The organism is Gordonia sp. PS3, from assembly GCF_041950545.1.
GTDB lineage: Bacteria > Actinomycetota > Actinomycetes > Mycobacteriales > Mycobacteriaceae > Gordonia > Gordonia sihwensis.
Map to the genome: position 1 here is coordinate 2,059,236 of NZ_CP169524.1, position 227,857 is coordinate 2,287,092.

A 227,857-nucleotide genomic window follows, 5' to 3' on the forward strand; every position below is an offset into this window, starting at 1 on the left:
GCCGAACTCGGGATGGCGCTGGCACCGGTACCGTCGCGCTTCAGGATCGCCTCGGCCAGCACCAGGATCGCCAGCCGCTGGCTCTCGGTGAAATTCGGCACCCCGCGCGTGGTGTCACCGCCCACCAGGGTCTCCACGGTGGGTGCGGAGACGTCGGGCGAGCCCGCCTGCACCTGTACCTCGTAGGTGGTCGGGCCGGCGGTGAAGACGATGCTGGTGCGACCGAACACGAGCGGCATCCGCGCGCCCGGACCGAGCGTCGCGGTGAAGCCGAGGTCGGCGGCGGTCACCGTCGCGGACAGATGCGTCCCGAGATTCGTCAGCCACCACATGCCGTTCTCGTCGTGCAGCACGAGGAACCGGCGGTGCAGATAGGGGTTGTCGTCGACGGTCAGCGTGGCCTCACGGCCGATGTAGAACGGTGCTCCGGGAAGCACGGGCATCCGCTCGCCGCAGTACTCGACGAAGGTGGTGCTCGCTTCCGGTCGCACCGTCACTGGCTCGCAGTCGCGTTCGGGTCCGGTTCGGCGGCGGCGGACGGCAGTGTCGCCGACAGGACCACCACCGTGACATTGTCGTGCGCCCCCGACTCCAGGGCGGCCTCGACCAGAGCCGCGGCGGCGACCTCGTTGTCGGGCGAGGCCTCCAGGATCACGGCGATCTCGTCGTCGCTCAACTCGCCGTCGAGCCCGTCCGAGCACAGCAGCACCACGTCGCCGTCGGCTGCGGCGAAGGCGAAGTAATCGGCGACGGGAACGGTCATGCCCGCACCGAGCGCACGAGTGATGACATTCCGGCGCGGGTCGACACGGGCCTGTTCGGACGTCAGATATCCGGCGGCGACGAGTTCCTGCACTTGGGAGTGATCGACGCTCACCTGGCGCAGCTCGCCCGCCGAGTACAGATAGGTGCGCGAATCACCGATGTTGAACGCGACCCAGTTCGGAACACCGTCCTCGATCGCCAGAACGACGCCGGTGGCTGTGGTGCCCGCGCGCCGGCCGGTCTCAGTGCCGAACTCACCGATCCGCTCCTGCGCCTTCTCCAGCAACTCGGCGATGTCCCGCCGCGTGTCGGCGGAACTCTCCCCCACCGGTGCCTGTGCCAGAGTCAGCAGCGCCGCCTCGCTCGCCAGCTCGCCGCTGTCATGGCCGCCCATGCCGTCGGCGACGATGTACCGTCCGGGAACGGCCAGCGCGGCGTCTTCGTTGGCTTCGCGAACCCGACCGACATGGCAGACGACCGCCCAGTCGACGACCACGTCTCCGACCTCGTCCCGGCCGGTGAGCGCGTCGTCGCGCAGAATCCTCGGTTCGTCCATCGTCTCCCCTGCGATCTGTAGTCCTGCGATCGTGGCGCCGGCGACAGCTGCAGCAGGTTACGTCGCCCACGCGAGTGTACTTCTACCACAGCGTCAACGCCGCGATACCCCGGAGCGAGACCTTCGGCTCGCTCTCGAGACGCGAACGAGGTTCCCGGCGATACTCGCCGCGGAACCTCGTTCGATGCTGCGCCTTATCGGCGGATCACCAGCCGCGCTCGGCGAGCCGGTGCGGCTGCGGGATGTCGTCGACGTTGATGCCGACCATCGCCTCGCCGAGGCCTCGCGAGACCTTCGCCAGCTGATCCGGGTCGTCGTAGAAGGTGGTGGCCTTGACGATCGCGGCGGCACGCTGCTCCGGATTGCCCGACTTGAAGATGCCCGAGCCGACGAAGACGCCCTCGGCGCCCAATTGCATCATCATCGCCGCGTCCGCCGGGGTGGCGATGCCGCCCGCAGTGAACAGCGTGACGGGAAGCTTGCCGGCCTTGGCGACCTCGACCACCAGCTCGTACGGGGCCTGCAGTTCCTTGGCCGCCACGTACAGCTCGTCCTCGGGCAGCGAGGTGAGGCGGCGGATCTCCTGGCGGATCCGGCGCATGTGGGTGGTGGCGTTCGAGACGTCGCCGGTCCCGGCCTCGCCCTTCGACCGGATCATCGCGGCGCCCTCGTTGATGCGGCGCAGCGCCTCGCCGAGGTTGGTGGCACCGCAGACGAAGGGCACGGTGAAGGCGAACTTGTCGATGTGGTTCTCGTAGTCGGCCGGGGTCAGCACCTCGGACTCGTCGATGTAGTCGACGCCGAGGCTCTGCAGGATCTGCGCCTCGACGAAGTGACCGATGCGGGCCTTGGCCATCACCGGAATCGACACGGCCTCGATGATCCCGTCGATCATGTCCGGGTCGCTCATCCGCGACACGCCGCCCTGAGCGCGGATGTCGGCGGGAACGCGCTCGAGAGCCATGACCGCGACGGCACCCGCATCCTCGGCGATCTTGGCCTGCTCGGGGGTGACCACGTCCATGATGACGCCGCCCTTGAGCATTTCGGCCATACCGCGCTTGACGCGAGCCGTGCCGGTCGCCGGTGCGTTCTGAGCCTCAGTGGACACTGATTGATCTCCCTGTTCAGTGGTGTCGGATGTCCCTCCAAGTAAACCCGATCGGCTCGGTGCCGACCAACGCCGGGTCCGGCGGGAAGGGAGTCAGCGGGAACCGCTGACGCGTTCGGTGATCTCGAAGTACTCCGGGAGCCGGGAATGTCCGCCCAGCCGGAGCCAGCGCACCATTCGCCGACCGCCCAGGGCTCGCGCATCGCGGACCGCGTCGTTGTAGAAGCGCCGCGCCATCGTCACCCGCGTCTGGGCATCCGCGAGTTCGGCGACCAGAACCGGTGGCCGGTCGGTGTCGGCCACCCCGGCCAGTGCCACCGACAGCCGGTTCTCGGCGGCTTCCCGCTCCTGACGCGGTGCGGCTTCGGCGTCGGTCGCGGCGGCGGCGAGGTCACGGGCGCCCTCGCCGTCCGGGGCCGTGGACGCGATGGCCCGTGCGACGACGGCGCGGCGCTCCAGCGCCGCGACGAGCGCCTCGTAGGCGAGGTCGACGCGCACGTTGAGCCGGTCGAGCCGGGTCGCGCGCGTGGCCGCCAGGATCGCGAGCCAGAGCAGCGCCGCTCCCGCGATCGCGCCGACGACGATCCACACGATCGTCACATTCGTCACAGTCGTCTCCGATCGGCTTCCGGCACGGCCCTAGTCCGACACCACGACGGGACCGGCGCCCAGCGTGACGGTGTCGTACACCCGTTGGATCTCGTCGGCCACATGGCTCCAGTCGTACCGCTGCGCCCGCGCCCGCCCGCGGGCGATGAGTTCCTGCCGTGCCTGCTCGTCGCTGAGCAGGCCGACGACCGCCTCGGCGAGCGCGATCGGCGAGCCGGTCTCCACCACCCGGCCGGCGTCACCGCCGTCGAGCACTCGTTGGAATGCGACCAGATCGCTGGCCACCACCGCCGTCCCGGCCGCCATCGCCTCCACCAGGACGATGCCGAAGCTCTCGCCGCCGAGGTTGGGCGCCACGTATACGTCGGCGCTCGCCAGGGCCCGCGCCTTCGTCTCGTCGTCGACCATGCCGAGGAACTGCAGATGTCCGGACAGGTCCCGGGCGCGCCGTCGCAGCGCCTTCTCGTCTCCGCCCCCGACCACCAGCACGGTCACGTCCGGAAAGCGTTCGACGATGTGCGGCAGGGCGCGCATGAGGATGTCGATGCCCTTGCGTGGCTCGTCGTAGCGGCCGAGGAACATCACGGTCCGGCCCGGCGCCGGGAAGCCCTCGAGCGGTGTCGCCTCGGCGAACGACGCGACGTCGATGCCGTTGGGGATCTCCACCGCGTCGTTGCCCAGCGACTCCATCTGCCAGCGGCGCGCGAGTTCGGACACGGCGATCTTGCCCGAGATCCGCTCGCGGTACTGGCGAAGCATCGAGTCGAACGCCGTGAGCCACAGCGACTTCGTGGTCGCCGTGTGGAAGGTGGTGACGATCGGTCCGGTCGCGACCATCAGCGACAGCATCGACAGGCTGGGCGCGTTGGGTTCGTGGACGTGCAGGACGTCGAACTCGTTCACCTCGATCCACCGCCGCAGTCGGTGGTAGGCCTTCGGCGAGAAGGTCACACGCGAGACCGACCCGTTGTAGGGGATCCCGAGCGCCGGGCCGGCGGAGTCGAAGTAGTCCGGCACCTGGACGTCCGGCCCGGCCGGCGCGAGGACCCGCACGTCGTGCCCGCGCCCGATGAAGACCTCCGCCAGTTCGATCACGTGCGCCTGAACGCCGCCGGGCACGTCGAACGAGTAGGGGCAGATCATGCCGATCTTCACCGCGCTACTCCCCGTCCACCCCGAGCCGGTCGCGGCGCGCCTGCGACCAGTCGCTCTCCCACAGCGGCTGCAGCATGTGCCAGTCGGCGGGCGCACTCGCGATGCCTTCGGCGAATGCGTCGGCCAGGGCCTGGGTGGCGGCGGCCACGCCACCGGAGGTGTCGATGACGGTGCCGCAGCGGATCAGGGACGTGTCGGCGTCCGGGTAGCTGTGGTGCACGGCGAGAAGGGTCGCGCCGGTCTCGATGGCGAGTTTCGCCGGCCCCGCGGGCATCCGCGTCCGCTCCCCGAAGAGTTCGACGGGCACCCCGCTGTGCGACAGGTCGCGGTCGCTCATCAGGCAGACGATGCCGCCCGCGCGCAGCCGATCGGCGAGGAGCCGGAAGGGCGGCTGCTCGCCGCCGGTGAGCGGGAAGACCTCGAAGCCGAGCGACTCCCGGTAGGCGACGAACTGGTCGAACAGCGACTCCGGCTTGAGCCGTTCGGCGACGGTGGCGAACTGTCCGTAGTGCGCGACCAGCCACACCCCGCAGATGTCCCAGTTGCCCGAGTGCGGCAGCGCCATCACCACGCCCTTACCGGACGTGCAGACCTCGTCGACCACGCGGCGGTCGTGGTCGGACATCCGCACACTGGCCACGATGTCGGCGGGATCGGTGGTCGGCAGCCGGAAGGCCTCTCGCCAGTACCGCGCATACGAGCGCATCGCCTGTTCGACGAGTGCGTCGGGCACCTGCTCCGGCGTCGTGCCGACCACCCGCGCAAGATTTTTGCGCAACTGCTCCGGCCCCCCGCCGCGCCGGCCGGCGACGGTCCCGACGGCGTCGAAGACACTGCGGGCCACCGACTCCGGCGCCCAGCGGACGGCCGCCCACCCGGCGCGATAACCGAAGTCGGAAGCGTACTCGGCGAGCTTGTCGAGCACGATCACGCCTCCCCGTCGCCGGTGCGGCCGGACTCGTCCGGGCCGTCATCCGTGCCGGCCTCGTCCGGAACGGCGATGGGGATCAGATCGCGGGCGCCCGGCGAGCAGTAGATGGACCACATCCGCTGACCCACGGTGATCACCGACAGCACCGCGAGCGCCCACATCGCGACGTGGATCGCCCACCACCAGTGCAGGCCGGGGAAATCGGTGAAGCCGGCGCCGACCAGGACGATGATGAGCCGGTCGGGCCGCTCGATGAGGCCGCCGTCGCCGTACAGCCCGGCGGCCTCGGCACGCGCCTTGGCGTAGGAGATGACCTGCGAGGTCACCAGGCAGATCAGCGTCGCGATCAACAGCGGACGGTGCGGCGCGGTGAAGGCCGCCCACCAGGCGAGCGCTCCGAATATCGCGCCGTCGGCGATCCGGTCGCAGGTGGCGTCGAGCACCGAGCCGAATCTGGTGCCTCCGCCGCGGGCGCGGGCCATCGCGCCGTCGAGCATGTCGAACATCACGAACGCCCACGTGACGAGGGCGCCCGCGAAGAGGTAACCCTGCGAGAAGAGGGCGATCGAGGCCCCGACCGTGATGACGGTGCCGACGAGAGTCATCGCGTCCGGGGTCAGCCCGGTGCGGATGAGCGCACGGCCGATCGGCAAGGTGACCTTGGAGACCGAGGCCCGTCCGAGGATGCTGAGCATTTCCGTCCTTAAGAAAGTTCGTTCCACGCCTGTGCCAGCAGCGCGCGCGTCTGCTGGAGGAGTTGCGGAAGCACCTTCGTGTCCCCCACGACGGTGATGAAGTTCGAGTCGCCCGTCCATCGCGGGACGACGTGCTGGTGCAGGTGTTCCGACAGCGAGCCGCCGGCCGGCGCCCCCAGGTTGAGTCCGACGTTGAACGCATCCGGATTCGAGACCGACTTGATGACCCGGATCAGCCGCTGCGTGAACGCCATCAACTCGAGGCTCTCCTCGGGAGTGAGATCCTCGAGGTCGGCCACCTGACGGTACGGGACCACCATGGCGTGGCCGGGGTTGTACGGGTACAGGTTCAGCACCACGTACACCGACTCCCCGCGCGCGACGATCAGCCCGTCCTCGTCCGACATCCGCGGGATGTCGAGGAACGGGTGCCCGGTGAGTTCACCGCCGTCGACCGCCCGCCTGGGCGCGGCCGCGGTGATGTAGCTCATGCGGTGCGGCGTCCACAACCGCTGCAGGTGATCCGGATCAGTCATCGCCGCTGCTCCCTCATCGACGCTTGCGTGCGGCATCGAGGAAGTCCTGCATGGTGGCGGCGGTCGGCGAATCGTTGCGGCGCGACTCCTCCCACTCGTCGATCGCCACGATCGCGTCGTCGACGGGCACCCCGTTGAGCTGGGTTCCGTCGCGGAACCGGAAGCTCACGGCGTTCGCCTCCACGTCCCGCTCGCCGGCGAGCAGCATGAACGGCACCTTGGCGGTGGTGTGGTTGCGGATCTTCTTCTGCATCCGGTCGTCGGAGAAGTCCACTTCGGCGCGCACCCGTCGGCCCTTGAGGCGCCGGACGACGCCCTGCAGGTGGTCGGCGAAGGCGTCGGCGACCGGGATGCCGACCACCTGCACCGGCGACAGCCACACCGGGAACGCGCCCGCGTAGTGCTCGGTGAGGACGCCGAAGAACCGCTCGATGGAGCCGAACAGCGCGCGGTGGATCATCACCGGTCGCTTCTTGGTGCCGTCGGAGGCGGTGTACTCGAGTTCGAAGAGCTCCGGCTCGAAGAAGTCGAGCTGCAGGGTGGACATCTGCCATGTGCGGCCCAGCGCGTCCTTGACCTGCACGGAGATCTTGGGCCCGTAGAACGCGGCGCCGCCCGGATCGGGAACCAGCTCCAGACCGGAGGCCTCGCCGACCTGACGCAGCGTCTGTGTCGCCTCGTCCCAGACCTCGTCCGATCCGACGTACTTCTCCGGATCCTTGGTGGAGAGCTCCAGGTAGAAGTCGTCGAGACCGTAGTCCTTGAGCAGTTGCAGCACGAAGTTCAGCGTGGTGGTCAGCTCCTCGACCACCTGCTCCTGCGTGCAGTAGATGTGCGCGTCGTCCTGCGTGAAGCCGCGGGCCCGGGTGAGACCGTGCACCACGCCGGACTTCTCGTACCGGTACACCGAACCGAACTCGAACAGCCGCAGCGGGAGTTCACGGTACGACCGCCCGCGCGACCGGTAGATCAGGTTGTGCATCGGGCAGTTCATCGGCTTGACGTAATAGTCCTGGCCGGGCTTGCGGACGGTGCCGTCGTCGTTGTACTCGGCGTCGAGGTGCATCGGCGGGAACATGCCGTCGGCGTACCAGTCGAGGTGCTTCGACACCTCGAACAGATGCCCCTTGGTCAGATGCGGCGTGTTGACGAACTCGTAGTCGGCGGCAGCGTGCTGCTCGCGCGAGTAGTCCTCCATCTCCTTGCGGATGATGCCGCCCTTGGGGTGGAAGACGGGCAGACCCGAACCGAGTTCGTCGGGGAAGCTGAACAGGTCCAGTTCGGCGCCGAGCCGGCGATGGTCGCGCTTCTCGGCCTCGGCGAGACGGTCCAGGTAGGCGTCCATCGCCTCGGTGGACTCCCAGGCGGTGCCGTACACGCGCTGGAGGTCGGCGAGCGACTGATCGCCGCGCCAGTAGGCGGCCGAGCTGCGCGTCAGCTTGAAGGCGGCGATGTACTTGGTGGTCGGCACGTGCGGGCCGCGGCACAGGTCGCCCCAGATCTTCTCCCCGGTCCGCGGATTGAGGTTGTCGTAGGCGGTGAGCTCGCCGCCGCCGACCTCCATCACCTCGGCGTCGTCGGCCGCGCCCTTGTCGTCGATCAGTTCGAGCTTGAACGGCTCGTCCGCGAGCTCGGCCCGTGCCTGCTCCTTCGACTCGTAGACGCGGCGGGAGAACCGCTGACCGGACTTGATGATCTTCTTCATCTGCTTCTCGAGAGCCTTGAGGTCCTCGGGGGTGAAGGGATCGTCCACCTGGAAGTCGTAGTAGAAGCCGTCGGTGATCGGCGGCCCGATGCCCAGATGCGCCTTCGGGTTCAGCTCCTGGACGGCCTGCGCCAGCACGTGCGCGCACGAGTGGCGGATCACCGCGCGTCCGTCCTCCGAGTCCGCGGTGACGGGCTCGACCAGCGTGTCGGTCTCCGGCGCCCACGACAGGTCGCGCAGCGTGCCGTCGGCCTCGCGGACGACGACCACCGCCTGCGGTCCCTTGTTGGGCAGTTCGACACCGTCGGGCAGATCCGCGTCCCGCATGGCGGCGCCGGCGGTAGTGCCCGCCGGAACCCGGACGGTCTCGGGCAGGCGGGCTCTTTCGGCAGCGACGTTGTCGGGCACGGTCGTGATTCCTCTATTCGGTGTCGAGAGGGGCGGCTGCCGCATGTCGGTCACGGACACGCGGCACGGTCGCGTTGAATCGTATCGCGCGCATCCCGTCGCACATCCACAGAGTGACCGCGATCGTGATCAGGAGCAACAGGACATACGCCCCGCTGCCCGCCAAACGGAACGGCAGTTCCCACGCCGGGCCGATCGGGGCCCGGAGGAACCGGAACACACCGAACGAGAGTTTGATGTCCTCGTGCCCGTGGGGGCCGACGACGGTGACCCGATGCCACCAGGTGAACGTCAGCGCCACCACCGTGGCCGGTGCCAGCCACCACAGCCACGTGACCGGGCGGCGCCGGTCGGCCGCGTCGAAGCAGTGCACCACCGCCACCATCAGCAAGGGCACCACCCACACCCAGTGATGTCCCCAGGAGAAGGGCGAGACCGCGCACGAGGTCATGCCGGTGATGCTCAACGCGAGCAGTTCCTGGCCGGCGCGGTGGGCCGCGTACGCCGCCCACAGACCGAGCAGTCCGACGACCACACCCACCGGAATCCACAGCCAGCTCGGCGTGTGCCCGAGTCCCATGGGCACCAGTCGGGCGAAGAAGCCGTTGAGCGACTGATTGGCCGGGTGGTCCATCGGCCCGATCCGCCCGGTCTGCGAGAGGCTGTCGGTCCAGAACCCCCACGCCTCCGAACCGAGGATGGCCAGACCGATGGCGATGGTGACGCCGAAGGTGACGACCGCCGTCACCGCGGCGCGCCATTGCCTGGTGATCAGCAGGTACGCGGTGAAGAAGATCGGGGTCAGTTTGATACCGGCGGCGAGCCCGACGCCGATTCCGCGCATCCGCTCGCTTCGCCGCACCTGATCCGCGATCACGATCAGCGCCAGCACCAGGTTGATCTGACCGTTCCAGAACGTGGTGTGGACCGGTTCGAGACCGATCACCGACACCGCGAACAGAACGACGAAGGCGACGAATCGCCCGTCGATCCGGAACCGCAGCGAGCGCAGCGAGACCGCGACCAGACCCAGCAGGCACACGACGTTGCCGACGTTCCACAGGAACTGGGCGGAGTGCTCGGGGATCCAGGCCAGCGGCACCAGGATGATCGCGGCGAACGGGGTGTAGGTGAATTGCCACACCTTGTACACAGGGAGGTCGTAGAGCGGGCGTCCGTCCCACACCGCCGCGGCCCCTCCGCGGTAGACGCGCGTGTCGATGCCCATGTTGAAGAGTCCGAACACCGGGTGGTCGAACGGCGCCACCCAGATGTTCCAGGCGATGATCAACGCCGCACCGACAGCGGCCAGTGCCACCATCGACCATGTCACCGGACGTGTATCCGCCCCGCTGATTTTCACTCGGCGATAATACGTCCGGTCCGTCCGCCGAGGCGGTACGGCGCACAGGGGTGTCGGACCAGGGTTCTTTGTGGAGTTCGACCCGTCCGCCCCCTCCGCCCGGCGACGCTGGCCATACTGGCATCCGGTGCCGGCGTCCGGCACGCATGAGACACGAGCACGCGCCCGCACGGGGCCGTCGCTCGGGAAGGGAGCCGTTCCAGGTGAGTGGAGCACACGCGGCCCGGCCGGGCGCCGATCTCGTCCGGCTCGCCGCATCGTCGATGCGCAACCGCCGCGCGATCGTCGCCGGAGTGATCCTCGCCCAGATCCTGGCGATGGCCGCGAGCCTGGCCCAGCCCACCTTCAACGCGCTCATCATCGACAACGGAGTGGTGGCGGGCGATGTTCCGTACATCGAACGGATGGGCGCGATCATGCTGGCGGTCGCGATCGGCGGACTGGTCGCCTCGCTCGCCGCCATCGCGCTCGGCGCGGCGCTCTCGGCGGGCACGTCAGCCGACCTGCGTCGATCGGTGTACCGGCACGTCGCCGACTTCTCCACAGCCACCTATCACGAACTCGGAACGCCCACGCTCCTGACTCGGACCTCCCTCGACACCTCGGTGGTCGGACAGGCGGTGTTCCTGACCACCAGCGTCGCGGTGGCGGCACCGCTGGTGACCGTGGGTGCGATCGCCATGTCGCTGCGGGAGTCGGTGCGCCTGGCACCCGTCATCGTCGTCACCGCCATCGTGCTGAGCATCGGCATCGGGATCTTCGTCGTCTATGTCACGCCCCTGGCCACGCGCGTCCAGGGTGCGGTCGACCGCGTCAACCGGGTGCTGCGCGAACAACTCGGCGGTACCCGGATCATCCGCGCGTTCCGCCGCGAGCGGGCCGCCAGCACCCGGTTCTCCGAGGTCAATCGCGATCTGACGGCTCTGGTCCGCAGGGTCGCGGCACTGCAGTTGATGCTGCTGCCCGGGGTCCTGTTGATCGCGAATCTGGCGAGCGTCGCCACCAGCCTGTTCGGCGCCCGTCTGATCGAGGACTCGCATCTGACGATCGGTGGCCTCACGGCGTTCACCGGGTACCTGATGCAGATCGTCGCGGGTATCACGGTGTTCATCGCACTGGCCGGAATGCTCCCCCGCGCCCGCGCCAGCGCCACCCGCCTGGCGGCCGTGATCAACCGTCCCGCGGGCCTGGACGACGACGGGACCGCCGTCGTCGACGGTCCGTTGCCGCTGACCTTCCGGTCGGCGACCGTGCGGTATGAAGGTGCAGATCACCCGGCCGTCGACGCGGTCTCGCTGACGTGCCTGCCGGGGACGGTGACCGCCGTGATCGGCGGCACCTCCAGCGGCAAGTCGTCGCTGCTCGCGCTGGTGCCGAGACTGCTCGACCCCGCATCCGGGACCGTGGAGGCCGGCGGCGTCCGACTCGGGGCGTGGCACCTGCCCGACCTGCGCGCGGCCGTCGCCCACGTGGGCCAGGGTCAGTCACTGGTGGCGGGCACGGTCGAATCGAATCTCCGCCTCGGCGACGCCGAGGCCGACGACGACCGTCTCTGGCGCGCCCTCGAGGCGGCTCAGATGGCGACGACCGTCGTCGACCGCGGCGGACTCTCCACCGAGGTGGCGCAGGGCGGATCCAACTTCTCCGGCGGACAGCGGCAGCGGCTCGCTGTGGCACGCGCGCTGGTGAGGCGACCGCGGATCCTGTGCCTGGACTCGGCGTTCTCGGCGATGGACCGCAGTACCGCCGAATCGGTGCTCTCGGGAATCCGGGCCACTCTGCCCGAGGCGACGATTCTGCTGGCCGACCAGCAGGTGGACAACGTCCGCTCCGCAGACCTGATCGCCGTGCTCGACGCCGGCCGGATCGTCGCGACTGGACGCCACGAGGACCTGCTCACCCGATGCGCCGTGTACCGCGAGTTCGCCCAGGCACAGGCCGCTCCTGCTCCTGCTCCTGAGGGGCCGACTGTGGCGACGGGGGTCTCACGATGAGGATCGTCCGCGCGCTGCGCGAGTTCCGGCGTTTCCTCGGCTCCGACCGCAGGCTGAGCTTCGCGCTGGTCCTGTCGGTGGTCGCCGCCCTGTCGACGGTCACCGTGCCGGTGCTCCTGGCCCGCCTCACCAACATCATCTTCTCCGGCGCCGTGAGCACCAGGCTGCCCGCGGGCGACACTCGGGAGCAGGCCGTCGAGCAACTCCGCAGAAGCGGGCAGGGCGATCTCGCCAACGTGGTCGAGACCACCGGCGCGGTACCGGGCGCCGGGATCGACTGGGACCGGCTGTGGGCCGCCGCCGCAGTCGCGTTGATCGCCATCGCCCTGGTCACGATCACCCGCATCGGCAGCGGCCTGCTCGTGAACAGCGCGGTTCAGGACGCGATCCGCACCATCCGCGAACGGGTGGAGCGCAAGATCCACCGTCTGCCGGTCTCCCGACTCGAGGGCGGTCGGCGCGGCGAGGTGCTCAACGCGATGACCGTCGACGTCGACAACATGTCGACGGTGATCGGCCCGCTCTTCGTCCAACTGCCGGTGCTGGTGCTCACCGTGGTGGCGGTGGCGGTCGCGCTGATCCTGCTCTCCCCCTTCTTCGCCCTCATCGCCTTCGCCACGATCCCGGTCACCGCGGCCCTGGCGTTCACGGTGGTCCGGTTCGCCCGCCCGCACATGCAGGCGCAGTGGCGGACCACCTCGTCGATCAGCGCACACATCGAAGACGTCTACGGTGCACACGACATGATCGCCGCGTACGACGGACATCCGCAGACTTCGCGGGAGTTCGACGAGCTCAACCGCCGGCTGGAACGCGCGGCGCGCAGCGGGCAGGCGTGGAGCGGTTCCATCACCCCGGTCCTCACCTTCTGCAACGCCCTGGTGTTCGTGATCATCGCGGTCCTCGGTGCGCTCAAGATGCTCGACGGCGCCGTCACGCTCGGGACCCTGCAGGCCGTCGTGATGTACACCCAGCAGCTCTCGGCCCCGATGACGGAGTTGTCGAGCACGCTGCCGACCCTGCAGTCGGGCTTCATCTCATTCGGTCGCGTGCGCACGTTCCTGGGCGCCGACGAGGAGCCCGAGCCCGCGGTCGACGATGAGCCGGTCGCCGCTCACGGACGGCACACGCTTCCGCCGACGGTCGCCTTCGAGCGCGTGCACTACTCCTATGCCGACGGCAGCCCCGTCCTGCGCGGAATCGACCTGACGCTGCCCGCCGGACGCACCACCGCGCTGGTCGGCGCCACCGGGTCGGGCAAGACCACACTCACCGGGCTGCTGCAGCGGTTCGCCGACCCGACCGCCGGACGGATCCTGATCGACGGCGAGGACATCGCGGGGATGTCGCGCTCGAAGGTGCGGTCGATGATGGCGGTGGTGACGCAGGATCCGTGGTTGTTCAGCGGGACGGCGGGCGAGAATGTCGACTACGGACGCCCCACCGATGGCCGGGCGGTCGACGAAGCGATGGTCGACTCGCTGCTGGCAGGGCTGCCGAGCGGACCCGAGACGCCGGTCTCCGGCGACAGCACCCTACTCAGCGCGGGCGAGAAACAGCTCATCACGGTCGCGCGAGCGCTCGCCGCCGACCCCGACATCCTCATCCTCGACGAGGCCACCAGCGCCGCGGACCCGCGCACCGAACTCATCATCGGCCGTGGTCTGGAGGCACTGCGGAACCGCACCACCACGCTCATCGTCACCCACCGGTACTCCACGCTCGCGACCGCCGACACGATCGCAGTGCTCGCCGACGGCAGGATCATCGAGCACGGTTCGGCCTCGGAGCTGCTGGCTGCGGGCGGTGAGTTCGCCCGAATCTACGGGCGCGGCCCGACCTGATGTTCGACAAGGGCCGATAGCGGACACGGAATGTGCAAGTATGTGACCAGCCTCATTGCCTGATTGGGCTCCGCTCGCCTGACAGGGCTCCGCGAAAGGCTCCGCTCCCCCGCCCCGACGACAGGAACTCCGAACCGTGATCCGCAGACCCTCCCGAATCGCCCTCGCCGCCACGGCGGCCGCCCTCATCGTCGGAGGCGCGAGCCTGCCGGCCGCGCCCGTCTCGGCCGCGCCGGCCTCCGCGCTGGTGTCGTCCAGCGCCACCGGTCCCACCAGCACCGACATCGTGGTGCACTCGGCGGCGATGAACCGCGACATACCGCTGACCGTCCTTCTGCCGAAGGACCGGTCTCGGCCCGCCGGCGTGCTCTATCTCCTCAACGGGGCCGGTGGCGGCGAGGACTCCGCGACCTGGCAGGGCAAGACCGACGTCGTGAACTTCTTCGCACAGAAGAACGCCTACGTGGTGATTCCGATGAAGGGCGCGTTCAGCTACTACACGGACTGGCTCAAGCCCGACGAGAAGCTCGGCGTCAACAAGTGGTCGACCTTCCTCGGCGAGGAACTGCCCGCAGTCATCGACAGCACCTACTCCACCAACGGCCGGAACGCCATCGCCGGCATCTCCTCGTCGGCCACCTCGGTGCTGAACCTGGCGATCGCCCACAAGGGTCTGTATCGCACCGTCGCCGCCTACAGCGGCTGCGCGGCCACCTCCACCCAGCCCGGCCAGACGTATGTGCGGCTGGTGGTCGAGACCCGCGGCGGCGGCGACGCCCGGAACATGTGGGGGCCGTACAACGGTCCCCTGTGGCGTCAGAACGATCCGGTCGTGAACGCCGCCGGGCTGCGCGGCGTCTCGCTGTACCTGAGCGCCGCGACCGGTCTGCCCGGCAAGTACGACACCCCGCAGTACGTCCCGGACTCGGCGACGCTCACCGACCAGATCGTCGTCGGCGGCGCGATCGAGGCGGCGACCCGTCAGTGCACCGAGGACCTGGCCGCGAAACTGGGCCGTCTCCGCATTCCGGCGACGGTCGACCGTGTTCCGGCCGGTTCGCACTCCTGGAAGTACTGGCAGGACCAGCTGCACAAGTCCTGGCCGCAGATCGCCCGCGGTATCGGCGCCTGACGCCGGGCGCGGCTCAGATCTCCGGCCAGTGGTGTTCCAGGCCGGCGAGGATGAAGTCGATCTTGGTGTCGACCGCCCCGCGGTCGATCCACGAGTCGTCCGGACGCAGAGCGGTGTCGCCCGCACCGAGCGCCCGGCGGATCCGGTCCAGTCCGGAGTCGCCGCGCTCGTCTACCGCGCGCATCGACTCCACCGACAGGTGCGAGGCGAATACCGAGTCGCCCAGGAAGTCCAGGGCGAACATCGCCTGGCCGCGGGTCTTCCCCTCCGCCGCCAGGGCCGCGACGTAGGCGGCGAAGACGTGCTCGATCCGTGACGGCGCCGGTGCGAAGGCGTATACGAGCAACGCGAGGCCGGGGAAGTCGTCGCAGACTCGCCAGCACTCGTCGGCCCACAACCGCAGTACGTCGCGCCATCGGCTGCCCGGCTCCGGCAGCGCGATGGTCGCCCCTGCCGCGTCGAGGCAGGCGATCACCAAGTCGTCGCGCGAGGGGAACAGCCGATAGATGGCAGCCGTCACGACGCCGAGCCGTTCGGCGACCGCCGAGAGCGTGAACCGGTCGATGCCCTCGGCGATCGCCGCGGCGACCACGTCGTCGGCGGTGAAGGCGGGCTTGCGCCCCACCTTCCGTCCGCCGCGGACGGGCCGGTTGTCCGGTGAGCTTGAACCCTGCACCGGTCCAGATTAGTCGGCGACGATCCGCCACCCCTGCGCACTGTGCAGCCGGTTCCAGAAGTGCGAGTACGTGCCGTCCTGGGCCAGGAGTTGCTCGTGCGTGCCTTGCGCCTCCACTCGCCCGTCGTCGGTGAGCGCCACGATCTGGTCGGCCGCGGCGATCGTCTCCAGACGATGCGCGATGATCAGCACGGTGGCCTGCGTGCGCAATCGTTCGACGGCAGCGACGATGTTCGCCTCGTTCTCCACATCGAGCGCCGAGGTGGCCTCGTCGAGCAGCACGATCGGTGACCGTTTCAGCAATGCCCGTGCGATGGCGACTCGTTGCCGTTCGCCTCCGGAGAGTGCTCGCCCACCTTCCCCCACCCGCGAATCCCAGCCGTCCGGGAGCCGCTCGGCGATCTCGGTGACGCCGGCCAGGTCCGCCGCCGCGCGGATCTCATCCCGCGACGCGCCGCTCCGGCCGACTGCGACATTGGCCTCAAGGGTGTCGTCGAACAGATAGACGTCCTGGAATACCAGCGACAACTGCCCCATCAGTTGCTCGGTGGTCTGCTCGGTCACCGGCACGCCGCCGACCTTCACCGTGCCGGCGTCGACGTCATGGAAGCGGCTCACCAGTCTGATCAGCGTGGTCTTGCCGCTGCCGGAGGGACCGACCAGGGCCACCATCGCACCGGCGGGCACCCGGAGCGAGACGTCGCGCAGGACCGGATCCTGATCGGTGTGGTAGGCGAAACTCACCCGGTCGAGTTCGATCGTGCCGGGAGCGGTCAACTCGGCCGGAGACGGCGGCTCAGGCAGCGGTTCGGCGGTGAGCACCTCGTCGATGGCGTCGAGCAGCGGCCGCCGAGATTCAAGGCTCATCGCGCTCTCGGTGATGGTGGAGAGGGTGGAAGTGAAGCGCAGTGCGAAACCGACGAACGCCAGCGCCGGAATCGGTTCGAGCGCCCCCGAGACGGCCAGCGCTCCGGTGATGGAGATCAGCGCGACGATCACTCCCTGGGTCGCCATGCCGGAGAGCAACAGACCGGCGGTCTCGATCCACTGTGCTCTTCTTCGGGCGCGGAGGGTGTCACCGAACGCGGCGTCCAATGGTGCGAACGAGCGGCCCCGACCGCACGATCGCAGTGCGCCCTGGCACTGCGCGTACTCGACGATGCGGTTCGCCAGGTTCACCTCTTCCGGCTCGTGAATCCGCTCGCCACTGCGCATCAACGCAGTCGACGCCAGGGTGATGATCACGAACACCGGTGCGGCGATCGTCAGAATCAGACCGAGCCACGGATTCCAGAACCACGACGCCACCACGATCACGATCGCCGCAGTCATCCGCGAGACCAGCGGGCCGATCATGTGGGCGAAGATCTCGCCCGCCATCATCAACTCCGACGAGACCATCCGCGACAATCGGCCGGAGAGCGGGCGTGCGAACCAGCCCAGCGGCTGTCTCGACACCTGGTCGCCCACCAGCCGGTGAATGCTGTGGAGGAAGTCCAGAGCGACCGCGTACGTGCGCCGCTCCTGAATGTAGATGAGCGCGAAGGCCGCCGCCGCGAGCACTGCGAAGACGATCAGCCATCCCGCGGTTCCCGATCCCCACACCCGTTCGCCGGATGCGAGCGAGCTGATGGCCGGAAGCAACGCGACCAGGGCCAGGCCTTCGACCAGACCGGCCAGCACTGCGGCCAGCAACGCCGGGGCCAGCGCCTCGGGCGCGGAGACCATCCGCTTCATCCGCGGGATGATGTCGATCAGTGGCAGGTTCATCATTTCTCGCCTTCCTCGACCGACTCCCACAGGCGGGCGTAGCCGGGCTCGCCGAGGAGGTCGTCGTGCGTGCCGGTTGCGAGCACGCGCCCTCTGTCCACGAGCACGATCTGATCGACGCCCTCGACCACCTCGGGTCGGTGCGCCACCAGAAGCACTGTCTTGTCGCGGGCCAGATCACTGAGCGCCTGCTGGATCTGGTGCGTGGACTCCGGATCGGTGAGCGCGGTGGCCTCGTCCAGGATGAGGACGGGGGCGTCGACCAGTACGGCACGCGCGATGGCGATGCGCTGCGCCTGACCGCCGGAGAGCCCGCTCGCCGAGCCGTAGACGGTGTCGAAGCCGTCCGGGAGACTTTCGATGTCGTCGAGGATCCGGGCGGCACGGGCGGCTGCGCGGATCTGTTCGTCGGTCGCGTCCGGCCGGCCGAGGGCGATGTTGTCGCGGAGCGAGATCGACGGCAGTTGCGGTTCCTGCAACACGAAGCTCACGTGCTGGTAGAGGTGGTCGATCTCGGCGATCGGTACGCCGCCGAGGCGGATCTGCCCCGCGAAGGGATCGTCGAAGCGCGCCAGCAGAGTCGCGATGGTCGACTTGCCCGAGCCCGAAGGGCCGATCAGCGCGGTGATCGTGCCCTCGCGGAGGGTGAACGAGACGTCGTCGAGTGCCAGGTCCGCTCCCGGCCCGCCGTACGAGTAGCTGACGTGGTCGAATTCCACGTCGTGTCCTTCGGGCTGGGCGCGAACACCGTCGTCGTCGAGGGTCGGGGTTTCGAGCAGGTCGGTGAGCCGCCGCGCGGACGCGCCCGCCATCTGCGATGACCACATGGAGTTCATCAGCACCTCGATGCCGTACGGGACCAACAATGCGATGAGCGAGGTGGCGAGCACGTCGGCCGTGGTGACCTCGCCGCGGTGCACCAGCCAGGCGCCGCCGCCGATGTTGATCAGCAGTACCAATGGGACCGCGAGCAGGGAGGTACCCAGCGAACTGACTCGAAGAAGCGGCTTCACCCAGGCGTAGTAGAAGGCCTGGAAATCGCCGGCGGCCTCCTGATAGGCGCTGTGCGCGCGGCCCACCCGTCCGAATGCCTTCACCACCGTGATACCCGTGACGAACTCGACCATCCGTGCCGAGACCACGCTGAGCTTGGCGTCCATCTCAACGGTCTTCTCCGCCATGCCGCGCATTCCCAACGCCATCGCGGCGGCGTACAGGGGAACCGTCGCTATGGCCAGCAGACCCAGCCGCCAATCGATGACGAACGCGTAGGCCGTCAACGCCAGTGGCATCACCACGGCCTGGGTGCCGTCGACTGGCTGGTGGGCGATGAGGTGGTGGATGGTTCCGATATCGTCTTGCAGCGATTTGCGCACGCGGCCGGAGTTCGTCGACGTGAACCATGTGAGCGGCACACGCGAGAAACGTTCCACCATCCGCAGGCGGATCGTATGCCCCAGTCGGATGTCCGCGAAGTGGGTGACGCCCAGTGCCACGAAATAGACGGCGAGCCGCAGGGTGAAGGTGACGATCAGGATCTCGATCCAATGGTTCACCTCATCGCCGTCGACGGGTGCCTCCGCACGGGCCGCATCGAGCAGGACCTCGCCGATGTGCACCAGCGCGACGTACGGGACCACTGCGAGCACACCCGAGATCACCGCGAGTCCACGACCGAGGGCCAGTTGCGGGGCCACCGGGCGCATCAGTTCGCGGAGCGCGCGGGAGTCCTCGCGCTGCTGAACCTTCGGATCGGTCGGCGGGTCGTCGGCGGTCTGCACCGGTGGCGCTTCCAGCGTCGTCATATCGCTCCTCACGCATGTATCTTAGGTTTGCCATACCTATTAATGAAGTGCGTTCAGAATAGGGTCGATGCGAAGTCGTGGCAAGCCCCCGAGCGGGGCGAAAGTAGAGAGAAAGGAGGCACTCGCTGGACCGAGATCTGCGAAACAGCAGGAGGAGAGGCGGAACGTCGTCGAGTCGCGATCGCGCTCGCGCGTCGAGTGGCAAGTCGCGCGTCGAACAGCAAGAAGACCCGCAGTAACCTGCGGGTCTTCTTCTTGTGGTCCCGGCTGGGATCGAACCAGCGACCTCCCCGGTGTGAACGGGACGCTCTTCCACTGAGCCACGGGACCGTATCGAGTTATGAACGACCTGCGTCGGTCGCACGAGAAAACAGATTACACATCGCGGCCGACGGCACCAAATCCCCCGCTCGAGAGCCGGGAACACTCGCGAGGAACGGTCGCGAGCCCGTCTCCGGGGTGCCAAGAACGCTCCCATCTGCGGAATCACATCCATGTAAGTCGCTGACCTCACGATTTGTCTTGACGACATACGTGCCGCTAGTGTTCTTCTCGCTGGTGAGCAACGCCCACAAGGCAGCTCACCGGTATGCGGATGTAGCGCAGCTGGTAGCGCATCACCTTGCCAAGGTGAGGGTCGCGGGTTCGAATCCCGTCATCCGCTCGGAAAGATCACCTGGTGGCGTGGCCGAGTGGTGAGGCAACGGCCTGCAAAGCCGTGCACACGGGTTCGATTCCCGTCGCCACCTCCACCGAACACCGGTACCGAGTTCGAGTAACGGCACCAACTCAATAAGACCCGCGCGATTAGCTCAGTGGGAGAGCGCTTCCCTGACACGGAAGAGGTCACAAGTTCAATCCTTGTATCGCGCACCAGATCCGACAGCGAGGCCCGGCGACCGCCGGGCCTCGTCTCGTTGTCCGACCCTCATGCTGTGCTGTGTCCATGACACTGATGCTCGTCGCCGCCGCACTCGTCGTGGTCGCCGTGGCGATCCTTGTCCGGCAGCCCGCGTCCGGCAGTTCCGATTACCGCCCGCGCGATGCCCGACGCTCCGACGGCGACGACCGACGCCCGCTTCGCCGCCCACGGCCCGTTCGAGACGCACTGGCTCGGCGACTCACGACGCACACCGAGCGTCTCCGCGAGTCGCGCCGAATCCGCAAGCAGCAGTACGACGACGCCGCCCGGGCCGCCGCGGATGCGGGCGGCCCGGACCCGTGCGGCGAGACGGTGTTCGGCGAGACAGCCCGCGACGGAACGGTGTCCGGCCACCTGGCGCTGGCGCTGGACACCTGGAGAGGTCGTGACTTCACCCTGCGCGCCCGAGCGGTCGGCTTGAGTTGGCTCCCTTTCGTCGAACCGCCCGAGCACGTGGAGACCGCTGAGATCGCCGACATGCGACTGCGCCGGCGCTACCGACCGGACTCCGAAGAGCAGGCCGCGCTACGGCTGATGCAGGCGGACGAGAACGGCCGGCTGGCGGTGCTGGCCGCCGTAGTGGCGGCGCGGCTGCACCAGAACCCGGCATGGCACGACGATCTGCTGGATCGATACCAGGCCCGCATCGACCTCGACGCCGAGGTTCGGACGGTCGCCGAGTCCGCCGCCGCGATTCGCAGGGCGCGCCGAATCCTCGGTTCGCAGCCCCTCGGCCCCCGCGCATCCGATCCGGAGATCGTCAACGCCTACATCGACAAGTCGAGCGGCCTGGACCAGCGCGCCGACGCCCTCACGGATCGAGTCCTGGCGTTCCTGACGTACGCCGAGGGCGCCGACCGCGCCAGAGAACAGCTCGACCGACGTGCCTGGCTCGACGCCACTGGCCCGATCGACGACTTCGAGTCCCGGGTCGACGCCGCATTCGACCGGAGCGTCGCCGACCATCTCCGTCAGCGAGCCGCCGACGTCACCGCATTCGCCGCGAGCGACCTCGGAGCGTCCGAGGCGGAGCGGCTGATCTGGCGGAGTCCACGGTCCGACGGGGACCCCGGTTTGCAAATGTCGCCGCCGTACCGCTAGTGTTTGTTCTCGCCGGTGAGCGACAGCGTCCACAAGACGAGTTCACCGGCATGCGGATGTAGCGCAGCTGGTAGCGCATCACCTTGCCAAGGTGAGGGTCGCGGGTTCGAATCCCGTCATCCGCTCGGAAAGATCACCTGGTGGCGTGGCCGAGTGGTGAGGCAACGGCCTGCAAAGCCGTGCACACGGGTTCGATTCCCGTCGCCACCTCCACCGAACACCGGTACCGAGTTCGAGTAACGGCACCAACTCAATAAGACCCGCGCGATTAGCTCAGTGGGAGAGCGCTTCCCTGACACGGAAGAGGTCACAAGTTCAATCCTTGTATCGCGCACCACGCAGACGAAGCCCGCCGGGATCCGGCGGGCTTCGTCGTTCCCGGTTCTGGCAGGATTGACGGCGTTCCGCTTCGGCCGGACCGCCCCTCGAACCCCACTGCAAAGGACCGGACTCCAGTGCCCAGCCTCGCGATGCTGTTCCAGAGCCGACTCGATCCCGCACTCTCCGCCGAGCGCCTCGCCGCACAGATGCTCAGCGACTTCCCGGACCTGGACGCCGATCTGCTGAGCGTCGGCGACGCTGCTGCCGGGTCGGGGGCGGCCGACGACGCCGACTCGCCCCTGGCGTTGGCGTACGGCGACCGGCAGATCTTCCTGATGGGGATCGCGGCACCGGTGGGCGACGACCTCGCCGAGATCGCCCAGTACAGCCGGCTGTGGCCCGATCACACTCCGGCGCCCGCCGACTACTCGGCGCACACCATCGTCACCGTCGTCCGGCCGGGACATGAGACGAACCATGTCGAGGCGATCGCCGATGCGGTCCTGCTGTCGAAGGTCATCGCTGCCGCGGTGGCACTGTCGGAGTCGATCGTCGCCGTGTACTTCGGCAGCGCGAATCACGTGATCCTGCCTCCGCTGTTCCGCGACCTGGCGATCGAGACGCTCCCCGATCCGATGCTCCCGGCGTGGGTGGCCCTGAACGTCGCGCCGCGACCCGACGGCATCATGACCGGACATACGCGCGGACTCGACATGCTCGGGCTGCCCGACGTCGAGATCGTGCAGTCGCACGAGTCCGCCGAGGACACCTTCGGCCGCATCGTCAACACCGCGATCTACCTTCTCGAGAACGGCCCGGTGATCGGCGACGGCGACACGCTGGGCGCCACGGAGGCCGCCGAGATCGTCGCGCACCACGCGCCGTCGCAGGTCGACGCGGACAAGACCGTCCTGTCGCTGGAGTTCGTCGGAGAGGACTTCCCGGAACCCGAACTCGCCGACGAGCCGGCGCAGCCGAGGAAGCGGCGCTGGTTCGGACGTAAGTAGCACCACCGCAAGTAACACCACCGCAAGTAGCACCACCGCGACGCGGGAACTGTCCGATGCGCCCACTATGGTGTGCACATGAATCTGCGATCCCTCACCGATCTGCGTCCCGGGCAGCGCTTGTCGGGCCGCTGGCGCGAGCCGGTCCACCTCGTCGCGGTGATCCCGAGCGGAGATTCGGCGGCCACGGTGGTCGTCCGCGACGACCGACTGGGCGTCCGCGAGGAGATGCTGTTCGCCGACGACATCGCTGACATCGTCGTCGAGGACGATTTCGAGCGCTCGTGGACCTTCGACGCCGACCCGCGGACGTTCCGCCTCGCGACGGAGGCGCTGCGCATCGCGATGACCGGCGCCCACGACCCGATGGCGGCGGTCGGAACCAGCGACATCTCTCCCCTACCGCACCAGATCCGCGCGGTGTACGGGGAACTGCTGCCGCGCACTCCCCTGCGCTTCCTGCTGGCCGACGATCCCGGCGCGGGCAAGACGGTGATGGCGGGGCTGTACGCCAAGGAACTGCTGCTCCGGGGCGATCTCGCGCGGCTGCTGATCGTCGCGCCGGGCGGGCTGGTGGAACAGTGGCAGGACGAACTGTCGGAGAAGTTCGGCCTCACAGCCACTCTCCTGACCCGGGATCTGATCAACGCCAGCCCCAGCGGCGACCCGTTCCCGGCCCACCCGTTCATGATCGCCCGCATGGATCAGCTCGCCCGCGACCCCGACCTGATCGGTCACCTCGAGGCGAGCGAGTGGGATCTGGTGGTGGTCGACGAGGCGCATCGCATGTCCGCGTCATGGCAGGGCTGGGACGGCGAGGTCCGGGAGACCGAGCGGTTCAAGCTCGGCCGCGTCCTCGGCGGCGTGGCACGCAACCTGCTTCTGATGACGGCGACGCCGCACGCCGGCAACGACGACAACTTCCAACTGTTCCTCTCCCTTCTCGACGAGGACCGATTCGCCGGCCGCCCGCAGTCGGACGCGGTCGCCGACACCTCCGGCCTCATGCGACGGATGGTCAAGGAGGAACTGCTCACCTTCGAGGGCAGGCCGCTGTTCCCGGAACGGATCGCCGAAACCGTTCCCTACGAGCTCTCCGACGGGGAGGCGGAGCTGTACGAGGCCGTCACGCAGTACGTGCGCGTGGAGATGAACCGTGCGGAGAGTTCGCCCGACTCCCCCAAACGCCGCACCGTCGGGTTCGCGCTCACCGTCCTCCAGCGCCGGCTCGCGTCGAGCACCCACGCGGTGCTGCGAAGTCTGCAGCGTCGCCGCGATCGGCTCGCCTCGCGTCGTGCCGACCTGATCGCCGGCCGGATCCCCGTCGACGATCGGATGCCGCTGCCGCCCGCCGACGCCTTCGACGATCCCGACGAATACAGCGCCGAGGAGTACGAGCGCATCGAGGAGGAAGTGGTCGACGCGGCGACCGCCGCACGCACCGTCGCCGAACTCGACACCGAGATCGCGATCCTGGAAGACCTCGTGGCGCTGGCGACCCGTGTGCGCGACCGCGGCATCGACCGGAAGTGGTCGGAGCTGCGTTCACTGCTGACCGATCGAGAACTGTTGCGCGGCAAGGACGGTCGTCCGCGCAAGCTGATCGTGTTCACCGAGCACAAGGACACGCTCGACTACCTCACCGCGCAGATCCGCAATGTGCTCGGTTCCGACGACGCGGTGCTGACGATTCACGGCGGCACGCGGCGCGGCGAGCGCGTTGCGATCCGGGAGCAGTTCACCAACGAGCCGTCGCGGCTGGTGCTGGTGGCCACCGACGCCGCCGGCGAGGGGCTCAATCTGCAGGCCGCGCACCTGATGGTCAACTACGACCTCCCGTGGAATCCGAACCGGCTCGAGCAGCGCTTCGGCCGCATTCACCGCATCGGGCAGAAGAACGTGTGCCGCCTGTGGAACATCGTGGCCGCCCAGACTCGCGAAGGTCAGGTCTACACGCGTCTGCTCGAGAAGATGGAGCAGCAGCGTTCAGCCTACGGCGGCAAGCTGTTCGACGTTCTCGGCGACGAAGCGTTCGCCGGCCGGCCGCTGCGCGACCTGCTGTGGGATGCGGTGCTCTACGGCGACGATCCCGCGCGGATCGACGAGATCGAGCGCATTGTCGACGCCGAGGTGGCTTCCGGCTGCGACACGCTAGTCACCGAGCGCGCACTCGCCCGCGAGACGCTCGATCCGCTCGAGATGGCGCGTCTGCGCCGCGAGATGGACGAGGCGACCGCGCGCAGGTTGCAGCCGCACTACATCGCGCAGTTCTTCACCGATGCGTTCACCGCGCTCGGCGGTCGGCTGTCGAAGCGGGAGCGCCATCGGTTCCAGATCTCGAATGTTCCAGCGCCGCTGCGTCATCGAGACATTCGCCGGGAGCACGCGGGGCGGCCGGTGACGAGGGCGTACGAGCGCGTCACGTTCGAGCCGTCGGCGGTGTCGTCGGGCGCCGTGCGCGCCGACCTCCTGGCACCCGGGCACCCGCTGCTCGACGCCGTGATCGACTCCGTCCTGGACGGGAGTGCCGACGTCCTCGCCGCGGGCGCCACGCTGCTCGACCCGACCGATCCCGGCACCGCCCCGCGCGCGATCTTCGCCCTGACCTCCGAGATCGTCGACGGTGCCGGGACTGTGGTCAGCAAGAGATTCGCGTTCGTCTCGATCGACGCCGACGGATCGGTCGCCGATGCCGGTCCGGCGCCGCATCTCGACCTGCAGCCGATCCCGGAGGGCGCGCCGATCCGCGGGCTCGATTCATTCGTCGGCCGTGCGCTGACGGACCAGGCGCTGTCGTGGGCCGCGTCCACCGCGGTGCCCCGTCACCTGAGCGAGGTCCGCGACCGCGTGGTCCCCGACGTCGAGCGGACCGAGAGAGCGGTGCGCACACGGCTGATCGAGCAGATCAACTACCTGGACTCCGAAGTCGCACGCCGGCGTGAAGAATCGGCGGCCGGCAAGACCACGCGCGGGCGGCGCCTCAGCCCGGAACGGCTCGAGCGGCGGGCGCGCGAGTTGGAGGCCAGGCTCGGGCGCCGCCTGCGCGAGCTCGCCGACGAGCGTGTCCTCACCGCACGCCCGCCGAGGCTGGAGACCGCGGTTCTCGTGGTCCCCGCCGGGATGCTCGGCGAGTCGGTGGGCCGACACGCCGCCGACACCACGGCCACCGACCGGCGGGCCGTCGACGCGGTGCTGCGTGCCGAGTGCGCCCTGGCCCGCATGCCCGAGGAGATGCCGCACAACAACCCCGGATACGACGTCCTCTCCGTTCCGGCTCCGGCTGCGGACGGCGGTCGTGCACCATCGGTGTACATCGAGGTCAAGGGCCGGATCGCCGGCGCCGACACCTTCTTCGTCTCCTACAACCAGGTGCTCCAGGGCAAGAACACCGGTGAGAACCACCGGCTCGCGATGGTCTCGGTGAGCCCCGACGGCCCCGATCACGACGAGGTCCGCTACCTCACCGACTACTTCCGCGACGTCGACCTCGCTAACACCGACGTGAGCGGAGTCGAACTCAACTGGCACAAGGCCTGGAAGAAGGCACTCCCGCCGCATTGACGGCTCGCGGTGTCAGAACGGCGGGGCGCCGGCGTCGTGGGCGATGGCTTCGCGAGCCCGGCGGTTCGCCGCTCGCTTCTGCATGCGGTACCGGTGCTTGGCCTGCAACCGTGTCAGCGAGCGTTCGGGTTCGTCACCGGCGTGTCGTGCTTCTCGGCGTGTCGGAGAGCCGTGTCCGCACTGAAGGTGGCCCAGTTCGGGAAGGAGCCACATGTTCAGTGCCTGCTGCCGGACGGTGATCCCCTCCGGTGAGGTGACTTCTGTCCAGACGACGCCGGCGGCGTCCACGATCTGATCGTCGACCCACCCGTTCGCGTGGGTCTTCAACCCATGATGGAATCGGCATTTCGCATTGAGATTGCAGATGCAGGTGACGCCGCCCGCCGATGGATCCGCGTGGTCGTACTCGCATACGTGGTCAAGGTCGCACTTCCACGCGGGCCGGGCGCAACCCGGCCACGAGCAGGTGCCGAACAGCCCGCGGACGGCGGTGTCCAGCGCCGCGGACGGACGGTATCCGCTGTCGGGCCGACTCGCCTGCGCGATGACGTCGTCGAGGTTCAGCTCGCGACGCACAGCGTCGGGCCGTGACGCCATCTCACGAATGTGTGTCGCCGAGATCGGTCCGTGGCCGTCCAGATGCGCCGCAGTCTGCGACGTCCCCTCGAGCACTTCTTTCCGAACCACCACGTGCAGGACGATCCGGGCGCACCGCGACGCGATGTCGGCCGGCGCGAGTCGAGCAGTGCAGTCCTCTCGACCGCACTCGCATACGAAGTCCGTGCCGTTGATGCGCGCCATGGCCGCATCACTGCGCCGGGCGCCCTTGGTACGTGGGTCGTTGGGGCAGACGCCGGCGATCACCGCATCGAGTACATCCTTGGCGATCGCCACGTCCTCGGCCGACGCGGTGACGATGAGTTCCGAGGCGGTGTCGGTCAGCGGGTTCACCTGCACGCGCTTGGCCGCTCGCACCTCCTCCCTGGTCAAGGTCACCGCGTCGGGATCGTGCTCGGCGACGATCGCCCCGAGAATCGTCTCCACACGCGCCGCCGAGAGACCGCCCACTTCGCGCAGTCTCGCGGCCGCTTCCGCGTCGATGAAGGCCAGGATGTCCGCATCGTCGACGAGGGCCGTCTGCTCCACCGCGCGCCGGAAACTCGCCGAGTTGATCAGTCCGTCGCGCAACATCCGTCCGAGGGCCGGGATCCGCTCCATGCAGGCCACGGCGGATTCGACGAACCGCTCTGCCGTGTAGTGCTGCACACCCGCGGCGACCGCATACGACGCCGCGACTTGGCACAGTGGGTCGTAGAGCCGGGTGTAGGCGTCCGCCGACGGATCGGACTCCAACTCGGATTGCTTCGCCATGAGCAGCGAGTACAGCGCCTCGTACCGATGCCACAGCACCAGCCCCTGGTAGCAGTCCGCTCGCGCCGCGAACCCGAGCAGTGCCGCTCGATCGCTTCGCGATCCCGACACCTCGGATGCAACGGTGGGCGAGTTCTGGACGTCCGGACGTTCGATCCGGATGACGATCGCGTCGTCGGCCACCGTCACAGACGAAGCCTTACGCTCTCTCACCTGCACTTTCATCTCCACCCCCGATTGTCGAACTTACGTTCGATGATACTCGAGAGGTCCGACATTCTCAGCCGAGTCGCACCGATTGCAATACACACTGTCGTGTGCGCTATGTTGAAACGTTCTCGTCCGCCATGCGCTTCACCAAGGGGTACCCGTGTCCAGCGATGCACACAGTAATGTTCAGCGACGAAAGTTGATCGAGGTCAGCATCCCGCTGCAGAAGATCAATGAGGAGTCCGCTCGCGAGAAGTCGATCCGCCACGGACATCCGTCGACACTGCATCTGTGGTGGGCGCGCCGGCCACTGGCCGCGGCACGCGCTGTGCTGTTCTCTCAACTGGTGGACGACCCCGCGTCGCGCCCAGACCTGTACCCCACCGAGGCGGAGCAGATCGCGGAGCGAAAGCGACTCTTCGAGTTGATCGAGCGACTCGTGGTGTGGGAGAACTCGAACGACGAGCAACTGCTCGCCGAAGCTCATCGCAAGATCATGGAGTCGACCGACGGCAATCCCCCACCGATCCTCGATCCGTTCGCCGGCGGCGGAACCATTCCCCTTGAAGCGCAACGACTCGGACTCGAAGCTCACGCGTCAGACCTGAACCCCGTCGCCGTGCTCATCAACAAGGCGCTGATCGAGATTCCGCCGAAGTTCGCCGGACAGCCGCCCGTGTGGCCCGGAGCCGCCGACGAGACCATCCAGGACTGGCCCCGCGCCACAGGTCTCGCCGAAGACGTCCGCCGCTACGGACAGTGGATGCGCGACGAAGCCCAGAAGCGCATCGGCCATCTGTATCCGAAGGCGACCCTGCCCGACGGTACCGAGGCGACGGTGATCGCGTGGATTTGGGCGCGTACGGTGACGTGCCCGAATCCCGAGTGCCGGATAGCGATGCCCCTCGTCAGGTCGTGGTGGCTCGGCAAGAAGAAGGGCAAGGAGGCGTACGTCGTCCCCGTGATCGAAGGCAAGGCCGTGCTGTACGAGATCGGTCACGATCCGGCTCAGGCGCCGACGAAGGAGACAGACGGGACGATGTCTGGCAAACGTGGCGGCGTCTGTATCCGCTGCGGTACCGCCGTCAGCACCGACTACATCAAAGCTCAGGGAACCGAAAGGCGAATGGGCGCAGATCTCATAGCCACGGTCGCCGAAGGCACTCGCCGTCGAATCTATCTACCGCCGTCGGACGTACATCGCCGGGCCGCTGAGGTGGAGCCACCGCTCGACGTACCGAACCAGCGACTGGGATTCCATCCGAAGGACGTGTGGACGCCGCCATACGGCCTCGACACCTTCGCCTCACTCTTCACTCCACGCCAACTCACCGCGCTGACCACATTCAGCGATCTGGTCGGAGAAGCACGCGAGCTGGTCTTGCGTGACGCGCTCGCCGCGGGAATGACGGAGGGTAGCCGACTTGACGACGGGGGAACGGGAGCCGTCGCGTATGCGGATGCGGTGGCTACCTACCTGGGACTGAGTACAAGTAAGGCAACGAACCTCTCCTCATCGATTACGACTTGGATGAGCGACCGCTCAGCGTTACGTGAAGTATTTGCTCGCCAAGCAATTCCGATGTCATGGGACTTTGCTGAGGCCAACTTGCTGGGATCTGCTGGTGGGGGACTCACCACCGTAGTTGACAAAGTCGCTCAGGCTGTCGCATTTGCGCCAATGGGTGGAGGGGCTGCAACGCAAACCGACGCCGCTGACTCACTCGGTCGACACTTACTGATTTCAACCGATCCCCCGTACTACGACAATATTGGGTACTCCGACCTTTCGGACTATTTCTACGTATGGCTTCGCCGATCACTTCGCGGCGTACACCCTTCGATTCTGTCAACGATGTTGGTCCCAAAGACGGAGGAATTAGTGGCAAATCCATACCGGCACAACGGAAAAGAAGGGGCACATAAGTTCTTCGAGGAAGGGTTCCGCGATGTATTCCGGCGAGCGCGCGAGAATGCGTACGCCGACTATCCCATCACCGTCTATTACGCCTTCAAACAGCAAGACTCGTCCAAAGGTGGGCAGTCGTCCACGGGGTGGGAGACCCTACTCGAGGGAATGATCCGTTCCGGGTGGCAGATCACTGCGACATGGCCGATGCGAACAGAAGGAAGCGGTCGACTTCTCGCGAAAGACACCAACGCCCTCGCCTCCTCCATCGTTCTCGCTCTCCGACCCCGCCCGGAGGATGCACCCCGCGTCGACCGCCGTGCGTTCCTCGCGCGGCTGCGGAACGAGTTGCCTGCGAGCCTGCGTGAGTTGCAGCAGGGCGCCATCGCGCCGGTCGATCTGCCGCAGGCCGCGATCGGGCCGGGCATGGCGATCTTCTCCGAGTACAACGCGGTGCTGGAGGACGACGGGTCGAAGATGACGGTCCGGACCGCGCTGCAGCGCATCAACGCGATCCTCGACGAGGTGCTCGGCGAACTCGAGAACGACTTCGACGCACCCACCCGCTTCGCGCTGACCTGGTTCCGACAGAACGGCTTCGACAGCGGCAAGTTCGGCGACGCCGAGTCGCTCGCGAACGCGCGCAGCATCTCGCTCGACGGCATGGAGCGCTCGGGCATTCTCACCAAGGGCGGTGGCCGGGTCGCGCTGATCGCGCCCACGGACATGCCTGCCGACTACGACCCGTCCACCGACTCGTCGATCAGCCAGTGGGAGGTGGTGATGCACCTGGTGCGGGTCCTCGACTCGGAGGGCATCCCCGCGGCGTCGACCCTGCTGAGCCTGGTGCCGGATGCGGTCGACACCGATCTGTGCCGCGAACTCGCGAGCCTGCTCTTCAAACTCGCCGAGGATCGCAAATCGACGGCCCTCGCGGTCAGCTTCAACGGCCTCGGCGCCGCATGGAGCGACATCGCCCGCGGTGCGCGGGGTGCGGCGCACCAGGAGATGCTGCTGTGATCGGCGCGATCGCCGCCGAGTCACGTGACACGACACGCCCGGAGCGGCCGACACGCCGTGCAAGCCCTGTGCGGGGCGGGAGGCCCATGCCGCTGTCGTAGGCGGGCATCCGTCACACCGGCGGCGGGACGTGACCTCGACGTCCTGATTGTCCGACCGCTGCGATAGCCTTCGTCGCGAATACACACAGTTGTGTGAATAGTGAAAGGAGCCCTCCGTGGCGCCGAGTAATCGGGATCGGATCCATCAGGCGTTCGAGCTGCTCGGACCGGCGGTCGATCGTTTCCTGACCGAGACGATCGGCCCCGATCTGCCGGCGGGGGCGAGCGGCTGGATCGACGTGCTGCGCACGGTCAAGGCACCCAGCGCGCACCCCGACAAGAAGTACAACCCGCTCGACCCGTCGGACAGCCTTCGGATGTTCACCGACAACATTCCGTACAAGTTCCGGCGCGGCTGGGACCCGATCGGCAAGCGGCTCAGCCGCGCGCAGGTATCCCTGGCGACGCCGCTGGTTGACGCCCGGAACCGGCTCGCGCATCACGAGAACTTCACGAACGACGACGCGCAGTTCGACCTCGACATCTGTCACCGATTCCTGCTCGCCATCGACGCTCCGAAGGAGGCCGCCGACGTCGCGAAGCTGCGCGACGACGTCCGCGCCATCGGCACCCGGCAGGCCACCGAACGGGCCGCGCGCAACGTGCCCGCGCTGCAGGTGGGCTCCGACAATCTGCCGGCATGGCGCGACGTCCTGGCACCCCATCCCGACATCCAGAGCGACCAGTTCAACGCCGCGGAGTTCGCCGCCGACCTGTACACCGTCGCGATGCGCAGCGGCGGCCACAAGTCCGAGTACACCGACCCCGCCGAGTTCTTCGGCCGTACCTATCTCACCGAGGGGTTGCGCGATCTGATCACCCGGAACGTCGCGCGACTGACCGGCGACGAGAACGCGTCACCGGTCATCAACCTGCAGACCAACTTCGGCGGCGGCAAGACGCACTCGATGCTCGCGCTCTGGCATCTGGCGTCGGGCGCGGAGAGCCACGTCTTCGGTGACGACGTCGCTCCGCTCGCCAAACCGCTCGACGCGGTGCGAGGACGCGTCGGACGCGTCGCCCTGGTCGGCAACCAGATGGTCCCGTCACGGGAGAACACCGACGACGGCCGGCCGAACATCCGCACCATGTGGGGCGAACTGGCCTGGCAGCTGGGCGGGCAGGACGCCTATGACATCGTCGCCCATGCCGACCGCACCTCGACCAACCCGGGTGCCGACCTCCGCGAGCTCTTCACGCTGTACTCCCCCGCGGTGATCCTGATCGACGAATGGGTGGCGTACGCCAGACAGCTCGTGAACCCTCCGGAACCGCTTCCGGCCGGCGACTTCGACACCCAGTTCACCTTCGCCCAGGCCCTCACCGAAGCCGCCCGTGCGGTCAAGGGCATTCAGGTGGTCATCTCGATCCCCGCGTCGTCCAACGGAGACGGCGGCGACGAGGTGAACGACGAGGAGGTCGGCGGCGAGTACGGGCGCGAGGCGCTCCACGCACTGAAGAACGTGATCGGCCGGACCGCCGACCAGTGGCAGCCGGCCAACGCCGAGGAGAGCTTCGAAATCGTGCGGCGGCGCATCTTCTCCACACCGGACGCCGAGGCGTCGGCGAAGATCGCCAACATCGCCAAGAATGTCGTCGAGTTCTACCGCAAGTACCACGCCGAGTTCCCATCGGAGGTCCGCGACTCCCAGTACGAGGACCGGATCAAGCGCTGCTACCCGATTCATCCGGAACTGTTCGACCGGCTGTACCAGGACTGGTCGACGCTCGACCGGTTCCAGCGGACTCGCGGCGTCCTGCAGATGATGAACCGGGTGGTCGGGACCCTCTGGCGGTCGGACAACTCGTCGGCGCTGATCATGCCGGGAACCGTGCCACTCGACGACGCCGACGTGGTCTCCGAGGTGACCAAGTACCTCGAGGACCAGTTCAAACCGGTGATCCACACCGACGTCGCCGGCCCCGAATCGATCCCGGCGCTGGTCGACAAGAACAACGAGCACTTCGGCAAGCGCAAGGTGGCACAGCGGCTGGCCCGTTCGGTGTTCATGGCCGCGACTCCGGGCCTGCACTCGGCGCACAAGGGCGCGGAGAAGCACCGCATCTTCCTCGGCACCGCTCTCCCGGGCGACGTACCGGGCAACTTCCACTCGGCGCTCGACGCCCTCACCGGTCAGTCGACGTACCTGTACACCGAGTCGTCGCGCTACTGGTACGACACCCAGGCCAACATCAGCCGCACCGCGCGCGACCACGCGGCCGGGCTGGCACCCGCGGACGTCTGGGCCGAGGTGGAACGACGGCTCACCGAACTGCGCAAGACCTCCGCAGACAAGTCGTTCGCCGGCATCCACGTGTTCCCCGAATCGTCCGCCGACGTGCCGGACGAGACCGACACTCGCCTGGTCGTGGTGCCCATGCAGCACACCTACGCCGCGCGGTCATCGGCCCCGACGGCCAAGTCGTGGGCCGCGAACGTCCTCGAACACCGCGGCAACGCGATCCGTTCGTTCAAGAACTCGCTGATCTTCCTCGCCGCCGACACCAACCGGGCCCGCGAACTGGACGAGGCGGTGCGCAACTACCTGGCGTGGAAGCACGTCGCGGAGAACGCCGACGACTACGGGCTCGGCGGTCAGCAGACCAGGCAGGCGACGGAACGGCGCGCGACGAACGACGACATCGTGCGCAACCGACTCAACGAGACCTTCTGCTGGGCACTCTGCCCCGAGCAGCAGACGGGCGAGGCGACCTACTCCATCGACGTGGTCAACGTCTCGGGCAGCAAGGACGACGTGTACGCGCGCACCGGCGCCAAGCTCAGCCTGGAACACATCGCGCTGGCCCGATCGTCGTCGCTGATCTATCTGGATCTGACGGGCCGGTTGTCGGCGGCATGGGATTCCGGACACCTCGACGTGGGCACGCTGCACCGGTACTACGCGACCTACCCGTACCTGCCGAGGCTCCGCGACCGGGAGGTGCTGATCGACGGGCTGTACTCGGTCCTCGACGACCAGATCAGTTGGCGCCAGCAGGGATTCGCGTTCGCCGACGGATACGACGAGACGCAGAAGCGCTATCTCGGGCTGCATCTGCCCGGCGACGACGCCACCGTGCACATCTCCGACAGCACGCTGATCGTGAAGCCGGGACCGGCGGACGCTCAGCGCGACGAGGAGGTGCGCCAGCAGCGGGAGCGCGACGGCGAGCAGTCCTCGGCGGACGGCGGATCATCGGACGCGTCCACCGCCGGAGCCGGCTCGGCGGGGACGCAGTCCACCACTCAGAGCGCACTCAAGCGCCGCTACTTCGGCTCAGCGCAACTCGACTCGGACTTTCCGGCGCGCGACTTCAGCACCATCCAGCAGGAAGTGCTCAAGCACCTCTCCTCGGCCGCCGGACGGGTGGAGATCCGCATCGAGATCAGCGCCGTCGATCCGGACGGATTCTCCGATTCGGTGCGCCGCACCGTGTCGGAGAACGCGGCGACCCTCGGCTTCGAAGCGTCCGGCTTCGAGAACGACTGAGGTCAGCGACGCTTCTTCTTCCGCGCCGCGGCGCGACGCTCGGCACGGTTGGCGGCCGCCGTCGGCGGCACGAGGTGCAGGACGATGTGCTCGGCGTCGTACTTCGACGGGGCGATGCGCGCGGTGAAGTCGCCGCTGTCGGTCCCGAGGACGTCACCGTCACCGATGACCGGACCGTCGTCGTACATCAGGACGGCGGTGTCGACGACGACCTTCACCACCTGTTCGGCCGGCAGTGTGCTGTCGGTGACCTCGATGTCGAGCAACCCCAGCTCCGACATCCCGATCGTCTCCGCCGACACCAGTCCGGCCTCGTCGGCGACCATGAAATCGACCCACAGCATCAGCGGCAGGTCAGGCGAGACCTCCAGCGCCGCGCGCCGGTACGCCGAGGGCTCGGCGATCTGCTCGGAGGTGTGCATGTACACCGCCCGCACCGAGTCGGTGCAGGCCAGCAGTGAGGTCACCACCCGTGAGATCAGCGTCGCCTCCTCGATGAGGTCACGGTCGTCACCGAGAACCGCGTCGTCGAGAACCGCATCGTCGAATACCGGGCCGGCGAGCACCGCCTCCGACGACGCCGCGACGACGAGGGACGGCCCGTCCGGGTCGGGCAGCTCGGCCTCCGCACTCCACAGCGGACTGCCCTGAGCCGCGTCGGCGACGTCGAGTCCGTGCGGCACGTCGACGCCCGCCACGAGCACCCGGACCTCGTCGAAAGCGGTCACGAACACCGGCGGGGACTCCGGTCCCTCGCCTCGTTGTGTCTCGACCACAACTGAGTCGAACTCGGAGTCGAGCAACTCGCCCCAGTCGGCACGGATCTGCTCGAGCAGTCTCGCAGCCGTCAGGCCGGGATCGATCCGAGTCTGGAACAGGGTGACGAACAGTGGATCCACGGGCGTCCTCACGGTCGTTGGCGGTACAGCCTCCATACAGCTTCCATTGCACCAGGATTCCATTGCACCAGGACGCGGGGTACCGTGTCGTGCCGCCGCACCGGAACAAGGCACAATCGGTATGTGACGCAATCTGCGACTTCAGCGCAATCGGCCGCCGGCGACGCCGGTCTGTTGATCGAGACGGTCACCGATCCCGGCCTCGCTCCCGCGATCGCCGACGTCGCCGCCGCGACCTTCCCGCTCGCCTGCCCGCCGCACTCGACACCGGAGAACATCGCCGCGCACATCGAGCAGGTGCTCTCCGCCGCACGGTTCGCCGAGTACCTTGCGGACCCGCGCAAGCAGGTACTCGTCGCGCGGACCGGTGCCGGCGGCCCCATCGTCGGCTACGCGCTGCTGGTCCACGATCTCCCGGCCGACCCCGACGTGCGCGCGGCGGTCGACGCGTTCCCGGCCGGTGCCGCCGCCGTCGCGAACGGGACGGTCACCGAGATCTCCAAGATGTACGTGCGGCCCGAGCATCATGCCGCCCACAGCGAGCTCCGGCCGTCTCACGCCCTGATGAACGCGGCTGTCGACGCCGCCCGCGACCGCGGTGCGACCCTGGTGTGGCTCGGCGTGCACTCGGGCAACGAACGCGCGAAGAGGTATTACGCGAAGATGGGCTTCCGCCAGATCGGCACCAAGAGCTTCAACATGAACGGCGCCATCGAGCACGACTTCGTGCTGGCCCGCGAGAGCTGAACCCTCACACGGTGGGTTCGGCCGACGGCACCACGCGCGATCCGGCGGCGTCGACGATCAACGCTTGATCGTCGTACAGCGGCAGCAGTGTGAACCGGTCGCCGTACTCATTCAGCGTCCGGTCGATCAGTTCGGTGGGATACGGCGGCAACTGTCCGTCCGCATGCGGGATCACGACGGTGTCGGTGAGTCCGAGTCCCCGAAAATCGGCCAGGTCGAGACCCAGACCCGGGTCGTCCATCAACGCTGCGGGCTCCACGTCCGGCCCTGCCGCCACGGCTCCCGCACTGAGGCCGACGTAGGGAGTCCCGGCGCGGACCCGTTCGGCGATCACCTTGTCGGCGCCGCTGCGGCGCAGCCCGGACATCAGCGCGAAGGTGTCGCCTCCCGAGACGTAGAAGGCGTCGACACAGGCCAGAGCCTCCTCGAAGCCGCTCTTGCGGAGGTCGACATCGACGACGTCGTACCCGAACCGGACGAGCCGCTCGCGTTCGGGTCCGGTGAACGGCGCGTCGAGCAGATGACGCTGAGCCTCGTCGATGTAGCCGATCCGCAGACGACGCGGTTCGGTGGCGTCGTGCGCCGCACCGGCAACCGGCGGCAGGTACTCCAACAGAGCGCCCGCCCCGAGGGACAGCAGGATCAGTGGGCCTTGCACGTCAGTCATCGGCGCCTCAGTCATTCGCCTCCGCGAATCGGGAGAGGGCCAGCAGCCGCGAGGTGGCGCGCAGATACTTCTTGCGGTAGCCGCCGGCCAGCATCTCCGGGGTGAACAGTTCGTCGAGCTTGACCCCGGAGATGCTCACCGGGATCTCCGCGTCGTACAACCGGTCGGCCAGCGCCACCAGGCGCAGTGCCACCGCCTGGTCCGGCGCGGGACGCACGTCGGAGATGCATACCAGCGACACGCCGTCGACCAGCGACTTGTACTTCGACGGGTGCAGCTTCGCCAGATGCGCGATCAGGTCGTCGAAGGTGTCGAGGGTCGCCCCGACGGTGTTCTCGGCCTGACGCTCGAGTTCCTCGTCGGACATCGGCTCCGGTGCGGGCGGAAGGTCGCGGTGCCGGTAGTCGGGACCGTCGACGCGGATGGTCTCGAAGATCGACGACAGCTTCTGGATCTCGCGCAGGAAGTCGCTCGCGGCGAACCGGCCTTCGCCGAGCTGTCCGGGCAGCGTGTTGGACGTGGCGACGATGGAGACGCCGCGGGCGGTGAGCTCGGTGAGCAGCCGCGAGACCACCATCGTGTCGCCCGGATCGTCGAGCTCGAACTCGTCGATGCAGAGGACGCTGTGTCCCGACAGCCGTTCCAGCGCGTCGATGTAACCGAGGGCGCCGACCACATTGGTGACCTCGCCGAACGTCGCGAACGCCTTGGGCCCCGGCATCGCGTGGTAGATCGACGCCAGCAGGTGCGTCTTGCCGACGCCGAAGCCGCCGTCGAGGTAGAGCCCGATCCCCTGGGGTGCGGCGGACTTGCGGAAGAAGCTCTTCTTTCCGCCGCTGCGGACCTTGGATGCGCGGGCGACGAAGTCGCGGGCGGCGTTCACCGCCGCGGTCTGGCTGGGCTCATCGGGGTCGGGGATGTACGAGTCGAAGCTCACCTCGTCGAACATCGTCGGCGGAACCATCTCGCCGATGAGTTGGTCGGGAGCCAGGACCGGATTCCGATCGCTAAGTCGTGCCAGCATTAGGCAAGGGTAACGACCGGCACCATGATGGACTCATGTTCATCCTGCAGAAAGCGACTGATGTCACAGCAGACGGACTGGCGCAGGTCTATTCTTTTCCGCCGTCCGGCGAACCGGTGGTCCGCGCCAACATGATCGCCAGCATCGACGGCGCCGCCACCGCGCAGGGTCGGTCGGGCGCGTTGGGATCCGACGGCGACCACACCGTCTTCCACCTGCAGCGCGCACTGGCCGACGCGATCGTCGTGGGTGCGCAGACCGCGGTCACGGAGGGGTACGGACCACCGGTCGTCGAGCCCCGTCACGCACCGGGCCGCGCCGCCCGCGGCCAGTCGGCCGCGCCGCTGCTGGTCCTCGCGTCGCGATCGCTGAACCTGCCCGCCGACTTCACCACGGCGCGGCACCCCGACGTCCTCATCGCCACGTGCAGCGACGCCCCGCGAGACGCGCGGCGCCGACTGCTCGACGCCGGCGCCACCGTGGTCGACTGCGGTGAGTCGTCGGTGCAGCCGCGGGCGGTGATCGACGAGCTCGCCCGGCGTGGGTTGCGGCATGTGCTGTGCGAGGGCGGTCCCCGGTTCCTCGCCGATCTCGCGGCCGCCGGTCTGCTCGACGAACTGGCGTTGACGGTCAGCCCCGCGCTAGTCGGCGGCGACGCACCCCGCATCGCGCACGGCACCGAGGTCCCCGCCCGGACGGCCGATTCCCTTCCCGGGCCGATGCGTCTGCGGCACATGCTCGGCGACGCCGAAGGGTATCTGTATCAACTGTGGGAGCGCGCCGACTAGGCTCGCGGTCATGCATTCACCCGGACGCCCGCGGACCGCTGGAGCATCGGCGGTCTCCCGGTTCGCCGCAGTCCTGACCGCGCTCATCCTGGCCGCGTCCGTCGGCGGCTGCGCGGTCGGTCCGGACACCGGTCCCGAGATCGTGCGCGGGGACGACGAGGGCGGGCAGGCGACCGGCGCACCGGAGCAGCCCGCCCTGCAGGCGCCGAAGAAGGACTTGAACTGGCGCCAGTGCGCGGGGTCGATCGCACAGAGGTACGGCGTCACCGTTCCCGACGGTGTGAAGCTCGACTGCGCGCGGCTGGACGTCCCGGTGGACCCGGCGCAGCAGTCGGGCACCACGATCAAGGTCGGCGTCGTCCGCGCCCGCACCGACGCCACGCCGGCCGGCGCCGTGCCGCTCGTGTTGACGAGCGGAGAGGACATGCCGAGTTCGCGGACCCTGCTGTCGTTCGCGACGGGCGCCGACCACGGCATCCTGGATCGCCGTCCGGTGATCGCCGTCGACCATCGCGGGATCGGCACGTCCGGTCTGATCGACTGCATGACCACCACGCAGCGCAGCGTCTACGACGACAACGGTGCGGGTGACGGACGCGATGTCGCGGCACGCGCCGAGAAACTGTCGGAGGCGGCGCGCGCGGCCGCCGACCAGTGCAACGACACGCTGACACCGGACCAGCTCGACTACTCGGCCGCGGCGGCGGGCGAAGACCTCGAGCAACTGCGCCAGCGCTGGGACGTCGACCGGCTCGCGATCCTGTCGGTCGGAACCGGGTCGTCGGTGGCCCTCGCGTTCGCCGCCGCGCACCCGGACCACGTCGGCCGGCTGATCCTCGACTCCCCGGTCGGCTACAACGTGTCCGCGAAGGCCGCCGCCCAGAGCCGCGCCCGTGGCCTGCAGGCCACCCTCACCGCGTTCACGCAGCGCTGTGCCGGGGCGGGCTGTTCGCTCGGCGCGGGCGGGGCTGCGGTCCTCGGCCGGCTGATGTCGTCGGGCGCGGGCGGACAGGAGGGCGCACTGTCAGACACACAGGTCCTCGACGCACTCACCACCGCGCTCGCGGTCGGCGACACCTCCCCGGACGGACTGCGCGAACTGAGTACGGCGCTCACCGCCGCCGACCGCGGCGACACGGGTGCCCTGCGCAAGCTCGCGGACCGGGCTCGCTCGCTCCGCCTGGCCGACGGCCAGATCGTGGCCCGCTGCAACGACATGCGCGGGCGTCCGGGCACCGACGAGATCCCCGCCCTCGCGCGCGACTGGAACGCGCAGAATCCGCTGACCGCCGGCACCACGGCACTCGATCTCGTCCGGTGCGACGGCTGGGGCGTCGCCGACTCGCCCGCCGCGCCGGAGCGCTTCGCGGTCGACCCGCTGGTGCTCGTCGGCCAGAACGATCCGATCAACGGCGCCGCCGCGGCCGACGATCTCACGCCGCTGATGCTGGCGGCCGACACGGCTCAGACCACCGTCTCGTGGGACGGTCTCGGCTACTCGGTGGCCGCCAATTCCACGTGCGCGGGCGACCTGATCGGCGAATATCTCGGCCCGGCTCCGCTGGGCGCGCCGAGCGAGCGCGCCTGTCCGGCCTGACACCGTGGTGTAGTACGGTGCGCGGGTGAACGTTGTAGAGCGCTACCTGTATCCGCGCGTGGAGTCGCAGCGGATCATCTCGCTGATTCTGTGGCCGATCTCGGTGATGATGATCATTCAGCGGTCGCTGATCCTCGGAGTCAACGGACACCGGACCGACGACTTCACGCCCGTCTACAACGCCGCGTTCAACTTCCTCAACCGGCTGCCGGTCTACAACGAGAACTACAGCACGGTCGATCCGCACTACCTGTACCCGCCGTCGGGCACCATGCTGATGGCGCCGCTCGCGGTTCTGAACCCGGAGTACTCCCGTTGGCTGTTCATCGCGGCGAGCGTGGTGGTGCTCATTCTCTGCGCCTACCTGTTGACCAGGATGTTCGGCTACTCCTTCGACTCCTGGGTGTTCCCGGCGCTCCTGCTCTTCTTCTTCAGCACCGAGACCGTGGCGCACACGCTGATCTTCACCAACTTCAACGGTTTCGTCCTGCTCGGGATGCTGGCGTTCATGATGCTGATGATGCGCAGACACGACCTGTGGGCCGGCGTCGCGATCGGTCTCACGCTCGCCGTCAAGCCGGTACTCGCGCCGCTGCTCCTGCTGGTGCTGCTGAACCGCCAGTGGAAGATCCTGATCACCGCGATCGGTGTGCCGCTGGTGCTGAATGTGTTGGCGTGGCCGTTGTCGAAGGACCCGATGGACTTCGTCCACCGCACCGTCCCGTACCTCGGCGAGTCGCGCGACTACTACAACAGCTCCATCACCGGCAACGCCGCCTACTTCGGCGTCGACTCCTGGCTGGCGTGGCTGCTGCGGGTCGCGTTCGTGGTGATGGCCGTCTTCTCGCTGTGGTTCCTCTACCGCTACTACCGCCGGAGCGACGAGTTGCTCTGGCTCGCGACCTCGTCGGGCGTTCTGCTCGGCACCACGTTCCTCGTGGGATCGCTGGGCCAGGGCTACTACTCGATGCTGCTGTTCCCGCTGCTGATGACCGTCTTCCAGACCGGCTCGACCATGCGGAACTGGCCGGCCTGGCTGGGCGTGTACGGCTGCATGACCTTCGACGTCTTCGACTCGAAGAAATGGGAACCGTTCGGCCGGTATCTCGAATACAACAAGGTTCCGCTCGGCTGGTCGCTGCTGATGATCTCGGTGTTCTGCGTGCTGCTGTTCCGCTACCTCGATCTGCGTGAAGCGGATGCGAGCGGCGGCTCCGTCGACGGGGGCTCGAGCGACGGCGGCTCGGTCCACGACGGGCCCGTCCCCGCCGCCTGAGCGCTACCCTGGACGGCATGACCGACCAGCCTGCCGACCTGTCCCAGCTCACCGACGAGCAGTGGCGTGAACGCCTCACTCCGCAGGAGTTCCACGTGCTGCGCGAAGCCGGCACCGAACGGCCCTTCGTCGGTGAGTACACCGACAAGACCGATGTCGGCGTCTACCGTTGCCGCGCCTGCGGCGCCGAACTGTTCCGGAGTACGACGAAGTTCGAGTCGCACTGCGGATGGCCGTCGTTCTTCTCCCCGCTCGCCGGCGACCGGATCATCGAGCGTGTCGACGACTCGCTGGGAATGACGCGGACCGAGGTGCTGTGCGCCAACTGCCACAGCCACCTCGGTCACGTCTTCGCCGGCGAGGGCTACGACACCCCGACCGACCTGCGCTATTGCATCAACTCCATCAGCCTCACCTTCGAGGCCGAGTGAACCCTGCCCGGCGCGCGGTCCCGATCAGGGCAGCGAGCGGGCCAGCTTGGCGGCGTCCACGCGCGGTCCGGTGAAGAACGGGATCTCCACGCGCACGTGGCGGCGCGCCTCGGTGGCGCGCAGGTCGCGCATCAGGTCGACGATCCGATGCAGTTCCGGCGCCTCGAAGGCCAGGATCCACTCGTAGTCGCCGAGCGCGAACGCCGGGACCGTGTTGGCCCGCACGTCCTTGTAGTCGCGCGCCTCCTTGCCGTGATCGGCGAGCATCTTGCGCCGGTCGGCGTCGGGCAGCAGGTACCAGTCGTACGACCGCACGAAGGGGTACACGCAGATGTACGCACCGGGCTCCTCGCCCGCGAGGAACGCCGGGATGTGGCTCTTGTTGAACTCCGCCGGACGGTGCAGCGCCGAGCCGCTCCAGAACGGGTCGGACGCCCGGCCCAGGACGGTGCTCCGGCGGAAGGTCGAGTAGGCGTCCTGCAACTGCTCGATGGTCTCCGCGTGCCACCAGAACATGAAGTCGGCGTCGCCGCGCATGCCGGCGATGTCGTAGATGCCGCGCACCACCACGCCCTTGTCGGCGACCTCGGCGAGGAAACGCTCGAGATCGGCGGCCACCTCGTCACGGTCCGCCGGCAGCTCGCCCGCCCGGACTTTGAAGACCGAGAACATCAGGTATCGGATGGTTGCATTCAGTTCGGCGTAATCCAGGCGACTCATGCCTCCATCGTGCCACCGGCCCGACTCGGGCGGAACGTCAGGTCCGCAGGTCGGCGGTGATTTCTCCCACGGCCGCATCCGCGGTGCCGATGCAGGCGGGCACTCCGACTCCGGCGTAACCGGACCCGGCGACCCCGATCCGGGAGGGCAGTCCGGCCACCGCCTCGCGGACTCGGGCGAGATGCCCCGGTGCGTAGTGCGGCAGTCCGTGCGGCCAGCGCTGCACCACCGCGTCGGCGACCTGGGGCGCGGGCAGTCCGGCGGCGGCGAAGACCGTGCCGAGGTCGGCGACCGAGGCGTCGACGAGTTCGGTGTCGCTCGCCGTCACCGGGTCGCCGAGCCGTCCGAACGAGGTCCGCAGCGTCCGCACGTCACCGTGTCGCAGATGCGGCCACTTCTGGCTGCTCAGCGTGATCGCCTTCAGCCGGAGGCCGGCGTCGGTCGCGACCAGTACGCCGGAATGCTCGGGCAGCGGGGTCGCGGCGGGCACCGCGAGAGCCACGACGGCCGAGCCCGCGGGTGCGACCTCGCCGAACACCGCGGCCGCGGCCGGAGCCGCCTCCGACAGGAGGCGGGCGGCCGTCCAGATCGGAACGGCGACGATCACCGCGTCGTACTCCACCGCCCGGGGCTCACCCGAACCGGCGACCAGCACCGCGGCGCCGTCGGCGATCGGCCGCAGCCCGACCACCTCGGTACCGAGTCTCAGGTCGGCGCCCGCGGCCTCGACCAGCGCGGACACCAGTTCCCGATATCCGCCGGCGAGCGCGCCGAACACCGGGCCCGTTCCCCCAGCGCCGGCGTCGAGCACGGTCCGAACGGCGGCGCTCAGCGACGCAGCGCCCGCGTCGAGGGCGCGAGCCAGTGCGGGCACGGCTTCGCGCAGTCCGAGCTGATCGGCGAGCGCCGAGTACACGCCGCCGAGCATCGGGTCCACCCCGCGCGCCACCACCGACCGTCCGTACCGCTCACCCACCAGCTCCCCCACCGACGGATCGGCTCCGGGAGTCCACTCCAGCGGAGTCCGCTCCTCGGCCGCCATCCGCTCCAGGTCGTCGGCGGCCGCGAGATCCGCGAACGGTGCCGGACCCGCCGGGATGCCCATCAGAGCCGGGGCCGGGAGGTCGTGCAGCGCTCCCCCGGACCAGATCGCCGGCCGCATCGGTCCCGGGGCCACCACGCGGTCGGCCAGACCGAGTTCGGTCACCAGCGCCAGTGCTTCGGGACGGCGCACGATGAACGCCTCGGCGCCGACGTCCACCGCGGTACCGCCGACGGTGCGGGTGCACAGCAGGCCGCCCGGCCGGTCAGCCGCGTCGTAGACGTCGATCCGCGCCTGTGCTCCGAGCTCGCGCCGCAGGCGGTGGGCGGCGGTCAGACCGGATACACCGGCCCCGATCACCGCGACCCGGTTCCGGTCCCCCGACCGCCCGCCGGTCACAGCGAGTGAATGAGCTCGACCGCGCGCGTCACCACGCCGGCGTCGGTGTTCGGCAAGACGCCGTGCCCGAGATTGAAGATGTGTCCCGGGGCGCCCGCGTCGACGGCTCGCCGTCCGGCCGCCACCACTCGATCGATCTCGCGCTCGAGGACCGCGTCGTCGCCGGCCAGCAGAACCGTCGGATCGAGGTTGCCCTGGACCGCGACGCGGTGCCCGACGCGGGCCGCGGCCTCGTCGAGCGGGATGCGCCAGTCGACGCCGATGACGTCGGCGCCCACGTCGGTCATCGAGCCGAGGATCTCTCCGGTGCCGACACCGAAGTGGATGCGCGGCACCCCGTACTCGGCGACCTCCGCCATCACTCGAGACGAGTGCGGCGCTACGAACTCCTCGTACGCTGCCTTCGACAGCGTTCCCGCCCAGGAGTCGAACAGCTGAACGGCGTCGACGCCGGCGTCGAGCTGGGCGCGCAGGAACGCGATGGTGATGTCGGTGAGCCGCCCCATCAGCGAATGCCACAGCTCCGGCTCGGCCAGCATCATCGCCTTGGTGTGCTCGTAGGTGCGGCTGGGTCCGCCCTCGATCAGATACGAGGCGAGGGTGAACGGTGCACCCGCGAAGCCGATCAGCGACTTCTCGTCCGCCAGTTCACCGAGGATCATGCCGATGGCCGCGGTCACGGCGCCGACCGAAGCGGGGTCCAGGCGCGGGATCGACGCCACATCACGCGCGGTCCGGATCGGCGAGGCGATGACCGGGCCCGTCCCGGCCACGATGTCCAGGTCGATCCCCGCAGCTCGCAGCGGGACCACGATGTCGGAGAACAGGATCGCTGCGTCGGTGTCGTGCCTGCGCACCGGCTGCATGGTGATCTCGGCCACCAGTTCCGGATCGAAGCAGGATTCGAGCATCCCGCGCCCGGCACGGATCTCGCGATACTCCGGCAGTGAACGGCCCGCCTGGCGCATGAACCACACGGGTCGGCGAGAAGGGGTGCCGCCCGTGGCGGCGGCGATCAACGGCATCCGGCCCGGCGAACGTCGGCCTCGAATCGAAGTCATACGGACAACTCTGCCATCATTGCCCGCGCCCGCCACCATCCGCGCACCGCCCGCGGCCTCCCTGTGCTCCGTCCGGGTGATATGCCGCACCCGTACCGGCGCCGGCGCGTGAGGCCGCTCACTTATCGTCGTTTCAGCTTGCGGCGCGCCTCCGCCAACTGGCAGGAGCGGGGGCCTAACCTGACGCCGTGACCACTTCTGGAGCCCCGAGCGAGCCCGCCGAATTCCGTGATGCGGTGGCTTCGCTCCACGACGCCGCCGTGCGCCGCGAGATCGAGATCGGCTCGATCCGCCCGCCGCAGCGCCTGGCGCCGTACAGCTACGCCCTCGGCGTCGAGGTCAGCCCGCCCGAGTCCGGCGATCCCGCGCTGGTCGCCGACGATTCCTCCGGCAGCGCCTTCGGCAGACTCGTCTTGCTGTACGACCCCGCAGGCCAGGAGGCGTGGAACGGAACCTTCCGGCTCGTCGCCTTCATTCAGGCCGAGGTGGAGGCCGCCCTCGCAGCCGATCCGCTGCTGCCGCAGGTGGCGTGGACGTGGCTGTCGGAGGCGCTCGGCGTCCCCGACGGCGCCACCGAATCCGATCCCCCGCTCGGGTCCGACGTACCGATGGTTCGGGCCCTCGGCGGCACGGTCACCGCCACCACGTCTGTGCGGTACGGCGACATCGCCGGCCCCCCGCAGGCCCACCAGCTCGAACTCCGCGCGTCGTGGACGGCCACCAGTCCCCGGCTCGCCGCACATCTCGAGGCATTCTGCGAGGTCCTCGCCTCGGCTGCGGGGCTGCCGCCGGCCGGGGTGACCGCGCTCGGCCCGGTCCAGTCCTCGTGACCGAAGCCTCGACCGGTTCGACCGGCGAACAGCCGCGGGTGGACCCGCGGGCCCAGCCCGAGCCGGCCGTCGCGCCCGACGTCACGCCACTCACTTCGCCGCGCGAGGGAGTCCCGCCGGTGCTCGCCACCGCGGACGAGTTCGCCGAAGCCGCACGCCGGCTGCGCGACGGCTCGGGCCCCATCGCGGTCGACACTGAGCGCGCCAGCGGCTACCGCTATTCGCAGCGCGCTTATCTGATCCAGCTCAGGCGCGCCGGATCGGGCAGCTTTCTGATCGATCCGATCGCGCACCCGGATGCACTGGAGCCGGTCATCGACGCCCTCGACGGGCCCGAGTGGATCCTGCACGCCGCCGACCAGGACCTGCCCTGCCTGCGCGAGCTCGGCTTCCGGACCGAGTCGTTGTTCGACACGGAGCTGGCGGGTCGGCTCCTCGACTTCCCGAAGGTCAATCTTGCGGCGATGGTCGCCGAATTCCTGCACCTCGGTCTCGCGAAAGGTCACGGCGCGGCCGACTGGTCGCGCCGACCGCTGCCGGCGGACTGGCTCAATTACGCCGCCCTGGACGTCGAGGTCCTCATCGAACTGCGCAACGCCGTCGCCGGCGCGCTGGACGAACGCGGCCGCGGCGAGTGGGCGGCTCAGGAGTTCGCCCACGTCCTCCGGCGCCCGCCCGCGCCGCCGCGCACCGACCGCTGGCGGCGGACGTCGAACATCCACAACCTGCGCACTCAGCGTCAACTCGCGGTGGTGCGCGAGCTCTGGACGGCGCGGGAGGAGATCGCGCAGCGCCGCGACATCGCGCCGGGCCGGGTGCTTCCCGACTCGGCCATCGTCACCGCGGCCACGGCGAATCCGACCGATACCGCGGCCCTGACCAGCCTCCCGGTGTTCGGCGGACCGCGCCAGCGGCGTCAGGCCGACCGCTGGATGCGCGCCATCCGGAAGGCCCAGCAACTGCCCGAGTCGGACCTGCCTGCCAAGAAGACTTCGCAGGTGGGACCGCCTCCCTACAACCGGTGGGAGCAGCGCAATCCGGAGGCCGCGGCCCGCGCCGGCGCCGTGCGTCCGGTGGTCCGGGCGATCGCGGAGGAGGTCGGCGTTCCGCAGGAGAACCTGATCTCCCCCGACCTGCTGCGCAACCTCTGCTGGGAGGGTCTGGGCCCGAGCGCCGGCGCCGACGAGTGGCTCGCCGAGCGCGGTGCCCGACCGTGGCAGCGGGCCCTGGTGGCCGCACCGATCGACGCGGCCCTGGACGCGATCCGGCCCTGAGCCGGCTCTGCGTCTACCCGCTCGCGGTGGTGACGGGCGCGTTCAGTTCCACCGGCTCCTCCGGTCCCACGAGGGACACGTACCCGGATCCGGTCGCGATCGAGTCGGCGATCACCGAGTCGGCGATCCCTGCGGGAGTGAGCCCGCAGTCGGCGAGGATCGCCTCGCGCGAAGCGTGTGCGATGAACTCCTGAGGCACTCCCCGACGATGGACGGGAACGTCGACGCCCGCCTGCTCCAGCGCCGACTCCACCGCGCTTCCGACACCCCCGCGCACGCCGCCGTCCTCGATGGTCACCACCGAGGTGTGCGTGCGGGCCAGGTCGGCGATCGATGCGGGGACGGGCAGCGCCCAGCGCGGGTCGACCACGGTGGCGGGAATACCGCGGGCGGCCAGGAGTTCCGCCGCCCCGATGCCGATCTCCGCCATTCCGCCGACGGCGACGATGAGGACCCCGCCCGGCTCGGCGGCCTCCACGAGAACGTCGACGCCGTCGCCGAGCCGCCGTACCGCCGGAATGTCGTCGGGCACGCGGCCCTTGCCGAAGCGCACCGCCGAGGGACCGTCGCCGATATCGAGGGCCTCGGCGAGTTCCTCGCGCAGCCGGACGGCGTCGCGCGGAGCTGCCACGCGCATCCCCGGAACGATCGCCAGCAGCGACAGGTCCCACATCCCGTGGTGGCTCGGTCCGTCCGGACCGGTGATGCCGGACCTGTCGAGCACCACCGTGACCGGCAGCTTGAGCAGCGCGACGTCCATCAGCAGTTGATCGAAGGCACGGTTCAGAAAGGTCGAGTAGATGGCGAGGACCGGATGCATGCCGCCGAGCGCCAACCCGGCCGCCGACGTCATGCCGTGCTGTTCGGCGATCCCGACGTCGAACATCCGCTCCGGGTACCGCTCACCGAACGCGGCGAGCCCGGTGGGACCGGGCATCGCGGCGGTGATCGCCACCACCTCGGGTCGGCGGGCGGCCTCGCGCACGAGCGTCTCCGAGAACACCGAGGTCCAGTCGACCGGCGATTCGGCGAGCGCCCGGCCGGTGAGCGGGTCGATCTTTCCGGTGGAGTGCATCTGCTCGGCCTCGTCGTTCTCGGCCGGGGCGTAGCCGTTTCCCTTCCGGGTCACGGCGTGAACGATCACCGGACCGCCGAAGGCCTTGGCCCGCCGCAGCGCGGCCTCCATCTCGGCCAGGTCGTGCCCGTCGACCGGGCCGACGTACTTGATCCCGAGGTCGGCGAACATCGCCTGCGGCGAGACCAGGTCCTTTACCCCGCTCTTCATCCCGTGCAGCACCGCGTACGCGGCGTCGCCGACCATCGGGACGCTCTTGAGGGTGCGCCGGCCCGTCTCCAGGAAGCGCTCGTAACCGGGCTGCAGCCGCAACGCAGAGAGATTGCGTGCCAATCCGCCGATCGTGGGCGCGTACGACCGCCCGTTGTCGTTGACGACGATCACCACCGAGCGGTCGCTGTCGGCGATGTTGTTCAGCGCCTCCCAGCACATGCCGCCCGTGAGCGCGCCGTCACCGACCACCGCGACCACGGTGCGGTCCTCGCCGCGCAGGGCGAAGGCCTTGCTGAGACCGTCGGCGTTCGACAGCGCCGCCGAGGCGTGCGAGGACTCGATCCAGTCGTGCGGGCTCTCGGTGCGGTCCTGGTACCCGGTGAGCCCGCCCTGCTCCCGCAGGGTGTCGAATCGATCCTTGCGCCCGGTGACGATCTTGTGGACGTAGCACTGGTGCCCGGTGTCGAACAGGATCGGGTCGGTCGGCGAGTCGAAGACCCGGTGGATCGCGAGGGTCAGTTCCACCACGCCGAGGTTGGGGCCCAGGTGTCCCCCGGTGGCCGCGACCTTCTGAATCAGGAACTGCCGGATGTCGTCGGCCAGCTCCGCCAGTTCCTCTGGCGAGCACGCACGTACGTCTGCCGGTGAGTCCACCCGATCCAGCACGCCCATCCGTAGTCCTCCTTCGCAGCCGCGACCGCCCGAGCGGCGTCGCATCAGACCCAGTCTACGGACTCGGGGTCTGAGCCCGGGATCACAGGACGCCGCAGAGTCACCGAGCCCCTCACCGCGTGAGAACGGCGACCGCCTCGATGTGATGGGTCAGCGGGAAGGCGTCGAAGGCCCGCCAGCCGCGCACCCGGTATCCGTGGACCGCGTACCGGCCCAGGTCGCGCGCGAAGGAGGCCGCGTCGCATCCCACGTGCACCACCGCCTCCGGACCCGCGGCGGCGACGCCGTCCACCACCGACAGTCCGGCCCCGGCACGCGGCGGGTCGCTGACCACCACCTGCGGTGACCGCAGGCCGGCGAGGGACTCGGCGACGCCGCCCCGATGAGTGGTCACCGGATCGGCGCCGAAGACCGCGGCGGCGGCGGCGAGCGCGCTCGGATCGGTGTCGACCAGGTCGACGGATGCGACGTCGAGTCCGCGGCTCGGCCCAGCGTCGATCAGCGCCGCACTGAAGACGCCCGCCCCGCCGTACAGGTCCCACGCGTGAACCGTCCCCGCGACGCCCGCCTCGGCGAGCAGATCGACCACGGCGGCCGAGTACACCTCGGGAGCATTGCGATGTGCCTGCCAGAAGCCGGTCACCGGTATCCGCCAACTCCGGTCGCCGACGCGGTGGGTCACCGAACCGTCACCGACCAGCATGCGCAGCTCTCGGGGCGCACTGCGGGCCCCGCGCGATCGCTGGGCCCGGCGTCGGGCGGCGTCGCCGCGACGGCGTCCGCGCACATCGCCTTCCCGGGGCGCGGCGAGCTCACCCGCATGCCGCACGCCGTCGGTGCCCGCCATCAGCACGATCTCCGTCCCCGGCCGAGCACCGAGGCCGTCCACCTGCTCGAGCAGTCCCGCGACGGGTGCGACGCACGGCTCGGTGACGATCTCGGCCGACCGGCGTCCACGCAGGCCCGCCCGCCCGTCTCGGCCCACCGCGAGCCGCGTCCGGATCCGCCAGCCGGTGGACGCTCCGCTGAGTGGCTCCACGTCCGGGGGCGGCAGTTCGTCGAGGTCGAATCGGCCGATCCGGCGGAGGACGTCGGCGAGGGCGTCCGCGCCCAGCCTCCTCGCGTACGCCGGCTCGACGAAGGCGAGATCGCAGCAGCCGGCGCCGGCCGCCGCGGCCGGACAGCGAGGAGCCACGCGATGCGCGGACGGGGTGAGGACTTCCTCCACCGCCGCCTTGGCATAGCTGCTGCGCGAGTCGTCGGTGATCCGGGCGCGTACCCGCTCGCCGGGCAGGGCGCCGTCGACGAAGACCACGCGACCGTCCGACCGCGCGATGCCGGCGCCGCCGTTGGCGTACGCGGTGACCTCGAGGGTGAGCGGGCCGCCGGGGCGGCTCACCGGGTTCCGCCGTCCGAGGGGGAACCGGATCCGGGCCGCGGTTGCTCGTTGGCCGAGAACCCCCGGCGGGCGTCGCCGGGTGCGTGGTAATTGTGCTCCGCCCGCCGGGCCCGGTTCTCCGAGGAGTTCAGCTGCCACGGAACGGAGGTCACCATCACCCCGGGCTCGAACAGCAGGCGGCTCTTGAGGCGCAGTGCGGACTGGTTGTGCAGGATCTGCTCCCACCAGTGTCCGACCACGTATTCGGGGATGAAGACGGTGATGACGTCGCGCGGCGACTCGCGTCGCACGCGCCGCACGTAGTTGATGATCGGACGCGTGATCTCGCGGTAGGGCGACGCCAGCACCTTGAGCGGCACCGTGATGTCGCTCTCCTCCCACTCGCTGACGAGAGTGCGAGTGTCACGGTCGTCGACGTTGACGGTCACCGCCTCGATGGTGTCGGGGCGCGTCGCCCGGGCGTAGCGCAGCGCGCGCCGCGTCGGCAGGTGCAGCGTGGACACCAGGATCACGGCGTGGCTGCGGCTCGGCAGCACCTCGTCGGACTGGTCGGTGGCCTCGAGCTCCTCGACGATCCCCGAGTAGTGGCGATGGATCAGCTTCATCAGGCAGAACAGCACCACCATCGCCAGAATCGCCATCCACGCGCCGGCGGTGAACTTGGTCAGCAGCACCACCACCAGCACCGTCCCGGTCATCACCATGCCGATCGCGTTGATGACGCGCGAGCGCCGCATCCGCGAGCGCGCATCGGGATCGCTCTCGGTCTTGAGGTGGCGGGTCCAGTGCCGGACCATGCCGGTCTGACTGAGGGTGAAGGAGACGAAGACGCCGACGATGTACAGCTGGATCAGCGACGTGACCTCGGCTCCGAAGGCGACGACGAAGGCGATCGCGGCCAGTGCCAGGAAGACGATGCCGTTCGAGAACGCCAGGCGGTCGCCGCGGGTGTGCAGCTGACGCGGGAGGTACCGGTCCTGCGCGAGCACCGAGCCGAGCACCGGGAAACCGTTGAACGCGGTGTTGGCCGCGAGCAACAGGATCAGGGCGGTGACGACGGCGATGAAGTAGAAGCCAGGCGGGAAACCACGGAAGACGGCCTCGGCGAGCTGCGCGAGGATCGACTTCTGCTGGTAGCCGTCGGGCAGACCGCTCAGATCCTTCGCCGGATCGAGGACGTACTTCGCGCCGATCTTCTGAGCGAGCATCACGATGCCCAGCAGCAGTGCGATCGAGAAGGAGCCGAGCAGCAGCAGGGTGGTCGCGGCGTTCCTCGACTTCGGCTTCCGGAACGCGGGCACACCGTTGCTGATCGCCTCCACACCGGTCAGCGCGGCGCAGCCGGACGAGAACGACCGCGCGACGAGGAAGGCCATCGCCAGCCCCATCAGGTGTGGTTGTTCGGCGACGATCCCGAATCCCGAGGTCTCGGCCTCGACGGTGTCGCCGAGGATGAAGATCTTCACCGCTCCCCACCCGAGCATCAACAGCACGCCGACGATGAACGCATACGTCGGAATCGCGAGGACCGCACCGGATTCCTTGATACCGCGCAGGTTCACCGCGGCCAGCAGCGCGATGCCGAGGACGCAGAACCACACCTTGTGCTCGTGCACCAGCGGTACCGCCGAACCGATGTTCTCCGCGGCCGAAGTCACCGACACGGCGACGGTCAGCACGTAGTCCACCAGGAGGGCGGACGCGACCGTCAGACCGGCGTTGGAGCCCAGGTTGACGGTGGCCACCTCGTAGTCGCCGCCGCCGGAAGGATAGGCGTGGACGTTCTGCCGGTAGCTGGCGACCACCACCACCATGACGGCCGCCACGGCCACCGCCACCCACGGAGCGAGGGTGTACGCGCTGATACCGGCGATCGACAGGACCAGGAAGATCTCCTGCGGCGCGTAGGCCACCGACGACATCGCGTCAGAGGCGAACACCGGCAGCGCGATCCGTTTCGGGAGCAGCGTGTGACCGAGCCGATCACTGCGAAACGGACGCCCGAGGACCAGCCTCTTGGTGGCTACCGACACCTTTGACATCGTGGACACTCCGCAACATTAAGGCCCGAGGTCGCCCTCGCAACACCAGGGTGCGAATTCAATCGCGGCACAGTAACCTCGATCACCGTGCGCGTAATCATCATGGGTTGCGGCCGAGTGGGATCCGCCCTGGCAGGGGCGATGTCCGGACTCGGCCACGACGTCGTCGTCATCGACCGAGACGAGACGGCCTTCCGTCGTCTCGGCGAGGACTTCCGGGGCCGGAGAGTCTGCGGCGTCGGATTCGACCGGGACGTCCTCAAGGACGCAGGCATCGAGGACTGCGACGCCTTCGCCGCGGTGTCCTCGGGCGACAACTCCAACATCATCGCCGCGCGGGTCGCGCGGGAGACCTTCGACGTCGACCGCGTCGTCGCCCGCATCTACGATGCGAAGCGCGCCGCGGTGTACGAGCGTTTGGGCATCCCGACGGTCGCGACCGTCCCGTGGACCACCCAGCGATTCGTCGCCGCCCTCGGCGAGACCTCCAGCACGCCGGTCTGGACCGATCCGTCGGGCTCGGTGGTGATGGCCGTTCTGGACTTCCACGAATCGTGGGTCGGCACCGACGCAGGCAAGTTCCAGGAACTGACCGGTGCGCGGGTCGCGTTCCTGTCGCGGATGGGCAACACCGTGCTGCCCGATCCGCGGACCGTGATTCAGGACGACGACGTGCTCTACGTCGCGACCCTCGCCTCCAATGTCGACAACGCGCGCGCCGTCGCCGGCGCCGAGATGCCCCGGGAGTAACTGTGAAAGTCGCCATCGCCGGAGCCGGGGCCGTCGGCCGGGCCATCGCCCGCGAACTGCTCGTGAACGATCACGACGTGACGCTGTTCGAACGGAACCGCACGCACATCGATCCGGTCGCGGTACCCGGGGCCGACTGGGTGCACGCCGACGCGTGCGAACTGTCGGACCTGGAGCTGGCGCAGCTGCAGACATACGACGTGATGATCGCGGCCACGGGAGATGACAAGGCGAATCTGGTGGTGAGCCTGCTCGCGACGACGGAGTTCGCCGTGAACCGGGTGGTCGCCCGCGTCAACGATCCGCGCAATGAGTGGCTCTTCAATGAGGACTGGGGCGTCGACGTCGCCGTCTCGACACCGCGGATGCTGGCCTCGCTGGTCGAAGAGGCGGTGACCGTCGGCGATCTGGTGCGGGTGATGACCTTCCGCCAGGGCCAGGCCAACCTCGTCGAGCTGACCCTGCCGAACGACACCCCGCTCGCGGGGAAGGCGGTGCGGCGCCTGCAGCTCCCGCACGACGTCGCGCTGGTGGCGATCATCCGCGGCCGGCGAGTGATCGTGCCCGAGTCGGACGACTCTCTCGAGGGCGGCGACGAGCTGGTGTTCATCGCACCGGAGGAAGCCGAAGAAGAGCTCCACCGGACGATCAAGTCACCCATTTAACTCCTACACGCTGTAGTAGCGGTAGGGACTTTCGTCCCCGTCTCGAAGGCCGAAATTACCTGTTTCCGCAGGTCATGAGAGGTCCGACACATTAATTGGAGTCCCGGGTTCCAATTATGTTCTGATCGATTCATGCAGCTGACACGGTTCACCGACATCGGCCTGCGGGTCGTCATGGCGCTGACCGCCGACCCGGATGCCAGCCACACCTCCAAGCAGATCGCGGCCGATCTGCAGCTGAGCTACACGCACGTGGCCAAGGTGGTCAGTCGACTGGCCGAACTCGGCGTGGTGCACTCGCGCCGCGGCCGCTCCGGCGGCCTGGGCATCACCGAGCTCGGCAGGCGAGCAGGCGTCGGCTGGCTCGCCCGTCATCTCGAGGGCGATGCCGAAGTCGTCGACTGCGAAGGCCCCGCACCGTGTCCCCTGCGCAACGCCTGCCGTCTGCGCCGCGCACTCGCGACCGCCCAGGAGGCGTTCTACACCAGCCTCGATCGGCTCAGCGTCGAAGACCTGATCGCCGATCCGACCGGAGCCCAGCTGCTGACGCTGCTGCCGACTCTCCGGTCCACCGATACCCCGCCGACCACGACCACCGTGGATGCGGCGGCTCCCGATTCAATCGCAGCGAAGTGAGGATAAATCGATGATCTCGTCGGATACGAAACTGGTGCTCGAAGCCACTGTCCCCGTCGTCGAAGCCGCGTTGCCGGAGATCACGCCGCGGTTCTACGACCGGATGTTCACCGCGCGGCCCGAACTGCTCCGCGATCTGTTCAATCGGACCAACCAGGCCACCGGCGGTCAGCCGCAGGTGCTGGCGGGTGCGGTCGCGGCCTTCGCCCGACTGCAGCTCGAGCCCGATGCCGGCCGGATGCGCTTCATCATCGACCGGATCGCCCATAAGCACGCCTCCCTCGGCATCGTCGCCGACCAGTACCCGATCGTCCACGAGCACCTGTTCGCCGCGATCGTCGACGTCCTCGGTGAGGCCGTCACCCCGGAGGTCGCGGCCGCATGGGACGAGCTGTACTGGGAGATGGCACACGTCCTGATCGGCCGGGAGACCGAGCTGTACCGGGCTGCCGGCGTCGAACCCGGCGATGTGTGGAAGTCGGCGCGCGTCGTCGAACGCGAGCAGGTGGCCCCCGACGCCGTGGCCTTCACGCTCGAGAGCCTCGACGGCGAGCCGCTCGGCGCCTTCGTCCCCGGTCAGTACATCTCGGTCCAGGCGACGATGGACGACGGCGCGCGGCAGATCCGGCAGTACAGCCTCACCGGGTCGACCTCCGATCCCGCGTGGCACATCAGCGTCAAGCTCGACGGCGAGGTGTCCAGCCATCTGCACGAGCACGTCTTCGAGGGCGATCTCATGACCGTGAGCACGCCCTTCGGCGACCTCACCCTCCCCGAGGGAGACGATCCGCTGCTGCTGGCCTCGGCGGGGATCGGCTGCACCCCGGTGATCGGTCTGCTGAACCACCTGGTCTCCACCGGCGACACCCGTCCGGTCACGGTCCTGCACGCCGACCGCTCGCGCAGCAGGCAGCCGCACCGAGGCGACCTCGCACAGCTCGTCGATCGCCTCCCCCAGGCCGAACTGCTGCAGTGGTACGAGCACGGACTGGCGACCGACGAGGCGACGCGGATCGGCTACATGGATCTCGAGGGCGTCGACATCGCACCCGACACCACCGCGCTCCTGTGCGGACCGTCCGGGTTCCTCGGCGCGATCCGCGACGCCCTGCTGGAGCGGGACGTGCCCGAGGACCGCATTCACTACGAGTCCTTCAGCGTGATGAAGTGAGCGTGATCCGATGACCGTGACCCAGGCCCTGGCGACAGCCGGCTCCTTCATCTGGCTCGGCATGGTGTTCGGCATCTCGTTCATCGAGGCGCCGCTCAAGTTCCAGGCCCCCGGGATCACCATCCCGCTCGGCCTGGGTATCGGCCGCCTCGTGTTCCGCGCGCTGAACGCGGTCGAGGCGCTCTGGGCGATTGCACTGATCGTCGCGGTCGTCGTCGGCGACGACTGGTCGACGGGAACGTTGATCGGACTCGGTGTGGCGGCCGCGGCGCTGATCGTTCAGGTGGCGGCGATAAGGCCGGTGCTCTCCAAGCGCACCGATCTGGTCCTGGCCCACCCGGAGTCGGTTCCCGAACACCGCAGCACGGCGCACTACTGGTATGTCGGATTCGATCTGATCAAGGTCGCGGCGCTGATCACGCTCGGGACCTCGCTGCTGCTGAGCATCTGAAGTACTGAGCATCTGAACCGCTGAGCATCTGAAGTACTGCACGACGCGACGCCGGTCTCCACGGAGGCCGGCGTCGTCATGCTCACTCGGTCATGCGCTCACTCGGTCATGCGCTCACTCGTCGGTGGCGTGCAGTTCGTAATAGGGGTTGTAGATCACCTTCATGCCGTCCGAGTTCGCCACCCGGCCGCGGATCGTCACCCGTCGACCGGGTTCGATGCCCGGGATCCGGTTCCGGCCCATCCACTTGAGGATCACCGTGTCGGTGCCGTCGAAGAACTCCGCGACCACACCGGTCTTGGTGTTGCGCGAACACGTCTCGACCGCGCGGAGCTCGCCGACCATCGTCGCCTCGTCGCCGCGGGCGCAGTCGACCGCGCGCTGCGCACCATGTGCCTGGCACTCGCGCTGGATGCGACCCTCTTCGATCTCGTCGAGATCTTCGGTCAGCATCCGTCCGAGCCGCTTGAGCAGACCCGAATTAGCCATCCCATCCTCCGCGGGGTGTCGCAATCGAACTCACTTGCAAACTCACCATACTACCCGTGCATGATCGAAGTATGACCACGCTGATCGTGATGCCGGGCACCGGGTCGGACGCCGATTACGCCGCACGGGTCTTCGGCCCCGCCGCCGCCTCGATCGGCGCTCGATTGGTGTCACTCGAACCAGAATCTGACCTGGTCAACAGCTATTCTACGCGCCTGGACCAGGTCGCCGCCGAAGGCGATGACCTACTCGTCGGCGGCATCTCGATAGGTGCGGCGATCGCCGTCGAATGGGCACTGCGATCACCGCTCGCGCAGCACTGCCGCGGAGTGCTTGCCGCCCTGCCGCCGTGGTCGGGCCCGGCCGCGGACTCACTCGCCGCGCTGTCGGCGCGGCTGACCGCCGACGCGATCGAACGCGACGGTCTGGCGGCCGCAGTGGCGCAGATGGTCCGGACCAGCCCCGCATGGCTCGGGGCGGAGCTGTCACGGTCGTGGCGCTCGCTCGCCGACCGCGGACTGGTCGAGCAGTTGCTTGCCGCGGCCGCGCACACCGCGCCCGCCGAGAGCGAACTGTCCGCACTGACGGTGCCGCTGGGCGTCGCCGCCGCCCCCGACGACCCGCTGCATCCCGTCGAGGTGGGACGGGCCTGGGCCGCGTATGCACCGCGGGCGGCGGTGCGCGCCGTGCCGCTCACCGAGTTCGGGCCGGCACCGCATCGGCTCGGCGACGCCTGTGCCGCCGCCTGGAGGGACGCGTCAGCGGCGGCGCCGGCGGAAGCGTGACATCGCCGAACCGCGCGACGGCGGCGCGGTGGGTGCCTCCTCCGGCTTCACTGCGGGCGGAGCCGACGTCTCCTCCGCTGTCGCCGACGGCGCATCCGCGTCCGGTTGATCGGAGTAGACGGTGGCCGAGGCGCTCTGCTCCACGGCGCCGCCGGGAATCACCTCCGGCACTCCGGAGTCGTCACCGGACGGCTGTGCGGGCAGCGGCTGCGAGGGGAAGGCTCCGGTCTCGGCGTCCATCCCGGCCTGCTCGGCCGCCTGCTCGGCCAGTTGCTGCTGGGCGGCCGCGACCTGTTCGGCGAGGACCGGCGGCAACACGATCGGCAGCAACTCCCGCGGCGGGCACGGTTCACTGCCTCGACGCACCACCGTCTCGGCGAGGACGGCGCGGGCGAGCTGGGCCAGCTGCACCTCGGACTCCTCGGGGCCGCTCGCGACGCAGCGCACCATCCAGCGAGGACCGTCGACACCGATGAACCGGTGACTGCCGCCGGGCACCCGGGCCACCACTTCGCGGCCCCAGTGACCGTCCTCGATCGAGGTCTGCGCTCCGTCGCTGCGGAGCGACTCGGCCAGTTCGCGCACCACTTCGCGCCACAGTCCCCCGCTGCGCGGGGCGGCGAAGGCGTGCAGTCCGATGCGGCCGACCGGCGTCACGAGGTAGACGGCCTCGGGCTCATGCGTCGCGGACATCTCGACGGTCACCTGCCCGCCCTCCACCACCGGCATCAGCAGGGAGCCCAGATCCAGATGGGAGTTCGCGAGTTCGGCGAGGGGCGTCGCCAGATCCGCGATGTCGTAGGGTCCCGCGGTGTCGCCGATCGAGTACTTGTCGCCCGCGGCGCCGGTCGCACGCTGTGCCATCGTCATCCCTCCGTCAGAATCGCGTGGCCGCCACTGGAGCCGTAGCCTCCGGCGCCGCGCTCGGTGTCGTCGAGTTCATCGACTTCGACCACGTCTGGCAACTCGACACGCTGCACGATCAGCTGGGCGATCCGGTCGCCGCGCGTGACGGTGATCGGAGCCTCCGGATCCAGGTTGATCAGGCACACCTTGATCTCGCCGCGGTAGCCCGCGTCGATCGTTCCCGGCGCGTTGACGATCGACAGTCCCGCGCGCGCCGCCAGACCGGAGCGCGGATGGATCAGTCCGACGGTGCCGTACGGCAGCCCGATCGCGATACCGGTCCCGACGAGCTGACGACGTCCCGGCGCCAGCACGAGGTCGGTGGCGGCGTACAGATCGATGCCCGCATCGCCCGGATGGGCGCGCACGGGAAGCGGGAGGTCGGGATCGAGTCGGCGGATTCGCAACGGCGGATACGTATCGGGCGTCACTGGCGTGGTCACCCCCGCAGACTACTAGGGCGCTACCGCATTAGGCTTGTCCGCGTGACGCAAGCAGCCTCGACACCCGCCCCGCAGCAGGACCGCTACAGCGAGCGCCTCATCGTCCCGTGGTGGTGGTGGCTCGCCGGCCTCGCCATCACCGCGATCTTCGGCTACGAGGTCCAACTCGCCGCCTACCGGGAGCCGTGGAGCGTCGTCGCCTATCCCGTCATCGCGGCCCTCATCGGCTGGGGACTGTATTCGATGGGGCGGACGCCCGTTCGCGTGGACGCGAACGGCTCGCTGCACGCGGGGAAGGCCATGCTGCCCAGCGAGGTGATCGCCCGCGGCGCCACGGTCTCGGCGGCGCAGCGCAGCGCGGCCATGGGCAGGCAGCTCGATCCGGCAGCGTTCGTACTCCATCGCACCTGGGTCAAGACGATGGTGCTCGTGGTGTTGGACGACCCCGACGACCCGACGCCCTACTGGCTCATCTCGACCCGCCATCCCGATCGGGTGCTGGCCTCACTGGGCATGGGTGACGCGGGCCGCGTCCCCGGTCAGGAACCCGCAGACCGCGAGCCCGGAGACGAGGGTCCCGGAGACGAAGGTCACGGAAAGGACGACGCCGCGCAGGGCTGAGCCCTACGCGGCGCACGGGGGTCGCGATTCACCGACCGCGGTCCGGGATCACCGGAGCCGCGGTCGGTTCGCGGCACAGGGGTGCATCAGGCGCAGTCGACGCAGATCATCTCGTTGCCGTGCTGTTCGGCGAGACGGTTGCGGTGGTACACGAGGAAGCAGCTCGAGCATGTGAACTCGTCATCCTGCTTCGGGACCACGCGCACCGACAACTCCTCGCCCGACAGGTCCGCGCCCGGCAGTTCGAACGATTCGGCGGTGTCGCCCTCGTCGACATCGACGTCGGCGGACTTCGCTTCATTGCGGCGAGCCTTCAGCTCCTCCAGCGAGTCCTCCGCGATGTCGTCGTCGTTGCTGCGGCGCGGAGCGTCGTAATCGGTTGCCATAGTGTGCCTAACCTGGGTTCTGTAGGTGTGGATGCGGATTGCTGTGGGAGAACACACTTGTGGCCTCGTTCCCCCGGCCCCCACATCGTCGCGCGATGATGTTGGGCGCCCGAATTCTAGGTGCACCTACCCCGGAAGTCAACCACTCGTCGAATGCGCCGGTCAGAGGCACCGAACTCGACTTATGAGGGCGCGCCGGACACCTTCCCGCACCGTCGTCGCGGAGCCCTCTACAGTGGTCGGCGACCCCTGATTCCGGAAGAAGGTGCTAGAGCGTCTTGGTCTCGAAGATCGCCACCGGCTACACCACCGATGTGAAGGGCCGTCCGTTCCGGCGCCGCCACCTGATGCCCGCCCTCATCGTCGTCGCGGTCCTCGCCGTGGCTGCCATCACCGCCTGGTCGGTCGCGCTGACCGGCGGCGGTGACGAGGCGCGCCCCACGGACTGCAACATGCCCGAGGCCGCGTCGCCGTCGGACCGCTCCGGGGCACCGGCGACGCCCCCGCCGAATCTGAAGCCGGTCAGCTCCACCGAGATGCTCAGCGTCGCGCCGGCGGGTCTGTCGACGTTCAAGGTGCGCGTCTTCAACTCCGCCGCGCCCCGCGGTTCGGCGCGTTCGGTGAGCGACGATCTCGTGGCCGAGGGGTTCACCCCCGGCGATCCCGCATACGCCGACGACACCGTCTACTCCGACCAGAATCTGCATTGCGTCGCTCAGATCCGATTCGGTCAGGCCGGTCAGGCGGGCGCGGCGGCGGTGTGGCTCGCCGCGCCGTGCGCTCAGTTGGTCGACGACGGCCGCACCGGTACCGACGTCGACCTCGCACTGGGCGAGTACTACACGCAGGGACGTCCGACTCAGGATTCGCAGGCCGCACTCGAGGCCCTGCGGTCGGTGGACCCGAAGAACCCGAAGACGGCGATCGATCGATCACTCATCGAAGCGGTGCACAACCAGGCCTGCTAGCGTTCACGGCACCGCCGCGGTCAGATGGCGGCGTCGGCGACCGCCTGATCGATCACCTGGAACAACAGATCGAAACTGGGTGCGGGCTGCATCTCGGCGGACCAGACCATCGCGGCGCGCAACGGCGGGATGTCGAGGGCCAGATCGATCGCCGCGACCTGCCCGCCGACCACCTCGAATCCGTCACGCGGCAGCAGCCCCACGGCCATGTCCGCGGCGATGAGCGGCAGCGCCGTCTGGAGAGTCGACACCTGCTGGATACGGGCGGGGGTCACGTCGTTCCGTCGCCAGAACTGATCGGTCAGCTCGTCGAGCCCGGGGAATCCCTGAATCGCCGCGGGCACGATCCACGTCTCCGACTCCAGATCACGCAGGCCGGCGACATGCCGACCGCTTGAGACCACCAGGACCAGGGGCAGATCCACCAGGAATCGGACGTGGAGTCCGGGGAATGCGGAGGCCAGGCGGGAGACGTCCGCGGTGGCGACGAATCCGACGTCCGCCCGACCCTCCGCCACCATGCCGAGGACTCCGGCCGGGTCGGGATCGGAGAGTTCGACCGACACGTCCGGAGCGCGGGCCCGTTCGCCGAAACCAACCCGGAGCTGGTGAAAGCGTTCGCCCGGGCGGTCAACCGCGCCGATCTCGTCGCAGCGAAGGATCCCGCAGCGGTGTGCGCCGTGCTGGAGAAGTACGGAAAGCTGCCGCCACAGGTCTTCGCCAAGATGCGTCTCCCGGTCTACACGGACCAGATCAGCGCCGACGCTCTCCAGGGCACCGCGGACCTCATGAACCACCTCGGCTTCACCTCGAAGCCCGTCGATACGAAGGAGATGATCTGGCCGTGAGTCAGCTCGTCACCGTGACCGACTCCACCTCGGCCACGACCATGCACCGGCCGATCCGGCGATGGGTGCGGACGATCAACGCATCTGCCGAGTCCCGTCTCGGACGATTCCTCTACGGTGCCGGCGCCGTCGCCCTCGTCTTCGCCGTGTGGCAGGTGCTCTGGTCACTCGGCGTCCTGCCGGCCACCGCACTGCCCTCCGCAGGCCAGATGCTCGGCGCCTTGCTCGACCTGCTCGGATCGGGAGCTTTCTGGGCGTCCGTCTGGTCGACGGTGTCGATCGTGATCCTCGGTCTCGTGGTCATCATCGTCATCGCCGCGCCGCTGTCCATCCTCCTCGGCCTGTCGCGATTCGCCGAGGAATCGACCTGGCTCGTCGTGGGGTTCCTCAAACCCATCCCGCCGGTGGCCCTGATCCCGCTCGGTCTGCTGCTGTGGGGCCCGACGCCGGGAATGAAGATGGTCCTGATCGTGTTCGGCGCGATCTGGCCGCTGCTGACCCAGCTGGTCTACGGCGTCCGTGAGGTGAACGCCACCAGTCTCGACATGGCGCGCAGCTACCACCTCGGTTGGTGGCTCACCACGAGCCGAATCGTCATTCCGTCGATGACGCCGTTCGCGATGACCGGCTTGCGGATCGCGGCCGCCATCGCACTCATCATCTCCATCGTCACCGAGATGATCGGCGGCGCCGCAGGTCTGGGCCAGGACATCGTGGTCGCTCAGTCGGCAGGCGCGATCAAGGAGATGTACGCCCTGATCTTCGCCGCGGGCCTGCTCGGGCTCCTGGTCAACACCGTGTTCAAGGCAGCCGAGAAGCCGCTGCTGTTCTGGCACCCGAGTCACCGAGAGGAGGCGAAGTGATGAAGACCGGTCGTCTCTGGCGGGCGATCCTCCTTCGCGCCTGGCTGCCCGCCGCATTGGTTCTGACCTGGTGGTTCGCCTCGGCGACGAGTGAATCGCTGTACTTTCCCTCCCTGAAGACCATCCTCACCACGATGTGGGACGACCTGATCGTCCACGGCATGCGGACCGACGTGGTCCCCAGCGTGGAGAAGTTCCTCATCGGATTCCTCATCGCCGGCGCACTGGGGATAGTCTTCGGACTGCTGATCGGGCTGTCGCCGGTCCTGCGTGCCGCGTGCGAGCCGATCATCCAGTTCCTGCGCTCGCTGCCGCCTCCCGTTCTGCTGCCGATCGGCCTGCTGGTCTTCGGCATCGGTCCGGCGATGAACATCTCGATCATCGTCGTGGGTGCGGTCTGGCCGACCCTGCTCAACACCATCGACGGAGTTCGATCCCTCGACCCGCTCGTCAAGGACATGTCGCGGTCGTACCGACTGACGCTCCCGCAATACATCCGGTACGTTCTGCTCCCGCATGCCGGCCCCGCCATCTTCGCCGGCCTGCGCACCACTCTGCAGATCTCGATCATCCTGATCGTCGTCTCCGAGATGGTGGCGTCGACCAACGGCATCGGCTTCTACCTCCTGAACTCCCAGCAGACCTTCGCGGTCCCGGAGACCTGGGCGGGCACCGTTCTGCTCGGCCTGCTCGGATACCTCGCCAATCTCGTCTTCGTCCGCATCGAGAAGTACGTGCTGCGCTGGCAGTACGGCATGCGGGCCCTGAACGCAAAAGGATGATCATGTCTGTCGACGCCACCGAAACCGATGTCACCGCACCGACGACGCTCATGGAACTGCGCGACCTGCGCAAATCCTACGGCGATGTCCAGATCCTGGCCGGAATCGACTTCACCGTGCGCCGCGGCGAGTTCGTCTGCGTGGTCGGCCCCTCGGGCTCGGGCAAGACCACCCTGCTGCGGTGCATGGCCGGCCTGCTCGCACCCACCGACGGCGCCTGCCTGTTCGAGGGTGACACGGTGACCGGACCGCCCGCGAAGCTGGCCGTCGTCTTCCAGGACTACAGTCGCTCCCTGTTCCCGTGGCTGAGCGTCGCCGACAACATCGAACTTCCGCTGCGCCGCACGGTCCGCAAGGCCGAGCGCGCGGTCCGGATCGATTCGGTTCTCACAGCGGTGGGCCTGGCGGGCAAGCACGACCTGTACCCCTGGCAGATGTCGGGCGGCATGCAGCAGCGCGCGGCGATCGCCCGGGGTCTCGCATATCAGCCGGATGTGCTGCTGATGGACGAGCCGTTCGCCGCCGTCGACGCGCAGACCCGCATCGAACTCGAGGACCTGGTGCTGCGTGTGCGGAAGGACTTCGACACCACCATCGTCTTCGTCACCCACGACATCGACGAGGCCGTGTACCTCGGTGATCGAGTCATCGTCCTCTCCGGTGCTCCGACCCGAGTGACGCGGAACATCGACGTCGATCTACCGCAGCCACGGGACCAACTCGAGACCAAGACGCTGCCCGCGTACGCGAAGTACCGCACCGAGGTCTTCGAGCTCATCCAGGCCGCGCAGTCGCACGCGAGCATCGCCTGACCACCCGAAACGCCAGCAGGAGAAAGCCCTCTAGGAGAACGCCGCCATGACAACTCATCAGCCTCTCGACAACGCCCAGGCCACCGCCTATCGCACCCGGGTCACCCTGCTCGGCACCTCCGGCGGACCGCCGTGGTGGGACGGATCGGACCGCGCCGGCATTTCGACCGCGATCACGGTGAACGACTCGGTGTACCTGATCGACTACGGTGAGGGGTGGGGTCCCCGGTACCGCAAGGCCGGTCTCGGCCCGGCCGGATTCCAGAAGGGTCTCGACGACCTCCGCGGCGTGTTCATCACCCATCACCACTCCGACCACATGGTCGACTATCCGAACCTGTTGCTCCTCGCCTGGCACAACGGTTCCGACGGTCTCCGGCAGCCGGTGCAGGTCTACGGCCCCGGCGATCGTCGCGTCCTGCCGCCGATCTTCGACGAGACCAATCGGGATCCGATCCCCGAGGTCTTCAATCCGGAGTCGCCGACACCCGGTCTCGAGGAGTCGACGGCCAGGCTGCTCCAGGCGTACGCCCTCGACATCAACGACCGGATGCGCGACAACGCCAAGCAGGATCTGCGCGAGATCTTCGAGTTCCACGACATCGTGCTCCCGGGAACGACCGGCGACGACCCCAACGGCGACCCGAGTCCGGCGATGGAACCGTTCGAGGTCTATGCGGACGAGAACGTCCGGGTGACCGCCATCCTCGTCGACCACCGGCCGATCTTCCCGGCCTTCGCCTTCCGCTTCGACACCCCGGACGGCTCGATCGTCGTCTCGGGCGACACCGGCGTGTGCAGCAATCTGGTGACGATCGCGGACGGCGCGGACATCCTCCTCCACGAGTGCATCGACATGGACTGGGTGGACTCCCTGCTCGGGCCGAACTCCGCCAGACCCGACCCCAACCTCATGCAGCACATGCTCGCTGCGCACACCGCGATCGAGGAGGTCGGCGCTCAAGCCGAGGCCGCGGGCGTCGACACCCTGGTCCTCACACACCTGGTGCCGGGCAATACGCCGGTCGAGAAGTGGCAGCAGGCGCAGCAGGGGTTCTCCGGCCACCTGGTGGTGGGAGAAGACCTCATGCATTTCGGTCTCGGCGAGCCCCGCTGAACCGCCCGCCGGCGCACGACCGCAGCACATCGCACAGGCATCAAATCTCACAGGAAGGCCAGATCATGGCTGTTTTCAACGACGGCATCGCCGCAACCGAGGTGCCCGAGGGGGACATCGTCGAGACCGATGTCCTGATCGTCGGTTCCGGACCCGGAGGCGCGTCGGCAGCGCTGTTCCTGTCGACGCTGGGCATCCCGAACATCGTGATCACCAAGTACCGCTGGACCGCGAACACGCCCCGAGCGCACATCACCAACCAACGCTCGATGGAGGTCTTCCGGGACATGGGCATCGAGGATCAGGTCCTCGCCGAGGCCACTCCCCACGAGTTGATCGGCGACACCGTCTTCTGCACGTCGATCGCAGGCGAGGAGATCGGCCGGATCCGAACCTGGGGCACCCGCCCCGACCGCGAGGGCGACTACCGGCTCGCCTCGCCGTGCCTCACGGTGGACATCCCGCAGACCTACCTCGAGCCCATCCTGGTCCGCAACGCGACCGTCCGCGGAACGCAGACCCGCTTCTCCACCGAGTATCTCGGCCACTCGCAGGACGAGAACGGCGTCACCGTCGACGTGCGGGACCGTCTCACCGGCCAGGAGTACCGGATCCGCGCGAAGTACCTGATCGGGGCCGACGGCGCCCGCTCACGCGTGGCCGAGGACATCGGTCTGACGTTCGAAGGCGCGATGGACATCGCCGGATCGATGAACATCACGTTCAAAGCCGACATCGCCTCCCTGGTTGACCATCGACCGAGTGTTCTCTACTGGGTGATCCAGCCCGGATCGAATGTCGGCGGCATCGGAACCGGACTGGTGCGCATGGTGCGCCCGTGGGACGAGTGGCTCATCGTATGGGGCTACGACATCAACCAGCCGCCGCCGGATCTGGACGACGAGATGGCCACCGGCATCATTCGCGACCTGCTGGGGGTGCCGGATCTCGAGCCGGAGATCACCGGCTACAGCCTGTGGGGCGTGAACGAGATGTACGCCACCGACCTGCAGAAGGGCCGGGTGTTCTGCGTCGGCGACGCCATTCATCGGCACCCGCCGTCGAACGGTCTGGGGTCCAACACCTCGGTGCAGGACTCGTACAATCTGGCCTGGAAGATCGCCGCGGTTCTGCGCGGGCAGGCGGCACCGTCGCTGCTCGATTCCTACACCGCCGAACGCGCCCCCGTCGCCGAACAGATCGTCACCCGGGCGAACAAGTCGGCGCGAGAGTTCTCCGACATGTTCACCGCACTCGGCGTCGTCGGTCTGGAGGGCGACGAGATGGCCGCCGCGATCGCCGAGCGGAAAGCCGACTCGCCGGCCGGTGAGGCGAAACGGGCTGCCCTCGTCAAAGCCATGAACACCAAGAACTACGAGTTCAACGCGCACGGGGTGGAACTCGGCCAGTTCTACCGTTCGGCTGCGATCGTCTCCGACGGCACCGAGCCCAGCCGCCGGCCGGGCGTGAGGATCGCGATCTGTACTACGTCCCGTCCACGTCGCCGGGTGCACATCTGCCCCACGCCTGGGTCGGCGACAACGTCTCGCGCAAAGCGATGCTCGACCTGGCGCCGTACGATCGCTGGACCCTCGTCACCGGCGTCGCGGGCAGTCCGTGGACGCAGGCGGCCGACGCCGTCGCCCGCGAGCTCGGAGTACCTCTGGAAGCAGTCGTGATCGGTCCCGGCCGCGACGTGACCGATCTGTACTACGACTGGGCGAAGCTCCGCGAGGTCTCGGAGTCCGGGGCGCTCCTCGTGCGGCCCGACAAGCACATCGCCTGGCGCTCGAACCAGCTGCCCGACGACCCGGCCCGCGAACTGTCGACGGCGATGCGATCGGTCTTGGGGCGCTGACGATGGGCTTCGACTTCATTCACGAGACGCTGCCGCAGCGCGTGGTGTTCGCGCGGGGCGACGCGCCGGCAGCCGTGGCCGCGGAGGTCGCGGCGGTCGGCGGCACTCGGGCCATGCTGATCCACTCCGGTCCGAGCGCCGAACAGGTGGAGGCCGTCGCCGTGCGGCTCCCGCTCGCGGTGCGGCACGGCGACGTCGCCATGCACGTGCCGATCGAGGTCGCCGAGCGCGCCCGGGCCGCTGCCCGCACCGGTGACGTCGACGTCCTCGTCAGCGTGGGCGGCGGCTCGGCCACCGGCCTGGCCAAAGCCGTGGCCCTGCGCAGCGGTGTGCCGATCGTCGCCGTGCCGACGACGTACGCGGGCAGCGAAGCCACGAACGTCTGGGGGATGACCGAGAACGGAGTCAAGACCACCGGCACCGACCGGCGGGTCCTGCCCGCGTCGATCGTGTACGACGCGACCCTCCTGCAGTCCCTGCCCGCCGATCTCTCCGTCGCCAGCGGGCTCAACGCGCTCGCCCACTGCGTCGACTCGATGTGGGGCCCGCGCGCGGATCCGATCGACCGAGCGCTGGCCGAGGAGGGGATCCGCGGACTGCGAGCCGGGATGATCGGGCTGGTCGACGGCGCCGGAGGCCTCGACGCCATCGAGCAGACGCTCTACGGTGCGTACCTCGCGGCGGTGTCGTTCGCCTCGGCGGGTTCGGGCATGCATCACAAGATCTGTCATGTCCTGGGCGGGATGTACGACCTGCCCCACGCGCAGACGCACGCGGTGGTCCTGCCTCACGTGCTGGCCTTCAACGCGCCCGGCGCACCGGAGGCCGCCGCACGCATCTCTCGCGCGTTCGGCAGCCAGACCGCGGTCGCCGGTCTGGCCGCCCTGCGCCGCGCCGTGTCGGCGCCCCGCGCGCTCAAGGACTACGGCATGCCCGGAGAAGGTATCGCCGCAGCGGTCCCGCCCATTCTGGCAGCCATCCCGACGAACAACCCGAAACCCGTCAGCACCGACGACCTCACCGCGTTGCTCCGCGCGGCGTGGGAAGGAGACGAACCCCGATGACCACCATCCCCGACCACTCGAACCACCCGATCTCCGAACGCCAACGGGCGGTCGAAGAGGACGTCGTACAGCGCGTCGTCCACTCCTTCGACGACTGCGCCGATCCGCGTCTGCGACGGGTGATGGTCTCGCTCGTCGAACATCTGCACGCCCTTCTCCGCGATGTGCGGCTGACCGAGGACGAGTGGCAGGTCGCCATCGACTTCCTCACCGACGCCGGTCACATCACCGATGACAAGCGACAGGAGTTCGTGCTGCTCTCGGACACGCTGGGCGCGTCGATGCAGACCATCGCCATCAACAACGAGGCCTACGGAGATGCGACCGAGGCGACCGTCTTCGGCCCGTTCTTCGTCGACGGAGCCCCCCGCATCGAACTCGGCGGCGACGTGGCGTTCGGCGCTGCGGGACAGCCGTGCTGGGTGGAGGGCACCGTCCGCGACGTCGACGGCGATCCGGTCCGCAACGCCAGGATCGAGGTGTGGGAGGCCGACGATGAGGGTCTCTACGACGTTCAGCACGACGACGGGCGCGTCGCGGCGCGCGCCCACCTGTTCACCGACGACGACGGCGGGTACCGGTTCTGGGGGATCAAGCCGACGCCGTATCCGATCCCCTACGACGGCCCGGTAGGCAAGATGCTGCAGGCCGTGGGCCGATCGCCCTACCGCGCCTCGCACCTGCACTTCATGGTCACCGCGCCGGGCTGCCGGCGCCTGGTGACGCACATCTTCGTCCGCGGCGACGAGCTGCTGGACCGCGACAGCGTGTTCGGAGTCAAGGACTCGCTGGTCAAGGATTTCATCGAGCAGCCGGCGGGCACACCGACACCGGACGGCCGAGTGATCGACGGACCGTGGTCACGAGTGCGGTTCGACGTGGTGCTGGCGCCCGGAGCCGCAACCGACGAATGACGGGCCGGCCGGCGGTGCGCGGGCTCAGTCGGGCAACGCGCGCAGCGCTCCGATCCGCTCGAGGACGTCGACGAACTCGTCGGCGATGCCGCCGGCTGCGGCGACCGTCACGTGGCCGTCGCTCGATCGCGAGTCCGCGGGCGGCAGGAGGACCGTCGCCCCGGCCTCCGCTGCGATCAGTCCGCCCGCCGCCCAGTCCCACGGGCTCAGTCCGTGCTCGATGTGGGCGTCGGCAGCACCCGATGCCACCATGCACAGGTCCAGCGCCGCGGCGCCGACTCGCCGGATGTCACGCACTTCGGGCAGCAGCTGCGCGATCAGCGCGCCCTGGCGCACGCGACGCTCGCGCGAGTACCCGAATCCGGTGGCCACGAGAGCCAGCCCGACGTCGGTGATCGGGTTGCACGACAGTCGGATCGCTTCCGGCCCGAGTCCCGTCGCCCACGCTCCCCCGCCGGCGCTCGCCCAATACGTCACCCCGCGGGCGACGTCGACCACCGCGCCGGCCACCGAGCGTCCGTCGATCTGTGCCGCCACCGACACGGCGAACGCCGGTATCCCGTACAGGAAGTTCACCGTGCCGTCGATCGGGTCGACCACCCAGCGGACCCCGGTGGGGACGTCGACGGACCCGCCGTCCTCTTCGCCGAGGACCTCGTCGTCGGGCCGCTCGGCGCGCAGCAGGTTCCGGATCAGTGCCTCGGACTCCCGGTCGGCGACCGTGACCGGATCCGTCGGGGTCGACTTCGACTCGACCGAGCCGTCGGCGACCCTCGTGCCCGTCGGCGCGAACAGTTCCACCCGCCGCGTCCGGACGTGCTCGGCGGCCCGTTCGGCCACCCGCCGGGCGATCTCGGCGAGTTCGGCCGGCGCGGCCGTGGGCGTATCGATGGGATCGGACGGGGTGGAGAAGCCGGGAGACGTCACACCTAGAGTCTAGAGTTGCGAGTCTAGAGTGTCCGACGGGAGCACGGCGCAGGCCGTCTCCCGCCGCCATCGTCCACCGATCGAGCCTCGACCTGCCAAGAAGGGCGGACCGTACCGATGACCGACGCGCGATTCACCGTGCTTGCCTCCGACCGTTCGCCGAGTCCGTCATCCGACCTCGGCTTCGGCATCGACATCGGCGGCTCGGGAGTCAAGGGGGCGATCGTCGACCTGCGAACCGGACAGTTCGTGGGAGAACGCCACCGCATCGCCACCCCGCAGCCCGCCACCCCGGCCGCGGTCGCCGACACGGTCGCCGAGATCGTCGAGCACTTCGGCTGGACCGGCCCGGTCGGGCTGACCGTCCCCGGCGTGGTCCGGCAGCAGATCATGCGCAGCGCCGCCAACATCGACGAGTCGTGGAAGGGCACCGACCTGTATGCCTTGTTCAGCGACCGGTTGGGCGGGCGCCGCGTCACGGTGCTCAACGACGCCGACGCCGCCGGAATCGCCGAGTACCGGTTCGGCAGCGGTGTCGGCGACGCCGAGGGCACGGTGATCCTCCTGACCTTCGGCACCGGCATCGGTTCGGCGCTCCTGTACAACGGAACGCTCGTACCGAACACCGAGCTCGGCCATCTTGAGATCGACGGCAAGGAGGCCGAGCACCGCGCGTCGGCGAAGGTGCGCGAGGACCACGGGTGGTCGCTGGAGAAGTGGAGCAAGAAGGTCTCCAAAGTGCTGCGGCACTACGAGGCGATCTTCTCCCCCACCCTGTTCATCGCGGGCGGCGGGATCAGCCGCAAAGCCGATCAGTGGATTCCGCTGCTGACCAACCAGACCCCCGTCGTCGCTGCTGAGCTGCGCAACACCGCGGGAATCGTCGGCGCTGCGATCGCCGTCGACGAGGGTCTTTCGTTCTGATCGTCGGCCGCTCGTCGGGGGCGTGAGACCGGCATGCGCATGTGCTCGTCACGGCGATGTCGTTACAATGGAACACGTCGGTCTCGCACCGAGCCCTCAAGCCCCTTCGCCCACGGCGTCACGTCCTGTTCGGGACGCGCGCAGCCGTGCCGCCCGTGAGTTATGTCGAAAGGTTGTACGTGGCAACCACCAAGTCCACCGACGCAGCAGCCGAAGCCACCGGAGCAGAAGACGCCCCGGTAGCCAAGAAGGCGCCCGCCAAGAAGGCACCGGCCAAGAAGGCCGCCGCGAAGAAGGCGCCCGCCAAGAAGGCCGCCGCGAAGAAGACTGCAGCCAAGAAGACTGCGAAGAAGACCGCCGCCAAGAAGACGACGAAGAAGACCGCGGGCAGCAAGGCCGCCGATCCCACCGTCGAGGTGGACGAGACCGAACTCGACGGCGGCGAGGGCCTCGACGACGTCGACGACTCGCAGATCGATCTCGCCGACGCCGAACTGATCGTCGACGATGACGACGAGGCCGACGACGCGAAGCCGGCCAAGGCCGCGAAGGGCCGCGGCCGCGCGAAGAAGGACGACGAGCCCAAGCCGGACTTCGTCTGGGACGAGGACGAGTCCGAGGCGCTGCGGCAGGCTCGCAAGGACGCCGAACTCACCGCCTCGGCCGACTCGGTTCGCGCCTACCTCAAGCAGATCGGCAAAGTCGCCCTGCTGAACGCGGAGGAAGAGGTCGAGCTCGCCAAGCGCATCGAGGCGGGACTGTTCGCCACCGAGCGGCTGCGCCGGGTGATGGAGTCGGGCGAGAAGCTGTCGGTGGCGCAGCGGCGCGACCTGTCGTGGATCTCGCGTGACGGAAACCGTGCCAAGAACCACCTCCTCGAGGCCAACCTGCGGCTCGTGGTCTCCCTCGCCAAGCGGTACACCGGTCGCGGGATGGCCTTCCTCGATCTGATCCAGGAGGGCAACCTCGGCCTGATCCGCGCCGTCGAGAAGTTCGACTACACCAAGGGCTACAAGTTCTCCACGTACGCCACCTGGTGGATCCGGCAGGCCATCACCCGCGCCATGGCCGACCAGGCCCGCACCATCCGCATCCCGGTGCACATGGTCGAGGTCATCAACAAGCTGGGCCGCATCCAGCGCGAACTCCTTCAGGATCTCGGCCGTGAGCCGACGCCGGAGGAACTCGCCAAGGAAATGGACATCACGCCGGAGAAGGTGCTGGAGATCCAGCAGTACGCGCGTGAACCGATCTCGCTGGACCAGACCATCGGCGACGAGGGCGACAGCCAACTCGGTGACTTCATCGAGGACTCCGAAGCGGTGGTCGCGGTCGACGCGGTCAGCTTCACCCTTCTGCAGGACCAGTTGCAGGACGTGCTCGACACCTTGTCCGAGCGTGAAGCGGGCGTCGTCCGGCTGCGCTTCGGTCTCACCGACGGTCAGCCCCGCACCCTCGACGAGATCGGCCAGGTGTACGGAGTCACCCGCGAGCGCATCCGCCAGATCGAGTCGAAGACGATGAGCAAGCTCCGGCATCCGAGCCGCTCCCAGGTGCTCCGCGACTACCTGGACTGAGCAGCAGGCCCCGCCCGGCAGATCGACGAACGCCGGCGAGTCGACCCCCACCCGTCCCGGGCGGCGTCGACTCGCCGGCGTTCTGCGTCGGGCTCCCCTACAGCGTGCGGATCCACGATCTGGTGTCGGCCGGGTCGATCACGTCGTCGAGTTCGAAGGTCGCCGCCGCGCTCAGGGCGCGTCCGCGCGCGTACATCGTCGCGACCAGTCGGTCGTACAGTTCGGTCCGCGCCCCGTCGTCCGGGGCCGCGGCGAGTTCCTTCGAGAAGCCGAGCCGCACGGCGCCCTCCAGACCCATGCCGCCGATCTCACCGGTCGGCCAGGCCACTGTGAACTGCGGCGCCCGGAAGCTCCCGCCCACCATCGCCATCGCGCCGAGTCCGTAGCCCTTGCGCAGGATCACCGCACCGAACGGCACGGTCAGTCGGGCGCCGACCGAGAAGAGGCGGGAGAAGCGGCGCACGGTGGCCTGCTCCTCCGATTCCGGCCCGACCATGAAACCCGGGGTGTCGCAGAACGAGACCACGGGGAGTCCGCGCAGCTGACACAGTTCCAGGAACTCGGCGAGTTTGTCGGCTCCGGCGGCGTCGATCGCGCCGCCGAGATGAAGGCTGCTGTTGGCGACGAATCCGAACGGCCGGCCCTCCACGCGCAGGAAACCGGTGACGATTCCGGGTGCGTGATCCGGGCGCAGTTCCAGAACCGAATCGACGTCCGCGACCGCCCTCACCGCGGCGTGCACGTCGTATGCCCGCAGCCGGTTCTCCGGTACCGCGTGGCGCGCCCGACGCCCGTCGGGGGCGGTCCACTCGTCCACCGCGCCCCGGAAGTACCCCAGCACCTGCCGAGCGAGCCGGACGGCGTGCGCCTCGTCGTCGGCGACGAGGTCGACCACGCCGTTGCGGCGCTGCACGTCGATCGGGCCGATCGCCTCGGGCGGGTACTCGCCGAGCCCGCCGCCGGAGATCATCGCCGGACCGCCCATGCCGATGTTCGCGTCGGGGGTGGCGATGAGGATGTCGCAGGCGCCCGCCAGAGCCGCGTTGCCCGCGAAACACCGGCCGGACACCACGGCGATCGACGGTGCGCGATCGCGCACGCGGGCCATCGACCGGAAGGTCGACACATCCAGGCCCGCGACGATGTCGAGGTCGGTGTCGCCCGGACGGCCGCCGCCGCCCTCGGTGAAGAAGACGACGGGGATCTCCCGCTTGAGCGCGATGTCGAGCATGCGATCGGTCTTGGCGTGGTTGCGCCAACCCTGGGTGCCCGCGAGGACGGTGTAGTCGTAGGACATGACCACCGCGGCGGCACGGTCGGCACCGAAGGCGTCGGCGGCGATGGTCGCGATTCCGCCCACCAACCCGTCGGCCGGGGTGTTGGCGATCAGATCGTCCTCCGACCGCCGCGCCTTCTGCGCGGCGATGACGAGCCCGCCGTACTCGACGAAGCTGCCGGGATCGACCAGGTCGGCGATGTTCTCCCGTGCGGAGCGCCTGCCGATCCGATGGCGACGGGCGATCGCATCGGGGCGGGCCTCGTCCCGGGTGAGACGATGCCGTGCGTTCACCTCGTCGAGGTCGGCGCGGTTCCGGTCGAGGTCGTCGGCCGCGGTGTCGGCTGCGCCGCTCGCCGCAGCGTCCGGGCGGTAGACCACCAGAGGGGTGCCCGCGAGCACCGTCGCGCCTTCGGCCGCGAGCACCCGCATCACCCGCACCGAGGTCTCGGCGATCACCTCGTGCTGCATCTTCATCGCTTCGAGTACCGCGAGGGGCTCGCCGGCGGCGACCACGCGGCCCGGTTCCGCGACGTGGATGACGGTGGCGGTCAGCGGCGCGGCCACCGCCTGTTCGTCCTCGTCGAGGTCGGCGTCGACGGTCTGCCGCGCGCCGTCGTCGTCGCACGCGGGCAGCAGGTCGGCGAGCCTGCGGTCGAGGAAGCCGGTGTCGACCGGCCCCTGAGCGAACTCGGCGTCCGCGAGGATCGCCCGCAGCAGCCCGATGTTGGTCTGCGGCCCGTCGATGACGAACTCCGACAGCGCGCGGTCGGCTTTCGCGTAGGCCGACGAGAGAGTCGGCGCGCGGACGACGACCTTGGCGAGCAGGGAGTCGTACCGCAACGAGGTCTCCAGTCCGGGCGCGCCGAAGGTGTCGACGCGGACGCCGGGTCCGGTCGGCGGCGTGAAGGCGTCGAGCCTGCCCGCTGTCGGCATCGCCGAACCGTCGGCGCTCATCGTCTCGAGGTTGACGCGCGTCTGCACCGCGCAGGCAGTCGTGGGCGGGATCGTGGCCAGACCGCAATCGGCGAGCCGGCCCCCGCCGGCCAGGGTCAGTCCGATCGCCACCAGATCCAGACCGGTGACCTCCTCGGTGACCGTGTGTTCCACCTGGATGCGGGGATTCACTTCGAGGAACACCGCGCGCGACCCCTGCACCAGGAACTCGACCGTCGCGAGCCCGCGGTACCCGGCCGCCGCGACCAGTCGCGCGGCGTCGTCGTGCAACCGAGTGCGCAAGCCGTCGCCCAGTCCCGGTGCGGGCGCCACCTCGATGAGTTTCTGTCGACGGCGCTGGACGCTGCAGTCGCGGTCGCCGACCGCCACCGCCTCAGCGCCGTCGCCGACCACCTGCACCTCGATGTGCCGACCGCCGGTGAGGAGTTCCTCGGCGAACACCCGCCCGTCGCCGAATCCGAGTTCGGCCTCGGCGACCGCGGACCGGAACGCGGCGTCCAGATCGGCGTCGCCGGTAACGGGACGCATCCCGCGCCCTCCGCCGCCGGCGAGCGCCTTGAGCATCACACCGCCGGGGCATCGTCCCGCGAACTCCCTGATCCGCGCGAGATCGGCGGCGCCGTCGGTCGCGGCGAGCACATCGAGCCCGCATTCGACGGCGGCCGCGCGCGCGGCCTGCTTGTCGCCGAAACGCCGCAGTACCTCGGGTGCGGGGCCCGCGAACGTGATGCCCGCGTCCGCGCACGCCTGCGCGAAGTCGGCGTTCTCCGACAGGAAGCCGTAACCCGGATGCACGGTGTCGGCACCCGTCCGGATCGCGGCGCTGCACACCGCGTCGATGTCGAGATACGCGGCCGGGCCCTCACCGGGCAGTCCGACGGCCTCGTCGGCGGCGGCGACGTGCGGTGTGGCGGCGTCGTCCGGTGCGTACACCGCGACGGTGTACACGCCCATCTCGCGGGCGGTGCGGATGATGCGCAGGGCGATCTCGCCCCGATTGGCGATCAGCAGCTTCATGCCGCGCCCCCGGTCGTCGCCGCGGCGCGCTCGAGGAGTTCGCCCTTGCGGACCTTGCCGGTGGCCGTCATCGGCAGCGCGTCGACGACGATCACCTCCGGCACCTTGTAGGTCGCGAGGTTCTCCCTCGCCCAGGCCACCAACGACCGCTCGTCCGGGCCTTTCTCGGTGACCACGACGAAGGCGACCGGGACCTGCCCCCTGTCGGGGTCCGGCCGAGGAACCACCGAGATCGCCTCGATCCCCTCGTGGCGGCGCATCAGTGCCTCGACCTCCGACGGGAACACACTCATGCCGTTGATCTTGATCATCTCCTTGGTCCGCGCCAGGTAATGCAGCGCACCCCACTCGTCGAAGCGGCCGAGGTCGCCCGTGTACAGCCACCCGTCGCGGAGCGCGTCGGCGGTGGCCCGGGGATTGTCGAGGTAACCGCTCAGGATCGACGGACTCCGGACGATGATCTGGCCGACCTCGCCGACCGGCAGCGGACGGCCGTCGTCGTCGACGACCAGGATGTCGGTTCCGGGAACCGGCAGACCGCAGAACACCGGATCGGCGAGCAGATCGCGGTCGCCGTCCTGGAAGCCGAGGGTGAACGTGTCGGCGGTGTGCGTCTCGGTCATGCCGTAAGAGGCCTCGCGCAGGACCGATCCGACCGCGGCCCGCCATCGGGCCCGGATCGGCGGATCGAGCCGGGTCACGAACGACACGGCGAGAGTGGACCTCAATGAGCGCAGCGCAGCCGGGTCCAGGCCGGGCAGGTCGAGGATCTCCAGGTAACTGTCGACGGTGGCCACGAGGTCGGTGACACCGTAGGCGGCCACCTGGTCGACGACCGTTGCGGCGTCCCACCGGGTCAGCAGCACCACCCTTTGGCCGTTGATCAGCGGCTTGATGATGCCGAAGTCCTCGCCGGCGATCCAGAAGACGGGCAGGAAGTTCATCGAGACCGCGTCCGCATCGCCCAGGCCGGTTCCGCCGGCGAGGGTGGCCGTGGCGGCCGTGTACGCCATGTGCCGCTGCGTGTGTTCGCACCCCTTCGGCATACCGGTGGTGCCGCCCGTGTAGTTCAACGCCGCGAGCACGTCCGGATCGGCCGGGCGCACCTGCGCGCGCGGGGCGCGCATGATCTCGGCCCAGTCCGACGCGGTCGACGACGGATGTGCGCGCATGTCGTCCAGTGCCGTCGTCGCGACCAGTCGCACCGGGGTGCGGGCACGCACCGACTCGACGAGGTCGCGCTGCTCGGGTGAGGTGAGCAGCACCGTCACGTTCGCATCCGTGAGCTCGTGCTCGAGTTCGAAGCCTTTGAACAGCGGGTTCACCGGAACATGGACAGCGCCGAGCTTGAGCACGCCGAGCATCGCGATGTGGAACTGCGGGCAGTTGGCGAGGTGGATTCCGACCCGGTCCCCCGCCCGAACGCCCACCGACTCGAGCCAACCCGCGAACCGGTCCGAGAACTCGTCGTACTCCGCATAGGAGACGTCGCGGTCGTAGAAGGTGATCGCCGGCGCGTCGGGACGGAGTGCGGCCCAATGCCGCAGGTGGTCGACCATCGTCGGACGTCCGGCCGGGTACTCGAATTCTCGGGGCACAGCGGCCGGCCAATTCGCCAGCTGCCGGGCCGCGAGCTCCGCGGCCGCCGCCTCGAGAACCGCTGCCGGTGGCGTCTGTGTGCTGTCGGTGGCCCGGACGTCAGCCGGCGTGCTCTGTGGGGACATGGGTGGAACTGCTCCTGTTCGGGGTGGCCCGCTACGGGGCCGGGTGGTCGTCGGTCAGTCCGAGCAGACGCTCGGTGACCGCGATGATGTCGAGGACGAACCGCTCCTTGGCCTCCTCATCCGCCCCGGCGAGCCGCTTGGCGCCGTGGTGGATGGCGTCGCCGATGATCTGCACCAGTCGTTCCGGCTCGATCGCCGGATCGAGGGTTCCGCCGGGAAGGTTCCGGAGGAATCGCGCGTAACCGCGGATCCGGCGGTCGGCTCCCGAGGTCCAGATCTCGGCGACCTCCGGCCGCACCGACGCGGTGACGTCGATCAGCCCGACGATGCCGCCCATCGAGAAGATGGCGTCCAGGTACGCGCGAGTAGTCGCGGCGAGGATCTCGCGTGCACCGGCGTCCTCCAGCCCGGTGAGGCTCTGCGTCACGTTCAGCTCGTCTGCCAGCTTCTCCACCAGGGCCAGGAAGACCTCGTCCTTCGATCGGAAGTAGGCGTAGAACGTGGGGCGCGAGGTGTGCGCGCGGTTCGCGATCATCTCGACGGTGACCGCGGAGTAGCCGAACTCGTCGAAGCACTCGGCGGCGGCGGCGAGGAGTTGGTTGCGGCGGGCTGCTCCGGCGTCCTTGCGGCTGGCACGGGCACGCTCTTGAGTGGTGCTCACTGTGACAGTCTGCTGTGACACGGTCGGCCTTTCAAGGACGCCGGAGCGCCGTCAAGCGGCGGCCGGCACGCCCGGCACCGCCTCCGGATCGGTGCGGACGGCCGCACCGTTGGTCTCCGGCAGCCGCCAGGCGCAGACCACGGTGACCAGTGCCATCGCCGCCAGATAGATCGACACTCCGGTGGTCGACGCCGTCTCGGCGATGATCCAGGTCATGACGAGCGGGGCGACGCCGGAGACGGCGACGGCGGCGATCTGGTAGCCGAGTGAGGCGCCGGAGTAGCGCAGCCGGGGCTCGAACAGTTCGGCCATGAAGGCGGCGAGCGGTCCGTACGTCAACGCCTGCCCGATGCTGCTGATCATCATCGCGAAGAAGAGGAGAACGCCCGATGCGGAGTTCGCGAGCCAGAAGAACGGGAACGCCCACAGGAGCAGCACGCCGCCGCCGAGCAGGATCAACGGTCGGCGGCCGATCGAATCGGACGCCTTACCCGCCCACGCGATCACCACGGGCATCAGGACGGAGACCACCATGATGGCGGCGAGGACGGTGGTCCGGTCCATGCCGAGGCCGTTGTCCGCCGCGGACTTGGTGCCGTAGGCCAGGAATCCGGCGATCGCCACATAGAAGGCCGAGTTGGTCGCGGCCAGCAGACCCGCGCCGAGCAGGATCTTGCGCCAGTGGAAGCGGATGGCCTCCGACAGTGGCGCCTGGGCGATCTGCTCGGTATCACGCCTGGCCGCGGCGGTCTCCTGCAGTCGACGGAACTCCGGTGAGTCCTCGACCTTGAAGTGGATGTACAGCACCAGCGGGATGAGGGCGGCACTGGCCCAGAACGGGATCCGCCAGCCCCAGCTCAGGAAGGCCGCATCCGACGTCGAGGCGTTGACGATGATCATCGCCAGGTTGCCCATCACCAGACCCAGCGGCACTCCCATCTGACCGAACGTCCCGGCGAATCCGCGGCGCTTGGGGCCTGCCGATTCGGTGAGCAGCAGGACGATGCCGCCCCACTGGCCGCCGCACGCGAGCCCCTGGATGAATCGCAGGGTCACGAGGAGGATCGGCGCGGCCGAGCCGATCGCGGCCGCCGACGGCAGGCATCCGATCAGGAAGGTCGCCAGTCCCATCGAGATCAGGCAGGCCAGGACCATCGGCTTGCGGCCGATCCTGTCGCCGAAGTGGCCGGCGAGGATGCCGCCCAGCGGGCGGGCGATGAATCCGACCGCGAAGGTGCTGAACGCGAGCAGGGTGCCGACCAGCGCCGAGGCGTCCGGGAAGAAGATCTTCGGAAAGACGAGCGCCGCTGCGGTGCCGTAGACGAAGAAGTCGTACCACTCGATGGAGCTTCCGAACAGACCGGCGGCCAGCAGTTTGCGGTGCGCGGACAGTTCCTCGGTCCCCTGCGCTGCCACCGCACCAGTTGGATTTCTCATGACCCTCCTCGGTCTCGAAGTGTGATGCGTGACACTCATCATGCTTTACATTGACGTCAACGTCAATGACTGAAGGCCCAGCGGGAGCGTCCGAGGAGACGACCGTCGTGCACAGCTAAAACGCGCCGTCGGCGGACGTGGTCACGTCCGCCGACGGCGCGTCTCGTCGCCTCCGGTTCGCCGAGGTCAGGCGGGCAGATCGGCGAGGATCGCCAGCGCCGCCCGATGCCGTCCGGGAGTACCGAGAGCGATCTGATCGGCCTTCGCCCGCTTGAGGTAGAGGTGCGCGGGATGCTCCCAGGTCATTCCGATGCCGCCGTGCAACTGGACGGCTTCCTCGGCGGCCCGGACGGCGTGGTCGCCGCAGTAGGCCGCCGCGACCGCCGTCGTCAGCGCCGACTCGTCAGAGTCCACTCCGAGATCGGTCGAGACGACCGCAGCCGCGCGCGCCGCCGCCGAGGCCTGTTCGGTGTCCGCGTACAGGTCCGCCAGCCGGTGCTTGATCGCCTGGAAGCCACCGACGACGCGCCCGAACTGGCGTCGCTGCCGCAGGTAAGCCACGGTTTCGGTGACACACCACCGCGCGATGCCCGCTTGTTCGGACGCCAGCAGGGCCGCGCCCATCGCGAGACCGGAGCGGATCGCCGCCGCGCCGTCGTCCGACACACGCCTCCCCTCGGCCCCGTCGAACTCGAGGTCGCTGACCGGTCGGGTCATGTCGAGCGACGTGACCGGCGTGACTACGACCGACTCCGACGGCACCGCATACAGGGCGCCGTCCGAACCGGGAACCAGGAAGACATGGGCGTCCTCGGCGCCGGCCACGCTCTGCACCCGCCCGGACAGGCGCGCGTCGGCCGCCGCCACCGTCGCGATGACCGAATACGGATCGGCGGAGAACGGGACGGCGAGCGCGGCGACGACGGATCCGTCGGCCAGCCCCGGGAGCAGTTCGGTGTCGCCCGCCTCCTCGAGCACGGTGGTCGCGATCACGGCGCTGGTGAGCATCGGGGTGTGCGCCGATATCGCACCGAGTTCCTCGAGGACCACCGCCGCCACCGCCGGCGTGGCTCCGGCACCGCCGTGCTGCTCACCGATCAACAGGCCCGCGAGCCCCAGTCCGGCCATCTCCCGCCAGAGGTCGGGCGGCGCGGCGCCGTCGTAGGCGGCGATGAGGGCGTCCGTGCTCACTCGCCGGGACAGCAGATCGCGCACGGCGGCCCGCAGATCCTCCTCCGCCTCGTCGGGCACCAGGTGCGGCACGTAGTCCGCCGCGACGCTCATCTCGGCACGTCCTTCCATGGAATGTCCTTGTCGACTCGGTGTTCGGGCGGCAGTCCGAGGATGCGTTCGGCCACGATGTTGCGCAGGATCTCCGATGTCCCGCCCTCGATCGAGTTGCCCTTGGCTCGCAGATACCGGTAGCCCGCGTCGCGGCCGAAGAAGTCGACGCGCTGCGGCCGGACCATCGTCCAATCCGAGTAGCGCAGTCCCTCGGCGCCGAGGATCTCCAGTTCCAGCCCGGACAGTTCCTGGTTGATGCGTGCGAACGAGAGTTTCATCGCCGCTCCCTCCGGACCGGGCTGCCCGGAGGCGAGCTTCTGGCCGAGCCGGACGCCGGTGAGACGAGCCACCTCGGAATCGACCCAGAGCTTCAGCAGTTCGCCGTGCAGTTCCGGGGTACGCAGGTCGGGGCGGTCGCGCCAGGTCCGCGCGACCACGCCGATCATCCCGTCCTCACGCCGGGCGGCCCGGCCCCCGATCGCCACCCGTTCGTTGTTCAGGGTCGCATTGGCGACTTCCCAGCCCTGACCGATCTCCCCCAGCCGCTGGCTGTCCGGGATGCGCACGTCGGTGAGGAAGACCTCGTTGAACTCCGCCTCGCCGGTGATCTGGCGCAGCGGCCGGACGTCGACGCCGGGGTCGGTCATATCGCACAGGAAGTACGTCAGTCCGCGGTGCTTGGGCACATCGCCGTCGGTGCGGGCGACGAGGATCGCCATTCGGGCGTTGTGCGCGCCCGAGGTCCACACCTTCTGCCCGTTCACCACCCACTCGTCGCCGTCGCGGACGGCTCGGGTGGCCACGGCCGCCAGGTCGGAGCCGGCCCCGGGTTCGCTGAACAGCTGGCACCACACCTCCTCGCCGGTCCAGAGCGGGCGCAGGTAGCGGTCGAGCTGCTCGGGTGTGCCGTAGCGCAGGATCGTCGGCGCGGCCATGCCCAGGCCGATGCCGTTGACCTCGCTCCGGTTTCCGGGTGCGCCGGCCTCCGCGAAGAGTCGGTCCACCTCGGGCTGCAGCGACCGCGACAGCCCCAGTCCGCCGCGGCCCACCGGGTACGCCACCCAGGCCAGACCCGCGTCGTACCGGGCTCGGAGGAACTCCAGCGAATCGGTGGTCGCGGGATCGTGTGCGGCCAGGAAGTCCGCCACCGTCCGCGCGAGATCGGCCGCCGCGGTCGCCTCCGTCATCAGCGAGTCTCTTGCCTGCGGAGTTCGGCGCGCGCGAGGGAATTCTTGTGCACCTCGTCCGGCCCGTCGGCGAACCGCAGCGTCCGGATGCCCGCGATGTAGTTGGCGAGCGGGAAGTCCTGGGAGAGTCCGCCGGCGCCGTGCGTCTGAATCGCCTTGTCCAGGATCCACTCGACCGTCGACGGGGTGGCGATCTTGATGGCCTGGATCTCGGTGTGGGCGCCGCGGTTGCCGACGGTGTCCATCAGCCACGCGGTCTTCAGGACCAACAGCCGCAACTGCTCGATCTTGACCCGCGATTCGGCGATCCAGTTGCGGATCACACCTTGTTCGGCGAGCGGTTTGCCGAAGGCGACGCGGCTCGCGGCTCGCCGGCACATCATCTCCAGCGCACGCTCGGCCATGCCGATCGACCGCATGCAGTGGTGGATGCGGCCCGGTCCGAGCCGGCCCTGAGCGATGGCGAATCCGTCGCCCTCCGCCCCGATCAGGTTCGCCGCCGGGACGCGCACGTCGGTGAACCGCAGTTCGGCGTGGCCGCCGTGATCGTGGTCGTCGTAGCCGAGCACGTGCATCCCGCGCACCACCTCGAAGCCCGGGGTGTCGCGCTCGACGAGGATCATCGACTGCTGCGCGTGCCGCTCCGCGGACGGATCGGTCTTCCCCATCACGATGAAGATCTTCGCGTTGGGGCTCATGGCACCGGTGATCCACCATTTGCGCCCGTTGATGACGTACTCGTCACCGTCGCGGACGATCGACAGTTCGATGTTGGTCGCGTCCGAGCTGGCGACATCCGGCTCGGTCATCGCGAACGCCGAGCGGATCTCGCCGTTGAGCAGCGGGGTCAGCCATTTGCGCTGCTGCTCGGCGTTCGCGTACTGGGCCAGGACCTCCATGTTGCCGGTGTCGGGCGCGGCACAGTTGAGTGCGGCGGGCGCCAGCCCGGGGCTGCGGCCGGTGATCTCCGCCAGCGGCGCGTACTGCAGATTGGTCAGTCCCGCCCCGTGTTCGCCCGGCAGGAACAGATTCCACAGTCCGCGCCTGCGGGCCTCGGCCCGCAGCTCGGCGAGGACCGGCACGCCGTCCCAATCCCACGGGTCCTCGAGCGCGGCCAGCTGCTCGGCGAACACCGGCTCGGCCGGGTACACGAACTGATCCATGAACTCCAGGAGGTTCTCCCGCAGTTCCTCGGTCTTCGCGTCGAACTCGAAATCCATCTCAGCTCTCCTTCAGAGCGTCCAGGCCCGCGTTCAGCAGCGGACCCACGGCCTGTCCGGCGTCGGCGAATCCTTCGCCGACCGTCTGACCGTTGACGTAGCGGTAGTGAATGCCCTCGACGATCCCGGCCAGCTTGAAGCAGCCGAACGCGAGGTAGAACCCGAAGTCCGAGAGGTCACGGCCGGACTCGGCGGAATAGCGCGCGAGGACCTCGTCCTCGGTGAGGAAGCCGGGCGCCAGCGAGACGTCGGTGACGCCGCCGCCCGCAGCACCGAGACGGTGGTAGACGCACATCAGCGCCAGATCGGTGAGCGAGTCCCCGATCGTCGACAGTTCCCAGTCGAGCACCGCCCGGGCCTGATCGGCGTCGTCGACGAGCACGTTGTCGAGGCGGTAGTCGCCGTGGACGATGCCCGGGGCGGCGTCGGCGGGTACCCGCTCGGCCAGCAGCCCGTGCAGTCGCTGCATGTCCGGGAGGTCGCGGGTGTGCGCGGCGTCGAACTGTTTGCGCCACCGCGCGACCTGCCGGGCCAGAAACCCTTCGGGACGGCCGAAGTCGCCCAGTCCCACCTCGGCCGGATCCACGCGGTGCAGAGCGGCCAGCGTGTCGACGAGCCGCTCGGAGATCGCACGGGTGCGGCTGCTGCCCAGCTCGGCCAGTTCGGCGGCCTTACGGTAAGGAGTCCCGTCGACGGCCTCCATGACATAGAACCGCGCGCCGAGCAGGTCGGTGTCGTCGCAGATCGCGTACATCCGCGGCACGGGCACCTCCGTCGGCGCCAGCGCCGACATCATCGTATACTCGCGTCCCATGTCGTGCGCCGTCGCCAGCAGCTTGCCGACGGGCGGGCGGCGCAGTATCCAGCGGTTGTCTCCGTCCGTGAGGCGGTAGGTGAGGTTCGACTTGCCGCCGGCGATCAGCTCCGCGTCGAGCGCGCCGTCGATCGGGCCGACGTTCTCGATGAACCACGGAGTCAGCCGGGCCAGATCGAGACCGGGCAATTCGCGTGAACCGGTGGCCGCCATCAGAACACCAGCACCGAGACGGTCTCGGCGATGCACACCGGCTTCTCGCCGCCGTCGATCTCGATGGTGACCTTCTCGACCACCTGCTGACCGGCCGAACTCGCCTTCACCTCGACGAGTTCGAAGCCGGCCCGTACCTTCGATCCGACCGGGACGGGCGCGGGGAACCGCACCTTGTCGGTGCCGTAGTTGACGCCCATCGTGGTTCCGACCGCACGCCAGGCGCTCTGGCGCAGCACCGGAATCAACGACAGGGTCAGATAGCCGTGTGCGATGGTGGTGCCGAAGGGTCCCTTCGCGGCCCTCTCCTGGTCGACGTGGATCCACTGGTGGTCACCGGTGGCGTCGGCGAACAGGTTCACCTTCTCCTGAGTCACCTCGTACCAGTCGGAGTAGCCCAGATGCGTTCCGACGGCGGCGACGAGGTCTTCGGCACTGTTGATCTCGATCATCGTCAGGCCTTCGGTCCGCCGGCGACGTAGATGACCTGACCGGAGACGAAGCCGGCGCCTTCGCTCGCGAAGAAGCTCACGGTGTGCGCGATGTCGGCGGGCTCGCCCACGCGCTGGACCGGGATCTCCTTGGCCGCGGCGGTCTTGAAGTCGTCGAAGGAGACGCCGATGCGCTCGGCGGTCGCTGCGGTCATATCGGTCGCGATGAATCCCGGAGCGATCGCGTTGGCGGTGACGCCGAAGCGGCCCAGCTCCAGCGCCAGGGTCTTGGTGAAGCCCTGCATCCCCGCCTTGGCCGCCGAGTAGTTGGCCTGGCCGCGGTTGCCGAGCGCCGAGGTGCTCGACAGGTTCACGATGCGCCCCCAGCCCTCCTTGGTCTGGTACTGCTGCACCTCGCGCGACATCAGGAAGGCACCGCGCAGGTGCACCGCCATCACCGAGTCCCAGTCGGAGACGCTCATCTTGAACAGCAGGTTGTCGCGGATGATGCCCGCATTGTTGACCAGGATCGTCGGCGGCCCGAGTTCGGCCGCGACCCGGCTGACGCCGGCCTCCACCTTGACTTCGTCCGAGACGTCGACGCCCACACCGATCGCTCTGCCGCCGGCGGCGGTGATCTCGTCGGCGACGCTCTGGCAGGCCGCTTCGTCGAGATCGAAAACGGCCACGGCGTGACCGTCGTCGGCCAGACGGCGCGCCACCTGGGCACCGATGCCTCGAGCGGCGCCGGTCACGATCGCAATGCGCTGGGTGGTCATAGAGTTCTCTCCTTCGAGGACGTACTTGATTCGGATGTGCGGGATTCGGGTGTGCGGGATCGGGCGGAGCGGCCGGTGAGTCCGCTCGGCGTGGCCTGATACGCCACGCGTCCGACGGTATTGCCGTCGGCGAGCCGTTGCAGGCCGTCGGGGATTTCCTCCAGTGGCAGCCGCTCACTGACGAGGGGCGCGATGGCTCCGGAGTCGGCGAGCGCGGTGAGCTCGGCGTGGCATTCGCGGACGAGGTCGGGCGCGTACCTGTTGTACAGACCCCAGTGCAGACCGACCACCGAGTAGTTCTTGATGAGCGCGTGGTTCAGCGCCGTCTCGGTGATGGTGCCGCCGGCGAAGCCGATCACCAGGATCCGCCCCTCGAATGCGATGCACTTGGTGGACCGCAGGTAGGTGTCGCCGCCGACGGGATCGTAGATCACGTCGGCGCCGCGACCGCCGGTTTCGGACTTGACGACCTCGACGAAGTCTTCCGCGTGCCGGTCCACCACGACATCGGCGCCGAGCTCGCGAGCGACCCCGGCCTTGGCCGATCCGCCGACCACGCCGATCACCTTCGCGCCGGCGGCCTTGCCCAGTTGAATCGCGGCACTGCCGACCCCGCCGGCCGCGGCGTGCACCAGCAGGGTCTCCCCCGGTTGGAGCCGGGCTCGACGGTGCAGTCCGAACCAGCCGGTCTGGTACCCGATGAACAGCGACGAGGCCTGCGCATCGTCCAGGGACTCCGGCGCCGGGAAGGTCTCGGCGGCGGCCATCACCGCGTACTCGCCGAAACCGCCGTACGGCAGCACCGCGCCGCCGAGCACCCGGTCGCCGACCGACAGCCCGGCGACGCCCTCACCGAGCGCGGTCACCTCGCCGCACAGTTCCACTCCCGGGGTGAACGGCAGTTCCGGCCGCACCTGATAGAGCCCGCGGCACATGAGGACGTCCGGGAAGTTCGCCGCGGAGGCGAGCACCCGCACCACCAGCTGCCCAGGTCCCGGCTCCGGGAGGTCGACGTCGGCGAGGTGCAGCACCTCAGAGGGCTCGCCGAGCCGTTGCACCCGCCACGCCTTCATCGCGGCTCTCCCTCGGACCGGGCCGAGTCGAGCCTGCGCTGCAGTTTGTTCATGCCCGCGAGCCAGCGGTCGGTGTCGCCGGCCCTCGCCCGGTAGTAGCCGGACACCTCGGGGTGCGGCAGGATCAGGAAGTCGTCGCCGTCGAGGGCCGCCTCGACCGCCGCCGCCACGTCGTCCACGGAGAGTGCGACGTCATGGCTGAGCAGTTCTTCGAGGGGCCCGGACTGATCGAGCATCCGGGTGCGCACGCCCTGCGGACAGATCGCCTGCACCACGACGCCTCGATGCCGATAGGTCGCCGACAGCCATTCGGCGAAGGCGACGGCGCCGTGTTTGGTCACCGAATACGCGGGAGCGCCGAGCATGGTCAGCAGCCCGGCCGCCGAAGCGGTGACGACGAACCGTCCGCCGCCGCGCTCGATCCACTCCGGGACGAGCCGGCGCGCCGCGTGCACGTGCGCGAGCACGTTGACATTCCACGAGAGCTCCCAGTCGGCGTCGTCGGCCTCGAGCCCTCGCCCTCGGTCGACTCCCGCGTTGGCGAACCACGCGTCGATCGGACCGTAGGCTTCGCGGGCCGTCGCGATCAGGGCGTCCACACCGTCCTGCGACGCGGCGTCGCCCGGTGCGGCCACCGCGGTTCCGCCCGCGCCCGCGATCGACGCCACCGTGCGTTCGGCGCCCTGCGCATCGAGATCGGCCACCACCACCCGAGCGCCCCGCGCACCCATCGCGACGGCGAGCCCGGCGCCGATGCCGTTGCCCGCTCCGGTGACGACGACCGTCTTACCGGCCGGATCGAAGGCCGCCGGGTCCGCGCCGCTCATCAGGCGCCGCCGCCGAGGAGCACGCCGCCGTCCACGACGAGCGTCTGTCCGGTCATCCAGCCCGCGTCGGCCGACAGCAGGAAGGCCACCACCGAACCGATGTCGTCCGGCTCCCCCAATCGCTTGAGCGGGTACGCCGAGGCGACCTGCTCCTCGCGACCCTCGTAGAGGGCGGTGGCGAACCGCGTCTTCACCACCGCCGGAGCCACCGCGTTGACCCTGATGTTCGGTCCGAGCTCCCACGCGAGCTCTTCGGTGAGATGGATGACCGCGGCCTTCGACACCCCGTAGAAGGCGATGCCCGGTGCGGGGCGCAGACCCGCGATGGAGGCGACGTTGACGATCGCACCGCCGTGCTCACCCTGCCAGGCCCGGTTGACCGCCTGCGCCCAGCGCAGCGCCGAGATGACGTTGACGTCCATGATCTTGCGTGCGGCCTCGGGATCGATGTCCATCAGCGGTCCGTAGACCGGGTTGATACCGGTGTTGTTGACGAGCAGATCCGCACTGCCGAAGCGCTCGACGGTCTTCGCCACCGCATCGGCCTGATGGTCGGGGTCGTCGCCGCGACCGGGTACCGCGAGTGCCACGTCCGCACCGCCGAGCCGTTCGACGGCGTCGTCGAGGGCCTCCTTCTTGCGAGCGGTGATCGTGACCTTGGCGCCTTCGGCGATCAGCCGCTCGGCGATCGCGAACCCGATGCCGCGGCTGGCGCCCGTCACGATGGCCGTCTGGCCCTTGAAGCGCTGAGGATCGATCTGTGCCACGGAGTCTCCTTGTCATGAACTGCGGTGAACTCTGACTAAGCGCTTGCTTAGCTGTTACGATCCACCTTGCACCACGGTGAGACATCCGTCAACCGGTCTCGCCGGATGCGGCCCGGCTCATATCCGAGACCGTGCGGCACCGACCCGGCACACAGGAGGCGAGCGTGAACGACGAGAGCATTCCGTCCCGATCCGAGCTCACCCGGCGGCGTCTGCTCGACGCCGCATTGGAGGCCTTCGCCGAACGCGGCTTCCACGGCACCACGACGCGCGACATCGCGTCGGCCGCCGGCATGAGTCCGGCGGCGGTGTACGTCCACTACCGCAGCAAGGAAGACTTGCTCTTCGAGCTCTCGCACACCGGCCACCAGGCCACCCTCGCGACCGTCGAGCAGGCCGACGACCCCGGTGCGGACCCGGCAGAGCGGCTCGCCTCGGTGATACGCGCATTCGCCGAGTGGCACGCGAGGGGACACACCAGCGCACGGATAGTGAACTACGAACTCACGAGTCTGACTCCCGAACACCGCCGCGAGATCGTCGAACTCCGCCGCGACATCACTCGGCGCGTGCGGGCGATCGTCGACGCCGGGATCGCCTCGGGCGCGTTCGACGTCGACGATCCCCACACGACCACGAACTCGCTCCTGTCGATGGGGATCGACATCGCTCGCTGGTACTCCGAGTCCGGCCCGCTCGACCCGAGCCGGCTCGGCGACTTCTACGCGGGCATCGCCCTCCGCGTGGTCGGCGCCGCTCCGGTGCGCGCCGATCGGCCCGATCCGTAGTCCGAATGAATTGATTTGCGACACACCGAGGCCAACCGGGAACATTCAGGGGCCGGTATTCGTCTGACAGAGTGAAGGACGACGAACCGATTCGCGGTTCGCCGGCTATGGGACGGAGGACGACATGAGCGACATCGCCACGACCGCACCCGCGAGGACGCCGCTGACTGCCGCAGACCGCTGCGATCGCTGCAGCGCCGCTGCCAAGGTGCGCGCCACCCTGCCGACCGGTGGAGAGCTGCTCTTCTGCCTCCACCACTACAACGATCACGAGGCCCGCCTCGTCGAGATCGGGGCGGTGGTCGACTGACCGCCGCGCCGGTCACGGCCGGCTGACTCCAGGCTCGAAGCCCTGCGAACCTACCAGGTTCGCAGGGCTTTGATCCTTTCGCGCAACTGTTCGGCGGTCGCCATCGCCGTCGGCGGACCGCCCAGGCGAGTGCGCAGCTCGTTGTGGACCTGGCCGTGCGGCTTGCCCGTCCGGTGGTGATGGAGCGCGACGAGGGTGTTCAACTCCTTGCGCAGGGCGTGCAGGTTCTCCCCCGTCTGCCGTTCAGCGGCGTTCGGAGCGGCCTGCGCCTGAGCGTCGTCGGCGGGACGCGCCTTGGCCGCGGCCGACCGTCGTGTCACCTGGTCGGCCTGCCGCTGCTGCAGCAGCGTTCGCACCTGGTCGGCGTCCAGCAGTCCGGGAAGTCCCAGATAGTCCGACTCCTCGTCGGAACCGACGAGTGTCGTGGTGCCGAACGAGGAACCGTCGTAGATCACCTGATCCAGTTCGGCGTCGGCGTGCAGCGATTCGAAGGTCTTCTCGTCCTCGCCCGGCTCGTCCTCGCGCTTGTTGGCCTGAGCCAGGAGCCCGTCCTCGAGTCCGTCCGACTCACGATGCGGCTTGCCCAGCACGTGATCGCGCTGCGCCTCGAGCTTGCTCGCCAGGTCGAGCAGCACCGGCACGGAGGGCAGGAAGACGCTCGCCGTCTCCCCCGGGCGCCGCGACCGCACGAATCGGCCGATCGCCTGCGCGAAGTACAGCGGAGTCGACGCATTGGTCGCGTACACCCCGACCGCCAGCCGCGGCACGTCGACGCCTTCGGACACCATGCGCACCGCGACCATCCACTCGTCCTGACTCGCCGAGAACTCGGCGATCCGGGAGGACGACTTCGGATCGTCGGACAGGATCAGCGCGGGCTTCTTGCCGGTCATCGACAGCAGCAGCTCGGCGTAGTCGCGCGCGGTCTGCTGGTCGGTCGCGATCACCAGTCCGCCCGCGTCCGGCACACCCGAGTCCCGCAGCTTCATCAGCCGGCGGTGGGCTGCCGAGAGGACCGCGGGGATCCAGTCGCCGTGGGGGTCGAGCGCGGTGCGCCAGGCGCGCGAGGTCTGCTCGGCCGAGAGCGGCTCACCGAGCCGGGCGGTGAACTCCTCACCCGCGCTGGTCCGCCAGCTCGCCTGACCGGAGTATGCGAGGAAGACCACCGGCCGGACCACGCCGTCGCGCAGGGCGTCGGCGTAGCCGTAGGAGTGATCGGCCTTCGAGCGCTGCCCACCGCCCGGCTCCGGTTCGTAGGTCACGAACGGGATCGGGGAATCGTCCGAGCGGAAGGGTGTTCCGGTCAGCGACAGCCGTCGTTCCGCATCGCTGAACGCCTCCCGGATCCCGTCGCCCCACGATTTCGCGTCGCCGCCGTGGTGGATCTCGTCGAGAATCACCAGCGTCCGGTACTGCTCGGTGCGGACGCGGTGGCGGGACGGGTGCGCCGCCACCTGTGCGTACGTCAGGACCACACCGTCGAAGTCCGAGCTGGTCGACCCCGTCGAGTTGGAGAAGTTCGAGTCCAGTGCGATGCCGACGCGCGCGGCCGACTGTGCCCACTGGTGCTTGAGATGCTCGGTCGGCGCCACGACGGTGATCCGTTCCACGGTCCGGTCGGCCAGCAGTTCCGAGGCCACGCGCAGCCCGAAGGTCGTCTTTCCGGCACCCGGCGTCGCGACGGCGAGGAAGTCCTTCGGCCGTCTGGTCAGGTATTTCGTCAGCGCCCGCCGCTGCCAGGCGCGCAGCGGCGCGCCCGATCCCACGCGCCGAGCAGCCTCACCGTCGACCTCGTCCACCCCGTCACCGATTGTCGTCCCGGACCCGACTTCTGTCTCCGTGCTGGTCACCCTGCTCCTGCACCCTCCTCGCGAGAAAACCTTCACGAGTCTATCCCGGCCGCCGGACATCCTCGCGGTCGCCGCCGCACGCCTGCGCGCCACGCCCGCCGGCGGGGCGCTCGTTCCGGGCGTGGCGCCCATCCGCCATGCTGGTAGGCATCGACACCGAGCACCACGCGCCCACCGACGGCGAGGAGAACGCGAGTCAGGACGACCGGCAGAGCCGGGCGAGCCTGCCCGAAGTGATACGTGGAATCCCTCGTCTGGCGTGGCGGACGACGGTCAAGTCCTGGGACGACTCGATCATCGGCTGGGCCGCGCAGGCGGCGTTCTGGCAGGCTCTGTCGCTCCCCCCGCTGTTGCTCGGCGTACTGGGCAGCCTCGGATACATCGCCGACTGGTTCGGCCCCGACACCGTGCAGATCATCACGGAGCGCATCATCTCGTTCTCCGAACACGCCTTCACACCGAACGTGGTCGACGACCTCATCGCTCCGACCGTCGAGAACGTCCTCGGGCGGGGCCGAGTGGCGATCATGTCGGTGAGCTTCGTGATGTCGCTGTGGGCGGGATCGTCGGCGATGTCGTGCTTCGTCTCCTCGATCGTGCACGCACACGGACAGCACGAGATCCGCCACCCGGTGTGGCAGCGCATCTTCGCGCTGCTCATCTACATGGTCTTCCTGGTCTCCGGCGTCCTGGTGCTGCCGCTGGTGGCACTGGGGCCGACGTATCTGCACCAGATCCTGCCCGACGCGTGGGATCCGGCGATCTCCGATCTGGTCGACTGGGGCTACTTCCCGTTCGTGGGGGTGCTGTTGATCGGCGCGCTGGTGACGCTGTACCGGTTCGCGCTGCCGCATCCGGCGCCCTGGCACCGGCTGCTGCCGGGCGCCCTGTTCGCGGGTGTCTTCTTCTGGGTCGCGACGTACGTCCTGCGCTTCTACCTGACCGCGCTCACCCGCGCCGGCTACACCTACGGCGCCCTCGCGACGCCGATCGCGTTCCTCCTGTTCACCTTCTTCCTCGGCTTCGCGATCGTCGTAGGAGCCGAGTTGAACGCCTCGATCGAGGAACTGTGGCCGGCGCCGCGCGGCGGCGGGGTGGTGCGCAGCTGGGTCACCAGCCAGACCACCGAACTGACCGACACACTGCGCAATCGCGCACTGAACGGCCGCGCGTCGGGCGACGGCCGGGGCAGGGACGACGGCCGGGACGGGGACGATCCCGACGGACCCGCCCCGACCGCCCGCTGAGAATCGGTTACTTCTTCATCTTCTGGTAGATCTTCTTGCACTTCTCGCAGACCGGCGAGCCGGGTTTCGCGGACTTGGTGACCGGGAAGACCTCACCGCACAGGGCGACCACGTGAGTACCCATGACCGCGCTCTCGGCGATCTTGTCCTTCTTCACATAGTGGAAGACTTTCGGAGTGTCATCGTCCTCCTCAGTGCGTTCATCGATGTCCGGGCGTTCGATCGTCTGAGTAGCCATGACTCCATTGTGGACCACTGTGCAACCATGGAGGTATGGCGGAACGACGAGGACGCGATGGTGACGGCGACAGCTTCCTGATCACCAGCGCTGAACCCGACCGCGACGCCGTCTTCCGCGCCCGCAAGCGCCGCTATTTCCTGATGATGTCGATCCGTATCCCCGCACTGATCATCGCGTCGATCGTGTACGGCGTCACGCAGAACGGCTGGATCGCACTGGCGATCATTGTCGCGTCCATCCCGATTCCGTGGATCGCCGTTCTCAAGGCCAACGACCGGGAACCCCGCAAGCACGGCGAGGTGCCGATGTATCACTACGGCAGCACCCGCTCCGTGCAGCCGGAGATCGCGCCCGAGCCGCATCGCGATCGCTACGACGACCGGTCGCATCGGATCATCGAATCCGAGGTGGAGGGACGTCCCGATCCCGAGCGCCCGGAACGCGAGTAGGGCTCAGCCCACCGCGCGTTCGTCGCGTCCGCCGCTGATACGGTCGCCGTCCACTCGGTCGCCGTCCACGCCGTCGGCCAGCCAGGTCGCGACCGCATCGTCGACCGGCATCTCCAGCGCCGCGCACAGCCCGACGACGGTCCCGAAACTCGGGCTCGGCATCCGGCCGGACTCGAGTTTGCGCAATGTCTCCGGCGAGATCCCGGCTGCGGCCGCCACCCGCACGGGATCGCGGTCGGCCCGTGCGGAGCGGAAGAGGACTCCGAGGCGTCTGCCTGCGGCGAGTTGCTCGGGAGTCAACGGGAGACGAACCATACCCGCAGCTTAGCGGTATTCGAATACCGCGGGGCTGCTACAGTGTCGGTATTTAAATACCAACGCTGGGAGATGACGATGATGGAGCTCAAAACGCCGGATGAGATCGGGAAGATGGCGGTCACCGGCGCGTTCGTCGCCGAGGTCCTCACCGACCTCTCACGTCTCGCGCGCCCGGGCGTCGACGTGATGGATCTGGAACATCACGCACGACGGCTGATCGCCGATCGCGGCGCGGTCAGTTGCTATTGGGACTACTCCCCCTCCTTCGGCCGAGGACCGTTCCGCAACGTCGTCTGCCTGTCCGTGAACGACGCCGTGCTGCACGGCCTGCCCGCCCCGCACGTCCTCGCACGCGGCGATCTCCTGACCATGGATTTCGCCGTCTCGATCGATGGCTGGACTGCAGATTCGGCGATCACCGTTCAAGTCGGCTTCGACGACGACGTCGCGTCCCGCACCGACGATCCCGACGCACGACTGATCGACTCCACTCGCCGTGCTCTCGAGGCCGGCATCGCGGCCGCCCTTCCCGGAGGCCGACTCGGCGACATCTCCGCCGCCATCGGCGCCGTCGCCGCCGCCGACGGCTACCGCGTGAACACCGACTTCGGCGGCCACGGTCTCGGCCGCACCATGCACGAGGATCCACATGTCCCGAACGTCGGACGCGCCGGCCGCGGCCTCCGATTGAAGCCCGGAATGGTACTGGCTCTCGAACCGTGGTGGGCTGCGGGAACCGACGAGATCGTCTACGATGCCGACGGCTGGACGATCCGCTCGGCCGACGGGAGCAACACCGCGCACTCCGAGCACACCGTGGCGATCACCGAGGACGGACCGACCGTCCTCACCGCTCGCTGACAGCCGCCGTGTCCACAGTGTCTGCAGTCTCCACAGTGTCTGCAGTCTCCACAGTGTCTGCAGTCTCGACAGTGCATGCAGTCTCCACCGTCGCTGCAGTCTCGACCGTCCACGCCGACATTCGGCTGACGGCGCGAGCGGCGTCGGGCAGCCGAGAACGCAGCAGGTCCGCGAGTTCGCCGGGCCCGAAGCTCGCGACGACGGTCAACTCCACGTCGCGATCGTGGGCGACGTCGAGCAGTGCCGCCCACCGGGCGAGCGCGTCGGGGCCGGCGACGCACTCGTCGGGCATCGTCACCCGCCAGCGCGGAAAGCGCTCGGCCAGCGACAGGTAGTCCGATACATGGGCGGGGACCTCGCACAACTCGCCGAACCCGAACTCCACCGTCCCCTCTTCGTCCATCTCTTCGCCGGAGGGGACCGGGCGGCCGCCCCCGGCGCGTCGCACGGATCCCGCACCGCAGATCGTCCAACGCCCCCGACGGAAGCCGCCGGCGGCGAGGACGACCGCCGCACCCGCCTCCCGCAGATCGCGGCCGTCGTCCAGGGTCGCGACGGTGAAGATGTCTTCGATCGTCGCGATGGTCGGCTCGAATGCAGAGTGGAACAACGGGTTCGGCATCAGCTCGGCGGGCGCGCGATTCGAGGTCACGATGATACGGATCCGGCGGCGGTGCAACTCACGCAGCACTCGGTCGAGCAGCACTCCGTCGGCCGGGTCGTGGACGGTGAACTCGTCCAGGCAGACCGCCCGCGCCGAACCGACCAGTGCGGACACGCTCGGGGCGAGCCCGCCGGTCGCACCGATACCGTCGTGCAGATCCCGGAAGAACTCGTGCAGATGCCATCGGCGCGCACCGAGTGCCGCGATCACGGCGTCGACGAGCCAACTCTTACCGCGGCCGGGCGGACCGTGGAGGTAGACGTTCTCCTCACCGGACAGCAACCGCAGCACGGCGAGTTGTCCATCGGTGAGACGCAGCCCTTCCCGTGCCGCGCGCTGATGCACTGCCGCACGGACCGCGGCGCGGCGCTCCCGGTCCGCACGCATCGCTCGCTGCTCTCGCCACTTCCACATAACGAACACTCTATGTTCGTAGAGGGTGATTCAATGAGTGCCGTGCCCGATCTCACTCCCAGGACCGATCGCCGTGAGGCGATCTGCGAGGCCGCGCTCGACCTCGCCGCCGCCGGAGGCAACCGCGCGGTGACCCACTCGGCCGTCGACCGGACTCTCGACCTGCCCAAGGGATCGACGTCCTACTACTTCCGCACCCGTGCAGCACTCCTCGGCGGCGCGATCGCGCATCTGACCCGGACCTCGCGCGCCGCCTTCCACCGCGTGTCGGCGACCGCCGAGTCGTCGGGCACGTCACCGGGCACGGTCATCGCCGACTATCTTCACCATCTGACCGGCGTGCGGATGCGCGATGTGCGTGCCCGTTACGCCCTCGCCCCGGACGCCGCCGAAGCCGGCACGGCGACGGCGCTGAGCGAGTGCCTCTTCTCCCGGTCCGCAGCCATCGCGCTCTTCGCCGCCCGTTCCCGTGTCTCTCGCGAGCGGGGTGCGGACGATCTGGCCGAGGATCTGATGGTGTTCTGCGAGGGCGTCACGGCTCTCGCCTACTTCTCCGGCACGGTGCGCGATGCGCGGGAACTTCGGGATGCGATCGGTCGTTACTTTCCTGACCTGGTCCAATGAGCCGATTCCACCGCGCAGCGGTAGACTAAGCAACTTCTCAGCAACCACGGGGAACCTTTCCGGCACCCGCGACGTTGGACCTGGTGAACGCACTGATGAAACGCATCTCCAGGAGGTCGCATGGCTCACTCGACGATTGCCCGCCCGTCCGAAGCTCGTTCCACCCGTACTCGCCCGGCTCTCACCGAGCAGGATCTGGATGCGCAGTCACCCTCGGCCGACCTCGTCCGCGTCTACCTCAACGGCATCGGCCGCACCGCTCTGCTGACCGCTGAGCAGGAGGTCGACCTGTCCAAGGCCATCGAGGCCGGGCTGTATGCGAAGCATCTCCTGGCCACCAAGAAGCGCCTCAGCCCGGCAAAGAAGCGCGATTACGCCATTCTCGTCCGCGAGGGCGAACAGGCTCGCGCGCATCTGCTCGAGGCGAACCTGCGCCTGGTGGTCTCCCTGGCCAAGCGCTACACCGGCCGGGGCATGCCGCTGCTCGACCTCATCCAGGAGGGCAACCTCGGTCTGATCCGCGCCGTCGAGAAGTTCGACTACGCGAAGGGCTACAAGTTCTCGACCTACGCGACCTGGTGGATCCGCCAGGCGATCAGCCGCGGCATGGCTGATCAGAGCCGCACCATCCGCCTGCCCGTCCACCTCGTGGAGCAGGTCAACAAGCTGGCCCGTATCCGCCGCGAACTGCACCAGCAGCTCGGCCGGGAGGCCACCGACGAGGAACTGGCCCTGGAATCGGGCATCCCGGCTGAGAAGATCGCCGATCTGATGGACCACAGCCGCGATCCGGTGAGCCTGGACATGCCCGTCGGCAACGACGAGGAGGCGCCGCTCGGCGACTTCATCGAGGACGCCGAGGCCACCTCGGCCGAGACCGTCGTCATCGCGAACCTCCTGCACTCCGACATCCGCTCGGTGCTCTCGACGCTCGACGAGCGGGAGATGCAGGTCATCACGATGCGGTACGGCCTCGAAGACGGTCAGCCGCGCACGCTCGACCAGATCGGCCGCGCCTTCGGGCTCTCGCGCGAGCGTGTCCGCCAGATCGAGCGCGAGGTCATGACCAAGCTGCGTCAGGGCGACCGCGCCGAGAAGCTCCGCGCTTACGCGAGCTGATCCGATGAGGGACCGCGCCGCGGTCCCGCCCCAGACCGGCGGCTGCGGTCGATGATCCCCCGAGTCAACCCAGCCGCCTCGGCCCGGTGTCCGCGAGTGTGGGCACCGGGCCGACATCTATGTGCGACCCCAGGACCGAGATCCCGTCGGGCGAGGCGAGGATCGGGTCGAGCGTCAGCTCGCGGATCTCGGGGACGTCGTCGATCAGCGCCGACACCCGCTGCAGCAACTCCACCAGCGCGTCCGGATCGGTGTGGTCCTCGGCCAGCAGCGTCCGGACACTCGGCTCGTCGACCAGTTCCCTGGCATCGTGCTCAGTCAGCGGGATCGACCGGAAGCTCCGGTCACCGAGCGCCTCGAACAGTCGTCCGGAGAGGCCGAACGACATCAGCGGACCGAACGACGGACTGTCGGAGACGCGGAGGTACATCCCGACGCCTTTCGGCGCCATCCGCTGCACCTGGAGCGACGAGTCGCCGGTGAGGGTCTGCAGTTCGTTGAACGCGGTGATGACCGCGGTCGCGTCGGACAGGTCCAGCCGGGCGCCCTCCCGGTCCACCCGACCGACCCAGGCCGGCGAGGTGGACTTCACCACGACCGGGAATCCCAGCTCACGCGCCGCCGCAGACGCCTCGTGCATCGTCCGGACGTCCCGGAACGGAACCACTTCGATGCCGAAGTGCCCGAGCACGTACGACCCCTCGCGCGGAGTGAGCGAGCGCGGGCCGTCGGCCATCGCCTCTCGCACGAAGCTGCGCGCGTCCTCCGGCCGCGAATCCGGGATGGGTGCGGGCGCGGCGGCCGGCCGCGACCGCCACCGGGAGTAGCGCCACGCCTGCGCCAGCGCGCTCGCAGCGCGCTCGGGCGTCGGGTACGACGGGATCGACCCGCGCACGGGCAGCCCGTCCGGTCCGGTGCGCGACAGACCGGGCGGAACACCCTCCACCGCGAGGAAGGTCGTCACGACCGGTTTGGTCGGAACGTCGCCTCCGTCGGCCGGGCGGGTCGCTTCCAGCAGGCCCAACGCGTAGTCGGACGAGTCGACGGCCACCGGCGGGACGAACACCACGATCACCGCGTCGATCGCGTCGTCGTTCATCGCCTCGGCGACGGCGGCCGACAGTGCGTCGTGCGTCACGGCCGGCCCCAGATCCACGATCGAGACCACTTCGAGGCCCGAGCTGCGGGCGGTGTTGGCAGCCAGGGACGCGATGACCGACGAGTTTCCGAGGATGGCCGTCCGGGGACCGTCGGGCAGCGGCTGGTAGGCCAGCACGGTAGCGGAGTCGAAGAGCTCCGCGATCGTCTCGACCTGGATCACCCCGGCCTGTTCCAGCACCATCTGTGCCACGCGGTCGTCGCGCACCGGACCGGTGCGCTGGGCGTGTACCGGCGACATCGCCCCGCTGCCCGACTTGATCGCGACGATCGGCTTCTTGGACGCCACCCGGCGAGCGATCCGCCCGAACTTGCGCGGATTGCCGAAGCTCTCCAGGTACAGCAGCACCACGTCGGTGTCGTCGTCGGTGTCCCAGTACTGAAGCACGTCGTTCCCGGACACATCGGCGCGGTTGCCCGCGGAGACGAACGTCGACAGGCCGAGCCGGCGGTGGGCGGCGGTGTCGAGGATCGCGATGCCGAGCGCACCGGACTGGCAGAAGAATCCGACGCGGCCCGCCCCCGGAATGCGAGGAGCCAGTGACGCGTTCAGCGCGATGTCGGGATGGTTGTTGACCACACCGAGCGCGTTGGGCCCCACCAGGCGCATCCCGTGGGCGCGGACCTGTTCGGCGAGCCGCTTCTCGTTCTCCAGCCCGGCCTCGCCTTTCTCACCGAAGCCCGCCGACACCACCACCAGGGTCCGCACGCCTTTGGCGAGACAGTCGTCGAGCACTTGGTCTATGCGCGCGGCAGGCACCGCGATGACGGCCAGATCCACCGGGTCGGGGATGTCGCGCACCGTCGAATAGGAGCGGATCCCGCGCACCGACGGCGGTGCGGTGCGCGGCGGTCGTCCGGGACCGCGGCGGGGCTGGGCGTCGTCCGGTTCGGACGCCACCGCCGAACCGTTCACCGGGAACACCGGCCCGGTGAAGCCGGCCGCGAGCACATTCGCCAGCAACACGTTGCCGACCTTCTTGGGGTCGGCGGAGGCACCGATCACGGCCACCGACGAAGGACGCAGCAGATTCGCGATGCTGCGTGCCTCCGAGGCACGCTCGCGGGCGTTGCGCACCGCCGTCAGCGCCTCGGTGGGATCGATCAGGAACTCGACGTGCACGGTGCTGCCGTCGAAGGCCCGGCTGATCTGATATCCCGCATCACGGAAGACGGCCACCATGTTGGGGTTCTCCGACAGCACCTCCGCCTCGAACCGGGTGAAGCCGTTCTCCGCCGCCGCACCCGCCAGGTGCTCGAGCAGGATCGGACCCAACCCACGGCCCTGGTGATCGTCGGCGACCACGAAGGCCACCTCGGCGGAGGTCGGTTTACCGTCCGCCGCGAGCCCCTCGTACAGCCCCATCGCGATCACCCGGTCGCCGAGGAAGGCCAGCAGGGCGACGCGGTTGCGGTAGTCCACCGTCGTCATGCGCACCACTTCGCGCGGCGGGAGCGTCGGCGTCGGACCGAAGTACCGCATGTAGCGGGTGCGTTCGCTGAGACCGTTGTGGAACTCGACGAGCAGGTCGGCGTCGGCGGGCATGATGGGCCGGATGTGAACCACGCCTCCGTCCGAGGCGAGGACGTCGGCGCTCCACTGCCGCGGGTACTCGCGCGGGAGCGCGTCCTCGGTCGTCGGCGTCTCCTCCGTATCGCTCGCGGTGTCCGTCGATCCGGTGTCGGGCGTGTCAGTCACGAGGATCCTCCGGGTCCAGGCCGTGCAGCGGGAACACCGCTCGGCGGGTGGCGATGATGGCTTTGTCGGTCTGCCGCTGGGCGGTCTCCGAGACGCCGTCGGGTGGTTCTGCGCTGCCGTCGCCGTCCCAGCGGACGAAGTCGGTGACGCCGCCGTCTCCCATCGTGGCCTCCGGCGGCCGCGCGTAGTCGGGGTGAACCGTCTTCGCCAGATCCTGCGCGCCGGCGAGCCAGTCGTCCCCGATGCGGGTCTGCGCGGGCACGTCGCGATCGAGCGCCGCGCCGATCAGATGCGTCCAGCTGCGCGGGACCACGTTGATCACGCCGTATCCCCCGCCGCCGACGGCCAGCCAGCGTCCCTCGCAGTACCGGTCGGCGAGTTCGCGCAACGCCCGGACCGCGGCGGCGTGGCCGTCGACGGTCAGTGCCAGGTCGGTGAGCGGGTCGTCGCGGTGGCTGTCGACACCGATCTGCGTCACCAGGATCTGCGGCTTGAACGCCTCCACCATCGACGGAACGACGGCGTGAAAGGCGCGCAGCCACAACGAGTCCGGCAGCCCGGGCATCAGTCCGACGTTCATCGCGGTGCCCGTGGCCGGTCCCTCGCCCACTTCGGTGGCCCAGCCGGTGCCGGGCCACAGCGTCGCGGGGTGCTGATGCAGCGACACCGTCATCACCCGCGGGTCGCCGATGAACTCGGCCTGCACGCCGTCTCCGTGGTGCGCGTCGACGTCGATGTAGGCGATCCGGTCGTAGCCGTGCTCGAGCAGCCAGCGGATCGCGATCGAACAGTCGTTGTAGATGCAGAAGCCGGCGGCGTGGCCCTTCATCGCGTGATGCATGCCGCCGCCGATGTTGACCGCTCGGCGCACACTTCCGGACGCGATCGCCGCGGCCGCGGCCACCGAGCCGCCGACCAGCATCGCTCCCGCATCGTGCATGCCCTCGAAGATCGGGTTGTCCGCGCTGCCGAGGCCGAAGAGACGCTCGAGGACCGGGCCGTTGAGCGAGGCGGTGCCGTAGCTGACGGCCCGGACCGCGTCGACGTAACCCTGCGTGTGGACGGTGGTCAGGAGCCCGTCGTCCACCGGCAGCGGCTCGATCGTGTCCACGTCGTCGAGCACACCGAGGCTGCGCGCCAGCGACATCGTGAGGGCGAGGCGCACCGGACTCATCGGGTGGGTGTAGGCCCACTTGTACTCCATGAAGTGCTCGCTCCAGATGATCGCCGCACTCATCGCCTCGCCTCTTTTCGCATCACCCTGTCACGCTAACGGTTTCACGCCACTCGGGGACTGCATCAGGTGCCCCTGACGCCCTGCCTTACAGGTAACCTGAACTGAGGCGAAAGGACTGAGGCTTCGTGAACGATCTTGTCGATACCACAGAGATGTATCTGCGGACGATCTACGACCTTGAGGAGGAGGGGATCATCCCGCTGCGCGCTCGCATCGCCGAGCGCCTGGAACAGAGTGGACCGACGGTCTCGCAGACGGTGGCGCGCATGGAGCGCGACGGGCTCCTGCGCGTCGCAGGCGATCGGCATCTCGAACTCACGGACAAGGGCCGCAATCTGGCCATCTCAGTGATGCGCAAGCACCGATTGGCCGAGCGGCTGCTGGTGGACGTGATCGGTCTGCCGTGGGACGAGGTGCACGACGAGGCCTGCCGCTGGGAACACGTGATGAGCGAGAACGTCGAGCGGCGCATCGTCGAGGTCCTCGACAACCCGACCACGTCGCCGTACGGCAATCCGATTCCCGGGCTGGAGCAGCTCGGGGTCGAGGCCAGTGCGCGCGAGGACACCTCGGTGCGGCTCGTCGACCTCCCCCAGGGTGAGAGCACTGTCGTGATCACGCGTATGTCCGAGCACGCGCAGGCCGACCCGGAGTTGATCTCCGAGCTGCGGCAGGCCGGCGTGGTGCCGAACGCGCGCGTGTCGGTGAACGTGACACCCCGTGCGGTCATCATCAACACTCCCGGACACGAGGGGCTGACGCTGTCCTCGGAGATCTCGCACGCGATCTTCGTCAACAAGACCTGATCACCGCACGGTCAGCCGGCCGGCTCGTGCACCGGGGCGGGCAGAGGGCCGCCGAGGCTCTCGGCGATCTCGTATGCGAGTTCGGCGAGTCCGCGCAGTTCCCTCGGTCGCATGCCGTTGATCAGTGCGGTGTCGAGCAGGTTCGCGAGATGGTAGTCGGGGTCGGCGTCGTGCGCCACGCCGAACGCCACGCCCGCGTACGCGCCCTCCCCGGCCATGTAGTGCAGATGCCCGAGCAGTGTGGCCGCCGCCGCGCGGGCATGGCCGTCGAGCCGTCTGGTCAGGGTGCGCCACAGATCCTCCGCCGCGCCGCGCTGTTCGGTGAGCGAGAGTCCGAGCAGCGCGTCGCGCACATGTACCGACACCAGCGCTTCGGCGAGGGTGTTCACGTCCGCGCACGTCAGATCGGTGTCGCCGGCGCTGAAACGGGCCAGCGTTCCCAGCGCGAATGCGAGCCCCTGCGCGTCGACGCGGCCGGGTTCGTGCCGCACCGGAACCGGTGACACGCCGCGGCAGCCCGCCCGGGCGCAGTGCGGTTCCGGCGACAGCAGCGCAAGCATCTCCGACCGCCGCGCCAGAATCCGTCTGCCGGAGTGGACCGCGCGCTCCAGCGCGGTCGGCGAGGCGTTGGGGTCCGACAGCACTCCGGTGGCCGGTACCGCCGCCGTGAACGGATAGGGCGCCGCTCGGCCCCCGGCCGGTCGCCACACGGTGTGCCACCGGCTGCCCGAGGCGGCCTGTGCCATCGCGAACGCCGCGGACAGTCCGCCCGCGGGGCCGAAGCCCTTGTTCGCAGCCGCCGCGACGGCGCGGTAGCGGTCGTCGTCGGGCGGGTAGCGGTCGTCGACGATCACCGCGACGGTGCCGATGGCCCCGTAGGAGGCCGCGAGCGTCCCCAACCGGATGAACAGTTGCCGCATGCCGGCGGACGGCGAACCGTTCTTGGTCAGGCACAGATCGTGCCGCATGGTCGCCACGACAGTGCGGTCGGCACCGAACACCAGCAGCACGATCGACTGTTCGGGCACGAAGCCGAGCAGTCCCGGGACCGCGGCGAGCAACTTGTCGGGATCGGAGCGACCGTCGGTGTGGCCGCCTGCGGGAATGCTGAGTGAATTGGTCATGCACCCACGCTGGCCTCGACGCGGCCGGCCGGGAAGACCCCGCCGGCCGATGTTGACCGACAAGGCGTCGATGCACAGATCGACCTGGGCGTTCGCCCGTCGGTAGTGCGTCAGCCGCCGAACGCGCGTGTCCGTGCGGCGTCGAACAGCGTGCGAGTGGCGCCCAGTTCCTCGGCGCCGAGATCGTCGCCGCCCGGACGCCGATTCTGCACGTAGACGCGGATGTCCCCCTGCTGCGCCACGAACTCGGTCACCGAACTCGTCGGCGGCGGCGCGGGCTGATCGGCCGGTCCCATTCGGATGCGGCGCTCGAGCCGGACTCCGGGAACACCGCCGTCGACGGGAGTGACCTCGGTCGCTACCGACGTGCCGACCGTTCCGCCGAGAGCGAACTCCCCGCACCGGCGAGCCCGCGCGACGAAGTCGTCGAAGCTGTCGGTGGCGCGCACCACCATCGTGGTCAGCGTCCCCTGCGCGGGCCCTCCCGGCCCCACGAGCACCCTCGCCGTCGGCGCATCCACCGGCGCCGGAGTGCAGTCGGCCGGGGTGTTCTCACCGCGGAGCGGACGGAACGTGATGTCCGCCAGGATGCCCGGGACCTGGGCGGACGGCACCGGCTGCCCGGGGCCGTAGGGGAATGCCGAACTCGGTACCGACTTCGACGAGAGGTCCAGTGACGGGACTGCCTCTCCCGTCACGGCGCACGCCGACGCCGCCCCGGCCACCATCAACACGGCAGCCACAGACTTCACTCCAGCAACAAGTCGCACACCACCACTGTGCCATCCGCGCGGCCGCGACACGGGAATGACCCGCCGCGGAGCCGTGTTGAACGCGATGAGTCCCGTACGGGACAATGAGATGTCACATTCGAAGGGAGAGACCATGGACGAGCGGCAGGACGACCCCCGCAAGCTCTACGATCTCGAGTTCCCGGCTCCCGCCGTGTACGGCGCCGACGGCGACGGACCGGTGCTGATCCACGCCCTCGAGGGCTACGCCGACGCCGGACACGCCGTCGCGCTGGCCGCGACGCACCTGCGCGAGGCCCTCGACTCCGAACTGGTCGCGACGTTCAACACCGACGAGTTGATCGACTACCGGTCGCGGCGGCCGATGATCTCCTTCAGCGGTGTGGAGTTCGACGGGATCGACATGCACAAGCTCACCGTCCACGCGGTGCGCGACAACTCCGGGGTTCCGTTCCTGCTGTTGGACGGACCCGAGCCCGACCTGCGCTGGGAGCAGTTCACCACCGCGATCACCGCACTCGCCGAGCGGTTCGGCGTCTCGCAGGTGGTCGGTCTGAACTCGATCCCGATGGCGGTTCCGCACACGCGGCCTGCCTCGATCACCGCGCACGGCAACGATTCGGACGCTCTCGGCGACCTGAACCGCTGGGGCAACCCGATGAAGCTGCCCGCCAGCGCGTCGATGCTCCTCGAACTGCGGCTCGGCCAGGCCGGCTACCGCACCGCGGGCCTGTCCGCGCACGTTCCGCACTACCTGGCGCAGGCCAACTATCCCGGCGCGTCCGCCGCACTGATCCAGGCGATCGGAAAGGTCGCCGGTCTCGATCTGCCGGTCGCGGCGCTCGAGAACGCCGCGGAGCAGATGCGCGAGCAGATCGACGGCGAGGTGGCCTCCAATGCGGAGGTCGCGGCCGTCGTGACGTCGCTGGAGAACCAGTACGACGCCTACATGCGCGCGAAGAACGAGCAGGCCTCGCTGCTGGCCGCCGACCAGGACGTCCCCTCGGGCGACGAACTGGGTGCGGAGTTCGAGCGGTTCCTGGCCGAACACGCCGCGGAGTTCGACGGACTCGGCGACGGCGCCTTCCCGGAGCCGGACGACGAGAGCGACACCGGACCCGACGACACACAAGGACGTGATCCGAGCTGACGACGCCGGCCACGGAACCGAGCGACACCGTTCCGCTGACGCCCACCACTGACGAAGATCTCGCATTCGAGAGGTTCACGACGTGGTGGGCGTCTCGCGGGCTCGACCTGTACCCGCATCAGGAGGAGGCGCTCCTCGAGCTCGTCTCGGGCAGCAACGTGATCCTGGCGACGCCGACCGGATCGGGCAAGTCGCTCGTCGCCTCCGGCGCCATCTATTTCGCGCTCTGCCGGGGGCGGCGCGCGTATTACACAGCGCCGATCAAAGCCCTGGTCAGCGAGAAGTTCTTCGATCTGTGCGATCAGTTCGGTGCCGCCAATGTCGGTCTGCTCACCGGCGACGCGTCGGTCAACGCCGACGCGCCGATCGTGTGCGCGACCGCCGAGATCGTCGCCAACATCGCCCTGCGCGACGGCGCCGGATCCGACGTCGGCGTCCTGGTGGCCGACGAATTCCACTATTACGGCGAGTCCGACCGCGGCTGGGCCTGGCAGGTCCCCCTGATCGAACTGCCGGATCCGTCGCCCGAGACCGCTGTCGACCGGCAGCCGCAGTTCCTGCTGATGTCGGCGACGCTGGGCAGCATGGACTTCTTCGTCGACGACCTCACTCGCCGCACCGGCCGCACCACCGTGCCGGTGACCGGTGCGCAGCGGCCCGTGCCACTGCAGTACCGATACGCGATCACCCCGATCCACGAGACGATCGCCGAGCTGATCGACGCCGGCCGGGCGCCGGTCTACGTGGTTCATTTCACGCAGCAGCAGGCCGTCGAACGCGCCCAGGCGCTGCTGTCGGTGAAGATCTGTGACAAGGAGGAGAAGGCGGCCATCGCCGAGGCGATCGGCGACTTCCGGTTCCAGACCGGCTTCGGTGGCACCCTGTCGAAACTCCTGCGGTCGGGCATCGGCGTGCATCACGCGGGCATGCTCCCCCGCTACCGGCGGCTCGTCGAACGGCTGGCGCAGGCCGGCCTGCTGAAGGTGGTCGCCGGAACCGACACCCTCGGCGTGGGCATCAACGTACCGATCCGCACCGTGCTGTTCGCGGGCCTGACCAAGTACGACGGCCACCGGGTGCGCCGGCTGCGAGCGCGGGAGTTCCACCAGATCGCCGGCCGTGCCGGCCGGGCGGGTTTCGACACCGTCGGCTACGTGGTGGCCCAGGCACCCGAACACGACGTCGAGAACGCGCGCGCCGTGGCGAAGGCGGGCGACGACCCCAAGAAGCTGCGGAAGGTGGTGCGCCGCAAAGCCCCCGAGGGGTTCGTCAGCTGGGGCGAGAAGACCTTCGAAACGCTGATCGACGCTCCCGACGAAGAGTTGAAGTCGCATTTCCGGATGACCACCGCGATGCTGATGGAAGTGCTCGAACGGCCCGGCGACTGCTTCGCGGCGCTGCGGCATCTGCTCGAGACCAACCACGAACCGCGCTCGCGGCAACTGCGCCACATCAAGCACACCATCGCGCTGTACCGCGACCTGTGCGAGACCGGGATCGTGACGAAGCTCGACCGGCCCGCGGCGGACGGGAAGCACGTGGAACTCTCCATCGACCTGCCGGAGAACTTCGCCCTCACCAATCCGCTCTCGGCGTTCGCGGTCGCCGCGTTCGAACTCCTCGACACCGATTCGGACACCTACGCGCTCGATGTGATCTCGATACTCGAATGCACCCTCGACGATCCGCGCCCCGTGCTCGTCGCGCAGCGCAAGCAGGCGCGCGACGCCGCCGTCGCCGAGATGAAGGCCGACGGGATCGAGTACGAGGAGCGCATGGAGCGACTCGAGCAGATCACGTGGCCGCAGCCGCTCGCCGAGGAGATCGGTTTCGCATACGAGACCTATCGCCGGGGCCATCCCTGGCTGGCGAACACTCCCCCGTCGCCCAAATCCGTCCTGCGGTACATGCGGGAGCGGTCGATGACCTTCACCGAGCTCATCTCCGACCTAGGGCTCGCGCGCAGCGAGGGCGTCGTCCTGCGGTACCTGACCGACTGCTACCGCGCACTGAACAGCGGGTTGCCGATGTCGGCGGTCACCGACGAGATCGAGGACATCACCGACGAACTCGGCGATCTGATCCGCGACGTCGACTCCAGCCTCATCGACGAGTGGGAGCAGCTCACCGCTCAGGTGTGAGGTCGACGGCGGTGCCGTCGGTGCCGCCGGACCGCGTGCCCGCCGGGGTCACCGCGCCTCCGTCGGCCACCAGTTCGGCGATGTCGGCGGCCAGCGCGCGGTAGGCCTCGCCCCGGCCCGACGACTCCCGGTACACGAGGCCGATCGTGCGGCCGGGCCGCGGACGCGCGAACTCGGCCGTGGCGAGTCCGCCCGCCGCGGTCTCGACGGCCACCGCGGTCTGCGGGATCAGCGTCACTCCCAGACCGCCTTCGACACACTGCACGGCGGTCGTGAGCGACGCGGCCCGCGTCTGACGCAGATCGGGTGAGACGCCGGCGAGCTGACACACCTCGAGAGCCTGGTCGCGCAGGCAGTGTCCTTCGTCGAGCAGCAGCAGCGGAAGATCCTCCAGCATCTTCGGCGACAGCCGCTTCCGTCCGGCGAGCGGATGTCCTTGCGGCAGCGCGAGGACGAAGTCCTCGGCGTACATCGGGATCTCGCCGATCCCCGGTGCGCCGGCGGGCAGGGCGAGGACCGCCGCATCGAGGGCTCCGTCGCGCAATTGTCCGAGCAGACGGTCGGTCTGATCCTCCACCACCAGCAGATCGAGCGCCGGTCGGCGCTCGGCGAGCCCGTGCAGCACCCGGGGCAGGATGTAGGGCGCGATCGTCGGGATCAATCCCAACCGGAGAGTCCCCGACAGCGGGTCGAGGTCGCCGGCGGCATCGAGCAGGAAGTCGTCGACGGCGTCGCACACCGCGATCGCCGACCCGAGCAGCCGGCGGCCCTCCGCCGTCAGCATCACCCGCCGGGTGGTCCGTTCGACGAGCCGGAGTCCGAGCCCCGCCTCCAGTCCGGCCAGCGCCTGTGACAGCGAGGGCTGACTGACCCCGAGTTCGGCTGCGGCGGAGCCGAAGTGCAAGTGCTTCGCCACGGACACGAACGCCCTCAGTGCGGTGATGGGCGGCTGATAACTTTGATCGGTCATGCCTATCAATATAGTGACTACTATCGCATTTGCTTTTCACTGGGTTTCGGGCAGAATGGACTCCAGGCGGGAAACCGACCGTTTCTCCGCCGGAATCTTCTCTCCCGCAACATGAATCCGAATTGAAGGAGTACACACATGGCTCTGCTCACCATCGGCGACCAGTTCCCGGCCTACAACCTCACCGCCGTCATCGGCGGCGACCTCTCGAAGGTCGACGCGCAGCAGCCGGACGACTACTTCACCACGGTCACCAGCGACGACCACGCGGGCAAGTGGCGCGTCGTCTTCTTCTGGCCGAAGGACTTCACCTTCGTCTGCCCCACCGAGATCGCCGCCTTCGGCAAGCTGAACGACGAGTTCGCCGACCGCGACACCCAGGTGCTCGGCGCCTCGATCGACTCGGAGTTCGTCCACTTCCAGTGGCGCGCCCAGCACGAGGACCTCAAGACCCTCCCCTTCCCGATGCTCTCGGACCTCAAGCGCGAGCTGGTCGAGGCCACCGGCGTCCTCAACGCCGACGGCGTCGCCGATCGCGCCACCTTCATCATCGACCCGAACAACGAGATCCAGTTCGTGTCGGTCACCGCGGGCTCGGTCGGCCGCAACGTCGACGAGGTCCTGCGCGTGCTCGACGCCCTGCAGTCCGACGAGCTGTGCGCCTGCAACTGGCGCAAGGGCGACCCGACCATCAACGCGGGCGAGCTCATGAGCGCGGGCGTCTGATTCCGGCCGTTCCCGGATCTCCCACGCCACCTCACACTCGAAGGGATCGAGCGATATGAGCATCGACAACCTGAAGAACGCACTCCCCGAGTACGCCAAGGATCTCAAGCTGAACCTCTCCTCGATCAGCCGCACCACGGTGCTGAACGAGGAGCAGCTGTGGGGCACGCTGCTGGCCACCGCCGCGGCGACCCGCAACGCCACCGTGCTGCGTGAGATCGCCGACGAAGCCGCCGACAACCTGTCGGCGGAGGCGTACAACGCCGCCCTCGGCGCCGCCTCGATCATGGGCATGAACAACGTGTTCTACCGCGGCCGCGGCTTCCTCGACGGCAAGTACGACGACCTGCGTCCCGGTCTGCGGATGAACATCATCGGCAACCCGGGCGTGGACAAGGTGAACTTCGAGCTCTGGTCGCTGGCGGTGTCGGCGATCAACGGCTGCGAGCACTGCGTCGGCGCGCACGAGAACGTCGTCCGTGAGGGCGGGCAGGACCGCGAGGTCGTGTTCGAGGCCCTCAAGGCCGCGTCGATCGTGGCCGGCGTCGGCCAGGCGATCACCTCCGCCGAGGCACTCGCCGCCGCGGGAGTCTGACGGACTGCCGCCCGCACCACTGCGGGCCACATGCGGGCAGGCCCCGAGCGCGTGAACTTCACGTGCTCGGGGCCTGCCGTCATTTCAGGTGGGCAACCGCCGTCTGACGTCAGTCAGTCGGTCAGGCGGCGGCCACCTCCTCAGTCCTGAAATTCACCATTTCTCGGACCACCTCCTTCCCTGTTGACGAGCAGAACGCTACGCCGATGCCCGGAGCGGCCGCAACGGGTTTTCCGGGGAGGCTTCGGGGTATCGATGTGGTGGCCGTCGATATCGGTGGCTACAGCTCCCGCACGGCTTTCGCCACCCGATCGGCGAGCTCCCCCACCTCGTCCGCGGTCATGATGAACGCCGGCGAGATCTGCAGTGCGCCCTGACCGGCCACCCGGCCGCTGACACCGTGCTCGCGCAGCTTCGTCACGGCGGCCGCTCCCTTCGACGGGTCGGCGAGCTGTACCGCCGTCACTGCTCCCAGACCGGTGCGGACCTCGCCGACCTGAGACAGCTCCGCGAGCGGCGCGAACGCCGCGGCGAGGTCGGACTCGAGACGGCTCGCCGTCTCGAGCAGTCCCTCGCGCTCGATGATGTCGAGGTTCACCAGTGCGGCCGCTGCCGCTGCGGCGTGGCCGCCGTAGGTGTATCCGTGGCGCCACCACGTGCCGCCGGCGAAGAACGGCGCCGCCACCCGCGGCGCGACCACCAATGCGCCCATCGGCACATACCCGCTGGTGAGTCCCTTGGCCGTGGTCATCATGTCGGGATCGAGACCGAATCGGGAGGAGGCGAACCACTCCCGGGCCCCGATACGGCCGAACCCGGTGACCACCTCGTCGGCGATGAACAGCACGTCGTGGTCGCGGCAGATCTCGCGGACTTCGCGCAGGTAGCCCTCCGGCGGCGGATACACTCCGCCCGCGCCCAGGATCGGCTCGGCGATGAAGGCCGCGATGCGATCGGCTCCGATCCGCTCGACCAGCCCCAGGAGACTCTTCGCGTCATCCCACGCGACGGTCTCGGTGTCGGACATCAACTCGCCGTAGCCCTCGCCGTTGGCGTCTATGCCCGCGAGCGAAGTGCCCGCGACGTGCATCCCGTGATACGCCCGGCTGCGTCCGACGACGATCGTCTTGTCGGGCGCGCCCTGCTCGACCCAGTACCGGCGCGCCAGTTTGACCGCCGACTCGACCGAATCACTGCCGCCAGAGGTGAACAGCACCTTCGAACCCGGTACCGGCGCGATCGCGGCGATGCGCTCGGCGAGTTCGACGGTGATCTCCGACGCCACGTCGCCGAAGTTCGAGTAGTGCGCGAGCGTCGACAGCTGCCGCGCCACCGCGTCGGCCACCTCGGTGCGACCGTGACCGATGTTGGCGAACCACAGACCCGCGGTGGCGTCGATGTATTCCCTGCCGCTGTCGTCGTAGACACGCGTCCCGCGTCCGCGCGTCACGATGAACGGTCCGTCCGCGGTCACCGCACCCATGTCTGCAAAGCCGTGCCAGAGAGAACCCATGCCTTGAATATCGCACTTCACCCCGGGTTGTGCTTCCCTCTCAGCCGGACTCCGCGAGCCGGGCGAGACGGTCGATCGACGACGCCAGCCGTTCGCTCGTCGTCGCCCTGGCGCGGGCTTCGCGCTTGGGGTCGTGCAGTTCCGTCCAGTCGTACGTGTGCACCACACGGGTGCCGTCGGCGTGCTCGAAGAGTTCCCAACGCCAGAGATGGCCGGGCGGATTCTTCCCCACCTCCGACGGCAGCCACGCGATGAGACGTCCCTCGTCGAACTCGACGACGTGATTCTCGCGCACCGCACCGGGTTTGGTGAGCCGCATGGTGAAGACGTCGCCGACGCGGCGCACCCGCCGGCCTCGCTCGGCCGCGGTGAGGTTGTCGTTGCCGTCCCACTCGGGCTGACGGGCGGGGTCCGCGATGAGCTCGAAGATCCGGCTGCGCGGTGCGGCGACGATCCGCTCGGCGGAGACGACGCGTGCGGAGGACTCTGTTCCGGGTGTCATCACCGCATTGTGGCCCACCGTAGAATCAATGTCATCATGCCTTCCGCGATCCCGTCTCCGGACCTGTCCGCCCTGACGATCTCCTATCCGCCGGAACTCCCGGTCAGCGCCTGCCGCGACGAGATCGCCGAGGCCGTCTCCGCACACCAGGTGGTCGTGATCGCGGGCGAGACCGGTTCGGGCAAGACGACCCAGTTGCCGAAGATCTGCCTCGAACTCGGCCGCACCTCGATCGGTCATACGCAGCCTCGGCGGATCGCGGCGACGTCGGTGGCCCGGCGGATCGCCGACGAGTTGGGCACCGAGATCGGCGGGACCGTCGGGTATCAGGTGCGCTTCTCCGACAAGGTCGGCAAGGACACCCGCATCAAGGTGATGACCGACGGCATCCTGCTGCGCGAGATCGGCCGGGATCCGCGGCTGTCCGGTTACGACACGATCATCATCGACGAGGCGCACGAGCGCAGCCTCAACATCGACTTCCTGCTCGGCTATCTCAAGCAGTTGCTGCCGACCAGACCGGATCTCAAGCTCATCATCACCTCGGCGACCATCGAGCCCGACCGCTTCGCCCGGCATTTCGCCACCACCGCGGACACGGTGCCGATCTTGGAGGTCTCGGGGCGGACGTACCCGGTCGAGATTCGGTATCGGCCGCGCGAGAGCGACGACTCCGACCACGACGACCTCGATCAGATCGCGGCGATCGACGCGGCGGTCGGCGAGCTGTGGTCGCACGCCCCGGGCGACATCCTGGTGTTCCTGCCGACCGAGCGCGACATCCGGGACACGGCCGATGCCCTCCGCCGACGCAGCGCGGCCGAGATCGTTCCGCTGTTCGCCCGGCTGTCGGTCGGTGAGCAGCAACGGGTGTTCGCCCCGTCCAACGGTCGGCGGATCGTGCTGGCCACGAATGTCGCCGAGACGTCATTGACCGTTCCCGGCATCCGGTACGTGATCGATGCGGGTACGGCTCGCATCTCCCGCTATTCGACCCGCACCAAGGTGACTCGTCTTCCCGTGGAACGGGTCTCACAGGCCAGCGCCCGTCAGCGCGCGGGTCGCTGCGGCCGGGTGGCGCCGGGCATCTGCATCCGCCTGTACTCGGAAGACGATTTCGACGCTCGTCCGGAGTACACCGACCCGGAGATCCTGCGGAGCAATCTCGCCGCCGTCATCCTGTCGATGCTGTCGCTGCGGCTGGGCGACATCAACGACTTCCCGTTCGTGCAGGCGCCCGACCCGCGAGCGGTCCGCGACGGCATGGCACAGCTGTCCGAACTGGGAGCGGTCACCGGCACCGATTCCGCGTCCGCGCGGCTGACCAAGATCGGCAAGCAGCTCGCGCGGCTGCCCGTCGACCCGAGGTTGGGCCGGATGCTGGTTGCCGGACACGACAACGGCTGCCTCGATCACCTGCTCGTCATCACTGCGGCGCTGGCCCTGCCCGACGTTCGGGAGTTCCCCAGCGACAAGCGGGAGGCCGCCACCGCCGCCCATCGCCGGCACGCGGTGCCGGGGTCGGAGTTCCTCGGGCACCTCAAGCTCTGGGAGTATCTGACGGCCAGGCGCGCGGAACTCTCAAGCAGCCAGTTCCGCAAGATGTGCGAGCGAGAGTTCCTGCACTTCCTGCGGATCCGCGAATGGATCGATCTGCACCGGCAGCTGCGGCGCACCGTCAGCGACCTCAAGTGGCAGATCCCGGACACCGAGGTGGACCCGGCAGCCGTTCATCGCAGCGTGCTCTCCGGCCTGCTGACCAACATCGGTGCGCGGCAAGGCGACTCACGCGACTATCTGGGCACCCGAGGCACGAAGTTCGCGATCTTCCCCGGATCCTTCCTCGCGAACAAACCGCCCGCCTTCGTCGTGGCCGCCGAACTCGTCGAGACCTCGCGCCTGTTCGCACACACCGTGGCCTCGATCGATCCGGCCTGGGTCGAGGAGTTGGCCGGCGACCTGGTGACGCGCACCTACTCCGAGCCGCACTGGTCCACCCGCCGCGGCGCGGTGATGGCGTACGAGAAGGTCAGCCTGTACGGAGTTCCCCTGGTGGCACAGCGCCGCGTGAACTACGGGTCGATCGACCCGAAGACCTCGCGCGAGATCTTCATCCAGGAGGCACTGGTCGCCGGACGCTGGCGTAACCGTCATGCGTTCTTCGCCCACAACGCCGAGTTGCTCCGCGACGCGTCCGAGACCGAACATCGCGCGCGGCGTAGGGACCTGCGCATCTCCGACGACGAGCTCTTCGAGTTCTACGCGGCGCGCATACCGTCCACCGTGGTGTCGACACGGCATTTCGACTCGTGGTGGAAGAAGGCGGGCCGCACCGATCCGGCGCTGCTCAACCTCCGGCCCGAGGACTTACTCGGAGACGACGTCCCCACGGCCGCCGACTATCCGGCCGCCTGGCAGCAGGGCGAGACCCGCCTGGAGCTCCGCTACCACTTCGAGCCCGGCGCACCCAATGACGGCGTGACCGCGATCATCCCCGAGCCGCTCCTGGCACATGTGCGAGACACCGGATTCGACTGGCTCGTACCCGGGATGCGCGCCGAACTCGCGACGCAGCTGATCAAGTCGTTGCCCAAGGGCCTGCGCAAGTCCATGTCCCCGGCGTCCCGGTACGCCGAACTCGCTCTCAGCCGACTCTCGGTGCGCAGCGAGCCACTGCTCACCGGCCTGGCTCGCGAGCTGTCGTCGATCAGCGGGGTCACCCTGGCTCCGCGCGATTTCAATCCGTCGGCACTCCCCCCGCATCTGCGGATGCACTTCGCAGTCACCGGCACAGACGGCGCGATCATCGCGCGCGGCGACCGGCTCGCCGCGCTTCGCACCGACCTGTCTGCCGACGCCGACCGCGACCGCCGTGCGCCCCTGCACCGCGAATGGACCGCCGACGGTCTGGGCACCCTCGCCGACTCCGAGACGGCGACCGTTGCGGGACAGACGATCACCCGCTATCCCACGCTCGCGACCGTGCCGGGACAGGGCGTACGCATCGCGAAGGCCGCCACCTCCACCGAGCGCGACGCCGGCATCGCCGCCGCCGCCGGAGAACTCCTGCGACTCGCGATCGCGCCGCCCAGCCGCAAGCTGGCGTCGACTCTGCCGCCGCCGGCCAAGCTCGCGCTGAGCCAGAGCCCGTATCCGGACGTGGACGCGTTGCTGGCCGACTGCACGGCACGGGCGGTCACCGACACCCTGGCACGGGAGCCGGAGTTGGCCGCCCTGCGCAGTCCCGGTGACTTCGGCGCGCTCTCGGCGCGGCTGGGGCCGGTGATCCGGTCGCGCGCACCCGAGTACTTCGACGCCGCCGTCGCGGCGCTCGCCGAATACTCCCCGGTGCGCCGGGCCGTCGACGCCCGGTCCGGGACTCTCGCCGCCGACGACGTCTCCGATCAGGTCAACGATCTGATCTTCGACGGCTTCGTCGGCGCGACGGCATTGGAGCATCTGCGCTCGCTGCCGCGCTATCTGACCGCCGCGCGGCTGCGCCTCGAGTCCCTCAACACCGCCGCCGGCCGGGACAACGAGGCGATGGGCGCCATCGACAGGGTGGTGGCGGTCTGGAATCGGCGCCTCGCCCAGCTTCCGGCCGCACGCCACGAGGCGCTGAACGAGTTGGTGCAGTGGCGCCTGGAGGAACTCCGCGTGAGCCTGTTCGCTCAGCAGCTCGGCACCAACGGTCCAGTCTCCGAGCAGCGGATAATCAAGGCGATCGACAAGTTCAGCTGACTGCTCGGACCGGTGGCGCCGGTGCCGTGAGTGTCAGTGACGGTCGCGGCGCAGCGAATCGATCTCGCGCTGGAAGTCGTCGGCCGACTCGAACGACCGGTAGACCGAGGCGAACCGCAGATAGGCCACCTCGTCGAGGTCGCGCAGCGGACCGAGGATCGCGAGACCGACCTCATTGCTCGGTATCTCGGCCGAACCCGACGAGCGCACGGTGTCCTCCACCTGCACCGCAAGCTTCGCCAGTGCGTCCTCGTCCACCTGACGGCCCTGGCAGGCGCGGCGCACGCCCTGCATCACCTTCTCGCGACTGAAGGGCTCGGAGATGCCGTTGCGCTTCACCACGGACAGCACAGCCGTCTCGACCGTGCTGAACCGCCGCCCGCATTCATTGCACGACCTGCGGCGACGGATCACCTGGCCGTCGTCGGCGACTCGGGAGTCGACGACACGGGTGTCGTCGTTCTTGCAGAACGGGCAGCGCATGCCATGACAATACCCGCCCGCCTCAGCCGTACTGCGGGGCGATAAGCGCTTGTCCGACATGCAGTCCCGATGTCTCGAGGCCGTTCAGGTCGCGCAGCTGGGCGATGACGCCCGCGGACGGCAACTCCGGAGCGATCCGCTCAGCGAGCGCGGTGAGCGACTCCCCCGACCGGACGTACACCACGTGCGTCGCCGCCGGCGACTCCGGCGTCGCCGCATCCTGGTAGCCCGCTCCGACGAGGGCGAGCAGCCACACCATGCCGGCGAGGGTGCCGCCGACCACCGCGGCCCCGGCCCACCGGCGCCTGCGGTACACCGAGGGCGACAGCGCGGTCCGGCCGGCCGGCGGCGCATCGAACATCACTCGCCGGTCCGCGACCGGGCGACGCCGCTCGGGGCGGCCGGTCGGGAAGCACGTTCCGCTCGAGTCGCCTCGCCCCGCTCCGCGTACTCCCCGATCACGGACCAGCGAGCCACGGACCACCGGGATGTCGCAGGTCATCGCCGACGCGGTTGAGTGCACAGCAGTGGAGTGCACAGCGGTGGAGTGCACAGCAGTGGAGCGCACAGCGGTGGCGCGTCCGGTCGGGGCGGGTGCCGTCCTCGTGCTCATGACTCGTCTCCAATCGATCGCGTGTTCGAAGAACTCTTGTTCGATAGTTAACACGAGGGGTCCGACAAACGCCGACACGCGTCGAACAATTGTTTGAGTTTTGTGACCTACTCAACTAGCCTTTGGACCATCGATCGAACACAGCTGACGAAAGGCCCGACCGTGACCGACACGCCCGATCCGATGCTCTCCACCGCGACGCTCGAGGCCTCATTGACCCAGCGTCAGCGCGAGGTGCTCGAGGTCATCCGTCAGTCGGTCCGCGAGCGCGGCTACCCGCCGAGCATCCGTGAGATCGGCGAGGCCGTCGGACTCACCTCCACGTCGTCGGTGGCCCATCAGCTCCGCACGCTCGAGCGCCGCGGCCTTCTCAAGCGCGATCCGCACCGTCCGCGTGCGGTGAACGTTCGGGACGATCAGCGGACACCGCCCTCGGGCGGTGCCGAGGCCGACGGAGAGTCACTCCCCACGCCGACCTTCGTTCCGGTGCTCGGCCGGATCGCCGCCGGCGGACCGATTCTCGCCGAACAGGCCGTGGAGGAGGTCTTCCCGATGCCGCGCGAACTGGTCGGCGACGGTTCCCTGTTCATGCTTCGCGTGGTCGGCGAATCGATGATCGACGCGGCGATCTGCGACGGCGACTGGGTGGTCGTGCGCCAGCAGAACGTGGCGGAGAACGGTGACATCGTCGCCGCGATGATCGACGGCGAAGCCACCGTGAAGACCTTCAAGCGCACCGACGGTCACGTCTGGCTCATGCCGCACAACGAGCATTTCGAGCCCATCCCCGGCGACGACGCCGCCATCCTCGGCAAGGTCGTCACGGTGATGCGCCGTATCTGAGGCGCCCGGCCGGCCTCAGCGGGACATCACACCTCGCCGGCCAGAACCGCGCGAACCGCCTCGCGCGCCTGTGACGGACTCGTCGCGGCGATCGCGGCGGACGCCGCATCGCGGCACTGATCCATGGTGACGGTACCCAGCTTCAGTCCCACCGCGGCCGACGCCGCAGGCGCGGACGACAACGACGTCACACCCATCCCGACCAGCACACATGCCAGCAACGGATCGGCAGCCGCCTCGCCGCATACGCCCACGGGCTTGCCCTGGTCCCGACCGGCGTCCCCGACCCGCTGTATCAGCGCGAGTACCGCCGGCTGCCACGGGTCGGTGAGCGCCGCCAGCTCCGGCGACATCCGGTCCGCCGCCATCGTGTACTGGGTCAGGTCGTTGGTGCCGATCGAGACGAAGTCCACTTCGGCGAGGATCGCGTCGGCGAGGATCGCCGCCGACGGCACCTCGATCATCACCCCCGGCACCAGACCGCGTTCCCGAACCCGCGCGGCGAATTCGCGCGCCTCGTCGACCGTGGCGATCATCGGTGCCATCACCCACGGCGTCGCACGGCCGTCGTCGCGCGCCGCCTCCGCCAGCGCATCGAGCTGGTTGTTGCGGATGTCCGGATACGTCTGCACGATGCGGTTGCCGCGGACTCCCATCGCCGGATTCGGCTCGTCGGAGTGGGCGACGAACTTCAGTGGCTTGTCCGAGCCCGCGTCGAGGGTGCGGATCACCACCTTGCGCCCGGGAAAGGCGTCGATCACCTCCCGGTAGAGCTCTACCTGCTGGGCGACGGTGGGCTCGGCCGCGCGGTCCAGGAAGGCCAGTTCGGTTCGGAACAGTCCGACGCCCTCCACCGGCGCCTGCGCCGCCGACCGAGCGGACACGCCGTCGGCCACGTTGGCCAGGATCGCGACCGCGTGCCCGTCCGCCGTGCGGCCCGGCCCGCGCCAGGCCGCCGTCTCGGCCGCCCGCGTCGCCGCGGCCGTCACGGCGTCCGAGATGAGTCCGGCGTCCGGGGCGGCCCCCACCGTTCCCGCGTCCCCGTCCACGTAGCCCATGGCTCCGGAGGGGATCTCATCGAGTTCAGCGGCGGCGACCACGCACGGAATACCGAGTTGGCGAGCAATGATCGCCGTGTGGCTGCTGGGGCCGCCGAGCCGCATGCCCAGCCCGATGACGCGTGCCGGGTCCAGACCCGCGGTGTCGGCGGGCGCGAGGTCGTCGGCGAGCAGAATCGACGGCACGTCCGGCACGGGGATGCCCGGCTCCGAGAGCCCGAGGAGTTCGGCGACGACGCGGTCTCGGACGTCCAACAGATCGGTGACCCGTTCAGCCATGAGGCCGCCGAGCTTGGTGAACATCTCCACGAACTGCTCGGTGGCCGCGATCGCGGCAAGCGGCGCTCGAACGCCCTGCGCAATCGACTTGCCCGCGGCCGTCGCCCACCCGCGATCGCGCGCGAGACCGGCCGTGGCAGTCAGGACCTCGGCCGCGACGCCGGTGCTGTGGGAGGCCCGGTCGGCCAGCCGGTCGGCCACCACTCCGGCGGCGGCGGTGAAACGCTCCATCTCTGCGTCGCGGAGCTCCTCCGGAACGGGAGAGTCGTCGATGGCGTCGAAGCCGGGTCGCGGTGCGGGTCTGATGATCGGTCCGTACGCGAGGCCACCGACCACCGGAGTACCGGAGACGATGACGTCGGCGCGGAACGGGTTCTCGGCAGGCACGGGAGAAGTCACCTCGGTCATGTGAGAAAGATTACAGAAAGTCCTTGACGTGTCAACACGTACCCATGTAAACAAAGATGTGTAACCAACCAAATCAACACAGATCCACATCTTTGCACGATCCCCATCGTTGCATGAGATCGGACAGTCGGGAGAGCAGATGTACGCGGAGGAACGCCAGTCGGCGATCGCGAACGAGGTCCGCCTGCGCGGCCGCGTCTCCGTAGCCGATCTCGCCGCGCGCTTCTCCGTGACCGGCGAGACCGTGCGCCGCGACCTGGCTATTCTCGCTCGCAGCGGCCATCTGGTGCGCGTCCACGGCGGAGCCGTACGCCTCGACGTCGCCGCAGTGGTCGACGAACCTGATCTGGTGGTTCGGGAGGAGACCCACCGAGGCGAGAAGAGCGCCATCGGTGCCGCTGCGCTGGCATTCCTGCCCGCCGACGGCGGTTCCATCGTGATCGACGCCGGGACCACCACTCTGCAGTTGGCTCTGTCCATCCCCGCCGACGCCCGCTTGACCTGCGTCACCAACAGCGTGCAGATCGCCGAGGTGGTGGCGGAGTTGCCCGGCTCCGGGGTGCTGCTGACCGGCGGCAGACTCCGGCCCAAGACCGGTGCCTCCGTCGGCGCCGACGCGATCGAGCGACTCTCGCGCATCCGTGCGTCGGTCGGCTTCCTCGGCACCAACGGTCTGTCGCTCGAGCACGGTCTGTCGACACCCGACGCCGACGAGGCCGCCACCAAACGCGCCATGATCGCGGCCTGCACGACGACGGTGGTCCTCGCCGACTCGTCCAAGATCAACCGGGAGGAACTGATGAGCTTCGGAACCCTGGAGGACGTCGATGTCCTCGTGACCGACGCCGGGATCGACTCGGCCTTCGCCGACGAACTGCGCGCCCACGAGATCGAGGTGGTGATCGCATGATCGTCACCGTCACCGCCAATCCGAGCACCGACCGTACGATCGAGCTCGCCGGACCGCTCCGGAGGGGCGAGGTGCACCGTGCGGCCCGCGTCGTCGACCAACCGGGCGGCAAGGGAATCAACGTCGCACGGGTGGTGCGGGCCGCCGGCCTTCCCACACTGGCCGTCCTGCCCGCCCGCGCCGACGACCCGTTCATCGACAGCCTGCGCGCCGTGGCCCTTCCGCACCAGGCGGTGTCGGCGGACGGGACGGTCCGGACCAACCTGACCGTCGCCGAACCGGACGGCACCACCACCAAGATCAACGACGCCGGAACGGCCGTCTCCGCCGAGGCCGCGGCCGCGCTGCGCACCACGATCCTGGCCCGTGCCGAGGGAGCGGACTGGCTCGCTCTGTGCGGCTCGCTGCCGCCCGGCCTCCCCGACGACTGGTACGCGCAGGTACTCGCCGCGACGGCGTCGCTGCACTGTCGGGTGGCCGTCGACACGTCCGGTGCACCCCTGGCCGCGGTGGCCGCCGCCCGTCCGGCACTGCTGAAGCCGAACTCCGATGAGCTCGCCGAACTCACCGGCGACGATCCGGCCGGCATGGAGAGGTCTGCGGCGCAGGGTGATCCCAGCGTCGCAGCGGCCGCCTCCCGAACACTCGCCGACCGGACCGGCGGGACGGTGCTGACCACGCTGGGCGCGGCCGGCGCTCTCCTGACCACCCCGGACGGCATATGGTTCGCCACCGCGCCGGCTGTCGCGGTCCGCAGCACCGTCGGCGCGGGCGACGCCTCACTCGCCGGTTATCTGATCGCGCACCTGCGCGGTGCCGACGAGGCCGGGCTCCTGCGCAGTGCCGTCGCTCACGGCTCGGCGGCCGCAGCACTGCCGGGCACCACGCCGCCCACTCCGGATCTGCTCGACGAAGCGGGTGTGTCCGTCTCCCGGCTGTCCTGATCCGTCCGCGAAGAACCCCGACACCCAGAATCTCCGAGTCCCCGAATCCCCGACCCCCAGAATCCCGACCCCCAGAATCACCGAGGGAGCCATCATGTCCCAACAGATCATCACGCCGGAGCTGGTCCTGCTCGACGGTGACGCCGGCGCTGATGCGGACAGTGTCATCGCCGCGCTCGCCGGTCTGGTCGCAAACGCCGGCCGCTGCACCGACCCGGCCGAGCTCGCCGAGGCCGCTATGGCACGCGAACGCAAATCCGCGACCGGGATTCCCGGAGGCATCGCGATCCCGCACGCACGCGTCGCCTCCGTCACCACCGCCACCCTCGCCATGGCACGCCTGACGCGAAAGGCAGAATTCGGTGCTCCGGACGGGCCCGCCGACATCGTCTTCCTGATCGCGGCACCGGAGGGAGCCGCCGGCGAGCACATGAAGGTGCTCAGTTCGCTGGCGCGCGCCCTCGTGCGGCCCGACTTCGTCGCCGCCCTGCGCGCGGCGCCCGACGCCGCCGCCGTCGTCGATCTGGTCAACGAGGCCGTCGACGGCAAGCCGGCCCCTGCCCCGGCCGCAGCGACCCCCGCAGCGACCCCGGCAACTGAGACCCCGGCAACTGAGACCCCGACCACCGAATCCCCAGCGGCCGAGCCCGGGACCACTCGGATCGTCGCCGTCACCGCGTGCCCCACCGGGATCGCGCACACCTACATGGCCGCCGACGCCCTCAAGCTCGCCGCCGAACGCGCCGGCGTGGAGTTCGCGGTGGAGACCCAGGGGTCGACCGGTTCGACGCCCTTCGCCCCCGATGTGATCGCCGCCGCGGACGTGGTGGTCTTCGCGACGGATGTGGGCGTCAAGGGCCGCGACCGGTTCGTCGGCAAGCCGGTGGTCGCCTCCGGCGTCAAACGCGCGATCAACGAACCCGATGCGATGATCGCCGAGGCGGTCCGCACGGCGCGAGATCCCCGGGCCGCCACCGTCGCCGGGGATGCGAACGCCGGCGCGCAGGCGCCCGCGGCCTCCCGTGTGGGCATCGGAGGTCAGCTCAAGCAGGCTCTGCTGACCGGTGTCAGCTACATGATCCCGTTCGTCGCCGCGGGCGGTCTGCTGATGGCGCTCGGCTTCCTGCTGGCCGGCTACGAGATCGGCAGTTCGACGGTGCAGGAGGGCACCTCGGACGGACTGTACTACGCACTGCACTACAGTCTCTGGGATCTGCCGCCGGGCGGGCTCATGCAGTATCTCGGCGGAGTGAGTTTCGCGATCGGCAATCTGGCGATCGGGCTCATGGTGGCGGTCCTGGCCGGCTACATCGCCTACGCGATCGCCGACCGGCCCGGTCTCGCTCCCGGATTCACCGCGGGTCTGATCGCCGTCGCCGTGAACGCCGGCTTCATCGGCGGTCTCGTCGGTGGTCTGCTGGCCGGCGTCGTCGCCCTCTGGCTCTCCCGGCTGCCGCTGCCCCAGTGGGCGCGCGGACTGCAACCGGTCGTCATCATTCCGCTGGTGGGCACGCTCGTCACCGGCTTCATCATGTTCGCTCTGCTGGCCCGTCCGCTGTCGTGGATCAACACCTCGCTCGAGGACTGGCTCAACTCGATGTCCGGCAGTTCCAAGGTGATCCTCGGCATCGTGATCGGCCTGATGATGTGCTTCGATCTGGGCGGACCGGTCAACAAGGCGGCGTACGCCTTCGGCGTCGCCGGCCTCGGACTCGCCGGCGCGGGCGTCGCACAGTGGGAGATCATGGCCGCGGTGATGGCCGCAGGCATGGTTCCGCCGCTGGCGATGGCGCTGGCGACCACCCTCCGACCGTCGACGTTCACCGAACCGGAGCGCGAGAACGGCAAGGCCGCCTGGCTGCTGGGCGCGTCGTTCATCTCCGAGGGCGCGATCCCGTTCGCCGCCGCCGATCCGTTCCGCGTGATCCCGTCCATGATGCTGGGCGGTGCGGTCACCGGAGCGCTGTCGATGGCGTTGAGCGTCCAGTGCCGGGCACCCCACGGGGGCGTGTTCGTCCTCTTCGCGATGAACGGCACGTGGTGGAAGTTCCTGATCGCTATCGTGGCGGGCGTGATCGTCTCCGCCGTCGCCGTCCTCGCCGCCAAGCAGTACCAGCCCAGCCGGGAGCGCACGCCGATCCCCGCCGAGGCCGCCTGAAACACCCGGGCCCGAGCACGCAGCTCGGGCCGTCACACCGAAAGAAAGGCACGTCCATGCCCAGCACCACCGTCACCGTCGGATCGGCCGTCGGTCTGCACGCTCGTCCCGCCGCCATCATCGCCGACGCGGCCACCGCTCTCGGCGTCCCGGTGACGCTCGCCGCCGGCGGTGATCCGGTCGACGCGGGCAGCGCGCTGATGATCATGACCCTCGGCGCGGAGAAGGGCGCCTCGGTCACCGTCGAAAGCGACGACCAGGCCGCGGTCGATCAGATCGCGGCACTGGTCGCCAAGGATCTCGACGCCGAGTAGCCGGGCGAGACCGTCAGGCGACGGTCAGATCGCTGTACTCGGCCGCGAGCGCAGAAGGCATCCGCACATGCAGGCGGGTGCCTTCGGCGTTGTGCTCCGTGTCGAGCACGTGCGCGTGCTGGTGGAGCCGGGAGATCACCTCTCCGCGGGCGAACGGCACCTGCAGGACGGCGTCCACATCGTCTCGCTGCAGGAAGTCGGTGATCGCGGCGAAGAGCCCGTCGAGCCCCTCACCGGTCCGGGCCGAGACGAACTGCGCATCCGGATACTCGGCCCGCAGCGCCGTCATGGTCACGCCGTCGACGGCGTCGATCTTGTTGACGACCAGCATCTCCGGCGGCGCGGGGCGGTCCTCTTCGGCGAGCACCTCCCCCAACACCTGGCGGACGGCCGAGATCTGGTTGGCCGGGAACGGGTCTGACCCGTCCACCACGTGGACGAGCAGATCGGCGTCGACGGCCTCCTCCAGTGTCGACCGGAACGCCTCGACCAGCTGGGTGGGCAGATGCCGGACGAAGCCGACGGTGTCGGTGAAGACCACCTCGTGCCCGTCGGCGAGCTGCGCGCGGCGGGTGGTCGGATCGAGCGTCGCGAACAGTGCGTCCTGCACGAGGACTCCCGAGCCGGTCATCGCGTTCACCAGGCTCGACTTGCCGGCATTGGTGTAGCCGACCACCGTCAGGGCCGGTACACCGCCCCGGCGGCGCGCCGCGCGCTTCACCGTCCGAGCCGTCTTCATCCCGCGAATCTCCTTGCGCAGCTTGGCCATTCGCTCGCGGATCCGCCTGCGGTCGGTTTCGATCTTCGTCTCACCGGGGCCACGCAGGCCCACGCCGCCGTTGCTGCCGGCGCGGCCACCTGCCTGGCGCGACATCGACTCGCCCCAGCCGCGCAGCCGGGGAAGCATGTACTCCATCTGCGCCAGCGCCACCTGCGCCTTGCCCTCACGCGAGGTGGCGTGCTGGGCGAAGATGTCGAGGATGAGCGCGGTGCGGTCGATCACCTTCACCTTGACGACCTTCTCCAGCGCCGTCAGCTGGGCGGGAGTCAGCTCACCGTCGCAGATCACGGTGTCGGCTCCGCTGGCGACCACCACTTCGCGGAGTTCCTCGGCCTTGCCGGAGCCGAGATAGGTGGCCGGATCAGGTTTGCCACGGCGCTGGATCAGGGCGTCGAGCACCTGCGATCCGGCAGTCTCGGCGAGCGCGGCGAGTTCGGCCATGCTGGCGCGGGCCGCGGCGACGCTCCCCGTGGTCCAGACGCCCACGAGGACGACCTGCTCCAGCCGGAGGCGGCGGTACTCGACCTCGGTGACGTCCTCGAGTTCGGTCGACAGGCCGACGACGCGTTGCAGCGAGGCACGCTCGTCGAGCTGGAGTTCGCCCACCGTGGGTTCGCCCGGGCGTCCACGCTCCGAGAGCCCCGGGACCTCCTCGGCGGACCGGTCGTCGGCGGATTCGTCCAATGCAGATTCTTTGGTCAGTTCAGTCATATGTACATCCATTGTGCCCCCGACCGGCACCGGAACGCATCCGGATTTCCCGCGGGTGCCCGCTCAGTCGGCCCAGCCCGCGACGAGCCGGCCGCGGGCCACCAGCCGAGACGGGCCGCGCAGGACGGCCGAGCCGTCGCCGACAGTGACCAGCACGTCGCCGCCCGGCACTGTGACCGCGACCGACCCCGAGTCTCTGCCGGCCCCCGACAGCGCAGCCGCTGCGGCGGCCACCAGGCCGGTACCGCACGATCGGGTCTCCCCGACGCCCCGCTCGAACACTCGCATGTGCGCATGGAAGTCGGCCTCGTCGGCCGGGGTCGGGCCGCCCGGGGTCAGCGGGGTGAGGATCTCGACGTTCGCCCCGTCCGGAAACAGCGCCGAGTCCAGCTCGGCGCCGGTGGTGAGATCCAGTGTCGCGAGCCGTTCGGGCGTCAGGCCGTCGACCACGCAGGCCAGGTGAGGGTTGCCGACGTCGACGGCCTCGCCCGTCAGCGTCGTACCCGCGATGCGGACCTCGCTCGGACCGCGCAGCGCCACCGGTCCCATCGAGACACTCACGTCGGCGTCGGCGTCGTCGGCCGAGTGCACGGTGACCGGACGGGCCCCGGCGCGCGAACCGACGGTGAACGCATCGGTGTCGACGAGCCCTTCGGTCCGGCAGTAGTGCGCGAACACGCGCACACCGTTGCCGCACATCTCCGCGATCGAACCGTCGGCGTTGCGATAGTCCATGAACCAGTCCACGCCCGAAACGCCCTCGGGTAGCCGTTCCAGCACCTGTTCGGCCACCAGCGATCCGGCGGTCGCGACGCGCAGAACGCCGTCGGCACCGAGTCCCCGCCGGCGGTCGCAGAGGGCGACGACGAGGTCCTCGGTCAGTTCGATCTGTGCCTGAGGATCGGGCAGGATCACGAAGTCGTTCTGGGTGCCATGCCCTTTGACGAAGGTCAGCGCCGGAGAGTTCTTCACTCCCATCAGGCTACGCGGAGCGCGCGGAGCGCATTCTCCAGCAGGGCGGGATCGGCGGCGTCGAGCCACACCGCGCGCGGGTCGCGCCGGAACCACGACCGCTGCCGGCGCACGTACCGTCGCGTGCCGAAGAAAGTACGCTCCTGCGCCTGATCGAGGTCGTAGACGCCGTCGAGATACTCGATGACCTGTGCATAGCCGATCGCCCGCGAGGCCGTCCGTCCCTCCCGCAGGCCGCTCTCGCACAGTGCTCGCACCTCGTCGACCAGGCCGGCGTCGAACATCGCCGCGGTGCGCAACCGGATCCGCTCGTCGAGGGCCTCCTTCTCTCGGTCGAGGGTCAGGATGCGGGTCCCCCACCGCGGTTCACCGATCGACGGCGCCGACGCCGCGAACGGCTCCCCGGTGATCTCGACCACCTCGAGGGCGCGCACGATGCGCCTGCCGTCCGAGTCCAGGATGGTGGCCGCGGCGGCCGGGTCGACCTCGGCCAGCCTGCGGTGGAGAGCCAACGGCCCGATCTCGGTGAGCAGCGCCTCGTACTTCGCCCGCACCGCGGGATCGGTCGACGGGAACTCCCAATCGTCGAGCAGGCCCTGGATGTACATCATCGACCCGCCGACGATGACCGGCAGCCGGCCCGATGCGAGAAGCGCTTCGACGTCTGCCGTCGCCGCGGACTTGTAGCGGGCGACGGTGGCGGTCTCGGTGACGTCGAGGACATCGATCTGGTGGTGCGGTATCCCCCGCCGTTCGGCGACGGGAAGCTTGGCGGTGCCGATGTCCATCCCGCGGTACTGCTGCATCGCGTCGACGTTGACGATCTCGCCGCCGAAGTGTTCGGCGAGATCGAGGGCGAGTTCTGATTTGCCGCTGGCCGTCGGGCCGATGACGGCGATGGGTGCGAGGGTCACCGCGGCGCCCCCGGCGACCAGACGGCGACGGTGTAACCGACCCCGAACGGGGCATCGCGATACAACACCTCTGCCGCTGCGACATCAGACACAGCGACATCGGCCGCGGGACCGCCGCAGGCGGCCGCCAGGACCTGCCATGCGGCCCTGCCTCCGACTCCCTCCGCGGCGCACGCGTCCGCGTCGAGGGCGGCCAGTGCGCCGGTGTCCGCGCGGGCGAGCGCGTCGTCGATCCGCCGCTGAAGCGCGATCGCCGAGGGCCGCTCGCCGCCGCCCGGAGCGCCCGGCGACAACGCGGTGCAGCCGTCGGCCACCACCAGAAGTCCCACCCGGTCGCCGCTGTCGGGATCGCCGCTGTCGGGATCGTCGCTGTCGGGATCGCCGCCGTCGGACAGGGCGCGCGCGAGTTCCAGTCCGGCTGCCGCGCACTGGTCCGGCGACCACTCCGGATCCACCACCCACGGCGTCACCGTGATCCGCTCTCCGCCGCCGTCGGCCTCACCGCGGACCCACCCCGCGATCAGCATCGACAGGGGCAGCGGCGCGCCCTCGGTCGGCGGACCGCCGAGTCGTACCGGGTGCGGCACACCGTATCCGCCGAAGTCGCCGCAGCTGCGGTAGTCCGTGGCACCGGCGGAGCCGGCGCGATCGGCTGCGCCGAGTGCGATCCACCGATCGGCCGCGCTGCCGAGCCGCTTCGCCACCGCACGCACGGCCGCGCGTACGGGTTCGGTGTCGGTGGCGGCCGGACCGGCCAGTTCGGGGACGAGCAGCGGAGCGCTCGGGACTATCGCAACCAGGGCTAGCACGGTCTCGACGCTACCGGTGCGCGCGCGGAACATCGGTTCGGGCCCGGCACCGGCGGCGTCCCGGCCTCGATGTGGGAGGCAATGTTGCAGGCCGCGCCCACAACCGTCGCCGTGCCTGCTTGAATGAACCTCGTAGTGAATGAACCACGCAGTGATCTGGCAGCCGTGACGCGCGGCGAAGACGATTCAAGAGGTACACGCATGATCAACTCGCCCGACTCGAGCAACCCGGCCTCGAACGGCCCGTCGGCCCCCAAGCCCGGCCCGAAGCCGGGACCGAAGCCTGGCCCTCGGCCGCGTCCGGTCCCCCGGCCCGCAGTCGGCGGCCCGACCCCGGCGGTACCGGTCCATCCGGTGCCGGTGGGTGATCCGAACGAGTTCGGCCGGATCGATTCGAGCGGTGCGGTGTGGCTCAAGACTGCGAGCGGCGAGCGCCAGATCGGCTCGTGGCAGGCCGGGACCGTCGAAGAGGGCCTCGCGCACTTCTCCCGGAAGTTCGCCGACCTGGCCACTGAAGTGGAGATCCTCGAGGAGCGTCTCACCGCCCGTTCCGGCGACCCCAGGAAGACTCAGGCGTCGGCGGCGCATCTGCTCGCCGAACTCCCCGACGCACAGGTCATCGGTGACGTCGACAGCCTGGCGGCCCGTCTGGAGGTGATCGTCTCCGGCGCCGACGATGTGGCGCAGGAGGTCAAGGACCTGCGCGAGTCGGCCCGTGTCTCGGCGATCGAACGCAAGGAGGCGCTGGCGGCCGAAGCCGAGCACATCGGGAGCGAGAGCACCTCGTGGAAGGCGGGCGGCGACCGGCTCCGGGCGATCCTGGACGAGTGGAAGACGATCAAGGGCATCGACCGCAAGACCGACGATGCGCTGTGGCGGCGTTACTCGAAAGCGCGGGACGCGTTCAACCGGCGTCGCGGTGCGCACTTCGCCGAACTCGACCGCGAACGGGCGGGAGCCAAGGCGCGCAAGGAGGAACTGATCGCCGAAGCCGAGGCGCTGTCGGACTCCACCGACTGGGGCCCCACGGCGGCCAAGTTCCGCGAACTCCTGGCCGAATGGAAGGCCGCCGGTCGCGCACCGCGCGACACCGACGAGGCGCTCTGGCTCCGGTTCAAGGCCGCACAGGATGTCTTCTTCCAGGCCCGCAACGCGGTGAACTCCGAGCGTGACGCCGAGTTCGCGGAGAACGCGAAGGCCAAGACCGCACTGCTCGACGAGGCCGAGGCGAAGATCGATCCGGCGGCCGATCTGGAGACCGCGCGGCGCGAGTTCCGTACCTTCCGCGAGAAGTGGGACGAGATCGGCAAGGTCCCGCGCGAACAGATGCACAGACTCGAGAGCCGTGCGCGGGCGCTCGAGAAGCGGCTGCGCGACGCCGAGGACGCCGACTGGGCACGCACCGACCCGGAGGCGCAGGCGCGCGCCGCGCAGTTCACCGAGCGCGCCGACAAGCTCGACGAGCAGGCCGAGAAGGCCGCCGCCGCGGGACGCGACCGTGAGGCCGCGGAGCTGCGGCAACAGGCCGCGCAGTGGCGCGAGTGGGCCAGCGCGGCCCACTCGGCGCTCACCGATCGCTGACGCCCACCAGGTCCCGACGGCCGGAACTCAGTCGTCCGACGCGGTCCCCTCAGGAGTCTGGTCGCCCCGAGTCTGGTCGCCCTGCGTCTGGGCAGTCCCCGCCGAGTCCGCTTCCGCAGAATCCGCTTCGTCGGCTCTCGCGGCCTTCGCGCTGGGCGCCACCGGTCGCTGGAGCGACAGTCCGAAGGCTTCGCGGTTGGCGGCCTCGGCGCGACGTTCCTGCTCCAGCGCGAGGTGGTAGGAGTTGCGATTCCACACCACTCGGGCCCAGTGGAACACCAGAACGATCGCGACGGCCCAACCCAGCAGCAGACCCGCGCCGGCACCCGACGGCGACGCCGTCTCGTCGACTCCGACGGTGTTCCGGGTCCAGATCGCGAGCATGCCCGCCACCGCGTCGACCGCGGTTCCGGCCAGCGCGATCCAGGCGAGCACCCAGCGACGGGTGATCAACGCGAGCGTCGAGAAGCCGATGCCGAAGATCGCCAGCATGTAGACGAAGATCTCCGACGGCAGCTTGATGTGCTCGGCGGTGGCCTTGTCGGTCATCATCAGCACGTCGAGACCCGTGGCGTCGCCGGCATGCGGCAGAACCAGCGAGACCATTGCGAGCAGCACGCATACGGCGACCACCACGGCCCGGGCACCGGGGTCGATCTCCCCCGCGACCTTCTTCTCGGTCTTTCGGAGCTCGTGCTCGTATCGAGTGAAAGTATCCAGATCGTTCTTACTCATGAACAGCCTCCAGTTCCGCATGCGCTCGTCGGCTCAGGAACGGACTGCACTCCGATCGACGGCATCCCGAGCCCGACGCCGACGGGTGGTGTGGTGGGCAGGGTGCCCGCCTCGTGCGCATCGCCGGCGCGGGTACGACGGTGCGAGAGCACCCCGGCGTCGGCGATCAGATGATGGGGGGCGGCGTCGGTGATCACGGTGGTCACGACATCACCCGGACGGATGCCGCCGGTCCGACCGTCCGCATCGCCGGTCGATAGGAAGTGCACCAGACGTCCGTCGCGGGCGCGTCCGGTCATCCGCCCGGTCGAGGAGCTCTTGCGTCCCTCGTCGGCGACGACGAGCAGTTCCGCCTCGGTCCCGACCAGCGCCGTGTTGCCCTCCAGACAGATCCGCTCCTGGAGCGCGATCAGCCGCTGGTACCGCTCGGTCACCACCTCCGGCGGAACCTGATCGGGCATGGTGGCGGCCGGGGTGCCCGGTCGCGGCGAGTACTGGAAGGTGAACGCGCTCGAGAAGCGCGCCCGCTCCACCACGTCGAGCGTCTCCGCGAAGTCCTCTTCGGTCTCGCCGGGGAAACCGACGATGATGTCGGTGGTGATGGCGGCGTGCGGCATCGCGTCGCGGACGCGGTCCAGGATGCCGAGGAACTTGGTTCTGCGGTAGCTGCGTCGCATGGCCTTGAGGACTCGGTCCGAGCCGGACTGCAGCGGCATGTGCAGCTGCGGGCAGATGTTGGGGGTCTCAGCCATCGCCGCGATGACGTCGTCGGTGAACTCCGCCGGATGCGGCGAGGTGAAGCGCACCCGCTCCAGTCCCTCGATGCCGCCGCACGCGCGCAACAGATCGGCGAACGCCCCGCGGTTGCGCGGGATGTCCGGATCCGCGAACGACATCCCGTAGGCGTTGACGTTCTGGCCCAGCAGGGTCACTTCGAGCACGCCCTGGTCCACCAGTGCCTGCACCTCGGCGAGAACGTCGCCCGGACGCCGGTCCACCTCCTTGCCGCGCAGCGACGGCACGATGCAGAAGGTGCACGTGTTGTTGCAGCCGACCGAGACCGACACCCATCCCGAATACGCCGAATCACGGCGCGCGGGCAGGGTGGACGGGAATCGTTCGAGCGAATCCAGGATCTCGACCTGCGCCTCGTCGTTGTGGCGGGCCCGTTCGAGCAGCACCGGCAGCGAGCCGATGTTGTGGGTTCCGAAAACGACGTCCACCCAGGGTGCGCGGCTGCGGACGGTGTCCTTGTCCTTCTGCGCCAGACACCCGCCGACGGCGATCTGCATCCCGGGTCGCCGCGCCTTCACCGGCGCCAGATGCGACAGATTGCCGTAGAGCTTGTTGTCCGCGTTCTCACGCACCGCACAGGTGTTGAAGACCACCAGATCGGCGTCGTCGCCGTCGTCGGCGGCCACATAGCCCGCGTCTTCGAGGAGGCCCGCGATCCGTTCGGAGTCGTGCACGTTCATCTGACATCCGTAGGTACGGACCGAATAGGAGCGCGGCGCCGTCGCCGCATCCTCGGTCGTCGTCTCTCCCAGGGCCTCAACACTCACATCTCAAGGTTACGTGGCGGGGCAAATCCGTCCGCGTCACACGTACCGCATCGCCGGCATGTCCGGTTCCGCGCGGCGACACGCGGGAACATGCGAAAGAACCCGTGCGGCGACGCGCGTCACAACTAGTTTGTTAGTCATGCCCGACACGAACGTCACACCGATGATCTCGATGAAGAACGTGCAGAAGCACTTCGGCGACCTCCATGTGCTCCGCGACATCGACCTGGAAGTGCCCCGCGGTCAGGTGGTGGTCGTCCTCGGCCCCTCCGGCTCGGGCAAGTCCACCCTCTGCCGGACCATCAATCGACTCGAGCCGATCGACAGCGGCGAGATCCGGGTGGAGGGCGAACTGCTGCCCGCGGAGGGCCGCGACCTGGCCCGGCTCCGCGCCGACGTGGGCATGGTCTTCCAGTCGTTCAACCTCTTCTCGCACAAGACGATCCTCGACAACGTGACGCTCGGACCGATCAAGGTGCGCAAGGCCTCGAAGGCGGATGCCCGCAAACGTGCGGAGGAACTGCTCGACCGCGTCGGCATCGCCGCTCAGAAGGACAAGTACCCGGCTCAGCTCTCGGGCGGTCAACAGCAGCGCGTCGCCATCGCCCGCTCGTTGGCGATGGACCCGAAGGTGATCCTGTTCGACGAGCCGACCTCGGCCCTGGACCCGGAGATGGTCAGCGAGGTCCTCGACGTGATGGTCGCCCTCGCCAAGGAGGGCATGACGATGGTGGTCGTGACGCACGAGATGGGCTTCGCCCGCAAGGCCGCCGACCGCGTGATCTTCATGGCCGACGGTCAGATCGTCGAGGACACCGATCCCGAGACGTTCTTCACCGCGCCGAAGTCCGACCGTGCGAAGGACTTCCTGTCGAAGATCCTGGGAGGCTGACATGGCGACCACTTCCCTCAGACGCCCGTCACGCCGACGCCGCGCACTGCCGGCGCTGATCCTCGCGATCGCCCTGACACTGCCCGCCGTGGCCGCGTGCGGCAGCACCGAACCGCGCGACCTCGTCGAGTCGATCAAGTCCGGCAAGGTCGTCCTGGGCACCAAGTACGACCAGCCCGGGCTCGGTGTGCAGCAGCCCGACGGTTCGGTGGTCGGTTTCGATCCGTCGGTCTCCGAGTACGTCGTCGACCACATCGCCGACCGGCTCGGCGTACCGCATCCGGAGATCACCTGGCGCGAGACACCCTCCGCTCAGCGCGAGACCCTCATCGGCAACGGTGAGGTCGACATGATCGCCGCGACGTACTCGATCAACGAGGCGCGCGCGAAGAAGGTGGCCTTCGCGGGCCCCTACCTCGTGACCTACCAGGGGCTCCTGGTCCGCAAGAATGACTCGTCCCTGAACTCGCTGATGGACCTCAACAACGGCAAGAAACTGTGCTCGGTGAGCGGTTCGACACCGGCGCAGAACGTGAAGGCTCAGCTGCCGGGCGTCCAGCTCCAGGAGTACGACTCCTACTCCTCGTGCGTGGAGGCGCTGCGCCGTGACAAGGTCGACGCGCTCACCACCGACGAGACGATTCTGGCCGGGTACGCCAACCGCTACCCCGGCGAGTTCAAGCTCGTGTCGATGACCTATCCCAAGGACGCCTGCGTCGGCGGGAAGCTCAAGAAGAAGGGCCAGCCGTTCTCGACCGAGCGCTACGGCATCGGCATGGCGAAGAACTATCCCGACTCGGTCGCGAAGGTCAACGAGGCGCTCGAAGCGATGCTCGCCCCGCTGCCCGGCTCCGACCAGTCCGTCTGGAGCCGGGATCTCCGCGACGCGCTCGGCAACGAGACGATCGATTCGTGGATCGCCCGCGCCGACGCGCCGGGATCGCAGTACAAGCTCTTCCCGGACGTCGGGAATCTCGACTTCCTCACCTCCCCGTCGACGCCCTGCGAAGGAGATGCGTAGATGTCCGACCTATGGCAGAGCATGGGTCCGCAGATCTGGCCCGCGTTCTGGATCACCATCAAACTCACTGTCTATTCGGCGATCGGCGCACTGATCTGGGGTGTCCTGCTGGCCGCCATGAAGGTCTCGCCGGTTCCGGTGATGCGCGGCTTCGCGACCGTGTACGTGAACGTCGTGCGCAACACCCCGCTCACCCTGATCGTGCTCTTCTGCTCCATCGGCCTGTACCAGAACCTCGGTCTCACGCTGGCGACGGAGAGCTCGAACTTCATCGCCACCAACAACTTCCGGCTCGCGGTGCTCGCGTTCGTCCTGTACACGGCGACGTTCGTCTGTGAGACCCTCCGCGCCGGGTTCAACACCATTCCGATCGGACAGGCCGAAGCCGCTCGATCGCTCGGGCTCACCTTCACCCAGGTTCTCGGACTGATCATCCTGCCGCAGGCGCTGCGCACCGTCATCGCGCCGCTCGGATCGGTGCTGATCGCGCTCACCAAGAACACCACGATCGCCTCGGTGATCGGCGTCGCGGAGGCCTCACTGCTCATGAAGTCCGAACTCGAGACCCACGGCGACCAGATCCTGCTGATCTTCGCCATCATCGCCATCGGATTCATGATCATCACCCTCGCGGAGGGTGCGGTCTTCGGATGGGCCGCCAAGCGATGGGCGGTCAAGCGATGAGCGATCAGTCGACCGTCCTCTACGACGCGCCCGGGCCGCACGCCCGGCGCCGCAACCTGATCACCGCGGTCGTCTTCGTCGTGATCCTGATCGCGATCGCCGCGTACATCATCAAAGTGCTGGCCGACAACGGCCAGTTCGAATCGGACATGTGGCGACCGTTCACCGTCGCCGGGACCTGGACCACCTGGCTGCTGCCGGGTCTGTGGGGAACGATCAAGGCGGCGTTCGCCTCGATCATCCTGGCGCTGGTGGTCGGTACGCTGCTCGGCATCGGACGATTGTCGGACCACCGGGCGGTGCGTGCCGTCTGCGGTCTGATCGTCGAGGTCTTCCGTGCGATCCCGGTCCTGATCCTGATGTTCTTCGCGTACTACCTGTTCGCCAAGTACGCGGTCGTGCCGTCGTCACAGCTCTCGTTCGCCGCCGTGGTCTTCGGTCTCACCCTGTACAACGGCTCGGTGATCGCGGAGATCCTGCGGGCGGGAATCCAGTCGGTTCCCAAAGGACAGTCCGAAGCCGCCCTGTCGATCGGCATGCGCAAGTCGCAGATGATGCGGATGATCCTGCTGCCGCAGGCGGTGACCGCGATGCTGCCCGCGTTGATCTCGCAGATGGTGATCGCGCTGAAGGACAGCGCTCTGGGCTACGCCTTCGGATACATCGAGGTGGTGCGGTCGGGCATCGTCTCGGCGTCGTACTGGGGCAACTACCTGCCGTCACTGCTCGTGGTGGCGGTGATCATGATCGCGATCAACTTCTGTCTGACGGGCCTGGCGAACTACCTCGAACGCCGTCTGCGCAGCGGCCGGCGCCGGACCGCGGCTCCCGATCCGGATGTCGCCGATCTGGAAGCGATGGAGAACATCCCCGGCTTCACCGGTATCGGCCGGTGAAGCCGGGAGTCAGGCGGAGTGTCGAGCGCGGTCGAGGACTTCCTTGACCACCGATCCGACCATCTCCGGCGGATAGCCGCGGCGACCCAGGGCCCCTGCGAGCCGCCGATACGCCTTGGCCCGGATCTCGCGGTCACCGAGTTGTTCGCCGGAGACGTTCAGCTTCTTCTCCGCGAGCCGGACGGCGATCTCCCGCTCGTCCTCGGGATCGATCTGGTCCAGTGCCTGCGCCGCGGTCTCATCGTCGATCCCCTTGGTCCGCAGTTCGCGTTTGAGAGCCAGCCGCCCGCGACCGGAGTGCGCATGCCGCGATCGAACCCATTCGGCGGCGAAGTCGGCGTCGTCGAGCAGCTTCCACTCGTCGAGCCGGCGCAAAGTCTGCTCCACCTCGTCCGGGGTGAAGCCGCGTGCGTTCAGACGGTCACGCATCTCCGCCCGGCTCCGGGCCCGGGTCCCCAGGAGCCGCAGCGCAGCATCCCAGGGCGACGGGCCGGACCGGGCCGCCGTATCGTCGGACATAGGTGGATCAGAAGTCGACGGGCTCGGGGGCGATCTCGTCGGCGTCCGCGGCGGGACGACCGATGCCGAGCTTGTCCTTGATCTTGCTCTCGATCTCGTTCGCGACATCGGGATTGGCGATGAGGAACTTACGGGCGTTCTCCTTGCCCTGCCCCAGCTGATCGCCCTCGTAGGTGAACCACGAACCCGACTTGCGGATGAAGCCCTCGGCCACGCCGAGATCGATCAGCGAACCCTCGCGGCTGATGCCGTGCCCGTACAGGATGTCGAACTCCGCCTGCTTGAACGGCGGCGCCACCTTGTTCTTGACGACCTTGACGCGCGTCCGGTTGCCGACCGCGTCCGTGCCGTCCTTGAGCGTCTCGATCCGCCGGACGTCCAGTCGCACAGACGAGTAGAACTTGAGGGCCTTGCCGCCGGTCGTGGTCTCCGGCGAACCGAACATCACACCGATCTTCTCGCGCAACTGGTTGATGAAGATCGCGGTGGTGTTGGAGTTGTTGAGACCGGAGGTCATCTTGCGCAGGGCCTGGCTCATGAGCCGTGCCTGCAGTCCGACGTGGCTGTCGCCCATCTCGCCCTCGATCTCCGCCTTGGGCACGAGCGCCGCCACCGAGTCGATCACCAGGATGTCGAGCGCACCCGAGCGGATGAGCATATCCGCGATCTCCAGTGCCTGTTCTCCGGTGTCCGGCTGCGAGACCAGCAGCGCGTCGATGTCGACACCCAGCTTCGCCGCATACTCGGGATCGAGTGCATGTTCGGCGTCGATGAACGCGGCGATGCCGCCTGCGGCCTGAGCGTTCGCGACGGCGTGCAGGGCGACGGTGGTCTTACCCGAGGACTCCGGGCCGTAGACCTCCACGATCCGGCCGCGCGGGAGGCCGCCGATGCCGAGTGCGATGTCGAGGGCCACCGAGCCGGTCGGGATGACCTCCATCGGCGGGCGGGCGTCCTCACCCAGACGCATCACCGAGCCCTTGCCGAAATTCTTGTCGATCTGAGCCAGCGCCAGATCCAGTGCCTTCTGCCGATCAGTCACGGGTGCCATCGGTCTCTCCTCCGGGTGCTCTGCTGTATTGGAACGTTGCTGTGGATACGAACGTCTTCCGCTTTCGTGACCACACGGTAGGAGACGGGTGTGACATTTCCGCCCGGGCCCGTTCGTACGGTCATTAAATTGGACGCACCAGAGCGCGCTCCGGTTCCATTACAGGATAGCGAACAGATGTTCGACGGCAATCCGACACGCCGGATCCGGCGATCACCAGCGTTCCGGCGGTACGTCGAATTCGCGGCAGAGTGCCCGCCACACCAGCTTCGGATCCACTCCCTGCTCGATGGCCTCCCGGCCCGTGCGGCCGCCCAGTTCCATCAGCACCAGATCGGTCAGCAGACCGTCGGCCCGCTTTCTGCCGAACTCTGCCTCGGTGAGTTCGGCGAACTCCGTCAGACGCATGGTTCCATTCTCCACGATCGCCGGACCGCCGCCACCGACGGTCCGGACGTGCAGGTGTTCACCTCGGCCCGGTCCATCGCCGATACGCGGCGTGCGCGACCCGCACCGGATCGACGACGCCCGAGACGGTGGCGGCGACCCGCCGGGCGGCGTCGGCGTGACGCCGATCGTCCAGCACTCCGGCGATCGCCTCCGCCAGTGCGGCGGTGGTGGCCGGGCGCACCAGCCGTCCGCAGCCGATCCGCGCGACCCGGTTGGCGAGCTCCCACTGATCACCGCCGCCGGGCACGGTCACCACGGGCACTCCCGCGAGCAGCGACTTCGCGAGCATGCCGTGACCGCCGCCACAGATCACCAGGTCGGCGTCCGGGAGGAGTTCGTCCTGACGGCCCGTCGCCGCGACCAGCCGGTCGGGCAGCACCTCGGCATGCGGTGGCTGCAGGGCGGAGTACACCACCCGCAGCGGTCGCGTGGACTGCAGGTCGGCGAGCGCGGCCAGTGCCGCGGCGCCGAGATCGCCCGCCCCCGTGGCCGCCGTGGACGGCGCGACCACCACGAGCGGGCCGTCGCCCTCGGGCCGAACGAAACAGTCGTCGGTCGGTTCGAACAGCAACGGTCCGATCAGGTGGGTGCGCTCAGGCCAGTCCGGGCGGGGAACCTCCAGTCCGGGCAGGGTCGCGACGAATCGTGCGAGGGGCGTCGACTCATCCGGGAGGCCGATGCTCCGTCGGGCGCCGCGGCGCTGCCGACGGCCCTTGGCCACAGCGGGTGCGGCGCTCGCACGCAGGAGCGCGTCGCGCAACCGCCCGCCGATTCCCTCGCCGGCGGCCAGTCCCGCGCCGATCGGCGGCAGGCCGGCCGACTGCTCGTAGAGCGGATGCGGCGAGAGCTCGATCCAGGGCAGACCGACCAGCTCGGCCGCCCAGGCCCCGGCCACCGTGATGACGTCGCTGACGACGAGGTCGAATCCGCCGGTCGCCAGTTCCGGAGCCAGGGCCGTCGCCATCCGCGCGGCCCGTACGCTCAGTTTGGCTCCGGCATCGTCATCGTCCTCATCGGGCAGAGCCGCCAGTCCCGGCAGCGGACGCACCTCGAGGCCCCGGCGCGCTGCCGCCGCGGTCCACCGCTCACCGGTGTAGACGACCACGCGGTCGCCTGCCGTACGCAGCGATGTGGCCAGGCCCAGCGCCGGAAATGCGTGTCCGGCGTCGGACCCGGCCACGATCGCGATGCGCAACGGGCCCGTCTCGGACCCGTCGTCACGGCTGCCGGAACTGTCGAGGGTGCTCAGTTCTGTTCCGGGGTCTGCGGGGCGGGCGCAGCGCCGCCCTGCTCCACCTGGCCCGCCGGGGCGCCCTGTGCGCCGGCGGTCTGCCCCGGCGCGAGCGATCCACCGTTCATGCTGGCCCGGATCTGCTCGAGCCGGGCGTGGCCGGCGAGCTGGACGCCCGCGGCCTCCACCTCCTGCATGCGTCCGGCGACGGTGCCCTTGGCGAGCTCGGCCGACCCCAGGGCATTGGCGTAGCGACGCTCGATCTTGTCGCGCACCTGCTCGAGGTTCGGCGTGTTGCCGGGAGCCGAGAGCTCGCTCATCTGGTTCAGCGAAGCACTGACCTGCTCCTGCATCTTCGCCTGTTCGAGCTGGCTCAGGAGCTTGGAGCGTTCGGCGAGCTTCTGCTGCAGCGCCATGGCGTTGCGCTCGACGGCCTGCTTGGCCTGCGCTGCGGCCTGCAGAGACTGATCGTGCAGCACCTTGAGGTCTTCGACGTTCTGCTCGGCCGTCACCAGCTGCGCCGCGAAGGCCTCGGCGGCGTTGGTGTACTCGCCCACCTTCGCACTGTCACCGGCGGCCGCGGCCTGGTCGGCGAGCGTGAGCGCCTGGCGCGCATTGCCCTGCAGCTTCTCGATCTCCTCGAGCTGGCGGTTGAGCCGCATCTCGAGCTGCCGCTGGTTGCCGATGACCGCCGCCGCCTGCTGGGAGAGCGCCTGGTGCTGCCGCTGCGCGTCCTCGATCGCCTGCTGGATCTGCACCTTCGGATCGGCGTGCTCGTCGATCTTCGAATTGCCCAGCGCCATCATGTAGTTCCAGAACTTCACAAACGGATTGGCCATCGGTCTTCCAAACTCCTCGTTGCGCGGGTCGCGTCGTCGTTCGATCGATCACGCGGCGGCAAGTGCCGCGGGCACACCCGCGTCGTCCACCGAATCTTCCTGGGGGGCAATGACTTCGACAAGGCTATCGGACGCTCCGACGGGCCGGCCCGCCGGCTGCATCAGGCCCGCGACCTGGAAGAGCACCTCGCCGATCGGCACGTCGAGCGCCTCGCAGATCGACGCCAGCAGCTCGCTGGAGGCCTCCTTCTGCCCGCGTTCGACCTCGGAGAGGTAACCGAGCGACACCCTCGCGTCGGTCGAGACTTCACGCAATGTGCGTCCCTGACCGTTCCGAACACGGCGCAGCTCATCGCCGATCGCCTCACGCAAGAGCAGAGTCACGCGCGGACCTCCTCACGATTCTCCAGGAGCCCGGGGGTCGGGCCGTCGATTCCATCAATAGCCTGTGCCGTCGACCCTAGCCGAATTCCCGACCGACCGCCGCCGACATACCGCACGCCGCGGCGCTCCCGCGCACGCCCGGCACACTCGGATCTCAACGCCGTGGGCCCCTGGTCTATTCCGCGCCGCGGCGCAGCACGACGGCCCGCCAGACGTAGTCGAGTCCGGTGACCACCGTCGCGACCAGCGCGGCTGCCATGATCGCCCACGCGGCGGTGTGCCACGCTCCCGAGAGCGGCAGCACGAACAGTCCGATCGCCACCGACTGAAGCAGGGTCTTGAGCTTGCCGCCCCGGCTGGCCGGGATCACTCCGTGGCGCAGCACCCAGAAGCGCAGCAGCGTCACTCCGATCTCCCGCGCCAGAATCACCCCGGTGACCCACCAGGGCAGCTCCGCCAGGATCGACAGGCCGATCAGTGCCGCGCCGATGAGCGCCTTGTCCGCGATCGGATCGGCCATCTTCCCGAAGTCGGTGACCAGGTTCATGCCGCGCGCCAGGCGGCCGTCGAGCTGGTCGGTGAACGCGGCGACCGCGAAGACCACGAAGGCCGCGATCCGCCAGCTCACCGATTCCCCGTCGTCGACGAAGAGCAGGACCACGAACACCGGGACCAGGACGATGCGGAACACCGTCAGTGCGTTGGCGATGTTCACCACGGGCACCGGGGCCGCATCCTCGCCGAACACACGGCGCACAGGCTCAGTCACGTGATCAAGCCTAACGTCACGCTTTTCTCAGACTCCCGAAGGGCGCGCTCGGACCTGCGGCTACTCTCGATGGCATGCTGAGCGAACAACCCGATTCCCGCACCGGCGAGCCCTCATCGGTCCTCGTCCGCCGTGCCCGGACATCGGATGTTCCCCGCATCAAGGAACTGATCGACATCTACGCCGGCAAGATCCTGCTCGACAAGAACCTGGTCACCCTCTACGAGTCGGTCCAGGAGTTCTGGGTCGCCGAAAACGGCGGAGAGGTGGTCGGTTGCGGCGCCCTGCACGTGATGTGGTCGGACCTCGGCGAGGTCCGCACGGTCGCCGTCGACACCGCGCACGCCGGTCGCGGCATCGGGCACAAGATCGTCGACCGGTTGATGGATGTGGCCCGCGAACTCGAATTGGAGCGGGTCTTCGTCCTCACCTTCGAGACGCAGTTCTTCTCCCGGCACGGCTTCGTGGAGATCGACGGCACCCCGGTCTCCCGCGAGGTCTTCGAGGAGATGTGCCGGTCGTACGACACAGGTGTCGCCGAGTTCCTCGATCTCAGCTTCGTCAAACCCAACACCCTCGGAAACACCCGGATGCTCGCGCATCTGTGACCGCCACGGAAGGACATCGGACATGGCCGGCTTCTTCGCCGTCGAATACACCTACGCCCCGGAGGCCGCGGCGGTGCGGGACCGGTTCCGGCCCGAGCACCGGACCTGGCTGAGTGCACAGCACGAGGCCGGCCGTCTCCAGTTCGTGGGTCCGTACTCCGACGGCAGCGGCGCGCTCCTGATGATCACGGCCGACGACGCCGACGCCGCTCGCGACCTGCTTGCGCAGGACCCGTTCGCGCGCGAGTCGGCCGTCGCCGCCGTCTCCGTCAAAGAGCTGACGCAGGTCTTCGGCCCCTACTGACGCGAGGGTCGGACGTCGGCCGCGTCGCGACTGCGCTTGCGGCTGACCACCAGGCTGGCCACCGTGGTCGCCAGCAGGGTGCCGCCGATGATGCCCAGCGACAGAGGAGTGCCGATCTCCGGCACCGGAACGGACTCGCCGCCGTTGATGAACGGCAGCGTGTTCTCGTGGAGCGCGTGCAGGACCAGCTTCACGCCGATGAAGGCCAGGATCAGCGACAGACCGTACGAGAGGTAGATCAGCCTGTCGAGCATGCCGCCGAGCAGGAAGTAGAGCTGCCGCAGACCCATCAGCGCGAAGGCGTTGGCGGTGAACACCAGGTACGGCTCCTGGGTGAGTCCGTAGATCGCCGGAATGGAGTCGAGGGCGAACAGCACGTCGGTGAAACCGATGATGATCAGCACCACCAGCAGCGGGGTGATGTAGCGCTTGCCGTCGATCTTGGTGGTGAGACGGTCACCGTCGTAGACGTCGGTGGCGCGGAACCACTTCTTGACGAACCGTTCGAGGCGGCTCTCGCGCTCGCGTTCGTGCACGGCGGGCTCGTCGCTCTCCTTGAGCAGCTTCACCGCCGTCACGAGCAGGATGAGCCCGAACAGATAGAACACCCAGCTGTAGGCGTTGATGGCGGCGGCGCCGACCGCGATGAAGGCGCCGCGCATGACGAGCGCCATCACGATGCCGAGGAGCAGCACCTTCTGCTGGTAGACGCGCGGTACGGCGAACGACGTCATGATGACCACGAACACGAACAGGTTGTCGACCGAGAGCGCCTTCTCGGTGACGTAACCGGCGAAGTACTCGCCGCCGTAGGTTCCGCCCCATTTCCACCAGACGAATCCGCCGAACAGGACGGCGATGCCGATGTAGACCGCCGACCAGAATCCGGACTCGCGGAGCGTGGGCTCATGCGGGGTACGGACGTGGGCGAAGAAGTCGAAGACGAACAGGCCCAGGATCACCGCCCCGGTGACCAACCAGGTCACGACAGTGGCATTCATGAATTCCTCCAACACGTAGCACGAAGCGACGATGCTGGAGGTCTCTCCCACCGGCGGCGCCGGCGGCGGCCCCGGGAGCGGTGCACGGCATCCGATCCGCGGATGCCGCACCACCGTTCCGTACTGACGGGAACGCCTGCGAGGCGGGGATACTCCCCTCCAAGATCTCCGTCAGTTTAACGGATCGGCGTCCTCGCCGCCTCCCCCGGTGATCGAGGCGATGACACCGGCGAGGTCCTCGGGCTTGACCAGGACCTCGCGGGCCTTCGATCCCTCGCTGGGGCCGACGATGCCGCGCGTCTCCATCAGGTCCATCAACCGGCCTGCCTTGGCGAATCCGACGCGCAGCTTCCGCTGGAGCATCGACGTCGAACCGAACTGGCTCGACACCACGAGCTCGATGGCCTGCAGCAGATCGTCGAGATCGTTGCCGATGTCGGCGTCGATGTCCTTCTTCTCGCCGGCCTTGGCCGTCGTGACGCCTTCGGTGTAGTCCGGTTCGGACTGCTCGCGGGTGAACTCGACGACGGCCGAGATCTCCTCGTCGGTGATGAACGCGCCCTGCATGCGGATCGGCTTGTTCGCACCCATCGGGAGGAACAGACCGTCGCCCATGCCGATCAGCTTCTCCGCCCCCGGCTGGTCGAGGATCACCCGGGAATCGGTCAGCGAACTGGTGGCGAAGGCCAGTCGGCTCGGGACGTTCGTCTTGATCAGGCCGGTGACCACGTCCACCGACGGTCGCTGCGTGGCGAGGACCAGGTGGATGCCCGCGGCACGCGCCTTCTGCGTGATGCGGACGATCGCCTCCTCCACGTCACGCGGCGCCGTCATCATCAGATCGGCGAGCTCGTCGACGATCGCGACGATGTACGGGTACGGCTTGTACACCCGCTCCGATCCGAGCGGAGTGGTGATCTCACCCGATCGGACCTTGGCGTTGAAGTCATTGATGTGCCGCACCCGGGACGCCTTCATGTCCTGGTAGCGCTGCTCCATCTCCTCCACCAGCCAGGCGAGCGCGGCCGCCGCCTTCTTCGGCTCGGTGATGATCGGTGTGATCAGATGCGGAATGCCCTCGTACGGCGTGAGTTCCACCATCTTCGGATCGATGAGGATCATCCGCACCTCTTCGGGTGTGGCGCGGGTCAGCAGCGACACGAGCATCGAGTTCACGAAGCTCGACTTGCCCGAACCGGTGGAACCCGCCACCAGCAGATGCGGCATCTTCGCGAGGTTGGCGCTCACGAAGTCGCCCTCGATGTCTTTGCCGAGACCGATGACGAGCGGATGATTCTCCTTGCGCGTCGTCGGCGCCGCGAGGACGTCCGAGAGGCGCACCATCTCACGGTCGGAGTTCGGCACCTCGATGCCGACCGCCGACTTGCCCGGGATCGGCGCCAGCAGACGCACGTTGTCGGTGGCGACGGCGTAGGCGATATTGCGCTGCAACTGGGTGATCTTCTCGACCTTGACGGCCGGGCCCAGCTCCACCTCGTACCGCGTCACCGTCGGACCCCGGGTGTATCCGGTGACCGCGGCATCGACCTTGAACTGCTCGAGCACACTGTTGATGCGGTCGATCATCTCGTCGTTGGCAGAGGTCCCCAGCTTGGCGGGCTCGCCCTGCACCAGCAGGTCGGCCGGCGGCAGGAGATATCCCGATTCGGGGTCCTGATCGAGGAACGAACCGCCCGACGGCGCTGCGGGAGGAGCGGTCGTGACCGGCTTGCGAGCGGTCGCCGGTGCGGGAGCCGGCCGGCGGCGCGGGCGCGCCGCGGGAGTCGGCTCGTACGACTCGTGGTCGTCGGCGTCGAAGGCATCGCTGTCGAGAGCACCGGAGTCGAGAGCGCCGCCGTCCAGACCGTCGTCGCCGAGGACATCGCTGAGGTCGCCCAGCGGCGCGGTCGGATTGTCGTCGACGGGAACGTCGAAGGAAGGCTCCCCCGCCCCGGACCGGCGTGCGGACGCCGGCAGCGGCGCGTCGATCAACGGCTCGGTCAGCAGATCGGCCATGTGCGAGTCGCGGTCCTGCCCGGCGGTCCTGCGCCTGCGCGGCGACGCACCGCCGGAGCGGGGACGGCGCCGCGTATCGGGCGGGTAGTTCCGGTACGGGTCGCCGTAGTCGATCGCCGCGTCCGGATCGGCACGGCGCTCGTCCGCCGCATCCGGCTTCGGCTCGTCGCCGTAGTCGTCCGGTCCGTACTCGTCGTACTCGTCGTCGGGCCCGTAGTCGTCGGGCCCGTAGTCGTCGTACTCGTAGTCGTACTCCGCCCCCAGGCCCAGGTAGTCCGACGTGGCGGCGACCACCTCGCCCAGTGTCCGTCCGCTGAGGGCGAGCACGCCGAAGGCGGCCAGAAGCAGGAACAGGGGGACGGTGACCCAGACCGTGACCGCGTTCGTCAGCGGCGAACCCAGTACGTAGCCGACGAAGCCCGCCGATCGGGCGCGGGCGTCGTAGCCGGTCGGTGCGCCGTGCATCAGGTGCGTGAGGGCGAGCACCGGAACTGCGATCAGCAACGTCCCCGCGACATTGCGCAGACGACGCTCCGGGTTGGCCGGAAACCGCATCACCAGCACCGCGACGGCGACCAGGAACACGGGGACGCCGTAGGCGAGCGCGCCGAAACCCGCCCGGACGAGCGTGTCGACGAATGCCCCGACCGGCCCCAGTGCGGTGAACCAGACGCCGAGCGCGACCAGCGCTGCGGCGAGTGTGAGAGCCAGACCCGCGCTGTCGCGTCCCTGCGACGGCGCCTCGTCCCGGTGAGCACCGATGCGTGCGACGCCGCCCAGACCGCGTGCGGCGAGGTTCCAGGTCGCCGCTGCGGCCCGGCCCATCCCCCGCGCCACCGACGACCGTTCCGCCGGCCGGCGCTTGAGATCCTGCGAGTGCGCCGGGCGGCGCGCGGTTCCGGCCCGGTCTGCGGGCGGCTTGCGCGCACCGCCGCGGCCGCCCTGTCCGGACTTGGGCCGTGCCGTCGCCGTGGCCCGAGTCCCCCCACGTGAGGCGCCGCTGCGCGACCGGCCGCCGGCCGACGACTTCGGCTTCCCCGAAGTCTCGGATGAGCGGCTGCGCGTTGATGCATTGGAAGCCATGGCCTCCAGCCTAATGCCCGCCAATCACATCAGTCACACTGGCAACACCGCAGAGATCACGGTCGTGTCGATTTCGTGACCGGTTCACAACGTCCGGTGGGCACTGCGCAGGCTCGCTATCGCTGCCGGAGAACCGGAGAACTCCACGTCGACCGGTGCACGGCCGAACGCGAAGAGCAGCAGTTCCCCGACCGAGCCGGACACTCCCACCGGCTGGCCGCGGCCCACGCTCATCACCTCCCGACCGTCCCCGGTGCGCAGGGTGGCCCGCACGGGAGAGCCCGCCATGATCCGGCGTCCCACCGTCCGCAGCGGAAGCTCTAGAGCCCGCTCGAGATCCGGCGACACCTGCCGCGGCAGGAACGGACCGGCCGGATCGGCGCCCCCGCGCAGCACGTCCTCGTGATGAACGAACATCTCGGCGAGGTTGAGGAAGCGGTCGGCCACCCGGAACGGCGAGTACCAGGGCGGCCCGTCCGACAACATGGCCAGCAGCTCGTCCCAGGGCTTGTCGGCGTAGCTGTCGGCGACGGCAGCGGTGTGTCCGGCCAGCGGGCCGATGAAGATGCCCGCTGTCGCATCGAGCCTGCGTTCCCGCAGGATCAGGTGGATCGCGAGATCACGGTTGTCCCAGCCCGCACACAGCGTGGGGGCGTCGGGCCCCGTCCGGCGCATCGTCTCGACGAGCGCCGCCCGCTCGGATCGGGCGAGATTCACCGCCGCTCCCCCACCGCGATGACGGTCGGGACGATCATCGGCCGGCGCCGGTACTTCTCAGCCACCCATCGACCCACCGCGCGCCGCACGCCCTGAGCGATCCGGTGTGTGTCGGTGACCCCTTCGTTGGCCAGTTCGACGAGCGCCTTGTTCACCAGTTCGGCGGCGTCGTTCAGGGCGCCGGGATCGTCGGAGAAGCCGCGGCCGGACACCGTCGGCTTGCTCACCGCGGCACCCGTCGACGCGTCCACCGCCACCGAGATGGAGATGAAGCCGCCTTCGCCGAGCACGAGGCGGTCCGAGAGCGTCGATTCCCCGACGTCGCCGACCGAGAGTCCGTCGACGTAGACGTATCCGACCGGCACGCGGCCGGTGATCCTGGCGCGTCCGTCCACCAGGTCGACGACCACTCCGTCCTCGGCGAGGACGATCCGGTCGGCGGGAACCCCTGTGGCCTCGGCGAGCGCGGCATTGGCGCGCAGGTGGCGCCATTCACCGTGCACGGGCATGGCATTCGACGGGCGCACCGCGTTGTAGAGGTACAGCAACTCGCCCGCGGAGGCATGGCCGGAGACGTGGACCTTGGCGCTGGCCTGGGTCACCACGGTGGCGCCGCGCTTGGCGAGACCGTTCACCACGGCGAACACGGAGTTCTCGTTGCCCGGGATCAGCGACGACGCGAGGACCACGAGGTCGTCGGCGCGGATGTTGATCTGGCGGTGCTCACCGCGAGCCATGCGCGAGAGGGCCGAGAGCGGCTCTCCCTGCGAGCCGGTGGAGATGAGCACCAGCCGGTGGTCGGGCAGGGTGGCCGCGGTGTCCATGTCCACCACCACGCCGTCCGGCACCGTGAGGTAACCGAGGTCTTGCGCGATCTGCATGTTCCGGACCATCGACCGGCCGACGAAGGTCACGCGCCGACCGTGCCGGTGTGCCACGTCGACGATCTGCTGGATCCGGTGGACGTGGCTCGCGAAGGAGGCGACGATCACGCGCTGGCGGGCCTTGCCGATGACGGTGTCGAGGACGCCGCCGATCTCACGCTCGGGGGTGACGAAACCGGGGACCTCGGCGTTGGTCGAGTCCACCAGGAACAGGTCGACGCCCTCGTCGCCGAGTCTGCTGAAGCCGGCCAGGTCGGTGAGACGGTTGTCCAGCGGCAGCTGATCGAGCTTGATGTCGCCCGTGTGCAGGACCAGACCGGCCGGTGTACGGATCGCGACGGCGAGCGCGTCGGGGATCGAGTGGTTCACCGCGAAGTACTCGCAGTCGAATCCGCCGTGCGAGAGGCGATCGCCCTCGGCCACCTGGACCAGCTTCGGCCGCAGGCGGTGTTCGCGGCACTTGGCCGCGACCAGTGCGAGCGTGAACCGGGAACCGACGATCGGGATGTCGCCGCGGAGCTTGAGCAGGAAGGGCACTGCGCCGATGTGGTCTTCGTGGCCGTGCGTCAGGACCACTGCTTCGATGTCCTCGACGCGGTCTTCGATGTAGCCGAAGTCGGGCAGGATCAGGTCGACGCCGGGCTGCTGGTCCTCGGGGAAGAGCACGCCGCAGTCCACGACGAGCAGCTTGCCGTCGTACTCGAAGACGGTCATGTTGCGGCCGATCTCACCGATGCCGCCGAGCGCGACGACGCGGAGTCCGCCCTTGGGCAGCTTCGGCGGGGCGGGCAGCCGGTCGATGACGTCGCCCGTGACGCTCGATCCGGTGGCCGCGGCCACCTGCGGAGGCAGTTTCGCGGCGCCTGAATCGGCCGCCCGCGCCTTGTTCGGGTGGTCGGCGGGCGGGCCCGCCTTGCGTGAGGCCCGCCGACGACCGCCGCCCTTGCGGCCGCCCCCGTCGGCGTTGCCGTTACCGCTGTTGTCGCCGGCGGTGTTGTTGCTGTTGTCGGCCATCAGGAGATCACCTCGGCTGCGCGCAGATCCGTGATGAGTGCTTCGATCTGGGCGGGTTCGGCCGCGACCTGCGGCAACCGCGGATCCCCCACTTCCAGACCGGTGATGCGCAGGGCCGTCTTGACCATGCACACTCCGCCGAGCCGACCCATCGCGTCGACCAGCGGTGCCATCGAGTCGGCGAGCCGGCGCGCCTGCGCGAGGTCGCCGGCGAGCACGGCGGCCCGCAGATCGCGGAGCCGGCCCGGCACGAGATGGCCGATGACGCTGACGAAACCGGTGGCGCCGATCGACAGCCACGGCAGGTTCAGTGCGTCCTCCCCGGACAGGTACTCCAGGTCGGTGGCCGCCAGGATCTTCGACGCCGCATGCAGATCGCCCTTGGCGTCTTTGACGGCTTTGATGTTGGGGTGCTCGGCGAGGCGCAGGATGGTCTCGGTCTCGATCGGGATCACCGACCGCGGCGGGATGTCGTACAGCATCACCGGCAGACTCGACGCGTCGGCGATGGTGCGGAAGTGTGCTAGGACACCCGACTGGGGCGGCTTGCTGTAATACGGGGTGACGATCAGCACGCCGTCCGCGCCGATCTCCTCCGCTTCGCGGACGCGCCGCGCCGACTCGGCGGTGTCGTAGCTGCCGGCCCCGTGGACGACCTTCGCGCGGTCGCCGACCGCGTCGAGCGCGACCCGCAGAAGGTCGTTCTTCTCCTGCACCGTGGTGGTCGGCGACTCACCGGTGGTGCCGTTCACGACGATGGCGTCACAGCCCCCGTCGACCAGGTGAGCGGCCAGCTCCGCGGCTTTGTCGAGATCGACCTTCCCCTCCCGAGTGAAGGGGGTCACCATTGCCACCGAAACCGTCCCGAACGGGTGTTCCGCAATTCCTGCGTCAGCCGAGTTCATGCCGCTCAGGCTACCGTCTGACGGGCCGATCGCCGCGCTCAGCCCTCGAATACGAAGGGCGAGGTCGCGACTTCGGTTCCGTCGGCGAGTTCGCCGATTTCGAAGTCCCCGAACGCCGTCGGTGCCACCTCGCGGAGCCGGCGCAGGCATTCCACGGCCAGCTGGCGGATCTCGACGTCCGCGTGCTCGGTCGCCCGCATTCCGATGAAGTGGCGCCAGGCCCGGTAGTTGCCGGTCACGACGATCCGCGTCTCCGTCGCATTCGGCAGCACCGAGCGGGCCGCCTGTCGGGCCTGCTTGTGCCGCAGGATCGCATTCGGGACGTCGGCGAACTTGGCCTCGAGCTCGGCCAGGAGGTCGGCATAGGCGCGCCGCGCCGCGTCGGTCGCTTCGACGAACAACTCCTCGAGGCGCTCGTCACCGCGGATCGCCGGCGGCGCGACCACGTTGGAATCGTGTTCGGGGACGAAGCGCTGCGAGAGCTGCGAGTAGGAGAAGTGGCGATGACGGATCAGCTCGTGCGTGCACGACCGGGAGATCCCGGTGATGTAGAAGGTGCACGTGGCGTGTTCGAACAACGACGTGTGGCCCACCTCCAGGACGTGACGCAGATAGCCGGCGTTGGTGGCGGTGCGCGGATTCGGCTTGTGCCAGCTCTCGTAGCAGGCGCGACCGGCGAACTCGATGAGGGCCTCACCACCGTCGGCGTCGGTATCCCAGTCCACCTCCGGCGGCATGAACTGCGTTGCCGCGACCAGCTGGACCTTCAGCGGCACTAATTCGGACACGTCGCAACTCCTCGGCACTGCAGCGGCTCATGACGGGCTCTGCGGGTCATGGCACCCGGACAGCCTCGAGCCTCGATTGTCTCGCATCCGGTTCGTCCTGCGGCATCCGGGCCGGTGGTGCATCATCGGTCCAGTGAGCTCTTCGATCCGCCGCCGTCGCCTCGCGGCCCTCGCCCTGTCCGCCGCCCTGTCCGTCACCGCCCTGTCCGTCACCGTGGTCGTTCCGACGGCCTCCTCTCCGGCCCTGGCCGCACCTGCCGCCGCATCACCGGTGGCCACGGCCGCCGTCACGAACTCGGCGATCACGCCCGGACGGGAGATCGGGCTGGAGGGGACGATCAACACCAGGACGCTCGAGGGCTATCGCGCCGCCGACGGTCGGCATGTCAACGGACTCGTGCTGCGGAGCGACAATCTCTCGCGGCTCACCGCATCCGACATCTCAGCGCTGCGCGCCCGCGGTCTGGCGACGGTGATCGATCTGCGGACCGGTATCGAGCGGGCAGTCCAACCCGACCGTCGCGTGCCCGGCACGCGCCAGGTGAGTGCGGACGTCCTCGGACAGGTGTCGCCGCTGAGTCTGATCGACGTCGCGTCGGCGTATCCGGAATTCGTCACCGACGCCAACGCGCGCGCTCAGCTCCGCACGGCCGTCCTCGAGATCGCGAAGACGGCGAAGACCGGCCGGACCACGCTTTTCCACTGTTCGGCGGGCAAGGACCGCACCGGCTGGGTGGCGGCCGTCCTGCTGACCGTCCTCGGTGTCGACCGCGCGACGATCGAGGCGGACTATCTCGCCTCCAACCACTATCGGCGTGCATCGGCCACCGACCCGATCAACGGCGTGGACATCTCGATGCTGAACTCGGCCTTCGCGGCCGCTGATCGCGTCTACGGCTCGATGGACGGCTACCTCCGCAAGGGGCTGCGCCTGACGGATGAGGACGTCGACTCGCTCCGGAGCAGCCTGCTGAGCTGAGGCCCCGGTGGCCGGCGCGGCGCGTCAGCCGCGGACGATGGCGCCCAGCTTCGCGTAGGTGTCCTGCCAGCCGTGGACGGCGACCGCGTCGATGCCGAGTTCAGCCACCGGACGGTCGTTGCCGCCCTCGTCGAGACGGTCGCCGAAGAACAGGATGTCGTCGGTGCCCAGGCCGAGGATCTCCATCAGACGGCGCGCCCCGTAGGCCTTGTCGATCCCCTTCGCCGTGATGTCGACCGACGTCGATCCGCCGCTGCGGACCTCGAGGTCGGGCAGCCGCTCGGCGGCGTACGCACGCAGCGACTCCTTCTTGCGCCCGTCCGGATCCCACGCCGCCTTCGCGTCGACCGGCGCGGACTGGCCGAGCGCGGAGAAGGTGACCTGACTGCCGCGGTCCTCCAGGATCGGGCCCCAGGTCTTCTCCTCCCAGAGCCCGAGCTCACGTGCGCCGGCCTCCACCACCCGCATGGCCTCGGCCTTCTGGTGGTCGGAGAGGTCCTCGGCGTACACCGTCTCCCAATCCCGGCCGGACCACCGGACGTAGCGGGTGCCGTTGGTGGGCATCAGGTGCAGGTTGCCGCGGTCCGCGAAGTCGCCGAGCCGGTCGAGGACCTGCGACTGGAATTGCCCGTACTGACCGCCGGAGATGATGCAGCCCATGCTTCCGGCGAGCAGTTCCCGGAACAGCCCGACCATCTCGTCGCTCATCGCGGTCTTCGACGGCGCCAGGGTGTCGTCGAGATCGAACATGACGAGTCGGTAGGTCTTGCCGTTGTGCGTGACGGACACGTGTCCACCCTTCCGTTAAGTGTGCGCGCAGAAGTGTAGCCGGGCGCCGGTCCCGGGCCGGTGCGGGTCAGTCCCCGGCGATGACCCAGTCGAAGGCCTGCGCCTTGGACCGCGCTCCCTGCGCGGCCTTCGACCGCGACCGTTCACCGAGTTCGGCGAGCAGCCGTTCACCCGCACGGACGAGGTCCGCGAGCACGGCCGGCGTCAGGTATCCGGGGCGAGTGGCGAAGAGGAGGTCCTCACTCGCGGTGTTGCCGCTGGCGCCGGGAGCGAACGGGCAGCCGCCGAGTCCGCCGAGCGCACCGTCCACCAGTCGGGCGCCGCCGTCGGCGGCGGCCAGCGAGTTCGCGACGCCCATCCCCCAGGTGTCGTGTCCGTGGAAGACGAGCCTGCGTTCGCCCGCGCCGACGGTCGCGAACAGGTCGCGCACCTGATCGGGGTGGGCCTGGCCGAGCGTGTCGGCGAGCACCACGTCGTCGGCGTCCGCCGTGCGCGGGTCGGCGACGATGCCGCGGACACGATCCGGGTCCACCGGACCGTCGAACGGGCAGGTGAACGCGGTGGCCAGACAGAGTTGGATGCGGCCGCCCGCCTCCTTGGCCGCCGCGACGGCTCGCGGCATGGCGGCGATGCTGTCCTCGGCGGACCGGCCGATGTTCGCCTTGTTGTGCGCGTCCGACACCGACAGGCAGTACTGAAAGTTCCGGACGCCCGCCGCGGCGGCCTTCTCGACGTGTCTCGGGGTGGCGACCCACACCCAGCAGCGGTCGAGTTCGTCCGGCGTCAGTTGCGCGACGATGTCGAGGGTGCCCGCCATCGGCGGAACCAGATCGGGTCGCGCCATCGAACCGATCTCGAGTTCGGGCACACCCGCCGCCAACAGGGTGCGTGCCAGTGCCACGCGGACTTCGACGTCGAGCACCTTGCCGGTGAGCTGCAGTCCGTCACGCAGGGTCACGTCCCGGAGGGCGACCTGCGAATAGTCCGTGGCTCCGGAGGCCGACTGCGCGCTCATCGCCGTCCTCCCAGAAAACGCGCGCGGATCTCGTCGGTGTGCTCACCCAGGTCGGGGCCGACCGAGCGGATCGGCAGCGAGGTCTCGCCGAGTACCGGGACGATGCCCGGGAACGCGACCCGGCGCGGCTCGGGGCCGCCGGCGTCGACGTCGAACTCCTGAATCATGTTCCGTGCGCGGTACTGCTCGTCCGCGACGATGTCGGCGGCGGTGTAGATCGGGCCCGCGGGGACGGCCGCGTCGTCGAGCACGGCGAGCACCTCGTCGCGCGACCTCGCGCCGGTCCACTCCCCGATCGCCGCGTCGATCTCGTCGCGCCGCCGCCACCGGCCGTCGTTGGTGGCCAGATCGGGGTCGTCGGCGAGATCGTCGCGGCCGATCGCTCTCATGTAGCGGGGGAAGATCGCATCCGCGTTGCCCGAGATGACGACGGAACTGCCGTCCCGGCAGAGATAGCCGTTCGACGGTGCGATGCCCTCCATGCGTCCGCCGGTCCGTTCTCGCTTCACCCCGTACGCCCCGAGGTCGGGCACCAGCGACTCCATCATCGAGAAGATCGCCTCGTTCAGGGCGACGTCGACGATCCGATCGGCCAACGGCAGTCCGGGCTCACCGTCGCCGCCGCGGTTCTCGTCGCGCCTGCGCAGACGCTCGTAGAGCGCCATCACGGCGCCGAAGGCTCCGTAGAGTCCAGCGATCGAATCCCCGATCGAGACCCCGACGCGCACCGGCGGCCGATCGGGGTCGCCGACCAGTTCGCGGAACCCGCCGTAGGCTTCGGCGACCGCCGCGAAGCCCGGCCTTTCCGAATAGGGGCCGGTCTGACCGAACGCGGAGATGCGGACGAAGATCAGGTCCGGGTTCGCCTCGCTGAGCGCCTCGGGGCCCAGCCCCCATCGCTCCAGAGTCCCGGGACGGAAGTTCTCGAGAACCACATCGCAGTGCGCGGCAAGGCTTTTGACGTCCTCGCGCCCCTGTTCGGTCTTGAGGTCGAGCACCACGGACTTCTTGTTCCGATTGATCGTCCGGAACAGCATCGACGTCTCGCCGTCGTACAGGCGCCAGTTGCGGAGTTCGTCGCCGGTCTCACGTTCGATCTTGATGACCTCGGCGCCGAAGTCGGCCAGCATGCGCCCGGCGGTCGGCGCCGCGATGTAGTTGCCGAGCTCGAGCACCCGGACCCCGTCGAGCGGCAGCCTCCGCTGGTGTTGTGGAGAGTTCACGCCTGCCAGCCTATTAGCCGGGGGCGGCTTCGGATCGCAAGGCGGGACCGAGGTCGCCGCGTCCGGTGACCTCCACCCGGTCGAGGCCGCGCCAGTCGGCCAGCGCCGCCAGGTCGACGGCCAGCGACCGCGCGACCCGCGCGGTGTCGGCGCCCGGCTCCGCGTGTGCCGAGAGCACCCGGAGGACTCCCGCGGCGCGGTCGGCTTTGAGGTCGACGCGAGCCGTCAGTTCCTCGTCCATAAGATACGGCAGCACGTAGTATCCGTGCACCCGTTTGTGTTCGGGTACGTAGATCTCGATCCGGTAGCGGAAGCCGAAGAGCCGCTCGGTGCGCGGGCGGTAGAACACCAGCGGATCGAAGGGCGACAGCAGCGTCGAATGCGGTACTCGGCGCGGCAGCCGCGCGTCGCGGTGCAGATAGGCCGGCTCGCTCCAGCCGTCGACCCGCACCTGCGCCACCACTCCGGCGTCGACGAGGTCGCCCAGCACATCGCGGACCTCGGCGGTCCGCAAGCGGTAGTAGTCGGCCAGGTCGGCCGCCGTCGCGACCCCGTGCGCGGCCGCGGCGCGGGACACCAGCTCGCGGTGCGCATCTCGCCGGCCGACCGTGACACCGACGCGCTCGGCGCCGACGATGCGCTCGGCGAGGTCGTAGTGCCGGTGGAAGTGCGGGCTCCGCACGGCCGACAGCGAGCCGGCGGCGAACATCGCCTCGCACAGATGCTTCACCTCACCGCGCATCCACCAGGAGCCGCGCTCGGCCGGAGCCCGCGTGATGCCGAGCGCGTCCTCGATCTCGCGCGGGGTCATCGCACCTTGATCGGTGATCACGGCGAGCACGTCGGCCGCACGGGACCTGTTGCGCTGCAGCACCTCTCGCGTATGGCGGTAGCGGCCGTCGCGGTACTCGTCCATCCGCCAGCCGAACAGCGGCCAGTCGTCGACCGGAACCAGGGCCGCTTCGTGTGCCCAGTACTCGGCGAGCAGCCGCGGGCTCCGCGCCCTCGGGCGCCAGGCCGCGCCGTCGAGAAGCCCGTCACGATACGCTCCGAGCCGGCTGAACGCGGGGAGGTAGTGCGCTCGCGCGAGGACGTTCACCGAGTCGAGCTGAAGCAGCCGTGTGCGGCTCAGCACTCGTCGCAGATGTCTACGGGTCGGCTCGCCCGCCGGCGGCGGATCCGCGAATCCCTGCGCCGCAAGGGCGATGCGGCGGGCCTGCGCCACCGAGAGTTCGGCGCGCATCGCCGTCATCAGTGTACGGCGTCGAGGGTGATGTACACCGCGGTGCCCTCGTCCGTGGACTTCGCGACAGCCGTGCCGGTGCGGTCGACGCCCTCGAGCCGGATCCCGATCGGCGCCGGTCCGGGATCGAAGTTGCGCCACCAGTTCTTCTTGTCCGGCATCGCGACGCCGACGATCACCTCGTCGGCGCCGCGGCGGCGGTATGCGACCGGCAGCGAGAACTGCTTCCCACTCCGCCGGCCGGTGTAGGTGATCTCGGTCATCGATCTCGACAGCATCCCACCGACCACGGGCGCCCTCAGAATCGGGGCCACCAGCCTGTTGACACCGTGCGCGACTCGCTGAAACGTGTTCATCTCGACGAGCCTATCCGCGCCGCGCCCGCGCGTCAGCCGGCGGCGTTGATGCGGACCATGTTCCCGGCGGGGTCGCGGAACGCACAGTCCCGCGGCCCCCACGGCTGATCGATCGGCTCCTGGAGCACTTCGGCTCCGGACGCGGAGACCTTCTCGAAGATCGCATCGAGATCGTCGGAGCGGAACACGATCGGCGGCATCATGCCCTTGGCGACGAGACGGTGGATCGCCTCGGCGTCCTCGGGCGAGCGGCCGCCTCCGGGCTGCGACAGCACCACCTCGACCGACGGCTGATCGGGCAGGCGCAGGGTGACCCAGTGGTGGTCGCCGTTGGCGACGTCGCGCGTCACCTCCAGACCGAGGGCGTCGCGGTAGAAGCCGAGTGCGGCGTCGATGTCGTCGACGGTGATGGGACAGTAGGTCAGTTCGATGTTCGTCATGCGGACAACGCTAGAGGTCCCGCCGTCGCCGTGCTTCTCGAAAACTGCTCGGTTCCCACGGCCGTGCTCCTCGGGGCGTCAGCCGAACGGCATCGGACGCGCGAGGATCTTGGTCATACACGACGGCAGCCCCTCGAGAGGCTCGTGCGAGCGCGCCCGGTAGGCGCTGGGCGTCTCCCCCGTCAGGCGCCGGAACGTGGAACTGAACGAGCCGAGCGAGGTGAACCCGACCTCGACGCACGCATCGGTGACGCTCATACCGGACCGGAGCAGCGCCATCGCCCGTTCCACCCGCCTCGTGACCAGGTAGCCGTACGGGGTCTCGCCGTACGCGATCTTGAACTCCCGGCTGAAATGCGCCGTGGACATCAGCGCCCGGCGCGCCATCGTCGGCACGTCGAGGGGTTCGGCGTATTCGCGATCCATCAGGTCCCGAGCGCGACGGAGGTGGGCGAGCGTCTCCGGAGACTGCGGGGTGGACGGACCGGGCATGTCAGCGCACCCTCCCGGCGATGACCGTCACCGGCCATCGCACGACGCGGCGGTCGTCGCCCCAGCGCGGCGCGAGGTCGGCGGCGAGTGCGTCGACGAGCCCGCCGGCATCGGCCTCGCCGGCGCGGCGGACCGCGGACCAGGTGCCGAGGTAGCCGACGAACTCCTCGAGCGTCCACGATCGTTCGATGGTGACCGCCGGTGTGTCGAGACGCTCGAACGGGAACTCCAGCTCGGCGTAGCCGTTGTCGACGTGCCGGCGCTCGGACGGCCAGTAGGGTCCGATCTCCTCGCGGTAGAACGTCCCGAACCGGTCCGCCAGATCGTCGTCGAGCACGAGGACCCCGTATGTGATCAAGGCCAGCACTGCGTCGTCGACCGCGATCCGGCGCACCTCGCCGTAGAACGCGCTCAGATCGAACCAGTGCGCGGCCTGCGCGGCCGTGACCAGGTCCGCGGTGTGGTCTTCGACTGCGAGGTGCTCGGCCGCACAGACGCGGTAGTCGATGTTGCCCGCGGTCACCGCGTGAGCTATCTGCTCGCCCGCCGGATCGAGTCCGACGACGCCGGTGAAGCGCTCGGCCAGCAGCGCGGTGAGCTGGCCGGTTCCGCAGCCGACGTCGACCGCGCGGCGAGTGTCCGGCGCCGCCGAGGCGAGGGCGTCGACCAGTGCGACCGGGTACGTCGGCCGATAGCGGGCGTAGTCGTCACCGCCCGCGCTGAACCACCTCACCGTCGCCGGTAGTCGATGAACCGGTACAGCGTGCCGGTCGACGAGTACAGCCACTCGCCGACGGTCACCGACTCCCATCGGTCGGGATCCACGACGGGTGCGAAGGCGTCGGCGCCGTCCACCAGCACGTCGATCTCGGTGACCCGCAGGTGTGTGGCCCGGTCGATGGCCGCGGCGTAGATCTCCCCGCCGCCGATCACCGCGGCCGCCTCGCCCGCCGCGTCCAGCGCCGCCTCGAGGCCGGCGACGATCTCGGCACCGTCGGCGCGGTAGTCGCGCGCCCGCGTGATCACGATGTTGCGCCGCCCGGGCAGCGGACGCACCGCGGTCGGCAACGACTCCCAGGTCTTGCGACCCATGATCACGGTCGAGCCGCCGGTGATCTCCTTGAAGCGCCGCATGTCCTCCGGGACGCGCCACGGGATCACGCCGGCGCGGCCGATGGCTCCCGCGCGGTCCTGCGCCCACACCAGGGTGATTGTCATGTCCGCTCCGTTCCCGAGGAGGGTGTCACCGGCTCAGACCGCGACCGGCGCTTTGATCGCCGGATGCGACCGGTATCCCACGACCTCGAAGTCGTCGTACTGGTAGTCGAAGATCGAGTCGGCCCTGCGCAACTTGAGCGTCGGATACGGCAGCGGTTCGCGCGAGAGCTGCTCGCGCACCTGGTCGACGTGGTTGTCGTAGATGTGGCAGTCGCCGCCGGTCCACACGAACTCGCCGACCTCCAGCTCGGCCTGCTGCGCCATCATGTGCGTGAGCAGGGCGTAGGACGCGATGTTGAACGGAACGCCGAGGAACAGGTCGGCGCTGCGCTGGTACAGCTGGCAGCTCAGCCGCCCGTCGGCGACGTAGAACTGGAAGAACGCGTGGCACGGCGGCAGCGCCATCTGCGGAATCTCTCCGACGTTCCACGCGGATACGATGTTGCGCCGCGAGTCGGGGTCGGTGGTCAGCGTCTCCAGCGCCAGGGCGATCTGGTCGACGTGCTCACCCGACGGCGTGGGCCAGTTGCGCCACTGCACGCCGTAGACCGGGCCGAGCTCCCCGTCCGGCGACGCCCACTCGTCCCAGATGCTCACCCCGTGCTCCTGCAGCCACCGGACGTTCGAGTCGCCGCGCAGGAACCACAGGAGTTCGTAGATGATCGACTTGAGATGCACCTTCTTGGTGGTGATCAGAGGAAAGCCCTGCGCGAGGTCGAAGCGCATCTGGTGGCCGAACACGCTGCGTGTTCCGGTCCCGGTGCGGTCGGCCTTCGGGGTTCCGGTCTCCAGCACCAGTCTCAGCAGGTCCTCGTACGGGGTCGGGATCGGCGCGCTCACGCCGTCGAGTCTAGCGAGCGTTCGCCGGTCCCGGTCGCAGCGGCGAGATCGGCGGTTCCGGCTCACCCATCCACGGAGCCGTCTTCCGACTCTCCGACTGCGTATTCTTGATCCGAGAACTGGATGGCGCACAGAAGTGCAGCACGAGCAAGAGCCCGTCGGTCGTCCGTCGTCGATCGGCGAGCGACCGCCGACCAGAACTCGGCCTGCCGACTGAACGGACTTGATTCGACAACGTGTTCACGGACTACACCAGCAGCAAGGACACCGATCGTCGCCCCGTCGACCTGACTGCCCTCGGAGTGCAAGACCTGCTCCGGCTCGACGCCGCCATCATCGCTGAGCTACGTCGACGCGGCCTCGTACGCACCAGCAACAAGCCGCTCGGCGACGTCGCCGAGGCGGTGGTCCATGCCGCACGCGGCGGTGTGCTGGAGCCGAACAGTACCAGGTCCCACGACATCACAGCGCCGGGTGGGCAGCGCATCCAGGTCAAGGCGATGGGTGTGCGATCCGCAGGCACCGCAGCGAAGTTCAGCGCGTTCCGTTCGACTGACTTCACCACCGCCGTGTTCCTGGTGTTCGACCTCGACTTCCAGCTGATCGAAGCGCGTGAGGTCGACGCCGCCGACATCGAGCAGACCAAAGTGGTCGCCCACGTCAATGGGCGGCAGCCGACCCTGCGCTGGGTCCGTTCGGTCGGCACCGACGTGACCGCCGAGATGCAGGCAGCGTGGACTCGCATCAACGAGACGTCCACCTGACCGGACCGCCTCTGCACCCGCCGGGTCGACTACGCATCGAGCCCTGTCGGAGTCCGTTCTGGCAGGTCCTCGGCGTCTCTGCGCAGCCCCAGGTGAGCCTGCCGTTCACCGGCGTCAGCGGTGGGTCCGACAACCTCCATCACGCTTGTGTATGACTGTGCCTCACGCAGACCTTGGTGCTATCCCATGAGTCCGGCGGCGACCGTCGCCCCCAGATCCCAGCACGCCTCAAGCACCGCCTTGTCCGGCTTGTTCGCGGCGATGACGTACTCGGCGGACTTCTCCCAGCCGAGTCCGGCGGTGATGCGGTCGATCATGTTCTCCGCGCCTTCGGTCCCCTCGTTGCCGTGTAGGTACAGCCCGAACGGGCGACCCCGCGTCGAGTCGAGGATCTGGTAGTACGAACAATCGAAGGCGTGTTTGAGGGCACCTGAAATGGAGCCGAGATTCGCCGGGCTGCCGAGCACGTACCCGTCGGCGTCGAGGAAGTCGCTCGTGGATACCGACAGCGCCGCGCGGCGCACCACCTCGACCCCCTCGATCTCGGGATCGGTGGCGCCGGCGATCACCGCCTCGAACATCGCCTGGCAGTGCGGCGAGGGCGTGTGGTGAACGATCAGCAATCGAGCCATGACGCCATCATGCCCCCGATCGCGCGATCACGACCGCTGCTCGGCCTTCGCCGCCCGATACTGCTCCGCGGCGCGCCGCATCATCTCGCGCGCCCGCGAGCGGTCGCCCGCGTAGTCGTAGGCGCGAGCGATGCGATAGGTGCTCACCCAGTCGGACGGGTCGGCCTCCCATTCCACCTTGACCTGCTCGAAAAGTTCCAGGGCGGCGTTTTTCTCGATCCGCCCCGAGGGCCGCCGGGGCAGGTCGTCCACGTCGAGGTCGCGCCCCAGATCCTGCGCGGCCGCCACCATCCGCTGATGCTCGATCCCCGACCGCAGCGTCGACACCACCATCCAGACGCCGAGCAGCGGCAGCACGATCACACCGACGCCGAGCCCGATGCCGACGACACCGCCGTCGGAGATCAGGCCGATCGCGGTCCGGCTCAGCAGGACGAAGTACACGCAGAGCGCGACCACCAGGAAGGCGATGAGCGCGACGATCGGCCGGGCGTCGGCCTTCTTCTTCGCAGCCACCGACGACTACAGATCCATGAAGGTCTCGAGCCCCACCGTGAGCCCGGGACGGTCGACGATCTCGCGGACACCCAGCAGCACCCCGGGAACGAAGGAGTTCCGGTCGATGGAGTCGTGACGGATGGTGAGGGTCTCACCCTGGGTGCCGAAGAGCACCTCCTGGTGCGCGACCAGACCGGCCAGACGCACCGAATGCACGCGGACCCCGTCGACGTCGGCGCCGCGGGCACCCTCGAGTCCGGTCGACGTCGCGTCCGGACTCGCGCCGAGCCCGGCTTCCGCGCGCGCCGTCGCGATGAGCTGCGCGGTGCGCCCGGCGGTGCCGGACGGCGCGTCGGCCTTGTGCGGGTGGTGCAGTTCGATCACCTCCGCCGACTCGAAGAACCGCGCGGCCTGCTGCGCGAAGTGCATCGAGAGCACCGCACCGATCGCGAAGTTCGGAGCGATGAGCACGCCGACGCCGGGGTTCTGCTCCACCCAGCCGCGGACGGTGTCGAGCCGCTCGGCGGTGAAGCCGGTGGTGCCGACGACGGCGTGGATGCCGTTCTCGATGAGGAACTCGAGGTTGTCCATCACGACGTCCGGGTGCGTGAAATCGACGACGACGCGGGTCTGCGAGTCGACGAAAGCCGAGAGCGGATCGCCCTTGTCGACGCCCACGGTGAACACGGTCTCCGCCGACGCCTCGACGCCTTCGACGATCGCCTTGCCGACCTTGCCGTTACTGCCCAGCACACCCACGCGGATGCCGTTGCCCATGAGGGACCCTTTCGTCTCGTGAATCCACCCCAGTCTAGAAGGCGCCCGAACCCACCGCTCCGGCCGCTCGAGCCGTAACGTGCGCCAATCCCGAGCCATCTGTTGATCGTTCGATCAACAGCGGGCTAGGGTCACACCCGATCTGCGCTGAAGCACCAGTCACACGAGGAGTCCCATGAGTTCCGTCTCACGCCGAACCTTCCTGCAAGCCGCGGCCGTAGGGGCCACCGCGGCGACGGCGCTCGGCGCCGCATCGTTCGGCGAGACGGGACCGGCCTCCGCCGCGTCGGGTTATCTCGTCGGCGCGGGCAAGGGTGACATGACGGGAGCGATCGCCGGTCAGGGCATGATGGGCTACTCCGACATGGAACAGGTGGCGAAGGGACTGCTGCAGCGCACCTGGGCGCGGGCGTACATCATCGCCGACGCGGCCACCGGCAAGCGCGTCCTGTTCATCACCGCCGACATCGCGTGCGTCTTCGTCTCACACCATCAGACTTTGCTCGCCGAACTCGCGAAGCGGTACGGCACCACGTACACCGCGCAGAACGTCAACATCAACGCGACGCACAACCACAACTCCTGCGGCGGCACCGCATGGGATTACGCCTACGTCCTCGCCGCCAGGGGCCATCGGCACAATTCTTTCCGTGCCGAGATCGACGGGCTGCTCGACGCCGTCGCGGCCGCGCACGCCTCGCTGGGGCCGGGGACCGTCGAACTCGGGCACGCCGAACTCCACGACGCGAGCGCGAACCGGTCGATGCCGGCGTTCGAGCTCAATCCCGCCGCCGACCGCAAGCACTTCCCCGACGCCATCGACCCGCAGGTGACGGCCATCCGCCTGCGCCGCGGCGGAGCCGTCATCGGCGAGATCACCTGGTTCGCCACGCACGGCACTTCGCTCACCGACGCGAACTTCCTGATCAGTGCCGACAACAAGGGCTATGCCGCATACCTGGCCGAACAGCGCGACCCGAACGTCGTGAGCGCCCACGCGCAGACCAACGCGGGCGACATGAGCCCCAACCTGTGGCTGCGCAAGATGCATCCGGGCGGTCCGACCGCCGATCACCGGGCCAATCGCATCATCATCGGGCGCCGCCAGGATCAGGCCGCGCAGGCGGCCTTCCGTGCGGCGCGCCCGATGACCGCCGGCGGTGTCGACTCCGCCACCCGGTACGTCGACATGGCGAACGTCTCGATCGACGGCCGCTACACACCGCACGGCAAGGCGGCTCGCACCTCACCCGCCATGATGGGCGCCGCTGCGGCGGCCACCAGCCAGGAGGACAACACCCGCAGCCAACTGGGATTCCTCAACGAGGGCGTGCGGAACGAGTTCGCGATGGCGCTCGGCGCCGGTACGGCCCCGACGCCCGATCCGTGGATCGTCGACAACCAGGCGCCGAAGGCGATTCTGTTCCCGCTCGGCATCCTCCCGCCGCGGCCGTGGATCGAACAGACTCTTCCGGTGCAGTTGATCCGGATCGGCGACCTCGTGCTCGCCGCATTGCCGAGCGAGTCGACGATCGTCGCCGGCCTCCGAATCCGCCGGATCGTCGCCGACGCCCTCAAGGTCCCGCTGGAGAACGTCCTGCTGCAGGGCTACTCGAACGGCTACAGCCAGTACACCGTGACGCCGGAGGAGTACGTGGCCCAGCAGTACGAGGGCGGCGAGACGATGTTCGGCCGATGGACGCTGTGCGCCTACATGCAGGAGTTCGACGCCATGGCGCGGGCGATGGCCCGCGGAACCCGGCTGGCCGCCGGGCGCCGTCCGGCCGACACCTCGGGCCTGCAGCCGGATCTACTGGGCTCACAGCCCGCCGACACCCCGATACCCGGCCGCCGGTTCGGCCAGGTGATCTCGAAGGTGCCCGCCGCGGCGAAGCCCGGCACCACGCTCCGGGTGGCCTTCTGCGGCGCCTACCCGAGCAACCGGATCCGTCGTGGCGGATCGACCACCGGGTACTTCGCCGTCGAGAAGCTCACCGCCCGCGGCTGGACCGTCGCCTACGACGACGATCATGAGACCACCGAGATGACGTGGGAACGTCCCGGCGGCAGCCCGTCGGCGTCGAAGGTGACCGTCACGTGGCGTGTGCCGCGGGGCGCGGAGGGCGACTACCGGGTGCGGTACTACGGCGATGTGAAGAGCGCATCGGGAGCGCTCCGCCCGATCAGCGGCGCGACCGGCCGCATCAAAGTCGGCTGAGACAGCACGCGGATCCGTCGGCTCGCGGGCGAAGTCAGCTCTGAGCGAGATACAGCAGGATCGCGCGCACCCGGCGGTTGTCGGTCTCCGGGGGCAGGTCGAGTTTGAGGAAGATGTTGGCGACGTGTTTGGCGACCGCGGCGTCCGAGACCACCAGGGCGGCCGCGATCTCCGAGTTGCTCGCACCCCGCGCCATCAGTGCCAGCACCTGGGACTCCCGCGGGGAGAGCCGGTCGAGCGCGGCGGTGGCGAACAGCGCCGAGACGACCTCCGGGTCGACCACCACGCCGCCCGCGCACACCGTCTCGACCGCCCGGAGGAAGTCGGCGATCCGCCCCACACGCTCCTTGAGCAGGTAGCCGACCCGACCCCCGCCTTCGGTTCCGAGCAGTCGCCGCGCATAGGCCGCCGCCACGTACTGGGACAGGACCAGCACCGGCAGGTCGGGCCGGCGGCGACGCAGATCGAGCGCCGCCCGCAGGCCGTCGTCCCCGTCACCGGGCGGCATCCGTACGTCCGTGATCAGCAGGTCGATCGAATCCACGTCGATCTCGCGCAGCGCCGGGGCATCGGCGACGGTGCCGACCACCTGGTGCCCGGCGCCCTCGAGAATCCGCACGAGACCTTCGGTCAGCAGCACCGAGTCCTCCGCCACCACGATTCGCACGCTCACGCCTGTCAGTGTGGCCGACGGCCCGCCGGGCACGCCGACGGGGTCACCCGCGGACCGACCCGGACCAGCGAAGGACGGTCGGCCCGCCGACCGGGCTGACGACGGTGAGACTCGCCCCGATCGTCGCCGCCCGTTCCACCAGGCCCGCCAGCCCGCGTCCGGCTGCGGGCACCGCTCCCCCGCAGCCGTCGTCGGTCACGGTCATGCTGACGACGCCCGCCGCCTCGGCGAACTCGATCGTCACCGTCGACGCGCCGCCGTGCTTGGCCGCGTTCGTCACCGCTTCGCTGGCGGTGTAGAACAGTGCGCGCTCGGTCTCTCCCGGGAGCCGCCGGCCGGGTATCCATCCCGGACCCCGGATCACCCGGACCAGGACCGGTCCGCCGAGTTCGGCGCAGGCCGCCTCCACTCCGTGGTCGTCGAGCACCCGTGGATTGACGCCGCGCACCGTGTCGCGCAGTTCGGCCAGCGCCCGCTCCACACGCGCCTGAGCGGTCTCGATATGGGCCCGCGTGGCCGGATCGTCACTGTCCTGCGCGATCTCGCCGAGGTGCATCACCGCACCGACGAGGTGCTGCTGCGGACCGTCGTGCAGATCGCGCTCGATCCGTCGGCGCTCGGCCTCGAACGATCCGACGAGCGTTCCTCGCGACGACCGCAGGTCGGCCACCTGCGCCGCCAGTTCCTCTTCTCGCGGACCGAGCAGCCCGGCCGCGATGGACGCCACGATCGCGGCCGCCGCGCCGAACAGATACAGGGTGAGGATGAACAACGGCAGCGCGACCGGAACCACGCGCCAGGCCTCCTGCGGCGTCTCCAGCTGCCACGGCCCGATCGACATCTGACCGCCGGCCGCGACGACCAGCGGCGCCGCAGCGAATCCGCCGGTCAGCACGCAGGCGATCAGCAGACCGAGCGTCGCCAACGGAGCGAAGGCCGCCAGCGCCAGCGAGTACACCACCTCACGCCAGGTGACCGGCTCGGCGAGTCGGGCTCGCGCGCGGGCGCCGAACGATCCGGTCACCGCCGGATGCGGGTCGGCGATGGCCGCCATCCGGAGCATCCGGACCCGCTGCCGCTCGATGCGGCCCAAGAGGATCGACCAGGCGGGAGCGAACGGGAGCAGCACGATCACCACGTACGCCATGAACACCGTCCAGCCCAGTGCCAGCGAGATGATCGTGTACGCCACCGCGCGCCACGGGTAGGAGGAGAAGAGGAAGCGCAGCGGCGATCCCGAGAGCATTCGCCAGGGTGAGAGCCGATAGGCGTCGTCTGATGTCATGGCAAGAACGCTATCGATCGCCGTCGGTCCAGGGCACGGGAGCGGCCGCGAATCTTCGGGGTAGTGCCCGCACTACCCCCACTCCGGCGCGGACCGGATGCCTACCGCGACGAGCTCGGCCCGGGACGCATGACACGTCCCGGGCCGAGCTCGTCTAGATCGAACAGGTGCGGTCGCCGTCAGGCGTCGACCGCGACCTCGTCCTTCGCGGCTTCGGCCGCATCGGCGCCGTCGCGCACCGGAACGAGGCTGATCTTGCCGCGCTCGTCGATGTCGGCGATCTCGACCTGCAGCTTGTCGCCGACCTTGACCACGTCCTCGACCTTGCCGATCCGCTTGCCGTTGCCCAGCTTGCTGATGTGGACCAGTCCGTCGCGGCCGGGGAGCAGGGAGACGAAGGCGCCGAAGGCGGCCGTCTTGACGACGGTGCCCAGGAAGCGCTCGCCGACCTTCGGCAGCTGCGGGTTGGCGATGGCGTTGACCTTGTCGATCGCCGCCTGCGCGGACGGGCCGTCTGCGGCGCCGATGAACACGGTGCCGTCGTCCTCGATCGAGATGTTGGCGCCGGTCTCCTCGGTGATGCCGTTGATCGTCTTGCCCTTCGGGCCGATCAGCTCACCGATCTTGTCCATCGGGATCTTGATGGTGGTGATGCGCGGCGCGTACGGGCTCATCTCGTCCGGCTCGTCGATGGCCTCGGCCAGCACGTCGAGAATGGTGAGACGGGCCTGCTTGGCCTGGCTCAGCGCACCGGCCAGGACCTTGGAGGGGATGCCGTCGAGCTTCGTGTCGAGCTGCAGAGCCGTCACGAAGTCCTTGGTGCCCGCGACCTTGAAGTCCATGTCGCCGAACGCGTCCTCGGCTCCGAGGATGTCGGTCAGGGCGACGTAGCGGGTCTCGGTCTTGCCGTCGATGGTGACCTCGTCGGAGACGAGGCCCATCGCGATGCCTGCGACCGGCGCCTTCAGCGGAACGCCCGCGTTCAGCAGCGAGATGGTCGACGCACACACCGAGCCCATCGAGGTGGAGCCGTTGGAGCCGAGGGCCTCGGAGACCTGACGGATCGCGTACGGGAACTCCTCCACGCTCGGGAGCACCGGCACCAGGGCCCGCTCGGCGAGCGCACCGTGACCGATCTCGCGGCGCTTGGGCGAACCCACGCGGCCGGTCTCACCGGTCGAGTACGGCGGGAAGTTGTAGTGGTGCATGTACCGCTTGCTGGTCTCGGGGCCGAGCGAATCGATCTGCTGGGCCATCTTGACCATGTCCAGGGTGGTGATGCCCATGATCTGGGTCTCGCCACGCTCGAACAGCGCGCTGCCGTGTGCGCGCGGAACGACGCCGATCTCGGCGGACAACGCACGGATGTCGGTGATGCCGCGACCGTCGATGCGGAAGTGATCGGTGAGGATGCGCTGACGCACGAGTTTCTTGGTCAGCGACCGGTAGGCTGCGCCGAGCTCGCTCTCGCGGCCCTCGAAGCGCTCGCCGAGCGCCTCGAGCACGTCGCCCTTGAGTGCGTCGGTCGCGTTGTCGCGCTCCTGCTTGTCGGCGATCGCCATCGCCTCGCCGAGGCGGGTGGTGGCGAACTCGGCGACCGCCTCGTAGGCGTCGTCCTGGTAGGCCGGGAACAGCGGGAACTCGCGGGTCTCCTTCGCGGCGGCCGCGGCGAGCTGCTTCTGCGCCTCGCACAGGGTGGCGATGAACGGCTTGGCGGCCTCGAGGCCCTCGGCGACGACGGCCTCACTCGGCGCCTGGGCGCCGTCGGCGATCAGCGCGAGGACGTTGTCGGTGGCCTCGGCCTCGACCATCATGATCGCGACGTCGCCGCCGTCGATCAGGCGTCCCGCGACGACCATGTCGAAGACCGCGCCCTCGAGCTGCTCGACGGTGGGGAATGCGACCCACTGGCCGGCCTTGTTCTGCTCGGTCGGGATCAGCGCGACGCGCACGGCGCCCACCGGACCGGAGAACGGCAGACCCGAGATCTGCGTGGATGCGGACGCCGCGTTGATCGCGACCACGTCGTAGAGGTCCTTGGGGTCGAGCGACAGGACGGTCTCGACGATCTGGATCTCGTTGCGCAGGCCGTCGACGAACGACGGACGCAGCGGACGGTCGATGAGGCGGCAGGTGAGGATCGCGTCGGTCGACGGGCGGCCCTCGCGGCGGAAGAACGAGCCGGGGATGCGACCCGCGGCGTACATGCGCTCCTCGACGTCGACCGTGAGCGGGAAGAAGTCGAAGTGCTCCTTCGGCGACTTGGACGCGGTGGTCGTCGAGAGGATCATCGTGCCCTCGTCGAGGTACGCGGTCACCGAACCCGCGGCCTGCAGAGCCAGGCGGCCGGTCTCGAAGCGGATCGTGCGCTTGCCGAACGTTCCGTTGTCGATGACGGCGGAGACTTCGGTGATCGAATCATCGAAGTCGGCGTTGACGTCAGTCAAGAGTGTTTACCTTTCGTGGCGGCCGCGACGACACCACGACGGCGCCTGCGGCCTGTATTCAGCGGTCGGTTCGCGCAAGGCGCGGCGAACCGACAGACGATGGGCGCGAGTCTCGCGCCGGAAGTGGACGGCGCACCTGCGCCGTGAGCAGACGGCCTTCGATCGAAGCGGCCGGAATCGCTTGGGGATTCCGGCGGCCACTACCGAGGACCGATCCGACGATCACTACCGAACTGCCGCCAAGCGGCCTTCGTCCGCTACCAGCCTAACATTCTCCCTGCTGGGACGGCGGCTGTCGTCTGCGGCGACCGTCGGGCGTGTCCGCGGCGTCCTCGCCGACGAATCCCGATGCCGCCGTGCCCGACAGACAGCTGTGGCCGCCGTTCCGCGTGGGAACGACGGCCACAGAAGCAATCAGGGGGCGTCAGCGACGCAGACCCAGGCGCTCGATCAGCGAGCGGTAGCGGTTGATGTCGACGCTCGCGACGTACTTGAGCAGGCGGCGACGGCGACCGACGAGCAGCAGCAGACCACGACGGCTGTGGTGGTCGTGCTTGTGGAACTTGAGGTGCTCGGTCAGATCCGTGATGCGCTTGGTCAGCAGTGCGACCTGCGCCTCCGGCGAACCGGTGTCGGTCTCGTGCAGACCGTACTCGCTGAGGATGGCCTTCTTCTCTTCGGCGGTCAGAGCCATGAGAGATCTCCTTGATTTTTCAGTTCCGTGCTCCAGGCCCTGCAACCAGCAGGGGGTGCGCCGCCACGGACCGCAGCTGACACCGGCGGCCAAGACTACCAGCGCTCGACCCCCGACCGGAAATCAGCGCCGGCGCATGGAGCGCTCGGGCGGGTCACTCCGCCCGCAGCAGGGTGCGCGTGCGCTCGACGTCGTTGTTCATCTCCGCGATCAGTGCGTCGACGCTGTCGAAGGGCTCCATGCCGCGCAGCCGTGCGACGAAGTCGACCGCCACATGCTGACCGTAGAGGTCGGCCTCCACATCCAGCACGTAGGCCTCCACCGTGCGGACTCTGCCGGAGAAGGTCGGGTTGGTGCCCACCGAGACCGCGGCCGGGTACCGCCGGCCGATGGTGACCCCGTCGGGCTGCGTGGCGCTGTCGAGCACGGTGAACCATGCCGCGTACACGCCGTCGCCGGGGATCGCGGTGTGCTCGGGCGGCGCGACGTTGGCGGTCGGGAAACCCAGGTCGCGGCCCCGGCGTTCGCCGTGCACCACGACGCCTTCCACACGATGCGGCCGGCCGAGCGCCTCGGCGGCCAGTTCCACGTCGCCCGCCGCGATGCACGACCGGATGTAGGTGGACGAGAAGGTCACGGCATGCTCACCGAACAGGGAGATCGCGGTGACCTCGAAGCCGAACCGCTCCCCCAGTTCACGCAGTTTGGGCACGTCGCCGAGCGCCTTGTGGCCGAAGGTGAAGTTGTCGCCGACCACCACCTCGGCCGCGTGCAGTTCCTCGACGAGGACCGAGTGCACGAAATCCTCCGGCGACTGGGCCGCGAGGGTCGCGGAGAACGGGATCACGCAGAACACGTCGATCCCCATCTCCTCGGCGAGATCGGCACGCCGCCGCAGCGTCGACAACTGCGGCGGGTAAGCACCCGACCGCACCACCGACGACGGGTGCGGGTCGAAGGTCATCAGCACCGAGGGCACACCGCGCTCGGCCGCCGCCTTCGTGGCGGCGGCGACCAACTGCGCGTGCCCGCGATGGATTCCGTCGAACACGCCGATCGTGACCACGCATCGGCCCCAGCCCGCAGGGATGTCGTCCAAACCTCGCCAACGCAACACACGCTAAGCCTACGACTCGCCAGCAGCCGCTGCGCGTTCGGTGGGTAAGGTCGTACGCATGCCCGACTCTCGCCCGGTGAACGAACTCACCTCGGTAACCCAGGACTATCTGAAAGTGATCTGGACCTCGCAGGAGTGGTCGGACACGAAGGTCACCACGAAGTTGCTGGCCGAGAAGCTCGGCGTCTCACCGTCCACCGCGTCGGAGGGCATTCGGAAACTGGCCGATCAAGGTCTCGTGGACCATGCGCCCTACGGCGCGGTGACCCTGACCGAGACGGGGCGGGTGGCCGCCGTCGGCATGGTCCGGCGGCACCGCCTGCTCGAGACCTTCCTCGTCCGAGAGCTCGGCTATCGCTGGGACGAGGTGCACGCCGAGGCCGAGATCCTCGAACACGCGGTCTCGGAGCAGTTGCTGGCGCACATCGACGCCAAGCTGGGCCACCCGAAGCGCGACCCGCACGGCGACCCGATCCCGGCGTCCGACGGCACCGTGCCCGAGGCCGGCGCCGTGCAGCTGGCCGACCTCGACGTGGACCAGACCGGGGTCATCACCCGCATCTCCGACTCGGATCCGGAGATGCTGCGGTACTTCGAGGAGATCGGCGTCAATCTCGACTGCCGGGTGCGGGTCACCGAGAAGCGCTCGTTCGCCGGCACCATCACCGTCTGCGTCGACGATTCGGACCCGATCCATCTCGGTGACATCGCCGCCCGCGCGATTTTCGTCGACGGCTGAGATGCCGGCGCGCAGCGCCGCGGCCTATCGAGACCTGCACCACGTTCACACTCGAATCTCGATACGCTCGCTCACTACGTTCGCCGGCTACTCGATGAGCCTGCCAGAAACCCCCTCCCGACAGGCTCCTCGAGTAGCCCCGGCGCGCAGCGCCGCGGCCTATCGAGACCTGCACTACGTTCACACTCGAGTCTCGATGCGCTCGCTACTCGATGAGCCTGCATGAACCCCCTCCCGACAGGCTCCTCGAGTAGCCCCGGCGCGCAGCGCCGCGGCCTATCGAGACCTGCACCACGTTCAGACTCGAGTCTCGATGCGCTCGCTACTCGATGAGCCTGCATGAACCCCCTCCCGACAGGCTCCTCGAGTAGCCCCGGCGCGCAGCGCCGCGGCCTATCGAGACCCGCACCACGTTCAGACTCGAGTCTCGATGCGCTCGCTACTCGATGAGCCTGCCTGCCCCCTCTGGCGGACCTGACCAGACCTTCGGCCGCCCTCAGCGCAGCGTCGCCGGTCGCACGACCATCACCGAACTCGCCCGCTTGCCCTTCTCCTGCACGAGAGCGATGGCCTGCCCGCGCGGATCGACCACCGTGTAGATACCCTTCATGCCCACCGGCTCCAGCCAGCGGCCCTGGCTGATCGACTCGGCCTCGTCGTCGGAGATCGCGCGATGCGGGAAGCACAACTTGGCCGCGTCGTCGATGCCGAGACTCAAACCGGGATTCTCGTCGACATCGGCCATCGTTCGCGAGTGCTCCAGGGTGAACGGCCCGACGGCGGTGCGTCGCAGCGCCGTCAGGTGCCCGCCGACGCCGAGCGCGGCACCGAGATCCCTTGCCAGAGAACGGATATAAGTGCCCGACGAGCAGTCGACCTCGACGTCGAGGTCGATGAACTCGCCGTCCCGGCGAGTATCGAGCACGTCGAAACGGTCGACGGTGACCGGCCGCGCCTGCAGTTCGAACTCGGCCCCGGTGCGGACGAGCGCGTGGGCGCGACGACCGTCGACCTTGATCGCGCTGACCTTGGCGGGCACCTGCTCGATGTCGCCGGTGAGCGACGCGACGACCGCCGCGATCTCCTCGTCGCGGACCCCCGAGGCGTCCCGCGATTCGATGACCTCGCCCTCGGCGTCGTCGGTCGACGTCGACTGCCCCAGCCGGATGGTCGCAGCGTACGACTTGGTGGTGAGCGAGAGCAGCCCGAGCAGCTTGGTCGCGCGTTCGATGCCGATGACGAGAACCCCGGTCGCCATCGGGTCGAGGGTGCCCGCGTGTCCGACGCGACGGGTGTTGAACGCCTTGCGGCACTTGGCCACCACGTCGTGGCTGGTGATGCCGGCGGCCTTATCTACGACGAGGAGTCCGGCGTTCTCGATGGAGGCGTCTGCCATGTCAGGTGAGTGCAATCGTGGTGAGGATCAAACCGCGGGAGATCTGCCAGCGGCCGGGCAGCGTCAGCAGCGGCGGTCCGCCGTCGATCACCGCTCCGTCGATCAGGATGGTCGAGGTGAAAGTACCCGCAGGCGCGCCCGCGGTGCCAATCGAGTCGTCTCGCTCGAACGTGATGTGCGCGTCCTCGAAACCCAGCCACCGCTCGGTGAGCGGAAACCAGGCCTTGTAGGTGGCTTCCTTGGCGCAGAACAGGAGCCGGTCCCAGTGCAGGTCGTGGTCCCGGTCGGCGAGGACCTCGCGTTCGGCCTCGATGCTGGTGTGGTCGAGGACGCCGTCGGGCAGGGCCTGATGCGGTTCGGCATCGATACCCAGCGAGCGAACCTGCATCGAATATGCCGCGACGGCCGCACGGTAGCCGTCGCAGTGCGTCAGGCTGCCGACCACCTGACGGGGCCACAGCGGCATCCCGCGTTCACCGCGCAGGATCGGCACCGGCGCGACTCCCAACTGCCCCAGCGCCTGCCGTGCGCAGTGCCGGGCGGTGGTGAACTCCCGGCGGCGCTTCTCCACGGCCTTGGCGATCAACGCCTCCTCGGCGGGAAGCACGGTGAGCCCGTCGGGGTCGCCGAACGACTCGGCGGTCCCGACTCCCGCGGGCATGAGGTCGTCGATCATCGACCGTCCTTCCTGTTCTTCTCGGCCCTGTCCTTCTCTGCTTCAGCACGGCGCGCGCGGGTGCGCTCCACTCGCGCCCGGAACTCGGCGGCACGCTCCCGGTAGTCCGGCGGCAGGTCGAACCGGGCGCCGAACTCGTTGAGATCGGCCGGATGCAGTCCCTCGTCCGGTGCGATCTTCCGCAGCAGCGGCGACGGCAACCCGCGTCTGCTCCACTCACGCGGATATCCCACCGACACCTCCTCGAAGCGCACGTCGTCGTACCACGTGGTCCTCGGGATGTGCAGATGCCCGTATACGCAGCAGGCCGCGTTGAATCGGGTGTGCCAGTCCGCGGTGAGCTCCGAGCCGCACCAGAGCGCGAACTCGGGATACATCAGCGCATCGCACGGTTCCCGCCGCAGCGGCCAATGGTTGATCAGCACGGTCTTCTCGGCGGGGTCGAGCGCCTCCAGTCGCGACCGCGTGGCCTCGATCCGGGCGCGCCCCCAGGCGTCGCGCGTGCCGAACGGTTCGGGCGAGAGGAGGAATTCGTCTGTGGCGACGACGTTCGCCTCGCGTGCGACGGCGAGCGCCTGCAGCGCCGTCGAGGTGCCCTCCGGCCGGAACGTGTAGTCGTAGAGCAGGAACATCGGCACCACCCGGACCGGCGGTGTCCCGTCCCCGGGATCGAACAGCGGATACCGGTCCTCGGGAGTCACTACGCCGAGATCACGGCAGGCCTGCACGAGGTAGTCGTACCGTGCGACGCCGAACACCTGGAGCGGGTCCTTGGCCGTGGTGTACAGCTCATGGTTCCCGGGCACCCACACCACCGTGCGGAATCTGTTCTTGAGCCGGCGGAGGGTGTCGATGATGTCGTCGGTGCGCTCGGCGACGTCGCCCGCGACGATCAGCCAGTCCCCCGGTTCGGCCGGCTTGATCCGATCGAGGATCGCCTCGTTGCCGCGGTGTGAGACGTGCAGGTCGCTGACCGCCCAGAGCGTTGGCATGGGGACCATGGTGCCACGAGCCCGCTCGGCGACGAACCCGGCTTCGGCTCCACACCGGCGACGACGTCCTCGGCGAGAAGGTGGGCGCGGTGATCGCCGAATTCACGGTGCCGCAGTTCGTCTCCGTGATCACCGCTGAGCGGTCACCGGGAGTGGCACGCTTGGGGCGTGGCGGCGTCGACCTGCACCGATCCGGTAGTAGCGTCGACGACATGACCGCATCAGTCCCCGTTCCGCCGCCGACGGTCGAGCTCACTCCGGCGCCGACACTGCGCAACTTTCCCGATCGGGACCGCTACGAGCTCTGGTCGGGTGATGAACTCGTCGGAGTGGAGGGCTACGAACGCCGCGACGAGCACACCCTCGTCCTGCTCCACACCGTCGTCACCGAGAAGTACGGCCGGGCGGGCTTCGCTCGGTTGCTCGTCGCCTCGGTGCTCGACGAACTCTCCGCGCAGGGCACGAAGATCGTCCCGGTGTGCACGTACGTGCAGTCGTTCCTCGAGCGTTTCCCGCAGTATCAGCCGGTCGTCGCCGAGCAGTGATCCGGCTGCGATGAATCTGCGCCCGGTGCGGGCACAGATTCATCGCGGTGAGGTCACACCCGCGCGTTGAGCATCTCGAGCACTTCGTCCACGACCTCTCCCGGCCGATCCGTCAGGTCGTGCCAGGTGTACACCTTCTTGCGCCACCCGGCGGCGTCGAGCGCGTTGTATTTCGCCCGGTCCGCCTGGAACCGGTCATGCTGGTAGTGGAAGGCCAGTCCGTCGATCTCGATCGCGACGCGGAGATCGGGCCAGCCGAAGTCGATACGCCACCGTCCGAATCGGAGCTGCTGCACCCACCCGGTGACGCCCGCCTCTCGAAGCAGACGTACGAAGAGCCGTTCGGCCTCTGACTCCGAGTCCTGCGAGGCGATGCGCACGAGCCGGCGTGCCTCACCTATCCCGCGACTGCCCGCGTAGCGCTCGACGACGGCCTCGAGTTCGGTGACTGTGACGACACCGCGCTGCAGCGCCCGGTCGAGGAATCGACCACCGTCCGGCATCGCTGCCGCGCCGAACACCACCGTCGCCGGCGGCGTGGTCACGCGGAGCCCGCGGACCGTGGTCAGGTCCGCATCGTCGTAGTGCCGACGAGTGAGGCCCAGCGGGCCGAGCGACCACCGGTCGGCGGTGGTCGTGTTGGCTGTCGCGACGGTCAACGGATACGCCAGGGCATCGAGCATTCCGTGCCACCAAGCCGCCGTGGTGCGGTCAGCCACGCCATGGTGCGCGGCCACCGCTGCGCGGACCAACAGGCTCTCAGTCAGCGGATGCGAACTCGATCGATAGATTCCGCGGACGAGCGCGCACCACTCCCGCCGGTCCAGTCGGCCGCGGATCTCCTTGCGGGAGAGACCGGCCCGGAGTGCCTGCGCCGAGGTGATGAGTCCATCCTGTTCAGCGATCAACGCGGCCAGCGCGCCCGAGTCCCCCATGTCCTATTGGACGCAGCGGCACGCTCCTCGGTTCCACCGACACGACTACTTCACCCACGCGCCGCTGCGCACCCGCCACACCACCGCGGCGAGTCGAGTGCACATGAACGCGAGCAGTCCGCTCCAGATTCCCGCCAGCCCCCAGTCGAAGGCCCACGACAGCCAGATCAGCGGCAGGAACGCGCCGAGCGCGCCCGCGAGAGTCGCCGTCCGGAGGAATGCGGCGTCGCCGCTGCCCAGCAGCACACCGTCGAGCGCGAACACCGCGCCAGCGATCGGCAGCATCGCGACGAAGAACCACCACGGCGTGCGCATCGCGTCAAGGATCGCCGCATCGTCGGTGAAGATCCGCGGAATCACCGCGACCCCGGCCGCCAGCACGGCGGCGAGAAGAACCGAGATCCCCACCGACACGGCGGTGGCCCGCGTCGCCGCACGCCGGGCCACCCGGAACGCACCCGCGCCCAGCGCCGCGCCCACGAGTTGCTGAGCCGCGATCGCCAGCGAGTCGAGCAGCAGCGAGCTGAACTCCCACAGCTGCAGTACCACCTGATGCGCGGCCACCTGCGCGACGCCGAAGCGCGCGGCCACAGCCGCCGCGGAGATGAAGCACACCTGAAACGACAGGCTCCGCAGCACCAGATCGCGGGCCATCGTCAGCTGGGCGCGGATCACCGGCCAGTCGGGGCGCAGCCGGCCACGACTCTCGCCGATCAGCCGGACCGCGAAGGCGATCCCCGTCAGCGACTGCCCCACGAGATTCGCCCAGGCGCTGCCCTGCAGGCCGAGTCGCGGGAGTCCGCCGACCCCGTGCACCAGACCGACGCAGAGCACGGCGGCCACGGCCAGTCCCGCGACCACGAAATACACCGGCCGCCGGGTGTCCTGCACTCCGCGCATCCAACCGTTGCCGGCCATCGCCAGAAGGATCAGCGGCACGCCGAACACGGCGATGCGCAACCAGGACGCCGCTTCGGCCGCGACCTGGTGGTCGGGCACCAGCGCGCCGGTGACCGCGGGCGCCAGGAGCCACGCGACGACGACGATCGCCGCCCCCACGCCCACCGCGATCCAGCTCGCCTGCACTCCCTCGTCGACGGCCCGGCGTCGATCACCCGCACCGAAGGCGCGCGCCGACCGCGCGGTGGTTCCATAGGAGAGGAAGGTCAGCTGAGTGCTGATGACCGACAGGACCAGCGTCGCCACGGTCAGGGCCGCGAGTTCGGTCGCGCCGAGGCGGCCGACCACGGCCAGATCGAGCATCAGGTACAGCGGCGGCGCGATGAGCACCACCAGTGCCGACCCGGCGAGTCTCAGCACTCTCGACGCCGCCGATCACCTGCGCAGGGCGGCGAGCAGATGCCCGACGACCTCTGCCGCGTCTCCGGTGTCGCTGTACCCGGCCGCACGCACGTGGCCGCCACCGCCGAGCGACCTCGCGATCGGCACCACGTCGACGTCGGTCTTGCTCCGCAGCGAGACGGTCCATTCGCCCGCCCGCACCTCTTTGAAGACGGCTGCCACCTCGGCCTCCCGCGCAGTGCGCACGACGTCGATGACGCTCTCCGACTCGTCCCAGTTCATATCCGACATCTGATCGGCGTTCACGACCGCGTACACCAGTCCGCGCCCGTCCAGTGCGCCTTCATCGAGCACGGAATCGGCGAGCACCTCCGAGAGCATCTGCAGCCACGAGTACGGGTGGGCGTCGAGGAGGAGACGGCTCCACCGCGGACCGTCGACACCGGCCTCGAGGAGTCGTGCCGCCACACCGAACGACGCGGGCCGCGCCCATTTGAACGAGCCCGTATCAGTCACCAGGCCCGCGTACAGGCAGGTCGCGATGTCCGCGGTGAGGCTCGCGCCGAGCCGATCGATCACCCGGAGCACGATCGACGCCGTGCAATCGGACTGCGGGTCCACCAGATCCAGATCCGCGAATCCCGGATTGGAGACGTGGTGGTCGATGCAGACGGTGGTGCTTCCGGAGGTGAAGACCTGCTCCAGCCCGCCGAGACGTTCGACGGTGGCCGCGTCGACCGCCACCGTCACATCGGCGACGGGCAGCCCCGCCTCGTCCACGAGCAGGTCTACTCCCGGCAGTTCGCGCAGCGGACCGGGCAGCGCCTCGGGACCGGAGAACGCGCAGTGCACGCGTTTCCCCAGCCCCGTGAGCGCCAGCCCGAGTCCCAGTGCACTGCCGATGGTGTCGGCGTCCGGACGGACGTGGCTGATGATCGACACCGAATCGGCGCCGAGCAGCGTGGCAGCCACGGAGTCGCTCGAAGCGGGATTCACCCGAGCGCGCCCCCGGATTCGTCCGACGCGGACTCTTCCTCGTCGTGCCGATACGGGTCGACGTCGCCCGCCGGCCGCGCATTGCGAGCGGCGCGGGCCACCGACTCGTCCCGGGCGCGTGCGCGGGCGAGGAGCTCGTCCATCGCACGCGTCGCGTCCGGCACCGTGTCGAGTTCGAACCGCAGAGTGGGGGTGAACCGGACTCCGGTGCCGGCGCCGACCTTCGACCGGAGCACGCCGGTCGCGGCGGCCAGACCGGCCGCCGCTTCCGCCACGTTCGGCTCGGCATCCACCGAGTCGCCCAGCACCGTGTAGAACACGGTGGCGTCGTGCAGATCGCCGGTGACCCGGCAATCGGTGATCGTCACATGAGCCAGGCGCGGGTCCTTGATCTCCCCACCGATCGCCGAGGCGACGATGGTGGTGATCCGTTTGGCGAGCCGAGCGGCCCGTGCAGGATCTGCCATGACCTAGTCCCGTGCCTTCTCGACCATCTCGAAGGCCTCGATCACGTCGCCGACCTTGATGTCGCCGTAGGTCAGCGTCAGACCGCACTCGTAGCCTTCGCGGACCTCGGTCGCGTCGTCCTTCTCACGCTTGAGCGAGCTGATCGTGAGGTTGTCGGCGACCACCGCGTTGTCGCGCAGCAGGCGTGCCTTGGCATTGCGCCGCATGATGCCCGACTGCACGAGGCAACCGGCGATGTTGCCGACCTTGGACGACTTGAAGATCGCACGGATCTCCGCCCGGCCCAGCTCGGACTCCTCGTAGATCGGCTTGAGCATGCCCTTGAGCGCGGCCTCGATCTCCTCGATCGCCTTGTAGATGACCGAGTAGTACCGGATCTCCACGCCCTCGCGGTTGGCCAGCTCGGTGGCCTTGCCCTCCGCGCGGACATTGAATCCGATGATGATCGCATCCGACGCCGCGGCCAGGTTGACGTTGGTCTCGGTGATGCCACCGACACCGCGGTCGATGACCCGCAGCGAGACCTCGTCGTCGATCTCGATCTGAAGGAGCGCCTCTTCGAGCGCCTCGACGGTACCCGAGTTGTCGCCCTTCAGGATCAGGTTGAGCTGGCTGGTCTCCTTGAGCGCCGAATCCAGATCCTCGAGGCTGATCCGCTTGCGGCTGCGTGCCGCCAGCGCATTGCGCTTGCGCGCATTGCGGCGGTCGGCGATCTGCCGGGCGATGCGGTCTTCTTCCACCACCAGGAGGTTGTCGCCCGCACCCGGAACCGAAGTGAAGCCGATCACCTGCACCGGACGCGACGGCAGCGCCTCTTCGACGTCGTCGCCGTGCTCGTCGACCATCCGACGGACGCGGCCGTATGCGTCGCCGGCGACGATCGAGTCGCCGACGCGCAGGGTGCCGCGCTGGATGAGGACGGTCGCGACCGGGCCGCGGCCGCGGTCGAGGTGCGCCTCGATGGCGACACCCTGAGCGTCCATGTCCGGGTTCGCCCGCAGATCGAGCGAGGCGTCGGCGGTCAGCAGGACCGCCTCCAGCAGCTGGTCGATGTTCAGCCCCTGCTTGGCCGAGATGTCGACGAACATGGTGTCGCCGCCGTACTCCTCGGGAACCAGGCCGTACTCGGTCAGCTGTCCGCGGATCTTGGCCGGGTCCGCGCCCTCCTTGTCGATCTTGTTGACCGCCACGACGATCGGCACGTCGGCCGCCTGCGCGTGGTTGACGGCTTCCACCGTCTGCGGCATGACACCGTCGTCGGCCGCCACCACGAGGATCGCGATGTCGGTGGCCTTCGCACCGCGGGCACGCATGGCGGTGAACGCCTCGTGACCCGGGGTGTCGATGAAGGTGATCAACCGGTCCTCGTCGTTCAGGTGAGTGTTCACCTGGTACGCGCCGATGTGCTGCGTGATGCCGCCGGCCTCGCCCGCGCCGACGTTCTCCTTGCGGATGGTGTCGAGCAGTCGGGTCTTGCCGTGGTCGACGTGACCCATGACGGTTACCACCGGCGGACGCTGCGCGAGGTCCTCTTCGCCGCCCTCGTCTTCGCCGTAGGTCAGGTCGAAGCTCTCCAGGAGCTCACGATCCTCGTCCTCCGGGCTCACGACCTGGACGACGTAGTTCATCTCGCCGCCGAGCAACTCCAGCGTCTCGTCGTTGACCGACTCGGTCGCGGTGACCATCTCGCCGAGGTTGAACAGCGCCTGGACCAGCGAAGCCGGGTTGGCGTTGATCTTGTCCGCGAAGTCCGAGAGCGAGGCGCCGCGAGCGAGGCGGATGACCTCGCCGTTGCCGTGAGGCAACCGGACGCCGCCGACCTCGGGTGCGCGCATCGAGTCGTACTCTTGCCGCTTCTGACGCTTCGACTTGCGTCCCTTGCGGGGTGCGCCGCCGGGGCGACCGAACGCTCCCGCGGTTCCGCCGCGGCCACGACCGCCGCCACCGCCGCCGGGACGACCGCGGAAGCCGCCGCCCGGAGCCGCACCGCCACCGCCGCCGTTACGGAAGCCACCGCCGCCGCCGGGACCACCGCTGCGGCCGCCTGGGCCACCGCGGCCACCGGGCCGAGCGTCGGGACGCGCCGCACGCTGCGGCATCGCTCCCGGGCTGGGACGCGAAGGCATGTTGCCCGGCGTGGGGCGTGCGCCGCCCTGACCGCCGGGACGAGGGCCGCCGGCACCCGGGCGTGCGCCCTGACCGCCACCCGGACGGGGACCGCCCTGACCGGCGCCGGGACGCGGACCGCCCTGACCGGGTCGACCGCCCGGACGCGGACCCGCCGCACCCGGACGCGGACCCATCGGACGCGGCGCGGGCGCCGGGGCCGAGGAATACGGATTGTTGCCCACTCGGGGCTGCCGGGGACCGGGGCGCGGACCCGGACGGGGACCCGGCGTCGCCGGTGCCTGACCCGACTGCGCCGCCGGTGCCGAGGGCTTGCCGGCCGGCTCGGTAGACTCGGCCGCCGGTGCGGCCGGAGCCTGCGGTGCCGGAGCCGCCTTCGGTGCGGGCTTGGGGCCCGGCTTGGGGCCGCCCGCCGCCGGCTGAGCCGGGGCGGATGCTCGTGCCGCCGGGGCCGCCTCGGCGGCCGGAGCGGAGTTCGCCGCTGCCGGCTTGGGTGCCGGACCGGGCTTGGGACCCGGCTTGGCGCCGGATGCCTTGGCCGCCGGCTTCGCCGAAGCGGAACCGGAGCCGGATTCGAAAGACTCACGCAGTCGACGGGCCACCGGGGCCTCGACAGTCGACGATGCGGATTTGACGAACTCGCCCTGCTCCTTGAGCCGCTCCAGCACTGCTTTGCTGGGTACGCCCAATTCCTTGGCCAGTTCGTGAACGCGGGCCTTGCCTGCCACTGCTCTCCTCACTTGGAGGTCGAGCGGGCTGCCCGCAACGACCTCGGTTTATTCAGTAAACGTGCTCATCGTGGAGACTTCACGGTGTGCTCATGTCTTCTGCTACCTGTCCTGACTCCCTGCGGAGCCCTCACTGTTGATGATCCCGCCGATGTGCTCGGCCAGATCCTCTGGTCTCACGGCGACGCCGCGATCCCGTAGCGCCGTGCCGAAGGCGTTGCGCCGCACCGCAAGCGAGAGACATCTCTCATCGCGGTGCAGCCAGGCGCCTCGTCCCGGCAGTCTCCCCCGTTCGTCGATCGCCACCTGCGATGCGCTGTCCGCGCCTCGCACAGCCACCAGCCTGACCAGGTGTGAAGCTTGATCACGCCGGCGACAGCCGATACAGGTACGCACCGGAGATGTCGACGTTCGAAGGGCCACAGGTCAGTCTAGCGTATCGGAGGACTCGACGGCGCCACCGTCGGCGTCGCGGGGACCGCCGTCGCCCGCATCCGACCGGATGTCGATCCGCCACCCGGTGAGCCGGGCCGCCAGCCGGGCGTTCTGCCCCTCCTTGCCGATCGCCAGCGACAACTGGTAGTCGGGCACGATGACGCGCGCGGCCTTGGTCTCCTTGTCGATCACCGTGACCGAGACCACCTTGGCCGGCGACAGCGCGTTGCCGACGAAGACCGCCGGATCCGCGGCGTAATCGATGATGTCGATCTTCTCGCCGGACAGTTCGCTCATCACGTTGCGCACCCGCTGTCCCATCGGACCGATGCACGCGCCCTTGGCGTTCAGTCCGGCCACGCCGGTGTGGACCGCGATCTTGGAACGGTGACCGGCCTCGCGGGCCACGGCGACGATCTCGACCGACCCGTCCGCGATCTCGGGTACCTCGAGCGAGAACAGCTTGCGGACCAGGTTGGGATGCGTGCGCGAGAGCGTGATCTGAGGTCCGCGGGCCCCGCGCGCCACCCCGACGACGTAGCACTTGATCCGCTCGCCGTGCTTGTAGCTCTCACCGGGCACCTGCTCCGCGGGCGGGATCACGCCCTCGGTGGCGTTGGAGTCGGTGCCGATCTGCACGATCACCATGCCTCGCGCATTCGCCTTGGCGTCGGCCTGCACGATGCCGCCGACCACTTCGCCCTCGTGGGCGACCAGTTCGCCGTACGTCTTCTCGTTCTCGGCGTCGCGCAGACGCTGCAGGATCACCTGGCGCGCAGTGGTCGCGGCGATGCGGCCGAATCCCTCCGGCGTGTCGTCCCACTCGTGGACCACGGTGCGGTTCTCGTCGAGTTCCTGAGCCATCACGCGGACCTGACCCGATTTGCGGTCGATGTCGATGCGGGCGTTCGGTGCGAACCCGTCGGTGTGCCGGTAGGCGGTGAGCAGAGCTGTCTCGATCGCCGAGAGCACGGTCTCGGTCGGCACGCCCTTGTCGGCCTCGATCAAACGCAGCGCGCTGATGTCTATGTGCATGGTGGCGACTCCTATTCGCTTTTCGGATTGAGTTGTCGGCGGGTGAAGTGAATGTCGTTGGCGGGCGTCACGATTCGCGACGACGCGCGATCTCGTCGTCGTCCAGGCCGCAGGCACGCAGGGCCGCTTCGCCGGGCCTGCCGAAGTCGACCTCGACCACCGCGCGCGCGATATCGGCCAGCTCGACCTCGAAGGAGCGGATCCGGCTCTTGTCGACTGTCACCAGGGTGACGCGGCCCTCGTCGCTGGGGCCCACCCGGGCTTCGACGGTGCGGTCCACACCCTCGTCGGTGTACTCGACGCGGACCTTGCGTCCCTGATTGCGGCGCCAGTGGCGCGGCAGCGTCAGCGGCCGGCCGATCCCCGGCGTCGTGACTTCGAGGTCGTACGGGGACTCGCCGAGCAGGTCGGACTCGTCGAACACCGCCTCCAGGCTCCGGCTGAGCTCGGCGACCGCGTCGAGCGACACTCCGCCGTCACGATCGACGACGATCCGGATCTCGCGGCGTCCCGGCGGGGTCAGCACCGCGACCTCCTCCAGATCGAATCCGAGCCGATCGAGGGTCGAAGCCACCAGGTCGCTGATGCCGCCGGTCAGAGCCTCCGCAGTCATCGTGCGCGTCCTCCTGGGTTTCGGTATCGGGAACCGCTGCCGCGGTTCCCGTCGGCCGCCGGGCCGGGCTTCGAGTGTAGTCGACTCGTCCGACTGGCAGAATCGTCCACCGTGACACGAGTGCCGATCCAGGATCCCCCCGCCCCCGAGCCTCCGCAAGCCGGTCGCCCCGCCACGGGGGTGCCGCGCCGCAGTGTGCTCCGCGGCGGCGTCCTCGCCGGTGCCGCCGCAGTCGCGGGATGGTCGCTGACCGCATGCGATAACGGGCCGACGCAGCGACAGCTCGACGCCGAGACGCTGCTCCCGCACGCCCAGGCGGCGCTGCGGCAGCAGCGGGCGGCCACCGCGCTCGCGCCGCGGAACACCGCGTACACCGAGGCCCTGCGGACCGTCGCCGATCAGCGCGGCGCGCACCTGAAAGCGCTGCGCGACGAGATCAACCGGCTGCACTCCTCGACTGCCGACCGGATCGACTCGCCACCGGCCGCGCCCACGGCGTCGGTGGCGGCCCTCGGCGTCTCGATCGAACGGTCGGCCACCAGCGCGGCGGATGCGTGCGCGGGTCTGTCCGGCTTCAGCGCCGGGCTCCTCGGCTCGATCAGCGCCTCCTGCCAGACCCTCGCGAAAGTGCAACTCGCATGAGCCAGAACGCCGCTCTCGACACCGCCGCGGACGCGGAGAACACCGCCGTCTTCACCTACGGCGTGCTCACCGCCTTCACCACCGGAGAGGTGCGCGACACCGTCGCGGAGTACATCGCCGCGCACCGGGTGCGACGCGACCAGCTGAACGAGGCACTGCTCGCCGCCGGCCAGCCCGAGCGCACCCCGGCGGCCGGATACCTGCTGCCCGTCGACGTGACGGACCAGGCCACCGCCGCGAAGGCCGCGCTGGCCGCCGAGAACGACTGTGCGAAGGCCTACCGGGCACTGTTGGAGCAGGCCGATTCGCAGGCGGTGCGCCGGACCGCCGTCGACGGGCTCACCGACTGCGCCCTGCGATCCTCGTACTGGCGCTCGATCGCGGGCGAGAAACCGCTGACGGTGGCCTTCCCCGGTCAGTAGGACCGGAGAGGGCGCCTGGCCCGCGTCACCCGCCTAGGGTCGTCACCATGGCGACAGCGCGCATCGGTTCGATCACCCTCGACTGCGACGATCCCGTCGAGCTCGCCCGCTTCTGGTCGGCGATGCTCGACGGGACCGTGACGCACACGTCCACGAGATATGCCTGTGTGCGGGCCGGCTCCATCGTGATCACCGCGCTTCGGGTGCCCGACCACCGGCCTCCGGAATGGCCCGGCGGTGCGGTGCCGAAGCAGATCCATCTCGACCTGGTGGTCGCCGATCTCGACGAGGGTGCGGCCGAGGCGGTCCGCCTCGGCGCACGGCTGTCGCCACAGCAGGCCGCGCCGGACCTGTGCCGAGTTCTCTTCGACCCCGCCGGGCATCCGTTCTGCGTCTGCCTCGACCGCGCGCCGTTCTAGCGCCGGCGGTCAGCCGCGCGCGGCCGTGACCACCGCGTCGACGGCTCCGTCGACCGGCGCCGCGGAGGTCTCTCCGGTGAGCCGGTCGCGGATCTCGACGGTGCCGTCGGCCCAGCCGCGGCCGACGACCACCACGACCGGCATACCGAGCAGCTCGGCGTCCTTGAACTTGACGCCGGGCGAAGCCTTGCGGTCGTCGAAGAGCACGGACAGTCCGGCGGCGTCGAGATCGGCGGCCAACTGTTGCGCACCGGCCACCGCGGCCTCGTCCTTGTTCGCGATCACCAGGTGGACGTCGAACGGCGCCACCTCGCGCGGCCAGCGCAGGCCCTTCTCGTCGTGCCACTGCTCGGCGAGCACCGCGACCATCCGCGAGACGCCGAGACCGTACGAGCCCATCGTGGGGCGCACCGGCTTGCCGTTCTCGCCGAGCACGTCGAACTCGAAGGCGTCGGTGTACTTGCGGCCGAGCTGGAAGATGTGACCGATCTCGATGCCCTTGGCGGCCTCGAGCACACCTCTGCCGTCCGGGGACGGATCACCGGCGCGCACCTCGGCGGCCTCGATGACGCCGTCGGGAGTGAAGTCGCGGCCGCACACCAGATCGACGTAGTGCTTACCGGGCGCGTCGGCCCCGGTGATCCACGCGGTGCCGCTGACCACACGCGGGTCGACCAGGTACGCCAAGCCCGCCGCCTGGACGGCCTTCGGTCCGATGTACCCCTTGACGAGCTGCGGATTGGCCGCGAAGTCCGCGTCGGTGAGCAGTTCCACCTCCGCCGGCTCCACCGAGGCCTCCAGCCTCTTGAAGTCGACCTCCCGATCACCCGGCACCGCCACCGCGGTGATCTCCCACTCACCTCCCGGCCTGCGGATCTTGACCATCACGTTCTTGAGGGTGTCGGCGGCGGTGTAGTCACCGTCGAGCTCGCGATTGGCCCAGTCGACCAGGGTCTCGATGGTCGGGGTGTCGCCGGTGTCGTGGACCACCGCCTCGGGGAGCCCGTCGAGCGGGATCGCCTCGGGAACCGGGGTCACCACGGCCTCGACGTTGGCCGCGTAGCCCGACTCGGTGCTGCGGACGAAGGTGTCCTCGCCGACCTCGCATTCGGCCAGGAACTCCTCCGAGGCGCTGCCGCCCATGGCGCCGGAGGTCGCCGCGACGATGACGTACTTGATGCCGAGACGGTCGAAGATGCGCTGGTACGCGGCACGATGAGCGTCGTACGAGGCCTGCAGACCCCGCTCGTCGAGGTCGAACGAGTACGAGTCCTTCATCACGAACTCGCGCCCACGCAACAGCCCGGCCCGCGGGCGCTCCTCATCGCGGTACTTGGTCTGGATCTGGTACAGGGTGACCGGCAGATCCTTGTACGAGCTGTACTCGCCCTTGACCAGCTGCGTGAAGATCTCCTCGTGCGTGGGCCCGAGCATCATGTCCGCGCCCTTGCGGTCCTTGACGCGGAACAACGCCGGCCCGTACTCGGTCCAGCGCCCGGTGGTCTCGTACGGGTCGCGCGGCAGCAGCGCGGGCAACAGGATCTCCTGCGCGCCCATCGCGTCCATCTCCTCGCGAACGAGGTTCTCGACCGCGCGGAACACCTTGAGCCCCAAGGGCAGCCACTCGTAGACGCCGGGGGCGGCACGCCGGATGTAGCCCGCGCGCACGAGCAGCTTGTGGCTCGGCACCTCGGCATCGGCCGGGTCGTCGCGGAGGGTGCGCAGGAACAGGTTCGACATCCGTGTGATCACGATGTACCAGCTTAATGGGATCACCGGCGGGTTCGTTAGGGTGGTCGCGTGCTCGTCATCCTGCCTCCCTCGGAGACCAAGTCGGACGGCGGCGAGGCCGCTCCGCTCGATCTCGACTCGCTGGTTCTGCCGGAGCTCAATCCGGTCCGGCGCAAGCTCGCCGAGGCGATCGTCGACCTCTCCGCCGATCTCGACGCATCCCGCACGGCGCTGGGTCTGGGCGCGACGGCCGTCGCCGAGATCGAGCGCAACGCCGATCTCTGGGAGTCGCCGACGCGCACCGCGATCACCCGGTACACCGGCGTCCTGTACGACGCCCTCGACTATCCGGGCATGACCCGCGCGGCCAAGACCAAGGCCGGCGACCGACTGATGATCGGCTCGGCGCTGTTCGGCGTGGTCCGGGCCGACGACCGCATCCCGGCCTACCGGCTCTCCGGCGGGTCCCGGCTGCCCGGTTTCGGCACCCTCGGCGCACTGTGGAAGCCGGTGCTGTCCCCCGCTCTCGACCGCATCGACGACTTCGTCGTCGATCTGCGCTCGGGCGTCTACCAGAAACTCGGTCCCGTCGACGGTGCGGTGACCGCGACCGTGGTGACCGAGGCCGCGGACGGCTCGCGGAAGGTCGTGAGCCATTTCAACAAGCACTTCAAGGGACTGGTGGCGCGCGAACTGGTCCGGACCCGGCGGAACGTCCGGGATGTGAACGCGCTCGCCGCCGTCCTGTCCGACGCCGGCCAGCGCGTCGAGATCACCTCTGAGTCGCAGATCACGGTCGTCACCGGCTGATCCGACCCCCGATCGGCGGTCCGCACCGCGACTCGCACGGCGCGAGAGCCGGTCACTTGGCCTGAGGGAAGAACCACTGGTCGTCGTCGGTCTCCGGAGTGTCGTCGGCCGGATTCACTTCGACCACCTCGTCGAGCTGTGCCTTCTGTGCCCGGAGGCGGCCGTACCCGTACGCGGCGGCCATGCCGATGACGCCGGTGACCAGGCCGATCGTCTGCAGCTCGCCGGAATCGCCTGCCTCCGCCGAGATCCGGTAGATCCAGCCGTTGAGCGCGACGACCGCCAGCGCTCCGAACGTGAGCGGGATGACGAAGGTGGTCATGGTGCTCGGCGGTGTGGGCGCGATGCCCGCGCGGCGGCGATGGATCTGCCAGGCCGACATGACGACGACGGCCAGCGCGACGAGAATCGCCGTGACCGACGGGGGCACGAACCAGGAGGCGACGGCCGCGACGAGCAGGATCAGACCGGAGAGTCCTGCGGCTGTGCGTGCGTTCATCTCGACCACCCGCTCAGAACCGCAGAGCCCGGTCGGCGTCGGTGAAACCGGCGACCGGACCGATCACCGCGATCGCCGGGGCGATCAGCTTCTCGTCGACAGCGGTCTGCGCGGCGTGCGCGAGGTCGGTGCGCAGGAGACGCTGATCCGGCCGCGAGGCGTTCTCGATGAACGCCACCGGGGTGTCGGCCGGTCGCCCGCCCTCGAGCAGGGCCGTCGCGAACTCGTCGATGCGCTTGACCGCCATCATCAGCACGATGGTGCCCCGCAGCCGCGCGAGCGCCGCCCAATCGGTGAGCGAGTCGGGGTGCCCCGGAGCCACGTGGCCCGACACGATGACCACCTCGTGCGTCACGCCGCGGTGAGTCACCGGGATTCCGGCCAGGCCGGGAGCCGCGATCGGGCTGCTGATGCCGGGGACCACGGTGACCGGCACACCCGCCGCCACGCAGGCCTGGAGTTCTTCGAATCCGCGGCCGTACACGTATGGGTCGCCGCCTTTGAGGCGGACCACGAACTTGCCCGCCCGCGCGCGGTCGACGAGGAGATCGTTGATCTGTTCCTGACGCATCGCGCGGCCGTAGGGCACCTTGGCCGCGTCGATGATCTCCACCTGCGGACCGAGCTCGTCGAGGAGTGCGATGGGCGCGAGCCGGTCGGCCACCACCACGTCCGCCTCGGCGAGCAGTTTGCGGCCGCGCACCGTGATGAGATCGGCGTCGCCGGGACCTCCGCCCACCAGGGCCACGCCCGCGGCGTGCCTGCGGTCGTCGTCGATGCGCAGCGAGGTGCCGTCCGCGAGAGCCTCGGTGATCGCGGCGCGCACGGCCGCGGAGCGACGATGGTCGCCGGCCGCCAGCACCCCGAACTGCAGATCGCGGTGGACTCCGGACGCCGGGGTGACGGCGGTTCCGCGGCGGGCGTCGTCGGCGCGCACGCAGAACACTCGCCTGCGCTCGGCCTCCGCCACCACCGCCGCGTTGACGTCGGGATCGTCGGTGCAGGCCATCGCATACCAGGCTCCCTCGAGGTCGCCGTCGGCGTACGCACGCCGATGCACGGTGATCGCGACCTCCGACTCGACGGCCGGCGTGGGGTCGAGCGCGACGACGTGGACGTCGGCGCCGGCGGCGATCAGGTTCGGCAGGCGCCGTTGCGCGACGCTCCCGCCGCCGATGACGACGACCTTGCGTCCGTGCAGATCCAGCCCCGCGAGGTAATGCGCTTGCATGAGCGATCAGCCTACCGGGACCGCACCGGCGGCTAGACGTGCAGTCCGCGCCTGCGCTCCCGCTCGATCGCGCGCTCGCGGGCGTCCTCGAACTTGGCGACCTTGATGTCCATCTCGGCGAGGAAGGCGGCGAGCTTGTCGCGGTACATCTGGCCGACCGGGCCGAAGTCGTCGCGATCGAAGATCCGCCACTTGCGCAGCACGGGCATCACGACATCGGCCATGTGCTGCGGCAGGTCGTAGATGCCGCCCTTGGCGATCAGGACCGCGTTCCTGCGGAAGTTCGGCATCGTCGCACCGGGCATCTGGAAGTTCGAGACGATCGTGTAGATCGCCACCATCGCCTCGTCGGGCACCAGATCGAGCGCCCCGGCGACGACGTTCCGGTAGAACAGCATGTGCAGGTTCTCGTCGGCAGCGACTCGCTGGAGCATCCGGTCGGCGATCGGGTCGCCGCAGGCCTTGCCGGTGTTGCGGTGGCTGACGCGCGTCGCGAGCTCCTGGAACGAGACGTAGGCCACCGCGAAGAGCATGTCGTAGCTGTGGTCGCGCTGTCCGTCGTCGTCCGGCAGCGGGTTGAACCCGCCGATCATGTGCGTCATCCGGGTCTGCTCGAGTTCCACCGGATCGACGCCCCGCGTCACGACGAGGTAGTCGCGCATCACGATCGAGTGCCGCATCTCCTCGGCCGTCCAGCGCCCCACCCAGAAGCCCCAGGCGTCGTCGAGGCTGAAGTTCTCGGCGATCACCCGGTGGTACGACGGCAGATTGTCCTCGGTCAGCAGGTTCGTGATCATCGCCGCCTTGGCGGTCTCCGACAGCTGCGACTGCTCCGGATCCCAGTCGACGCCGCCGAGCGCCGCGAAGTTCCGGCCGTCGTCCCACGGCACGTAGTCGTGCGGGTTCCAGTCCCTCGTCATCTTCATGTGGCGCTCCACCTCCGTCTCGCAGACGGGCAGGAGTTCGCGAAGCAGGTCCGAGCCGCTCATGGGCTTGCCGATCAAACTGGTCATATTCCTACGATCTCGCTCACGACCAGCGATTTCAGGGGGCGAAGGTCCCGTGGCGATTAGGCCCCGAGTCGCGCGCCGCCCTGTTGTAGCGTTGAGGCATGGTCGAGTCGCCTCGTAAGTACCGCGTGTTCCTCGTCGACGACCACGAGCTCGTCCGCCGTGGCCTTCGCGATCTGCTCAGCACCGCCGACGATCTCGAGGTCGTCGGCGAGGCGGCCACCGTCGCCGAAGCCGGAGTCGGTATCGCTGCGACGAAACCCGACGTCGCGGTGCTCGACGTGCGGCTGCCCGACGGCAACGGCGTGGAACTGTGCCGAAGCGTGCGGAGCGCGCAGCCGTCGGTGCACTGCCTGATGCTGACGAGCTACGCCGACGACGACGCCCTGCTCGCCGCCGTCCTGGCCGGGGCCTCCGGCTTCGTACTCAAGCAGATCCTCGGCCACAATCTGATCGCCGCTGTGCGGACGGTCGGCGCCGGCGGATCGCTGCTCGACGACCGCAGCACCGCCGCGCTGCTGGCCCGACTGCGCGACGGCGAACCGTCCGATCCCCTGGCCCGGCTCACCGGCCAGGAGCGCGAGGTCTTCACCCTGATCGGCCAGGGCATGACCAACCGGCAGATCGCCGACCGGATGTTCTTGGCGGAGAAGACGATCAAGAACTACGTCTCGCGCATCCTCTCGAAGCTCGACATGCAGCGCCGCACTCAGGTGGCGGTGCTGGCCACCGAACTGCGCGAACGCGAACGGTAGTCGTCGGCGTCAGCGCAACGGCGCGGTCCACGTCAACGTGGTGCCCGACGCCGCGCTCGAGGTGATCGTGAAGCTGCCGTCGCAGTCGTCGGCGCGGCGGGTCAGGTTCGCCAGTCCCGACTGCCGGGCGGTCGGCGGAATACCGCATCCGTCGTCGGAGATCTCGACGGTCACGACGTCGTCGGCCGCGATGCGCACCCGGATGTGCTCGGCGCCCGAATGCCGGAGCGCGTTGGAGATGCCCTCCCGCAGCACTGCCTCGATGTGCGGCGCCAGGGCGTCGGGGACGAGCGTGTCGACCGGCCCCATGAACGCGACGCTCGGCACGATCGGCGCATGGGTCGCCAACTCGGCGACCACGTCGAGCGCGCGCCTGCGCAGCGTCGCCGCCTCGCCATGACCGGGAAGGCCCTGCAGATCGAAGATCGAGGTGCGGATCTGCGCGATGGTGGCGTCGAGGTCGGTGATGACCTGCTCCATCCGGGCGTCGTCGGCCGAGGCGGACCCGGCCTGCATGGTCTGCAGCGACATCCCGATCGCGAAGAGCCGCTGAATCACCAGATCGTGCAGGTCGCGGGCGATCCGGTGGCGGTCTTCGAGCAACTGCAGATCGCGCGCCAGTTCCTGCTGGTCGGCGTAGGCTAGGGCCAGCGAGGCCACGCGCGCGACACCCTGCAGGCCCGCGACCTCCTCCCCGGTCCAGACCCGTCGCTCGGGGTGGGTGAGGACGATCGCGCTCCGGCCGTTGGTCGGCTGCAGGGGCTGCATCGAGACCCACCGCGCTCCGTGCCGCAGCCACGGCACCGTGTGTGTTCGCACCTCGCGGACCAGGAGCTTGCCGTCGGCGCGCTCGTTGTCCGGGTCGACGACCTCGAACAGGTCCTCGGTGCAGGGCGCGGTACCGGTGTGTCCGGTGAGGACGCTGCCGGTCACGATGAACACGTCCACCGCCCCGGTGAGCGCGGAGACGTCGCGGCACAGTCCGTCGAGGGTGTCTTCGAGCGCCGTGCCCGCCAGCGGTTCGGATCCGCGGTCGGCGATCACCTGCATCCAGCGCAGCCGGGCCTGGGCCCGCTCGAAGGCGCGCGCGTTGTCGACTGCGATGCCCGCGGCCACCGCGAGGACCGCGACGATCTTCTCATCGAGCGGCGTGAAGTCGGGGGCACCCTGCTTCTCAGTCAGGTAGATGCTGCCGAACAACTCGTCGCGGACGATGATCGGCGCGCCCAGGAAGGTGTCCATCGGCGGATGGTTGGGCGGGAACCCCACCGAGGCCGGATGATCGGACAGCTTCGGTATGCGCAGCACCTCGGGACGGTGCAGCAGTTCGCCGAGGACGCCGCGGCCCACCGGCAGCGGCCCCATCCGAGCGCGGACCTCCGGTTCGATGCCCGTGTACACGAACGCCTGGAGACCGAGCTCGGGCCCGCGGACCCCGAGCGCACAGTATCGGGCGTCGAGGACGTCGGCCGCCACCTCGACGATCCGCTGCAGCGCCTGGTCGAGTTCGAGACCGCGACCCACCAGCAGGACCGCTTCGAGCAGGTCGCGGAGCGCGGTCGGGTCCTCGACGCTGGCGTGGGCGAGCGCGTCGAGTGCCGCGTGGACCTCCGCCAGATCGCGCCTGCGAGTCATCGGACCGCCTCCTCCGGCGAAGGGCTCGGGATGTCGGCGGCCGCGGCCGCCGACACGAATCGTGCCACGGCGGCCGGCTGTCCCACCGGGTGAACGTGCAGATACGACGCGTGCACCCCGCGGTGGATCACGCCGTCGGTCGCCGGTCCGTCGCCACCGTGCCACCCCCAGGCGGGCACCACGTCAGTGGCGAGATCGACGCTGCTGCGGTGGAATTCGTGGCCGGTCACCCGTTCACCGGTGCGATAGAGAACCGAATCGGCCACGGCGACGGCGTCGCGGTAGCCGAGCGTGAGCCGCGGCCCGAAGGCCCCGGTGCCCGGCAGTGCGCCGACCATCGGGACGCCGTCGAGCGCGGACAGCAGGTACAGCAGGCCCGCGCACTCGGCCTGCACCGGCCGGCCCGCGGCCACGTGATCGCGCAGTCCGGCACGGAGGGAGTGGTTGGCGGCGAGCTCGTCCGCGTGGGCCTCGGGGAAGCCGCCGCCGATCACCACCGCCGCGGCGTGCTCCGGAAGCGGATCGTGCAGCGGGTCGAAGCCGGCCACCTCGGCTCCCGCCGCGCGCAGGAGTTCGGCGTGCTCGGCGTACCCGAAGGTGAAGGCGGCGCCCTCCGCGACGGCCACCACCGGCCGCCGGTGTGGGCCCGTCACCGCGCTCGGGTCCGCGGCGGCGATCGCGTCGGCCGCCGACCAGGCGATCGCCGCGGGCGGTCGGGCCCGGCGTGCGATCTGGACGATCGCCGGAAGGTCGAGCGCCGCCCCCACCTTGGCGACGATCGCGGCCACCGAGTCCAGCGCGTCCCGCCGGCGCTCGGCGGCCGGGATGAGTCCTAGGTGCCGCGACGGCACGGTCAGATCGGCGTCGCGCCGCACCGCGCCGAGCACCGGCAGTCCGACGCGGTCGCAGGCCTGTCGGAGGACCTGTTCGTGCCGCTGTGAGCCGACGCGGTTGAGGATCACGCCCGCCACGCGGACCCGGGCGTCGTACCCGAGGAAGCCGTGGAGCAGTGCGGCGAGCGACTGGCTGTGCCCGCCGGCGTCGACCACCAGGATCACCGGTGCGCCGATGAGGGTGGCGACGTGCGCGGTGGAGCCGACGCCGAGCGGGTCGGGATCGTCGGTGATGCGGCCGTCGAACAGGCCCATCACGCCCTCCACCACGGCGATGTCGGCGTCGGCGGAGCCCGCGGCCAGCAGTGGTGCGATGACGTCGGCGCCGACCAGGTTGGGGTCGAGGTTCCGGCCGACCCGGCCCGCCGCGACGGCGTGGTATCCGGGATCGATGTAGTCCGGGCCCACCTTGAAGGGCGCGACCCGGTGCCTGGCGGCGACGAGCGCGCCGATCAGGCCGGTGGTGATCGTCGTCTTTCCGCTGCCGGACGCCGGCGCGGCGATCACGACCGCCGGGACTACCACTCGATGCCCTTCTGGCCTTTGCGGCCCGCATCCATCGGATGCTTGATCTTCGTCATCTCGGTGACCAGATCGGCGGCCTCGATCAGCGCCTGGGGCGCATACCGTCCGGTGATGACGACGTGCTGCGTCCCGGGGCGGTTGCGGAGGGTCTCGACCACTTCGTCGGTGTCGATCCAGCCCCAGTGCAGCGGGTAGGTGAACTCGTCGAGGACGTAGAAGTCGTGCTCCTGCGCGGCGAGGCGCCGCGTGATCTCCGCCCATCCGGCCCGCGCCGATTCGGCGTGGTCCTCGACGGCGTCGTCACCGCGCTGAATCCACGACCATCCCTGCCCCATCTTGTGCCACTGCACAGGGCCGCCGGCGCCGGTGTCCCGATTCAGGCCGCCGAGGGCGAGCATGGAGTTCTCCTCACCGACCTTCCACTTCGCGCTCTTGACGAACTGGAAGACGGCGACGTCCAGACCGGCGTTCCAGGCGCGCATCGCCATGCCGAACGCGGCTGTCGACTTCCCCTTGCCTGCCCCGGTGTGTACGGCGAGCACCGGCAGCCGGCGTCGCTGCCGGGTGGTCAGTCCGTCGTCGGGAACGGTCTCGGGTACGCCCTTGGGCACAGTGCATCCTCCAGTTCAGCCACCGGCGTCACGCGACGCCGCGGACGTGCTCGGCCAGTCCGGACGAGGTCAGCGAATCCATCGTCGCGTACTGCGCGCCCAGCCGGCGCGCCAGGTCGGCGGCCAGACCGAGACGGACCAGGCCCTGCTCACAGTCCACCACAACGGTGCAGACTCCCCTGCGCGCGACCTCGTCCGCGGCGGCGTCGGCGCGGCGCGGCGCGTCGGCCCCGGCCGTGGCTCGGCCGTCGGTGAGCGCCACCAGCAGGGGCCTGCGCTCCGGGTCGGTGCGGCGGGCCCGCTCGATCACCTCGAGCGCCCGGTGCAGTCCCTCGGCCAGCGGCGTGCGTCCGCCGGTGCGCACCTGTGCCAGGCGCGCCACCGCCAGGTCCACCGACCGGGTCGGCGGAACCGCGACGTAGGCATCCCTTCCGCAGGCCACGACCACCGCCACCCGATCACGCCGGGTGTACGAGTCGCGCAGGAGGTCGACGCAGGCGTTGCGCACCGCGGTGAGCCGGGCGCGGGCGGTCATCGATCCGGAGAGGTCGACGACGAAGACCACGAGATTGGCTTCGGTGCCGATGCGCTCGGCTCCGCGGAGATCGTCGGCGATGAGCGCGGGGAGCCCGTCGCCGCTGCTGCGGTGGGCGGCGGCGAGCACGGTGCCGAACAGGTGCACCCCGGTCCGCGGACCGAAGTCGACGGCCCGAGTGGTCATGCCGCGGCTGGTCCGGGCCCGCGAACGGCGGCCCACGTCACCGTCACCGACGCCCTCGGCGCGGAAGGTGCGGATGCGGGCACCACCGGGTGCGGAACCGAAGTCCGGGCCGGTCGGCGCTCCTGAACCGCCGGGCGGATCGGTGTCGGGAGGATCCGTGTCGGGTCCGTCCGGATCGTCGTCCGGTTCCGGGCCGCCTGAGTTCGGGCCGTCTGAGTTCGGGCCGCTGTCGTCGGGTCCGTCCGGTTGCTGCGGCCCGGACTCGTCCCGCGGGCCCGCGGCCTGCTCACCGGCGTCCAGGGCGTCGTCGAGCTGCTGGTCGGTCATGCTCGACTCGTCGAAGGGATTGCGGCGCCGTCGATGCGGCAGTGCCAGTTCCACGGCCACCCGCACGTCGTCGGCGTCGATCTCGTCGGCGCCGCGCCATGCGGCGTGTGCGGCGGCGGTCCGGGCCACGACGATGTCGCCGCGCAGACCGTCGACATCGAGGTGAGCGCAGACGCCGGCGATCCGGCGGAGCTCCCGCTGCGGGATCCGGACGGTCGCGACGCGGTCGCGGGCCGCGGCGATCCGTTGCGCGAGATCGGCCTCGGCGTCGGCGAACCGCTCCGCATAGCCCTGCGGATCGGCGTCGAAGGCCAGCCGTGAGGTGACGATCTCGACGCGCTCGTCGACGTCACGGGCACCGGCGACGTCGACCACCAGCCCGAACCGGTCGAGCAACTGCGGACGCAGTTCGCCCTCTTCCGGGTTCATCGTCCCGACCAGCACGAATGCCGCCGCCTGGGTGTGCGAGACGCCGTCACGCTCAACGGTGACTCGTCCGCTCGCGGCCGCATCGAGCAGGACGTCGACGAGATGGTCCGACAGGAGGTTGACCTCGTCGATGTACAGGACGCCGCCGTCGGCCTGCGCCAGCAGACCCGGCGTGAACCGGGCTTCACCGTCGCGCAGCACCCGAGTCAGGTCGAGCGACCCGATCACCCGGTCCTCGGTGGCGCCGATCGGCAGGTCGACCACGCGCGAATCCTCGCCGAGCAGCGGGGCGAGCCCGCGGACGATGGTCGACTTCGCGGTCCCCTTCTCACCGCGGATCAGGACACCGCCGATCCCCGGCGAGACGGCGGACAGGATCAGTGCGAGCTTGAGGCGATCCTGTCCGACCACCGCGCTGAACGGGAAGCGAACGCCGGCGTCACTCATCGAATCAGGCGTCGGGCCGCGCGGTGAGCCGGAGGCTGCGGTTGGTCCAGTCCCACAACTCGCGGTACAGGGCGGGGTTCTCGTCGAGCTTCTGGCCGAACGACGGGATCATCTCGGTCAGGGTGCTCTTCCAGCCCTCGAAACGACCGCTGAAGCACTGCTGAAGCACCGAGATCATCGCGGGAACCGCGGTCGAGGCGCCCGGCGACGCTCCGAGGAGACCGGCGAGCGTGCCGTCGCCCTCCGCGACCACCGCGGTGCCGAACTCGAGGCTGCCGCCGACACCGGTCTTGCGGATCACCTGGACGCGCTGACCGGCGGTGATCAGCTCCCAGTCCTCGCCGACGGCGCGCGGCACGAAGTCCTGCAGCGTCTTGACGCGGTCGGCGGGGCTCGCGGCGAGCTCGGAGATCAGGTACTTGAGCAGACCGAACTCCTGCGGGGCGATCGACATCATCGGCAGCAGGTTGCCCGGCTTCACCGACTTCGGCAGGTCCATGACGCCGCCGGTCTTGAGGAACTTCGGCGACCAGCCCGCGTACGGGCCGAAGAGCAGGCCCTTGTCGTGGTTGATGACGCGCGTGTCCAGGTGCGGCACCGACATCGGCGGGGCGCCCACCGCGGCCTGGCCGTACACCTTCGCCGAATGCTGTGCGATCACGTCGGGGTTGGTGCAGCGGAAGAACTCGCCGCTGACCGGGAAGCCGCCGAAGCCCTTGGCCTCGGAGATGCCCGACTTCTGCAGCAGGTGCAGTGCGCCGCCGCCTGCGCCGACGAAGACGAACTTCGCTTCGACGCGAACCTTCTCGCCCGTGCGGTTGTTGCGGATCTTCATCACCCAGCTGCCGTCCGACTGCTTGGTGAGGTTGCGGACCTCGTGCCCGAAGTAGAGGTCGGCGTCACGGCCGACGAAGTTCAGCAGCTGCTGGGTGAGCGCGCCGAAATCGACGTCGGTTCCCTGGGTGTACCAGTTCAGGGCCACCGGATCGGAGTAGTCGCGGCCGGCGCCCATCAGCGGCAGCCGCGCCGCGAACTCGGCGTCGTCGTCGATGAACTCCATGCCCTCGAAGAGGGTGTGGCTCGAGAGCGCCGCATGGCGCTTGCGCAGGTACTCGACGCCGTCGGCGCCGTGGCAGAAGCTCACGTGCGGGATCGGGTTGATGAACTCGTCGGGCGCACCGAGCAGGCCGTTGTCGACACCGTAGGCCCAGAACTGCCGCGAGACCTGGAACTGCTCGTTGATGTTCAGCGCCTTGGTGATGTCGATGTCGCCGTTGGCGTCGGCCGGCGTGTAGTTGAGCTCGCAGAGCGCCGAGTGGCCGGTGCCGGCGTTGTTCCACGGGTCGCTGCTCTCGGCGGCGGCCGCCTCCAGGCGCTCGAACAGGCTGATCGACCAGCTGGGCTCCAGTCGGCGCAGCAGCGCGCCGAGCGTGGCGCTCATGATTCCGGCACCGACGAGCGCCACGTCTGTCTTAATCACCTTGGCCACGCTGCTGAACTCCTCCACCCATAGGGCATTCACGACCTGTATCGCGGATCATTGTTCACCATCGCGTTGTCTGAGGCAGCATCGGTGCGCGCAAGTGTGGGGTGTGCGACACCGGGTGCCACGCCGACGCCCGATCCGCGCACCGACGGGTGCGGCCTAAGCTGGTCGGCGTGAGCAGCGTGAAAAGCCGGCAATGGCGTCCCGACGAACTCCTCGACCGATACGAAGTGCTGACCATCCCCCTCGGCGACGACCCGGACGGCGAGGGCGCCGTGGAGGCCACCCTGATCCGCCAGGCCGGAGCGGAACCGGCCACCGCCGGGACGGTCCTGTACGTCCACGGCTTCACCGACTACTTCTTCCAGGAGGAGCTGGCCGAGTTCTTCCACGATCGGGGCTACGGTTTCTACGCGCTCGATCTGCGCAAGTGCGGGCGGTCGCTCCTGGACGGGCAGCAACCGCACTTCACCACCGACCTCGAGTTCTACGACCAGGAGCTGAACGCGGCACTCGATGTCGTGACCGAGGAATCCGGGTCCGGCGACGAGCCGGCTCGGGTGATCGTGGTCGCCCACTCCACCGGAGGACTGATCACGCCGCTCTGGCTCGACCGACTCCGGCGCACCGATCCGGACCGGCACCGCCGCATCAAGGGGCTGGTCCTCAACAGCCCCTGGCTGGACTTGCAGGGCGATCCCCTGCTGCGCACCGACGCCGTCAATCTGCTGATCCGCGGAGTCGGCCGAGTTCGGGCCAAAGCCGTGCTGCCGCAGAAACTCTCGGCAGCGTACGGCGAGAGCCTGTCCGCCGACGCCCACGGCGAGTGGACCTACGATCTGCGGCGCAAGCCGCTCGGCGGTTTCCCGGTGACCTTCGGCTGGCTGGCCGCCGTCCGCGCGGGACAGCATCGCCTGCACCGGGGGCTCGACATCGGCGTGCCCGCCCTGGTCCTGCGATCGGACAAGACCCGCTTCACCGGGGCCTACGAGCCTGCGGTCGACACCGCTGACTGCGTGCTCGACGTGAAGCAGATCGCGCAGTGGTCCGGCGTGATCGGCCGTCGCGTGTGGGCGGTGGCCGTCCCCGACGCCCGCCACGACGTCTTCCTTTCTCTGGAGACGCCCCGGCGCATCGCCTACGACGAAGTGCAGAACTGGCTGCACACGATCTTCGGCGAGGGGGCGCGGCGATGAGCGCTCAGCAGGTCGATCTGGCGATCATCGGTTCGGGAAGCGGCAACTCCATCCCGGACGAACGCTTCGACGCGATGAGCATCGCGATCTTCGAGGAGGGCGTCTACGGCGGCACCTGCCTCAACGTCGGGTGCATTCCGACGAAGATGTTCGTCTACGCCGCGGACGTGGCCGACACCGTCCGGTCGGCGGCCCGGTACGGCGTCGAGGCGAGCGTCGAATCGGTCGACTGGCCCGCCATCGTCGACCGGGTCTTCGGCCGCATCGACCCGATCTCGGCCGGCGGCAAGGAGTACCGGGTGGAGCGTTGCGACAACGTCACCGTCTACTCCAGCCACGTCCGCTTCGACGGCCGCGACGACGAGTCGGCCCGATACCGCCTGGTGACCGACGACGGCGACCTGGTGCTGGCCCGCAAGGTCGTCGTCGCCGCGGGCTCGCGGTCGGAGATTCCTGAGGTGATCGCCGATTCGGGCGTTCATCACTACACCAACAGCGACGTGATGCGCCTGCCCGCCCTGCCGAAGCGGATGGCGATCCTCGGCAGCGGATACATCGCCGCCGAGTTCGCCCACGTCTTCTCCGCTCTCGGCGTGGACGTCACCGTCGTCGCCCGCAGCGGACGGCTGCTGCGCCGGCTCGACGACGACGTCAGCGAGCGATTCACCGCGGTGGCCCGCCGGCAGTGGGACGTCCGGCTCGACAGCACGCTCGCGGGTGCGATCGACCTCGGCGACGACGGCGTCCGGCTCTCGTTCACCGACGGCCGGCACGTCGATGCCGACGCCCTGCTCGTCGCGACCGGCCGGACACCCAACGGCGACCGCCTCGGCCTCGACACGATCGGTGTGGAGCTGCTCGCCGACGGCCGCGTGCCGGTGGACGCACACGGCCGCACACCGGCTCCCGAGGTGTGGGCGCTCGGCGATGTCAGTTCACCGTTCCAGCTCAAGCACGTCGCCAACCACGAACAGCGTGTGGTCCAGGAGAATCTGCTGCTCGGCTGGCACGCCGACGAGCTGGCCTCGTTCGACCACCGGTACGTGCCGGCCGCGGTCTTCACCCATCCGCAGATCGCCACCGTCGGACTCACCGAGGCGCAGGCCCGCGAGACCGGGCGCGACATCGCCGTCAAGGTGCAGGAGTACGGCGACGTCGCCTACGGCTGGGCGATGGAGGACACGACCGGATTCTGCAAGCTCATCGCCGATCGTCGCAGCGGTGAACTGCTCGGCGCGCATCTGATGGGTCCGCAGGCGTCCACCGTGATCCAGCCCGTCATCCAGGCGATGAGCTTCGGTCTCCGGGTGCCGGACATGGCCCGCGGCCAGTACTGGATCCATCCCGCCATGCCGGAGGTGCTCGAGAACGCACTCCTCGGCCTGGACCTGGAGTGAGGGCGGCGGCGGCCCGAGCGGGTTCTCAGAAGCGCGAGGACCGCAGGGAGATCTCGCTCGCCAGAGCGGCCGCCGCATTCTCGGGAATCCAGTGGTCGACGCCGTGGAGTTCGGAGAAGCGGAAGTCGGAGTAGACGTATCGGCCGCTGAACTCGGCCTGTTCGCGTCCCAGAGCCGCGTCGCCGTCGCTCCACACCATGGTGGTCGGGATCTCGACCGGCGGGCAGGCCAGGGTGGCCGCGACGTCGCCGGTGAAATTGGCGCGATACCAGTTCAGCGGACCGGTCAGCGCACCCGGCTCGAGGATCGGCGCGAGTTCCTCGCCGGTCACGCCGGCACGCCGGAGCAGGACGCCGTCTCGGGCGCTCAGCCTCTCCTCCGCGCCGTCGGCGATGAAATCCTTGATGTAGGCCGACCGCTCACGCTGATCGCCGCCCGCCGCGAGTGCATCGCGCATCGCGGACGGGTGTCCGGTGCTGACGGCCACCAGGCCGGTGAAGCGGTCGGGATGCTTGGCCGCCAGATGCCAGGCGACGATCCCGCCCCAATCGTGGCCGACGACCATCGAGTACGAGATGTTGAGGTGGTTGAGGATCCCGATGACGTCGCCGACGAGCGTGTCGAGACGGTAGGCGTCGACCTCCTCGGGCCGGGCGCCGGGACTGTAGCCCCGCTGATCGATGCGCAGGGTGCGGAGCCCGGCCTCGTGCACGCGCGGAACCACGTCGTCGTAGCACCGCGAGTTCACCGGGAACCCGTGCAGGAGCACCACCCACGGTCCTCGAGCGGGCCCGCTCTCCTCGACGTCGAAGGTCAGTCCGTCATGCTCTACGGTCAGGTGCGCGGTGTTCACCAAGCCAGGATAGGACGGTGGGCACCGCGGGCGGGCCGCCCTCGATCAACCCGTGGATACTCGGCATGTCGAGGTGCTCGCACACCAGATCGGCCATCAGATCCAGTTGCGACCGGCGCACCTGCGCGACGCACAGCCGCGGATCGGCGGTGAAGCCCGTCCGGCCCGCCCGCCGCGCGATCTCGGCCAGGAAGACGCGGCGGAAGCCGTCGCTCTCCAGCGCGCCGTGGCAGTGGGTGCCGTAGACCGCTCCCCTGCGGGCGCCCTCGGGGCCGGTCGCCGCGGAGTCGAGCCAGGGCTGCTCCTCGCTGCGCACCACGACCCCGTGATGGATCTCGTATCCGCGCACCGGCTCACCGGCCGCGTGACCGTCGAAGGTCCGCAGGGTCTTGTCTTCGGCGAACTCGATGTCGACGTCGAGCAGCCCCAGCCCCTCGACGGGCCGGGCGACACCCGACGTCGCTGTGCCGACGGACTCCACCGTGTCGACGATGCTCCGGCACAGCATCTGGAAGCCGCCGCAGACCCCGAGCACCGGCCGGCCGCGCTGCGCACGTTCGATCAGCGCATCGGCCAGACCGGTGGTCCGCAGCCACGCGAGGTCGCTGAGGGTCGCGCGGGTTCCGGGCAGCACCGCCAGATCCGCGGCCCGGACCGCCGACGGGTCGTCGACCCACGTCACGTCGACGTCGGGTTCGCACGCCAGAGCCAGGACATCGGTGCTGTTGGAGATGCGGGGCAACCGGATCGCGGCCACCGACATCCGCTCCCGTCCGGCGCCGCCCACGCCGCGAGGTCCGCCCACGCGGGCGCCGACCGATGCGGCCAGCGAATCCTCGGCATCGAGCCGGAGACCGTCGGCGAACGGGATCACGCCGAAGGTCGGTCGCCCGGTGCGCTCGCGCACCATCTCCAGTCCGGGAGCGAGGATCGCCGGATCGCCGCGGAACTTGTTCACGATGTATCCGGCGACGAGCGCCTGGTCGTCCGCGTCGAGGACCGCCGTGGTGCCGAACAGATGGGCCAGCGATCCGCCGCGGTCGATGTCGGTGACCAGCACCACCGGCATGTTCGCCGCCCGGGCCAATCCCATGTTCGCGATGTCGGTGGCGCGGAGGTTGATCTCCGCGACCGAGCCCGCGCCCTCGCAGATCACCACGTCGAAGTCCCGTCGCAACGACGCGAGTTCGTCGGCGACCACACCCGCCAGCCGGGTACGCCAGAGCTGATAGTCGGCGGCCCCGACCTCGCCGACCGTGCGTCCGCGCACCACCACGTGCGAGCGCCGGTCACCGCCGGGCTTCAGCAGCACCGGGTTGAATCGCGTGTCCGGTTCCAGCCCGCAGGCCTGCGCCTGAAGCGCCTGCGCCCGGCCGATCTCACCGCCGTCGAGGGTGACGGCGGAATTGTTCGACATGTTCTGCGCTTTGAACGGCGCCACCGTGATCCCGTCACGCGCCAGCGCCCGGCACAGTCCGGCGACGATCAGGCTCTTGCCCGCGTCGCTGCTCGTGCCACCGACCAGAAGTGCGCCGCTCACCCCCGAAGTCAGCTCTCGTCGGGCAGCGTCAGGATCTCGGCACCGGTGTCGGTGACGACGAGGGTGTGCTCGAACTGCGCGGTCCACCTGCGGTCGGCGGTCACCACGGTCCAGCCGTCGTCCCACATCTCCCAGTCGAGGCCGCCCAGATTGATCATCGGCTCGATGGTGAAGACCATCCCCGGTTCCAGGACGGTGTCGACGCTCGGCTGGTCGTAGTGCAGCACCACCAGACCGTTGTGAAAGGTCTCACCGATCCCGTGGCCGGTGAAGTCGCGCACCACCGAGTACCCGAAGCGGTTCGCGTACGCCTCGATCACCCGGCCCACCACGTTGAGCGCGCGACCGGGTTTGACGGCCTTGATCGCGCGCTCGGTCGCGATCCTGGTCCGCTCCACCAGATCCCGCGCCTCCGGTGAGACGTCGCCGGCGAGGAACGTCGCATTCGTGTCGCCGTGCACACCGTCGATGTAGGCCGTCACATCGATGTTGACGATGTCGCCGTCCTCGATCACCGTCGAATCGGGGATGCCGTGACAGATCACCTCGTTCAGCGAGGTGCAGCAGGACTTCGGGAATCCCTTGTAGCCCAGCGTCGACGGGTAGGCGCCGTGATCGATCATGTACTCGTGGGCGATCCGGTCGAGTTCGGCTGTCGTGACTCCCGGAGCGACGGCCCGACCCGCCTCGGCCAGGGCGTTGGCCGCGATCCTGCCCGCCACGCGCATCTTCTCGATCGTCTCCGGGGTCTGCACCCACGGTTCGTGGCCCTCGTTCACCGAGTCCTTCCACGCGTACTCGGGACGTTCGATCGAGTCGGGGACGGGCAGCGTCGGAGCCACGACGCCGGGAACCAGTGGTGCGCGAACTGTCATGACGGAAATTCTACGGACGCCTCCGCCGCGGACACCGCTCGGCCGGAATCGCACCGATGTGCGTCGAGGAGGTACCAACCAGTAAGGTGTGCCTAACAGAACTGTGAGCATGACAAGGCGGATTCAGGTGACGGCTCCTACCCGGTCCGCGATGTCGATCGCCCCTGTCTGGGCCCTGCTGCTGGTCGTCGGACTGTTCGTATCCGGATGCACCACCGAGCCCATCGACACCGGCGCGACCGCCACCGCGACCAGCGCGACACTGCGCTCCGGCCCCGCCACCGCGGCGCTCCCGGACGCCGACGTCGTCCCGGTCGACTCCGCCGTGGTGCCGGGCCCCCGCGCCGACCGGATCATCGCGCTCGATCGGAACGGCACGCTGGGCGACATCGTCTTCTCGCTCGGCCTGGGCACGCACGTCGTGGGCCGCGACCGTTCCACCACCTTTCCGTCGGCCTCGCGGCTGCCGTACGTGACCGAGACCGGCCACGCGATCAACCCCGAACGCGTCCTCGCGCAGAATCCGTCCATCGTCCTGGTCACCGACGACGCCACCCCCGCGGGTGCGGTCGACCAGATCCGTGCCGCGGGCATCCCGGTGTCGGTCTTCACCGGCCAGCGGTCGGTGGCCGGCAGCCCCGCGCTCATCCGCGATGTGGCCGCCGCGCTCGGCGTACCCGCGCAGGGCGAGAAACTGGTGGCGCGCACCGAGAAGCAGATCGCCGACGCCCGCGCCCTCCTCCCTCGCCCGACCGGCGATCCGACCATCGGCTTTCTGTACATCCGCGGCGAACATCTGATCCTGCTCGCGGGTCCGGGTTCCGGTGCGGACGATCTCATCGAAGCGCTCGGCGGTCGCGACGCCGGCACCAAGGCAGGCCTGACCGCGCCGTTCACGCAAGTCAGCGCCGAATCGATGATCCGGGCCGATCCCGACGTACTGCTCGTGATGACCCAGGGCGCCGACTCGGTCGGCGGCCTCGACAAGGTCCTTCAGCTGCCGGCCGTGGCCGACACCTCCGCCGGGCGCAACCGGCGCATCGTCGAGATGGACGAGACGCAGATCCTCATGTTCGGTCCCGACACCGGTCTGGTCCTCAGCGCGCTGGCGAAGGCGATCTATGTCTGATCTCGCCGACCGCGCCGAGCCGCGGCACAGTGACACCGGACACGGGAACACTGCACCACGGGACCCGCGGTCCGGCAGCGCTCCCGGGTTGCGGTATCGGCTGACGGCCGCGCTGTCGGTCTTCCGCGGCCGCGCACTGTGGGTGATGGCGGCGACGCTCGTCCTGCTCGGCGTGGTGGTCGTCGTCTCCGCGGGCACCGGACAGGTACACATTCCGCCTCTGGAGGTGCTCGGCTCCATCGCGCACCACTGGCACCTCGACATCGGTCCCCTGCCCACGCATCCGCAGGGCGAGAACGCGCTGTGGGTCTCGAGGTTCCCGCGGATCCTGCTCGGGCTGCTGGTCGGGCTCGCTCTCGGCACGGCGGGCTGCCTGCTGCAGGGAGTGCTCGCCAATCCCCTCGCCGAGCCGGGCATCATCGGCGTCTCGTCCGGAGCCGCGGTCGGCGCCTGCCTGATGATCGTGATCGGCGGCACCGGAACCAACGGCTGGGCCGTCGCCGGCGCCGCCGCGCTCTTCGGGCTCCTCACCACGGCCGGCGTCTACGTCTTGAGCATCCGTGACGGTGCGTCGTCGACGATCATGCTGGTCCTGACGGGTATCGCCGTCAATGCCTTCGCGCTCGGGATCATCGCCTATCTGACCTACGTCGCCTCCACCGCAGCCCGCGAGCAGATCGTCTTCTGGCAACTCGGTTCGCTGGCGGGCAACGTCTCGTGGACGCAGGTGAAGATCGTCGCACCGCTCGCCCTCGCCGGCCTCGCGGGCGGAATGGTGCTGGTCAAGAAGCTCGACCTGCTCGCCCTCGGCGAAGTGCAGGCCGCCGCCCTCGGCGTCAACGTGGAGGCCGTGCGACGCCAGGTGATCGTCCTGGTCGCGATGCTCACCGCGGCGGGCGTCGCGTTCACCGGAATCATCATGTTCGTCGGCCTGATCGTCCCGCACGTGATGCGCCTGCTGGTGGGCCCGCGGCACGCGCTGCTGCTTCCGGCGAGCGCACTGGGCGGCGCACTGGTGATCGCCGCCGCCGACCTCGCCGCGCGCACACTCACCGGCGGCGAACTGCCGCTCGGCATGCTCACCTCGCTGATCGGCGGCCCGGTGTTCTTCCTCCTGCTGCGCCGGCGGAATGCGGCGGCACGATGGTGACCGGGCAGACCGCCGTGCACGGCGGAGTCGTCGCCGAGGGCGTCACCGTCCGGATCGGCCGCCGGGAGATCGTCCACGGCGTCGACCTGGCCGCGCACCCCGGCGAGATCCTGGCCCTCGTGGGCCCGAACGGATGCGGGAAGTCGACCCTGCTGTCCGCGGTCTCCGGAGTCCGCGCACCGGAGTCCGGGACCGTGCGCATCGGCGACATCGACGTCCACCGGGCCGACTCGCTCACTCTCGCCCGCGCCCGCGCGCTCGTGACGCAGCAGAACCGGGCCGACACACCGTTCACGGTGCGCGAAGTGGTCGAGATGGGCCGATTCCCGTGGACCCGCACCCCGCAGGCGGTGCAATCGGAGGAACTGATCGACGCCGCGATCGCCGAATGCGGGCTGGAAGATCTACTGAATCGGCCGTTCCCGCAGCTCTCCGGCGGGCAGCAGGCACGGGTCTCGCTGGCCCGTGCGCTGGCGCAGGACACACCGGTCCTGCTGCTCGACGAGCCCACCGCCGCACTCGACATCGGGCACACCGAACAGGTCCTGACGATCCTGTCGCGCCGTGCGGCGGCGGGCGCCACGGTGATCCTCGTGGTGCACGATCTGACGCTCGCGGCCGCCTACGCCGACCGCGTCGCCGTGATGAAGGCCGGACGGCTGCTCGCGACCGGCGCCGTCGACGAGGTGATGACCGCCGACCTGCTGTCGGAGACCTACGATCATCCGGTCCTGATCTGGGACCACCCCGACACCGGCGAACGGATCATCACACCCGCGCGGTGAACCGCAGGCTACGGCCGGTAGCCCGCGGGGATCGCGTCGAGGAAGTCGCGCGTCACATTCACCGAATTGGTGGAGTCGCCGCCGAGCACGATGAGAGTCGCGAACGCGATGTCGCCGCGATAGCCCGCGAACCACGCGTGCGATCCGCCCGCGACCTCCGCCTCGCCCGTCTTGCCGTACACCTCGCCCGATCCGGCGATCGAGGTCGCCGTTCCCTCGGTGACCACCGCGCGCATCATCGGCCGCAGCCGCTGGTACACCTCGTCCGACAGCGCGGCCTGCGGGCCGGTCACCGTCGTCTCGCGTCCGTCGATGAGCTGCGGGACCTGAGCCCTGCCGGTGGCCGCGGCCGCGGCCACGAGCGCCATGCCGAGCGGGCTCGCCAGCACCCGGCCCTGTCCGAAACCGTCTTCGCTGCGGGCCACCAGCTCGGGTTCGACGGGCACCGAGCCGGACTTTACGTCCAGACCGGGCACCCGGTACACCTCTCCCAGCCCCATCGCGGCGGCCGCGTGGGTGAGATCGGTGGGCCCCATCCGGCTGGCCAGGTCGGCGAAGGTGGTGTTGCAGGAGTGGGCGAAGGCGGAGCGCAGCGGCACCGCCCCGAGCGAGAAGCCGTCGTAGTTCGGGATGGAACGCTCACCGATGTGGATCTCGCCGGGACACGGCACGATCGCGTCGGGATCGGTCATCTTGTCGTGGAAGGCCGCCGCGGAGGTGACCATCTTGAAGGTCGAACCCGGCGGGTACAGACCGGAGGTGGCGATGAGGCCGTCACGATCGGCGTCGCGGTTCTGGGCGATCGCGAGGATCTTGCCCGTCGACGCCTGCAACGCCACGAGCATCGCCTGCTTCCCCTGGACGGCGTTCACCGCGCGCTGCGCCGCGTCCTGCACCGACCGCGACAGGGTCAGCAGGACCGCGGGCGCGGGCGTGCCCGACTCGTCGGCGACCACGTCGGCGACCAGTCCGTTGGGGTTGAGCACCGAGACCCGCCACCCGCTGGACCCGGTGAGGCCGCCGGAGACCTCGTCCTTGACCTTCGCGAGCACCGACGGTGCGAATCCGGGGTCCCGCGGAACCAGAACAGCCTGGTCCTCGGTCACGATTCCGGGCACGGCCAGCCGGTCGCGCAGCCGGTCGAAGTCCGCGGTCTGGATCCGGCCGATCGGCAGCGGATCGCTCCGCGCCGTCGACTTCTCGGCGATCGCCTGCGGGTCGAGTCCGGGGATCAGGGGACCCAGGACGTCCACCAGACGGTGCGCCGAATCGCTGACGCTTCCCCCGGCCGCGGCCGTCGCGGCGTCGAACGACACCCCGACCACGGTGCCGTCGACCATCACCTCCGAACCGTCGGACTCGTTGACCGCCGCCCGCGGCGGACTGGTCTGCGACATCGCCAGCCGCTGGTCGGCGCCGAGCTTGGGATGGATCGCCGACGACTTCCACCGCACCGACCAGCCGGTGTCGCCGCGGCCGAGCGCGATGGTAGCCGAGTACTCCCACGATCTGCCGCCGGCCAGGGTCCAGGTGTAGGTGACGGGCACGTCCGCGACGTCCTGATCGATCCGTACCCGCCCGGCGGTCGCCGACATCGAGTCCGCCGCCAGTCCGGTCCACGTCTGCGCGAGTTGATCGCGAGCCCGGTCCGGATCGGTGGTGACCGCCCCCGCGCCGGAGAAGTCGCGGTCGGCGAACCGGTCGAGGAAGGTCTGAACAGCCGACCGGGGACCGTCGTCCTGCGTCGCACACGCCGTCAGAGTCGCCAGCAGCGCCAGCACCACGACGAGGCACGGCACCGTCGACCGGCTGCGATGAGGGCGACGCACGCGCGCTCGGAGTGTACTGGGCATCGGCCCGATCATAGAGGACGAGCGGGCGGTGGCCGTCAGTCGACCAGGACGGTCGCGAAGGTGCCGACCTGCTGGAATCCGACCCGTTCGTAGGTGTGCCGGGCGGCGGCGTTGAAGCTGTTCACATACAGGCTCGCGATTCGGCCCTGGCGGGCGATCGCCGCGGCCACCGCCGCGGTGCCCACCACGCCGTATCCCCTGCCGCGCCAGTCAGGATCCACCCAGACGCCCTGGATCTGGCCCACCTTGCGGGACATGGAACCGATCTCGGCCTTGAACACCACGCGGTCTCCGTCGAATCGGGCGAATACGCGCCGCGCCGAGATCAGGGCCGCGAGCCGCCTCCGGTACGACCTGCCCTCGTCCCCGGCCCGCGGATCGACGCCGACCTCGCCGATGAACATCTCGACGGCCGCCGGGAAGTAGGCGTCCAGATCGGCCATCGTCACCAGGCGGACCTGCGGATCGGGCGCGATCTCGGGATAGCCCGTGAGCGCGAGCAGCGGCTGGTCGTCGCGGATCTCCCGCGGGGGACCCCATGCCGCCGCGACGCGGTCCCACAGTCCGAGGACCAGGTCGGCCGATCCCACCACCGACGAGCACAGACGCGGCGACGCCAGTGCGCGGTCGGCGAAGACGTCGAGATCGGTCGCGCCGCCGATCAGCGGCATCAGATTCGCACCCGAGAAGGCGAGTGACTCGCTCGGCTGCGAGGCGGTCCACATCTCGCCTCCGAGGAAGCGGGGCGAGAGCCCGTACGCCTCCACCCGTGCCGCGACCATGCACGACGCCACCGGGTCGAGGTCGAGTGCGCGGGCCACCGCGTCGGCGTCTTTGGCGCCGAGCGGCCGGTCACCGAGGATCCCCAGCACGGCCCACCTCCCTGCTCACTTCAGTTCAGCAGCATCCCGACGTGACAGCGGATCGCTACGTCACGGTCACGACCGGGGCGCCGCTTCCAGTCTCCCCCGACTCCTCGGCGATACGCAGCGCTTCGGTGATCAGAGTCTCGACGATCTGTGCCTCGGGAACGGTCTTGATGACCTCGCCCTTGACGAAGATCTGGCCCTTGCCGTTACCCGACGCGACGCCGAGGTCGGCTTCGCGGGCCTCGCCCGGTCCGTTCACCACGCAGCCCATCACGGCCACGCGGAGCGGGATCTCCATGCCCTCCAGTCCGGCGCTGACCTCGTCGGCCAGTTTGTAGACGTCGACCTGCGCGCGGCCACACGACGGGCACGAGACGATCTCCAGCTTCCGCGGGCGCAGGTTCAGCGACTGCAGGATCGCGTCGCCGACCTTGATCTCCTCGGCCGGAGGCGCCGACAGTGAGACGCGGATCGTGTCGCCGATGCCCTCGCTCAGCAGCGCACCGAAGGCCACGGCCGACTTGATGGTGCCCTGGAACGCCGGTCCGGCCTCGGTGACGCCGAGGTGCAGCGGGTAGTCGCACTGCGCGGCCAGCTGACGGTAGGCCTCGACCATCACCACCGGGTCGTTGTGCTTCACAGAGATCTTGATGTCGCCGAAGCCGTGCTCCTCGAACAGGCTCGCCTCCCACAGGGCCGACTCCACCAGAGCCTCCGGCGTCGCCTTCCCGTACTTCTCCAGCAGTCGCTTGTCGAGGGATCCGGCGTTGACGCCGATCCGGATCGGGATGCCCGCGTCGCCTGCCGCCTTGGCGACCTCCTTGACGCGGCCGTCGAACTCCTTGATGTTCCCCGGATTGACTCGCACGGCGGCGCAGCCGGCGTCGATCGCGGCGAAGATGTACTTCGGCTGGAAATGGATGTCGGCGATCACCGGGATCTGCGACTTGCGCGCGATCACCGGCAACGCGTCCGCGTCCTCCTGGCGGGGGCACGCCACCCGGACCATGTCGCATCCGGAGGCGGTGAGCTGCGCGATCTGCTGCAGCGTGGCGTTCACATCGTGGGTCTTGGTGGTGCACATGGACTGCACGGAGATCGGGAAGTCGCTGCCGACGCCGACGTCGCCGACGTGGATCTGCCGCGTCTTGCGTCTGGGAGCGAGCACCGGCGGCGGTCCGGCGGGAATCCCGAGACCGATCGATTGAGTCATGTTTCCTCTCCTTGGCACCGTGATCGGCGGGCGCGCCGGCGCGGTCACCCCTCGAGTCTACCGACCCCGGCGCCACCGTGCGCACCGCGTCGACCGGGCCGATGTCCAGGGATTTGGACAGTTCAGCGGCCTGCGGACACGGCAGCATCAGTGCTGCAGATCACTGTCTGCGCCCCTGTCCGCACGTCCGAATCACCCGTCCCTGTCCGCCACCTCTGCCGAACGGAACCGCCCATGACGACCACCACCCCGAGAATCACCATCCCGACGCCCCCGCACCGCACCTCCGCGAAGAACGCCGGCCGACAGGCGGCGCTCGTCGCCGGCGCCCTCGCACTGGCGATGACCGCCCAGTCGGCGACGACGCCGGCAGCGGGTGCCGATCCCGCGTCGTCGGGCAGTCCGGAGTATCTGGTCGTCGGCGCGAGCGGCACGCCCGGCGTCACCGTCCTGAAGGCCCAGGGGCCGCGGCTGACGAAGGTGAGCACCGCTCCGACGAAGACCTCGTTCTCCCTCTCCCTCCGGCCGCATCCCAACGGGAAGTGGGTCTACAGCGCCGGGGTGGCCTCGTCGAACATCCAGGCGTGGCACCTCACCTCCGCAGGCCGGCTGGTCCCGTTGGCGGGCGGCGGCATCACCGACGCCGGCGGTCCCGTCACCGGCCTCGGCTTCAGTCCCGACGGCCGCTACCTGGTCGCGACCGTTGGCTCGGTGCGCACCACCCTGGTGACCTACCGGGTCTCGAGCACCGGCGGGTTGACGCCCGTCAGCCGGACCGATCAGCCGAACCCCGTCAGCGCCCTGGGCCATCCGCTCTTCACACCGGACGGCAAGCACGTCTACGTGCCGAGCTTCGTGGCCTGCACCATGGACGCGTACTCGTTCAGCGACTCGGGCAAGCTCACCCACATCGGGACCACTCAGGCCGCGGGGCTGATGCCCGCACTCGGCCAGGTCACGCCCGACGGCAAATACCTGTACATCGGCAACGAGCAGTCGCACAACATCAACGGCTGGCGCATCAACCGGAACGGCACGCTGACGCCCATCGGCGCCCCGTTCGTCGGGCTCGTGCCGCACGGCATGGCGGTGACCTCCGACAGCAGGTACGCCTACGCGCCGATGACGATGGGCATGAATGTGGCCTCGTTCCGGATCGGCCGGAACGGGACGCTCAACACGGTCGCGTCGACGCCGACCGGGCTCACCAGCCCGCCGGCCCGAGTGGTCCTCAGCCAGGACCAGAAGTGGCTCTACGTCATCGACGTCGCCTCGCTGACCGGGCTCACCTCGCACGTGAGCGCCTACCGCCGCCTGTCCGGCGGCCGTCTGGCGAAGTCCGGCACCTCCGCCGACACCGGCCTGGTGTTCACCGACGGCGACACCGCCTTCACCATCCGTCCCTCGGCGTGACGGCGGGCGCCCCGGCCCGGACGCGCTCGGGGCGCCTGGCGGTGACGGCGTCAGAACACCTTGATCGGGTTGACGATGTCGGCTGTCACGGTGAGGATCATGAACCCGCCCATCACGGCCACCACCGCGTAGGTGATCGGCAGCAGCCGGTAGTAGTCGACCGGACCCGCCGCGATCTTGCCGAAGCGGCGGCGCACGGTGTTGCGGATCTTCTCGTAGAGGGCGATCGCCATGTGTCCGCCGTCCAGCGGGAGCAACGGGATCAGGTTGAAGGCGCCCAGGAAGAAGTTCACGCTGAGCAGCAGCCCGAAGAACATGTCCCAGTAACCGTGCTCCACGGCCTGTCCGCCGAGGACCGATGCGCCGACCACGCTGACCGGACTGTCGACGGCGCGCTCGCCGCCGGTGACCGCGTGCCACAGGCCGGTGACCTTGGACGGCAGCGAGATCAGCGCCTTGAAGGTCTCGCTGAAGATGTCGCCGGTGAAGCGCAGCGCGCCGCCCCAGATGCTGCCCGCGCCGTAGTGCTCCACGTAGGCGGTGTCCAGGCCCACGCCGATGGCGCCGACCTGTGCGGGGCGCAGCGCGCCGCCGTCGCCTTCCACCATCCGCTGGACCGGGGTCACCGGCACCGTCAGATCCATCCGGTGGCCGTCGCGCTCCACCGTGAGGGCGACGGTGCCGGCGGACTGCTGGACGCGTTGGATCATGTCGGACCGGTCGGTGACGGTGTGGCCGTCCACCGCGAGCACCTGATCGCCGACCTGCAGTCCGGCTGCCGCAGCCGGGGCCGTTCCCGTGCACGCCACGGGCACTCCCTGCGCATCGGTGGTGGTGGCCACGCACTCCAGCGACTTCACGTACACCGGTTGATCGCCGATGATCGGCAGGCCCCACCCCAGACCCAGCACCACGACGAGCGCGAAGCCGAGGATGAAGTTCTGGACGGGTCCGGCGGCGAGAACCACGAGCCGTTTCCAGGTCGGCTGCGCGTACATCGCGCGTTCGCGTTCCTCGTCGGTCAGATCCTCGTGGGGCGTCATGCCCGCGATGTCGCAGAAGCCGCCGAGGGGCACCGCTTTCACGCCGTACTCGGTCTCCCCGCGCCGGGTTGACCACACCGTGGGACCGAAGCCGACGAAATAGCGGCGCACCTTCATTCCCGTCGCCTGCGCGGCCCACATGTGACCGAGCTCGTGCCAGGCGATCGAGATCAGCAGTGCCAGCGCGAAGAGCGCGACGCCGAGCACCAGACTCACTGATCGTCTCCCTCAGACCCGTGGGAGCACCGGGCCCCGCTTGACTGTGTTCGTGCCGGCCGCGTCCGTGCCGAGTGTGTTCTTCCCGACTACGAGCGCGCCGTGACGTGCTCCGCGGCACGCCGCCGCGCCCACTGGTCGGCGGCCAGCACCTCGTCCAGGGTACCCGGCCGCGATGACCACTGATCGGCGTCGGCCAGCACGTCCGCGATGACGCCGACGATCCGCGGGAAGTCGATGGCGCCGGCGAAGAATCCCTCCGCCGCCACCTCGTTGGCGGCGTTGTACACCGCCGTGAGGCTGCCGCCTGCCTTTCCGGCGCTGCGTGCGAGACGGATCGCCGGGAACACCTCGTCGTCCACCGGCTCGAAGGTCCACGTGGACGCGGTGGTCCAGTCGCACGCCGACGACGAGCCGGGGACGCGGTGGGGCCAGCCGAGGGCCAGTGCGATCGGCAGCTTCATCGACGGCGGCGACGCCTTCGCGATGGTGGCTCCGTCGACGAAGGTCACCATCGAGTGCACGATCGACTGCGGGTGAACGGTGACGTCGATGCGGTCGTAGTCGACGCCGAACAGCAGGTGCGCCTCGATGACTTCGAGGGCCTTGTTGACCAGCGTCGCCGAGTTGAGGGTGATCATCGGACCCATCGACCAGGTGGGATGCCTGCCCGCCTGCTCGGGCGTCACACCGCGCACCTGCTCGGCGGTCCACCCGCGGAACGGCCCCCCGGACGCCGTCAGGACGAGTCGCTCCACCTCGTCCGCGGTGCCGCCGCGCAGGCACTGCGCGATCGCCGAGTGCTCGGAGTCGACCGGCACGATCTGACCCGGCGCCGCGGCGTCGAGCACCAGGGCGCCGCCGGCCACCAGCGACTCCTTGTTCGCCAGTGCGAGCCGCGCCCCCGACTCCAGGGCGGCCAGGCTCGGGCGCAGACCGATCGCTCCGACCACTCCGTTGAGGATCACGTCGGCCTCCACCGACTCGATCAGCCGGACCATGGCGTCGGGTCCGCCGAGCACCGGGCCGCCCAGCCGGTCGCCGAGCACGACGGCGGCGTCGGCGTCGGCGACGGCCACCCGCTGCGGCGCCAGCCCCGTTTCGGCGACCTGCCGCTGGAGCAGTTCGAGGCTCCCCCCGCCGGCCCCGAGGCCGACCACCTGGAACCGGTCCGGGTGCTCGGCGACCACTTCGAGGGCCTGGGTGCCAATGGATCCCGTGGATCCGAGAATCAAAACACGCGTCGTCACACCCGACATTGTCGCGCACGCGGGTCGGGTTATGCTGTAGGCCGGACTACTACCGGTCGTCATAAGGAGTGAACGTGGCAAGCACTGAGGTCGAAACCATCGATACCGGATGGGTTCACGAGCCCGCCGACGCCCCGTCGGCTCGTTTCGGCTGGCACGGTGTGGCCCGCCGCTCGATCGCGATCGCTTCCTTCGTCACCGCGATCATCCTGCTCGGCATGCTCAAGGGTAATCACGTCGGCCACATCGAGGACATCTTCCTCATCGTCATCGCCGTGGCACTGATCGGTTACACCGTCTACGAGATGATTCCGCGCAAGGGCGTCTGGAAGCGCTGACCCGGCTGCGCAGGCACAGTCACCGGAATACCTGAAAGACCCGGACGCCACGTCGTCCGGGTCTTTCTCGTCTCTGTCCGTGTATGACGCGCCTACTTCTCTTCGGCGGCGAGCTGACCGCACGCCGCGGCGATCTCCTGCCCGCGGGTGTCGCGGACCGTGCACGACACCCCGTGTTCGCGCACCCGGCGGACGAACTCGGCCTCCACCGGTTTGGGGCTGGCGTCCCACTCGGATCCGGGCGTCGGATTCAGCGGAATGAGATTCACATGGACGAGCGAACCGAGCGCGGACCGGAGCTTGCGTCCCAGCAGGTCGGCGCGCCACGGCTGATCGTTCACATCCCGGATGAGCGCGTACTCGATCGACACGCGCCGGCCGGTCGTGTCCGCGTAGTAGCGCGCGGCCTCGAGCACCTCGGCGACCGACCACCGGTTGTTGACCGGCACCAGGGTGTCGCGCAGTTCGTCGTCGGGGGTGTGCAGCGACACCGCGAGGGTCACCGACAGCCCCTCGTCGGCCAGGCGGCGGATCGCCGGCGCGAGACCCACCGTCGACACGGTCACCGACCGCGCCGAGATGCCGAAGCCGTCGGGCGCCGGGGACGTGATCTTGCGGACCGCGTCCACCACGCGCCGGTAGTTCGCGAGCGGCTCCCCCATGCCCATGAAGACGATGTTCGACAGCCGGCCCGGCTCTCCGACCTCACCGTCGCGCAGTGCTCGGGCGGCGGCCCGGACCTGGTCGACGATCTCGGCGGTCGACAGGTTCCGGTCGAGTCCGCCCTGACCGGTCGCGCAGAACGGGCACGCCATACCGCACCCGGCCTGTGAGGAGATGCACAGAGTATTCCGCTCGGGATAGCGCATCAGGACCGATTCCAGCAGCGTGCCGTCGTGCAGGCGCCACAGCGTCTTGCGTGTGCTGTCGTCGTCGCAGGAGATGTGCCGGACGGGTGTCATGAGCGTCGGGAAGAGCGTGCGCGCGACGTCCTCGCGTGCGCCCGCGGGCAGGTCGGTCATCTCCTGAACGTCGGCGGTGAGCCGGCCGTAATAGTGTTTGGCCAGCTGATTCGCCCGGAACTTGGGCAGGCCGAGCTCGGCGGCCGCCTCGATGCGGCCCTGCTCGTCGAGGTCGGCGAAATGCTTCGGCGGCAGGCCGCGCTTGGGTGCGTCGAAAACGAGGGGCAGAGAGCTCACACCGACCATTGTCTCATGCGACGATAGAGGCATGACCACACCTGATCCGAAGCACGGGGACCGATTCGACGAGACGGCCGGCGGCGCGGAGCCGCACGAGGTCGCTCCGGTTGAGGGGTCGCAGCAGTACGGCACCGTCGATCCGGTGAAAGCCGAACGCCGACGGGTGGCCGCTGCGGCCTCCGCCGCATCCGGCACACGTACTCAGGCGACGTACGTCGGATGGGTGCTCGGGGTGCTGGTCACGATCCTGTTGATCGTGTTCATCGTCATGAACCCCGACTCGGTGGAGATCGACCTGATCTTCTTCAAGGCCGACCTGCCACTCGGCGTGAGCCTGCTGATCGCCGCCATCGCGGGCGCCCTGATCACCGCACTGCTCGGCGGCGCGAGGATCTTCCAGCTCAACCGGGCGCTGAAGAAGGCGCGCAAGCACGGGTAGCGCTCGCCGCCCCGCTCCTCACAGCAGCCAGGCCAGCACTGCCCAGGTGATGAACGCCGAGGGCAGCAGCGAGTCCAGACGGTCCATGATGCCGCCGTGACCGGGCAGCAGCGTGCCCATGTCTTTGATGCCGAGGTCGCGCTTGATCTGGGACTCGACGAGGTCGCCGGTGGTGGCGACCACCACCAGCAGCGGACCGAGCACGAAACCGATCCACCAGTGCGAGGTGTCGAGGATCCACACGACGCAGGCGAGTGCGCCGAGGGTGCCGACGACAACCGATCCGGCCAGTCCCTCCCACGACTTCTTGGGACTGATCGCGGGCGCCATCGGATGCTTGCCGAACAGCACGCCCGCCACATAACCGCCGACGTCGGAGCAGACCACCACGATCATCAGGGTGAAGACGCGGAGCGCACCGTCCTCCTGGCGTACCAGGTAGGTGCCGAAGGTCGCGAGCATCGGCAGCCACGCCAGCACCAGGATCGCGACCGACAGATCGCGCATGTAGTTCACCGGAGCGTTCGACAGACCCTGTGCGAACAGCTTCCAGACCATCATCACCAGGATCGTCGCCGCCATCGCGACGAAGGTCCCGGCCAGTCCGAACGGCCACGACAGCCAGATCATCGCCTGTCCACCGGCCAGCAGCGGGATCACCGGGACCGCGAAACCGCCGTCCCGCAGCCGCTTGACGACCTCCCAGGTCGCGATCGCCAGTGCGACAGCGACGACGCCGTACCAGCCGTCCGGGGCCAGCAGCAGCACGGCGATGAGCAGACCGCCCAGGATGCAGCCGACGCCGATGGCTGCCGGGAGGTTCCGGCCGGCCCGGGAACTCCCCCCGGAGGGTTTCTCAGCCTGCTCCGGTGTACTCGTCATACCTCGAGCAGCTCAGCTTCTTTGTTCTTCACGAGCTCGTCGACCGCATCGGTGTAGGTGTGCGTGGTCTTGTCGAGTTCCTTCTCGGCGCGCGTCACCTCGTCCTCACCCGCGTCGCCGTCCTTCTGGATCCGCTTGAGCTCGTCGACGGCCTTGCGCCGCACGTTGCGGATCGCGACCTTGGCGTCCTCGCCCTTGCCGCGCGCCTGCTTGCCGAGCTGCTTGCGGCGCTCCTCGGTGAGCTGCGGGATCGCGACGCGGATCACCGTGCCGTCGTTGGTCGGGTTGACGCCCAGGTCGGAGTTCCGGATGGCGGTCTCGATGTCGTTCATCGTCGACTGCTCGTACGGCTTGATGACGACGAGCCGCGGCTCCGGGGTGTTGATGCCCGCCACCTGGGTGATCGGAGTGGGAGCGCCGTAATAGTCGATGACGACTTTGTTGAACATCGCCGGGTTGGCACGCCCGGTGCGGATGGAGGCCATGTCGTCGCGCAGGTGGGCGACGGCCTTCTCCATCTTCTCCTCGGCGTCGAGCAGCGCTTCGTCGATCATGATGAGTCTCGTTCCTTCTTTTCGTCGCGGTGGAAGTCTGGGATCGGCAGTGGTCAGGAGGCCTGCGGGGTGCGCACCAGCGTGCCGATCGGTTCACCCGCGACCGCGCGGGCGATGTTGCCGCGCTCGAGGAGATTGAACACCAGGATCGGCATGTTGTTGTCCATGCACAGGCTGAACGCGGTCGCGTCGGCGACCTTGAGCTGCTTCTCGATCGCCTCGCGGTGGCTGATCTCGCGATACAGTTCCGCGTCCGGGTTGCTGCGCGGGTCGTCGGAGTACACGCCGTCGACGGCCTTGGCCATCAGCACCGCCTCGGCCTTGATCTCGAGCGCGCGCTGCGCAGCGGTGGTGTCCGTGGAGAAGTAGGGCATGCCCATACCCGCACCGAAGATCACCACGCGGCCCTTCTCGAGGTGACGTACGGCGCGCAGCGGCAGGTACGGCTCGGCGACCTGACCCATGGTGATGGCGGTCTGCACGCGGGTGGTGATCCCCCGCTTCTCCAAGAAGTCCTGCAGCGCGAGGCAGTTCATGACGGTGCCGAGCATCCCCATGTAGTCCGAGCGCGAACGGTCCAGACCGCGCTGCTGCAGTTCGGCGCCGCGGAAAAAGTTACCGCCGCCGATCACGATGCCGATCTGGACGCCCGAGGAGACCACCTCGGCGATCTGGTCGGCCACGGTGCCCACGACGTCCGGGTCGAGCCCCACGGAACCGCCACCGAACATCTCACCGCCGAGCTTCAGAAGCACCCGGGAGAAACCTGCTCTGCCCTCTTCGGCGGTCGACTGCGATTCGCTCATCTCTTCCTTCGCTCGAGTGTCGGCACAAACTCTCTCCATCTTAGGGCGTCGATCGTCCCGCATACGCACTCCGGCCCCGGAGTCGCCCTCGCGGGTCGATTCCGGGGCCGGAGTGCGTATGCGGCCTAGCGGACTAGGACTGGCCGACCTCGAAGCGGGTGAACGCGACGACGGTGGCGCCGGCCTCGTCCAGGATCGCCTTCACGGTCTTCTTCGAGTCGGTGACCGACGGCTGGTCGACCAGGACGACGTCCTTGTAGAAGCCGTTGACGCGGCCCTCGACGATCTTCGGGAGCGCCTGCTCGGGCTTGCCCTCGGCCTTGGCGGTCTCCTCGGCGATACGACGCTCGTTCTCGACGACGTCCGCGGGGACCTCCTCGCGGCTGGCGTACTTGGCGCGCAGCGCGGCGACCTGCATGGCGGCGCCGCGAGCGGCCTCCGCGGCGGTGTCGCCCTCGCCAGTGTAGGAGACCAGGACGCCGACGGCGGGCGGCAGGTCCGAGGCACGCTTGTGCAGGTAGACGGCCACCGGGCCGTCGTACGACGCGACGCGGCGCAGGACCAGCTTCTCGCCGATCTTGGCCGAGAGCGCCTCGACGGCGTCGGCGACGGTGCCGTCGCCGAGCTTCGCGGCGAGCAGAGCGTCGACGTCGTTGCTGCGCAGCTCGATGGCCGCACCCAGGATGTCGTCGGCGAGCTTCTGGAACTCGTCGTTCTTGGCGACGAAGTCGGTCTCGCTGTTGAGCTCGATCATGACGCCGTCACGGGCGGCGACCAGACCCTCGGCGGTGGAGCGCTCGGCACGCTTGCCGACGTCCTTGGCGCCCTTGATGCGCAGCTCTTCGACCGCCTTGTCGAAGTCGCCGTCGTTGTTCGCGAGGGCGTTCTTGCAGTCGAGCATGCCCGAACCGGTCATTTCGCGCAGACGCTTGACGTCCGCCGCGGTGTAGTTCGCCATAGGTGGCGACCCTCCTTTGTCGATTTGTGATCGAGAGACAAGATTCTCCGGCGGGGTGATCACCCCGCCGGAGAAGGGGCCCGGATCATCGTGCTCGGGGCCCGTTTCCTGCTTCTCGGCAGTTCTTATTCTGCGGCCGGAGCCTCGGTGGCGCCATCGGTGGCCGGTGCGGCCGCCGGAGCGGTCGCCTCAGCCAGGAGTTCCTGCTCCCACTCCGCCAGCGGCTCGCCCTCGCCGGCCTCCGGCTTGGCGTCGCCCGCGGTCTGGCCGGCACGCGCCTGAACGCCCTCGGCGACGGCCGAGGCGATCACGCGGGTCAGCAGAGCGGCGCTGCGGATCGCATCGTCGTTCGCCGGGATCGGGTAGTCGACGACGTCCGGATCGCAGTTGGTGTCCAGGATCGCGATGACCGGGATGTTCAGCTTGCGAGCCTCACCGACGGCGATGTGCTCCTTGTTGGTGTCGACGATCCACACGGCCGAGGGAACCTTGGCCATGTCGCGGATACCGCCGAGCGTGCGCTCCAGCTTGTTCTTCTCACGCGTGAGCATGAGGATTTCCTTCTTGGTGCGACCCTCGAAGCCACCGGTCTGCTCCATGGTCTCCAGCTCCTTCATCCGCTGGAGACGCTTGTGCACGGTGTTGAAGTTGGTGAGCATGCCACCGAGCCAACGCTGGTTCACGTACGGCATGCCGACGCGGGTGGCCTCGGCGGCGATCGACTCCTGAGCCTGCTTCTTGGTGCCGACGAACAGGATGGTGCCGCCGTGGGCGACGGTCTCCTTGACGAACTCGTAGGCGCGGTCGATGTACGACAGCGTCTGCTGCAGGTCGATGATGTAGATGCCGTTGCGGTCGGTGAAGATGAAACGCTTCATCTTCGGGTTCCAACGGCGGGTCTGATGCCCGAAGTGTGCGCCGCTGTCAAGCAGCTGCTTCATGGTCACGACAGCCATGAATATGTCCTCTCTCGCAGTTGTCACCGGCGCTCGGGTCGAGCTCCGGTCCTGGCGCCCGCCATCGGCGAACACACCCGGAGGTATCCGGGACCGCGTGTTCCGATGTAGCTTCTCGCGGGCGCGCGAAGTCACCCAAGACATGCCTGGGTGCGTCGCCAGACTACTCCGATGCGCGATCACCAGCCAAATCAGCGTCTCGGGCGACGACGGCCGCGCGACACGCCGATGGAGCCGAACCTCCGCGCCGTGCGTCTAAGTCCTATGAGGAGGTCCTATGGGGAGTCTCAATACCCGGCGTCGCGCCACCGCCATCGCGCTGGTGTGCGCGAGCGCGCTGCCTGCCGGCCCCGGCGCGGCGTCCGCGCAGCGTGCGTATCACTGGCCGCTGGCCCCGCGCCCGCCCGTGGTCCGCGGATTCGATCCGCCGGCTGAGCGCTGGCTCGCCGGGCACCGCGGCGTCGACCTGGCAGCACCCGCCGAGTCCGCGGTGGTCGCGGCCCGCGCCGGAACGGTCACCTTCGCCGGACCCGTCGCCGGCCGTTCCACCGTCACGGTGCTGCACCCCGACGGGATCAGCACCACGTATGAGCCGGTGGTGCCCCGCGTGCGTCGCGGCGAGCACATCCGAACCGGTCAGCTGGTCGGTGTGCTGCAAACCGGTCACGAGGGGTGCTCCGCGACGGCCTGCCTTCATTGGGGCGCTCGTCGCGGCAGCGGGCGGAGCGTCCGCTACCTCAACCCGCTGAGCCTGCTCGGGTTGTCGACCGTGCGGCTCAAACCACCCCGCTGACGCTGCCGGGTCGGTGATGCGGCCGGTCTCATTCACGACCGCGGGTGCGCCTGTTTGTGGACCGCGCGCAGTCGTTCCACGCTGACGTGCGTGTAGAGCTGCGTGGTCGACAACGACGAGTGCCCCAGCAGTTCCTGCACCACCCGCAGATCGGCGCCTCCCTCCAGCAGGTGGGTGGCCGCACTGTGACGCAGTGCGTGCGGGCCCACCGACCGTCCCGCAGCCTCGGTGGCCCGATGCACCACCGTGCGCGCCATCCGCTGATCGAGCCGTCCTCCCCTGACGCCGACGAACAGGGCCTCCCCCGAGGCGGCGGTCGCGAGCGCCGGGCGCCCACGGCGGCGCCAGGCGTCCAGCGCCGATGCGGCAGGCGCACCGTACGGCACCACCCGCTGCTTGTCGCCCTTGCCGATCACCCGGATCGCGCGGCGATCGTCGTCGACATCGCCGACGTCGAGCCCGCACAGTTCTCCGACACGGATGCCGCAGCCGTAGAGCAGTTCGAGAACCGCACGGTCGCGCAGCGATACCGGGTCGTCGGACGAGGGTCCGTCCGGCGCGGCGGAGTCGACCCGTCGCACCGTCGCCTCGATCGCGTCCGCGGCTTCCTCGGGAGCAAGCACCGCCGGCAGCACCCGGCGCGCCTTGGGCGCCTGGAGGCGCACCGCGGGGTCGACGGACATCTCGCCTTCGCGCGTGGCCCATTCGCAGAACGTCTTGACCGACGACACCCGGCGCGCGACGGTGGTCCGCGCGGCGCCGCGGCGCGAGATCTCCGCCAGCCAGGCGCGGAGCAGGTCGAGATCGACGTCGGTGAGCCGAACTCCGCGCGCACCGGCGAACGCCGTGAGGCCGCGGATGTCGGCGAGATAGGCACGAACGGTGTGCTCACTGCGCCCGGACTCGTATCGCAGGTGCGCTGCGAAGCGATCGAGGAGGTCGGCCATGACTCGATCCTAAAGTCTCACCACATGCACCACATAGACCTCAGCAGCATCAGCGGGCGGATCACGGCAGCGGGGTCGCCCGTGCGGCGGAGCCCCGCGCGGCGATGTCCGCGACTCCCACCGCCGCGGCCAGGAGCGCGACGAGTCCCGCGAACACCAGGCCCGATTCCCGCAGTCCGATGGCGAGCGACAGTGCGCCGACACCGATGGCCGGCACGGCGAGCATGAGGTACAGGCCCGCGAAGAAGGCCGAGGACACCGCACCGCGCTGGGCGGGATCGACGCGCTCCACGGTCGCCGCGAGCCCGGCGTTGACGCACAGACCGGCGGATACGCCGAGGACGATCGGCGCGATCAGCAGCGCGGCGAGCGATTCGGCGGAGAGCGCCACCGCGAGAACGGCGGCCGCGACCACCAGTCCGCCGCATCCGGCCTGCATGGCTGCGCGCGACGAGATCCGGCGCGCGACGAACTGACCGACGACCATGAACGCGAATGCGAGGAAGACCACCAGACCCGCCACAGTGTGCGAACCGATGCCGAGGTAGCGCACCAGGAACAGGGCCGACACCGCGGTGAGGACACCGCACACGGCGAACCCCGCGCCCGCGGCGAGGACGCCCCGGACGAACGCTCCGCGGATCGGTGCGGGAACGGTCAGTCGCGGCGCCTGCAGTCGCAGCGGCGCGGGGTCGGCCGGGGCCGGCGTGAACGCACGGAGTGTGACGAACGCCAGTACCGACAGCCCCAGGTGCACCGCGTACGGCAGCGTCAGCGGAGCCGACGAGAGATCGGCGACGACCCCGGCGAAGAGGGTGCCGACACCGAGGCCGCCGGTGTTGACGGCGATCGCGAGCATTCCTGCGCGCGCTTTGTCTGCGGGACCGACCAGATCGATCACCGCGGCCGTGCCGGTGCCGCTCATCAGTCCGGCACTCAGTCCCGACACGATCCGGGCCGCGATCAGCAGCGGAAGCGACAGCGGCAGCAAGAACATGACCGCACTGATCACGGCGAGGACCAGGGCGGTCAGCAGGATCGGGCGGCGGCCGATCTGATCGGACAGCCGTCCGAAGACGATGAGCGCGAACATCACGCCGAAGGCGTAGACGGCGAACAGGATCGTCACCGTGAACTCGGTGAAGTCGAGCCGCTGCGAATAGAGCGAGTACAGCGGGGTGGGAAGGGTGGTCCCCATCATCGTGACCAGGAAGGCGAAGGCCGTCGCCAGGACGGCTCCCCGCCGCGCGGGCGCGGAAATCATGAACACTCCACCATTCGCTGAGAACATGCGTTGACTATTCAGAACATGCGTTGACTGGGCGACCGTCGACGAGACAAAGCGGTTCGTAAAGGAAGCTAGCAGCGGATGCCGGTGTGGTATCCCCCACTCGTGCGAAAAGTACTTAACCTCGGTTACCTATTTCGCGCTAAGTTTCCTGATGCCTCGCGTTCCCCGGCCTGGCGTCATCCTTCTTTCGAAAGCTCCACCGCCCCGTGACATCCCCCAGTACCTCCGCCGACCACCACGACACGGCCGAACACCCGCGCCTGGCCGTCGCAATCCTCTGCGCCGCCGGAATCGTGGTGGCGCTGATGCAGACGATCATCGTGCCGCTGATCCCCGACCTGCCGGCCATCCTCGGCACCTCACCGACCAATGCGTCCTGGGCGCTGACGATCACGCTGCTCGTCGGTGCGGTGGTGACGCCCATCTCGGGCCGCCTCGGCGACATGATCGGCAAGCGGCTGGTCCTCATCGCCAGTCTCGGCGCGGTAGCGGCGGGATCGGTCGTCTGCGCGCTCTCGTCGGGGCTGGCACTGTTCCTCATCGGACGCGGAGTTCAGGGTCTGGGCATCGGCACCATCGCGGTCGGCATCAGCCTGATGCGCGACATCGTGCCCCCGGCGCGCCTCGGCTCGTCCATCGGCGCGATGTCGGCCTCGCTCGGCGTCGGCGGATCACTCGGCCTCCCGTTCGCCGCGGTGATCGCCCAGCAGGTGAGCTGGCACGCACTGTTCTGGGTGAGCGCGGCGGTCGGCGTGATCGCCGCGTCGGCCGTCGCGGCGGCCGTCCCGCGCAGTTCGATCGCCACGGGCGGGCGCTTCGACCTGGTGGGCGCGATCGGGCTCACCGTCCTGCTGAGCTGCATTCTGCTCGCTCTCTCCAAGGGCGACGCCTGGGGCTGGTCGAGCCCGGCCGTGCTCGGCCTGTTCGCCGCGTTCGTCGTCTCCTCGGTGCTGTGGTGGCGATGGGAGAAGCGCGTGGACAATCCGCTGATCGACCTCGCCACCAGCATTCGACGTCCCATCCTGCTGACCAACATCGCCTCCGTCGCCACCGGTTTCGCGTTCTACGCCATGCAGATCATGCCGATCCAGGTGCTCGAGGCCCCGACCTCCACCCAGACCGGCGTCGGACTGACCATCGTGGAGGCCAGCCTCGTGCTGATGCCCTCCGGGCTGGTGATGTTCGCGTTCTCCTACGTCAGCGCGTGGATGACGCGGCGCTTCGGCGCACGGGTCTCACTGGCCTCCGGCGGCGTGGTGATCGGGGTCGGTTACCTGGGCTTCCTGCTGATGATCGCGGGGCCCTGGCATCCGACGTGGGGATTCATGGTCATCGTGAACTGCTTCGTCGGTGCCGGCCTGGGCGTCGCGTATTCGGCGATGCCCGCCCTCATCATGGACTGGGTCCCGGTGACGCAGACCGGGGAGGCCAACGGCGTCAACGCACTGATGCGATCGGTCGGCACGTCCACTGCCACGGCCGTGATCGGCATGATCCTGGCCGCGTCCGTCGAGACCGTCTCGACGACCGGCGGGGCCGTCGCCGTACCCTCCACGGACGCCTATGTGTGGGCGTCGATCGTCGCGCTCGTCACGTGTGCCCTGGCGACTGTCGCCGCGCTGGGCGTGCCCGCGAGCCGGCTCCGCGACGAACGCGTCGTCTGAGCCGCCCGCCCGTCACACGTGCGATTCGGCCTTGCGCAGTTCGGCCTTCCACTGGCGGAAGCCCTCTTCGGTGCGGCCTCGGCGCCAGTAGCCGGAGATCGACGCCGCGCGCTTGGCGCTCACGCCACGTTCCTTCCGCACGTAGCCGCGCAGATTCTTCATCACCGCCTGTGCCTCGCCGTGGATGAACACCTGCGGTTCACCGTCGAGCCACTGCGCGGTGCGCACCGCGGCGATGACCGGCGCGTTGTCGCCCGACCGGTCGTCGGGGGCCTCGTTGGACGGCGCCCCGCGATGCACCCAGGTGATCTCGGCACCGGCGGGAGCGGTCAGCTCCACCTCGTCCTCGGGGCCGGCGACCTCGATGAACACCTTGGCCACCGCGTCCTGCGGCATCGCTTCGAGCGCCGCGGCCAGCGCGGGCAGGCCGGCTTCGTCCGACACCAGCAGGTGCCAGGGCGCGTCGGCCATGGGCCGGTAGCCGCTGCCCGGTCCCAGGAGGGTCACCGATTCGCCCGGCCGCACGCCTGCGGCCCACGGTCCGGCGACGCCCTCGTCACCGTGGACCACGAAGTCGATCGCCAATTCCGCGGCGTCCGGCCGGTAGTGACGGACCGTGTACGTGCGCAGGATCGGCTGCTGTTCGGCGGGATACGTGTCCCGGATCGCGTCCATGTCGACCGGCCGCGGGTAATCGACGCCCTCGGGTGCGAAGACGATCTTCACGTACATGTCGGTGTCGTAGTGACCGTCCTGTCCGCCCGCGGGGCGGAAGGCGGCGAACTCGTCACCGCCCAGCCACACGCGCACCATGTGCGGGGTCAGCCGCTCTGTCCGCAGGACCGTCAACGTGGTCACCGGCTTCGCCATCTGGTCTCCTCTTTCGGCACAACAAGATTAGGGCATCCTAAGATGCTCGCTCCATCGTAGGCGTCCCCCGACGTTCCCACCACCGGCGGTGTCCCACTCATCGAGCTCCCAACCGCCACGTGCCGTCGGAGCCGGCGACATGACCGGACAGGTCGAGCGCCGCGAGGGCCCGAAGGACGTCGTCGATCGGCAGCCCCGCGGCGAACGCGATCTCGTCGACGGTGAGACCGCCGCGCGCGGGCAGCGCCTCCACCACGCGCAGCTGATCCGGACGCAGATCGTCGGTGCGGCGGCGCGGTGCCGCCTCCCGCGTGTCGCATCCGTCCGGGCTCGCGAGCGAGATCGCGGCGCCCGAATCGGCGACCAGCACGGCGTCGCCGTCGGCGATCATGGCGTTGGCACCCACCGAGGTGGCGCTGGTGACCGACCCGGGCACCGCCCCGAGCGGCCGGCCCAGCCGTTTGGCCCACGCCGCGGTGTTGGCCGCGCCCGACCGCCGTCCGGCCTCCACCACGATCACCGCGGACGAGAACGCCGCGACCAGACGATTCCGGGTGAGGAATCGATGTTTGGCCGCGGATGTGCCCGGCGGATACTCGCTGACGACGAGCCCGGTCTCGACGATCCGGTGCAGCAACTGCGCGTGCCCGGACGGATACGTGCGGTCGATGCCGCACGCGAGGACAGCCACGGTGGTGCCTCCCGCACCGAGCGCTCCTCGATGCGCTGCCCCGTCGATCCCGTACGCCCCACCCGACACCACCGACCAGCCCTCGTCCGCCAGCGCGGCCGCCATCGCTCCGGCGACGTGATCGCCGTACGACGATGAGGCGCGCGAGCCGACCAGCGCCATCGACCTGCCCACCGCGTCACCGCACGAGGCCGGCCCGCGCACCCAGAGTGCGAGCGGAGCTCCGCCCCGCGCGGCACTGTCCGCCTGATCGAGCGCCAGCAGCTGCCATCCGGGCCAGTCCGGATCGTCTCTGGTGAGCAGGCGCGCACCGATGCGCTCACACCTGGCCAGGTCCTCCGCCGCGGTGTCGGTCGCGGCGCGCGCCTGCGTGGGTGCCAGAACGCCGCGGTGCGCGGCGGGAACCTTCCGCGAACGAACCGCCGCGGCGGCGTCCAGCGGGCCGAGTTCGGCCACCAACGCGATCAGTGCCGCACACGGCGGCTCGGCCACCGCCGCGAGGTATGCCCACGCGCGGGCCGCCTTGTCGTCGGTCACGGTCGCCCTCCCCGGTCGCGGTACAGCAGCGCCGACACGATGTCGTCCTCCCCCGGCGCGTCGCCGCCCCGCAGATCGGTCAACGTCCAGGCCAGACGCAGCGCCCGATCGGCGCCGCGCGCCGTGATCCGTCCGGTGCGCAACGCCGCCTCCAGCGGCCGGCGCACCTGCGGCCCCGGCCGGAATCGGTGCCGCAGCGCGCTGCCCGGCACCTCGGCGTTGGTGCGCCAGCCGAATTCGGACCACCTCTCCCGCGCCGCCTCGCGCGCCCGCAGCACCCGCTCGGCGATCGCCGCGCTCGGCTCACCGCGTTCGGTCAGCAGTGTGACGTCGCCGGGCGGGTCCATGGCCACGCGGATGTCGATCCGGTCCATCAGCGGGCCCGACAGCCGGCCCAGATAGCGGCGGCGCTGGATGGACGTGCAGATGCAGTCGACGTCCTTCGCGGGCGCGCACGGACACGGGTTGGCCGCGAGGATCAACTGGAAGCGCGCCGGATAGCGGGCGGTCCCGTCGCGACGCGAGATCCGGACCTCCCCTTCCTCCAGCGGCTGCCTCAGCGAATCGAGGACTTTCGGTCCCATCTCCGCGCATTCGTCGAGGAAGAGGATTCCGCGGTGCGCCCGCGACACCGATCCCGGCCGCGCGATCCCGGTCCCGCCGCCCAGCAGCGCGGTGATGCTCGTGCTGTGGTGCGGTGCCACGAACGGCGGCAGGGTGATCAACGGCCGATGCTCGGGCAGCGTTCCCGCGATCGAATGGATCGCGGTCACCTCCAGCGACTCCTCCTCGGTGAGGCTCGGCAGAATACCCGGCAACCGGCACGCCAGCATCGTCTTGCCGATGCCGGGCGGACCGGTCATCAGCAGGTGATGCGATCCGGCCGCGGCGATCTCGAGCGCGCGCCGTGCCGTCGCCTGGCCGGCCACGTCGGCCATGTCGGGGATCTCCGGCGGCGCCGGCTCCGCGGTCTCGCCGTCGACGGTGTCGAGCGCGCGATCTCCGCTCAACCACGACAGCACGTCCGACAGCGACCGCGCCCCGCCGATGTCGAGCCCCGACACCAGAGCCGCCTCGGCGACGTTCTCGGCCGGCACCACCGCCCGCTCGAACCCGGCCTCCCGCGCTGCCAGCAGCAGTGGCAGCACCCCGCGCACCGGACGCACCCGGCCGTCGAGCGCCAGTTCGCCGAGCATCACCGTCCCCGGCAGCCTCGTGGTGGGCACCTTCTGCGCCGCTATCAGCACACTGACCGCCATCGGCAGATCGAAGCCCGGCCCGCTCTTGGGCAGTCGGGCCGGTGCCAGCGCGATCGTGACCTTGGTGGTCGGGAACTGTATCGCGCTGTTCGCGATCGCGGCCCGCACGCGCTCCTTCGCCTCACGCAGCGAGGTGTCCACACTCCCGCTGATGGTCAGCCCGGGCAGCCCCGCGCTGATGTTGGCCTGAATCTCGATCACATCGGCGGCGAAGGCGTTGAGCCCCACCGAGTGCACTCTCCCCAGTCCGGACATCGGGCGCTACTCGCACACACCGACGTGGTGCCACCACATCGCGCGCTCGAGGTCCTCCGGATCGGTCATGTCCAACTGCACCGAGACCACGTCGAAACGGACGACCTCCCAGAACGCGTCCTGCTGAGCCAGCCACTGCTGTGCCAGCCGCCGCATCCGGCGCAGCTTGTCGGGGGTCACCGCACCGAGCGGATCGGTGAACGTCCGGCTGGCCCGCGTCTTCACTTCCACGATCACCAGAGTCCGACCGTCGGCGGCGACGATGTCGAGCTCGCCGTACCTCGTCCGCCAGTTCCGGTCGAGGATCCGCCAGCCGAGATCCGCCAGGCGCGCCGCGGCCAGATCCTCGCCGACCCGCCCGATCAGACCGCGGC

210 protein-coding genes, 7 tRNA genes and 1 pseudogene (2 of these 218 only partly in view) are annotated in these 227,857 nt (G+C 69.2%); 84 read left to right on the forward strand and 134 right to left on the reverse strand.

Going from position 1 to position 227,857, the window contains the following annotated elements; all coding sequences use genetic code 11:
- The 10 genes from ACE11G_RS09510 to ACE11G_RS09555 form a co-directional block, all read right to left on the reverse strand.
- Positions 1-497, reverse strand: the 5' portion of a protein-coding gene (locus tag ACE11G_RS09510; protein WP_006896386.1) for a hypothetical protein. Its footprint begins 238 nt before the window's first position; only the first 497 of its 735 coding nucleotides appear in the window; the start codon lies at positions 495-497; its stop codon lies off the left edge, out of view.
- Positions 494-1,321: a PP2C family serine/threonine-protein phosphatase gene (locus ACE11G_RS09515; protein ID WP_006896385.1), complete on the reverse strand. Its 828-nt coding sequence runs from the start codon at positions 1,319-1,321 to the stop codon at positions 494-496. The genes ACE11G_RS09510 and ACE11G_RS09515 overlap by 4 nt, the downstream gene beginning before the upstream one ends.
- Positions 1,322-1,526: 205 nt before the next feature.
- Positions 1,527-2,432 carry a pyridoxal 5'-phosphate synthase lyase subunit PdxS gene (gene pdxS, locus ACE11G_RS09520; RefSeq protein ID WP_006896384.1) on the reverse strand — a complete coding sequence of 302 codons (906 nt, stop codon included), beginning with the start codon at positions 2,430-2,432 and terminating at the stop codon, positions 1,527-1,529.
- 93 nt (positions 2,433-2,525) lie between these two features.
- The gene (locus ACE11G_RS09525; RefSeq protein WP_006896383.1) at positions 2,526-3,041 is read right to left on the reverse strand and encodes a hypothetical protein; all 516 of its coding nucleotides are present in this window, start codon (positions 3,039-3,041) and stop codon (positions 2,526-2,528) included.
- Between the two features lie 30 nt (positions 3,042-3,071).
- Entirely contained in the window at positions 3,072-4,196 is a 1,125-nt protein-coding gene (locus tag ACE11G_RS09530; protein ID WP_006896382.1) for a glycosyltransferase family 4 protein, read from the reverse strand.
- 4 nt (positions 4,197-4,200) lie between these two features.
- A complete protein-coding gene (locus ACE11G_RS09535; RefSeq protein ID WP_006896381.1) occupies positions 4,201-5,127 on the reverse strand; it encodes a phosphatidylinositol mannoside acyltransferase in 927 nt (308 codons plus the stop codon).
- Positions 5,124-5,822, reverse strand: a complete 699-nt coding sequence (pgsA, locus tag ACE11G_RS09540) for a phosphatidylinositol phosphate synthase (RefSeq protein WP_006896380.1) — start codon at positions 5,820-5,822, stop codon at positions 5,124-5,126. The genes ACE11G_RS09535 and pgsA (ACE11G_RS09540) overlap by 4 nt, the downstream gene beginning before the upstream one ends.
- A gap of 8 nt (positions 5,823-5,830) precedes the next feature.
- Positions 5,831-6,358, reverse strand: coding sequence for an HIT domain-containing protein (locus ACE11G_RS09545; RefSeq protein WP_006896379.1), 528 nt, complete (start codon positions 6,356-6,358; stop codon positions 5,831-5,833).
- Between the two features lie 13 nt (positions 6,359-6,371).
- Positions 6,372-8,390 carry a threonine--tRNA ligase gene (gene thrS, locus ACE11G_RS09550; RefSeq protein WP_375004126.1) on the reverse strand — a complete coding sequence of 673 codons (2,019 nt, stop codon included), beginning with the start codon at positions 8,388-8,390 and terminating at the stop codon, positions 6,372-6,374.
- A gap of 94 nt (positions 8,391-8,484) precedes the next feature.
- On the reverse strand, positions 8,485-9,834 hold the full coding sequence (locus tag ACE11G_RS09555; protein ID WP_231650087.1) for a glycosyltransferase 87 family protein: 1,350 nt from the start codon (positions 9,832-9,834) through the stop codon (positions 8,485-8,487).
- Positions 9,835-10,037: 203 nt separating this feature from the next.
- Between ACE11G_RS09555 and ACE11G_RS09560 the strand changes: the two genes are divergently transcribed.
- The 3 genes from ACE11G_RS09560 (at position 10,038) to ACE11G_RS09570 (ending at position 14,804) form a co-directional block, all read left to right on the forward strand.
- Complete coding sequence (locus tag ACE11G_RS09560) at positions 10,038-11,828, forward strand: ABC transporter ATP-binding protein (protein WP_082781349.1); 1,791 nt, start codon at positions 10,038-10,040, stop codon at positions 11,826-11,828.
- Positions 11,825-13,672 carry an ABC transporter ATP-binding protein gene (locus ACE11G_RS09565; RefSeq protein WP_062367993.1) on the forward strand — a complete coding sequence of 616 codons (1,848 nt, stop codon included), beginning with the start codon at positions 11,825-11,827 and terminating at the stop codon, positions 13,670-13,672. The genes ACE11G_RS09560 and ACE11G_RS09565 overlap by 4 nt, the downstream gene beginning before the upstream one ends.
- 136 nt (positions 13,673-13,808) lie before the next feature.
- Positions 13,809-14,804: an alpha/beta hydrolase family protein gene (locus tag ACE11G_RS09570; RefSeq protein ID WP_006896374.1), complete on the forward strand. Its 996-nt coding sequence runs from the start codon at positions 13,809-13,811 to the stop codon at positions 14,802-14,804.
- Positions 14,805-14,817: 13 nt separating this feature from the next.
- Here ACE11G_RS09570 and ACE11G_RS09575 read toward each other — a convergent pair whose 3' ends face one another.
- The 4 genes from ACE11G_RS09575 to ACE11G_RS09590 form a co-directional block, all read right to left on the reverse strand.
- Entirely contained in the window at positions 14,818-15,480 is a 663-nt protein-coding gene (locus ACE11G_RS09575) for a TetR/AcrR family transcriptional regulator (protein WP_006896373.1), read from the reverse strand.
- 9 nt (positions 15,481-15,489) lie between these two features.
- Positions 15,490-17,250 carry an ABC transporter ATP-binding protein gene (locus ACE11G_RS09580; RefSeq protein ID WP_045537650.1) on the reverse strand — a complete coding sequence of 587 codons (1,761 nt, stop codon included), beginning with the start codon at positions 17,248-17,250 and terminating at the stop codon, positions 15,490-15,492.
- Positions 17,250-19,055 (reverse strand): ABC transporter ATP-binding protein, encoded by a 1,806-nt coding sequence (locus ACE11G_RS09585; RefSeq protein ID WP_006896370.1) that lies wholly within the window; start codon positions 19,053-19,055, stop codon positions 17,250-17,252. The genes ACE11G_RS09580 and ACE11G_RS09585 overlap by 1 nt, the downstream gene beginning before the upstream one ends.
- A 258-nt stretch (positions 19,056-19,313) precedes the next feature.
- Positions 19,314-19,385: transfer RNA gene (locus ACE11G_RS09590), tRNA-Val, on the reverse strand.
- Positions 19,386-19,646: 261 nt separating this feature from the next.
- Between ACE11G_RS09590 and ACE11G_RS09595 the strand changes: the two genes are divergently transcribed.
- The 9 genes from ACE11G_RS09595 to ACE11G_RS09635 all read left to right on the forward strand — a co-directional run bounded on the left by ACE11G_RS09595 (position 19,647) and on the right by ACE11G_RS09635 (position 25,967).
- Positions 19,647-19,719: transfer RNA gene (locus ACE11G_RS09595), tRNA-Gly, on the forward strand.
- Between the two features lie 14 nt (positions 19,720-19,733).
- Positions 19,734-19,807: transfer RNA gene (locus tag ACE11G_RS09600), tRNA-Cys, on the forward strand.
- Between the two features lie 49 nt (positions 19,808-19,856).
- Positions 19,857-19,931 (forward strand) — tRNA-Val (locus ACE11G_RS09605).
- Between the two features lie 70 nt (positions 19,932-20,001).
- The gene (locus tag ACE11G_RS09610) at positions 20,002-21,078 is read left to right on the forward strand and encodes a hypothetical protein (protein ID WP_006896369.1); all 1,077 of its coding nucleotides are present in this window, start codon (positions 20,002-20,004) and stop codon (positions 21,076-21,078) included.
- Positions 21,079-21,130: 52 nt separating this feature from the next.
- Positions 21,131-21,203 (forward strand) — tRNA-Gly (locus ACE11G_RS09615).
- Between the two features lie 14 nt (positions 21,204-21,217).
- Positions 21,218-21,291: transfer RNA gene (locus tag ACE11G_RS09620), tRNA-Cys, on the forward strand.
- A 49-nt stretch (positions 21,292-21,340) separates the two neighbouring features.
- Positions 21,341-21,415 (forward strand) — tRNA-Val (locus ACE11G_RS09625).
- Between the two features lie 118 nt (positions 21,416-21,533).
- On the forward strand, positions 21,534-22,406 hold the full coding sequence (locus tag ACE11G_RS09630; RefSeq protein WP_006896368.1) for a DUF4261 domain-containing protein: 873 nt from the start codon (positions 21,534-21,536) through the stop codon (positions 22,404-22,406).
- A gap of 78 nt (positions 22,407-22,484) precedes the next feature.
- On the forward strand, positions 22,485-25,967 hold the full coding sequence (locus ACE11G_RS09635) for a helicase-related protein (protein WP_375001967.1): 3,483 nt from the start codon (positions 22,485-22,487) through the stop codon (positions 25,965-25,967).
- 12 nt (positions 25,968-25,979) lie between these two features.
- Here ACE11G_RS09635 and ACE11G_RS09640 read toward each other — a convergent pair whose 3' ends face one another.
- Positions 25,980-27,563, reverse strand: a complete 1,584-nt coding sequence (locus ACE11G_RS09640) for a DUF222 domain-containing protein (RefSeq protein ID WP_375001969.1) — start codon at positions 27,561-27,563, stop codon at positions 25,980-25,982.
- Positions 27,564-27,708: 145 nt separating this feature from the next.
- Between ACE11G_RS09640 and ACE11G_RS09645 the strand changes: the two genes are divergently transcribed.
- Together ACE11G_RS09645 and ACE11G_RS09650 are read left to right on the forward strand one after the other, a co-directional pair.
- The gene (locus tag ACE11G_RS09645) at positions 27,709-30,477 is read left to right on the forward strand and encodes a DUF1156 domain-containing protein (protein WP_375001971.1); all 2,769 of its coding nucleotides are present in this window, start codon (positions 27,709-27,711) and stop codon (positions 30,475-30,477) included.
- Between the two features lie 217 nt (positions 30,478-30,694).
- A complete protein-coding gene (locus ACE11G_RS09650; protein WP_375001973.1) occupies positions 30,695-34,069 on the forward strand; it encodes a DUF499 domain-containing protein in 3,375 nt (1,124 codons plus the stop codon).
- 2 nt (positions 34,070-34,071) lie between these two features.
- Here ACE11G_RS09650 and ACE11G_RS09655 read toward each other — a convergent pair whose 3' ends face one another.
- A complete protein-coding gene (locus ACE11G_RS09655) occupies positions 34,072-34,968 on the reverse strand; it encodes a DUF4261 domain-containing protein (RefSeq protein ID WP_375001975.1) in 897 nt (298 codons plus the stop codon).
- Positions 34,969-35,091: 123 nt separating this feature from the next.
- Here ACE11G_RS09655 and ACE11G_RS09660 point away from each other — a divergent pair, with 123 nt between their 5' ends.
- Positions 35,092-35,715 (forward strand): GNAT family N-acetyltransferase, encoded by a 624-nt coding sequence (locus ACE11G_RS09660; RefSeq protein ID WP_375001977.1) that lies wholly within the window; start codon positions 35,092-35,094, stop codon positions 35,713-35,715.
- A 4-nt stretch (positions 35,716-35,719) separates the two neighbouring features.
- Here ACE11G_RS09660 and ACE11G_RS09665 read toward each other — a convergent pair whose 3' ends face one another.
- A complete protein-coding gene (locus tag ACE11G_RS09665; RefSeq protein ID WP_375001979.1) occupies positions 35,720-36,382 on the reverse strand; it encodes a Type 1 glutamine amidotransferase-like domain-containing protein in 663 nt (220 codons plus the stop codon).
- Between the two features lie 7 nt (positions 36,383-36,389).
- A complete protein-coding gene (gene zapE / locus ACE11G_RS09670) occupies positions 36,390-37,406 on the reverse strand; it encodes a cell division protein ZapE (RefSeq protein WP_045537626.1) in 1,017 nt (338 codons plus the stop codon).
- A 35-nt stretch (positions 37,407-37,441) separates the two neighbouring features.
- Here zapE (ACE11G_RS09670) and ACE11G_RS09675 point away from each other — a divergent pair, with 35 nt between their 5' ends.
- The 4 genes from ACE11G_RS09675 to msrB are packed head-to-tail and all read left to right on the forward strand — an operon-like array spanning position 37,442 to position 41,498.
- The gene (locus ACE11G_RS09675) at positions 37,442-38,194 is read left to right on the forward strand and encodes a dihydrofolate reductase family protein (RefSeq protein WP_375001982.1); all 753 of its coding nucleotides are present in this window, start codon (positions 37,442-37,444) and stop codon (positions 38,192-38,194) included.
- A 10-nt stretch (positions 38,195-38,204) separates the two neighbouring features.
- Positions 38,205-39,791 carry an alpha/beta fold hydrolase gene (locus ACE11G_RS09680; protein WP_375001984.1) on the forward strand — a complete coding sequence of 529 codons (1,587 nt, stop codon included), beginning with the start codon at positions 38,205-38,207 and terminating at the stop codon, positions 39,789-39,791.
- A 25-nt stretch (positions 39,792-39,816) separates the two neighbouring features.
- On the forward strand, positions 39,817-41,067 hold the full coding sequence (locus ACE11G_RS09685) for a glycosyltransferase family 87 protein (protein WP_375001986.1): 1,251 nt from the start codon (positions 39,817-39,819) through the stop codon (positions 41,065-41,067).
- 17 nt (positions 41,068-41,084) lie between these two features.
- On the forward strand, positions 41,085-41,498 hold the full coding sequence (gene msrB, locus ACE11G_RS09690) for a peptide-methionine (R)-S-oxide reductase MsrB (RefSeq protein ID WP_006896356.1): 414 nt from the start codon (positions 41,085-41,087) through the stop codon (positions 41,496-41,498).
- A 24-nt stretch (positions 41,499-41,522) separates the two neighbouring features.
- On the opposite strand, the gene hemQ is transcribed toward msrB, so the two are convergent.
- From hemQ to hemE, 3 genes are read right to left on the reverse strand one after another with little or no spacing between them, the layout of a single operon-like run.
- On the reverse strand, positions 41,523-42,218 hold the full coding sequence (gene hemQ / locus ACE11G_RS09695; protein ID WP_006896355.1) for a hydrogen peroxide-dependent heme synthase: 696 nt from the start codon (positions 42,216-42,218) through the stop codon (positions 41,523-41,525).
- 37 nt (positions 42,219-42,255) lie between these two features.
- On the reverse strand, positions 42,256-43,659 hold the full coding sequence (gene hemG, locus ACE11G_RS09700) for a protoporphyrinogen oxidase (protein WP_375001989.1): 1,404 nt from the start codon (positions 43,657-43,659) through the stop codon (positions 42,256-42,258).
- Positions 43,656-44,684, reverse strand: coding sequence for a uroporphyrinogen decarboxylase (hemE, locus tag ACE11G_RS09705; RefSeq protein ID WP_039867371.1), 1,029 nt, complete (start codon positions 44,682-44,684; stop codon positions 43,656-43,658). Before hemE ends, hemG begins: the two co-directional genes overlap by 4 nt.
- 224 nt (positions 44,685-44,908) lie before the next feature.
- On the opposite strand from hemE, the gene ACE11G_RS09710 reads away from it, so the two are divergent.
- Together ACE11G_RS09710 and ACE11G_RS09715 are read left to right on the forward strand one after the other, a co-directional pair.
- On the forward strand, positions 44,909-45,550 hold the full coding sequence (locus ACE11G_RS09710) for a DUF3000 domain-containing protein (RefSeq protein ID WP_081598103.1): 642 nt from the start codon (positions 44,909-44,911) through the stop codon (positions 45,548-45,550).
- Complete coding sequence (locus ACE11G_RS09715) at positions 45,547-46,824, forward strand: ribonuclease D (RefSeq protein WP_375001991.1); 1,278 nt, start codon at positions 45,547-45,549, stop codon at positions 46,822-46,824. The genes ACE11G_RS09710 and ACE11G_RS09715 overlap by 4 nt, the downstream gene beginning before the upstream one ends.
- A gap of 13 nt (positions 46,825-46,837) precedes the next feature.
- On the opposite strand, the gene dxs is transcribed toward ACE11G_RS09715, so the two are convergent.
- The 3 genes from dxs to ACE11G_RS09730 all read right to left on the reverse strand — a co-directional run bounded on the left by dxs (position 46,838) and on the right by ACE11G_RS09730 (position 52,234).
- Complete coding sequence (dxs, locus tag ACE11G_RS09720; protein WP_375001993.1) at positions 46,838-48,784, reverse strand: 1-deoxy-D-xylulose-5-phosphate synthase; 1,947 nt, start codon at positions 48,782-48,784, stop codon at positions 46,838-46,840.
- A 112-nt stretch (positions 48,785-48,896) separates the two neighbouring features.
- Complete coding sequence (locus tag ACE11G_RS09725; protein ID WP_375001995.1) at positions 48,897-50,183, reverse strand: class I SAM-dependent RNA methyltransferase; 1,287 nt, start codon at positions 50,181-50,183, stop codon at positions 48,897-48,899.
- The gene (locus ACE11G_RS09730) at positions 50,180-52,234 is read right to left on the reverse strand and encodes an APC family permease (protein ID WP_051999635.1); all 2,055 of its coding nucleotides are present in this window, start codon (positions 52,232-52,234) and stop codon (positions 50,180-50,182) included. The genes ACE11G_RS09725 and ACE11G_RS09730 overlap by 4 nt, the downstream gene beginning before the upstream one ends.
- Positions 52,235-52,312: 78 nt before the next feature.
- Here ACE11G_RS09730 and ACE11G_RS09735 point away from each other — a divergent pair, with 78 nt between their 5' ends.
- From ACE11G_RS09735 to ACE11G_RS09755, 5 genes are all read left to right on the forward strand, one after another.
- Entirely contained in the window at positions 52,313-52,975 is a 663-nt protein-coding gene (locus tag ACE11G_RS09735; protein WP_039867369.1) for a TrkA family potassium uptake protein, read from the forward strand.
- 2 nt (positions 52,976-52,977) lie between these two features.
- Positions 52,978-53,640, forward strand: coding sequence for a TrkA family potassium uptake protein (locus ACE11G_RS09740; protein ID WP_045540236.1), 663 nt, complete (start codon positions 52,978-52,980; stop codon positions 53,638-53,640).
- 132 nt (positions 53,641-53,772) lie between these two features.
- The gene (locus ACE11G_RS09745; protein ID WP_006896345.1) at positions 53,773-54,276 is read left to right on the forward strand and encodes an Rrf2 family transcriptional regulator; all 504 of its coding nucleotides are present in this window, start codon (positions 53,773-53,775) and stop codon (positions 54,274-54,276) included.
- Positions 54,277-54,286: 10 nt separating this feature from the next.
- Positions 54,287-55,447 carry a globin domain-containing protein gene (locus ACE11G_RS09750; RefSeq protein ID WP_006896344.1) on the forward strand — a complete coding sequence of 387 codons (1,161 nt, stop codon included), beginning with the start codon at positions 54,287-54,289 and terminating at the stop codon, positions 55,445-55,447.
- Positions 55,448-55,457: 10 nt separating this feature from the next.
- Positions 55,458-55,898, forward strand: a complete 441-nt coding sequence (locus tag ACE11G_RS09755) for a hypothetical protein (protein WP_375002000.1) — start codon at positions 55,458-55,460, stop codon at positions 55,896-55,898.
- Between the two features lie 114 nt (positions 55,899-56,012).
- Here the strand turns inward: ACE11G_RS09755 and ACE11G_RS09760 are convergent, their stop codons facing one another.
- Positions 56,013-56,387 carry an OB-fold nucleic acid binding domain-containing protein gene (locus tag ACE11G_RS09760; protein WP_006896342.1) on the reverse strand — a complete coding sequence of 125 codons (375 nt, stop codon included), beginning with the start codon at positions 56,385-56,387 and terminating at the stop codon, positions 56,013-56,015.
- 71 nt (positions 56,388-56,458) lie between these two features.
- Here ACE11G_RS09760 and ACE11G_RS09765 point away from each other — a divergent pair, with 71 nt between their 5' ends.
- Positions 56,459-57,172 carry an alpha/beta hydrolase gene (locus ACE11G_RS09765; protein WP_375004128.1) on the forward strand — a complete coding sequence of 238 codons (714 nt, stop codon included), beginning with the start codon at positions 56,459-56,461 and terminating at the stop codon, positions 57,170-57,172.
- On the opposite strand, the gene ACE11G_RS09770 is transcribed toward ACE11G_RS09765, so the two are convergent.
- Positions 57,146-58,036, reverse strand: a complete 891-nt coding sequence (locus tag ACE11G_RS09770; RefSeq protein WP_375002002.1) for a DUF3710 domain-containing protein — start codon at positions 58,034-58,036, stop codon at positions 57,146-57,148. The two genes, ACE11G_RS09765 and ACE11G_RS09770, sit on opposite strands and share 27 nt — an antisense overlap.
- A gap of 2 nt (positions 58,037-58,038) precedes the next feature.
- Entirely contained in the window at positions 58,039-58,521 is a 483-nt protein-coding gene (gene dut / locus ACE11G_RS09775) for a dUTP diphosphatase (protein ID WP_375002004.1), read from the reverse strand.
- 42 nt (positions 58,522-58,563) lie between these two features.
- On the opposite strand from dut, the gene ACE11G_RS09780 reads away from it, so the two are divergent.
- Positions 58,564-59,142 (forward strand): DUF3093 domain-containing protein, encoded by a 579-nt coding sequence (locus tag ACE11G_RS09780; protein ID WP_045539890.1) that lies wholly within the window; start codon positions 58,564-58,566, stop codon positions 59,140-59,142.
- 86 nt (positions 59,143-59,228) lie between these two features.
- On the opposite strand, the gene ACE11G_RS09785 is transcribed toward ACE11G_RS09780, so the two are convergent.
- The gene (locus ACE11G_RS09785; RefSeq protein WP_006896337.1) at positions 59,229-59,528 is read right to left on the reverse strand and encodes a DUF4193 domain-containing protein; all 300 of its coding nucleotides are present in this window, start codon (positions 59,526-59,528) and stop codon (positions 59,229-59,231) included.
- A 278-nt stretch (positions 59,529-59,806) separates the two neighbouring features.
- Here ACE11G_RS09785 and cei point away from each other — a divergent pair, with 278 nt between their 5' ends.
- The gene (cei, locus tag ACE11G_RS09790; RefSeq protein ID WP_062366870.1) at positions 59,807-60,496 is read left to right on the forward strand and encodes an envelope integrity protein Cei; all 690 of its coding nucleotides are present in this window, start codon (positions 59,807-59,809) and stop codon (positions 60,494-60,496) included.
- Between the two features lie 20 nt (positions 60,497-60,516).
- Here the strand turns inward: cei and ACE11G_RS09795 are convergent, their stop codons facing one another.
- Positions 60,517-61,209, reverse strand: coding sequence for a LysR substrate-binding domain-containing protein (locus tag ACE11G_RS09795; RefSeq protein ID WP_375004130.1), 693 nt, complete (start codon positions 61,207-61,209; stop codon positions 60,517-60,519).
- On the opposite strand from ACE11G_RS09795, the gene ACE11G_RS09800 reads away from it, so the two are divergent.
- The 8 genes and pseudogenes from ACE11G_RS09800 to ACE11G_RS09835 all read left to right on the forward strand — a co-directional run bounded on the left by ACE11G_RS09800 (position 61,105) and on the right by ACE11G_RS09835 (position 68,754).
- Complete coding sequence (locus ACE11G_RS09800; protein WP_375004189.1) at positions 61,105-61,344, forward strand: hypothetical protein; 240 nt, start codon at positions 61,105-61,107, stop codon at positions 61,342-61,344. The two genes, ACE11G_RS09795 and ACE11G_RS09800, sit on opposite strands and share 105 nt — an antisense overlap.
- The gene (locus ACE11G_RS09805) at positions 61,341-62,207 is read left to right on the forward strand and encodes an ABC transporter permease (RefSeq protein WP_062366864.1); all 867 of its coding nucleotides are present in this window, start codon (positions 61,341-61,343) and stop codon (positions 62,205-62,207) included. The genes ACE11G_RS09800 and ACE11G_RS09805 overlap by 4 nt, the downstream gene beginning before the upstream one ends.
- Entirely contained in the window at positions 62,207-62,989 is a 783-nt protein-coding gene (locus ACE11G_RS09810; RefSeq protein WP_006896332.1) for an ABC transporter permease, read from the forward strand. Before ACE11G_RS09805 ends, ACE11G_RS09810 begins: the two co-directional genes overlap by 1 nt.
- Before the next feature lie 2 nt (positions 62,990-62,991).
- Entirely contained in the window at positions 62,992-63,801 is an 810-nt protein-coding gene (locus tag ACE11G_RS09815; RefSeq protein WP_006896331.1) for an ABC transporter ATP-binding protein, read from the forward strand.
- A gap of 46 nt (positions 63,802-63,847) precedes the next feature.
- Positions 63,848-64,918 (forward strand): MBL fold metallo-hydrolase, encoded by a 1,071-nt coding sequence (locus ACE11G_RS09820; RefSeq protein ID WP_062366862.1) that lies wholly within the window; start codon positions 63,848-63,850, stop codon positions 64,916-64,918.
- 65 nt (positions 64,919-64,983) lie between these two features.
- Positions 64,984-66,776: pseudogene (locus ACE11G_RS09825) on the forward strand (FAD-dependent oxidoreductase).
- A gap of 2 nt (positions 66,777-66,778) precedes the next feature.
- Positions 66,779-67,840, forward strand: a complete 1,062-nt coding sequence (locus ACE11G_RS09830) for a maleylacetate reductase (protein WP_375002009.1) — start codon at positions 66,779-66,781, stop codon at positions 67,838-67,840.
- Positions 67,837-68,754 (forward strand): dioxygenase, encoded by a 918-nt coding sequence (locus tag ACE11G_RS09835; RefSeq protein WP_062366858.1) that lies wholly within the window; start codon positions 67,837-67,839, stop codon positions 68,752-68,754. Before ACE11G_RS09830 ends, ACE11G_RS09835 begins: the two co-directional genes overlap by 4 nt.
- Before the next feature lie 24 nt (positions 68,755-68,778).
- Here the strand turns inward: ACE11G_RS09835 and ACE11G_RS09840 are convergent, their stop codons facing one another.
- Entirely contained in the window at positions 68,779-69,681 is a 903-nt protein-coding gene (locus tag ACE11G_RS09840; RefSeq protein ID WP_045538171.1) for an inositol monophosphatase family protein, read from the reverse strand.
- Between the two features lie 117 nt (positions 69,682-69,798).
- On the opposite strand from ACE11G_RS09840, the gene ppgK reads away from it, so the two are divergent.
- Complete coding sequence (ppgK, locus tag ACE11G_RS09845) at positions 69,799-70,605, forward strand: polyphosphate--glucose phosphotransferase (RefSeq protein ID WP_006896324.1); 807 nt, start codon at positions 69,799-69,801, stop codon at positions 70,603-70,605.
- 179 nt (positions 70,606-70,784) lie between these two features.
- Positions 70,785-72,182 carry an RNA polymerase sigma factor gene (locus ACE11G_RS09850; protein ID WP_062366856.1) on the forward strand — a complete coding sequence of 466 codons (1,398 nt, stop codon included), beginning with the start codon at positions 70,785-70,787 and terminating at the stop codon, positions 72,180-72,182.
- A gap of 97 nt (positions 72,183-72,279) precedes the next feature.
- On the opposite strand, the gene ACE11G_RS09855 is transcribed toward ACE11G_RS09850, so the two are convergent.
- The 13 genes from ACE11G_RS09855 to ACE11G_RS09915 form a co-directional block, all read right to left on the reverse strand.
- On the reverse strand, positions 72,280-75,432 hold the full coding sequence (locus ACE11G_RS09855) for a carboxyl transferase domain-containing protein (RefSeq protein WP_062366854.1): 3,153 nt from the start codon (positions 75,430-75,432) through the stop codon (positions 72,280-72,282).
- Positions 75,429-77,156, reverse strand: coding sequence for an AMP-binding protein (locus ACE11G_RS09860; protein ID WP_197462916.1), 1,728 nt, complete (start codon positions 77,154-77,156; stop codon positions 75,429-75,431). Before ACE11G_RS09860 ends, ACE11G_RS09855 begins: the two co-directional genes overlap by 4 nt.
- A gap of 31 nt (positions 77,157-77,187) precedes the next feature.
- Entirely contained in the window at positions 77,188-77,817 is a 630-nt protein-coding gene (locus ACE11G_RS09865; RefSeq protein ID WP_101841579.1) for a TetR/AcrR family transcriptional regulator, read from the reverse strand.
- A 51-nt stretch (positions 77,818-77,868) separates the two neighbouring features.
- Positions 77,869-79,254: an MFS transporter gene (locus ACE11G_RS09870; protein ID WP_006896318.1), complete on the reverse strand. Its 1,386-nt coding sequence runs from the start codon at positions 79,252-79,254 to the stop codon at positions 77,869-77,871.
- A 186-nt stretch (positions 79,255-79,440) separates the two neighbouring features.
- The gene (locus ACE11G_RS09875) at positions 79,441-80,556 is read right to left on the reverse strand and encodes an acyl-CoA dehydrogenase family protein (protein WP_231650147.1); all 1,116 of its coding nucleotides are present in this window, start codon (positions 80,554-80,556) and stop codon (positions 79,441-79,443) included.
- On the reverse strand, positions 80,535-81,725 hold the full coding sequence (locus tag ACE11G_RS09880; protein ID WP_062366852.1) for an acyl-CoA dehydrogenase family protein: 1,191 nt from the start codon (positions 81,723-81,725) through the stop codon (positions 80,535-80,537). Before ACE11G_RS09880 ends, ACE11G_RS09875 begins: the two co-directional genes overlap by 22 nt.
- A complete protein-coding gene (locus ACE11G_RS09885) occupies positions 81,725-82,945 on the reverse strand; it encodes an acyl-CoA dehydrogenase family protein (protein ID WP_062366850.1) in 1,221 nt (406 codons plus the stop codon). Before ACE11G_RS09885 ends, ACE11G_RS09880 begins: the two co-directional genes overlap by 1 nt.
- A gap of 1 nt (position 82,946) precedes the next feature.
- Complete coding sequence (locus ACE11G_RS09890; protein ID WP_062366848.1) at positions 82,947-83,972, reverse strand: phosphotransferase family protein; 1,026 nt, start codon at positions 83,970-83,972, stop codon at positions 82,947-82,949.
- Positions 83,972-84,424, reverse strand: coding sequence for a MaoC family dehydratase (locus tag ACE11G_RS09895; protein ID WP_062366846.1), 453 nt, complete (start codon positions 84,422-84,424; stop codon positions 83,972-83,974). The genes ACE11G_RS09890 and ACE11G_RS09895 overlap by 1 nt, the downstream gene beginning before the upstream one ends.
- A 2-nt stretch (positions 84,425-84,426) precedes the next feature.
- Positions 84,427-85,182 (reverse strand): 3-oxoacyl-ACP reductase FabG, encoded by a 756-nt coding sequence (fabG, locus tag ACE11G_RS09900; RefSeq protein WP_006896312.1) that lies wholly within the window; start codon positions 85,180-85,182, stop codon positions 84,427-84,429.
- The gene (locus ACE11G_RS09905) at positions 85,179-86,255 is read right to left on the reverse strand and encodes an NADPH:quinone oxidoreductase family protein (protein ID WP_045538179.1); all 1,077 of its coding nucleotides are present in this window, start codon (positions 86,253-86,255) and stop codon (positions 85,179-85,181) included. Before ACE11G_RS09905 ends, fabG begins: the two co-directional genes overlap by 4 nt.
- Positions 86,252-87,082, reverse strand: coding sequence for an SDR family NAD(P)-dependent oxidoreductase (locus tag ACE11G_RS09910; protein ID WP_045538180.1), 831 nt, complete (start codon positions 87,080-87,082; stop codon positions 86,252-86,254). Before ACE11G_RS09910 ends, ACE11G_RS09905 begins: the two co-directional genes overlap by 4 nt.
- Positions 87,082-87,849: an SDR family oxidoreductase gene (locus ACE11G_RS09915; protein WP_006896309.1), complete on the reverse strand. Its 768-nt coding sequence runs from the start codon at positions 87,847-87,849 to the stop codon at positions 87,082-87,084. Before ACE11G_RS09915 ends, ACE11G_RS09910 begins: the two co-directional genes overlap by 1 nt.
- Before the next feature lie 164 nt (positions 87,850-88,013).
- On the opposite strand from ACE11G_RS09915, the gene ACE11G_RS09920 reads away from it, so the two are divergent.
- Together ACE11G_RS09920 and ACE11G_RS09925 are read left to right on the forward strand one after the other, a co-directional pair.
- Complete coding sequence (locus tag ACE11G_RS09920) at positions 88,014-88,637, forward strand: TetR/AcrR family transcriptional regulator (RefSeq protein ID WP_045538181.1); 624 nt, start codon at positions 88,014-88,016, stop codon at positions 88,635-88,637.
- A gap of 124 nt (positions 88,638-88,761) precedes the next feature.
- Positions 88,762-88,947 carry a hypothetical protein gene (locus tag ACE11G_RS09925; protein WP_045538182.1) on the forward strand — a complete coding sequence of 62 codons (186 nt, stop codon included), beginning with the start codon at positions 88,762-88,764 and terminating at the stop codon, positions 88,945-88,947.
- A 50-nt stretch (positions 88,948-88,997) separates the two neighbouring features.
- Here ACE11G_RS09925 and ACE11G_RS09930 read toward each other — a convergent pair whose 3' ends face one another.
- Positions 88,998-90,797, reverse strand: a complete 1,800-nt coding sequence (locus ACE11G_RS09930) for a DEAD/DEAH box helicase (protein ID WP_375002019.1) — start codon at positions 90,795-90,797, stop codon at positions 88,998-89,000.
- A gap of 137 nt (positions 90,798-90,934) precedes the next feature.
- Here ACE11G_RS09930 and ACE11G_RS09935 point away from each other — a divergent pair, with 137 nt between their 5' ends.
- Positions 90,935-92,044 (forward strand): YihY/virulence factor BrkB family protein, encoded by a 1,110-nt coding sequence (locus ACE11G_RS09935; RefSeq protein ID WP_062366838.1) that lies wholly within the window; start codon positions 90,935-90,937, stop codon positions 92,042-92,044.
- A 7-nt stretch (positions 92,045-92,051) separates the two neighbouring features.
- Here the strand turns inward: ACE11G_RS09935 and ACE11G_RS09940 are convergent, their stop codons facing one another.
- A complete protein-coding gene (locus tag ACE11G_RS09940) occupies positions 92,052-92,282 on the reverse strand; it encodes a DUF3039 domain-containing protein (RefSeq protein ID WP_006896303.1) in 231 nt (76 codons plus the stop codon).
- A gap of 35 nt (positions 92,283-92,317) precedes the next feature.
- On the opposite strand from ACE11G_RS09940, the gene ACE11G_RS09945 reads away from it, so the two are divergent.
- Positions 92,318-92,734: a DUF3099 domain-containing protein gene (locus tag ACE11G_RS09945; RefSeq protein ID WP_375002021.1), complete on the forward strand. Its 417-nt coding sequence runs from the start codon at positions 92,318-92,320 to the stop codon at positions 92,732-92,734.
- 3 nt (positions 92,735-92,737) lie between these two features.
- Here ACE11G_RS09945 and ACE11G_RS09950 read toward each other — a convergent pair whose 3' ends face one another.
- The gene (locus ACE11G_RS09950) at positions 92,738-93,049 is read right to left on the reverse strand and encodes a helix-turn-helix domain-containing protein (protein WP_375002023.1); all 312 of its coding nucleotides are present in this window, start codon (positions 93,047-93,049) and stop codon (positions 92,738-92,740) included.
- Positions 93,050-93,127: 78 nt separating this feature from the next.
- On the opposite strand from ACE11G_RS09950, the gene map (ACE11G_RS09955) reads away from it, so the two are divergent.
- Complete coding sequence (gene map, locus ACE11G_RS09955; RefSeq protein ID WP_006896300.1) at positions 93,128-93,913, forward strand: type I methionyl aminopeptidase; 786 nt, start codon at positions 93,128-93,130, stop codon at positions 93,911-93,913.
- Here the strand turns inward: map (ACE11G_RS09955) and zapE (ACE11G_RS09960) are convergent.
- On the reverse strand, positions 93,900-94,991 hold the full coding sequence (gene zapE / locus ACE11G_RS09960) for a cell division protein ZapE (protein ID WP_375002025.1): 1,092 nt from the start codon (positions 94,989-94,991) through the stop codon (positions 93,900-93,902). The two genes, map (ACE11G_RS09955) and zapE (ACE11G_RS09960), sit on opposite strands and share 14 nt — an antisense overlap.
- A 33-nt stretch (positions 94,992-95,024) precedes the next feature.
- Between zapE (ACE11G_RS09960) and ACE11G_RS09965 the strand changes: the two genes are divergently transcribed.
- Positions 95,025-95,615: a TetR/AcrR family transcriptional regulator gene (locus ACE11G_RS09965; RefSeq protein WP_006896298.1), complete on the forward strand. Its 591-nt coding sequence runs from the start codon at positions 95,025-95,027 to the stop codon at positions 95,613-95,615.
- A gap of 120 nt (positions 95,616-95,735) precedes the next feature.
- A complete protein-coding gene (locus tag ACE11G_RS09970; protein WP_006896297.1) occupies positions 95,736-96,734 on the forward strand; it encodes a sigma-70 family RNA polymerase sigma factor in 999 nt (332 codons plus the stop codon).
- Between the two features lie 64 nt (positions 96,735-96,798).
- On the opposite strand, the gene ACE11G_RS09975 is transcribed toward ACE11G_RS09970, so the two are convergent.
- Both ACE11G_RS09975 and ACE11G_RS09980 read right to left on the reverse strand, forming a co-directional pair.
- Entirely contained in the window at positions 96,799-99,591 is a 2,793-nt protein-coding gene (locus ACE11G_RS09975; RefSeq protein WP_375002028.1) for a GNAT family N-acetyltransferase, read from the reverse strand.
- Positions 99,584-100,828: an acetoin utilization protein AcuC gene (locus tag ACE11G_RS09980; RefSeq protein ID WP_375002030.1), complete on the reverse strand. Its 1,245-nt coding sequence runs from the start codon at positions 100,826-100,828 to the stop codon at positions 99,584-99,586. Before ACE11G_RS09980 ends, ACE11G_RS09975 begins: the two co-directional genes overlap by 8 nt.
- A 125-nt stretch (positions 100,829-100,953) precedes the next feature.
- On the opposite strand from ACE11G_RS09980, the gene ACE11G_RS09985 reads away from it, so the two are divergent.
- Positions 100,954-101,634 (forward strand): metal-dependent transcriptional regulator, encoded by a 681-nt coding sequence (locus ACE11G_RS09985; RefSeq protein WP_006896294.1) that lies wholly within the window; start codon positions 100,954-100,956, stop codon positions 101,632-101,634.
- Positions 101,635-101,645: 11 nt separating this feature from the next.
- Here the strand turns inward: ACE11G_RS09985 and ACE11G_RS09990 are convergent, their stop codons facing one another.
- Together ACE11G_RS09990 and ACE11G_RS09995 are read right to left on the reverse strand one after the other, a co-directional pair.
- Positions 101,646-102,758, reverse strand: a complete 1,113-nt coding sequence (locus tag ACE11G_RS09990; protein ID WP_006896293.1) for a DUF4192 domain-containing protein — start codon at positions 102,756-102,758, stop codon at positions 101,646-101,648.
- Between the two features lie 110 nt (positions 102,759-102,868).
- Positions 102,869-103,501, reverse strand: a complete 633-nt coding sequence (locus ACE11G_RS09995) for a hypothetical protein (protein ID WP_006896292.1) — start codon at positions 103,499-103,501, stop codon at positions 102,869-102,871.
- 142 nt (positions 103,502-103,643) lie between these two features.
- On the opposite strand from ACE11G_RS09995, the gene ACE11G_RS10000 reads away from it, so the two are divergent.
- Positions 103,644-104,660 carry a proteasome assembly chaperone family protein gene (locus tag ACE11G_RS10000; RefSeq protein ID WP_375002033.1) on the forward strand — a complete coding sequence of 339 codons (1,017 nt, stop codon included), beginning with the start codon at positions 103,644-103,646 and terminating at the stop codon, positions 104,658-104,660.
- Positions 104,657-106,801: an RNA helicase gene (locus ACE11G_RS10005; RefSeq protein ID WP_039867356.1), complete on the forward strand. Its 2,145-nt coding sequence runs from the start codon at positions 104,657-104,659 to the stop codon at positions 106,799-106,801. The genes ACE11G_RS10000 and ACE11G_RS10005 overlap by 4 nt, the downstream gene beginning before the upstream one ends.
- Here the strand turns inward: ACE11G_RS10005 and ACE11G_RS10010 are convergent.
- Entirely contained in the window at positions 106,785-107,771 is a 987-nt protein-coding gene (locus ACE11G_RS10010; protein ID WP_039867354.1) for a hydrogen peroxide-inducible genes activator, read from the reverse strand. The genes ACE11G_RS10005 and ACE11G_RS10010 overlap by 17 nt on opposite strands.
- 138 nt (positions 107,772-107,909) lie before the next feature.
- On the opposite strand from ACE11G_RS10010, the gene ACE11G_RS10015 reads away from it, so the two are divergent.
- The gene (locus ACE11G_RS10015; RefSeq protein WP_006896288.1) at positions 107,910-108,497 is read left to right on the forward strand and encodes a peroxiredoxin; all 588 of its coding nucleotides are present in this window, start codon (positions 107,910-107,912) and stop codon (positions 108,495-108,497) included.
- 55 nt (positions 108,498-108,552) lie between these two features.
- Positions 108,553-109,092: a carboxymuconolactone decarboxylase family protein gene (locus ACE11G_RS10020; protein WP_006896287.1), complete on the forward strand. Its 540-nt coding sequence runs from the start codon at positions 108,553-108,555 to the stop codon at positions 109,090-109,092.
- A gap of 280 nt (positions 109,093-109,372) precedes the next feature.
- Here ACE11G_RS10020 and ACE11G_RS10025 read toward each other — a convergent pair whose 3' ends face one another.
- The gene (locus ACE11G_RS10025) at positions 109,373-110,605 is read right to left on the reverse strand and encodes an aspartate aminotransferase family protein (protein WP_006896286.1); all 1,233 of its coding nucleotides are present in this window, start codon (positions 110,603-110,605) and stop codon (positions 109,373-109,375) included.
- 40 nt (positions 110,606-110,645) lie between these two features.
- Positions 110,646-111,107 carry an SRPBCC family protein gene (locus ACE11G_RS10030; protein WP_039867352.1) on the reverse strand — a complete coding sequence of 154 codons (462 nt, stop codon included), beginning with the start codon at positions 111,105-111,107 and terminating at the stop codon, positions 110,646-110,648.
- Positions 111,108-111,143: 36 nt separating this feature from the next.
- Here ACE11G_RS10030 and hrpA point away from each other — a divergent pair, with 36 nt between their 5' ends.
- Entirely contained in the window at positions 111,144-114,848 is a 3,705-nt protein-coding gene (hrpA, locus tag ACE11G_RS10035) for an ATP-dependent RNA helicase HrpA (protein WP_375002037.1), read from the forward strand.
- Positions 114,849-114,881: 33 nt separating this feature from the next.
- Here the strand turns inward: hrpA and nrdR are convergent, their stop codons facing one another.
- Both nrdR and ACE11G_RS10045 read right to left on the reverse strand, forming a co-directional pair.
- Positions 114,882-115,331, reverse strand: a complete 450-nt coding sequence (nrdR, locus tag ACE11G_RS10040; RefSeq protein ID WP_006896283.1) for a transcriptional regulator NrdR — start codon at positions 115,329-115,331, stop codon at positions 114,882-114,884.
- A gap of 22 nt (positions 115,332-115,353) precedes the next feature.
- Positions 115,354-115,854, reverse strand: coding sequence for a LysM peptidoglycan-binding domain-containing protein (locus ACE11G_RS10045; RefSeq protein WP_375002040.1), 501 nt, complete (start codon positions 115,852-115,854; stop codon positions 115,354-115,356).
- Positions 115,855-116,127: 273 nt separating this feature from the next.
- On the opposite strand from ACE11G_RS10045, the gene lexA reads away from it, so the two are divergent.
- Positions 116,128-116,787 (forward strand): transcriptional repressor LexA, encoded by a 660-nt coding sequence (gene lexA / locus ACE11G_RS10050; RefSeq protein WP_231650344.1) that lies wholly within the window; start codon positions 116,128-116,130, stop codon positions 116,785-116,787.
- Positions 116,788-116,813: 26 nt separating this feature from the next.
- Here lexA and ACE11G_RS10055 read toward each other — a convergent pair whose 3' ends face one another.
- On the reverse strand, positions 116,814-118,532 hold the full coding sequence (locus ACE11G_RS10055; protein WP_006896279.1) for a putative PEP-binding protein: 1,719 nt from the start codon (positions 118,530-118,532) through the stop codon (positions 116,814-116,816).
- A gap of 139 nt (positions 118,533-118,671) precedes the next feature.
- Here ACE11G_RS10055 and ACE11G_RS10060 point away from each other — a divergent pair, with 139 nt between their 5' ends.
- The 4 genes from ACE11G_RS10060 (at position 118,672) to ACE11G_RS10075 (ending at position 122,858) form a co-directional block, all read left to right on the forward strand.
- The gene (locus tag ACE11G_RS10060; protein WP_045540810.1) at positions 118,672-119,442 is read left to right on the forward strand and encodes a DeoR/GlpR family DNA-binding transcription regulator; all 771 of its coding nucleotides are present in this window, start codon (positions 118,672-118,674) and stop codon (positions 119,440-119,442) included.
- The gene (locus ACE11G_RS10065) at positions 119,439-120,386 is read left to right on the forward strand and encodes a 1-phosphofructokinase family hexose kinase (protein WP_045540812.1); all 948 of its coding nucleotides are present in this window, start codon (positions 119,439-119,441) and stop codon (positions 120,384-120,386) included. Before ACE11G_RS10060 ends, ACE11G_RS10065 begins: the two co-directional genes overlap by 4 nt.
- Positions 120,387-120,480: 94 nt before the next feature.
- Entirely contained in the window at positions 120,481-122,544 is a 2,064-nt protein-coding gene (locus ACE11G_RS10070) for a fructose-specific PTS transporter subunit EIIC (protein WP_375002043.1), read from the forward strand.
- A 56-nt stretch (positions 122,545-122,600) separates the two neighbouring features.
- Positions 122,601-122,858, forward strand: coding sequence for an HPr family phosphocarrier protein (locus ACE11G_RS10075; RefSeq protein WP_006896274.1), 258 nt, complete (start codon positions 122,601-122,603; stop codon positions 122,856-122,858).
- 13 nt (positions 122,859-122,871) lie between these two features.
- Here the strand turns inward: ACE11G_RS10075 and hflX are convergent, their stop codons facing one another.
- From hflX to ACE11G_RS10095, 4 genes are all read right to left on the reverse strand, one after another.
- Complete coding sequence (gene hflX, locus ACE11G_RS10080; RefSeq protein ID WP_045540414.1) at positions 122,872-124,350, reverse strand: GTPase HflX; 1,479 nt, start codon at positions 124,348-124,350, stop codon at positions 122,872-122,874.
- Positions 124,351-124,413: 63 nt separating this feature from the next.
- On the reverse strand, positions 124,414-125,328 hold the full coding sequence (gene dapF, locus ACE11G_RS10085; protein WP_006896272.1) for a diaminopimelate epimerase: 915 nt from the start codon (positions 125,326-125,328) through the stop codon (positions 124,414-124,416).
- A complete protein-coding gene (gene miaA, locus ACE11G_RS10090) occupies positions 125,328-126,236 on the reverse strand; it encodes a tRNA (adenosine(37)-N6)-dimethylallyltransferase MiaA (protein ID WP_006896271.1) in 909 nt (302 codons plus the stop codon). Before miaA ends, dapF begins: the two co-directional genes overlap by 1 nt.
- Positions 126,233-127,045, reverse strand: a complete 813-nt coding sequence (locus tag ACE11G_RS10095) for a hypothetical protein (RefSeq protein ID WP_039867390.1) — start codon at positions 127,043-127,045, stop codon at positions 126,233-126,235. The genes miaA and ACE11G_RS10095 overlap by 4 nt, the downstream gene beginning before the upstream one ends.
- Positions 127,046-127,246: 201 nt before the next feature.
- Between ACE11G_RS10095 and ACE11G_RS10100 the strand changes: the two genes are divergently transcribed.
- Complete coding sequence (locus ACE11G_RS10100; protein WP_006896269.1) at positions 127,247-128,626, forward strand: DUF349 domain-containing protein; 1,380 nt, start codon at positions 127,247-127,249, stop codon at positions 128,624-128,626.
- Positions 128,627-128,653: 27 nt separating this feature from the next.
- Here the strand turns inward: ACE11G_RS10100 and ACE11G_RS10105 are convergent, their stop codons facing one another.
- Both ACE11G_RS10105 and miaB read right to left on the reverse strand, forming a co-directional pair.
- Positions 128,654-129,361: a hypothetical protein gene (locus ACE11G_RS10105; RefSeq protein ID WP_375002047.1), complete on the reverse strand. Its 708-nt coding sequence runs from the start codon at positions 129,359-129,361 to the stop codon at positions 128,654-128,656.
- Entirely contained in the window at positions 129,358-130,923 is a 1,566-nt protein-coding gene (gene miaB, locus ACE11G_RS10110; protein ID WP_006896267.1) for a tRNA (N6-isopentenyl adenosine(37)-C2)-methylthiotransferase MiaB, read from the reverse strand. The genes ACE11G_RS10105 and miaB overlap by 4 nt, the downstream gene beginning before the upstream one ends.
- 163 nt (positions 130,924-131,086) lie before the next feature.
- Here miaB and ACE11G_RS10115 point away from each other — a divergent pair, with 163 nt between their 5' ends.
- The 4 genes from ACE11G_RS10115 to ACE11G_RS10130 are packed head-to-tail and all read left to right on the forward strand — an operon-like array spanning position 131,087 to position 134,416.
- The gene (locus tag ACE11G_RS10115; RefSeq protein ID WP_045540090.1) at positions 131,087-131,815 is read left to right on the forward strand and encodes an amino acid ABC transporter ATP-binding protein; all 729 of its coding nucleotides are present in this window, start codon (positions 131,087-131,089) and stop codon (positions 131,813-131,815) included.
- Position 131,816: 1 nt separating this feature from the next.
- Positions 131,817-132,836, forward strand: coding sequence for a glutamate ABC transporter substrate-binding protein (locus ACE11G_RS10120; protein ID WP_006896265.1), 1,020 nt, complete (start codon positions 131,817-131,819; stop codon positions 132,834-132,836).
- Positions 132,837-133,520, forward strand: a complete 684-nt coding sequence (locus tag ACE11G_RS10125) for an amino acid ABC transporter permease (RefSeq protein WP_006896264.1) — start codon at positions 132,837-132,839, stop codon at positions 133,518-133,520.
- Positions 133,517-134,416 (forward strand): amino acid ABC transporter permease, encoded by a 900-nt coding sequence (locus ACE11G_RS10130; protein ID WP_006896263.1) that lies wholly within the window; start codon positions 133,517-133,519, stop codon positions 134,414-134,416. The genes ACE11G_RS10125 and ACE11G_RS10130 overlap by 4 nt, the downstream gene beginning before the upstream one ends.
- Positions 134,417-134,425: 9 nt before the next feature.
- Here ACE11G_RS10130 and ACE11G_RS10135 read toward each other — a convergent pair whose 3' ends face one another.
- The 7 genes from ACE11G_RS10135 to pgsA (ACE11G_RS10165) all read right to left on the reverse strand — a co-directional run bounded on the left by ACE11G_RS10135 (position 134,426) and on the right by pgsA (ACE11G_RS10165) (position 139,659).
- The gene (locus ACE11G_RS10135) at positions 134,426-134,935 is read right to left on the reverse strand and encodes a regulatory protein RecX (protein ID WP_006896262.1); all 510 of its coding nucleotides are present in this window, start codon (positions 134,933-134,935) and stop codon (positions 134,426-134,428) included.
- A gap of 7 nt (positions 134,936-134,942) precedes the next feature.
- Positions 134,943-135,986, reverse strand: coding sequence for a recombinase RecA (recA, locus tag ACE11G_RS10140; RefSeq protein ID WP_006896261.1), 1,044 nt, complete (start codon positions 135,984-135,986; stop codon positions 134,943-134,945).
- A gap of 213 nt (positions 135,987-136,199) precedes the next feature.
- Positions 136,200-136,394 (reverse strand): DUF3046 domain-containing protein, encoded by a 195-nt coding sequence (locus ACE11G_RS10145; protein ID WP_006896260.1) that lies wholly within the window; start codon positions 136,392-136,394, stop codon positions 136,200-136,202.
- Positions 136,395-136,452: 58 nt separating this feature from the next.
- Positions 136,453-137,631, reverse strand: a complete 1,179-nt coding sequence (locus tag ACE11G_RS10150) for a glycosyltransferase (protein WP_006896259.1) — start codon at positions 137,629-137,631, stop codon at positions 136,453-136,455.
- Between the two features lie 50 nt (positions 137,632-137,681).
- Positions 137,682-138,506 carry a PspA/IM30 family protein gene (locus tag ACE11G_RS10155; protein WP_006896258.1) on the reverse strand — a complete coding sequence of 275 codons (825 nt, stop codon included), beginning with the start codon at positions 138,504-138,506 and terminating at the stop codon, positions 137,682-137,684.
- Between the two features lie 48 nt (positions 138,507-138,554).
- Entirely contained in the window at positions 138,555-138,890 is a 336-nt protein-coding gene (locus ACE11G_RS10160; RefSeq protein ID WP_006896257.1) for a helix-turn-helix domain-containing protein, read from the reverse strand.
- 175 nt (positions 138,891-139,065) lie between these two features.
- Entirely contained in the window at positions 139,066-139,659 is a 594-nt protein-coding gene (gene pgsA / locus ACE11G_RS10165; protein WP_006896256.1) for a CDP-diacylglycerol--glycerol-3-phosphate 3-phosphatidyltransferase, read from the reverse strand.
- A 74-nt stretch (positions 139,660-139,733) separates the two neighbouring features.
- Here pgsA (ACE11G_RS10165) and ACE11G_RS10170 point away from each other — a divergent pair, with 74 nt between their 5' ends.
- Together ACE11G_RS10170 and ACE11G_RS10175 are read left to right on the forward strand one after the other, a co-directional pair.
- Positions 139,734-140,267: an amino-acid N-acetyltransferase gene (locus ACE11G_RS10170; protein WP_006896255.1), complete on the forward strand. Its 534-nt coding sequence runs from the start codon at positions 139,734-139,736 to the stop codon at positions 140,265-140,267.
- A 22-nt stretch (positions 140,268-140,289) separates the two neighbouring features.
- Positions 140,290-140,571 carry a YciI family protein gene (locus ACE11G_RS10175; RefSeq protein WP_006896254.1) on the forward strand — a complete coding sequence of 94 codons (282 nt, stop codon included), beginning with the start codon at positions 140,290-140,292 and terminating at the stop codon, positions 140,569-140,571.
- Here the strand turns inward: ACE11G_RS10175 and ACE11G_RS10180 are convergent.
- The 6 genes from ACE11G_RS10180 to thyX form a co-directional block, all read right to left on the reverse strand.
- Complete coding sequence (locus ACE11G_RS10180) at positions 140,565-141,572, reverse strand: TerC family protein (RefSeq protein ID WP_006896253.1); 1,008 nt, start codon at positions 141,570-141,572, stop codon at positions 140,565-140,567. The two genes, ACE11G_RS10175 and ACE11G_RS10180, sit on opposite strands and share 7 nt — an antisense overlap.
- 171 nt (positions 141,573-141,743) lie before the next feature.
- On the reverse strand, positions 141,744-144,413 hold the full coding sequence (locus tag ACE11G_RS10185) for a DNA translocase FtsK (protein ID WP_006896252.1): 2,670 nt from the start codon (positions 144,411-144,413) through the stop codon (positions 141,744-141,746).
- Positions 144,414-144,755: 342 nt separating this feature from the next.
- Entirely contained in the window at positions 144,756-145,388 is a 633-nt protein-coding gene (locus ACE11G_RS10190) for a TIGR03085 family metal-binding protein (RefSeq protein ID WP_006896250.1), read from the reverse strand.
- Positions 145,385-147,286 (reverse strand): ribonuclease J, encoded by a 1,902-nt coding sequence (locus ACE11G_RS10195; RefSeq protein ID WP_006896249.1) that lies wholly within the window; start codon positions 147,284-147,286, stop codon positions 145,385-145,387. The genes ACE11G_RS10190 and ACE11G_RS10195 overlap by 4 nt, the downstream gene beginning before the upstream one ends.
- A complete protein-coding gene (dapA, locus tag ACE11G_RS10200; protein ID WP_006896248.1) occupies positions 147,286-148,191 on the reverse strand; it encodes a 4-hydroxy-tetrahydrodipicolinate synthase in 906 nt (301 codons plus the stop codon). The genes ACE11G_RS10195 and dapA overlap by 1 nt, the downstream gene beginning before the upstream one ends.
- Before the next feature lie 38 nt (positions 148,192-148,229).
- Positions 148,230-148,979 (reverse strand): FAD-dependent thymidylate synthase, encoded by a 750-nt coding sequence (gene thyX, locus ACE11G_RS10205; protein WP_006896247.1) that lies wholly within the window; start codon positions 148,977-148,979, stop codon positions 148,230-148,232.
- A gap of 133 nt (positions 148,980-149,112) precedes the next feature.
- On the opposite strand from thyX, the gene ACE11G_RS10210 reads away from it, so the two are divergent.
- A complete protein-coding gene (locus ACE11G_RS10210) occupies positions 149,113-149,958 on the forward strand; it encodes a tyrosine-protein phosphatase (RefSeq protein WP_006896246.1) in 846 nt (281 codons plus the stop codon).
- 24 nt (positions 149,959-149,982) lie between these two features.
- Here the strand turns inward: ACE11G_RS10210 and ACE11G_RS10215 are convergent, their stop codons facing one another.
- The 10 genes from ACE11G_RS10215 to ACE11G_RS10260 form a co-directional block, all read right to left on the reverse strand.
- On the reverse strand, positions 149,983-150,747 hold the full coding sequence (locus tag ACE11G_RS10215) for an HAD-IIB family hydrolase (RefSeq protein WP_045540388.1): 765 nt from the start codon (positions 150,745-150,747) through the stop codon (positions 149,983-149,985).
- A gap of 67 nt (positions 150,748-150,814) precedes the next feature.
- Positions 150,815-151,762, reverse strand: coding sequence for a hydroxymethylglutaryl-CoA lyase (locus ACE11G_RS10220; protein ID WP_006896244.1), 948 nt, complete (start codon positions 151,760-151,762; stop codon positions 150,815-150,817).
- Complete coding sequence (locus tag ACE11G_RS10225) at positions 151,759-152,985, reverse strand: CaiB/BaiF CoA-transferase family protein (protein WP_006896243.1); 1,227 nt, start codon at positions 152,983-152,985, stop codon at positions 151,759-151,761. The genes ACE11G_RS10220 and ACE11G_RS10225 overlap by 4 nt, the downstream gene beginning before the upstream one ends.
- A 13-nt stretch (positions 152,986-152,998) precedes the next feature.
- On the reverse strand, positions 152,999-154,228 hold the full coding sequence (locus ACE11G_RS10230; protein WP_006896242.1) for a winged helix-turn-helix domain-containing protein: 1,230 nt from the start codon (positions 154,226-154,228) through the stop codon (positions 152,999-153,001).
- Positions 154,229-154,236: 8 nt separating this feature from the next.
- Positions 154,237-154,584, reverse strand: coding sequence for a nitroreductase/quinone reductase family protein (locus ACE11G_RS10235; RefSeq protein WP_006896241.1), 348 nt, complete (start codon positions 154,582-154,584; stop codon positions 154,237-154,239).
- A gap of 32 nt (positions 154,585-154,616) precedes the next feature.
- Complete coding sequence (locus tag ACE11G_RS10240; protein WP_006896240.1) at positions 154,617-155,024, reverse strand: VOC family protein; 408 nt, start codon at positions 155,022-155,024, stop codon at positions 154,617-154,619.
- A gap of 78 nt (positions 155,025-155,102) precedes the next feature.
- Positions 155,103-155,516, reverse strand: coding sequence for a helix-turn-helix domain-containing protein (locus ACE11G_RS10245; protein WP_006896239.1), 414 nt, complete (start codon positions 155,514-155,516; stop codon positions 155,103-155,105).
- A 1-nt stretch (position 155,517) separates the two neighbouring features.
- Positions 155,518-156,249 (reverse strand): class I SAM-dependent methyltransferase, encoded by a 732-nt coding sequence (locus ACE11G_RS10250; protein WP_006896238.1) that lies wholly within the window; start codon positions 156,247-156,249, stop codon positions 155,518-155,520.
- Positions 156,246-156,734, reverse strand: coding sequence for a dihydrofolate reductase (locus ACE11G_RS10255; protein WP_006896237.1), 489 nt, complete (start codon positions 156,732-156,734; stop codon positions 156,246-156,248). The genes ACE11G_RS10250 and ACE11G_RS10255 overlap by 4 nt, the downstream gene beginning before the upstream one ends.
- A gap of 33 nt (positions 156,735-156,767) precedes the next feature.
- Positions 156,768-157,574 (reverse strand): thymidylate synthase, encoded by an 807-nt coding sequence (locus ACE11G_RS10260; protein ID WP_006896236.1) that lies wholly within the window; start codon positions 157,572-157,574, stop codon positions 156,768-156,770.
- 236 nt (positions 157,575-157,810) lie between these two features.
- On the opposite strand from ACE11G_RS10260, the gene ACE11G_RS10265 reads away from it, so the two are divergent.
- Positions 157,811-158,338 (forward strand): hypothetical protein, encoded by a 528-nt coding sequence (locus ACE11G_RS10265; RefSeq protein WP_006896235.1) that lies wholly within the window; start codon positions 157,811-157,813, stop codon positions 158,336-158,338.
- Between the two features lie 179 nt (positions 158,339-158,517).
- Here the strand turns inward: ACE11G_RS10265 and ACE11G_RS10270 are convergent, their stop codons facing one another.
- Genes ACE11G_RS10270 through dapB form a run of 3 tightly spaced genes read right to left on the reverse strand, consistent with a single transcriptional unit; the run spans position 158,518 to position 160,245 of the window.
- Complete coding sequence (locus ACE11G_RS10270; RefSeq protein WP_006896234.1) at positions 158,518-158,970, reverse strand: flavodoxin family protein; 453 nt, start codon at positions 158,968-158,970, stop codon at positions 158,518-158,520.
- 27 nt (positions 158,971-158,997) lie between these two features.
- Positions 158,998-159,486 (reverse strand): hypothetical protein, encoded by a 489-nt coding sequence (locus tag ACE11G_RS10275; RefSeq protein WP_006896233.1) that lies wholly within the window; start codon positions 159,484-159,486, stop codon positions 158,998-159,000.
- 6 nt (positions 159,487-159,492) lie between these two features.
- Positions 159,493-160,245, reverse strand: a complete 753-nt coding sequence (gene dapB, locus ACE11G_RS10280) for a 4-hydroxy-tetrahydrodipicolinate reductase (RefSeq protein ID WP_006896232.1) — start codon at positions 160,243-160,245, stop codon at positions 159,493-159,495.
- A 175-nt stretch (positions 160,246-160,420) separates the two neighbouring features.
- On the opposite strand from dapB, the gene ACE11G_RS10285 reads away from it, so the two are divergent.
- A complete protein-coding gene (locus ACE11G_RS10285) occupies positions 160,421-162,463 on the forward strand; it encodes a neutral/alkaline non-lysosomal ceramidase N-terminal domain-containing protein (RefSeq protein ID WP_006896231.1) in 2,043 nt (680 codons plus the stop codon).
- A gap of 34 nt (positions 162,464-162,497) precedes the next feature.
- On the opposite strand, the gene ACE11G_RS10290 is transcribed toward ACE11G_RS10285, so the two are convergent.
- The 5 genes from ACE11G_RS10290 to ACE11G_RS10310 form a co-directional block, all read right to left on the reverse strand.
- Positions 162,498-163,136, reverse strand: coding sequence for a response regulator transcription factor (locus tag ACE11G_RS10290; protein WP_039867346.1), 639 nt, complete (start codon positions 163,134-163,136; stop codon positions 162,498-162,500).
- Positions 163,137-163,179: 43 nt separating this feature from the next.
- Positions 163,180-164,421, reverse strand: a complete 1,242-nt coding sequence (locus tag ACE11G_RS10295) for a histidine kinase (protein WP_006896229.1) — start codon at positions 164,419-164,421, stop codon at positions 163,180-163,182.
- A gap of 179 nt (positions 164,422-164,600) precedes the next feature.
- Positions 164,601-166,868, reverse strand: coding sequence for a polyribonucleotide nucleotidyltransferase (locus ACE11G_RS10300; RefSeq protein ID WP_062366823.1), 2,268 nt, complete (start codon positions 166,866-166,868; stop codon positions 164,601-164,603).
- 424 nt (positions 166,869-167,292) lie between these two features.
- A complete protein-coding gene (gene rpsO / locus ACE11G_RS10305) occupies positions 167,293-167,562 on the reverse strand; it encodes a 30S ribosomal protein S15 (protein WP_006896227.1) in 270 nt (89 codons plus the stop codon).
- A 154-nt stretch (positions 167,563-167,716) separates the two neighbouring features.
- Positions 167,717-168,679, reverse strand: a complete 963-nt coding sequence (locus ACE11G_RS10310; RefSeq protein ID WP_081598100.1) for a bifunctional riboflavin kinase/FAD synthetase — start codon at positions 168,677-168,679, stop codon at positions 167,717-167,719.
- Between the two features lie 58 nt (positions 168,680-168,737).
- Between ACE11G_RS10310 and ACE11G_RS10315 the strand changes: the two genes are divergently transcribed.
- Positions 168,738-169,418: a metal-dependent transcriptional regulator gene (locus tag ACE11G_RS10315; protein WP_197462915.1), complete on the forward strand. Its 681-nt coding sequence runs from the start codon at positions 168,738-168,740 to the stop codon at positions 169,416-169,418.
- Positions 169,419-169,914: 496 nt separating this feature from the next.
- Here ACE11G_RS10315 and truB read toward each other — a convergent pair whose 3' ends face one another.
- From truB to ACE11G_RS10330, 3 genes are read right to left on the reverse strand one after another with little or no spacing between them, the layout of a single operon-like run.
- Complete coding sequence (gene truB / locus ACE11G_RS10320) at positions 169,915-170,814, reverse strand: tRNA pseudouridine(55) synthase TruB (protein WP_045538520.1); 900 nt, start codon at positions 170,812-170,814, stop codon at positions 169,915-169,917.
- A gap of 1 nt (position 170,815) precedes the next feature.
- Positions 170,816-171,490, reverse strand: coding sequence for a 4'-phosphopantetheinyl transferase (locus ACE11G_RS10325; RefSeq protein ID WP_045538518.1), 675 nt, complete (start codon positions 171,488-171,490; stop codon positions 170,816-170,818).
- Positions 171,487-172,482 (reverse strand): metallophosphoesterase, encoded by a 996-nt coding sequence (locus tag ACE11G_RS10330; RefSeq protein ID WP_039867345.1) that lies wholly within the window; start codon positions 172,480-172,482, stop codon positions 171,487-171,489. The genes ACE11G_RS10325 and ACE11G_RS10330 overlap by 4 nt, the downstream gene beginning before the upstream one ends.
- Positions 172,483-172,571: 89 nt before the next feature.
- Between ACE11G_RS10330 and ACE11G_RS10335 the strand changes: the two genes are divergently transcribed.
- Positions 172,572-173,027 carry a GNAT family N-acetyltransferase gene (locus ACE11G_RS10335; protein ID WP_331436954.1) on the forward strand — a complete coding sequence of 152 codons (456 nt, stop codon included), beginning with the start codon at positions 172,572-172,574 and terminating at the stop codon, positions 173,025-173,027.
- A gap of 53 nt (positions 173,028-173,080) precedes the next feature.
- Here the strand turns inward: ACE11G_RS10335 and ACE11G_RS10340 are convergent, their stop codons facing one another.
- From ACE11G_RS10340 to rimP, 8 genes are all read right to left on the reverse strand, one after another.
- The gene (locus tag ACE11G_RS10340) at positions 173,081-173,962 is read right to left on the reverse strand and encodes a type IV toxin-antitoxin system AbiEi family antitoxin domain-containing protein (protein WP_006896219.1); all 882 of its coding nucleotides are present in this window, start codon (positions 173,960-173,962) and stop codon (positions 173,081-173,083) included.
- Between the two features lie 45 nt (positions 173,963-174,007).
- A complete protein-coding gene (locus tag ACE11G_RS10345; RefSeq protein WP_006896218.1) occupies positions 174,008-175,282 on the reverse strand; it encodes an MATE family efflux transporter in 1,275 nt (424 codons plus the stop codon).
- A 15-nt stretch (positions 175,283-175,297) separates the two neighbouring features.
- Positions 175,298-176,260 (reverse strand): bifunctional oligoribonuclease/PAP phosphatase NrnA, encoded by a 963-nt coding sequence (locus ACE11G_RS10350; RefSeq protein ID WP_006896217.1) that lies wholly within the window; start codon positions 176,258-176,260, stop codon positions 175,298-175,300.
- Positions 176,257-176,727, reverse strand: a complete 471-nt coding sequence (gene rbfA, locus ACE11G_RS10355; RefSeq protein WP_006896216.1) for a 30S ribosome-binding factor RbfA — start codon at positions 176,725-176,727, stop codon at positions 176,257-176,259. Before rbfA ends, ACE11G_RS10350 begins: the two co-directional genes overlap by 4 nt.
- Before the next feature lie 3 nt (positions 176,728-176,730).
- Positions 176,731-179,583 (reverse strand): translation initiation factor IF-2, encoded by a 2,853-nt coding sequence (gene infB, locus ACE11G_RS10360; RefSeq protein ID WP_062366819.1) that lies wholly within the window; start codon positions 179,581-179,583, stop codon positions 176,731-176,733.
- Positions 179,584-179,685: 102 nt separating this feature from the next.
- Complete coding sequence (locus ACE11G_RS10365; RefSeq protein ID WP_101841585.1) at positions 179,686-180,006, reverse strand: YlxR family protein; 321 nt, start codon at positions 180,004-180,006, stop codon at positions 179,686-179,688.
- A gap of 3 nt (positions 180,007-180,009) precedes the next feature.
- Entirely contained in the window at positions 180,010-181,053 is a 1,044-nt protein-coding gene (gene nusA, locus ACE11G_RS10370; RefSeq protein WP_006897857.1) for a transcription termination factor NusA, read from the reverse strand.
- A gap of 67 nt (positions 181,054-181,120) precedes the next feature.
- Positions 181,121-181,666: a ribosome maturation factor RimP gene (gene rimP / locus ACE11G_RS10375; protein WP_006897858.1), complete on the reverse strand. Its 546-nt coding sequence runs from the start codon at positions 181,664-181,666 to the stop codon at positions 181,121-181,123.
- A gap of 111 nt (positions 181,667-181,777) precedes the next feature.
- On the opposite strand from rimP, the gene ACE11G_RS10380 reads away from it, so the two are divergent.
- Genes ACE11G_RS10380 through ACE11G_RS10390 form a run of 3 tightly spaced genes read left to right on the forward strand, consistent with a single transcriptional unit; the run spans position 181,778 to position 183,149 of the window.
- Positions 181,778-182,308 carry a hypothetical protein gene (locus tag ACE11G_RS10380; RefSeq protein WP_375002069.1) on the forward strand — a complete coding sequence of 177 codons (531 nt, stop codon included), beginning with the start codon at positions 181,778-181,780 and terminating at the stop codon, positions 182,306-182,308.
- Positions 182,305-182,730: a ferritin-like domain-containing protein gene (locus ACE11G_RS10385; protein ID WP_006897860.1), complete on the forward strand. Its 426-nt coding sequence runs from the start codon at positions 182,305-182,307 to the stop codon at positions 182,728-182,730. The genes ACE11G_RS10380 and ACE11G_RS10385 overlap by 4 nt, the downstream gene beginning before the upstream one ends.
- A gap of 47 nt (positions 182,731-182,777) precedes the next feature.
- Complete coding sequence (locus ACE11G_RS10390) at positions 182,778-183,149, forward strand: VOC family protein (protein WP_006897861.1); 372 nt, start codon at positions 182,778-182,780, stop codon at positions 183,147-183,149.
- 9 nt (positions 183,150-183,158) lie between these two features.
- Here ACE11G_RS10390 and ACE11G_RS10395 read toward each other — a convergent pair whose 3' ends face one another.
- Positions 183,159-184,889: a proline--tRNA ligase gene (locus ACE11G_RS10395; RefSeq protein ID WP_039868026.1), complete on the reverse strand. Its 1,731-nt coding sequence runs from the start codon at positions 184,887-184,889 to the stop codon at positions 183,159-183,161.
- Between the two features lie 60 nt (positions 184,890-184,949).
- Here ACE11G_RS10395 and yaaA point away from each other — a divergent pair, with 60 nt between their 5' ends.
- The gene (yaaA, locus tag ACE11G_RS10400; protein ID WP_006897863.1) at positions 184,950-185,690 is read left to right on the forward strand and encodes a peroxide stress protein YaaA; all 741 of its coding nucleotides are present in this window, start codon (positions 184,950-184,952) and stop codon (positions 185,688-185,690) included.
- Between the two features lie 52 nt (positions 185,691-185,742).
- On the opposite strand, the gene ACE11G_RS10405 is transcribed toward yaaA, so the two are convergent.
- Genes ACE11G_RS10405 through ACE11G_RS10415 form a run of 3 tightly spaced genes read right to left on the reverse strand, consistent with a single transcriptional unit; the run spans position 185,743 to position 188,433 of the window.
- Positions 185,743-186,189: a hypothetical protein gene (locus tag ACE11G_RS10405; protein ID WP_006897864.1), complete on the reverse strand. Its 447-nt coding sequence runs from the start codon at positions 186,187-186,189 to the stop codon at positions 185,743-185,745.
- Between the two features lie 13 nt (positions 186,190-186,202).
- Positions 186,203-187,420 carry a uroporphyrinogen-III C-methyltransferase gene (cobA, locus tag ACE11G_RS10410; RefSeq protein WP_006897865.1) on the reverse strand — a complete coding sequence of 406 codons (1,218 nt, stop codon included), beginning with the start codon at positions 187,418-187,420 and terminating at the stop codon, positions 186,203-186,205.
- Positions 187,421-187,452: 32 nt separating this feature from the next.
- Positions 187,453-188,433 (reverse strand): acyl-ACP desaturase, encoded by a 981-nt coding sequence (locus ACE11G_RS10415; protein WP_039868014.1) that lies wholly within the window; start codon positions 188,431-188,433, stop codon positions 187,453-187,455.
- 98 nt (positions 188,434-188,531) lie between these two features.
- Here ACE11G_RS10415 and ACE11G_RS10420 point away from each other — a divergent pair, with 98 nt between their 5' ends.
- A complete protein-coding gene (locus ACE11G_RS10420) occupies positions 188,532-189,185 on the forward strand; it encodes a response regulator transcription factor (protein WP_006897867.1) in 654 nt (217 codons plus the stop codon).
- A gap of 9 nt (positions 189,186-189,194) precedes the next feature.
- Here ACE11G_RS10420 and ACE11G_RS10425 read toward each other — a convergent pair whose 3' ends face one another.
- The 5 genes from ACE11G_RS10425 to mqo are packed head-to-tail and all read right to left on the reverse strand — an operon-like array spanning position 189,195 to position 196,214.
- Complete coding sequence (locus tag ACE11G_RS10425) at positions 189,195-190,820, reverse strand: GAF domain-containing protein (RefSeq protein ID WP_375002075.1); 1,626 nt, start codon at positions 190,818-190,820, stop codon at positions 189,195-189,197.
- A complete protein-coding gene (locus ACE11G_RS10430) occupies positions 190,817-192,238 on the reverse strand; it encodes a cobyrinate a,c-diamide synthase (RefSeq protein WP_062366815.1) in 1,422 nt (473 codons plus the stop codon). Before ACE11G_RS10430 ends, ACE11G_RS10425 begins: the two co-directional genes overlap by 4 nt.
- Positions 192,232-192,849 (reverse strand): cob(I)yrinic acid a,c-diamide adenosyltransferase, encoded by a 618-nt coding sequence (gene cobO, locus ACE11G_RS10435; RefSeq protein WP_045541006.1) that lies wholly within the window; start codon positions 192,847-192,849, stop codon positions 192,232-192,234. The genes ACE11G_RS10430 and cobO overlap by 7 nt, the downstream gene beginning before the upstream one ends.
- Before the next feature lie 28 nt (positions 192,850-192,877).
- The gene (locus ACE11G_RS10440; RefSeq protein WP_375002078.1) at positions 192,878-194,773 is read right to left on the reverse strand and encodes an AAA family ATPase; all 1,896 of its coding nucleotides are present in this window, start codon (positions 194,771-194,773) and stop codon (positions 192,878-192,880) included.
- A 4-nt stretch (positions 194,774-194,777) separates the two neighbouring features.
- Positions 194,778-196,214, reverse strand: a complete 1,437-nt coding sequence (mqo, locus tag ACE11G_RS10445; RefSeq protein ID WP_375004133.1) for a malate dehydrogenase (quinone) — start codon at positions 196,212-196,214, stop codon at positions 194,778-194,780.
- A 209-nt stretch (positions 196,215-196,423) separates the two neighbouring features.
- On the opposite strand from mqo, the gene ACE11G_RS10450 reads away from it, so the two are divergent.
- Positions 196,424-197,455 (forward strand): alpha/beta hydrolase, encoded by a 1,032-nt coding sequence (locus ACE11G_RS10450; protein ID WP_039868030.1) that lies wholly within the window; start codon positions 196,424-196,426, stop codon positions 197,453-197,455.
- Positions 197,452-198,852, forward strand: a complete 1,401-nt coding sequence (locus tag ACE11G_RS10455; RefSeq protein ID WP_006897874.1) for a mycothione reductase — start codon at positions 197,452-197,454, stop codon at positions 198,850-198,852. Before ACE11G_RS10450 ends, ACE11G_RS10455 begins: the two co-directional genes overlap by 4 nt.
- A 25-nt stretch (positions 198,853-198,877) precedes the next feature.
- On the opposite strand, the gene ACE11G_RS10460 is transcribed toward ACE11G_RS10455, so the two are convergent.
- The 3 genes from ACE11G_RS10460 to map (ACE11G_RS10470) are packed head-to-tail and all read right to left on the reverse strand — an operon-like array spanning position 198,878 to position 202,120.
- Positions 198,878-199,705 carry an alpha/beta fold hydrolase gene (locus ACE11G_RS10460; RefSeq protein ID WP_006897875.1) on the reverse strand — a complete coding sequence of 276 codons (828 nt, stop codon included), beginning with the start codon at positions 199,703-199,705 and terminating at the stop codon, positions 198,878-198,880.
- Positions 199,674-201,245: a cobyric acid synthase gene (locus tag ACE11G_RS10465; protein ID WP_156150469.1), complete on the reverse strand. Its 1,572-nt coding sequence runs from the start codon at positions 201,243-201,245 to the stop codon at positions 199,674-199,676. The genes ACE11G_RS10460 and ACE11G_RS10465 overlap by 32 nt, the downstream gene beginning before the upstream one ends.
- Before the next feature lie 8 nt (positions 201,246-201,253).
- Complete coding sequence (gene map / locus ACE11G_RS10470; RefSeq protein ID WP_062366811.1) at positions 201,254-202,120, reverse strand: type I methionyl aminopeptidase; 867 nt, start codon at positions 202,118-202,120, stop codon at positions 201,254-201,256.
- A gap of 151 nt (positions 202,121-202,271) precedes the next feature.
- Between map (ACE11G_RS10470) and ACE11G_RS10475 the strand changes: the two genes are divergently transcribed.
- From ACE11G_RS10475 to ACE11G_RS10485, 3 genes are read left to right on the forward strand one after another with little or no spacing between them, the layout of a single operon-like run.
- Positions 202,272-203,249 carry a hemin ABC transporter substrate-binding protein gene (locus tag ACE11G_RS10475; RefSeq protein WP_062366809.1) on the forward strand — a complete coding sequence of 326 codons (978 nt, stop codon included), beginning with the start codon at positions 202,272-202,274 and terminating at the stop codon, positions 203,247-203,249.
- Positions 203,242-204,399, forward strand: a complete 1,158-nt coding sequence (locus ACE11G_RS10480) for an iron ABC transporter permease (protein WP_156150468.1) — start codon at positions 203,242-203,244, stop codon at positions 204,397-204,399. The genes ACE11G_RS10475 and ACE11G_RS10480 overlap by 8 nt, the downstream gene beginning before the upstream one ends.
- Positions 204,393-205,184 (forward strand): heme ABC transporter ATP-binding protein, encoded by a 792-nt coding sequence (locus ACE11G_RS10485; protein WP_006897880.1) that lies wholly within the window; start codon positions 204,393-204,395, stop codon positions 205,182-205,184. The genes ACE11G_RS10480 and ACE11G_RS10485 overlap by 7 nt, the downstream gene beginning before the upstream one ends.
- A gap of 8 nt (positions 205,185-205,192) precedes the next feature.
- On the opposite strand, the gene ACE11G_RS10490 is transcribed toward ACE11G_RS10485, so the two are convergent.
- The 3 genes from ACE11G_RS10490 to ispG are packed head-to-tail and all read right to left on the reverse strand — an operon-like array spanning position 205,193 to position 209,119.
- On the reverse strand, positions 205,193-207,037 hold the full coding sequence (locus ACE11G_RS10490) for a penicillin-binding transpeptidase domain-containing protein (RefSeq protein ID WP_375002084.1): 1,845 nt from the start codon (positions 207,035-207,037) through the stop codon (positions 205,193-205,195).
- A gap of 35 nt (positions 207,038-207,072) precedes the next feature.
- A complete protein-coding gene (locus ACE11G_RS10495) occupies positions 207,073-207,909 on the reverse strand; it encodes a GNAT family N-acetyltransferase (protein WP_006897882.1) in 837 nt (278 codons plus the stop codon).
- A gap of 55 nt (positions 207,910-207,964) precedes the next feature.
- Complete coding sequence (gene ispG / locus ACE11G_RS10500; protein WP_006897883.1) at positions 207,965-209,119, reverse strand: flavodoxin-dependent (E)-4-hydroxy-3-methylbut-2-enyl-diphosphate synthase; 1,155 nt, start codon at positions 209,117-209,119, stop codon at positions 207,965-207,967.
- Positions 209,120-209,353: 234 nt separating this feature from the next.
- On the opposite strand from ispG, the gene ACE11G_RS10505 reads away from it, so the two are divergent.
- Positions 209,354-210,532, forward strand: a complete 1,179-nt coding sequence (locus ACE11G_RS10505; RefSeq protein ID WP_062366807.1) for a beta-propeller fold lactonase family protein — start codon at positions 209,354-209,356, stop codon at positions 210,530-210,532.
- 50 nt (positions 210,533-210,582) lie between these two features.
- Here ACE11G_RS10505 and ACE11G_RS10510 read toward each other — a convergent pair whose 3' ends face one another.
- Complete coding sequence (locus tag ACE11G_RS10510; RefSeq protein ID WP_045538417.1) at positions 210,583-211,791, reverse strand: RIP metalloprotease; 1,209 nt, start codon at positions 211,789-211,791, stop codon at positions 210,583-210,585.
- A gap of 89 nt (positions 211,792-211,880) precedes the next feature.
- A complete protein-coding gene (dxr, locus tag ACE11G_RS10515) occupies positions 211,881-213,050 on the reverse strand; it encodes a 1-deoxy-D-xylulose-5-phosphate reductoisomerase (protein ID WP_062366805.1) in 1,170 nt (389 codons plus the stop codon).
- A 65-nt stretch (positions 213,051-213,115) separates the two neighbouring features.
- Between dxr and ACE11G_RS10520 the strand changes: the two genes are divergently transcribed.
- A complete protein-coding gene (locus ACE11G_RS10520; RefSeq protein WP_006897887.1) occupies positions 213,116-213,379 on the forward strand; it encodes a DUF2631 domain-containing protein in 264 nt (87 codons plus the stop codon).
- Between the two features lie 92 nt (positions 213,380-213,471).
- On the opposite strand, the gene rlmN is transcribed toward ACE11G_RS10520, so the two are convergent.
- Positions 213,472-214,578, reverse strand: a complete 1,107-nt coding sequence (rlmN, locus tag ACE11G_RS10525; RefSeq protein ID WP_039868035.1) for a 23S rRNA (adenine(2503)-C(2))-methyltransferase RlmN — start codon at positions 214,576-214,578, stop codon at positions 213,472-213,474.
- Between the two features lie 31 nt (positions 214,579-214,609).
- Here rlmN and ACE11G_RS10530 point away from each other — a divergent pair, with 31 nt between their 5' ends.
- Entirely contained in the window at positions 214,610-215,020 is a 411-nt protein-coding gene (locus ACE11G_RS10530) for a lipopolysaccharide assembly LapA domain-containing protein (protein WP_375002088.1), read from the forward strand.
- Between the two features lie 18 nt (positions 215,021-215,038).
- Here ACE11G_RS10530 and ACE11G_RS10535 read toward each other — a convergent pair whose 3' ends face one another.
- From ACE11G_RS10535 to rpsB, 5 genes are all read right to left on the reverse strand, one after another.
- A complete protein-coding gene (locus ACE11G_RS10535; RefSeq protein ID WP_006897890.1) occupies positions 215,039-215,902 on the reverse strand; it encodes a phosphatidate cytidylyltransferase in 864 nt (287 codons plus the stop codon).
- Positions 215,899-216,456 carry a ribosome recycling factor gene (gene frr, locus ACE11G_RS10540; protein ID WP_006897891.1) on the reverse strand — a complete coding sequence of 186 codons (558 nt, stop codon included), beginning with the start codon at positions 216,454-216,456 and terminating at the stop codon, positions 215,899-215,901. The genes ACE11G_RS10535 and frr overlap by 4 nt, the downstream gene beginning before the upstream one ends.
- Positions 216,457-216,509: 53 nt before the next feature.
- A complete protein-coding gene (gene pyrH, locus ACE11G_RS10545) occupies positions 216,510-217,262 on the reverse strand; it encodes a UMP kinase (protein WP_006897892.1) in 753 nt (250 codons plus the stop codon).
- 133 nt (positions 217,263-217,395) lie between these two features.
- Positions 217,396-218,220, reverse strand: a complete 825-nt coding sequence (gene tsf, locus ACE11G_RS10550; protein WP_006897893.1) for a translation elongation factor Ts — start codon at positions 218,218-218,220, stop codon at positions 217,396-217,398.
- Between the two features lie 125 nt (positions 218,221-218,345).
- Positions 218,346-219,176 carry a 30S ribosomal protein S2 gene (gene rpsB / locus ACE11G_RS10555; protein WP_006897894.1) on the reverse strand — a complete coding sequence of 277 codons (831 nt, stop codon included), beginning with the start codon at positions 219,174-219,176 and terminating at the stop codon, positions 218,346-218,348.
- A gap of 277 nt (positions 219,177-219,453) precedes the next feature.
- On the opposite strand from rpsB, the gene ACE11G_RS10560 reads away from it, so the two are divergent.
- Positions 219,454-219,969: a M23 family metallopeptidase gene (locus ACE11G_RS10560; RefSeq protein WP_062366803.1), complete on the forward strand. Its 516-nt coding sequence runs from the start codon at positions 219,454-219,456 to the stop codon at positions 219,967-219,969.
- Positions 219,970-220,001: 32 nt separating this feature from the next.
- Here ACE11G_RS10560 and ACE11G_RS10565 read toward each other — a convergent pair whose 3' ends face one another.
- Positions 220,002-220,916, reverse strand: coding sequence for a tyrosine recombinase XerC (locus ACE11G_RS10565; protein WP_006897896.1), 915 nt, complete (start codon positions 220,914-220,916; stop codon positions 220,002-220,004).
- 61 nt (positions 220,917-220,977) lie between these two features.
- A complete protein-coding gene (locus tag ACE11G_RS10570) occupies positions 220,978-222,180 on the reverse strand; it encodes an MFS transporter (protein WP_375002094.1) in 1,203 nt (400 codons plus the stop codon).
- Positions 222,181-222,413: 233 nt separating this feature from the next.
- Here ACE11G_RS10570 and ACE11G_RS10575 point away from each other — a divergent pair, with 233 nt between their 5' ends.
- Positions 222,414-223,871, forward strand: coding sequence for an MFS transporter (locus ACE11G_RS10575; protein ID WP_346075266.1), 1,458 nt, complete (start codon positions 222,414-222,416; stop codon positions 223,869-223,871).
- A gap of 12 nt (positions 223,872-223,883) precedes the next feature.
- Here ACE11G_RS10575 and ACE11G_RS10580 read toward each other — a convergent pair whose 3' ends face one another.
- From ACE11G_RS10580 to ACE11G_RS10595, 4 genes are all read right to left on the reverse strand, one after another.
- Positions 223,884-224,741, reverse strand: coding sequence for a siderophore-interacting protein (locus tag ACE11G_RS10580; protein ID WP_346075264.1), 858 nt, complete (start codon positions 224,739-224,741; stop codon positions 223,884-223,886).
- Positions 224,742-224,838: 97 nt separating this feature from the next.
- Complete coding sequence (dprA, locus tag ACE11G_RS10585; RefSeq protein ID WP_062366796.1) at positions 224,839-225,969, reverse strand: DNA-processing protein DprA; 1,131 nt, start codon at positions 225,967-225,969, stop codon at positions 224,839-224,841.
- Complete coding sequence (locus ACE11G_RS10590) at positions 225,966-227,483, reverse strand: YifB family Mg chelatase-like AAA ATPase (RefSeq protein ID WP_062366794.1); 1,518 nt, start codon at positions 227,481-227,483, stop codon at positions 225,966-225,968. Before ACE11G_RS10590 ends, dprA begins: the two co-directional genes overlap by 4 nt.
- A gap of 6 nt (positions 227,484-227,489) precedes the next feature.
- Positions 227,490-227,857 carry the 3' portion of a YraN family protein gene (locus ACE11G_RS10595; RefSeq protein WP_082781265.1) on the reverse strand. It continues 49 nt past the right edge of the window, so 368 of the gene's 417 nt are visible here — the last part of the coding sequence; its start codon lies off the right edge, out of view — the gene reads right to left on this strand; the stop codon is at positions 227,490-227,492.

What these genes read in the sequence shown, in the direction of transcription:
- cobA (WP_006897865.1), bottom strand. Translation starts at nt 187,420, where the DNA reads ATGCAAGCGCATTACCTCGCGGGGCTGGATCTGCACGGACGCAAGGTC.
- ACE11G_RS10075 (WP_006896274.1), top strand. Translation starts at nt 122,601, where the DNA reads ATGCCCAGCACCACCGTCACCGTCGGATCGGCCGTCGGTCTGCACGCT.
- ACE11G_RS10590 (WP_062366794.1), bottom strand. Translation starts at nt 227,483, where the DNA reads ATGTCCGGACTGGGGAGAGTGCACTCGGTGGGGCTCAACGCCTTCGCC.
- ACE11G_RS09830 (WP_375002009.1), top strand. Translation starts at nt 66,779, where the DNA reads ATGGGCTTCGACTTCATTCACGAGACGCTGCCGCAGCGCGTGGTGTTC.
- ACE11G_RS09965 (WP_006896298.1), top strand. Translation starts at nt 95,025, where the DNA reads ATGAGTGCCGTGCCCGATCTCACTCCCAGGACCGATCGCCGTGAGGCG.
- ACE11G_RS09750 (WP_006896344.1), top strand. Translation starts at nt 54,287, where the DNA reads ATGATCTCGTCGGATACGAAACTGGTGCTCGAAGCCACTGTCCCCGTC.
- ACE11G_RS10015 (WP_006896288.1), top strand. Translation starts at nt 107,910, where the DNA reads ATGGCTCTGCTCACCATCGGCGACCAGTTCCCGGCCTACAACCTCACC.
- ACE11G_RS09880 (WP_062366852.1), bottom strand. Translation starts at nt 81,725, where the DNA reads ATGACGGAGGCGACCGCGGCGGCCGATCTCGCGCGGACGGTGGCGGAC.
- ACE11G_RS10285 (WP_006896231.1), top strand. Translation starts at nt 160,421, where the DNA reads ATGAGTTCCGTCTCACGCCGAACCTTCCTGCAAGCCGCGGCCGTAGGG.
- ACE11G_RS10235 (WP_006896241.1), bottom strand. Translation starts at nt 154,584, where the DNA reads ATGAACACGTTTCAGCGAGTCGCGCACGGTGTCAACAGGCTGGTGGCC.
- rbfA (WP_006896216.1), bottom strand. Translation starts at nt 176,727, where the DNA reads ATGGCAGATCCTGCACGGGCCGCTCGGCTCGCCAAACGGATCACCACC.
- dxs (WP_375001993.1), bottom strand. Translation starts at nt 48,784, where the DNA reads ATGGGCGTGCTGGATCGGGTGGACTCACCGGCAGACGTACGTGCGTGC.
- ACE11G_RS10145 (WP_006896260.1), bottom strand. Translation starts at nt 136,394, where the DNA reads ATGCGTCTGACGGAGTTCGCCGAACTCACCGAGGCAGAGTTCGGCAGA.
- tsf (WP_006897893.1), bottom strand. Translation starts at nt 218,220, where the DNA reads ATGGCGAACTACACCGCGGCGGACGTCAAGCGTCTGCGCGAAATGACC.
- hflX (WP_045540414.1), bottom strand. Translation starts at nt 124,350, where the DNA reads ATGACTGAACTGACCAAAGAATCTGCATTGGACGAATCCGCCGACGAC.
- ACE11G_RS10485 (WP_006897880.1), top strand. Translation starts at nt 204,393, where the DNA reads ATGGTGACCGGGCAGACCGCCGTGCACGGCGGAGTCGTCGCCGAGGGC.
- ACE11G_RS10455 (WP_006897874.1), top strand. Translation starts at nt 197,452, where the DNA reads ATGAGCGCTCAGCAGGTCGATCTGGCGATCATCGGTTCGGGAAGCGGC.
- ACE11G_RS09565 (WP_062367993.1), top strand. Translation starts at nt 11,825, where the DNA reads ATGAGGATCGTCCGCGCGCTGCGCGAGTTCCGGCGTTTCCTCGGCTCC.
- ACE11G_RS09950 (WP_375002023.1), bottom strand. Translation starts at nt 93,049, where the DNA reads ATGGTTCGTCTCCCGTTGACTCCCGAGCAACTCGCCGCAGGCAGACGC.
- hrpA (WP_375002037.1), top strand. Translation starts at nt 111,144, where the DNA reads ATGCCTTCCGCGATCCCGTCTCCGGACCTGTCCGCCCTGACGATCTCC.
- ACE11G_RS09990 (WP_006896293.1), bottom strand. Translation starts at nt 102,758, where the DNA reads ATGACCAATTCACTCAGCATTCCCGCAGGCGGCCACACCGACGGTCGC.
- ACE11G_RS10030 (WP_039867352.1), bottom strand. Translation starts at nt 111,107, where the DNA reads ATGACACCCGGAACAGAGTCCTCCGCACGCGTCGTCTCCGCCGAGCGG.
- ACE11G_RS10255 (WP_006896237.1), bottom strand. Translation starts at nt 156,734, where the DNA reads ATGACAATCACCCTGGTGTGGGCGCAGGACCGCGCGGGAGCCATCGGC.
- ACE11G_RS09665 (WP_375001979.1), bottom strand. Translation starts at nt 36,382, where the DNA reads ATGACTGACGTGCAAGGCCCACTGATCCTGCTGTCCCTCGGGGCGGGC.
- ACE11G_RS09860 (WP_197462916.1), bottom strand. Translation starts at nt 77,156, where the DNA reads ATGTCCCCACAGAGCACGCCGGCTGACGTCCGGGCCACCGACAGCACA.
- ACE11G_RS10120 (WP_006896265.1), top strand. Translation starts at nt 131,817, where the DNA reads ATGGCGACCACTTCCCTCAGACGCCCGTCACGCCGACGCCGCGCACTG.
- ACE11G_RS09895 (WP_062366846.1), bottom strand. Translation starts at nt 84,424, where the DNA reads ATGATCGAGATCAACAGTGCCGAAGACCTCGTCGCCGCCGTCGGAACG.
- ACE11G_RS09890 (WP_062366848.1), bottom strand. Translation starts at nt 83,972, where the DNA reads ATGGCGGCCACCGGTTCACGCGAATTGCCCGGTCTCGATCTGGCCCGG.
- ispG (WP_006897883.1), bottom strand. Translation starts at nt 209,119, where the DNA reads ATGACTCAATCGATCGGTCTCGGGATTCCCGCCGGACCGCCGCCGGTG.
- ACE11G_RS10055 (WP_006896279.1), bottom strand. Translation starts at nt 118,532, where the DNA reads ATGACCGAGGTGACTTCTCCCGTGCCTGCCGAGAACCCGTTCCGCGCC.
- ACE11G_RS10175 (WP_006896254.1), top strand. Translation starts at nt 140,290, where the DNA reads ATGGCCGGCTTCTTCGCCGTCGAATACACCTACGCCCCGGAGGCCGCG.
- ACE11G_RS09635 (WP_375001967.1), top strand. Translation starts at nt 22,485, where the DNA reads ATGAATCTGCGATCCCTCACCGATCTGCGTCCCGGGCAGCGCTTGTCG.
- ACE11G_RS10535 (WP_006897890.1), bottom strand. Translation starts at nt 215,902, where the DNA reads ATGACGAGTACACCGGAGCAGGCTGAGAAACCCTCCGGGGGGAGTTCC.
- ACE11G_RS10155 (WP_006896258.1), bottom strand. Translation starts at nt 138,506, where the DNA reads ATGGCCAATCCGTTTGTGAAGTTCTGGAACTACATGATGGCGCTGGGC.
- ACE11G_RS10560 (WP_062366803.1), top strand. Translation starts at nt 219,454, where the DNA reads ATGGGGAGTCTCAATACCCGGCGTCGCGCCACCGCCATCGCGCTGGTG.
- ACE11G_RS10390 (WP_006897861.1), top strand. Translation starts at nt 182,778, where the DNA reads ATGGCGACAGCGCGCATCGGTTCGATCACCCTCGACTGCGACGATCCC.
- ACE11G_RS10395 (WP_039868026.1), bottom strand. Translation starts at nt 184,889, where the DNA reads ATGTCGAACCTGTTCCTGCGCACCCTCCGCGACGACCCGGCCGATGCC.
- ACE11G_RS09935 (WP_062366838.1), top strand. Translation starts at nt 90,935, where the DNA reads ATGCTGGTAGGCATCGACACCGAGCACCACGCGCCCACCGACGGCGAG.
- ACE11G_RS09875 (WP_231650147.1), bottom strand. Translation starts at nt 80,556, where the DNA reads ATGGAAGGACGTGCCGAGATGAGCGTCGCGGCGGACTACGTGCCGCAC.
- ACE11G_RS10115 (WP_045540090.1), top strand. Translation starts at nt 131,087, where the DNA reads ATGATCTCGATGAAGAACGTGCAGAAGCACTTCGGCGACCTCCATGTG.
- ACE11G_RS09910 (WP_045538180.1), bottom strand. Translation starts at nt 87,082, where the DNA reads ATGAGCGGCGCGGACCCGGCGGCCTTCGATCCGGCCGGTAAGACGGTC.
- nrdR (WP_006896283.1), bottom strand. Translation starts at nt 115,331, where the DNA reads ATGCGCTGCCCGTTCTGCAAGAACGACGACACCCGTGTCGTCGACTCC.
- ACE11G_RS09855 (WP_062366854.1), bottom strand. Translation starts at nt 75,432, where the DNA reads ATGAAGCTGCTGATCGCCAATCGGGGCGAGATCGCCCTGCGCATCATC.
- dapB (WP_006896232.1), bottom strand. Translation starts at nt 160,245, where the DNA reads ATGGGCAACGGCATCCGCGTGGGTGTGCTGGGCAGTAACGGCAAGGTC.
- ACE11G_RS10420 (WP_006897867.1), top strand. Translation starts at nt 188,532, where the DNA reads ATGGTCGAGTCGCCTCGTAAGTACCGCGTGTTCCTCGTCGACGACCAC.
- ACE11G_RS10340 (WP_006896219.1), bottom strand. Translation starts at nt 173,962, where the DNA reads ATGGGGGACTCGGGCGCGCTGGCCGCGTTGATCGCTGAACAGGATGGA.
- pgsA (WP_006896380.1), bottom strand. Translation starts at nt 5,822, where the DNA reads ATGCTCAGCATCCTCGGACGGGCCTCGGTCTCCAAGGTCACCTTGCCG.
- dxr (WP_062366805.1), bottom strand. Translation starts at nt 213,050, where the DNA reads ATGTCGGGTGTGACGACGCGTGTTTTGATTCTCGGATCCACGGGATCC.
- ACE11G_RS10570 (WP_375002094.1), bottom strand. Translation starts at nt 222,180, where the DNA reads ATGATTTCCGCGCCCGCGCGGCGGGGAGCCGTCCTGGCGACGGCCTTC.
- ACE11G_RS10330 (WP_039867345.1), bottom strand. Translation starts at nt 172,482, where the DNA reads ATGCCAACGCTCTGGGCGGTCAGCGACCTGCACGTCTCACACCGCGGC.
- ACE11G_RS09680 (WP_375001984.1), top strand. Translation starts at nt 38,205, where the DNA reads ATGCATTCACCCGGACGCCCGCGGACCGCTGGAGCATCGGCGGTCTCC.
- ACE11G_RS10195 (WP_006896249.1), bottom strand. Translation starts at nt 147,286, where the DNA reads ATGGCCGACAACAGCAACAACACCGCCGGCGACAACAGCGGTAACGGC.
- ACE11G_RS10000 (WP_375002033.1), top strand. Translation starts at nt 103,644, where the DNA reads ATGGACGAGCGGCAGGACGACCCCCGCAAGCTCTACGATCTCGAGTTC.
- ACE11G_RS09820 (WP_062366862.1), top strand. Translation starts at nt 63,848, where the DNA reads ATGACAACTCATCAGCCTCTCGACAACGCCCAGGCCACCGCCTATCGC.
- fabG (WP_006896312.1), bottom strand. Translation starts at nt 85,182, where the DNA reads ATGACCACCCAGCGCATTGCGATCGTGACCGGCGCCGCTCGAGGCATC.
- ACE11G_RS10065 (WP_045540812.1), top strand. Translation starts at nt 119,439, where the DNA reads ATGATCGTCACCGTCACCGCCAATCCGAGCACCGACCGTACGATCGAG.
- ACE11G_RS09755 (WP_375002000.1), top strand. Translation starts at nt 55,458, where the DNA reads ATGACCGTGACCCAGGCCCTGGCGACAGCCGGCTCCTTCATCTGGCTC.
- ACE11G_RS10325 (WP_045538518.1), bottom strand. Translation starts at nt 171,490, where the DNA reads ATGATCGACGACCTCATGCCCGCGGGAGTCGGGACCGCCGAGTCGTTC.
- frr (WP_006897891.1), bottom strand. Translation starts at nt 216,456, where the DNA reads ATGATCGACGAAGCGCTGCTCGACGCCGAGGAGAAGATGGAGAAGGCC.
- ACE11G_RS10440 (WP_375002078.1), bottom strand. Translation starts at nt 194,773, where the DNA reads ATGAGTGACGCCGGCGTTCGCTTCCCGTTCAGCGCGGTGGTCGGACAG.
- ACE11G_RS10060 (WP_045540810.1), top strand. Translation starts at nt 118,672, where the DNA reads ATGTACGCGGAGGAACGCCAGTCGGCGATCGCGAACGAGGTCCGCCTG.
- pyrH (WP_006897892.1), bottom strand. Translation starts at nt 217,262, where the DNA reads ATGAGCGAATCGCAGTCGACCGCCGAAGAGGGCAGAGCAGGTTTCTCC.
- recA (WP_006896261.1), bottom strand. Translation starts at nt 135,986, where the DNA reads ATGGCACCCGTGACTGATCGGCAGAAGGCACTGGATCTGGCGCTGGCT.
- ACE11G_RS09905 (WP_045538179.1), bottom strand. Translation starts at nt 86,255, where the DNA reads ATGAAGGCGTGGCGGGTGCAACGGCTCGGCGAGCCCTCTGAGGTGCTG.
- ACE11G_RS10475 (WP_062366809.1), top strand. Translation starts at nt 202,272, where the DNA reads ATGTCGATCGCCCCTGTCTGGGCCCTGCTGCTGGTCGTCGGACTGTTC.
- zapE (WP_375002025.1), bottom strand. Translation starts at nt 94,991, where the DNA reads ATGTGGAAGTGGCGAGAGCAGCGAGCGATGCGTGCGGACCGGGAGCGC.
- nusA (WP_006897857.1), bottom strand. Translation starts at nt 181,053, where the DNA reads ATGCACATAGACATCAGCGCGCTGCGTTTGATCGAGGCCGACAAGGGC.
- ACE11G_RS09940 (WP_006896303.1), bottom strand. Translation starts at nt 92,282, where the DNA reads ATGGCTACTCAGACGATCGAACGCCCGGACATCGATGAACGCACTGAG.
- ACE11G_RS10135 (WP_006896262.1), bottom strand. Translation starts at nt 134,935, where the DNA reads ATGTCCGACGATACGGCGGCCCGGTCCGGCCCGTCGCCCTGGGATGCT.
- ACE11G_RS10295 (WP_006896229.1), bottom strand. Translation starts at nt 164,421, where the DNA reads ATGACATCAGACGACGCCTATCGGCTCTCACCCTGGCGAATGCTCTCG.
- ACE11G_RS10170 (WP_006896255.1), top strand. Translation starts at nt 139,734, where the DNA reads ATGCTGAGCGAACAACCCGATTCCCGCACCGGCGAGCCCTCATCGGTC.
- ACE11G_RS10425 (WP_375002075.1), bottom strand. Translation starts at nt 190,820, where the DNA reads ATGACTCGCAGGCGCGATCTGGCGGAGGTCCACGCGGCACTCGACGCG.
- ACE11G_RS10565 (WP_006897896.1), bottom strand. Translation starts at nt 220,916, where the DNA reads ATGGCCGACCTCCTCGATCGCTTCGCAGCGCACCTGCGATACGAGTCC.
- ACE11G_RS09765 (WP_375004128.1), top strand. Translation starts at nt 56,459, where the DNA reads ATGACCACGCTGATCGTGATGCCGGGCACCGGGTCGGACGCCGATTAC.
- ACE11G_RS10125 (WP_006896264.1), top strand. Translation starts at nt 132,837, where the DNA reads ATGTCCGACCTATGGCAGAGCATGGGTCCGCAGATCTGGCCCGCGTTC.
- rpsB (WP_006897894.1), bottom strand. Translation starts at nt 219,176, where the DNA reads ATGGCTGTCGTGACCATGAAGCAGCTGCTTGACAGCGGCGCACACTTC.
- ACE11G_RS10185 (WP_006896252.1), bottom strand. Translation starts at nt 144,413, where the DNA reads ATGGGCCGGGCCGCAGCGGCGACCTGGAACCTCGCCGCACGCGGTCTG.
- ACE11G_RS09970 (WP_006896297.1), top strand. Translation starts at nt 95,736, where the DNA reads ATGGCTCACTCGACGATTGCCCGCCCGTCCGAAGCTCGTTCCACCCGT.
- ACE11G_RS09580 (WP_045537650.1), bottom strand. Translation starts at nt 17,250, where the DNA reads ATGAACCTGCCACTGATCGACATCATCCCGCGGATGAAGCGGATGGTC.
- ACE11G_RS10130 (WP_006896263.1), top strand. Translation starts at nt 133,517, where the DNA reads ATGAGCGATCAGTCGACCGTCCTCTACGACGCGCCCGGGCCGCACGCC.
- rpsO (WP_006896227.1), bottom strand. Translation starts at nt 167,562, where the DNA reads ATGGCTCTGACCGCCGAAGAGAAGAAGGCCATCCTCAGCGAGTACGGT.
- ACE11G_RS09885 (WP_062366850.1), bottom strand. Translation starts at nt 82,945, where the DNA reads ATGGATTTCGAGTTCGACGCGAAGACCGAGGAACTGCGGGAGAACCTC.
- ACE11G_RS10240 (WP_006896240.1), bottom strand. Translation starts at nt 155,024, where the DNA reads ATGACGAACATCGAACTGACCTACTGTCCCATCACCGTCGACGACATC.
- zapE (WP_045537626.1), bottom strand. Translation starts at nt 37,406, where the DNA reads ATGCTGGCACGACTTAGCGATCGGAATCCGGTCCTGGCTCCCGACCAA.
- ACE11G_RS09785 (WP_006896337.1), bottom strand. Translation starts at nt 59,528, where the DNA reads ATGGCAACCGATTACGACGCTCCGCGCCGCAGCAACGACGACGACATC.
- ACE11G_RS10020 (WP_006896287.1), top strand. Translation starts at nt 108,553, where the DNA reads ATGAGCATCGACAACCTGAAGAACGCACTCCCCGAGTACGCCAAGGAT.
- ACE11G_RS09835 (WP_062366858.1), top strand. Translation starts at nt 67,837, where the DNA reads ATGACCACCATCCCCGACCACTCGAACCACCCGATCTCCGAACGCCAA.
- ACE11G_RS09675 (WP_375001982.1), top strand. Translation starts at nt 37,442, where the DNA reads ATGTTCATCCTGCAGAAAGCGACTGATGTCACAGCAGACGGACTGGCG.
- hemE (WP_039867371.1), bottom strand. Translation starts at nt 44,684, where the DNA reads ATGCCGTTGATCGCCGCCGCCACGGGCGGCACCCCTTCTCGCCGACCC.
- hemQ (WP_006896355.1), bottom strand. Translation starts at nt 42,218, where the DNA reads ATGAGTCGCCTGGATTACGCCGAACTGAATGCAACCATCCGATACCTG.
- ACE11G_RS09980 (WP_375002030.1), bottom strand. Translation starts at nt 100,828, where the DNA reads ATGAGTGCGGCGATCATCTGGAGCGAGCACTTCATGGAGTACAAGTGG.
- lexA (WP_231650344.1), top strand. Translation starts at nt 116,128, where the DNA reads ATGCTCTCCACCGCGACGCTCGAGGCCTCATTGACCCAGCGTCAGCGC.
- ACE11G_RS09745 (WP_006896345.1), top strand. Translation starts at nt 53,773, where the DNA reads ATGCAGCTGACACGGTTCACCGACATCGGCCTGCGGGTCGTCATGGCG.
- ACE11G_RS10530 (WP_375002088.1), top strand. Translation starts at nt 214,610, where the DNA reads ATGACCACACCTGATCCGAAGCACGGGGACCGATTCGACGAGACGGCC.
- ACE11G_RS10385 (WP_006897860.1), top strand. Translation starts at nt 182,305, where the DNA reads ATGAGCCAGAACGCCGCTCTCGACACCGCCGCGGACGCGGAGAACACC.
- ACE11G_RS10490 (WP_375002084.1), bottom strand. Translation starts at nt 207,037, where the DNA reads ATGCCCAGTACACTCCGAGCGCGCGTGCGTCGCCCTCATCGCAGCCGG.
- ACE11G_RS10405 (WP_006897864.1), bottom strand. Translation starts at nt 186,189, where the DNA reads ATGAACGCACGCACAGCCGCAGGACTCTCCGGTCTGATCCTGCTCGTC.
- ACE11G_RS10220 (WP_006896244.1), bottom strand. Translation starts at nt 151,762, where the DNA reads ATGAGCGCGCAGTCGGCCTCCGGAGCCACGGACTATTCGCAGGTCGCC.
- ACE11G_RS10230 (WP_006896242.1), bottom strand. Translation starts at nt 154,228, where the DNA reads ATGCGCGCCGAACTCTCGGTGGCGCAGGCCCGCCGCATCGCCCTTGCG.
- thrS (WP_375004126.1), bottom strand. Translation starts at nt 8,390, where the DNA reads ATGCGGGACGCGGATCTGCCCGACGGTGTCGAACTGCCCAACAAGGGA.
- ACE11G_RS10315 (WP_197462915.1), top strand. Translation starts at nt 168,738, where the DNA reads ATGCCCGACTCTCGCCCGGTGAACGAACTCACCTCGGTAACCCAGGAC.
- ACE11G_RS09515 (WP_006896385.1), bottom strand. Translation starts at nt 1,321, where the DNA reads ATGGACGAACCGAGGATTCTGCGCGACGACGCGCTCACCGGCCGGGAC.
- ACE11G_RS10010 (WP_039867354.1), bottom strand. Translation starts at nt 107,771, where the DNA reads ATGACCGATCAAAGTTATCAGCCGCCCATCACCGCACTGAGGGCGTTC.
- ACE11G_RS09585 (WP_006896370.1), bottom strand. Translation starts at nt 19,055, where the DNA reads ATGACGACGCTGGAAGCGCCACCGGTGCAGACCGCCGACGACCCGCCG.
- map (WP_062366811.1), bottom strand. Translation starts at nt 202,120, where the DNA reads ATGACAGTTCGCGCACCACTGGTTCCCGGCGTCGTGGCTCCGACGCTG.
- ACE11G_RS10505 (WP_062366807.1), top strand. Translation starts at nt 209,354, where the DNA reads ATGACGACCACCACCCCGAGAATCACCATCCCGACGCCCCCGCACCGC.
- ACE11G_RS09760 (WP_006896342.1), bottom strand. Translation starts at nt 56,387, where the DNA reads ATGGCTAATTCGGGTCTGCTCAAGCGGCTCGGACGGATGCTGACCGAA.
- ACE11G_RS09770 (WP_375002002.1), bottom strand. Translation starts at nt 58,036, where the DNA reads ATGGCACAGCGTGCGACCGGCGCCGCGGGCGACAAGTACTCGATCGGC.
- ACE11G_RS09945 (WP_375002021.1), top strand. Translation starts at nt 92,318, where the DNA reads ATGGCGGAACGACGAGGACGCGATGGTGACGGCGACAGCTTCCTGATC.
- ACE11G_RS09810 (WP_006896332.1), top strand. Translation starts at nt 62,207, where the DNA reads ATGAAGACCGGTCGTCTCTGGCGGGCGATCCTCCTTCGCGCCTGGCTG.
- dapA (WP_006896248.1), bottom strand. Translation starts at nt 148,191, where the DNA reads ATGAACTCGGCTGACGCAGGAATTGCGGAACACCCGTTCGGGACGGTT.
- ACE11G_RS10415 (WP_039868014.1), bottom strand. Translation starts at nt 188,433, where the DNA reads ATGACCAGTTTGATCGGCAAGCCCATGAGCGGCTCGGACCTGCTTCGC.
- mqo (WP_375004133.1), bottom strand. Translation starts at nt 196,214, where the DNA reads ATGAGCGCCACGCTCGGCGCGCTGCTGCGCCGACTGGAGCCCAGCTGG.
- ACE11G_RS09815 (WP_006896331.1), top strand. Translation starts at nt 62,992, where the DNA reads ATGTCTGTCGACGCCACCGAAACCGATGTCACCGCACCGACGACGCTC.
- msrB (WP_006896356.1), top strand. Translation starts at nt 41,085, where the DNA reads ATGACCGACCAGCCTGCCGACCTGTCCCAGCTCACCGACGAGCAGTGG.
- ACE11G_RS09925 (WP_045538182.1), top strand. Translation starts at nt 88,762, where the DNA reads ATGAGCGACATCGCCACGACCGCACCCGCGAGGACGCCGCTGACTGCC.
- ACE11G_RS09640 (WP_375001969.1), bottom strand. Translation starts at nt 27,563, where the DNA reads ATGAAAGTGCAGGTGAGAGAGCGTAAGGCTTCGTCTGTGACGGTGGCC.
- dapF (WP_006896272.1), bottom strand. Translation starts at nt 125,328, where the DNA reads ATGGGAGTGAAGAACTCTCCGGCGCTGACCTTCGTCAAAGGGCATGGC.
- ACE11G_RS10070 (WP_375002043.1), top strand. Translation starts at nt 120,481, where the DNA reads ATGTCCCAACAGATCATCACGCCGGAGCTGGTCCTGCTCGACGGTGAC.
- ACE11G_RS10100 (WP_006896269.1), top strand. Translation starts at nt 127,247, where the DNA reads ATGATCAACTCGCCCGACTCGAGCAACCCGGCCTCGAACGGCCCGTCG.
- truB (WP_045538520.1), bottom strand. Translation starts at nt 170,814, where the DNA reads ATGGCAGACGCCTCCATCGAGAACGCCGGACTCCTCGTCGTAGATAAG.
- ACE11G_RS10480 (WP_156150468.1), top strand. Translation starts at nt 203,242, where the DNA reads ATGTCTGATCTCGCCGACCGCGCCGAGCCGCGGCACAGTGACACCGGA.
- ACE11G_RS09610 (WP_006896369.1), top strand. Translation starts at nt 20,002, where the DNA reads ATGACACTGATGCTCGTCGCCGCCGCACTCGTCGTGGTCGCCGTGGCG.
- ACE11G_RS10180 (WP_006896253.1), bottom strand. Translation starts at nt 141,572, where the DNA reads ATGAATGCCACTGTCGTGACCTGGTTGGTCACCGGGGCGGTGATCCTG.
- ACE11G_RS10270 (WP_006896234.1), bottom strand. Translation starts at nt 158,970, where the DNA reads ATGGCTCGATTGCTGATCGTTCACCACACGCCCTCGCCGCACTGCCAG.
- ppgK (WP_006896324.1), top strand. Translation starts at nt 69,799, where the DNA reads ATGACCGACGCGCGATTCACCGTGCTTGCCTCCGACCGTTCGCCGAGT.
- ACE11G_RS10245 (WP_006896239.1), bottom strand. Translation starts at nt 155,516, where the DNA reads ATGCCCGGTCCGTCCACCCCGCAGTCTCCGGAGACGCTCGCCCACCTC.
- ACE11G_RS10580 (WP_346075264.1), bottom strand. Translation starts at nt 224,741, where the DNA reads ATGGCGAAGCCGGTGACCACGTTGACGGTCCTGCGGACAGAGCGGCTG.
- map (WP_006896300.1), top strand. Translation starts at nt 93,128, where the DNA reads ATGATGGAGCTCAAAACGCCGGATGAGATCGGGAAGATGGCGGTCACC.
- ACE11G_RS10105 (WP_375002047.1), bottom strand. Translation starts at nt 129,361, where the DNA reads ATGAGTAAGAACGATCTGGATACTTTCACTCGATACGAGCACGAGCTC.
- ACE11G_RS09545 (WP_006896379.1), bottom strand. Translation starts at nt 6,358, where the DNA reads ATGACTGATCCGGATCACCTGCAGCGGTTGTGGACGCCGCACCGCATG.
- rimP (WP_006897858.1), bottom strand. Translation starts at nt 181,666, where the DNA reads ATGACTGCGGAGGCTCTGACCGGCGGCATCAGCGACCTGGTGGCTTCG.
- ACE11G_RS10025 (WP_006896286.1), bottom strand. Translation starts at nt 110,605, where the DNA reads ATGGGTTCTCTCTGGCACGGCTTTGCAGACATGGGTGCGGTGACCGCG.
- ACE11G_RS09870 (WP_006896318.1), bottom strand. Translation starts at nt 79,254, where the DNA reads ATGAGAAATCCAACTGGTGCGGTGGCAGCGCAGGGGACCGAGGAACTG.